Origin of the sequence: Kaistia geumhonensis (assembly GCF_030815145.1) — a bacterium.
Classification (GTDB): Bacteria; Pseudomonadota; Alphaproteobacteria; order Rhizobiales; family Kaistiaceae; genus Kaistia; species Kaistia geumhonensis.
In genome coordinates this window covers 2,250,720-2,474,027 of record NZ_JAUSWJ010000001.1, presented here as the reverse complement: position 1 = coordinate 2,474,027, position 223,308 = coordinate 2,250,720, and the positions used below count along the sequence as shown (strand labels likewise).

At 68.5% G+C, this 223,308-nt stretch carries 214 protein-coding genes, 2 tRNA genes, 1 pseudogene and 1 riboswitch (2 of these 218 running past the window's edge); of the genes and pseudogenes, 133 read left to right on the top strand and 84 right to left on the bottom strand.

Going from position 1 to position 223,308, the window contains the following annotated elements; all coding sequences use genetic code 11:
* The 5 genes in view from QO015_RS11760 to QO015_RS11740 are tightly spaced (at most 39 nt apart) and all read right to left on the bottom strand, a layout consistent with a single transcriptional unit that may run on beyond the window.
* A protein-coding gene (locus tag QO015_RS11760) for an NAD-dependent epimerase/dehydratase family protein (protein WP_266279240.1) crosses the window boundary here: on the bottom strand, positions 1-101 show its 5' end (the start). The gene continues 760 nt to the left of window position 1, outside the view; the window shows 101 of its 861 coding nt (coding positions 1-101); it begins with the start codon at positions 99-101; its stop codon lies off the left edge, out of view.
* A gap of 32 nt (positions 102-133) precedes the next feature.
* Complete coding sequence (locus QO015_RS11755; RefSeq protein ID WP_266279242.1) at positions 134-1,111, bottom strand: polysaccharide deacetylase family protein; 978 nt, start codon at positions 1,109-1,111, stop codon at positions 134-136.
* A 39-nt stretch (positions 1,112-1,150) separates the two neighbouring features.
* Positions 1,151-1,990: an ABC transporter permease gene (locus QO015_RS11750; protein WP_266279243.1), complete on the bottom strand. Its 840-nt coding sequence runs from the start codon at positions 1,988-1,990 to the stop codon at positions 1,151-1,153.
* Positions 1,991-2,028: 38 nt separating this feature from the next.
* Complete coding sequence (locus QO015_RS11745; RefSeq protein WP_266279244.1) at positions 2,029-2,814, bottom strand: ABC transporter ATP-binding protein; 786 nt, start codon at positions 2,812-2,814, stop codon at positions 2,029-2,031.
* A 38-nt stretch (positions 2,815-2,852) separates the two neighbouring features.
* Positions 2,853-3,908: an ABC transporter substrate-binding protein gene (locus QO015_RS11740; RefSeq protein ID WP_266279246.1), complete on the bottom strand. Its 1,056-nt coding sequence runs from the start codon at positions 3,906-3,908 to the stop codon at positions 2,853-2,855.
* 224 nt (positions 3,909-4,132) lie between these two features.
* On the opposite strand from QO015_RS11740, the gene QO015_RS11735 reads away from it, so the two are divergent.
* The 11 genes from QO015_RS11735 to QO015_RS11685 all read left to right on the top strand — a co-directional run bounded on the left by QO015_RS11735 (position 4,133) and on the right by QO015_RS11685 (position 14,918).
* Entirely contained in the window at positions 4,133-5,035 is a 903-nt protein-coding gene (locus QO015_RS11735; RefSeq protein WP_266279247.1) for an IclR family transcriptional regulator, read from the top strand.
* Between the two features lie 143 nt (positions 5,036-5,178).
* Positions 5,179-5,661 carry a transcription elongation factor GreA gene (gene greA, locus QO015_RS11730; RefSeq protein WP_266279248.1) on the top strand — a complete coding sequence of 161 codons (483 nt, stop codon included), beginning with the start codon at positions 5,179-5,181 and terminating at the stop codon, positions 5,659-5,661.
* A gap of 383 nt (positions 5,662-6,044) precedes the next feature.
* Positions 6,045-7,202 carry a LacI family DNA-binding transcriptional regulator gene (locus QO015_RS11725; RefSeq protein ID WP_266279249.1) on the top strand — a complete coding sequence of 386 codons (1,158 nt, stop codon included), beginning with the start codon at positions 6,045-6,047 and terminating at the stop codon, positions 7,200-7,202.
* Positions 7,177-8,484: an ABC transporter substrate-binding protein gene (locus tag QO015_RS11720; protein WP_266279250.1), complete on the top strand. Its 1,308-nt coding sequence runs from the start codon at positions 7,177-7,179 to the stop codon at positions 8,482-8,484. The genes QO015_RS11725 and QO015_RS11720 overlap by 26 nt, the downstream gene beginning before the upstream one ends.
* 24 nt (positions 8,485-8,508) lie before the next feature.
* On the top strand, positions 8,509-9,456 hold the full coding sequence (locus QO015_RS11715) for a carbohydrate ABC transporter permease (RefSeq protein ID WP_266279252.1): 948 nt from the start codon (positions 8,509-8,511) through the stop codon (positions 9,454-9,456).
* Positions 9,453-10,373 carry a carbohydrate ABC transporter permease gene (locus QO015_RS11710; protein ID WP_266279253.1) on the top strand — a complete coding sequence of 307 codons (921 nt, stop codon included), beginning with the start codon at positions 9,453-9,455 and terminating at the stop codon, positions 10,371-10,373. Before QO015_RS11715 ends, QO015_RS11710 begins: the two co-directional genes overlap by 4 nt.
* A 2-nt stretch (positions 10,374-10,375) precedes the next feature.
* Positions 10,376-11,482, top strand: coding sequence for a Gfo/Idh/MocA family protein (locus tag QO015_RS11705; protein ID WP_266279254.1), 1,107 nt, complete (start codon positions 10,376-10,378; stop codon positions 11,480-11,482).
* Between the two features lie 36 nt (positions 11,483-11,518).
* Positions 11,519-12,328 (top strand): sugar phosphate isomerase/epimerase family protein, encoded by an 810-nt coding sequence (locus tag QO015_RS11700; RefSeq protein WP_266279255.1) that lies wholly within the window; start codon positions 11,519-11,521, stop codon positions 12,326-12,328.
* A 26-nt stretch (positions 12,329-12,354) separates the two neighbouring features.
* The gene (locus tag QO015_RS11695) at positions 12,355-13,203 is read left to right on the top strand and encodes a sugar phosphate isomerase/epimerase family protein (RefSeq protein ID WP_266279256.1); all 849 of its coding nucleotides are present in this window, start codon (positions 12,355-12,357) and stop codon (positions 13,201-13,203) included.
* A gap of 180 nt (positions 13,204-13,383) precedes the next feature.
* On the top strand, positions 13,384-14,157 hold the full coding sequence (locus tag QO015_RS11690; RefSeq protein ID WP_266279258.1) for a PDC sensor domain-containing protein: 774 nt from the start codon (positions 13,384-13,386) through the stop codon (positions 14,155-14,157).
* Entirely contained in the window at positions 14,148-14,918 is a 771-nt protein-coding gene (locus QO015_RS11685) for a sensor domain-containing diguanylate cyclase (RefSeq protein WP_266279259.1), read from the top strand. Before QO015_RS11690 ends, QO015_RS11685 begins: the two co-directional genes overlap by 10 nt.
* A 96-nt stretch (positions 14,919-15,014) precedes the next feature.
* On the opposite strand, the gene QO015_RS11680 is transcribed toward QO015_RS11685, so the two are convergent.
* Entirely contained in the window at positions 15,015-15,923 is a 909-nt protein-coding gene (locus QO015_RS11680) for a LysR family transcriptional regulator (RefSeq protein ID WP_266279261.1), read from the bottom strand.
* A 159-nt stretch (positions 15,924-16,082) separates the two neighbouring features.
* Between QO015_RS11680 and QO015_RS11675 the strand changes: the two genes are divergently transcribed.
* From QO015_RS11675 to QO015_RS11650, 6 genes are all read left to right on the top strand, one after another.
* A complete protein-coding gene (locus QO015_RS11675; RefSeq protein ID WP_266279262.1) occupies positions 16,083-17,276 on the top strand; it encodes an MFS transporter in 1,194 nt (397 codons plus the stop codon).
* On the top strand, positions 17,273-17,779 hold the full coding sequence (locus tag QO015_RS11670) for a cyclophilin-like fold protein (RefSeq protein WP_266279264.1): 507 nt from the start codon (positions 17,273-17,275) through the stop codon (positions 17,777-17,779). The genes QO015_RS11675 and QO015_RS11670 overlap by 4 nt, the downstream gene beginning before the upstream one ends.
* A 318-nt stretch (positions 17,780-18,097) precedes the next feature.
* Complete coding sequence (locus QO015_RS11665; protein ID WP_266279265.1) at positions 18,098-18,397, top strand: hypothetical protein; 300 nt, start codon at positions 18,098-18,100, stop codon at positions 18,395-18,397.
* Between the two features lie 33 nt (positions 18,398-18,430).
* Entirely contained in the window at positions 18,431-19,096 is a 666-nt protein-coding gene (gene msrA / locus QO015_RS11660; RefSeq protein WP_266279267.1) for a peptide-methionine (S)-S-oxide reductase MsrA, read from the top strand.
* On the top strand, positions 19,093-19,743 hold the full coding sequence (locus QO015_RS11655) for a 2OG-Fe(II) oxygenase (protein WP_266279269.1): 651 nt from the start codon (positions 19,093-19,095) through the stop codon (positions 19,741-19,743). Before msrA ends, QO015_RS11655 begins: the two co-directional genes overlap by 4 nt.
* Before the next feature lie 98 nt (positions 19,744-19,841).
* On the top strand, positions 19,842-20,972 hold the full coding sequence (locus tag QO015_RS11650) for an NADH:flavin oxidoreductase/NADH oxidase (protein WP_266279271.1): 1,131 nt from the start codon (positions 19,842-19,844) through the stop codon (positions 20,970-20,972).
* Between the two features lie 3 nt (positions 20,973-20,975).
* Here QO015_RS11650 and mepA read toward each other — a convergent pair whose 3' ends face one another.
* A complete protein-coding gene (mepA, locus tag QO015_RS11645; RefSeq protein WP_266279272.1) occupies positions 20,976-22,052 on the bottom strand; it encodes a penicillin-insensitive murein endopeptidase in 1,077 nt (358 codons plus the stop codon).
* A gap of 326 nt (positions 22,053-22,378) precedes the next feature.
* Between mepA and QO015_RS11640 the strand changes: the two genes are divergently transcribed.
* On the top strand, positions 22,379-23,026 hold the full coding sequence (locus tag QO015_RS11640; RefSeq protein WP_266279274.1) for a peroxiredoxin: 648 nt from the start codon (positions 22,379-22,381) through the stop codon (positions 23,024-23,026).
* A gap of 181 nt (positions 23,027-23,207) precedes the next feature.
* The gene (locus QO015_RS11635; protein WP_266279275.1) at positions 23,208-23,699 is read left to right on the top strand and encodes a GyrI-like domain-containing protein; all 492 of its coding nucleotides are present in this window, start codon (positions 23,208-23,210) and stop codon (positions 23,697-23,699) included.
* Between the two features lie 34 nt (positions 23,700-23,733).
* Here the strand turns inward: QO015_RS11635 and QO015_RS11630 are convergent, their stop codons facing one another.
* Both QO015_RS11630 and QO015_RS11625 read right to left on the bottom strand, forming a co-directional pair.
* The gene (locus QO015_RS11630) at positions 23,734-25,578 is read right to left on the bottom strand and encodes an ABC transporter ATP-binding protein (RefSeq protein ID WP_266279276.1); all 1,845 of its coding nucleotides are present in this window, start codon (positions 25,576-25,578) and stop codon (positions 23,734-23,736) included.
* Between the two features lie 196 nt (positions 25,579-25,774).
* A complete protein-coding gene (locus QO015_RS11625) occupies positions 25,775-26,668 on the bottom strand; it encodes an SDR family oxidoreductase (protein WP_266279277.1) in 894 nt (297 codons plus the stop codon).
* 130 nt (positions 26,669-26,798) lie between these two features.
* Between QO015_RS11625 and QO015_RS11620 the strand changes: the two genes are divergently transcribed.
* Positions 26,799-27,743 carry an AraC family transcriptional regulator gene (locus QO015_RS11620; RefSeq protein WP_266279278.1) on the top strand — a complete coding sequence of 315 codons (945 nt, stop codon included), beginning with the start codon at positions 26,799-26,801 and terminating at the stop codon, positions 27,741-27,743.
* A gap of 4 nt (positions 27,744-27,747) precedes the next feature.
* Here the strand turns inward: QO015_RS11620 and QO015_RS11615 are convergent, their stop codons facing one another.
* A complete protein-coding gene (locus QO015_RS11615) occupies positions 27,748-28,746 on the bottom strand; it encodes a GlxA family transcriptional regulator (protein WP_266279279.1) in 999 nt (332 codons plus the stop codon).
* 122 nt (positions 28,747-28,868) lie between these two features.
* On the opposite strand from QO015_RS11615, the gene QO015_RS11610 reads away from it, so the two are divergent.
* A complete protein-coding gene (locus QO015_RS11610) occupies positions 28,869-29,732 on the top strand; it encodes an alpha/beta hydrolase (protein WP_266279281.1) in 864 nt (287 codons plus the stop codon).
* Positions 29,733-29,828: 96 nt separating this feature from the next.
* Here QO015_RS11610 and QO015_RS11605 read toward each other — a convergent pair whose 3' ends face one another.
* On the bottom strand, positions 29,829-30,308 hold the full coding sequence (locus tag QO015_RS11605; RefSeq protein WP_266279283.1) for a VOC family protein: 480 nt from the start codon (positions 30,306-30,308) through the stop codon (positions 29,829-29,831).
* A gap of 305 nt (positions 30,309-30,613) precedes the next feature.
* Here QO015_RS11605 and QO015_RS11600 point away from each other — a divergent pair, with 305 nt between their 5' ends.
* The 3 genes from QO015_RS11600 to QO015_RS11590 all read left to right on the top strand — a co-directional run bounded on the left by QO015_RS11600 (position 30,614) and on the right by QO015_RS11590 (position 32,657).
* Positions 30,614-31,519, top strand: a complete 906-nt coding sequence (locus QO015_RS11600) for an antibiotic biosynthesis monooxygenase (RefSeq protein WP_266279285.1) — start codon at positions 30,614-30,616, stop codon at positions 31,517-31,519.
* A gap of 50 nt (positions 31,520-31,569) precedes the next feature.
* A complete protein-coding gene (locus QO015_RS11595; RefSeq protein WP_266279286.1) occupies positions 31,570-32,055 on the top strand; it encodes a nucleoside deaminase in 486 nt (161 codons plus the stop codon).
* Positions 32,056-32,168: 113 nt separating this feature from the next.
* Complete coding sequence (locus QO015_RS11590; protein WP_266282361.1) at positions 32,169-32,657, top strand: VOC family protein; 489 nt, start codon at positions 32,169-32,171, stop codon at positions 32,655-32,657.
* Positions 32,658-32,663: 6 nt separating this feature from the next.
* On the opposite strand, the gene lepA is transcribed toward QO015_RS11590, so the two are convergent.
* On the bottom strand, positions 32,664-34,469 hold the full coding sequence (gene lepA, locus QO015_RS11585; protein ID WP_266279287.1) for a translation elongation factor 4: 1,806 nt from the start codon (positions 34,467-34,469) through the stop codon (positions 32,664-32,666).
* A gap of 78 nt (positions 34,470-34,547) precedes the next feature.
* Positions 34,548-35,504 (bottom strand): LysR family transcriptional regulator, encoded by a 957-nt coding sequence (locus tag QO015_RS11580; RefSeq protein WP_266279288.1) that lies wholly within the window; start codon positions 35,502-35,504, stop codon positions 34,548-34,550.
* A 132-nt stretch (positions 35,505-35,636) separates the two neighbouring features.
* Between QO015_RS11580 and QO015_RS11575 the strand changes: the two genes are divergently transcribed.
* From QO015_RS11575 to prmB, 6 genes are all read left to right on the top strand, one after another.
* On the top strand, positions 35,637-36,179 hold the full coding sequence (locus QO015_RS11575) for a GNAT family N-acetyltransferase (RefSeq protein WP_266279289.1): 543 nt from the start codon (positions 35,637-35,639) through the stop codon (positions 36,177-36,179).
* 3 nt (positions 36,180-36,182) lie between these two features.
* Complete coding sequence (locus tag QO015_RS11570) at positions 36,183-36,695, top strand: GNAT family N-acetyltransferase (RefSeq protein ID WP_266279291.1); 513 nt, start codon at positions 36,183-36,185, stop codon at positions 36,693-36,695.
* The gene (locus QO015_RS11565) at positions 36,692-37,114 is read left to right on the top strand and encodes a hypothetical protein (protein ID WP_266279292.1); all 423 of its coding nucleotides are present in this window, start codon (positions 36,692-36,694) and stop codon (positions 37,112-37,114) included. The genes QO015_RS11570 and QO015_RS11565 overlap by 4 nt, the downstream gene beginning before the upstream one ends.
* 77 nt (positions 37,115-37,191) lie before the next feature.
* Positions 37,192-37,599, top strand: a complete 408-nt coding sequence (gene copM / locus QO015_RS11560) for a CopM family metallochaperone (RefSeq protein ID WP_266279294.1) — start codon at positions 37,192-37,194, stop codon at positions 37,597-37,599.
* An 81-nt stretch (positions 37,600-37,680) separates the two neighbouring features.
* A complete protein-coding gene (locus tag QO015_RS11555; RefSeq protein WP_266279295.1) occupies positions 37,681-38,901 on the top strand; it encodes an alpha/beta hydrolase family protein in 1,221 nt (406 codons plus the stop codon).
* 68 nt (positions 38,902-38,969) lie between these two features.
* Positions 38,970-39,923, top strand: a complete 954-nt coding sequence (gene prmB, locus QO015_RS11550) for a 50S ribosomal protein L3 N(5)-glutamine methyltransferase (protein WP_266279297.1) — start codon at positions 38,970-38,972, stop codon at positions 39,921-39,923.
* On the opposite strand, the gene QO015_RS11545 is transcribed toward prmB, so the two are convergent.
* Positions 39,920-41,014 (bottom strand): choloylglycine hydrolase family protein, encoded by a 1,095-nt coding sequence (locus tag QO015_RS11545; protein ID WP_266279298.1) that lies wholly within the window; start codon positions 41,012-41,014, stop codon positions 39,920-39,922. The genes prmB and QO015_RS11545 overlap by 4 nt on opposite strands.
* A gap of 193 nt (positions 41,015-41,207) precedes the next feature.
* On the opposite strand from QO015_RS11545, the gene rlmN reads away from it, so the two are divergent.
* Positions 41,208-42,431 carry a dual-specificity RNA methyltransferase RlmN gene (gene rlmN, locus QO015_RS11540; protein WP_266279300.1) on the top strand — a complete coding sequence of 408 codons (1,224 nt, stop codon included), beginning with the start codon at positions 41,208-41,210 and terminating at the stop codon, positions 42,429-42,431.
* A gap of 7 nt (positions 42,432-42,438) precedes the next feature.
* Here rlmN and QO015_RS11535 read toward each other — a convergent pair whose 3' ends face one another.
* On the bottom strand, positions 42,439-43,329 hold the full coding sequence (locus QO015_RS11535; protein WP_266279302.1) for an AraC family transcriptional regulator: 891 nt from the start codon (positions 43,327-43,329) through the stop codon (positions 42,439-42,441).
* Between the two features lie 157 nt (positions 43,330-43,486).
* On the opposite strand from QO015_RS11535, the gene QO015_RS11530 reads away from it, so the two are divergent.
* Positions 43,487-44,263 carry an SDR family NAD(P)-dependent oxidoreductase gene (locus QO015_RS11530; protein ID WP_266279304.1) on the top strand — a complete coding sequence of 259 codons (777 nt, stop codon included), beginning with the start codon at positions 43,487-43,489 and terminating at the stop codon, positions 44,261-44,263.
* Between the two features lie 15 nt (positions 44,264-44,278).
* Here the strand turns inward: QO015_RS11530 and QO015_RS11525 are convergent, their stop codons facing one another.
* Positions 44,279-44,836 carry an ActR/PrrA/RegA family redox response regulator transcription factor gene (locus QO015_RS11525; protein WP_266279305.1) on the bottom strand — a complete coding sequence of 186 codons (558 nt, stop codon included), beginning with the start codon at positions 44,834-44,836 and terminating at the stop codon, positions 44,279-44,281.
* A gap of 112 nt (positions 44,837-44,948) precedes the next feature.
* Entirely contained in the window at positions 44,949-46,319 is a 1,371-nt protein-coding gene (locus tag QO015_RS11520) for an ActS/PrrB/RegB family redox-sensitive histidine kinase (RefSeq protein WP_266279306.1), read from the bottom strand.
* Between the two features lie 184 nt (positions 46,320-46,503).
* Between QO015_RS11520 and QO015_RS11515 the strand changes: the two are divergent.
* Together QO015_RS11515 and QO015_RS21805 are read left to right on the top strand one after the other, a co-directional pair.
* A pseudogene (locus QO015_RS11515) lies at positions 46,504-47,722 on the top strand (polyhydroxyalkanoate depolymerase); the annotation flags it as partial.
* Positions 47,698-48,051: a helix-hairpin-helix domain-containing protein gene (locus QO015_RS21805; RefSeq protein WP_503128754.1), complete on the top strand. Its 354-nt coding sequence runs from the start codon at positions 47,698-47,700 to the stop codon at positions 48,049-48,051. The pseudogene QO015_RS11515 and the gene QO015_RS21805, both read left to right, overlap by 25 nt.
* Before the next feature lie 7 nt (positions 48,052-48,058).
* Here QO015_RS21805 and QO015_RS11510 read toward each other — a convergent pair whose 3' ends face one another.
* The gene (locus QO015_RS11510) at positions 48,059-48,670 is read right to left on the bottom strand and encodes a TetR/AcrR family transcriptional regulator (protein ID WP_266279309.1); all 612 of its coding nucleotides are present in this window, start codon (positions 48,668-48,670) and stop codon (positions 48,059-48,061) included.
* 245 nt (positions 48,671-48,915) lie between these two features.
* Between QO015_RS11510 and QO015_RS11505 the strand changes: the two genes are divergently transcribed.
* The 3 genes from QO015_RS11505 (at position 48,916) to QO015_RS11495 (ending at position 51,896) form a co-directional block, all read left to right on the top strand.
* Positions 48,916-50,448 carry an MFS transporter gene (locus QO015_RS11505; RefSeq protein WP_266279310.1) on the top strand — a complete coding sequence of 511 codons (1,533 nt, stop codon included), beginning with the start codon at positions 48,916-48,918 and terminating at the stop codon, positions 50,446-50,448.
* A gap of 128 nt (positions 50,449-50,576) precedes the next feature.
* Positions 50,577-51,029, top strand: coding sequence for a DUF2852 domain-containing protein (locus tag QO015_RS11500; RefSeq protein ID WP_266279312.1), 453 nt, complete (start codon positions 50,577-50,579; stop codon positions 51,027-51,029).
* Between the two features lie 96 nt (positions 51,030-51,125).
* Positions 51,126-51,896 (top strand): M48 family metallopeptidase, encoded by a 771-nt coding sequence (locus tag QO015_RS11495; protein WP_266279313.1) that lies wholly within the window; start codon positions 51,126-51,128, stop codon positions 51,894-51,896.
* On the opposite strand, the gene QO015_RS11490 is transcribed toward QO015_RS11495, so the two are convergent.
* From QO015_RS11490 to QO015_RS11470, 5 genes are all read right to left on the bottom strand, one after another.
* Positions 51,893-52,930, bottom strand: coding sequence for a sulfate/molybdate ABC transporter ATP-binding protein (locus QO015_RS11490; RefSeq protein ID WP_266282363.1), 1,038 nt, complete (start codon positions 52,928-52,930; stop codon positions 51,893-51,895). The genes QO015_RS11495 and QO015_RS11490 overlap by 4 nt on opposite strands.
* 64 nt (positions 52,931-52,994) lie before the next feature.
* The gene (gene cysW / locus QO015_RS11485) at positions 52,995-53,876 is read right to left on the bottom strand and encodes a sulfate ABC transporter permease subunit CysW (RefSeq protein ID WP_266279314.1); all 882 of its coding nucleotides are present in this window, start codon (positions 53,874-53,876) and stop codon (positions 52,995-52,997) included.
* A complete protein-coding gene (gene cysT / locus QO015_RS11480) occupies positions 53,873-54,712 on the bottom strand; it encodes a sulfate ABC transporter permease subunit CysT (RefSeq protein WP_266279316.1) in 840 nt (279 codons plus the stop codon). The genes cysW and cysT overlap by 4 nt, the downstream gene beginning before the upstream one ends.
* 7 nt (positions 54,713-54,719) lie before the next feature.
* Complete coding sequence (locus QO015_RS11475; protein WP_370877414.1) at positions 54,720-55,772, bottom strand: sulfate ABC transporter substrate-binding protein; 1,053 nt, start codon at positions 55,770-55,772, stop codon at positions 54,720-54,722.
* A gap of 102 nt (positions 55,773-55,874) precedes the next feature.
* Entirely contained in the window at positions 55,875-56,339 is a 465-nt protein-coding gene (locus QO015_RS11470) for an RrF2 family transcriptional regulator (protein WP_266279317.1), read from the bottom strand.
* A gap of 168 nt (positions 56,340-56,507) precedes the next feature.
* Between QO015_RS11470 and QO015_RS11465 the strand changes: the two genes are divergently transcribed.
* Positions 56,508-56,939: an RbsD/FucU family protein gene (locus QO015_RS11465; RefSeq protein ID WP_266279318.1), complete on the top strand. Its 432-nt coding sequence runs from the start codon at positions 56,508-56,510 to the stop codon at positions 56,937-56,939.
* Positions 56,940-57,054: 115 nt separating this feature from the next.
* Here QO015_RS11465 and QO015_RS11460 read toward each other — a convergent pair whose 3' ends face one another.
* Entirely contained in the window at positions 57,055-58,065 is a 1,011-nt protein-coding gene (locus tag QO015_RS11460) for an acetyltransferase domain-containing protein (protein WP_266279319.1), read from the bottom strand.
* Positions 58,066-58,151: 86 nt separating this feature from the next.
* Here QO015_RS11460 and QO015_RS11455 point away from each other — a divergent pair, with 86 nt between their 5' ends.
* From QO015_RS11455 to QO015_RS11405, 11 genes are all read left to right on the top strand, one after another.
* Positions 58,152-59,126, top strand: coding sequence for an isopenicillin N synthase family dioxygenase (locus tag QO015_RS11455; RefSeq protein ID WP_266279320.1), 975 nt, complete (start codon positions 58,152-58,154; stop codon positions 59,124-59,126).
* A gap of 126 nt (positions 59,127-59,252) precedes the next feature.
* Entirely contained in the window at positions 59,253-62,576 is a 3,324-nt protein-coding gene (locus QO015_RS11450) for a transglutaminase family protein (RefSeq protein ID WP_266279321.1), read from the top strand.
* A gap of 7 nt (positions 62,577-62,583) precedes the next feature.
* The gene (locus tag QO015_RS11445) at positions 62,584-65,091 is read left to right on the top strand and encodes a circularly permuted type 2 ATP-grasp protein (protein WP_266279322.1); all 2,508 of its coding nucleotides are present in this window, start codon (positions 62,584-62,586) and stop codon (positions 65,089-65,091) included.
* Positions 65,092-65,093: 2 nt separating this feature from the next.
* Positions 65,094-65,975 carry a transglutaminase family protein gene (locus QO015_RS11440; RefSeq protein ID WP_266279324.1) on the top strand — a complete coding sequence of 294 codons (882 nt, stop codon included), beginning with the start codon at positions 65,094-65,096 and terminating at the stop codon, positions 65,973-65,975.
* 190 nt (positions 65,976-66,165) lie between these two features.
* A complete protein-coding gene (locus QO015_RS11435; protein WP_266279325.1) occupies positions 66,166-66,447 on the top strand; it encodes an acyl carrier protein in 282 nt (93 codons plus the stop codon).
* 7 nt (positions 66,448-66,454) lie between these two features.
* Positions 66,455-66,937, top strand: a complete 483-nt coding sequence (locus QO015_RS11430; RefSeq protein WP_266279327.1) for a 3-hydroxyacyl-ACP dehydratase FabZ family protein — start codon at positions 66,455-66,457, stop codon at positions 66,935-66,937.
* Complete coding sequence (locus QO015_RS11425; RefSeq protein ID WP_266279328.1) at positions 66,934-68,151, top strand: beta-ketoacyl-ACP synthase; 1,218 nt, start codon at positions 66,934-66,936, stop codon at positions 68,149-68,151. Before QO015_RS11430 ends, QO015_RS11425 begins: the two co-directional genes overlap by 4 nt.
* 60 nt (positions 68,152-68,211) lie before the next feature.
* Positions 68,212-69,492: a beta-ketoacyl-ACP synthase gene (locus QO015_RS11420; RefSeq protein WP_266279329.1), complete on the top strand. Its 1,281-nt coding sequence runs from the start codon at positions 68,212-68,214 to the stop codon at positions 69,490-69,492.
* A 137-nt stretch (positions 69,493-69,629) separates the two neighbouring features.
* The gene (locus tag QO015_RS11415) at positions 69,630-70,655 is read left to right on the top strand and encodes a zinc-binding dehydrogenase (protein ID WP_266279330.1); all 1,026 of its coding nucleotides are present in this window, start codon (positions 69,630-69,632) and stop codon (positions 70,653-70,655) included.
* Positions 70,656-70,662: 7 nt separating this feature from the next.
* Positions 70,663-71,598: a lipid A biosynthesis lauroyl acyltransferase gene (locus QO015_RS11410; protein ID WP_266279331.1), complete on the top strand. Its 936-nt coding sequence runs from the start codon at positions 70,663-70,665 to the stop codon at positions 71,596-71,598.
* A 101-nt stretch (positions 71,599-71,699) separates the two neighbouring features.
* Complete coding sequence (locus tag QO015_RS11405; protein WP_266279332.1) at positions 71,700-72,179, top strand: MmcB family DNA repair protein; 480 nt, start codon at positions 71,700-71,702, stop codon at positions 72,177-72,179.
* Between the two features lie 3 nt (positions 72,180-72,182).
* Here QO015_RS11405 and QO015_RS11400 read toward each other — a convergent pair whose 3' ends face one another.
* The 4 genes from QO015_RS11400 to QO015_RS11385 all read right to left on the bottom strand — a co-directional run bounded on the left by QO015_RS11400 (position 72,183) and on the right by QO015_RS11385 (position 77,684).
* Positions 72,183-72,941: a siderophore-interacting protein gene (locus QO015_RS11400; protein WP_266279333.1), complete on the bottom strand. Its 759-nt coding sequence runs from the start codon at positions 72,939-72,941 to the stop codon at positions 72,183-72,185.
* Positions 72,942-73,036: 95 nt separating this feature from the next.
* Positions 73,037-74,797, bottom strand: coding sequence for an MFS transporter (locus QO015_RS11395; protein ID WP_266279335.1), 1,761 nt, complete (start codon positions 74,795-74,797; stop codon positions 73,037-73,039).
* Positions 74,798-74,970: 173 nt separating this feature from the next.
* Complete coding sequence (gene hmuQ, locus QO015_RS11390) at positions 74,971-75,279, bottom strand: heme-degrading protein HmuQ (RefSeq protein WP_266279336.1); 309 nt, start codon at positions 75,277-75,279, stop codon at positions 74,971-74,973.
* 152 nt (positions 75,280-75,431) lie between these two features.
* Complete coding sequence (locus QO015_RS11385; protein WP_266279337.1) at positions 75,432-77,684, bottom strand: TonB-dependent hemoglobin/transferrin/lactoferrin family receptor; 2,253 nt, start codon at positions 77,682-77,684, stop codon at positions 75,432-75,434.
* Between the two features lie 251 nt (positions 77,685-77,935).
* On the opposite strand from QO015_RS11385, the gene QO015_RS11380 reads away from it, so the two are divergent.
* Genes QO015_RS11380 through QO015_RS11365 form a run of 4 tightly spaced genes read left to right on the top strand, consistent with a single transcriptional unit; the run spans position 77,936 to position 80,993 of the window.
* Positions 77,936-78,127, top strand: coding sequence for a hemin uptake protein HemP (locus QO015_RS11380; RefSeq protein ID WP_266279339.1), 192 nt, complete (start codon positions 77,936-77,938; stop codon positions 78,125-78,127).
* A 14-nt stretch (positions 78,128-78,141) separates the two neighbouring features.
* A complete protein-coding gene (locus QO015_RS11375) occupies positions 78,142-79,119 on the top strand; it encodes a heme/hemin ABC transporter substrate-binding protein (RefSeq protein WP_266279340.1) in 978 nt (325 codons plus the stop codon).
* Positions 79,116-80,192: a FecCD family ABC transporter permease gene (locus tag QO015_RS11370; protein WP_266279342.1), complete on the top strand. Its 1,077-nt coding sequence runs from the start codon at positions 79,116-79,118 to the stop codon at positions 80,190-80,192. The genes QO015_RS11375 and QO015_RS11370 overlap by 4 nt, the downstream gene beginning before the upstream one ends.
* Positions 80,193-80,204: 12 nt before the next feature.
* A complete protein-coding gene (locus tag QO015_RS11365) occupies positions 80,205-80,993 on the top strand; it encodes a heme ABC transporter ATP-binding protein (protein ID WP_266279343.1) in 789 nt (262 codons plus the stop codon).
* 16 nt (positions 80,994-81,009) lie between these two features.
* Here QO015_RS11365 and QO015_RS11360 read toward each other — a convergent pair whose 3' ends face one another.
* Together QO015_RS11360 and mtnC are read right to left on the bottom strand one after the other, a co-directional pair.
* Positions 81,010-81,909, bottom strand: a complete 900-nt coding sequence (locus tag QO015_RS11360) for a DMT family transporter (RefSeq protein ID WP_266279344.1) — start codon at positions 81,907-81,909, stop codon at positions 81,010-81,012.
* A 2-nt stretch (positions 81,910-81,911) separates the two neighbouring features.
* On the bottom strand, positions 81,912-82,625 hold the full coding sequence (gene mtnC / locus QO015_RS11355; protein WP_266279346.1) for an acireductone synthase: 714 nt from the start codon (positions 82,623-82,625) through the stop codon (positions 81,912-81,914).
* A 168-nt stretch (positions 82,626-82,793) separates the two neighbouring features.
* Here mtnC and mtnA point away from each other — a divergent pair, with 168 nt between their 5' ends.
* Positions 82,794-83,888 carry an S-methyl-5-thioribose-1-phosphate isomerase gene (gene mtnA / locus QO015_RS11350; protein WP_266279348.1) on the top strand — a complete coding sequence of 365 codons (1,095 nt, stop codon included), beginning with the start codon at positions 82,794-82,796 and terminating at the stop codon, positions 83,886-83,888.
* Between the two features lie 9 nt (positions 83,889-83,897).
* Here the strand turns inward: mtnA and QO015_RS11345 are convergent, their stop codons facing one another.
* Positions 83,898-84,215, bottom strand: a complete 318-nt coding sequence (locus QO015_RS11345) for a hypothetical protein (protein ID WP_266279350.1) — start codon at positions 84,213-84,215, stop codon at positions 83,898-83,900.
* A gap of 266 nt (positions 84,216-84,481) precedes the next feature.
* Here QO015_RS11345 and fabA point away from each other — a divergent pair, with 266 nt between their 5' ends.
* The 4 genes from fabA to hrpB are packed head-to-tail and all read left to right on the top strand — an operon-like array spanning position 84,482 to position 89,649.
* Positions 84,482-85,009: a 3-hydroxyacyl-[acyl-carrier-protein] dehydratase FabA gene (gene fabA, locus QO015_RS11340; RefSeq protein WP_266279351.1), complete on the top strand. Its 528-nt coding sequence runs from the start codon at positions 84,482-84,484 to the stop codon at positions 85,007-85,009.
* Positions 85,010-85,061: 52 nt separating this feature from the next.
* Positions 85,062-86,288, top strand: coding sequence for a beta-ketoacyl-ACP synthase I (gene fabB / locus QO015_RS11335; RefSeq protein ID WP_266279352.1), 1,227 nt, complete (start codon positions 85,062-85,064; stop codon positions 86,286-86,288).
* Positions 86,289-86,305: 17 nt separating this feature from the next.
* Positions 86,306-87,142: an enoyl-ACP reductase FabI gene (gene fabI, locus QO015_RS11330; RefSeq protein WP_266279353.1), complete on the top strand. Its 837-nt coding sequence runs from the start codon at positions 86,306-86,308 to the stop codon at positions 87,140-87,142.
* A 47-nt stretch (positions 87,143-87,189) separates the two neighbouring features.
* On the top strand, positions 87,190-89,649 hold the full coding sequence (hrpB, locus tag QO015_RS11325; RefSeq protein ID WP_266279355.1) for an ATP-dependent helicase HrpB: 2,460 nt from the start codon (positions 87,190-87,192) through the stop codon (positions 89,647-89,649).
* A gap of 12 nt (positions 89,650-89,661) precedes the next feature.
* Here hrpB and glk read toward each other — a convergent pair whose 3' ends face one another.
* Both glk and QO015_RS11315 read right to left on the bottom strand, forming a co-directional pair.
* Positions 89,662-90,696, bottom strand: a complete 1,035-nt coding sequence (gene glk, locus QO015_RS11320) for a glucokinase (RefSeq protein WP_266279357.1) — start codon at positions 90,694-90,696, stop codon at positions 89,662-89,664.
* A 30-nt stretch (positions 90,697-90,726) separates the two neighbouring features.
* Positions 90,727-91,149 (bottom strand): methylglyoxal synthase, encoded by a 423-nt coding sequence (locus QO015_RS11315; protein ID WP_266279358.1) that lies wholly within the window; start codon positions 91,147-91,149, stop codon positions 90,727-90,729.
* 209 nt (positions 91,150-91,358) lie between these two features.
* On the opposite strand from QO015_RS11315, the gene cdd reads away from it, so the two are divergent.
* Complete coding sequence (gene cdd / locus QO015_RS11310; protein WP_266279359.1) at positions 91,359-91,772, top strand: cytidine deaminase; 414 nt, start codon at positions 91,359-91,361, stop codon at positions 91,770-91,772.
* A gap of 21 nt (positions 91,773-91,793) precedes the next feature.
* On the opposite strand, the gene QO015_RS11305 is transcribed toward cdd, so the two are convergent.
* Complete coding sequence (locus QO015_RS11305) at positions 91,794-92,555, bottom strand: SDR family NAD(P)-dependent oxidoreductase (protein WP_266279360.1); 762 nt, start codon at positions 92,553-92,555, stop codon at positions 91,794-91,796.
* A 96-nt stretch (positions 92,556-92,651) separates the two neighbouring features.
* The gene (locus tag QO015_RS11300; protein ID WP_266279362.1) at positions 92,652-93,698 is read right to left on the bottom strand and encodes a Gfo/Idh/MocA family protein; all 1,047 of its coding nucleotides are present in this window, start codon (positions 93,696-93,698) and stop codon (positions 92,652-92,654) included.
* Positions 93,699-93,933: 235 nt separating this feature from the next.
* Here QO015_RS11300 and QO015_RS11295 point away from each other — a divergent pair, with 235 nt between their 5' ends.
* On the top strand, positions 93,934-94,770 hold the full coding sequence (locus QO015_RS11295) for an SMP-30/gluconolactonase/LRE family protein (protein ID WP_266279363.1): 837 nt from the start codon (positions 93,934-93,936) through the stop codon (positions 94,768-94,770).
* Positions 94,771-94,773: 3 nt separating this feature from the next.
* On the opposite strand, the gene QO015_RS11290 is transcribed toward QO015_RS11295, so the two are convergent.
* From QO015_RS11290 to ubiE, 7 genes are read right to left on the bottom strand one after another with little or no spacing between them, the layout of a single operon-like run.
* Positions 94,774-95,163: a VOC family protein gene (locus QO015_RS11290; RefSeq protein ID WP_266279365.1), complete on the bottom strand. Its 390-nt coding sequence runs from the start codon at positions 95,161-95,163 to the stop codon at positions 94,774-94,776.
* 1 nt (position 95,164) lies between these two features.
* Positions 95,165-96,136, bottom strand: a complete 972-nt coding sequence (gene cysK, locus QO015_RS11285) for a cysteine synthase A (protein ID WP_266279366.1) — start codon at positions 96,134-96,136, stop codon at positions 95,165-95,167.
* Positions 96,137-96,188: 52 nt separating this feature from the next.
* Positions 96,189-96,665: a dUTP diphosphatase gene (gene dut / locus QO015_RS11280; RefSeq protein ID WP_266279367.1), complete on the bottom strand. Its 477-nt coding sequence runs from the start codon at positions 96,663-96,665 to the stop codon at positions 96,189-96,191.
* Positions 96,662-97,696 (bottom strand): Lnb N-terminal periplasmic domain-containing protein, encoded by a 1,035-nt coding sequence (locus QO015_RS11275; protein WP_266279368.1) that lies wholly within the window; start codon positions 97,694-97,696, stop codon positions 96,662-96,664. Before QO015_RS11275 ends, dut begins: the two co-directional genes overlap by 4 nt.
* Positions 97,693-98,925, bottom strand: coding sequence for a bifunctional phosphopantothenoylcysteine decarboxylase/phosphopantothenate--cysteine ligase CoaBC (gene coaBC / locus QO015_RS11270; RefSeq protein WP_266279369.1), 1,233 nt, complete (start codon positions 98,923-98,925; stop codon positions 97,693-97,695). Before coaBC ends, QO015_RS11275 begins: the two co-directional genes overlap by 4 nt.
* 22 nt (positions 98,926-98,947) lie before the next feature.
* On the bottom strand, positions 98,948-100,522 hold the full coding sequence (ubiB, locus tag QO015_RS11265) for a 2-polyprenylphenol 6-hydroxylase (RefSeq protein ID WP_266279370.1): 1,575 nt from the start codon (positions 100,520-100,522) through the stop codon (positions 98,948-98,950).
* 6 nt (positions 100,523-100,528) lie between these two features.
* On the bottom strand, positions 100,529-101,293 hold the full coding sequence (ubiE, locus tag QO015_RS11260) for a bifunctional demethylmenaquinone methyltransferase/2-methoxy-6-polyprenyl-1,4-benzoquinol methylase UbiE (protein ID WP_266279372.1): 765 nt from the start codon (positions 101,291-101,293) through the stop codon (positions 100,529-100,531).
* A gap of 133 nt (positions 101,294-101,426) precedes the next feature.
* Here ubiE and mutM point away from each other — a divergent pair, with 133 nt between their 5' ends.
* From mutM to QO015_RS11210, 10 genes are all read left to right on the top strand, one after another.
* A complete protein-coding gene (mutM, locus tag QO015_RS11255; protein WP_266279373.1) occupies positions 101,427-102,290 on the top strand; it encodes a bifunctional DNA-formamidopyrimidine glycosylase/DNA-(apurinic or apyrimidinic site) lyase in 864 nt (287 codons plus the stop codon).
* Between the two features lie 29 nt (positions 102,291-102,319).
* Positions 102,320-103,093 carry an enoyl-CoA hydratase gene (locus QO015_RS11250; protein ID WP_266279374.1) on the top strand — a complete coding sequence of 258 codons (774 nt, stop codon included), beginning with the start codon at positions 102,320-102,322 and terminating at the stop codon, positions 103,091-103,093.
* A 155-nt stretch (positions 103,094-103,248) separates the two neighbouring features.
* Positions 103,249-103,515: a 30S ribosomal protein S20 gene (rpsT, locus tag QO015_RS11245; protein WP_266279376.1), complete on the top strand. Its 267-nt coding sequence runs from the start codon at positions 103,249-103,251 to the stop codon at positions 103,513-103,515.
* Between the two features lie 638 nt (positions 103,516-104,153).
* Positions 104,154-104,600: a rhodanese-like domain-containing protein gene (locus QO015_RS11240; RefSeq protein WP_266279378.1), complete on the top strand. Its 447-nt coding sequence runs from the start codon at positions 104,154-104,156 to the stop codon at positions 104,598-104,600.
* 74 nt (positions 104,601-104,674) lie between these two features.
* Positions 104,675-106,249 carry a chromosomal replication initiator protein DnaA gene (gene dnaA / locus QO015_RS11235; RefSeq protein WP_266279380.1) on the top strand — a complete coding sequence of 525 codons (1,575 nt, stop codon included), beginning with the start codon at positions 104,675-104,677 and terminating at the stop codon, positions 106,247-106,249.
* Positions 106,250-106,423: 174 nt separating this feature from the next.
* Complete coding sequence (dnaN, locus tag QO015_RS11230; protein ID WP_266279382.1) at positions 106,424-107,551, top strand: DNA polymerase III subunit beta; 1,128 nt, start codon at positions 106,424-106,426, stop codon at positions 107,549-107,551.
* Positions 107,548-108,699, top strand: a complete 1,152-nt coding sequence (gene recF, locus QO015_RS11225; protein WP_266279384.1) for a DNA replication/repair protein RecF — start codon at positions 107,548-107,550, stop codon at positions 108,697-108,699. Before dnaN ends, recF begins: the two co-directional genes overlap by 4 nt.
* 14 nt (positions 108,700-108,713) lie before the next feature.
* Positions 108,714-109,337: a LysE family translocator gene (locus QO015_RS11220; protein WP_266279385.1), complete on the top strand. Its 624-nt coding sequence runs from the start codon at positions 108,714-108,716 to the stop codon at positions 109,335-109,337.
* Positions 109,338-109,425: 88 nt separating this feature from the next.
* Entirely contained in the window at positions 109,426-111,237 is a 1,812-nt protein-coding gene (gene recQ / locus QO015_RS11215; RefSeq protein WP_370877413.1) for a DNA helicase RecQ, read from the top strand.
* The gene (locus tag QO015_RS11210) at positions 111,237-111,668 is read left to right on the top strand and encodes a hypothetical protein (RefSeq protein WP_266279387.1); all 432 of its coding nucleotides are present in this window, start codon (positions 111,237-111,239) and stop codon (positions 111,666-111,668) included. Before recQ ends, QO015_RS11210 begins: the two co-directional genes overlap by 1 nt.
* Here QO015_RS11210 and QO015_RS11205 read toward each other — a convergent pair.
* Positions 111,646-112,287 carry a LysE family translocator gene (locus QO015_RS11205; protein WP_266279388.1) on the bottom strand — a complete coding sequence of 214 codons (642 nt, stop codon included), beginning with the start codon at positions 112,285-112,287 and terminating at the stop codon, positions 111,646-111,648. The two genes, QO015_RS11210 and QO015_RS11205, sit on opposite strands and share 23 nt — an antisense overlap.
* A gap of 117 nt (positions 112,288-112,404) precedes the next feature.
* On the opposite strand from QO015_RS11205, the gene QO015_RS11200 reads away from it, so the two are divergent.
* From QO015_RS11200 to QO015_RS11190, 3 genes are all read left to right on the top strand, one after another.
* The gene (locus tag QO015_RS11200; protein WP_266279389.1) at positions 112,405-113,508 is read left to right on the top strand and encodes an AbrB family transcriptional regulator; all 1,104 of its coding nucleotides are present in this window, start codon (positions 112,405-112,407) and stop codon (positions 113,506-113,508) included.
* Between the two features lie 127 nt (positions 113,509-113,635).
* The gene (locus QO015_RS11195) at positions 113,636-114,484 is read left to right on the top strand and encodes a sugar phosphate isomerase/epimerase family protein (protein ID WP_266279390.1); all 849 of its coding nucleotides are present in this window, start codon (positions 113,636-113,638) and stop codon (positions 114,482-114,484) included.
* 115 nt (positions 114,485-114,599) lie between these two features.
* Positions 114,600-114,676, top strand: a tRNA-Arg gene (locus QO015_RS11190).
* An 85-nt stretch (positions 114,677-114,761) separates the two neighbouring features.
* Here the strand turns inward: QO015_RS11190 and QO015_RS11185 are convergent.
* The 3 genes from QO015_RS11185 to QO015_RS11175 form a co-directional block, all read right to left on the bottom strand.
* On the bottom strand, positions 114,762-115,664 hold the full coding sequence (locus QO015_RS11185; RefSeq protein ID WP_266279392.1) for a carbohydrate ABC transporter permease: 903 nt from the start codon (positions 115,662-115,664) through the stop codon (positions 114,762-114,764).
* The gene (locus QO015_RS11180) at positions 115,664-116,584 is read right to left on the bottom strand and encodes a carbohydrate ABC transporter permease (RefSeq protein WP_266279394.1); all 921 of its coding nucleotides are present in this window, start codon (positions 116,582-116,584) and stop codon (positions 115,664-115,666) included. The genes QO015_RS11185 and QO015_RS11180 overlap by 1 nt, the downstream gene beginning before the upstream one ends.
* A gap of 102 nt (positions 116,585-116,686) precedes the next feature.
* Positions 116,687-117,970 carry an ABC transporter substrate-binding protein gene (locus QO015_RS11175; protein ID WP_266279395.1) on the bottom strand — a complete coding sequence of 428 codons (1,284 nt, stop codon included), beginning with the start codon at positions 117,968-117,970 and terminating at the stop codon, positions 116,687-116,689.
* A 297-nt stretch (positions 117,971-118,267) separates the two neighbouring features.
* Here QO015_RS11175 and QO015_RS11170 point away from each other — a divergent pair, with 297 nt between their 5' ends.
* From QO015_RS11170 to QO015_RS11140, 7 genes are read left to right on the top strand one after another with little or no spacing between them, the layout of a single operon-like run.
* A complete protein-coding gene (locus QO015_RS11170) occupies positions 118,268-119,482 on the top strand; it encodes an ROK family transcriptional regulator (protein WP_266279397.1) in 1,215 nt (404 codons plus the stop codon).
* Positions 119,479-120,744, top strand: coding sequence for a M20 family metallopeptidase (locus QO015_RS11165; protein WP_266279399.1), 1,266 nt, complete (start codon positions 119,479-119,481; stop codon positions 120,742-120,744). The genes QO015_RS11170 and QO015_RS11165 overlap by 4 nt, the downstream gene beginning before the upstream one ends.
* Positions 120,745-120,780: 36 nt before the next feature.
* The gene (locus QO015_RS11160; protein ID WP_266279400.1) at positions 120,781-121,857 is read left to right on the top strand and encodes a substrate-binding domain-containing protein; all 1,077 of its coding nucleotides are present in this window, start codon (positions 120,781-120,783) and stop codon (positions 121,855-121,857) included.
* A gap of 60 nt (positions 121,858-121,917) precedes the next feature.
* Complete coding sequence (locus QO015_RS11155) at positions 121,918-122,979, top strand: substrate-binding domain-containing protein (protein WP_266279402.1); 1,062 nt, start codon at positions 121,918-121,920, stop codon at positions 122,977-122,979.
* Positions 122,979-123,932 (top strand): ABC transporter permease, encoded by a 954-nt coding sequence (locus QO015_RS11150; RefSeq protein WP_266279404.1) that lies wholly within the window; start codon positions 122,979-122,981, stop codon positions 123,930-123,932. Before QO015_RS11155 ends, QO015_RS11150 begins: the two co-directional genes overlap by 1 nt.
* Positions 123,933-123,954: 22 nt before the next feature.
* A complete protein-coding gene (locus QO015_RS11145) occupies positions 123,955-125,145 on the top strand; it encodes an alanine racemase (RefSeq protein WP_266279406.1) in 1,191 nt (396 codons plus the stop codon).
* 10 nt (positions 125,146-125,155) lie between these two features.
* Positions 125,156-125,899 (top strand): ATP-binding cassette domain-containing protein, encoded by a 744-nt coding sequence (locus tag QO015_RS11140; RefSeq protein WP_266279407.1) that lies wholly within the window; start codon positions 125,156-125,158, stop codon positions 125,897-125,899.
* Between the two features lie 13 nt (positions 125,900-125,912).
* Here the strand turns inward: QO015_RS11140 and QO015_RS11135 are convergent, their stop codons facing one another.
* From QO015_RS11135 to QO015_RS11120, 4 genes are all read right to left on the bottom strand, one after another.
* On the bottom strand, positions 125,913-127,070 hold the full coding sequence (locus QO015_RS11135; protein WP_266279408.1) for an ABC transporter permease: 1,158 nt from the start codon (positions 127,068-127,070) through the stop codon (positions 125,913-125,915).
* 1 nt (position 127,071) lies between these two features.
* Positions 127,072-129,810 (bottom strand): ribosome-associated ATPase/putative transporter RbbA, encoded by a 2,739-nt coding sequence (gene rbbA / locus QO015_RS11130; RefSeq protein ID WP_266279409.1) that lies wholly within the window; start codon positions 129,808-129,810, stop codon positions 127,072-127,074.
* Positions 129,807-130,805 carry an HlyD family secretion protein gene (locus QO015_RS11125; RefSeq protein ID WP_370877459.1) on the bottom strand — a complete coding sequence of 333 codons (999 nt, stop codon included), beginning with the start codon at positions 130,803-130,805 and terminating at the stop codon, positions 129,807-129,809. Before QO015_RS11125 ends, rbbA begins: the two co-directional genes overlap by 4 nt.
* A 509-nt stretch (positions 130,806-131,314) precedes the next feature.
* Positions 131,315-132,139: a hypothetical protein gene (locus tag QO015_RS11120; RefSeq protein ID WP_266279410.1), complete on the bottom strand. Its 825-nt coding sequence runs from the start codon at positions 132,137-132,139 to the stop codon at positions 131,315-131,317.
* Between QO015_RS11120 and QO015_RS11115 the strand changes: the two genes are divergently transcribed.
* The 8 genes from QO015_RS11115 (at position 132,126) to QO015_RS11080 (ending at position 143,253) form a co-directional block, all read left to right on the top strand.
* Complete coding sequence (locus QO015_RS11115) at positions 132,126-137,042, top strand: DUF4082 domain-containing protein (RefSeq protein ID WP_266279412.1); 4,917 nt, start codon at positions 132,126-132,128, stop codon at positions 137,040-137,042. The genes QO015_RS11120 and QO015_RS11115 overlap by 14 nt on opposite strands.
* Before the next feature lie 8 nt (positions 137,043-137,050).
* The gene (locus QO015_RS11110; protein ID WP_266279413.1) at positions 137,051-138,274 is read left to right on the top strand and encodes a GTP-binding protein; all 1,224 of its coding nucleotides are present in this window, start codon (positions 137,051-137,053) and stop codon (positions 138,272-138,274) included.
* 52 nt (positions 138,275-138,326) lie between these two features.
* On the top strand, positions 138,327-138,635 hold the full coding sequence (locus QO015_RS11105) for a hypothetical protein (RefSeq protein WP_266279414.1): 309 nt from the start codon (positions 138,327-138,329) through the stop codon (positions 138,633-138,635).
* Positions 138,636-138,663: 28 nt separating this feature from the next.
* Positions 138,664-140,808, top strand: coding sequence for a peptidase domain-containing ABC transporter (locus QO015_RS11100; RefSeq protein WP_266279415.1), 2,145 nt, complete (start codon positions 138,664-138,666; stop codon positions 140,806-140,808).
* Positions 140,805-142,211, top strand: a complete 1,407-nt coding sequence (locus tag QO015_RS11095) for an HlyD family type I secretion periplasmic adaptor subunit (protein WP_266279416.1) — start codon at positions 140,805-140,807, stop codon at positions 142,209-142,211. The genes QO015_RS11100 and QO015_RS11095 overlap by 4 nt, the downstream gene beginning before the upstream one ends.
* 130 nt (positions 142,212-142,341) lie before the next feature.
* On the top strand, positions 142,342-142,575 hold the full coding sequence (locus tag QO015_RS11090) for a hypothetical protein (protein WP_266279417.1): 234 nt from the start codon (positions 142,342-142,344) through the stop codon (positions 142,573-142,575).
* 7 nt (positions 142,576-142,582) lie between these two features.
* On the top strand, positions 142,583-142,843 hold the full coding sequence (locus QO015_RS11085) for a hypothetical protein (protein ID WP_266279418.1): 261 nt from the start codon (positions 142,583-142,585) through the stop codon (positions 142,841-142,843).
* 107 nt (positions 142,844-142,950) lie between these two features.
* The gene (locus QO015_RS11080) at positions 142,951-143,253 is read left to right on the top strand and encodes a hypothetical protein (RefSeq protein WP_266279420.1); all 303 of its coding nucleotides are present in this window, start codon (positions 142,951-142,953) and stop codon (positions 143,251-143,253) included.
* 18 nt (positions 143,254-143,271) lie between these two features.
* Here the strand turns inward: QO015_RS11080 and QO015_RS11075 are convergent, their stop codons facing one another.
* The 7 genes from QO015_RS11075 to QO015_RS11045 all read right to left on the bottom strand — a co-directional run bounded on the left by QO015_RS11075 (position 143,272) and on the right by QO015_RS11045 (position 152,438).
* Complete coding sequence (locus QO015_RS11075; RefSeq protein ID WP_266279422.1) at positions 143,272-144,450, bottom strand: M20 aminoacylase family protein; 1,179 nt, start codon at positions 144,448-144,450, stop codon at positions 143,272-143,274.
* 19 nt (positions 144,451-144,469) lie between these two features.
* Positions 144,470-146,323: an ABC transporter ATP-binding protein gene (locus tag QO015_RS11070; protein ID WP_266279423.1), complete on the bottom strand. Its 1,854-nt coding sequence runs from the start codon at positions 146,321-146,323 to the stop codon at positions 144,470-144,472.
* Positions 146,320-147,138, bottom strand: a complete 819-nt coding sequence (locus QO015_RS11065) for an ABC transporter permease (RefSeq protein ID WP_266279425.1) — start codon at positions 147,136-147,138, stop codon at positions 146,320-146,322. The genes QO015_RS11070 and QO015_RS11065 overlap by 4 nt, the downstream gene beginning before the upstream one ends.
* Before the next feature lie 2 nt (positions 147,139-147,140).
* Positions 147,141-148,082, bottom strand: coding sequence for an ABC transporter permease (locus tag QO015_RS11060; protein ID WP_266279426.1), 942 nt, complete (start codon positions 148,080-148,082; stop codon positions 147,141-147,143).
* 79 nt (positions 148,083-148,161) lie between these two features.
* Complete coding sequence (locus tag QO015_RS11055; RefSeq protein ID WP_266279428.1) at positions 148,162-149,706, bottom strand: ABC transporter substrate-binding protein; 1,545 nt, start codon at positions 149,704-149,706, stop codon at positions 148,162-148,164.
* Positions 149,707-149,772: 66 nt separating this feature from the next.
* Entirely contained in the window at positions 149,773-151,428 is a 1,656-nt protein-coding gene (locus QO015_RS11050) for an amidase (protein ID WP_266279430.1), read from the bottom strand.
* Between the two features lie 14 nt (positions 151,429-151,442).
* Positions 151,443-152,438 carry a carbon-nitrogen hydrolase family protein gene (locus QO015_RS11045; RefSeq protein ID WP_266279431.1) on the bottom strand — a complete coding sequence of 332 codons (996 nt, stop codon included), beginning with the start codon at positions 152,436-152,438 and terminating at the stop codon, positions 151,443-151,445.
* A 468-nt stretch (positions 152,439-152,906) separates the two neighbouring features.
* On the opposite strand from QO015_RS11045, the gene QO015_RS11040 reads away from it, so the two are divergent.
* The 9 genes from QO015_RS11040 to QO015_RS11000 all read left to right on the top strand — a co-directional run bounded on the left by QO015_RS11040 (position 152,907) and on the right by QO015_RS11000 (position 161,290).
* Positions 152,907-153,560, top strand: coding sequence for a TetR/AcrR family transcriptional regulator (locus QO015_RS11040; RefSeq protein ID WP_266279432.1), 654 nt, complete (start codon positions 152,907-152,909; stop codon positions 153,558-153,560).
* A complete protein-coding gene (locus tag QO015_RS11035; RefSeq protein WP_266279433.1) occupies positions 153,557-154,804 on the top strand; it encodes a metal-dependent hydrolase family protein in 1,248 nt (415 codons plus the stop codon). Before QO015_RS11040 ends, QO015_RS11035 begins: the two co-directional genes overlap by 4 nt.
* A 314-nt stretch (positions 154,805-155,118) precedes the next feature.
* Entirely contained in the window at positions 155,119-155,937 is an 819-nt protein-coding gene (locus QO015_RS11030) for an ABC transporter ATP-binding protein (protein WP_266279434.1), read from the top strand.
* A 21-nt stretch (positions 155,938-155,958) separates the two neighbouring features.
* Positions 155,959-157,008 (top strand): ABC transporter substrate-binding protein, encoded by a 1,050-nt coding sequence (locus tag QO015_RS11025; protein WP_266279435.1) that lies wholly within the window; start codon positions 155,959-155,961, stop codon positions 157,006-157,008.
* A gap of 91 nt (positions 157,009-157,099) precedes the next feature.
* On the top strand, positions 157,100-157,927 hold the full coding sequence (locus QO015_RS11020) for an ABC transporter permease (protein WP_266279436.1): 828 nt from the start codon (positions 157,100-157,102) through the stop codon (positions 157,925-157,927).
* A gap of 11 nt (positions 157,928-157,938) precedes the next feature.
* Positions 157,939-158,778, top strand: coding sequence for an ABC transporter permease (locus tag QO015_RS11015; RefSeq protein ID WP_266279438.1), 840 nt, complete (start codon positions 157,939-157,941; stop codon positions 158,776-158,778).
* 19 nt (positions 158,779-158,797) lie between these two features.
* On the top strand, positions 158,798-159,817 hold the full coding sequence (locus QO015_RS11010; protein ID WP_266279440.1) for an LLM class flavin-dependent oxidoreductase: 1,020 nt from the start codon (positions 158,798-158,800) through the stop codon (positions 159,815-159,817).
* A gap of 154 nt (positions 159,818-159,971) precedes the next feature.
* Positions 159,972-161,000 (top strand): LysR family transcriptional regulator, encoded by a 1,029-nt coding sequence (locus tag QO015_RS11005; RefSeq protein WP_266279441.1) that lies wholly within the window; start codon positions 159,972-159,974, stop codon positions 160,998-161,000.
* Positions 160,964-161,290 carry a hypothetical protein gene (locus tag QO015_RS11000; RefSeq protein ID WP_307289791.1) on the top strand — a complete coding sequence of 109 codons (327 nt, stop codon included), beginning with the start codon at positions 160,964-160,966 and terminating at the stop codon, positions 161,288-161,290. The genes QO015_RS11005 and QO015_RS11000 overlap by 37 nt, the downstream gene beginning before the upstream one ends.
* Here QO015_RS11000 and QO015_RS10995 read toward each other — a convergent pair.
* Positions 161,222-162,460: an MFS transporter gene (locus QO015_RS10995; protein WP_266279443.1), complete on the bottom strand. Its 1,239-nt coding sequence runs from the start codon at positions 162,458-162,460 to the stop codon at positions 161,222-161,224. The genes QO015_RS11000 and QO015_RS10995 overlap by 69 nt on opposite strands.
* A gap of 67 nt (positions 162,461-162,527) precedes the next feature.
* Between QO015_RS10995 and QO015_RS10990 the strand changes: the two genes are divergently transcribed.
* Complete coding sequence (locus QO015_RS10990; protein ID WP_266279444.1) at positions 162,528-162,965, top strand: helix-turn-helix domain-containing protein; 438 nt, start codon at positions 162,528-162,530, stop codon at positions 162,963-162,965.
* A 15-nt stretch (positions 162,966-162,980) separates the two neighbouring features.
* Here QO015_RS10990 and QO015_RS10985 read toward each other — a convergent pair whose 3' ends face one another.
* Positions 162,981-163,670, bottom strand: coding sequence for a sulfite exporter TauE/SafE family protein (locus tag QO015_RS10985; RefSeq protein WP_266279445.1), 690 nt, complete (start codon positions 163,668-163,670; stop codon positions 162,981-162,983).
* 190 nt (positions 163,671-163,860) lie between these two features.
* Here QO015_RS10985 and ccoN point away from each other — a divergent pair, with 190 nt between their 5' ends.
* From ccoN to QO015_RS10940, 9 genes are all read left to right on the top strand, one after another.
* Positions 163,861-165,471 carry a cytochrome-c oxidase, cbb3-type subunit I gene (gene ccoN, locus QO015_RS10980; protein WP_266279447.1) on the top strand — a complete coding sequence of 537 codons (1,611 nt, stop codon included), beginning with the start codon at positions 163,861-163,863 and terminating at the stop codon, positions 165,469-165,471.
* A 10-nt stretch (positions 165,472-165,481) separates the two neighbouring features.
* On the top strand, positions 165,482-166,213 hold the full coding sequence (gene ccoO, locus QO015_RS10975) for a cytochrome-c oxidase, cbb3-type subunit II (RefSeq protein WP_266279448.1): 732 nt from the start codon (positions 165,482-165,484) through the stop codon (positions 166,211-166,213).
* Between the two features lie 18 nt (positions 166,214-166,231).
* Complete coding sequence (locus QO015_RS10970; protein WP_266279450.1) at positions 166,232-166,405, top strand: cbb3-type cytochrome c oxidase subunit 3; 174 nt, start codon at positions 166,232-166,234, stop codon at positions 166,403-166,405.
* Positions 166,402-167,268 carry a cytochrome-c oxidase, cbb3-type subunit III gene (gene ccoP, locus QO015_RS10965; RefSeq protein WP_266279451.1) on the top strand — a complete coding sequence of 289 codons (867 nt, stop codon included), beginning with the start codon at positions 166,402-166,404 and terminating at the stop codon, positions 167,266-167,268. Before QO015_RS10970 ends, ccoP begins: the two co-directional genes overlap by 4 nt.
* A gap of 136 nt (positions 167,269-167,404) precedes the next feature.
* Complete coding sequence (gene ccoG / locus QO015_RS10960; RefSeq protein ID WP_266282369.1) at positions 167,405-168,985, top strand: cytochrome c oxidase accessory protein CcoG; 1,581 nt, start codon at positions 167,405-167,407, stop codon at positions 168,983-168,985.
* The gene (locus QO015_RS10955) at positions 168,982-169,488 is read left to right on the top strand and encodes a FixH family protein (protein ID WP_266279453.1); all 507 of its coding nucleotides are present in this window, start codon (positions 168,982-168,984) and stop codon (positions 169,486-169,488) included. Before ccoG ends, QO015_RS10955 begins: the two co-directional genes overlap by 4 nt.
* Before the next feature lie 13 nt (positions 169,489-169,501).
* A complete protein-coding gene (locus tag QO015_RS10950; protein ID WP_266279454.1) occupies positions 169,502-171,778 on the top strand; it encodes a heavy metal translocating P-type ATPase in 2,277 nt (758 codons plus the stop codon).
* The gene (gene ccoS, locus QO015_RS10945; RefSeq protein WP_266279455.1) at positions 171,778-171,930 is read left to right on the top strand and encodes a cbb3-type cytochrome oxidase assembly protein CcoS; all 153 of its coding nucleotides are present in this window, start codon (positions 171,778-171,780) and stop codon (positions 171,928-171,930) included. Before QO015_RS10950 ends, ccoS begins: the two co-directional genes overlap by 1 nt.
* 50 nt (positions 171,931-171,980) lie before the next feature.
* The gene (locus QO015_RS10940; RefSeq protein ID WP_266279456.1) at positions 171,981-172,871 is read left to right on the top strand and encodes an alpha/beta hydrolase; all 891 of its coding nucleotides are present in this window, start codon (positions 171,981-171,983) and stop codon (positions 172,869-172,871) included.
* Positions 172,872-172,886: 15 nt separating this feature from the next.
* Here the strand turns inward: QO015_RS10940 and QO015_RS10935 are convergent, their stop codons facing one another.
* The 3 genes from QO015_RS10935 to QO015_RS10925 form a co-directional block, all read right to left on the bottom strand.
* Entirely contained in the window at positions 172,887-174,263 is a 1,377-nt protein-coding gene (locus QO015_RS10935) for a zinc-binding metallopeptidase family protein (protein ID WP_266279457.1), read from the bottom strand.
* Between the two features lie 124 nt (positions 174,264-174,387).
* A complete protein-coding gene (locus tag QO015_RS10930) occupies positions 174,388-175,131 on the bottom strand; it encodes an SDR family oxidoreductase (RefSeq protein WP_266279458.1) in 744 nt (247 codons plus the stop codon).
* Positions 175,132-175,151: 20 nt separating this feature from the next.
* The gene (locus QO015_RS10925) at positions 175,152-175,952 is read right to left on the bottom strand and encodes a GolD/DthD family dehydrogenase (protein ID WP_266279460.1); all 801 of its coding nucleotides are present in this window, start codon (positions 175,950-175,952) and stop codon (positions 175,152-175,154) included.
* 175 nt (positions 175,953-176,127) lie between these two features.
* On the opposite strand from QO015_RS10925, the gene QO015_RS10920 reads away from it, so the two are divergent.
* From QO015_RS10920 to QO015_RS10890, 7 genes are all read left to right on the top strand, one after another.
* The gene (locus tag QO015_RS10920; protein ID WP_266279461.1) at positions 176,128-177,012 is read left to right on the top strand and encodes a sugar phosphate isomerase/epimerase family protein; all 885 of its coding nucleotides are present in this window, start codon (positions 176,128-176,130) and stop codon (positions 177,010-177,012) included.
* Between the two features lie 249 nt (positions 177,013-177,261).
* A complete protein-coding gene (locus QO015_RS10915) occupies positions 177,262-178,731 on the top strand; it encodes a sugar ABC transporter ATP-binding protein (protein ID WP_266279462.1) in 1,470 nt (489 codons plus the stop codon).
* A gap of 36 nt (positions 178,732-178,767) precedes the next feature.
* Complete coding sequence (locus QO015_RS10910) at positions 178,768-179,751, top strand: ABC transporter permease (protein WP_266279463.1); 984 nt, start codon at positions 178,768-178,770, stop codon at positions 179,749-179,751.
* A 78-nt stretch (positions 179,752-179,829) separates the two neighbouring features.
* The gene (locus QO015_RS10905) at positions 179,830-180,855 is read left to right on the top strand and encodes a substrate-binding domain-containing protein (protein WP_266279464.1); all 1,026 of its coding nucleotides are present in this window, start codon (positions 179,830-179,832) and stop codon (positions 180,853-180,855) included.
* A gap of 132 nt (positions 180,856-180,987) precedes the next feature.
* Positions 180,988-182,217, top strand: a complete 1,230-nt coding sequence (locus QO015_RS10900) for an ROK family transcriptional regulator (RefSeq protein WP_266279465.1) — start codon at positions 180,988-180,990, stop codon at positions 182,215-182,217.
* Between the two features lie 11 nt (positions 182,218-182,228).
* Positions 182,229-183,182: a tagatose kinase gene (locus QO015_RS10895; protein ID WP_266279467.1), complete on the top strand. Its 954-nt coding sequence runs from the start codon at positions 182,229-182,231 to the stop codon at positions 183,180-183,182.
* Complete coding sequence (locus QO015_RS10890; protein WP_266279469.1) at positions 183,182-184,444, top strand: D-tagatose-bisphosphate aldolase, class II, non-catalytic subunit; 1,263 nt, start codon at positions 183,182-183,184, stop codon at positions 184,442-184,444. Before QO015_RS10895 ends, QO015_RS10890 begins: the two co-directional genes overlap by 1 nt.
* A gap of 37 nt (positions 184,445-184,481) precedes the next feature.
* Here the strand turns inward: QO015_RS10890 and QO015_RS10885 are convergent, their stop codons facing one another.
* On the bottom strand, positions 184,482-184,814 hold the full coding sequence (locus tag QO015_RS10885) for a hypothetical protein (RefSeq protein WP_266279470.1): 333 nt from the start codon (positions 184,812-184,814) through the stop codon (positions 184,482-184,484).
* Positions 184,815-185,191: 377 nt separating this feature from the next.
* Here QO015_RS10885 and kdpF point away from each other — a divergent pair, with 377 nt between their 5' ends.
* From kdpF to QO015_RS10850, 7 genes are read left to right on the top strand one after another with little or no spacing between them, the layout of a single operon-like run.
* Positions 185,192-185,281 carry a K(+)-transporting ATPase subunit F gene (gene kdpF, locus QO015_RS10880; protein WP_266279472.1) on the top strand — a complete coding sequence of 30 codons (90 nt, stop codon included), beginning with the start codon at positions 185,192-185,194 and terminating at the stop codon, positions 185,279-185,281.
* A gap of 27 nt (positions 185,282-185,308) precedes the next feature.
* A complete protein-coding gene (gene kdpA / locus QO015_RS10875) occupies positions 185,309-187,012 on the top strand; it encodes a potassium-transporting ATPase subunit KdpA (RefSeq protein ID WP_266282371.1) in 1,704 nt (567 codons plus the stop codon).
* A 2-nt stretch (positions 187,013-187,014) separates the two neighbouring features.
* A complete protein-coding gene (locus QO015_RS10870; RefSeq protein WP_266279473.1) occupies positions 187,015-187,164 on the top strand; it encodes a hypothetical protein in 150 nt (49 codons plus the stop codon).
* A 25-nt stretch (positions 187,165-187,189) separates the two neighbouring features.
* Positions 187,190-189,271: a potassium-transporting ATPase subunit KdpB gene (gene kdpB, locus QO015_RS10865; protein ID WP_266279475.1), complete on the top strand. Its 2,082-nt coding sequence runs from the start codon at positions 187,190-187,192 to the stop codon at positions 189,269-189,271.
* A gap of 8 nt (positions 189,272-189,279) precedes the next feature.
* A complete protein-coding gene (locus QO015_RS10860; protein ID WP_266279476.1) occupies positions 189,280-189,885 on the top strand; it encodes a K(+)-transporting ATPase subunit C in 606 nt (201 codons plus the stop codon).
* A gap of 57 nt (positions 189,886-189,942) precedes the next feature.
* Complete coding sequence (locus tag QO015_RS10855; protein ID WP_266279477.1) at positions 189,943-192,639, top strand: DUF4118 domain-containing protein; 2,697 nt, start codon at positions 189,943-189,945, stop codon at positions 192,637-192,639.
* Entirely contained in the window at positions 192,636-193,322 is a 687-nt protein-coding gene (locus QO015_RS10850) for a response regulator transcription factor (protein ID WP_266279478.1), read from the top strand. Before QO015_RS10855 ends, QO015_RS10850 begins: the two co-directional genes overlap by 4 nt.
* Before the next feature lie 4 nt (positions 193,323-193,326).
* Here the strand turns inward: QO015_RS10850 and QO015_RS10845 are convergent, their stop codons facing one another.
* The 5 genes from QO015_RS10845 to QO015_RS10825 all read right to left on the bottom strand — a co-directional run bounded on the left by QO015_RS10845 (position 193,327) and on the right by QO015_RS10825 (position 198,214).
* On the bottom strand, positions 193,327-194,346 hold the full coding sequence (locus QO015_RS10845; RefSeq protein WP_266279479.1) for an AraC family transcriptional regulator: 1,020 nt from the start codon (positions 194,344-194,346) through the stop codon (positions 193,327-193,329).
* Between the two features lie 129 nt (positions 194,347-194,475).
* On the bottom strand, positions 194,476-195,153 hold the full coding sequence (locus QO015_RS10840) for an energy-coupling factor ABC transporter permease (protein WP_266279480.1): 678 nt from the start codon (positions 195,151-195,153) through the stop codon (positions 194,476-194,478).
* A gap of 35 nt (positions 195,154-195,188) precedes the next feature.
* A riboswitch (cobalamin riboswitch) is annotated at positions 195,189-195,410 on the bottom strand.
* A gap of 42 nt (positions 195,411-195,452) precedes the next feature.
* Entirely contained in the window at positions 195,453-197,072 is a 1,620-nt protein-coding gene (locus QO015_RS10835; protein WP_266279481.1) for a copper resistance CopC/CopD family protein, read from the bottom strand.
* 54 nt (positions 197,073-197,126) lie between these two features.
* Positions 197,127-197,654, bottom strand: a complete 528-nt coding sequence (locus tag QO015_RS10830; protein WP_266279482.1) for a YcnI family copper-binding membrane protein — start codon at positions 197,652-197,654, stop codon at positions 197,127-197,129.
* Positions 197,655-197,827: 173 nt separating this feature from the next.
* A complete protein-coding gene (locus QO015_RS10825) occupies positions 197,828-198,214 on the bottom strand; it encodes a DUF2946 family protein (protein WP_266279484.1) in 387 nt (128 codons plus the stop codon).
* A 142-nt stretch (positions 198,215-198,356) separates the two neighbouring features.
* Here QO015_RS10825 and QO015_RS10820 point away from each other — a divergent pair, with 142 nt between their 5' ends.
* Together QO015_RS10820 and QO015_RS10815 are read left to right on the top strand one after the other, a co-directional pair.
* A complete protein-coding gene (locus QO015_RS10820; RefSeq protein WP_266279485.1) occupies positions 198,357-199,691 on the top strand; it encodes an ATP-binding protein in 1,335 nt (444 codons plus the stop codon).
* On the top strand, positions 199,675-200,208 hold the full coding sequence (locus QO015_RS10815) for a response regulator transcription factor (RefSeq protein WP_266279486.1): 534 nt from the start codon (positions 199,675-199,677) through the stop codon (positions 200,206-200,208). Before QO015_RS10820 ends, QO015_RS10815 begins: the two co-directional genes overlap by 17 nt.
* Positions 200,209-200,215: 7 nt before the next feature.
* On the opposite strand, the gene QO015_RS10810 is transcribed toward QO015_RS10815, so the two are convergent.
* The gene (locus QO015_RS10810) at positions 200,216-201,529 is read right to left on the bottom strand and encodes an MFS transporter (protein ID WP_266279488.1); all 1,314 of its coding nucleotides are present in this window, start codon (positions 201,527-201,529) and stop codon (positions 200,216-200,218) included.
* Between the two features lie 178 nt (positions 201,530-201,707).
* Here QO015_RS10810 and cyoA point away from each other — a divergent pair, with 178 nt between their 5' ends.
* Genes cyoA through QO015_RS10785 form a run of 5 tightly spaced genes read left to right on the top strand, consistent with a single transcriptional unit; the run spans position 201,708 to position 206,632 of the window.
* Complete coding sequence (gene cyoA, locus QO015_RS10805) at positions 201,708-202,880, top strand: ubiquinol oxidase subunit II (protein ID WP_266279489.1); 1,173 nt, start codon at positions 201,708-201,710, stop codon at positions 202,878-202,880.
* A 14-nt stretch (positions 202,881-202,894) separates the two neighbouring features.
* Positions 202,895-204,913, top strand: a complete 2,019-nt coding sequence (gene cyoB / locus QO015_RS10800) for a cytochrome o ubiquinol oxidase subunit I (RefSeq protein ID WP_266279490.1) — start codon at positions 202,895-202,897, stop codon at positions 204,911-204,913.
* The gene (gene cyoC / locus QO015_RS10795; protein ID WP_266279491.1) at positions 204,910-205,542 is read left to right on the top strand and encodes a cytochrome o ubiquinol oxidase subunit III; all 633 of its coding nucleotides are present in this window, start codon (positions 204,910-204,912) and stop codon (positions 205,540-205,542) included. The genes cyoB and cyoC overlap by 4 nt, the downstream gene beginning before the upstream one ends.
* Positions 205,539-205,925 (top strand): cytochrome o ubiquinol oxidase subunit IV, encoded by a 387-nt coding sequence (gene cyoD / locus QO015_RS10790; protein WP_266279493.1) that lies wholly within the window; start codon positions 205,539-205,541, stop codon positions 205,923-205,925. The genes cyoC and cyoD overlap by 4 nt, the downstream gene beginning before the upstream one ends.
* Positions 205,922-206,632: an SURF1 family protein gene (locus QO015_RS10785; RefSeq protein ID WP_307289755.1), complete on the top strand. Its 711-nt coding sequence runs from the start codon at positions 205,922-205,924 to the stop codon at positions 206,630-206,632. Before cyoD ends, QO015_RS10785 begins: the two co-directional genes overlap by 4 nt.
* A 35-nt stretch (positions 206,633-206,667) precedes the next feature.
* Here the strand turns inward: QO015_RS10785 and QO015_RS10780 are convergent, their stop codons facing one another.
* The 11 genes from QO015_RS10780 to QO015_RS10730 all read right to left on the bottom strand — a co-directional run bounded on the left by QO015_RS10780 (position 206,668) and on the right by QO015_RS10730 (position 216,757).
* Positions 206,668-207,399 carry an SDR family NAD(P)-dependent oxidoreductase gene (locus QO015_RS10780; protein ID WP_266279494.1) on the bottom strand — a complete coding sequence of 244 codons (732 nt, stop codon included), beginning with the start codon at positions 207,397-207,399 and terminating at the stop codon, positions 206,668-206,670.
* Between the two features lie 40 nt (positions 207,400-207,439).
* The gene (locus QO015_RS10775) at positions 207,440-207,967 is read right to left on the bottom strand and encodes a 2,4'-dihydroxyacetophenone dioxygenase family protein (RefSeq protein ID WP_266279495.1); all 528 of its coding nucleotides are present in this window, start codon (positions 207,965-207,967) and stop codon (positions 207,440-207,442) included.
* A gap of 225 nt (positions 207,968-208,192) precedes the next feature.
* Positions 208,193-208,786, bottom strand: a complete 594-nt coding sequence (locus QO015_RS10770) for an NAD(P)H-dependent oxidoreductase (RefSeq protein ID WP_266279496.1) — start codon at positions 208,784-208,786, stop codon at positions 208,193-208,195.
* Positions 208,783-209,229: a nuclear transport factor 2 family protein gene (locus QO015_RS10765; protein WP_266279498.1), complete on the bottom strand. Its 447-nt coding sequence runs from the start codon at positions 209,227-209,229 to the stop codon at positions 208,783-208,785. The genes QO015_RS10770 and QO015_RS10765 overlap by 4 nt, the downstream gene beginning before the upstream one ends.
* Positions 209,226-210,053, bottom strand: coding sequence for an energy-coupling factor transporter transmembrane component T family protein (locus QO015_RS10760; RefSeq protein WP_266279499.1), 828 nt, complete (start codon positions 210,051-210,053; stop codon positions 209,226-209,228). The genes QO015_RS10765 and QO015_RS10760 overlap by 4 nt, the downstream gene beginning before the upstream one ends.
* Positions 210,050-211,819: an ABC transporter ATP-binding protein gene (locus QO015_RS10755; protein WP_266279500.1), complete on the bottom strand. Its 1,770-nt coding sequence runs from the start codon at positions 211,817-211,819 to the stop codon at positions 210,050-210,052. The genes QO015_RS10760 and QO015_RS10755 overlap by 4 nt, the downstream gene beginning before the upstream one ends.
* 2 nt (positions 211,820-211,821) lie before the next feature.
* On the bottom strand, positions 211,822-212,598 hold the full coding sequence (locus QO015_RS10750; RefSeq protein WP_266279501.1) for an ECF transporter S component: 777 nt from the start codon (positions 212,596-212,598) through the stop codon (positions 211,822-211,824).
* A 109-nt stretch (positions 212,599-212,707) separates the two neighbouring features.
* Positions 212,708-213,616, bottom strand: a complete 909-nt coding sequence (locus QO015_RS10745) for a LysR family transcriptional regulator (protein ID WP_266279503.1) — start codon at positions 213,614-213,616, stop codon at positions 212,708-212,710.
* Between the two features lie 50 nt (positions 213,617-213,666).
* Positions 213,667-215,322: a phosphoglucomutase (alpha-D-glucose-1,6-bisphosphate-dependent) gene (pgm, locus tag QO015_RS10740; RefSeq protein WP_266279504.1), complete on the bottom strand. Its 1,656-nt coding sequence runs from the start codon at positions 215,320-215,322 to the stop codon at positions 213,667-213,669.
* 281 nt (positions 215,323-215,603) lie between these two features.
* Positions 215,604-215,688 (bottom strand) — tRNA-Leu (locus QO015_RS10735).
* A gap of 64 nt (positions 215,689-215,752) precedes the next feature.
* Positions 215,753-216,757 carry an adenosine kinase gene (locus tag QO015_RS10730; protein WP_266279506.1) on the bottom strand — a complete coding sequence of 335 codons (1,005 nt, stop codon included), beginning with the start codon at positions 216,755-216,757 and terminating at the stop codon, positions 215,753-215,755.
* Positions 216,758-216,922: 165 nt separating this feature from the next.
* Between QO015_RS10730 and QO015_RS10725 the strand changes: the two genes are divergently transcribed.
* Both QO015_RS10725 and QO015_RS10720 read left to right on the top strand, forming a co-directional pair.
* Entirely contained in the window at positions 216,923-217,606 is a 684-nt protein-coding gene (locus QO015_RS10725) for a sulfate transporter family protein (protein ID WP_266279508.1), read from the top strand.
* Positions 217,607-217,610: 4 nt separating this feature from the next.
* Positions 217,611-218,057, top strand: coding sequence for a DUF2214 family protein (locus QO015_RS10720; protein WP_266279509.1), 447 nt, complete (start codon positions 217,611-217,613; stop codon positions 218,055-218,057).
* Positions 218,058-218,064: 7 nt separating this feature from the next.
* Here QO015_RS10720 and nth read toward each other — a convergent pair whose 3' ends face one another.
* Positions 218,065-218,748 carry an endonuclease III gene (gene nth / locus QO015_RS10715; protein ID WP_266279511.1) on the bottom strand — a complete coding sequence of 228 codons (684 nt, stop codon included), beginning with the start codon at positions 218,746-218,748 and terminating at the stop codon, positions 218,065-218,067.
* Between the two features lie 22 nt (positions 218,749-218,770).
* Here nth and QO015_RS10710 point away from each other — a divergent pair, with 22 nt between their 5' ends.
* From QO015_RS10710 to QO015_RS10700, 3 genes are all read left to right on the top strand, one after another.
* Positions 218,771-219,262, top strand: a complete 492-nt coding sequence (locus QO015_RS10710) for a DUF2244 domain-containing protein (protein ID WP_266279512.1) — start codon at positions 218,771-218,773, stop codon at positions 219,260-219,262.
* Positions 219,263-219,385: 123 nt separating this feature from the next.
* Positions 219,386-220,285 (top strand): methylated-DNA--[protein]-cysteine S-methyltransferase, encoded by a 900-nt coding sequence (locus QO015_RS10705; RefSeq protein WP_266279514.1) that lies wholly within the window; start codon positions 219,386-219,388, stop codon positions 220,283-220,285.
* A 50-nt stretch (positions 220,286-220,335) separates the two neighbouring features.
* Positions 220,336-221,262, top strand: coding sequence for an SDR family oxidoreductase (locus QO015_RS10700; RefSeq protein ID WP_266279516.1), 927 nt, complete (start codon positions 220,336-220,338; stop codon positions 221,260-221,262).
* Positions 221,263-221,281: 19 nt separating this feature from the next.
* Here QO015_RS10700 and QO015_RS10695 read toward each other — a convergent pair whose 3' ends face one another.
* The 3 genes in view from QO015_RS10695 to QO015_RS10685 are tightly spaced (at most 31 nt apart) and all read right to left on the bottom strand, a layout consistent with a single transcriptional unit that may run on beyond the window.
* Positions 221,282-222,040, bottom strand: a complete 759-nt coding sequence (locus QO015_RS10695; RefSeq protein ID WP_266279517.1) for an FAD-binding oxidoreductase — start codon at positions 222,038-222,040, stop codon at positions 221,282-221,284.
* Between the two features lie 4 nt (positions 222,041-222,044).
* On the bottom strand, positions 222,045-222,650 hold the full coding sequence (locus QO015_RS10690; protein ID WP_266279518.1) for a sulfite oxidase-like oxidoreductase: 606 nt from the start codon (positions 222,648-222,650) through the stop codon (positions 222,045-222,047).
* A gap of 31 nt (positions 222,651-222,681) precedes the next feature.
* Positions 222,682-223,308: the 3' portion of an alpha/beta hydrolase gene (locus tag QO015_RS10685; RefSeq protein ID WP_266279519.1), read on the bottom strand. The gene runs 165 nt beyond the window's last position; the window shows 627 of its 792 coding nt (coding positions 166-792); the start codon falls outside the window, past its right edge — the gene reads right to left on this strand; its stop codon occupies positions 222,682-222,684.

Below are 223,308 nucleotides of genomic sequence, written 5' to 3'. Positions count from 1 at the left end.
GCCTCCGTCTCGAGGCCGCGCACATCGTGGCCGGCGGCGCGAAGCGCGGCGACCGCCCTTCGGCCGACGAATCCGCTATGGCCGGTAACGAGAACTCTCAAGGGATGAGTTCCATCCCGCAGAACCTGGCCGCTCACGCTTGGCCCGCCTCGCGCTCGGTCTCCTGGACGAAGCTGTCGTGATTGGCCGTGAACCATTCGGCGATGTCGCGTCGGCGCGCGATCCAGACGTCGCCGAGCGAGAGGACATACTCGATGAACCGGTGCAGGGCGGCGGTGCGTGCGGCCTGGCCCATCCAGTGGGCATGGATGCCGATGGTCATCATCTTCGGCCGCGTTTCGCCCTCGCGGCGCAGATAGTCGATGCCGTCGCGGCAATAGTCGAAGAAGTCCTGCGGCTTCGAATAGCCCTGCGCGATGATGAACCGGTGGTCGTTGTAGGTGCTGCTGTAGGGCACGATCAGGTGCCGCTTGCCGAGCACCTCGACGTAGTAGGGGAGGTCGTCGGCGGTCGAGTCGCAGTCGTAGAGGAAGCCGCCCTCCTCGACGAGAAGCTCGCGGGTCGCGAGCGAACCGCTGTGGCGGGTCTGCCAGCCGATCGGGCGTTCGCCGCAACTCTCGCGGATGATCTCGACGGCCGCGGCGATCCTTTCCTTTTCCTCCTGCCGCGAGAGGTTCCAGACCTCTTCCCAGCGATAGCCGTGCGACGCGCCTTCGTGTCCCGCCTCGCGGATATAGGCGCCTACCTCGGGATTGCGGGCATAGGCGACCGCGCAGCCCGAGAAGGTGCAGCGCACGCCGAGCTCGTCGAGCATGCGGGCGAGGCGCCAGACGCCGGCCCGGCTTCCGAATTCGGCCACCGATTCCTGCGCGAGATCGCGAAAGCGTGGATCGAGGGAATAGGGAAATTCGAAGATGCGGTCGTTGCGCCGATCGCCCGATGGCCACGACGCCTCGGCGCCGGACTCGTAGTTGAGCACGATGGCGAGCGCCGCCTTCGCTCCGTTGGGCCACCGCACCTTCAAGCCCTTGCGGCCATAGCCGACAAGGTTGCGACGCGGCCCGGGGCCGGGAACATCGCCGAAATCGAACAGCCGCGGATTGGCGGTCATGACGGATTGCCTTTCGATTGGGAATGAGGCGGCAGGCGTCTAGCCGCGCCGTTCCTGCCAGGCGAACATCCGCGCCTCGAGGGCAAGGAGCAGATAGTTGCTGGCAAGACCGAGCAGCCCGATGACGGCCGCCGCGAACAGCATGCGGTCGATCTGGAACCAGACGCGCGAGAAGTTGATCAGGAAGCCGAGACCCTCGTTGGCGGCGAGGAATTCCGCGCCGACGATCAGGAACCAGGCGGTGGCGAGCGCGATTCGGATGCCGACCATGATCTGCGGCAGCGCGGCCCTGAAGGTGACATGCCGATAGGTCTGCCAGCGGCTCATGCCGAGGCTGCCCGCCGCCTGGAAGAGGATGGGGTCGATGTTGCGGATGCCTTCGGCGGTCGAGACGAAGATGATGAAGAAGGCGCTGTAGGCGATGAAGACGACCTTGGTCGTCTCGCCGATGCCGAACCAGACGATGAAGATCGGCAGGAGGGCGAGGCTGGGCACGGGCCGCAGCGCCTCGATCACCGGATCGAGCACCGTGTCGGCCGCGCGACTGCTGGTCACGAGGAAGGCACAGACGACGCCGAGCGGGATGGCGACGCCCATGCCGCCCGCCACGCGTGCCAGAGAGGCAAAGACATGCACGAGCAACTCGCCCGAGGCGACGAGGTCCCACCCGGCCGCGGCGATGCGGAGCGGGGAGGGGACCAGGATCGCGTTATAGAGGCGGAAATGGTCGTTGAGACTGGCCGCGAGTTGCCAGAGCAGCACGAGGACGACGAGGGTGACGACCTTGCGCGGAACGACCGAGGCAATGCGGCGGAGGCGCAGCAGCCCCCGCCCGCCCAGATCGGACCGGCCCGCTCCGTTCTCGGCTGGTCTCGGCATGACATCTCCTCGCAAGGGCCCGGAGCTCGCTGTGTCGGTCATGACGCAGCCCTCTCGCCGGATTGCGTCTCCGCATGCTTGAGCCAACCATAGACGTCGCGCTCGAAGGCAACGACGGCGTCGCTCAGCCGGTCGCGCGGGCGGCCGAGCGGGCTTGCGAGGTCGGCGACGATGTTGCCGTGATCGCGGCCCAGGACGACGATCCGGTCGGCGAGCAGCACGGCCTCCTGAACGGAGTGGGTGACGAAGATCACCGTCTTCCGCAGGCCCTCCCAGATCGTCAGCAACTCCTGCTGCAGATGCTCGCGCGTCTGGGCATCGAGCGCGGCGAAGGGCTCGTCCATCAGGATGACCTGGGGGTCGGCGGCCAGCGTGCGGGCGATGGCGGCGCGCTGCTTCATCCCGCCCGACAGCTCCTTCGGGAACTTGTCGCGATGCTGCCAGAGGCCGACCGCACGCAGCATGCGCTCGGTCACGGAATCGCGGGTCGCGCGGTCCGCGCCTTTCGCCTCGAGGCCGAGTTCGACATTGCGGCGGACCGTGTACCAGGGGAACAGCGCATATTGCTGGAATACGATCCCGCGATCCGGGCCGGGGCCGCGCACCGGTTCGCCGCCGACGAGCACGCGACCTTCCGTCGGGGCCGCGAACCCCGCGACGAGATTGAGGGCCGTCGATTTCCCGCAACCGCTCGGGCCGAGCAGGCAGAGGAACTCGCCGGACGCCACCTCATGGGTGAAGCCGGCGAGAACCGTGTTGGCGGGCGCGCCGCGGCGAGGCGGAAACGTCTTGGAGACGTTCTGAAAGCTGACACTCTTCGACATGTGATTCCGGCTGTTGGCCAGCGCGCGTGCGTTTCGCGTCAGATCTTGACCGCGTCGGGCTTGACCTGCCTCAGGAGGGACAGATCGAGCAGTTCGCTCATCGGAGCGCCGGTGGTGAGATAGCCACGCGAGATCGCCCAGTCCTGGTAGACCGGGTAGCCGTCCATCAGCCGCGCATCGATGACCGTGTCATATTCGTTCTTGCTGAGGATGTCGGCGAGCCCGTCCTTCGGGATGCCGAGATTGCGGGCGATCGGGTCGACCGCCGCGTTGACATCCGTCGCGAGGAGGTCGTTGGCCTTGAGCACCGCCCGCATCAGCGCCGCGAGCGTGTTCGGCGAGGATTTGATGAAGTCGCCCGTCGTCGTCAGGCCGGTGGCGAGGTTCAGCCAGTTAACCGCCTTCGGATCATCGGCGCCGTCGACATAGGAACGGCTGCCGGTGAAGTAGGGGCGGCCGCCCATCTTGGCCGCGTTGCTGACATAAGGCTCCCAGCACGCCATGACGTCGATGTCGCCCCGCATCAGCGCGAGCGCCTGCTCCGGCGGCTCCATGTTGATGAACTGGAGGCTGCCGAAGTCGATCCCGTAGGCCTTGGTCATGTTGAGGATGGCGAGCTCGACGGCGGCGCCCTTGTACATGCCGATGCGCTTTCCGGCGAAGTCGGCCGGCTTCTCGATGCCGGAATTGTTTCCGATCACCACGCCCTGCGTGTTCGAGATGTCCGAGAGCTTCATGACCCACTTGAAGTCGAGGCCCTTTTCGCGCAGCGCGGCGACCTGCTCCAATGCCGAGGAGAGCACCTGGACCTTGCCGCTGGCGGCGAGGCTCGGCAGGTCCGGGCCGTTGACGGTGTAGTTCAGCGTGACGTCGAGGCCTTCGTCGCTGAAGTAGCCCAGCTCCTTGGCGAGGGCGAGCTGCGCCGAATGCTGCGGATCGCGAACGCTGATGATCTCGAGCGAGGTGACCTCCGGCTTGCCGCCCTCGGCGGCGAAGCCGCGACGCGGCAGAAGCGCGCCGCCGAAGGCGAGCCCGGCAGCCGAAATCCCGAGCCCGGCGAGGAAGGAGCGGCGGTTGGCAGCGAAATGGTCCATGTTGCCCCTGCGTTCTATTAGAAGAATTATGTTCTGGATGATGAATGATGTCTCTTTTGAATGCAAGCCGTTGATGGCGGTGAAATTTTGAGCAAACGGCGGAAAATGGGCCCAAAAATTGGATGCTTCGCGGTCGGACTAGCGTGTACGACGAAGGGCCTGCCGTCCGTTGCGCTTCCGATCGTTCTTCATATAGAATGAAGCGGCGAATTGGAGCCGTTGTGATGAAGAGCAAGAGCGGAGACGTCGGGCCATCAGACCAGCTCTATGAGCGTCTGAAGCCCATCGACGATCACTGGGTATTGGAGGCGCTGCCGGACGCCGGCGGGCAGCGGGAGCCGGGGCCCGTCGTGCCCGCCGTGGACAAGGCCATCCGGATCATGACCCTCCTCAACCGCGTCGAGGGAGGGCTCAGCCTTGCCGAGATCGCGCGCGACACGGAGACGACCAAGAGCCACTGCCACGGCATCCTGAAGACTCTGTGTCGCCACGACTGGCTGATCTTCGACGGCATCAGCAAGCGCTACCGACTGCATGCGGGCGTGATGCGCGATCTCTCCAGCGCGCTGAAGACCCAGCTTTCCGTGGAGGCGATGCGCCCTGTCCTCGTGCGGCTGTCGGGCATTGCGGGTATCGCCAGCGTGCTGTCGCGCCCGCTACCCGATGGCAGCTTTCTCATCATGGACAGCGTCAGCGCCTCGCGGAACGTCGAGATATCCTACCCGATGGGCTACCGCCTGCCGCCGGACGCAACGGCCCATATGCGCGCCAACCTCGCCTGGCGAACCGAACACGAGATCGACGACTGGTTCCGCCGCGAGACGATCAAGCGATACACACAGCATACGATCGTCGAGCCCTCGGCGGCGCGGGCCGAGCTGGTCGCCACGCGCCGGCGCGGCTATGCCCGTAGTCTGGAGGAGTTCACCGAGGGCGTGATGGCGATCGCCATGCCGGTCTTCGATGCGACCGGCACGATCGCCTATATTTGTGACTGCGTCGGGACGCTGGCGGTCATGAGGGACAACGAGGCCCGGATAGCCAGAGCCATGATCGAGGCCGTCGCCGAGCTTCACCGGCTGTTCGGCAGCGTGACGCCGCCGGACTTCCCGCGGCCCCATGCCTAGCCGGATCGCGCTCCGTGAGCGGCCCTCCGCTCGCGGACAAGGCCGGACACCGGGCATGTGCCGAAGCCACCGATTTTCGTGCAGCCTTATCCCGGACTATCGATTAATCGAGTCCCCAAGGCCCCGGACAGGAGATCGATCCCGTGAGCGTCGCGTTTGTCAAAGAGGAAAGCGCCGAGGCCGCGTCGGAAACGATCCTGCCCGCGCGTCCGATCTCCGATCGCATCAACCTCGTCACAGAGGCCGGCCTCCGTCTGCTGCAGGATGAACTGGCGCGGGCGCGACAGGCTTTCGAGGCGGCCGACGCGCTGGAGGACGTCAATGAGAGGCGGCGGCAGTCGGCGCTTCCCGTTCGCGACATGCGCTACTATGCCGAACGGGTTCGCACGGCGCAGGTGTCGCCTCCTCCGATTTCGAATGACGTGATCGCCTTCGGTCACACCGTCACCTTCGAGCGTGACGATGGCCGCAAGCAGACCTTCAAGATCGTCGGCGAGGACGAGGCCGACCCGTCCCATGGCTCGATATCGCATGGTTCGCCCGTAGCCCTCGCCCTGCTCGGGAAACGCGTCGGCGACGTTGTCCAGCTCGGCAAGGACGAACTCGAGATTCTCTCGATCTCCTGACGGTCCAAGGCCTGCTCGCGGTCGCCGTCAGGCCGGAACCGGGTGGACGAACAGCCGGTCCCGGCACCTTCGATCTGAGAAATCCTCGCGGTCGACCGCGGCAGTGATGCGGGTCCGTCTCGGACAAGCGATCGAGTGTGGAGCCGGGCAGCAGTTGTTCGCTGAACGGATCCTGGGCCAGGCGGCCAATCTCGCTTCCTCATCGATGTCGATGTCGCTGCCGATCGGCAATCGCCTCGCGCAGCGCCCGAAGCCAGGCGAGGGGGAGAAGGAAACTCCCGCGTTCGATGCGCAGTCGGCTGAATGCGCAGCAACGGAAACAACCCCGTTGACTCGCATGAACGTTCATGTGAAGCATCATATGAACGTTCATGCAGGTCTCCATGCCGAAGCAGCCCGTCAGTTCCACCATGGCCGACATCGCCCGCGCTTGCGGCGTGTCGATCCAGACCGTATCTGCGGTGGTGAACGATCGGGCCGGCATTTCGGACGAGACCCGGCGCCGCGTGCGGGCCGTGATGCAGGAGCTCGACTATCAGCCAAACCAGCATGCGCGCACGCTGCGCGGCTATCGCAATCCGATGATCGGCGTGATCATCCCTTCGATCACCAACCCGTTCTTTCCCGAACTGGTACGGGGCGTCGAGGATGTCGCGCGGCGCTCCGGTCATGGCCTCTTTCTCTGCAACGACGATTATGAAGAGCAGAAGGCGCTCGACTATCTCGGCTTCATCCGCGCCAACCATGCCTCCGGCCTGATCGCCGCGCCGGGCATCATGGAATCGAGCCCCGAGATCGAACGCCAGATTCTGGCGCTGGCGCGCCGCAACGTGCCGATCGTCCTGTTCGGCGAGCATCGCCAGGGCATGCCCGTCACCTCGATCATGGTCGATGCCCGTGCCGCCGTGCTTGCCACCGCGCAGCATCTTCTCGATCTCGGCCACCGGCGCATCGGCATCATCGCGCCGCCCGAGGGCATGATCGTCAGCCGCGAGCGCATCAGCGATTTCCAGACCGCTTTCGCGACGCTGGGCCGCCCCCTTGATCCGGCGCTGATCGTGCCGGGGGGCTTCGACATGGAATGCGGCAGCAGGGGTGCCGAGCAATTGATGGCGATGGACGACGCGCCGACGGCGATCATCGCCGCCAACGATCTCGCGGCCATGGGCGCCATCGCCTGGCTGCAGGGCAACGGCCGCCGCGTCCCGGACGACGTGTCGGTCGTCGGCTACGACGACATCCCGTTCGCGCGCGTATTCCAGCCGTCGATCACCACGGTCTCGCAGCCGCTTTACGACATGGGCGCCGCCGCGATGACCGCCCTGATCGAGCAGCTGGCAGCCGGACCATCGGAGCCGGCTTCCGATCGCAATGTCTGGCTGGCGGCGACGCTGATGGCCCGCCAGTCGACAGGACCTTGCCGGCAGCAGCCGGCCGAGACCGGGCAGCGCCCGGGAAAGAAGCGGAAAACCGCTCGCATCGAGGAAATGCCAGAAACGCCAAGGGAGGAAACCCGTGACCTTGAGGATAACCCGCCGTAGCTATCTCGTCGGCAGTGCGGCACTCGCCGGCGCTGCCTTGTCTCCGTTCCTCGCCCGCCAGGCCGGCGCCGCAGAGCCGCTCGCCTATAAGGGTGATCTCAACATCGTCAGCCTGCAGCGCACGCCGCCCGACCAGGCCTACAGAGCGATTCTCGCCGCCTTCGAAGCCGCCAATCCCGGCATCACCATCAAGACCACGGAATATCCGTCGGAGCGCTTCGTCGCGCTGCTGACGGCCTCGCTCGCCGCCGGCGAGCCGGTCGACATGCTGATGCTGAACGGCCAGGACCTGCGCCGCTATGCGGTCGACGGGACGCTTGGACCGCTCGACGGCCTCGTCGGCGACACCGCCCGCTTCGCGCCCGCCGCGCTCGCCACCGGCGTGGTGGACGGAAAGCAGTTCGGCGTCCCCTATGGCTGGTATGGCGGGTTCCCGATCTTCTACAACCGTGCTTTGCTCGAGAAGAACGGGCTCTCCGAACCGAAGAGCTACGACGATTTCCTCGCCATCCGCGACAAGCTGAAGGCGGAGGGCATCAAGACCTTTACCCATCCCGGCAAGAACATCTATCTGTGGCCGGTCTGGTTCTTCACGACCTTCGCCCAGACCTCGAAGAACCGCTCGATCGAGCGGACGATCGAGATCCTCACCGGCAAGGGCAAGTTCACCGACCAGGACGTCGTGGACGGCCTCGACCTCGTCTTCCGCTTCGGCAAGGACGAGCTCGTGACCCGCTCGGTGTTCTCGCTGGATACGCCGAATGCCGTCGCGGAATTCGCCTCGGGCAAGGCCGCCTTCTTCCTGCAGCATGACGGGCTGATCCAGCAGATTCTCTCGGCGAAGCCGGAAGGCGTCGATCTCGACGTGATGCTGATGCCGAACCTCGTCGGCGGCGATGTCCGCTCGCAGTTCCCCGGCGGACCGGCGGCGGTGCTTGGCGTTCCGGCCAAGGTCGAGGGAGACCGCAGGGCCGCGGCGCTGGCGCTCGTGAATGCGCTGACCAGCAACGAGGCGAATGCCGAGGTCGTCAAGGTCAATAGCGGCACGGTGCCGGTCAATACTGCCGTGAAGGGCAGCGACACGCCAGTCGTCGCCAAGCTGATCCAGCTTTCGGACGGGCTCGTCACCTATCTCGACTGGAACTGGCCGCCGGAAATCACGCGCGTGTTCCAGGAAGGCATCCAGGCCGGCGTCGCGGGACAGCAGACCGGCGCGCAGGTGGCCGAGAAGGCGCAGGCGACGCTCGATCGTCTGGTCGGCGAAGGCTACGCGTTCAAGTAAGCCCCCTACATCAGGAACACACCGATGGCCCGGGCCGATCAAGGGCGCGTCGCGGCATCCGCCGCCGCGTTCCCGCCGACCTCCCTCCTCCTCGAAAAGGGCGCGCCGCTTCTCTGGATCGGCCCGGGCCTCCTCGTCTTCTTCGTCTTCGTTCATCTGCCCATCATCCTCCAGCTCGCCATGAGCTTCACGGCGGGGGCGCCGGGCAGCGGCGAGGGACTGAAATTCATCGGTCTCGCCAATTTCCGCACCCTCATCGCCGATGCCGACTACTGGGCCTCGATCGTCAACAATGTCTGGTTCGCGGTTGCGACGGTTATCGGCAAGCTGGTGCTGTCGCTCGCACTGGCGCTGGCGCTCAACAGCGCCTTTGTCGGGCAGAACATCTTTCGCACGATCTTCTTCCTGCCGGTCATCCTCTCCTTCGTGGCCATCGGCGTCATCTGGGGCTTCATGTTCCAGTATGACTACGGCGCCATCAACCAGCTGCTGACCCGGCTCGGCCTCACCTTCCTGGTGCGGGACTGGCTTGGCGATCCGCGCTTCGCGCTGTGGTCGATCGTCGTCGTCGACATCTGGAAGTGGACCGGCTTCCACATGGTCATCTACCTCGCGGGGCTGCAGGCGCTGCCGCGCGAACTGCAGGAGGCCGCCTCCGTCGACGGCGCCTCGGCCACGCAGCGGCTCTTCCACATCACGCTGCCACTGCTTTCGCGGTACACCGCCACCAATGTCGTCATCGCGACCCTCGGTGCCTTCAGCGTCTTCGACCTCATCTATGTGATGACGCAGGGCGGCCCGTTCGGCTCGACCCAGGTGGCGATGATGCAGGTCTATCTGCAGGCCTTCCAGTTCCATCGCCTCGGCTACGCCTCGACGCAGGCGACGGTGCTGCTCGCCATCATCGCCATCGTCTCGATCCTCGTGATGCGCTTTTCGAGACGCCCCGAAGACGAGGACGGCGCGCGATGACCCTCGCCGAAAATGGCCAGGCGGCCGTAGCCGCAGGCAGCGCCCCCGCCACAGCGCGCCGCCGGCCGCGCGGCTACCAGAAGCGTGGCGTCCTGCCCTGGCACCTCAATCTCGTACGCTTCATCATCCTGGTGATGGCGGCGGCCGGGGTGATCTTCCCGATCCTCGTCTTCCTCGGCAACTCGCTGAAGACCGACGGCGATTTCCTCGCCAATCCGCTCGGCTGGCCGCGGAGCTTCGCCTTCGGCAACTATGTCGAGGCCTGGCAGATGGCGAACATGAGCGTGCTCATTCTGAACTCGCTGGTCGTCTCGCTGGTCACGGTCGCGCTCACCATCGCCCTCACCTCGATGATGGCCTACGGCCTCGTCACCTACCGCTTCCGCGGCCGCAACGTGATCCTGCTCAGCGTCCTGGTGATGCTGACGATCCCGGTGCAGATCTACATCATCCCGCTCTACGTGATCGCCATCAACCTGCAGATCGTCAACACGCGGCTCGGCGTGATCCTGCCCTATACCGCGGCGGCCATGCCACTGGCGCTGGTCCTTTTCCGCAACTACTTCCTCGAGCTACCGGCGGCGCTCTCGGAGGCGGCGCGTCTCGATGGCTGCAGCCGCTTCGGCATCTACTGGCGCATCATCATGCCGCTGTCGCGGCCGGCGATCGGCGCCGTCGCGATCTTCACGTTCGTCAGCGCCTGGAACGAGTTCTTCCTCGCCCTCGTCTTCCTTCAGAACAAGGCGATCCAGACGCTGCCGCTCGGCATGCAGGTCTTCGCCATCAGCGAATACCAGACCAACTACCCCCTTCTCTTCTCGGCGATCTCGATCGGCATGGCGCCGATGATCGTCGTCTACCTCCTGATGCAACGGCAGTTCATTTCGGGACTGGCCGGCGGAGCCTTGAAAGGATGATCATGCCCATCGAAGGCGGCGCTTCCCCCGCGCGGGAAAAGCCGGTGAAGCTCGGCTATGTCGGCTGCGGCTTTATCGCCCAGCACATCCACCTGCCCAATTTCGCCTCGCTTCCGGAATGCGATTTCGTCGCGCTCGCCGAGGTACGGCCGAAGCTCGGCAAGGCGGTGGCGGACCACTATCGCATCCCCCGCGTCTACGCCTCGCACATGGAGCTGGCCGCCGATCCCGAAATCGAGGCCGTCGCCGTCTCCGCGGACTATGCCCTCCAGGGTGCCATCGCCGCCGACCTGCTGCGCGCCGGCAAGGATGTCTTCATGGAGAAGCCGATGGCGGTCTCCGTGAAGCAGGCCGAGACGATCCTCGCCGCGGAAGCCGAGGGCGGCGGCCGGCTGATGGTCGGCTACATGAAGCGCTTCGATCCGGCCAACCTGCTGATGCGCGAGACCGTGCGCGGCTGGCGCGAAAGCGGCGACAAGGGCCGACTCCTCTATCTTCGCGCGCACGGCTTCTGCGGCAACTGGACGGCCGGCCGCGACCGGACCACGATCCTCTCCAGCGACGAGCCGATGCCGCCTGTACCGCGCGAGGGCCTGCTGCCGGACTGGGTGCCGGAGTCCTTTGCCGGCAAATATATTGGCTATCTCCAGCAATATACCCACAACATCAATCTCGCGATGTTCGTGCTCGATGTCACCGATCCGGCCGAGATGGTTGTGAAGGCGGTCGAGCTGGACGAGGACGGCATGACGGGCGTCGTCGTGCTGGAACTCGGCGGAACGCGCGTCACGGTCGAGAGCGCGCAGACGAAGTTCCACGCCTGGGAAGAACATACCCAGGTCTATTTCGAGGGCGGCTGGGTGCATGCCTGGTCGCCGACGCTGTTCGCCAATCCCGGCAATCCGCGCATCGAGATCTACGAGGGCGGCGAGAACGCCTCCTACCGCTACCCGATCCCGCAGCCGATCGCCGCCTGGCATTTCCGCGAGGAAGCCCGCCACTTCCTCGAGGCCGTGCGCTCCCGTGCGCCCTTCGGCTCGCCCGGCAGCATCGCCTTCAACGATGCGAAGCTGCTCGAGGACATCTATCGCCGCCATGTCGCCGCCTGAGCGCTCGCGGCCCCACCCCCGGACCGGAACTGCCCCATGAAGACCTGCTTCAACACGATCACCGCCGGGCTCGACCGGCGGCTGGAAGACATCCTCGCCGCCTGCGGAGACGCCGGCTTCGACGGCGTCGAACTCGACCTGCGCCATATCGAGCCCGCGCTTCCCCGCATCGGCGGACTGGACGGGCTGAAGGCCTTGCTCGCCAGGCACCATCTCGCGCCCGTCTCGGTGATGGCCTTCAATCTCGCGCCCTTCGAGACCGGCACCGAGGCTTTCGACCGCTACCGCCGCGGCGGCGAGGTGGCGAAGGCGATCGGCGCGCCGATGCTGCTCACCTATTGCGCCGAGGCGATCCCCGACGGCATGACCAAGGAACAGGCACTCGATGCGGCGGCGGCCCGCACGGCAAAGCTCGCCGATGCCATTGCTCCGGTTGCCGTCACGCTGGAGCCGATCGGTCGCACGGCACTGATGGGCGGGCCCTCGGAGGCGCTCACCATCATGCGCAGGGCCGGCAAGGCGAATGTCGGCGTGATGATGGACACCTTCCATTACTATCGCGGCGGCATCTCCGATGCCGACATCCTCGCCATCCCGAGGGACAAGCTCCTGATCGTGCATGTCAACGACAGCGAGGACCGTCCTGTCGAGGACCTGCGCGACGGTCACCGGCTGCATGTCGGCCACGGCATCCTGCCGCTCGCCCATGACATGCAGCTGTGGAAGCAGATCGGATATGACGGCTATCTCTCGGTCGAGATCTTCCGCGAAGACTATTGGGCGCAGCCCGTCGAGCAGGTCGTCCGCGAGACGAAACAGGCGCTCGACGCCTGGCTCGAGAGCTGAATGAAGACGGCAGGGTGGAACAGCCAATGAAGATCGGATTCTATACCTCGACCCTCGGCGATCGCCCGATCGACGAGGTGATCGATTTCGCGGCCAGCGAGGGCTTCGACGCCATCGAGATCGATGTCGGCAGCCATATCCCGACGCCGGCCGATGTCGCGCCGATTGTCGAGAAGGCGCGTGCGAGGGGACTTTTCGTCTCGTCGCTGACGCTGTTCGGCAACCAGCTCGAGCCGGACCCGGCGGCGCGGACCGCGCTGCACGCGAAGACCGAGGCCTTCGTGCGCGCCGCTGCCGATGCGGACGTGCCGGTGTTCGTCCTCTTCCCGGGCCACAACCCGGCGGCCAGCGACGACCAGAACTATGCCGATTTCGCCGCCTTCGCCAAGGATCTGCTCGCCGCCACGAGCGGTTCGCCGATCCGCATCGCGATGGAGAACTGGCCGGGACCGCACAAGGCCTTCATCGCCGTCACGCCGGCCGGCTGGCGGAAGTTGTTCGCTCTCGTCCCGGACCCGCGTCTCAGCCTGGAGTTCGATCCCTCGCATCTGATCTGGCAGGGCATCGACCCGGTCGCAGCGCGTCGGGAATTCGCCAGCCGCATCGCCATCCTGCACGGCAAGGACACGGCCATCGACGAGGATAAGCTGTCAGGGGCCGGCTACTTCTCAGAGGGCTGGTGGACCTATGTCCTGCCCGGACGCGGGCGCGTCGACTGGAAGAGCTTCCTCGCGGCGGCGAAGGCGGACGGCTTCGACGGAGTCGTTTCGATCGAGCATGAGGACCGGGCCTTTGGCTGGCCGAAAGGCGATCTCGAAGCCCGCCGCAAAGGCCACCGCGTCGCCCTCGAAAACCTCCGCGCCGCTCTCGCCTGACTTGAATGGGCTCTCGCGCTCGAGCCGTCGCAGTCGGCTCGAGCGACACCGCCGGGATAGGCGGATCGACCCCGCAGGCCGATAGCGTTGGGCTATCCCGGCGCGGCAGCGGGTTGAACTTGTTCGACATGATGACGAGAATGGGCGCTCGGGGTTCTTCGAGTTGTGCCGGATGTTGCGATGTTCGCCCACATCAAGCCATGGCGCCCAGGCTCCCGAAAGGGGGTCCCGAACCCGGGTGCGGGACGCCATGATGTCCGGCGCCTCTCGGGTGCGGCATTGGTCGTCGCGAGCACCGTTACCGCCTTCATGGTCGTCGCGGCCATCGGGGTTTCTCTCTGGCAGTATCGGCAAGAGGTCGAGGCCCGTGCGCTTCTGATCGGCCGCGCGACGGTTGCCAGCGTCGAGGGCCTGTTGCGCGCCCGGTTCGAGAGCTACGACGCGGCGCTGCGACTGGTCATCGCGAACTTCGCCGATCCCACATTGCGAATGCTGGACGACGATGTCTGGCGTCTCCTCCTGAGCAACATCCAGCGCAGCGACCCGGGCATCAGCTCCATCACCATCCTCGGCACCGCCGGCCGCGTCATGGCCGGGCAGGGCATGACCCCCGATATCGACCATGCCGATCTGCCCTTCTTCAAGGCGCATCGGGCGAGCGCCGGCCTAGGGCTCCTGATCAGCGATCCGGTGGTCGGCAGCGACGGTCACCAGACCATCGTGCTGAGCCGACGGATGGTCGCCAGCGACGGCAAGTTCGGAGGCGTCGCGGCGATCGTGGTCGACCTCGGCACGGTTCGCGGACTGCTTGGGTCGATCCCCATCGGTCCGTGGGACTCGATCATCGTCCTTTCCGGGAGCGGCAAGGTCATTGCCCGGAAGCCGGCCTTGCCCGACGACACCAACGCCGTCCCGACCTCTCGCGGAACGCAAACTTCCAGCGCATGCAGCTGATGGGGTCGGGGAGCTTCGTCTCGCGATCCGGGATCGACGGCGTCGAACGGCTTTTCACCTTCGATCGCGTCGCGGGAACCAAGCTCGTGGTGTCATCCGGCCTCGCGACCGAGCCGCTCTATGCGAACTGGCGACGGCAATCCTTTCTCATCGGTGGCCTGGCCCTCGTCATCAGCGCGGCCCTCGTCATCGCCGCTCTCCTGCTCGCCCGCGAATCGCGTCTTCGTGCCGCCGCTCAGGACGAACTCGAAAGGCAGGCGAGGACGGACTTCCTGACCGGGCTGGCGAACCGACGGCAGTTCGAGCAGAGCCTCGAACGGGAATGGCGGCGAGTGACACGGACCGGCACCGATCTCTCCCTGGTCCTGTTCGATGCCGATCACTTCAAGCAGCTCAACGACCGGCACGGCCATGGCGTCGGCGACGAGGTGCTCAAGTTGATCGCAGGCGTCCTCGAAGGCTGTGCGCGGCGCCCGGGCGATCTTCCGGCTCGCATCGGCGGCGAGGAGTTCGCCATGCTTCTGGCCGACACCGACGGGGAAGGCGCGCACTGCGTGGCCGAGAGCGTGCGCGCCGCGCTGCGGGAGGCATCGCTTGCGCTGAATGAAGGGCTGCCCTCGGTCACGCTGAGCGGCGGAATCGCCGCGACACGGGGTCGATCGGCGGGCTCGGTCGCCGCCTTGCTCGCGACCGCCGATGCAGCCCTCTACCGCGCCAAGGAGGAGGGCCGCGATCGGGTGGTGCTGCATCGGCGACCGTGAGATCGTTTCGCCGGGAGAGACTGTCTTCGCCCCGGCCGGCGACCTGTTCATGGCGGAACAACCCGGGCATGCGGCTGGCCTTGCGCCTGCGATCCATCACGGTGCCTGTGAGCCGGCTTTCACGCGCAGGGCATCGACGACGATGGTCATCGCCGGCGAGAGCTGGCGGCGGCTCGGATAGTAAAGGAAGTAGCCCGGGAAGACAGGTGACCAGTCATCGAGAACCTGAACCAGCCGACCTGCCGCGACATGGCCGGCGACGAGGTCTTCGGGGACATAGGCGATGCCGAAGCCGGCGAGGGCGGCATCGACCATCGGCAGGGACGAACTGAGGACCAACTGCCCCTCGACCCGGACCCGCAGCTCGCGTCCGTCCTTCTCGAACTCCCAGGCATAGAGGCCGCCGCTGCGGCCTTGGCGGTGGTTGATGCAGTTGTGCTGGACGAGGTCCTGCGGCACCCGTGGGCGAGGGCGCGTCGCGAAATAGGCTGGCGCCGCGACAGCGACGAGCCGCCAGTCCTGGGAGGCGCGGACCGCGATCATGTCCTTGTCGAGGCTCTCGCCCAGCCGGACGCCTGCATCGAAGCGCTCCTCGACGATGTTGCGCAGCGCATTGTCGATGCTGAATTCCAGGCGGATATCGGGATAGCTCGCGAGGACGGGCTGCAGCCGCGGCCACAGCACGGTCTCGAACGCATGGTCGGAGACACTGATCCGGACCGTGCCGGACGGCCGATCCCGCAGCGCCATCAGGCTGGCGAGGTCTTCCTCGATGCCGGCGAGATGGGGGCCGAGGCTGGCCAACAGCCGCTCTCCGGCTTCGGTCGGGGCGACGCTGCGCGTGGTCCGCGTCAAAAGGCGGAGGCCGAGCCGCGCCTCGAGTTGCTTGATCGTGTGGCTCAGCGTCGATTGCGACGTCCGGAGTCGTGCCGCCGCCCGTGTGAAGCTCCGCTCCTCGGCGACCGCGAGGAACCATATCAGGTCGGTCAGATCCTCGCGCCTCACCCGTCACCCCCCTCATTCATATCCGCTGACGATAAGCGCATGTGAATTACACGTCTAATCAGGACAATGGCCCCGGTCTATATCGATGCGCACCAAGGGCGCATCGGCGCCGTGGAGCTCTTGGGAGCGGGCGTAGCGAAGGTGGCGGCTGGTCGATCCATGACACTTGCATTCGAACAGCGCCCCGGATCCGTGGCCTCCGCCTGGAGCGCGGTCGCCTGCCTGTCGCTGCTCACATTCGTCCTGATCGCATCGGAGTTCATGCCGGTCAGCCTGCTGACGCCGATCGCCCGCGATCTCGGCATCACGGAAGGGCAGGCCGGACAGGCGATCGCAGTGTCAGGCCTGTTCGCGGTACTGACCAGCCTGTTCGGCAATGCGCTCTTCGCCCGGACCGAACGTCGAACGGTGGTGCTGCTTTACACGGGCGTGCTGGTGATCTCGGGCCTCGCCATCACATTCGCGCCGAACTTCCTCGTCTTCGTGTCTGGACGCGCGCTGATCGGCGTGTCGATCGGCGGATTCTGGTCGCTGTCGACGGCCATCCTTGCCCGGCTCGTCACGGGCGCCGACCTGCCGAAAGCCCTGGCGGCGCTGCAGGGCGGGACTGCGCTGGCCTCGGTCGTCGCGGCGCCGCTCGGCAGTTTTCTCGGCGGCCTGATCGGCTGGCGCGGCGCGTTCTTCATGGTGGTGCCGATCGGCCTTGCGGCGATGGTCTGGCAATTCCTTGTCCTGCCGAGAATGCCGGCCGAGGCGACGAGCTCGGTCCGTCGCATGGTGCGGCTGCTGAGTCGCCGTTCCTTTGCGATCGGCATGGCCGCGACGACTCTCGCCTTCATGGGCCAGTTCGCGCTTTTCACCTATCTTCGCCCCTTCCTGCAGGACGTGACCGGGCTCGGGGTGAACGCTCTCTCGTTGACGCTGTTCGGGCTCGGCCTTGCCGGTCTCGCCGGAACCTCGCTGGTCGGCTGCCTCCTGCGACGGCATCTCGGTGTCATCATGGTCGGCTTGCCAGCCCTGCTGTCGGTGATTGCGGTTCTGCTGATCGTCCTCGGCTCGGCGCCCGTTCCGACCGTCCTCCTGCTGATCGGCTGGGGCCTCTTCACGACGCCGATCCCCGTCGTCTGGGGCACATGGATGACGCGGGCGATCCCGAACGACCTGGAGGCTGGCGGCGGGCTGCAGGTCGCGCTGATCCAGTTCGCCATTACCGTCGGCGCTTTCGGGGGCGGGTTGCTGTTCGACACGGCTGGCTGGTGGAGCACCTTCGCCTTCGGCGCAGTGCTTTTGCTGGCCTCCATTCCGCTCGCGGCTTCCGCGGCCTCGACAATTCCGGAGGAAGTCTCACGATGAGCCAGATCGATCCTCGCCGCCGCGGCTTGCTGGTGGCCGCCTGCGCCGCCGCTGCGATCCCGACGCTCGCCTTCGGCAGACAGGAGACCGATGGTGCCGCTGGGGAGCCGGGCGGAATGAGGATCCGCCTTTCCTTCGCCGGCGCGGCGATGACGGCGACGCTCGAGGACAATCCCTCGGCGCGGGAGTTCTTCGCCATGCTGCCGCTCGACCTGACGGCGAGCGACTTTGGGGGCAACGAGAAGATCGCCCATCTGCCGCGCAAGCTGCGGGAGCTGACGCGCGGGCCGTTCCCCGAGCCGCGGGCCGGAGACCTCTGCTACTACGTGCCATGGGGCAACCTCGCGCTCTTCCACGGTGGCTATCAGAGCACCCGCGATCTCGTGCGGCTCGGCCATTTCGACGGCGATCTGCGGCCCCTGCTTATCCGGGGGGAGCACAAGCTGCGCATCGAACGCGCCGAACAGAAGGAGAATTCGCATGGACATTCTCCGCGCCAGTAACCGGCCATCGGGCAAGGGGCGACGGACTGGGCACATCACCGACGCGGACTGCGGCGCTTGAAGCACGGACTCGCGACGAGCCAGCAACAGGCTGCGTAGCGGTCGGCGGCCGTCGTAGCGGGCCTGCCGCGCTGCAGCTCACGACTTGCCCGGCGAAGGGCGGATCACCATATCTGCGTCATTCCGGCGGCCGCACGTGAACCGTGCGGCTCGCGGTTCTCCAATCGTCGATCATCCTCGCCCGCGGGCCGGGCCGGCCGCTTGGCCGGCGCGGCGGTTCGGGTCATGATCGAGCCGTTCCCGACGCGAGCATCCGCCATGGTCCGCTTCCTCGTCCGTCTCGCAGGCCTCTTCGCGCTCGCCGGCGCGGTGATCGCGCTCGTCATCGACGGGACGCGATCGATCGCCGCCTCGGCGCCGGTGACGACGCCGCTCGCCGAAGCCTGGCGCGGTGCCGATGCTGCCAGCCTTTCCGCTGTCGAGACCGCGCTCGGCGGCTCGATGCTGACTTCGCCCTTCCTCGCCGTGTTGGCGCTGCCGGCATGGCTCGTCTTCGGCGCGCTCGGCGCGCTGCTCATCCTCGCCGCCCGGCCCGCGCGCCTCCGCGCCGTGGCTTGACGGTTCACTCCGCCTCCAGCAAGGGAGACTGCCATGAATCTCCTCGACCTCTTCGCCCGCAAGGCCTCGATGCCCGCGCCCGGAACGGCCCTTCCCGGCCGCGCCGAGCCGATCACCACGCCCGGCCGCCATTTCGTCAACGGCCGGCCGATCGCCGGCCCCTATCCGGAGGGCATCCGCACGGCGGTGTTCGGCCTCGGCTGCTTCTGGGGCGCCGAGCGGGCGTTCTGGAAGGCGCCCGGCGTCTTTGCCACGGCCGTCGGCTATGCGGCCGGCGAAACGCCGAACCCGACCTATGAGGAAGTGTGCAGCGGCCGCACCGGCCACAACGAGGTCGTGCTCGTCGCCTATGACCCCGCGGTGATCTCCTACGAAGCGCTGGTGAAGCTCTTCTTCGAGAGCCACGACCCGACGCAGGGCATGCGTCAGGGCAACGATGTCGGCACGCAGTATCGCTCCGGCATCTATGTCGCCGACGAGGCCGAGCGGGCGGTGGCGGAGCGGGTGCGCGACGCCTACGCGCCCGAACTCGCCAGGAAGGGCTATGGCGCGATCACGACGGAGATCGCCGAGCGCGGCCCGTTCTATTTCGCCGAGGATTACCACCAGCAGTATCTCGCCAAGAATCCGGGCGGCTATTGCGGCCTCGGCGGGACGGGCGTCGCCTGCCCGGTCGGCACCGGCGTGGCCGCGGCGTGAGCGCGCCGTCGGCTTCCGGCGAAGCGGCGGCGGTCGATAGCCGCCCCGCCCTCGAGGCGCTGGTCGAGCGCCTCGCAGACGAGGGCTTCGCCATGGCCGACGACATCGTTCCGGCGGAGCTCGTGTCCGCCCTTGCCGCCGAGCTCGAGGGCCATATCGCGGCCGGCCGCCTCGCGGTCGCCGGCGTCGGCCGCGACGAGGCCTTCCGGCGCGACGGAGAGATTCGCCGCGCCGCGATCCGCTGGATGGACGGTGGCACCGAGGCCGAACAGCGGTTGCTGGTGCTCGCCGAGGAGCTTCGCCTCCTCATCAATCGCCGCCTCTTCCTCGGCCTGTTCGATTTCGAGTGCAACACCATCGCCTACCCGGTCGGCGGCTTCTATGGTCGCCATCTCGACCGCCTGCACGGCGCGAAAAACCGCGTCGTTTCCTTCGTCACCTATCTCGATGCCGACTGGGGCGAGGCGGACGGCGGCGCGCTGCGGCTCTGGCGTTCGCCCGACGACCAGGGCGAGCCGGCCGCGACCGTGCTGCCGAAGGCGGGGCGCGTGGTGCTGATGCTGTCGGAGGAAATCCCGCACGAGGTCCTGCCCGCGCACAGGCCGCGTCACGCCATTGCGGGCTGGTGGCGCATCAACGGGGCGTGATCGATAGGCGCGGTCCGCGGGGCTTCCCGAACGCGCCCGCGCTGCCTATCTGCCCGCCACCGGCCAGTCCTCCCACCTTCCCTCCGAAAGGTCATTCCATGGCGCCCGCGCTGTTCACGCCCCTTGCGCTCGGATCCCACACGCTCGCCAACCGCATCGCCGTCGCGCCGATGTGCATGTATTCCGCCGATGACGGCTCGGCGACCGACTGGCATCTCCATCACTGGACCTCGCTCGGCATTTCCGGCGCCGCCATGGTCACGATCGAGGCCACCGGCGTCGAGCGGCGCGGCCGCATCTCGCATGGCTGCCTCGGCCTCTATTCCGACGCCAACGAGGCGGCGGCCGAGCGCGCGCTGACGGCGGCGCGGCGCTTCGCGCCGGAGACGACGCTGTTCGGCATCCAGCTCGGCCATGCCGGCCGCAAGGCCTCGACCGAGCGTCCCTTCGAGGGCGGCGGCCCGTTGAGGCCGGGCGACGATCCCTGGCATGTCGTCGGACCCTCGGCGATCGCCTTCGCAGACGGGTATCCGGTGCCCGAGGCGCTCGACGAGGCCGGGATCGAGCGAACCATCGGAGCCTTCGTCCAGGCCGCGCAGCGCGCCGCCCGCGCCGGCTTCGACTTCGTCGAGCTGCATGGCGCGCATGGCTATCTGCTGCACCAGTTCCTGTCGCCGCTCTCCAACAAGCGCACCGACCGCTGGGGCGGCTCGCTGGAGAATCGCATGCGGCTGATCGTGACCATCGCCAAGGCGGTGCGCGCGGCGCTGCCAGATCATGTCTTCGTCGGCGCGCGGCTCTCGGCGACGGAATGGGTCGAGGGCGGCTTCGGCATCGACGAGGCGGTCGAGGTGGCGCGCGCGCTGAAGGCGGCGGGCGTCGTCTATATCTGCGCCTCGTCCGGCGGCAATGTGCACAATGCCCGCATTCCGGCCGGGCCGCTCTACCAGACGCATCTCGCCGAGGCGATCCAGCACGGCGCCGGCATCCCGACGCGCGCCGTCGGTCTCATCACCACGCCGGCCGAGGCTGAGGCGATCGTCGCCGGGGGCCGGGCCGACATGGTGGCGCTCGGCCGGGCGATCCTCGCCGATCCGCGCTGGCCCTGGCGCGCGGCGGCCGAACTCGGCGCCAGCCTGAAGCTGGTGCCGCAATATGACCGCAGCCTGCCGACCATGCGCCACTGGGCGGCGGCGAGGGTTGCCGATCCCGCGAAGAGCGCCGCGTAGGCGCTATTGCAGGAGGCCGGTCGGCATCTGGTCGGACGGGTTCTCGATCTCGTCCGCCTGGCCGCCGACGGCCGCCTGTGGAACCGGCACGCTGGCCGGCCGGCTCGCCGCCAGCACGGCGTCGGGCCGTTCGCCGGGCGGGGCACCGAGCAGGACCTCGCGGCAGGCCGCCGGCAGGTCCGAGAGCATGATCGGCTTCGGCGGCGGCGCCGGCTTCACCGGCTTCGACGGCTTGACGGGCTTCGGCGGTTGCAGCCAGGCGTCGAGCTCGGGGCCGCAACCGTCGCCGGGCGGCGGCGCCTTCTGCGGAATGCAGCTCGCCATGTCGGCGGGGCAGTCGAGGCGCACATGGAAATGGAAGGTGTGGCCCCACCAGGGACGCACCTTGCCGAGCCAGCCGCGATCCGCGCCCGCGCTGACGCAGAGCTGCTTCTTGATCGCGGCGTTGACGAAGATGCGCGCCACCGACGGATCGAGCGCGGCGCGGCGGATCAGCTTGAACTGGCCGCTGGTCCAGTTGGCGGCGTTGATGACGCGCGCCTTCTGGTTGACCATCTCCTTGGGGACCATGGTCTCGCGCTCGTCATAGGAAAGCGTCTTCTTCGGCATCGGCGTCAGCCAGATGTCGACATCGAGGCCGATCTGGTGGCTGGCATGACCGGTGAGGGCGGGACCGCCGCGCGGCTGGCCCATGTCGCCGACGAGAAGCCCCGGCCAGCCGTCGAGCCGCTTCGAATCCGACGCGAGCCGCTCGGTGAAGCTCACCAGCTCGGGCGTGCCCCAGTTGCGGTTGCGCGACAGGCGCATCGCCTGCCAGTCCGGCCCGTTCACCGGCAGCGCCACCGCGCCGGCGAGGCAGCCCTTGGCATAGGAGCCGATCGAGCGCGCCTCCATGGGAAGAGGCGTGTTCATGCGGCTGAACAGGACCTTGGCCGGCGTGGTGTCGAGACCGTCGGCGGCGCGTGCGACCCCGGCCGGGAGCGGCAGCAGCGCCGCGGCGAGAAGCGTTGCGGCGAGCCGGCGGAAGCGGTCCGCAGGGGTGGGCGCGACGCGTGGCGAAGCGGGCGATCCGGCAGCCATCCTGGCGCCTCCTCGTTCATCCAGTCGCGAGCATTCTGACTCGCCTTCGTTAAGGATTTGTCAGCCAATTGCGGCCGGCCGCGGGCAGGGCGCGGTGTGGCCTCGCCATGCGGACGCAAAGGGCGGCTCCGCGGACGAATATTCCATCAGCGGCGGCGATCCGAGTCGCAGGCAGCGATTCCATGCTCGAAACATCCCAAACGCGAGCAAGACATGCTCGACCGGGCCGATAAACCGCGATTGACCGGGCCGATGGCGGCGCGATAATCGGCGCCAAGGATCGCCGGGGCGGGTCTCGCCGCCGGGCACGCAAGGAGCAACGGAAAATGGCACTCAATCTCGGCGACGTGGTTCCGGATTTCGAGGCGGACACCACCGAAGGCCGCATCTCGTTCCACAAGTGGCTCGGCGACAGCTGGGGCGTGCTGTTCTCGCATCCGAAGAACTTCACCCCGGTCTGCACCACCGAACTCGGCGCCGCGGCCAAGCTGAAGCCGGAATTCGACAAGCGCAACGTCAAGCTGCTCGGCCTCTCGGTCGACGCGCTCGCCAATCACGACAAGTGGGTCGGCGATATCAAGGACGCGACCGGCGCGACGCTCAACTTCCCGCTGATCGCCGACCACGACAAGACCGTCGCCAATCTCTACGGCATGATCCATCCGAACGCCTCCGACACCACCACGGTGCGCTCGGTGTTCGTGATCGGACCGGACAAGAAGCTCAAGCTCTCGCTGACCTATCCGGCCTCGACGGGCCGCAACTTCGACGAGATCCTGCGCGTGATCGACAGCCTCCAGCTCACGGCCAAGTTCTCGGTCGCGACACCGGCGGACTGGAAGAACGGCGACGAGGTGATCATCGTCCCCTCCGTCTCCGACGAGGCGGCGAAGGAGAAGTTCCCGGCCGGCTGGAACGCGGTGAAGCCCTATCTCCGCTACGTCGCGCAGCCGACCGCCGGCAAGCCGAGCTGACGGCCGAAGGCTCAAACGGATCCAAATGCGGCCGCGCCAGAAGCGCGGCCGTTTTCGTCTCGACGCACGCGGGTCGCGACCGAAAATCCGCGGAACGCTGTCGGCTTGAAGGCGGGCTGGTTCGTCCTTGCCGGGATCGAGGCGACCCATGTCTCCTCGCTGATCGAGGAGAACTACCGCCATGCTGACATTGCCGAAGATCGTCGATCGGCCGGAGATGGCCTATCTGGCCGTGCGGGAAGAGGTGACCCTGCCCTTTGACGACCGGATTCCCGCAATTCTGGGACGCCTTTTCGGCGCGATGGAAGAGCGTGGCATTGCACCGGCCGGTCCGCTCATCTTCAAGCATAACGTCATCGACATGCCGTGGATCGAGATGGACTTCGCCGTTCCAGTGGCCAGGCCCGAGGCCGGTGGCGGACCGCTGGTCGCCGGGGTCCTTCCGGCCGGCCGCTATGCAGAGATCACCTGGATCGGCCCCTATGACGACCTGATCGAAGCCAATGCCGTGCTGATCGGCTGGTGCAAGCACTGCGGCCTCGATCTCGACATGCAGAAGGAGCCGGCCGGCGATCGTTTCGCCGGCCGCGTTGAGATCTACCACAATGGCCCGGATACCGAGCCGAACCCTGCGAAGCTTGAGACGACCGTCGCGATCAGGCTCCGCGATTGACGGGGCGCCACGCCGAGCGCCGCCCCTTCTTCGTTCACACCCGCCCCTGCCTCTCGTTGAGCGCGGCATAGACGCCGCCTTTCGCCAGCAGCGCGTCATGCGTGCCTTCTTCGGCGATGCCGTCCTCGGTCAGCACGACGATGCGGTCGGCATGGCGGATGGTGGAGAGTCGGTGGGCGATGACGAGCGTCGTGCGGCCGCGCGAGAGCGTGACCATCGCCTGCTGCACGGCCCGCTCGCTTTCCGTGTCCAGCGCGCTCGTCGCCTCGTCGAAGATCAGGACGGGCGGATCCTTGAGGAAGGCACGGGCGATGGTGAGCCGCTGCTTCTGTCCGCCCGATAGGCGCACGCCGCGCTGGCCGATCAGGCTGTCATAGCCGTCGGGCAGGGCCATGATGAAGTCATGCGCCTGCGCGGCCTTCGCCGCCGCGACGATCTCGGCGTCGCTCGCCTCCGGCCGGCCATAGCGGAGATTGTCCGCAACCGTGCCGCCGAAGAGATAGACGTCCTGCTGCACGATGCCGATCGCGGCGCGCAGCGAGGCCAGCGTCACCGAGGCGATGTCCGTGCCGTCGATGAGGACGCGCCCGTGCTGCGGCTCGTAGAAGCGGGGAACGAGCGCCGCGATCGTGCTCTTGCCGACACCCGAGGGGCCGACCAGCGCGACGAATTCGCCCGGCGCGATGGCGAGCGAGAAGTCGCGAAGCACCGGCCGCGCCGCTTCGCCATAGCCGAAGGTGACGCGGTCGAAGCGGATCGATCCCTTCGGACGGGGCAGGGCGACCGCCCCCGGCGCATCGGTGATCGCCGGCGCGATGTCGAGCAGCGCCATGGCGCGGCGAAAGCCGGTGTAGCCCTCCTGCCAGAGGCGGACGAAATTCGCCAGCCGGTCGATCGGATCGACGAGCACGGCGATGACGAGCAGGAAGGTGAGGAGCCCGGCGACGTCGAGCGCGCCCGCCGCGACCCGCGCCGCGCCGAGCACGATGACCAGCACCGTGACGAGCTGTGCGAACGTGGCCGTGCCGACCGAGAACCACGCCTCGGCGCGGTAGCCCTCGCTGCGGCTCCAGAGGAAGCGGGCGTTCTCGGCGGCGAAGCGGCGCGATTCCGCCGCTTCCGCACCGAAGGACTGCACCACGCGGATGCCCGACAGCGCATCCTCCGCCGCCTCGTTGACGCCGGCGATCCGCTCCTTGCTGGCTTCGAGCGCCCGGGCCATGCGGGCGTTGAAATGCAGCGCATAGAGGATCGCGAAGGGCGTCAGCGCGAAGACGACGAGCGACAGGACCGGATCCAGCCAGGCGATGATGGCGAGCGCGCCGCAGAACTTCATCAGCCCGATCGCCGTGTCCTCGGGACCGTGATGGAAGAGTTCGCCGAGCCAGAGCGAGTCGTTGGTGATCCGGCTCATCAACTCGCCGGTGCGCGTCCGGTCATGGAAGGAAAAGGAGAGCCGCTGGCAGTGGTCAAACAGTTGCTGGCGCACCTGGCACTCGATCTTGGCGCCCATGACATGGCCGAAATAGTCGACGAAGAAGGTGGCGCCCACCTGCACCGCGAGGAGCGCGAGCATCAGCGCCCCGGCAGCGAGGATATCGGGAAGGGCCGCGCCGTCCGCGCCGACATCGGCCAGCCTCGCCGTGACGCGGTGGGCGATGAGCGGCAGCGCCAGCGCCGTACCGGCGACGAGGATGGCCGCGCCGAGATCGGCGAGAAGCAGCGGCCAGTGGGGCCGGTAATAGGAGATCAGCCGTCCAAGCAGCCGATAGCCGCCGCCGCGAGCGGGTCTTCGGACGAGATCGAGGACGGAGCGGAGACGGGCGGAGAGGTCAGGTCGTGCGCGGCTTTCGCTGGCCGGGCGTTTCGCGGAAGGCATGAGGCGTCAGGTCCTGCTGAGGGAGGGCTCCTTTCGTGCGGGACTGGGACGCTTTCATCATTTCCTCCGGCAATGGGCCGGACGGGCGGAGGCTCGTCACGGCCATGGAAGGATGAGCGCGGCGGCGCGCCGCCGCAAGCCGCGGAAACGTGCCGGCTCGCGGTCGCGACGCGCCTGTTGCCGATCGGCCACCCCGTCAGGCGGGGAAATAGACCGCGCTGTCGAGCTCGGCGAGGAGCCCCGGATGCCTCGGCTCCCAGCCGAGGGCGGTCCGGGTCGCCGCGCTCGAGGTCGGGTTGTCGATCGCCGCGAAATGCGAGAACCACCCGAAATAGTCCTGGGCGGCTTCGCCCGTAGCACTCTCGACCGCCAGGCCGAGGCGGCGGCCGATGACGGTCGCGATCTCGCGGACCGGTATGCCCGTTTCGTCGGCGGCGTGGTAGCGGCCGGGCTCGCCTTTCTCGATCGCCAGACGATAGAGCTCCGCCGCGTCCAGCCGGTTTACGCCGGGCCAGACATTGGCGCCGTCGCCGATATAGGCCGAGCGCCCGTTCCGGCGCGCGAGGTCGATGAGGAGCGGCACGAAGCCGTGGTCGCCCGCACCATGTACGGAGGGCGCCAGCCGGACGATCGCGACCTTGGTGCCTTGCGCCGCGGCTTCTTCGGCCGCGCGCTCGGTCATGGCGCGCGGGACGATTTCGGGCGCCACGCGGACGGTTCTCTCCTCGGTGGCGAGACCGTCGCCCGAAACCAGCGCCGTACCCGAGGTGACGACGAGCAGCTTCTCCGTGCCGGCCATGGCCGCCCCGAGCGCGCCGATGACGCGCCGGTCCTGCTCGCAGTTCTCGCGGAATCGGGTGAAGTCATGCGTGAAGCCGCAATGGACGACGCCGTCCGCCGACACCGCGACGGCGGCGAAGCCCTCCGGCTCGGCGAGATCGCCGCGATGGACGCGCGCGCCCATCGTCGCGAGTGCGGCGGCGCCGCCGTCGGAGCGGGCGAGCCCGGTGACGGCGTGGCCGGCGGCGAGGAGATTGCGCACCACGGCCGAGCCGACAAAGCCCGTGGCGCCAGTGACGAAGACATGCATGGAATATTCTCTCGGATGAGCGCCGCGCCCTGCGCGCAGCGGGTGATGGCCCTACCGAGGAAAGCCTAGTCCGCGCCCTTCGGACGCTCTATGCTCGTCTATCCGTCATTTCTTCGAGATCGTCCGGACGATGACCAGCGACCCCCTTTCCGACATCCTGCTGCTGCTGAAGCCGGTCAGCTATCTCTCCGCCGGCTTCGACGCCGCGGGCGACTGGTCGGTCGCCTTTCCCGACCAGGGCGGCAAGATCAAATGTGGCGCGCTGGTTCGCGGCCGCTGCCAGCTCGCCGTCGAGGGCGCCGGGCCGCCGGTCATGCTCGAGGCGGGCGACTGCTTCGTGCTCCCGACCGGCCGGGCCTTCGCGATGGCGAGCGAGCCCGATCTTCCGCCCGTCCCGGCAAAGGCGCTCTTCCCGCCGGCGCGCCATGGCGGGGTGGTCACCGTCAATGGCGGAGGCGAGGTGTTCATGGCGTCGAGCCGCTTCGCCCTCGCCGGCGGCCATGCGGCGCTCATCGGCAGCCTGATGCCGCCGCTCATTCACGTCGAGAGCGGGCCAGGGCAGGAGATGCTGCGCTTTTCGATCGAGCGCATGGTGGCCGAGTTCGCCGGGCAGCGGCCGGGCAGCGTGCTGGTGATCCGCCATCTCGCGCATCTCGTGCTGGTCGAGGCGCTGCGGGCGCATCTGGCGTCGAGCCCGCCGGGCGGAACCGGCTGGATGGCGGCGCTGGGCGACGCCAGGATCGGCGCCGCGCTCCGCGCCGTCCATGCCGATCCGGGGCGCCGCTGGACGCTGGTGGCGCTCGCCGCCGAAGCGGGCATGTCGCGCTCCTCCTTCGCCGAGCGCTTCCGTGCCATCGTCGGCCTGCCTCCGATGGACTATCTCGCCCGCTGGCGCATGGCGCTCGCGGCCGACCGGCTGGCCGAGGGGCGCGAGGGGGTCGGCGTCATCGCTCTCTCGCTCGGATACGAGTCGGAAAGCGCCTTCTCGACCGCCTTCCGGCGCGTGATGGGCGCGGCGCCGCGCCGCTATGGCCGGGGCGAAGACATGACGGCGCCGCCGCTCGCGGCCGAGTGAGCCGTCACCGCGCCGATGCCTCCGCGGACCGTTCCTTCCGATAGAGGCCGGGAGGCGTGCCATAGGCACGGCGAAAGGCCTTTGCGAAGGCGCTGACATCGGCATAGCCGAGCTTCTCGGCGATCCGCTTCAGCGGCAGGTGGCCGTCCTCGACGAATTCGCGCGCGCGGGCGATGCGCACGGCGCGGCAATATTCGATCGGCGTCAGGCCGGTGGCGCTCTGGAACCGCCGCAGGAAGGTGCGTCGCTCCAGTCCGGCCGCCGACGCCATCGCCGCGAGCGTCACGTCGCGGCCGTCGCGCAGGTGAACATGCTCCTGCGCCTTGCGGATCGCCGCGTCGCCATGCGCGCGCAGCGGCTCGAGATCGGCGCGTAGCAGTTCGAGATCGGCACTCGGCGGAGGCGGCGCCTCGGCGGTCCGGCCCGCGAGCGCGAAGCGGGCGGTCTCCGCTTCGACCGCCTCGCCGAGCAGCCGTCCGATCAGAAGCAACCCGACATCGACCCAGGCCATGAAGCCGCCGGCGGTGAGAATGCCGGGATGGGCGATCATCCGCGCGTCGGTATCGACCAGGATCGTCGGGAAGGTCCTGGCGAGCTCCCGCGCGCAGCCCGGATGCGTCGAGACGATCCGTCCTTCGAGAAGGCCGCTGGCCGCGACCAGAAACACGCCCGAGCAGACCGACACCAGCTCGACGCCGCGGCCATGCTCGGCGCGAAGGAACCGGCCGATCGCGTCGATCGTCTGCGGCTCGGGCAGGTCGGAAAGCGTCGGCGGCACGACGAGCGCGATGGGCCGGGCGCGATCGTCGCGTTCGCCGCGATCCGGGGCGACGCCGGCGGGACCCGCCGACCAATGGGTGATGCTGAGCCCGCGGCCGGTCCCCGACGCGGCGTCGAGATTGGCGGCGATGGTGAGGAGGTCGGTGAGGCCGTGGACAGCCGCCAGCTGCACGCCGGGATAGACGAGGATGCCGATCTCGGGGTGACGTGCCGAAGCCGTCATTTTGTCCCTTCCGGACAAGACTTTGACCCTTCCGGTCATACCAGAGGTGGCGCCTGCCGGCCACACTCGTCTCCGTCCGCCGCCCGGCGCGGCGAAAGGCCGGCAACAGGGGAATTGTGATCATGCTCGAAGAGGATTTCAGCAATGGCGGTGTCAGGATCCATCTCCGTTCCTGGATGCCGGACGCCGCGCCACGCGCTGTGGTGGTGATCTGCCACGGCGTCAATTCCCATGGCGGCCAGCACGCCTGGACGGCCGCGCAGTTCGTCGCCGCGGGCTTCGCGGCCTTCGCGCTCGACCTGCGCGGACGCGGCCTTTCCGACGGCGAGCGCTATCTCGTCCATGACATCGCGGACTATGTCTCCGATCTCGCGGCGACGATCGCCATCGCCAAGACGCGGCTGCCCGGACTGCCGGTCTATCTGCTCGGACACAGCGCCGGTGGCGTCGTGTCATGCACCTATGCGCTCGACTATCAGAACGAGATCGACGGCCTCGTCTGCGAGAGCTTCGCCTTCCAGGTGCCGGCGCCGGGCTTCGTGCTCACGGCGATCAAGGGGCTCAGCCATCTCGCGCCGAAGCTCGGCGTGCTCACGCTGCCGATGAAGGATTTCACCCGCGATCCGGTCGCGCTGGCGGCGCTGGAGGCCGATCCGCTGACCAAGGGCGAATCGCAGCCGGCTGCGACGGTGGCCGCGCTGGTGCGCGCCGACGAGCGGCTGCACGACTCGTTCGAGACGATCACGCTTCCGGTTCTCATCATGCACGGCACCGAGGACCGGGCCACGGTCTGCCGCGGCAGCGAGTATTTCCACGCCCATGCGGGCTCGGCCGACAAGACCCTCAAGCTCTATGAGGGGCACTATCACGACCTCCTGAACGATCTCGGCAAGGAGGAGGTCATGGCCGACATCCTCGACTGGATCGAGGCGCGACTGCCGCAACCGTCGGTCCGCCCTTCTGAGGCGGCCTCGGCCAGGGCGTAGGGAGAGCCGGCGTCCTTTGCCGGCTATCCCGCCCGCCTCCTTGCGCCGGCCGGGGCGGCGGGCCGGGCCTCCCGGCCTTCGCCGGACCGCCGCGGCTCAGCCTCGCCTTGCGGCCTCGATCGCGGCGATGTCGATCTTCGACATCGTCATCATCGCCTCGAAGGCACGCTTCGCCTCGGCGCCGCCGGCAGCGAGGGCGTCGGTGAGGGCGCGGGGCGTGATCTGCCAGTTGATGCCCCAGCGATCCTTGCACCAGCCGCAGGCGCTCTCCTTGCCCCCGTTCTCCACGATCGCGTTCCAGTAGCGGTCGGTCTCCGCCTGGTCGTCGGTGGCGATCTGGAAGGAGAAGGCCTCGCTATGCGTGAAGGCCGGCCCGCCATTGAGGCCGATGCAGGGAATGCCCGCGACGGTGAATTCGACGGTGAGCACGTCGCCGGCCTTGCCCATTGGATAGTCGCTCGGGGCGCGATGGACGCCGGTCACAACGCTGTCCGGAAAGAGGCCCGCGTAGAAATTCGCCGCCGCCTCGGCTTCCTTATCGTACCAGATGCAGATCGTGTTCTTGGCCGCCGCCATCGTCCGTCTCCTCTCCACAAGCTCTCCGAGCGATCCGGATGCGATCCGGCCGCCTCCCGAGGACGGACGGAGCGCCCATGATCCGACGCCTCGCCATGCAGAAATGTCGCTGGCGCGCGATGGCTCTCGGTCCGGCCGCGATGACGCTATCAATCCTTCTCCGCTTGTGGCTAGATGCGTCAAGAAGAGCGTATTTCTGCGATTTGCCCATCCGCTCCATATTGACGAATTTATTCGCGCTCCGGACCGTATTTCGAGGATAATCGATAGTGCAGCCGCATAACTCGACCCATGCGACGTCGATCATGACCAAGATCACGTTGGTGGAGGGCTGCGAGTCGGCCTTTGCACTCTGGCAGGCCGCTTTCACCCGCGAGGCGGCGACGGCCGACGGCTTCGCCAGCATCGAGATCCTGCCCGAATTCGCCGGATCGGCGGAGTGGCGCATCATCCAGCGCTTCCGCGACGCCGCCTCTCTCGAGGCATGGCAGCGCTCGCCGGATCGCGCCGCGCGCATCGCCGAGCTGGATGCGCTGCGGGTCCATGGCGAAGCGGGCGACGGCGACGAGCTGGCGCCGGATTTCCATTCGCTGTCTTGCGTCACCGAAGTGATCGCGAGCGAGGTCAAGCCGAGCCACGAGGCGGACTTCCAGGCCTGGGCCGCCGACGTGCAGGCGAAGCAGTCTCTCTTCCCCGGCTATATGGGCACGCTGGTCCAGGCCCCCGTCTCGTCGGCGCTGCCCTACTGGACGACGCTGGTCCGCTATTCGACCCAGGAGGAGCTCGAACGGTGGCTGGGCTCGCCCGAGCGCAAGGCGCTGCTCGAGCGCTCGGATCCGGAAGTCTCGACATGGAAGAGCCGGCGCCTGAGCCCGTTCTCGGGCTGGTTCCCGGCCGAGCCGGACAGGCCGCCGCCGGCCGCATGGAAGCAGACCATGCTGGTGCTGCTGGTCCTCTTTCCCGTCGTCATGCTGGAAATCCGCTTCCTGAGCCCGCTCACCGCCGCATTGCCGGGGCCGGTCGCGACCTTCATCGGCAATGCGATCAGCGTCGCGCTGGTCTCCTGGCCCCTGATGCGGTTCGCGATCGCCGGGCTCGGCTGGTGGCTATCGCCGCCTGCGGACCAGCGCGGGCGGAGCGAGGCGCTCGGCCTCGCCACCGTCCTTCTCCTTTACGCGATCGAGATCGCGATCTTCATGCTGCTCCCCTGAGCGTGGGACAGCCATTCTCCCCAGAACGCTCCAAAGAAAGAGGGAACACCGTGACCGCGACCGACGACAACAAGTACATGGCGAGGGCGATCGAGCTCTCCCGCAAGACCTCGCTTGAAGACAGCGCCGGCGGCGCCTTCGGCTGCGTCATCGTCAAGGACGGCAAGATCATCGGCGAGGGCGCCAACCGCGTCGTGGCCGAGAACGATCCGACCTGGCACGGCGAGATCGAGGCGATCCGCAAGGCCTGCAAGGCCGAGGGCAGCTTCAAGCTGGAAGGCGCGACGCTCTATACCAGCGCCGAGCCCTGCCCGATGTGCATGGCCGCGACCTACTGGGCCGGCATCAAGCGCGTGTTCTACGCGGCGCAGATCGAGGACGCCCTCGAATACGGCAATTTCGACGACAGCTTCATCTATTCGGAGCTGCGCAAGCCGGTCGAGGACCGCTCGATCGAGATCAAGCAGATCATGCGCCCCGAGGCCGTCGAAGTCTGGAAGCTCTACCAGCAGAAGGCCGACAAGGTTCAGTATTGAGGGCAAGGCGGCGGGTGTCCCGACACCTTGCCGAGGCTGAACACGCAATCGGCTCTTGACGGCAACATTGCTTGCGGTCGCATCATCCTGCCTCTTTTCCAAGAGGCAGGATGATGGTCGAAAAGCGCATGCCGCCCGTTGTGGGACTTTATGAAACCCATTTGACCGTCGCCGACCTCACGCGCTCGATCGCATTCTATTGCGACGTCGTCGGGCTCGAACTCGCGCGGATTTTCGCGGAAAGACGGATCGCCTTCTTCTGGGTCGACGATCGCAGGACCGGGATGCTGGGCCTATGGGAAACCGGCGGCGGGCCGCTCCGAATGCGGCTGCACATCGCCTTCTCCATGACACGGGAGGGCGTGCTTGCCTCGCATGCCGCGCTCGCGGCGCAGGGCGTCGAGCCGCTCAACTTTGCCGGCCAGAGAGCGGCAGAGCCCGAGGTGATCGGCTGGATGCCGGCGCTCTCGCAGTTTTTCGCCGACCCGGACGGCCATTCGATCGAGTTCATCGCGATCCTCGACGATGACCCCAATCCGGAATTCGGAGTCAGGCCCTATTCGGAATGGCTGGCCCGGCAGCGGCCGTCGGCTCCGGGCTGATGCGCCTCACTCGTCCATCTTGAGCGCGGCGATGAAGGCTTCCTGCGGGATGTCGACCTTGCCGAACTGGCGCATCTTGCGCTTGCCCTCCTTCTGCTTGTCGAGGAGCTTGCGCTTGCGGGTGATATCGCCGCCATAGCACTTGGCCGTCACGTCCTTGCGCAGTGCGCGCACCGTCTCGCGGGCGATGATCTTGCCGCCGATCGCCGCCTGGATCGGGATGACGAAGAGATGCTGCGGGATGAGGTCCTTCAGCTTCTCGCACATGGCGCGGCCCCGCCGCTCCGACTGCGATCGGTGCACGAGCATCGACAGCGCGTCGACCGGTTCGGCATTGACGAGGATCTGCAGCTTGACGAGGTCGCCTTCCTTGTAGTCGGTCAGCTGGTAGTCGAACGAGGCATAGCCCTTCGAGACCGATTTCAGGCGATCGTAGAAGTCGAACACGACCTCGTTGAGCGGCAGGTCGTAGGTCACCATCGCGCGCGCGCCGACATAGGAAAGGTCGACCTGCACGCCGCGGCGCTCCTGGCAGAGCTTCAGGATCGCGCCGAGATATTCGTCGGGCGTCAGGATGGTGGCGCGGATCCACGGCTCGGCGATCGTGTCGATCTTCACGACATCCGGCATGTCGGCCGGATTGTGCAGCTCCATCTCGGTGCCGTCGGTGAGTGTGATCTTGTAGACCACCGATGGGGCGGTCGCGATCAGGTCGAGATTGAACTCGCGCTCCAGCCGCTCCTGGATGATCTCGAGATGCAGCAGGCCCAGGAAGCCGCAGCGGAAGCCGAAGCCGAGCGCGGCCGAGGTCTCCATTTCAAACGAGAACGACGCGTCGTTGAGGCGCAGCTTGCCCATTGCGGCGCGCAGTTCCTCGAAATCGGCGGCGTCGGTCGGGAAGAGGCCGCAGAACACGACCGGCTGCGCTGGACGGAAGCCCGGCAGCGGCTCGGCAGTCGGCTTCTTGTCGTCGGTGATGGTGTCGCCAACGCGGGTATCGGCGACTTCCTTGATCGAGCCGGTGAAGAAGCCGATCTCGCCCGGGCCAAGGCTGTCGACCATGACCATCTTCGGCGTGAAGAAGCCGACGCGCTCGATGTCGTAGGCGGCGCCGGCGCGCATCATGCGGATGCGCTGGCCCTTGGAGAGGCGGCCGTCGATGACGCGCACCAGCACGACGACGCCGAGATAGGTGTCGTACCAGCTATCCACGAGCAGCGCCTTCAGCGGCGCGCCGGCGTCGCCCTTCGGCGCCGGCAGGTCGGTGACGATCGCTTCCAGCACGTTCTCGACGCCGAGGCCGGTCTTCGCCGAGATGAGCACGGCGCGCGAGGCATCGATGCCGATCACCTCCTCGACCTGGGCGCGGATGCGCTCCGGCTCGGCGGCGGGCAGGTCGACCTTGTTGAGGACGGTGACGATCTCGAGATTGTTGTCGATCGCCTGATAGACATTGGCGAGCGTCTGCGCCTCGACGCCCTGCGAGGCGTCGACGACGAGCAGCGCGCCCTCGCAAGCTGCCAGCGAGCGCGAGACCTCATAGGCGAAGTCCACATGGCCGGGGGTGTCCATGAGGTTCAGGATATAGGACTTGCCGTCCTTCGCCTTGTAGTCGAGCCGGACGGTCTGCGCCTTGATCGTGATGCCGCGCTCGCGCTCGATCTCCATGGAATCGAGCACCTGATTGGTCATCTCGCGGTCGCTGAGGGCGCCGGTGAGCTGGATCAGGCGATCGGCGAGCGTCGACTTGCCATGGTCGATATGCGCGACGATCGAGAAATTGCGGATATTGGCGAAGGGCTCGGTGCTCATGGCGCGCTGCATAGCATCATCGCCAGAAGCGGCAAAGCGCAGAAAGCGCGGCTTTTGGAGGCCATGCGCCGGCCAGGCTCAGGCGCTGGCATCCTCGCCGGCTCCGTCCTCATCCGCCTCGCGCGCGTCCTCGCGGGCCGTGTCGAGAATGCCGAGCGTCCGCGCGCGGGCGACGAGGCGGGCGGCGAGATCGGCGGCGAGCGGCCGCGGCGGCTCCCCGGGCCGTCCCGCGACCAGCGCCGAGCGGCGGTCGATCGGCGGCGCATCGACGGGGTCGATGACGACGAGGCGGCCGAATTCGCGGTCCGCGGCGATCTGCGGCGCCAGCAGATGGCCGATGGCGAGGCCGCGCTCGATCAGCGCCCGGCTCGGCTCCAGCGTCATCAGCGAGGTGCCGCGCGCCATCTTCTGCATCGCGAGGATCGGCTCCGGCGTCACCTGCCACCACAGATGCGTCACGAAGCGCGGCGCGATCTCGAAGATGCGCTGCAGCGTCGGCGACGGGCCGATGGCGCGGGCGAGCTCGGGCGCCGCGACGAGATGGGCGCGCTCGCGAAAGAGGGCGAGCGGCTCCAGCGGATCGAGCAGCGGATCGAGATTGGGCCAGGCGATGACGCCGAGATCGATGCGCCGGTCATGCAGCCATTCCGCGATCTCGCGGTGCCGGCCCTCCTCGATGTCGAGCTCGACATGCGGGTGCTCGGCGAGGAACTCGGCCACCGGCGTCGTGACGAGCGGCGCCACCAGGCTGCGCAGCGTGCCGATCGCGACGCGGCCGCGATCCATCACCCGCATCGCCTCCTCGCTCTCGATGAGCGTCGAGAGCACGCGGCGGGCATAGGGCAGGAAGGCGGTGCCGCGCTCGGTCAGCTCCACCTTGCGGCCGCGCACGAAAAGCGGGCCGCCGACATGCTGCTCCAGCGTGCGCATGCGCATCGAGATCGTCGCCTGGGTCACGTTGAGCCGGGCGGCGGCCTTGGTGAAGGAGCCGTCGCGCACGATGCGGTCGAAACTGCGCAGCTGATCGATATCCATAGAGAAACCTTATACGGCTCGTGAGGATTCCTGATGGATCGGCGCGTCGGATTGACAGGAGCAATCGAACAGCGCGATAGCTCGTCTCATCCGCAGCTGCAAGCGGCACCCGCCAAGCCGAGCCGTAACGCCATGACCGAGACCCGCCCGGACGCGACCTTGCGCAGCCTCTCCCATGCCGAGGCCGAGGCGGCGCTGGACGGGCTCGCCGAAGTGCTGGTCGATGCCGTGGAGCATGGCGCGTCGGTGAATTTCCTCGCCGGCTTCCGCCATGACGAGGCGGTCGCCTTCTGGCGCGGCCAGCTTCAGGCGATCGCCGAGGGCAAGCGCGCCCTCATCGTCGCCGAAACGGGGGGACGGGTGGTCGGAACGGTGGTCGTCACCCATGCGCATCAGCCGAACCAGCCTCACCGCGCCGATGTCGGCAAGATGCTGGTTCATTCCTCCATGCGTCGCCGGGGGCTCGGACGGCGCCTGTTGGCGGCCGCTGAAGCGGAGGCTCTGGCAAGCGGGCGAACGCTCCTGGTGCTCGATACCGAGACCGACAGTGCCGGCCATCGCCTCTATGCCGCCTGCGGCTGGATCGAGGTCGGCACCATTCCGGGTTTCGCCCTCTCCACGACCGGGGAGCCGAGCGGGGCGACGATCTTCTACAAGCGCATCGGGAACGATTGAGCCATGCTGATCCGGCCGGCGGGCGAAGGCGATCTCCCCGCGATCCTCGCCATCTATAACGATGCCGTCGTCAACACGACCGCGATCTGGAACGACGACGTCGTCGATCTCGACAATCGCCGCGCCTGGTTCGCTGCCCGCAAGGCGCAGGGCTATCCGGTTCTAGTCGCGGAAGAAGCCGGGCGTGTGCTTGGCTATGGCTCCTATGGCGATTTCCGGCCGTTCCAGGGCTATCGCTTCACTGTCGAGAACTCGGTCTATGTGGCGGCCGAGGCGCGTGGCAAGGGCGCCGGCGCCGCGTTGCTCGCGGCCCTGGTCGACCACGCCGCCGCCACCGGCAAGCATGTCATGATCGCCGCCATCACCGCCGGGAATGAGGCCTCCGTACGGCTGCATGCGCGGCAGGGCTTCGTCGAGACGGGCCGTCTCGGCGAGGTCGGCTTCAAGTTCGGCCGGTTCCTGGATCTCGTGCTCATGGAGCGGCGGCTCACCGCAACGTCATCGCCCGCCGCTTGACGCTGCGCCGGCAAGGGCCCAGCCTGCGGGCCATGAGGCTTTCCCGCATCCTCGACCGGCTCGCCGCGTTCGTGTTGATCCTGGCGCTCGCCGCCGGCTTAACCGCCTCGGCCACGATGCCCGCGCATATGCTGCCGGGATCTGCGATGGCCGAAGGGATGACCGGGGCGATGGCGGATTGCCCGCATCCGATGATGGCGATAGGGGACCACGGCTCGCACGCGGAGACGACCGGCCCCGTCTCGCAGGGCAAGGCGCAGGCGCCGATGCTCTGCTGCGCGGGGGCCGGCCCATGCCTTGCGGCCGAACTCGCCGCGCCGCCGCCGCTCCGCCTTGCGGCCGGGCGGTCACTGCCCGCCTCCGATGCGCTGCCGCGCGCCGCCGCGCCCGGACCGGAACTGCCGCCGCCCCGCGCCTGACCGAAGCCGGAACAGCCGCGCCGCTCCGCAACCCGCGGACGGCGCCCGTCATGCTGCCCATCGATCAGGAGACCACCATGCTGAAAGCAGCAACGCTCGCCATCGCCCTCGCATCGTCCTTCGCCCTGCCGCTCGCCGCCACGGCCGAGGAGATGTCGCACGACATGCACGACATGAAGGGCATGTCGGATGCCGTAAGGCCCGAGGACTCGGCCTCGACCAGAGCCTTCAAGGAAGCCGATGCGGCGATGATGAAGGGGATGGCGATCGACTATTCCGGCAATGCCGATGTCGATTTCGTCCGGGCGATGATTCCGCATCACGAAGGAGCGGTCGCGATGGCCCGGGTCGAGCTCCAATATGGCAAGGACCCGGAACTGCGGAAGCTCGCCGCCGACATCATCGCCGCGCAGGAGACCGAGATCGCCTTCATGAAGGCGTGGCTGGCCAAGAACGGCGACAAGGGCGCGCCGCAGAAGAACTGACCGAAGCGCGGCGCTCCGCATCTTCCGCGAGCGGGGCGCCGCGTTCTATGCTCGGCGCTCCGTTGCCAGGGGAGCCCCTCGATGCCGCGCCTGTTCCACGACGAGATGCATGACGAGTTCGGCTGCTGGCTCTATGGCTATATCGCCACCGGCGGGCCGGAATTCGGCGAGATCGCCGCGCTCGCAGAAGCGGTCGGCGAGGGTGGCGACGAGGCCTATCACAGCGCCTTCGTCGCGGCCGGCGAGCGGGCCTTCGCCGAGGCCGAGGCGGCGGAGCGGTCCGGTCATCGCCAGGCGGCGCGCGAGAACTATCTCCGCGCCAGCGCGATCTTCGACACCTCCTATCATCCGCTCTATGGCGCGCCGACCGATCCGCGGCTCGTCGCCGCCTTCAGGCGGCAGATGGCGGCGATGGAGCGCGCTTTCGCGCTCATGGAGCCGCGGCCCGTTCCTCTCGCCATTCCCTTCGAGGGGGCGACCATCCAGGCCTGGTATCTGCCGCCGCCAAAGGAGGCAGGCGGCGCGGCGCCGCTCGTGGTCTTCACCAACGGCTATGACGGCACGGTGACGGACATGTATTTCGCCTCGGCCGCCGCCGCCCACCGGCGCGGCTATGGCAGCCTCATCTTCGACGGTCCGGGCCAAGGCGGCATGCTCTACGAGCAAGGCGTCGTCATGCGGCCGGACTGGGAGACCGTCGTTTCGGCGGTGATCGACGTTGCCGTGACGCTGCCGGGCGTCGATCCGGCGCGCATCGCGCTGTCGGGCTGGAGCTTCGGCGGATATCTCGCGCCGCGGGCCGCCTCGGCCGAGCCGCGCATCGCCGCGCTCATCGCCGACCCGCTGCTGCCGGGCCTTGCCGACGGCGTCCGCGCCATGGCGATGAAATTCGGTGCCAGCCGCGACCAGGCGGCTGACCTCCGCACCCTTGCCCCCGAATTCGTCGCAGCCATGGATAGCGTCGTGCGGGGCAATCCCTCGCTCGACTGGAAGATCGTGAAGCGCGGCTTCTGGGTCCACGGCGTCGACAGCCTCGCCGGCTATCTCGCGGACGCCGAGCGCTACACGCTCTGGGAGAGGCTCGAAGCAATCCGCTGCCCGACCCTCGTCACGGTCGGCGAGAACGACAGCCTCGCCGCCGGGGCGCCCGCCGCTTTCGAAAGGCTCACCTGCCCGAAGCTCATGATCCGCTTCACCGCCGCAGAAGGCGCCGGCGACCATTGCGAGATGGCGAACCGGGCGCTTCTCAACCGCCGCACCTTCGACTGGCTCGACGATGTCTTCGCCGGACGTTTCGGCTAGGGCATTTCCATCCGGCCGGGAAAGGCTCTAAAGGAGGCGCGACCTCACATGACGCGCGAGTTCCAGCCGTGACCGATGCCCTTCCCGCCGCCGAACATCTTCTCACCGTGCGCGATTTCCTGCGCCATGCCGTCAGCCGCTTCCGCTCGGCCGGGCTCGCCTTCGGGCACGGCGCGAGCGATGCCTTCGACGAGGCGGCGTTCATGGTGCTGGAAGGCCTGAAGCTGCCGATCGACACGCTCGAGCCCTTTCTCGACGCGCGGCTGCTGCCCGATGAGCGCGCGCGGCTCGCGGAGTTGATCGAGGCGCGTGTGACGACGCGCAAGCCCGCCGCCTACCTCCTGAAGCGCGCCTATGTGCAGGGCATTCCGCTCTATGTCGACGAGCGGGTGATAGTGCCGCGCTCGTTCATCTGCGAGCTGCTGGTCTCCGACATCGTCGGCGGCGACGACTTCACCATCATCGAGGACACTGGCTCGGTCGAGACGGTGCTCGACCTCTGCACCGGCTCCGGTGCGATCGCCATCCTCGCCGCCGAGGTGTTCGAGAATGCCGATATCGACGCCGTCGATCTCTCGCCGGACGCGCTCGAGGTGGCGAAGATCAACGTCGCCGAGCACGGGCTCGAAGGCCGGCTGTCGCTGATCGAGGGCGATCTCTTCGCGCCGCTCGAGGGCAGGACCTACGACCTCATCCTCACCAACCCGCCCTATGTGGACGAGGTGGCGATGGAGGAACTCCCCGAGGAATACCGCCACGAGCCGGCCATGGCGCTGGGTTCCGGGCTCGACGGGCTCGACATCGTCCGCCGCATCCTCGCCGAGGCCGGCGCGCATCTGAACCCCGGCGGCGGCCTCCTCTGCGAGATCGGCGCCGGCCGCGAGATCATCGAGGCCGAATATCCGGATCTTCCCTTCCTCTGGCTCGACACCGAGGAGAGCGAGGGCGAGGTGTTCTGGCTGGCTGCCGAGGCGCTCGGCGCCACCGCGTCGAGCACCATCGGCGCCGTCGAGCAGGATTAGGGCGCCAGCGCCTCTGCGCCGATGACCGCGTTCGGATAGGGCAGGGCGCCGACCGGCTTCGACATCGGCTTGTCGCTCGCGAAGAGCGGCGCGAGGTCGATGGTGAGATAGCTGGTGCGGTGGTCGTAGTCCGCGATGATCAGGCGGTTTTGCGTCAGGTCCTTGATCGAGACCCACTGCGTGTAGTCGGAGACGACCGTGTCGCCGTCCTTCGACTGCGCGACGCCGATCGGGATGTCGACAGTGTTGAGGATATGCGTGATGGTCTGCGTCGCTTCGCCGCCGTCCTTCGGCTGTGGCACGAAATGGCGCATGAAGGCGGCGCGGACGAAGCGCGAGGGCGGCGTATAGTCGCCCGGCAGGCCCATGGTGCCGCCGCCCTGGCCGAGCGCCGTCACATCGACATCGCCGTATTGCCGGCTGTTGGCGCCGATCGAGGAGAGGTTCACATAGTTCCTCAGATTGGTGAGGTGCCAGTCATAGGTCGGCGCGTTGGTCAGCACATGCGCCGCGTCGTCATAGATCTTCAGCTCGCCGCCGACATATTCGACGATCAGCCCGGCGCCCGAACGGTCGTCGAGCTTGAAATGCATGGCCGGCACTGTCGGGCCGGTCGGCAGAGCAGGATCAGACCAGACCTTAACGGTCGGCAGCGCCGCCTTGACGCTCGCCACGTCCTTGAAGCTGCCGAGCAGCCATTTGGCGAAGGATAGAATCTCGACGGCGTTGGCGGCGTCGGCCGCGTCCACGGTCTGGTACTGCGTGAAGCCCGGCAGGAAATTCGCGCTGAGCGCGAGGCCCGCCTCGTTCTGTCCCTCGACCAGCGGCATGCCCGGGATGATCCCGGCGCCGATGCCGACCACGGAATAGCTCGTGGTGACGGTGCGGGGGCTGGCGCCTTTCGGGGCGGGCAGCGTCAGGCTCGTGCCCTTCGGGATGCTGGCGAGCGTCCACTGCATGTCGAACGCCCATTCCATGGTGCGGCCAGCAATGACGGACTTGTCCGTGGCCACGATGTCGACGGCGGTGCAGGCGAGTGCGGCATGGCTCATGGCGGTGAGCGAAAGCGCGGCAGCGAGCAGACGAAGCATGGTCGTTCCTCCCCGATCGGGACTTTGCGTCCCGTTGCACCATGCTGCCACGGCGTTAAGGCCCGCTGAAGAGGGCCGCGCAAAGGCGGCATGATTTTCGCCGCATCCTGTGCTATGAGCCGGCCAACGCGAATGACGCCGATCAAACGAGGCCGCCCGAGGCGCCCGGATCGGAAGAGAACGGAATCCTCGCATGACCGCTCCCCTCGCCGCCGCTCCGGCGGCCGAAGCCATTCAGAAGCCGCCGCGCGGCGCGGGCGAGAAGCCCTCGCTGGTGGGCCTCTCGCGCGCCGGCATCGGCGCCGAACTCGCCGCGATCGGCGTCGAGCCGAAGCAGATCCGCATGCGCACGGCCCAGATCTGGAACTGGATCTATGCGCGGGGCGTCACCGATTTCGGCGACATGCTGAATGTTTCCAAGGATATGCGCGCGACGCTTGCCGACGCGTTCACGCTGGCGCGGCCGGAGATCGTCGCCGAGCAGGTGTCCGAGGACGGCACGCGCAAGTGGCTGATGCGCTTCCCCCCGCGCGGTGCCGGCCGTCCGGTCGAGATCGAGACGGTCTATATCCCCGAAATCGGCCGTGGCACGCTCTGCGTCTCCAGCCAGGTCGGCTGCACGCTCACCTGTTCCTTCTGCCATACCGGCACGCAGAAGCTGGTGCGGAACCTGACCGCCGAGGAGATCGTCGGCCAGATCCTCGTCGCGCGCGACCGCCTCGGCGATTTTCCGGACAAGTCGACGCCGGTCGGCGCCGCGGTCCCCTCGGAGGGCCGCCTCGTCTCCAACATCGTCATGATGGGCATGGGCGAGCCGCTCTACAATTTCGACAATGTGAAGGAGGCGCTGCTCATCGCCTCCGACGGCGAGGGCCTGTCGCTCTCCAAGCGGCGCATCACGCTCTCGACCTCCGGCGTCGTGCCGATGATCCCGCGCGCCGGCGAGGAGATCGGCTCGATGCTGGCGATCTCGCTGCATGCGGTGCGCGACGACCTGCGCGACATCCTCGTGCCGCTCAACAAGAAATACCCGATCGCCGAACTGCTCGACGCCTGCCGCGCCTATCCGGGCCTTTCCAACGCCCGCCGCATCACCTTCGAATATGTGATGCTGAAGGACATCAACGACAGCGCGGCCGATGCGCGCGAACTCGTCCGCCTGCTGCGCGGCATCCCGGCCAAGATCAACCTGATCCCGTTCAATCCCTGGCCGGGCGTCAACTACCAGTGTTCGGACTGGGAGACGATCGAGGCCTTCTCGGACATCGTCAATCGCGCCGGCTATGCCTCGCCGATCCGCACACCGCGCGGCCGCGACATCCTCGCTGCCTGCGGGCAGCTGAAGAGCGAGAGCGAGCGCATGCGCGCCCGCGAGCGCCTCGCGCTCGAGGCGATGATGGCGGACAGCGAGGACTGAGCCTCGCTCACGCGGCCTGACGGCGCAGCCGTGTTCCGTCGCGGGCCGGCGGCATGCCGAACATCCGCACATAGTCGCGGCTGAACTGCGACGGGCTTTCGTAGCCGACCGCATAGGCTGCGGATTCGGCGCGCGCGGCCGTGCCGATGATCAGCCGCCGCGCCTCGATCAGCCGCAGCCGCTTCTGATACTGCAGCGGCGTCATGCCGGTGAGCGCCTTGAACTGGCGATGGAAGGCCGAAGCGCTGAGCTGCGCGACCTCGGCCAGCTCGGCGATCCGCACCGTCTCGCGAAAGCGTCCGCGCAGCATATGCAGCGCCTCGATGAGGCGGCCCGGACGGCTGCCGGCCGCGGCGAGGCGGGCGACCGCGCCGCCCTGCGGCCCGGCCAGCAGCCAGTAGCAGATCTCGCGCATCAGCGGCGGCAGGAGCAGCGCGGCGGCCTCCGGCGTCGCCGTGAGGCGCATGGCGCGCAGCATGCAGTCCGACAACGGTTCGTCGATATCGATCACCGCGAGGCCGAGGCTCGCTTCGGCGACGGCGGGCGGCGTCTCCATCTGCTCGATCACCTCGCGCAGGATGGCGAGGTCGAGTTCGAGCACCACGCCCAGAAAAGGCTTCTCGGGGCTCGCCTCGACCACGCAGCCGGTCGCGGGGATATCGAGGCTGACGAGCAGCGCATGACCGGCGGCGTAGTGAAGCCGCACATCGCCGGCTTCGCTCCATTTCGCGCCCTGAACGACGACACAGAGCGCCGGGCGGTGAATGACATGCGAGGGCGGCTTCGTCGTGTCGTTCCGAAGCACGAACAGACCGTCGATGCCGGTCAGGAACGGTCCTTCGCCCGGCCTATGTGCCGCAAAGCGGCTCACGGCCTCCACCAGCGCGCTCGAAACCACGATCCGCCTCGCCTCCTGTCGAGCGCCAGACATAGGAAGGCGCGGGGGATCGGGCAAGAAGCAGGATCGGGCAAGAACGAGGGGAGTTCCGGCATTAAGCCCCCGAGTGGCGCCGCCTATGGTCCTGCCATTCCTTCCACCCCGAAAGGCAGTCATCATGACCGAGCAATCGACGAACCACACCCCCACGATCGCCATCGTCACCGGCGGCAGCCGGGGCCTCGGCCGCAGCGCCGTCATCGCGCTTGCCGAACGCGGCGTCTCCACGATCTTCACCTATCGCGCTGCCCGCGACGAGGCCGAGGCGACCGTCGCGGCGGTGGAGCAGAAAGGGGCACGCGCCGTCGCTCTTCCGCTCGACGCGGGCGACATCAGGTCCTTCCCGGCCTTCGTCGCCGCGGTGCGGGAGGCGCTGGCCAGCCTCGGCAGCGATCGCTTCGACATTCTCGTCAACAATGCGGGCACCGCGCATCACCGGCCCATCGCGGAGACGACGGAAGCCGAGTTCGACGCGCTCTACGGCGTGCATCTGAAGGGCGTCTTCTTCCTGACGCAGGCGCTGCTGCCGCTTCTTCGCGACGGCGGCCGCATCGTCAACGTCTCCTCCGGCTTGACCCGCTTCTCCTATCCCGGCAGCGCGTCCTATGCCGCCATGAAGGGCGCCGTCGAGGTTCTGACGCGCTATCTCGCCGCGGAACTCGGCGCGCGCGGGATCACGGCGAACACGGTGGCGCCCGGCGCCATCGCGACGGACTTCAGCGGCGGCATGGTGCGCGACAATCCCGAGGTGAACCGCATGGTGGCGAGCGCCACCGCGCTCGGACGCGTCGGGCTTCCCGAGGACATCGGACCGATGATCGCCGCGCTCACCTCGGAGGCCAATCGCTGGGTGAACGGCCAGCGCATCGAGGTCTCGGGCGGCATGCAGCTCTGAGGCGAGCGCCCCGCCTCAGCGCGGGGCGCGCTTGGCGAGGATGCGCTGCAACGTGCGGCGGTGCATGTTGAGGCGGCGGGCCGTCTCGGAGACGTTGCGCTCGCACAGCTCGTAGACGCGCTGGATATGCTCCCAGCGGACGCGGTCCGCCGACATCGGATTGTCCGGCGGCACCGCCTTCTCGGTCGGGTCGCGGGTCAGCGCCTGGAACACCTCGTCGGCATCGGCGGGCTTGGCGAGGTAATCGACCGCGCCAAGCTTCACCGCGGTGACGGCGGTCGCGATGTTGCCGTAGCCCGTCAGCACCACCATCCGCGATTCCGGCCGCCGCTTGCGGATCAGCTCGATGACGTCGAGCCCGTTGCCGTCCTCGAGGCGCATGTCGACGACCGCATAGGCCGGCGGCTTCTGGTCCACCTTGCGCATGCCTTCGGCGACGCTATCGGCGGTCTCGACCTGGAAGCCGCGCGTCTCCATCGCCCGCGCGAGGCGCTGCAGGAACGCCTTGTCGTCGTCGACGATGATGAGAGTGGTGTCTGTGCCGGCCAGCCCGGCGCTGTCGATGTCCGTCATCGGATCCTGCCTCGGCCCCCCAGTCTTTCGTTGTTCCTCTTGACGCCGGTTATAGGAAGCGCGGCACCATCCGCCAAGAGCAGCACGGTTTTCGTAGCATAGGTGGCGAAGGTCACTCCGCCGCCACGGCGCGGCCGCCGCGCCCTCCGAGCGCCTTCGCGGCCTCGTCGCGGCGCGGCGGCTCGCGGTCCATGGCGTCGCGCGGCCAGTCGATGCGCACGATCGCGCCATGCGCCGGCGACAGCCGGTTGGAAAGCTCGACGCGGGCCTGCGAACGTTCGAGCAGCGTTTTCGCGATGAAGAAGCCGAGCCCGAGACCGCCGGCGCTTTCGTCGGCGGCGCCGTCGGCCGGTGCGCGCGTCGTCACATAGGGCTCGCCGATATGGTCGATCACGTCGGCGGCGAATCCCGGCCCGTCATCGGCGATGACCAGCGAGACGCTTTCCTCGGTCCACACCGCGGTGATCTCGACCCTGGTCTCGGCGAAGTCGACCGCGTTTTCGAGCAGGTTGCCGACGCCATACATGACGGCGGGATTGCGCCGCCCGACCGGCTCCGGCCCGCCCCGACCGTTGAGCTTCACGTCGATCTCGACGCCGGTTCCCTGATGCGGCTCGACGACCTCGGCGATGAGATGGCTGATCGGCAGGCGGTCGAGATGCTGGTCGGTCTGGGTCGAGAGCGAGGTCAGTTTGCCGAGAATGTCGCGGCAACGCTCCGCCTGACTGCGCAGGAGCGCCACGTCCTCGGCATAGGGGCTGCCCTCCGGCAGTTCGCGCTGCAGTTCCTTCGTCACGAGGGTGATGGTGGCGAGTGGCGTGCCGAGCTCGTGCGCGGCGGCCGCGGCCAGCCCGTCGAGCGCCGAGAGATGCTGCTCGCGCGCGAGCACCAGCTCGGTCGCGGTCAAGGCCTCGGCAAGCTGGCGCGATTCGAGCGCGACGCGGAAGGCGTAGTTGCCCATGAAGAAGACGCCGGAGACGAGCGCCACCCAGACGCCGGCGACATAGGTGAGCGGCAGGCTGATCGGCTCGCCGGCCCAGGGCAGCGGCAGGTGATGGATGGCCAGCACACTGACGGCGACCAGCACCAGCGCCCCGAGCGCCGTGGTGAGGCGCGGATCGAGCGTCGTCGCCGAGACCATGACCGGCACGATGAGCAGGATCGAGAACGGGTTCTGAAGCCCGCCGGTCAGGTAGAGCAGCGCCGAGAGCTGCAGCACATCATAGCCGAGCAGGAGCGCCGCCGTGCTGCCCCGAAGGCGAAGGCTGGAGGGATAGCGGATCTTCAGGAAGAGGTTGAGCCAGGCCGAAAGCGCGATCGCGCCGAGGCAGAGGCCGAGCGGCATCGGAAAGCCCAGCCAGTAATGCACCACCACGACGGTGGCCGTCTGCCCCGCCACGGCCAGCCAGCGCAGACGCACCAGCGTATCGAGCTTCAGCCGCGGTCGGTTGGCGTTTCGCGACGGCCGGCTCTCTTCCGCCATGATGACTCCTTCGGCGTTTCCCTCCCGATCCGGGGCCGATCATAGCATGGCGGTTCCAGCGGCGGCTTGCGCGGCGAACAAAATCGTCCTTACATATTGCGGTGCAAACAGCCGGCCCCGCCCTCTGCCCGACGGTTCCCATGGCCGACTTCCAGCTTCCGCCGAGCGGCAGACGGACGGCCGTATGACGCCCTTTTCCTATTACCAGCTCTACGAGTTCCATCATGCCGCGGTGGCGCCGCTGCGCGCGGCGGCCGACGCCATGAAGCTGGCGCTTTCCAACCCGCTCAACCCGTTCGGCCAGACGGCGCTCGGCAAGAACTGGTCGGCCGGCCTCGAACTCTTCGAGCGCGTGACGCGCCGCTACGGCAAGCCGGCCTTCGGCCTGCCGACGACGCTGGTTGGCGGCACGCGCGTTCCGGTCACCGAGCGCGTGGTCTGGAAGCGGCCGTTCTGCAATCTCATCCATTTCGAGCGGGCGCTGGACCGGCCCCGCAACGATCCGAAACTGCTGATCGTCGCGCCGATGTCCGGCCATTACGCGACGCTGCTGCGCGGCACGGTCGAGGCCATGTTGCCGAAGCACGAGGTCTACATCACCGACTGGATCGACGCCCGCGCGGTGCCGCTGTCGGAGGGGCGTTTCGATCTCGACGACTATATCGACTACCTGATCTCGATGCTGCATGCGCTGGGCGGCGAGACGCATGTCGTCGCCGTCTGCCAGCCGGCGGTGCCCGTGCTCGCCGCGGTCTCGGTCATGGAGGCAAAGGGCGATCCCTATGCGCCGCGCACCATGACGCTGATGGGCGGCCCGATCGACACCCGCATCAACCCGACGGCGGTCAACAAGCTGGCCGAAGGCAAGGACATCGACTGGTTCCGCGACAATGTCGTGATGAAGGTGCCTTTCCCGCATCCCGGCTTCATGCGTGACGTCTATCCGGGCTTCCTGCAGCTCTCCGGCTTCATGTCGATGAATCTCGACCGCCACCTCACGGCGCACAAGGAATTCTTCGGCCATCTCGTCGCCGGAGACGGCGACAGCCAGACCAAGCATCGCGACTTCTACGACGAGTATCTCGCCGTGATGGATCTGACGGCGGAGTTCTATCTCCAGACCGTGGACACGGTGTTCATCCGCCATGCGCTGCCGAACGGCACCATGATGCATCGCGACGTTCCGGTCGATCCGTCCGCGATCCGCACTGTCGCGCTGCTGACGGTCGAGGGCGAGAACGACGACATCTCCGGCGTCGGACAGACCGAGGCGGCGCAGCGGCTCTGCTCCAACATCCCGGACGATATGCGCGCCCATTACGTGCAGCCGAAGGTCGGCCATTACGGCGTCTTCAACGGCTCCCGCTTCCGCGCCGAGATCGCTCCGCGCATCGGCGACTTCATCCTGACGCACAACCGTCCGCGCCACGCGGCTCCGGCGGCGGTCAAGGCTCCGAAGGCGGCCGCCGAGCGGGCCGCGGACACGCTGGCGGCGATCGTCCTTTCGGCGCCGAAGGGAGCGGCCGACGATCTCAAGGCGATCACCGGCGTCGGGCCGAAGCTGGAGCAGACGCTGAATGCGATCGGCATTTTCCATTTCTGGCAACTGGCCGGGCTGACGGCGGCGCAAGCCGAGGAGCTCGACGGAAGGCTCGCCTTCAAGGGCCGCATCGCGCGCGACCGCTGGGTCGAGCAGGCGGCCGAGCTCGCGAAGGAGAATGCCGCGTCCTGAAGCGGCGTCAGGCCTGCGTCGATGTGATCGCGTCCCAGCCGAGCATGGCGCTTCGCGCCACGCCGGCCAGGGTCTCCATGTCGGCGCCGTCGCGCGCCTCGATCGACATGCCCTTGATGACGGTCGCGAAATAGGCGGTGACGCGGTCGAGGTCGAGGCCGGGCGGCAGTTCGCCATCGGCGATGCCGCGCGCGAGGCGAGCCCGGATGCGGACGGCCATGTCGCGGCGGCGGTCGCAGAGATAGGCCTGCGCCGCATCCGTGTCCGGTCCGCCATTGGTGGCGCCGAGCATCAGGAAGCAGCCGGACGGCTTGTCGGGCCGCATGCAGGAGCGGGCGCTGGCCATTAGCATCGCCGCGATCGAGTCGCGGGTCGACAGATCGCCTTCCAGCATGGTGAGCGTGCAGCCGTCGTCCGTCGCGGCGTAGAGGCCGACGGCCTCCTTGAACAGCTCTTCCTTGGATCCGAAGGCGGCATAGAGACTCGGCGGGTTGATGCCCATCGCCTCGGTCAGCTCCGCCATCGACGCCCCGGCATAGCCGCGCGCCCAGAACACCTCCATCGCCTTTTCCAGCGCCGCTGCGCGGTCGAAACCGCGCGGCCTGCCGCGCGCACCCATGGCTGCCATCCTCGCTATCGGTCCGGTCGAGCCGCGCCGATATTTCTGTATCGATCACTAAATTAAACGCTTGACGGTCGGAATCAAGGACCTATTATTTCCGTAGCGATCCCTACAGAACGGGATCGGCGGTGGCGGCCGGCCGCCGTCGAAGCGTGCGGCGCCCTCTCCCGCCGCACGCTTCGCGCCCTCGATCGCCCCCCCCGCGCCGAGCGGCGGGCTCAGACAGTTCGGAAAGACAAGCCATGACCGACGCATCTCCCGATGCGGCGCGGAAGAAGTCGCTCGTTCTCGCGGCCATCTTCCTCGTCGCCGTCACCATTCCCATCTCCTTCACCGGCCCGGCGGTGGCGATCCCCGCGATCGGCGCCGATCTCGGCGGCAGCGTCGCCGCGCTGACCTGGATCGTCTCGGGCTTCATGCTCGCCGTCGGCTCCAGCGTCATGCTGGGCGGGGCGCTCGCCGACCAGTTTGGCCGCAAGCGCATGTTCAAGATCGGCATGGCTGGCTTCACGATCGCCTCGCTGGCCATCGGCTTCGCGCCGAGCGTGCTCGTGCTCGATCTCCTGCGCGGCGTGCAGGGCGTCTCTGGTGCCATCGCGCTGTCGGCCGGCTTCGCGGCGCTGGCGCAGGAGTTCGAGGGACCGGCGCGCACGCGGGCGCTCGGGCTGATCGGCTCCGGCTTCGGCATCGGCATCGCCTTCGGGCCGATCATCGCCGGCGGGCTCATCGCGACGCTCGGCTGGCGCGCCATCTTCTTCGCCACCGCGGCGGCCGGCGTGTTCATCCTCGCGGTCGGAGCGCCACGCCTGTCCGAAACGCGCGATCCGGACGCGACGCGGATCGACGCGCTCGGCGCCGCGAGCTTCACCGCGATGCTGGTGTCGCTGATCTTCGCCATCAGCGAAGGGCCGTCCTTCGGCTGGGGCCACCCGCTGGTGATCGGCCTCTTCGCGGCCGCGGGCCTCCTCTTCGTCGCCTTCATCACCATCGAGCGTCTCGTCGCGCGGCCGATGCTGGACCTGTCGCTCTTCACCTATGCCCGCTTCGTCGGAATCCAGGCGCTGCCGGTTGCGGTCGCCTATTCCTTCGTCGTGCCGCTCTTCCTGCTGCCGATCCGCTTCGTGCGGGTCGAGGGAATGAGCGAGTTGCAGGCCGGGCTGATGCTCCTGCCGCTGTCGGCGCCGATCGCGATCGTGCCCTTCCTCGCGGCCCATCTCGCCCGCCGCATCCCGGCCGGCCTGCTGGCCTCGGGGGGCCTGCTCGTCTCGGCGGCGGGCATCGTCTGGCTGGCGGCCATCCCGCCAGGTGCCGCGCCGCTCGCCTTCATGGCACCGCTGGCACTGGCCGGCATCGGCGCCGGCATTCCCTGGGGCCTGATGGACGATCTCGCCATCTCCGTCGTTCCCAAGGAGCGCGCCGGCATGGCGACCGGCATCTTCGGCACAATGCGCGTCGCCGGCGAGACGGTCGCGGTCGCGGTCGTCGGCGCCGTGCTCGCCGCCTTCGTGGCGGGCGCGCTGCCGGCGGCGGGAATCGGGACGATGGACGAGCTCGCGCTCGCCGTCGCGAGCGGTTCCTTCGAAGAGGCGGCCCGCATGGCGCCGCACCTCCCGGCGCCGGCCTTCGCCGCCGCCTATGGCACTGCCTTCCGCCTCACCATGCTGATTGCGGGCGGCATCACCTTCGCGGCGGCGGTCGTGACCTTCGTCGCCCTGGTGCCGCGACCCGTGCGCCGCCGACGCCGCGGCCGCCGGATGCTGGAGATCGAGGCGTGAGGAGAGCCGCGCGCGGCGGCTGAAACGGAATCGGACGGCCCTGGGGTGGCGGCCGTCCGATTTTGCTTGAACGGGGGGCATCCCCTTCCCACTTCCGTTTGCGTTGGGGATTACGGAAGGAAGGATCCATGACCAACACTCAGGCCCTGCGTCCGGGCTGGACGCCGCTCACCATCGCGCTGATGGTCCTCGGCTTCGTCGTGTTCTGGCCGCTCGGTCTCGCCATGCTCGCCTACATCATCTGGGGCGACCGGATTCCGGAGTTTCGCCGCAGTGCGGCGGGCGTACGCGACGACTTCCGCCGCTCGTTCGGCGGCTGCGGGTCGCGCCGGTACGAGCAGCGCGGCTGGCAGAGCGGCAACTCGGCCTTCGACGCCTATCGTGACGCCGAGCTGAAGCGTCTCGAGGAAGAGCGCCGCCGCCTCGACGAGGAGCGCGCGGAGTTCGAGACCTTCGTGCAGAACCTGCGCCGCGCCCGCGACCAGGAGGAGTTCGATCGTTTCAAGTCCGATCGCGACCGCGCCCGCAAGCCGCAGACCGGCCAGGGTGGCGGCAATGACGGCCCGGTGATCGATCTCTGAACCGGAACCGACGGCGATGATGTGGGCCGGGCAGCGATGCCCGGCCTTTTTCATGCGAGGATAACATCGGCGAATCGGCGGACACGAAGGAGCAGCATGGGATTCTTCTCGCGCCAGCCGCCGCGGCTCGCCGCCGGCGCCGCGCGTCCCGACCACTGCCAGGTAACCATCGACGGCGCCGCGGTCCGCGTGGTGCTGAACTGGAGCGCGCGCGCGAGCCGCTACACGCTGCGCGTCGCCGGTTCGGTCCGCGAGCCGGTGATGACCATTCCCGCGCGGGGCAGCCTCGCCGAGGCGAAGCGCTTCCTCGAGCGGCATAGCGGCTGGCTCAAGGCGCGGCTCGACGCGCTGCCCGAGGCGAAGCCGCTCGCCGATGGCGGCAGCGTGCCGCTGCGCGGCGTTCCGCACGCGATCCGCCATGTCGGTGGCCGCGGTCTCGTCCATGTCGAGGGCGAGGGAGGCGATAATGGGGCGACGCTCCTCGTGCCGGGCGACGCCGGTCATCTCCAGCGCCGCGTGATCGACTTCCTGAAGCGCGAGGCGCGCGCCGATTTCGAGGCGGCGACGGCGCGCCATGCCGCGGCGCTCGGCGTGCGCGTCAAGGCCATCAGGCTCGGCGACCCGGCGAGCCGCTGGGGCTCCTGCTCGACCAGCGGCACGATTTCCTATTCCTGGCGCGTGGTCATGGCGCCGCCTTCGGTGCTCGACTATCTCGTCGCGCATGAAGTCGCGCATCTGCGCGAGATGAACCATTCGCCGCGCTTCTGGAAGCTCGTCCGCGCGCTCTGCCCCGGCATGGACGCCGCCAAGGCCTGGCTTGCGCGCCACGGCGCCGGCCTGCATGCGGTCGGCGCCGGCCCGCCCTAGGCCGGGAAGATCCGCCAACGCTCCGGCCTGAAGCCGATCAGCGTGCCGAGCGGCCGCTCGTCGCCGACCTCGACATCGATCTCGGCCCTGAGGTGATCCGGCCCGACCTGCAGCTCCAGCCGACGCCGGCCGCCATGGCGCCGCGTCGCGACGATCCGGCCGCGGATCGCAGGGGCGCCGTCCTCGACCAGCGTCACGTCATGCGGCCGGAAGCCGAGCACCGCCTCGCGCCGCTCCGCCTCGTTCACGGCGAGCCCGGTCGGATCGCCGCTGAACGTCACCGCGCCGTCCTCGATCACCACCGGCAGCAGCGTTGATTCGCCGATGAAGGAAAAGACGAAGGGGCTGGCCGGCCGGTCATAGATGTCGTCGGCGGAGCCGACCTGCTCGATCCGGCCCTTCGACATGACGACGACACGGTCGGCGAGTTCCAGCGCCTCTTCCTGGTCGTGGGTCACGAAGAAGGTCGTGTGGCCGGTGCGGTCGTGGATCTCGCGCAGCCAGCGGCGCAGATCCTTGCGCACCTGCGCGTCGAGCGCGCCGAAGGGTTCGTCGAGCAGCAGCAGCCGCGGTTCGATGGCGAGCGCGCGGGCGAGCGCCACGCGCTGCCGCTGGCCGCCAGAGAGCTGCGTCGGATAGCGCTTCTCGAGCCCCGTGAGCTGGACGAGATCGAGGAGATGCAGCACGCGGCGGCGGATTTCCGACTTGGGCGGCCGGGAGCCGCGCGGCCGCACGGTGAGGCCGAAGGCGATGTTGTCGAACACCGTCATGTGGCGGAAGAGCGCGTAGTGCTGGAAGACGAACCCGATATTGCGGTCCTGCACGGGTAGCCCGAGCGCATCCTCCCCGCCGAAGAGCACGCGGCCGGAGGACGGCGCCTCGAGTCCGGCGAGGATGCGCAGCAGCGTCGTCTTGCCCGAGCCGGACGGGCCGAGCAGCGCCACCAGCTCGCCGGCGCGCACGTCGAGCGACACGCCGAACAGGGCCGGCGAATCGCCGAAATCCTTGGCGACGGCATCGATGGTGACGTCCACAGGCGCGCCGAGGGCGATCGACGTCTCCGCTTCGAGCTGGGTGAGCGCGTTCATGGGTGTCACCTCAGTGGCGGCGGGTGGCGGCGATCTCGTCGGCATAGCGCCATTCCAGGATCGACTTGACGATGAGGGTCACGAGCGCGAGCAGCGCCAGCAGCGAGGCAACCGCGAAGGCCGCGCGGTACATGTATTCATTGTACAGGATCTCGACCTGCAGCGGCATGGTGTTGGTCTGGCCGCGGATATGGCCGGAAACGACCGATACCGCGCCGAACTCGCCCATCGCACGGGCGTTGCAGAGCAGCACGCCGTAGAGCAGCGCCCATTTGACGTTGGGCAGCGTCACGCGGAAGAAGGTCTGCCAGCCGCCGGCGCCGAGCGACAGCGCCGCCTCCTCGTCCTGCGTCCCTTGCGCCTGCATGATCGGGATCAGCTCGCGGGCGACGAAGGGAAAGGTGACGAAGATCGTCGCCAGCACGATTCCCGGCACCGCGAAGATGACCTTGATGCCGTGTTCGGCGAGCAGCGGCCCGAGATAGCCCTGCGCGCCGAACATCAGCACATAGATGAGGCCGGAGGTGACCGGGGAGACGGAGAAGGGCAGGTCGATCAGCGTGATGAGCAGGCTCTTGCCGCGGAATTCGAACTTGGCGATCGCCCAGGACGCGGCGAGACCGAAGACGAGATTGGCCGGCACCGAGATCGCGGCGACGAGAAGCGTGAGGCGGACGGCACTCGCCGTCTCGCGGCCGCCGAGCGACTTGATGAAGGCTCCGATGCCGGCGCTCAGCGCCTCGTAGAAGACGCTGACCAGCGGCAGCACCAGGAAGATCCCGAGAAAGGCGAGCGCGACGATCGTGAGCAACACGCGCACGAGCGGCGTTTCCGTCGCGGCCGGGCGGAAGCGGGCTGCATGGCGCGGCGCGGGAGCGGCGATGTCGGTCATCCGAGCCTCCGGCGGCTCCAGGCCTGGATGAGGTTGATGGCGAAGAGCAGGATGAAGGAGATGATCAGCATGATCGTCGCGACGCCCGTCGCCGCCGCATAGTTGAATTCGGTGAGGCGGATGACGATCAGGAGCGGCGCGATCTCCGAGACATAGGGGATGTTGCCGGCGATGAAGATCACCGAGCCGTATTCGCCGACCGCGCGGGCAAAGGCGAGCGCGAAGCCGGTGAGGAGCGCGGGCACCAGCGTCGGCAGCACGACCCGCCGCACCGTCGTCCAGCGCCGGGCGCCGAGCGTCGCGGCCATCTCCTCGATCTCGCGGTCGAGATCGGCCAGTACCGGCTCGACCGTGCGGACGATGAAGGGGATGCCGATGAACACCAGCGCGATGAAGATGCCGATCGGCGTATAGGCGATCTTGACGCCGAACATCGCCGCATATTGCCCGATCCAGCCGTTGGGCGCGTAGAGGGCGGTGAGGGCGATGCCGGCGACTGCGGTCGGCAGTGCGAAGGGCAGGTCGACCACGGCGTCGATGATGCGCTTGCCGGGGAAGTCGTAGCGCACCAGCACCCAGGCGACGACGAGGCCGAACACGGCATTGACGAGCGCCGCGATCGCCGAGACGCCGAACGAGAGCCGCAGCGCCGCCAGCGTGCGCGGGTCGAGCGCGATCGCCATGAAGTCCGCCCAGCCGAGGCTCGCGGCGCGCACGACGAGACCGGCGAGCGGGATGAGGACGATCAGCGACAGATAGGCCAGCGTGAAGCCGAGCGTCATCCCGAAGCCCGGAATGACGCCCGGCCGGCGGCCGAGGGCGAGCGGCTCTGCCATCGCGGCCTTATTGGCCCGGCTTGTAGATCTGGTCGAAGATGCCGCCGTCGGCGAAGTGGGCCGGCTGCACCTTGGCCCAGCCGCCGAACTGCGGGTCGTCGACGGTGACGAGCTTCAGCGCGGCGAAACGCTTCAGGTCCTCGGGATCGGCGGCAGCAGGCTTCACCGGGCGATAGTAGTTGTGCGCGATGATCTTCTGCGCCGCGTCGCTGTAGAGATAGTCGAGATAGGCCTGCGCCACGGCCGTCGTACCTTTGGCGTCGGCATTGCCTTTGACGAGCGCCACCGGCGGCTCGGCCTTTACCGAGATCGACGGCGTCACGATCTCGAACTGGTCGGGACCGAGCTCGTTGAGAGCCAGGAAGGCCTCGTTCTCCCAGGCGAGCAAGACGTCGCCGATGCCGCGCTGGGCGAAGGTCGTCGTCGAGCCGCGAGCGCCGGAATCGAGCACCGGGACGTTCCTGTAGAGCTTGCCGACGAAGTCGCGGATCTTGGCGTCGTCGCCGCCGAACTTGTCGTTGGCATAGGCCCAGGCGGCGAGATAGTTCCAGCGCGCGCCGCCCGATGTCTTCGGGTTGGGCGTGATCACCTGGACGCCGTCCTTCACGAGGTCGTCCCAGTCCTTGATGCCCTTCGGATTGCCCTTGCGTACCAGGAAGACGATCGTCGACGTGTAGGGCGTCGAGTTGTCGGGCAGCAGCGTGGCCCAGTTCTTCGGGATCTTGTCCGTCCTGGCGGCGATGGCGTCGATGTCGGCGGCGAGCGCCAGCGTCACGACATCGGCGTCGAGGCCGTCGATCACCGCGCGGGCCTGGGCGCCCGAGCCACCATGCGACTGCTCGACCGTGACGGTCTCGCCGGTCTTCTCCTTCCAGTAGGCGGAGAAGGCCTCGTCATAGGCCTTGTAGAGTTCGCGGGTCGGATCGTAGCTGACATTGAGCAGTGTGGTATCCGCGAAGGCCGGGACCGCGGCGAGCGGCAGGGAGGCCATCGCGGCGAACAGAGCGCCCGCGGCGAGACGGCCGATCGGTCGGGACCGGAAGGTCTGGAAAGGCACCATGCGAAGTCTCCCTCGAGAGATGATGGCTTATCTCGACATAGGAACTCGACAAATTCAAACCAACGGAGCCGCCTGGCCGACCCGCGGAATGGAAAATCGTTCCTAGAATCCAGCCTCGGCCGAAACCGGGTCCGGTTCGTCGAGGAGGCCGGACTCCTCGCGCAGCGCGTCCGCGAGCGTCGTCGCGTCGAAGAGGAGAAGCTGCGCGGCGTAGGGGCCGGCGAACAGCCGGCGGACGCCGCAGGTCGCCTCGTCCTCGCAGTCTGCGCAGCGCTGATAGGCGGTGCGCGAGATGCAGCCGAGCGGCGCGATGGGGCCGTCGATTGCTCTCAGGACCTGGCCGATGGTGATCTCGTCGGGCGCCTTAATCAGCACATAGCCGCCCGCGCGGCCGCGCCTGCTCGCGATCATGCCGCGATGCTTGAGATCGAGCAGGATGTGTTCGAGGAACTTGCGCGGCACCCCCGCCTGGCGGGCGATGTCGTCGATCTGAACCGTCTCGCCCTTCTCCTGGCGCGCCAGATGCAGCAGCGCCTTGAACGCATATTTGGCCTTCTGGGAGATCATCGGGCGTTCCGCCTGCGGGCTCGGGAAAGAAACGTCTTAGCGGAAGGCGGCGGCGATTCAAACGGCGCGGCGCTTGTTGACGCGATGCCCGGCCCCGCCGATCATCCGCGCCTCGCAACGAAGGGCCGGGCAACGAACGCACCGGCGACGACAGGAGGAACGACCCACATGCTGCGCGGCATCGATCCGATCATCGGACCCGAACTCATCCATGCGCTCCGCGCCATGGGCCATGGCGACGAGATCACCATCGTCGACGCCAACTTCCCCGCCGTCGCCATGGCGAAGCGGCTGATCCGCATGGACGGCCACGATGCGGTGCGCGTCGCCGACGCCGTGCTCTCGCTGATGCCGCTCGACCGCTTCGCGCCCGACGAGACGGCGATCCGCATGGAGGTCGTCGGCGACCCCGACGCGGTCCCGCCGGTCTGCGCGCTGTTCCAGGACGTGATCGACCGCCGCGATCCCGGCTACAAGCTGCAGAAGCTCGAGCGCTTCGCCTTCTACGAGCGCGCGAAGCAGTCCTTCGCGATCATCGCCACCGGCGAACGCCGGCTCTACGGCAATGTCATCCTCAAGATGGGCGTGATCGATCCGTAAGGCGGGTCGGGCTGCGGCCCTTGTCCGATCCAGGATGCGTCTTTCGCAAAGCCGCCAACAAGCGTCGTGGCCGGGCCTGTCCCGGGCATGACGGGGATGGATCGAAGCGCGATTCCTAGGGAGGCGGCGTCTCGCCGCGCTCCATCGGCGCGGTCGTCTCGGGCGCCGGCGTAGGCAGCGTCATCGCGGTGCAGGTGAGCGCCATGCCGCGCACGCGGTCCATGTCGGCCGGCGTCAGCGCGTTGTCGAGCATCGGCCGCATGAGCCCGGCCTTGTCCATGTCCTCGAACATGCAGCGGCAATAGGCGTGGCAACCGACCTCGTCGGCGCGGGCGGCGACGCAGCGATCGACGCAGTCCGCCCGCGCGCCGTCGACCGCCGCATCGGGGACGAGCACCTGCGCGACAAGGAACAGGGCGCCGAAGATGATCGGCTGGTGGACGAGATAGACGGCGAGGCTGTGGCGGCCGGCAACGGCGAGGAGGCGGCCGGGCCATGCTTTCGGCTGCCAGGCCGCCGCGAGCCGGCGGTCGAGCCCGTGCGACACCGCGAGGCGGCCGGCGGCGACGCCGGCGAGCACCGCCGCCGTCCACGGGAAGACCGGCACATAATCGAAGGAATTGTGCGGCAGCGGCGCGAGGCCGGTCCACCACAGCGCCGGCACATCGAAGAATTCCGAGCGGAAGACCTGCGGCAGGGCGGCGACGATCGCCGCAACGACGAGCGTCAGGAGCGGTGGCAGGCGCAGGAAGGGCAGGGCGATGACGCTCGCCAGCGCGATCTGGTGCAGGATGCCGAAATAGACCCAGCCCTGCGGCATGGCGAAGTAGGTGGCGACCGAGACCAGCGCCGCGCCTGCGACGATCATGCCGAGCCGCCTCAGATAGGGCTCGAGGCGAAAGCCGCTCCTGGTCGCGAGGACGAGGCTGACGCCGGCGAGGAACAGGAAGGTGCCGGCGATCACATGCGCATAGATGCGCCAGGGCATGGATCCCGATGGATCGATGCGCGCGAGATGCAGATAGGCGAGGTCCCACGCGCCGTGATAGGTCATCATCGCGACGAGCGCGACACCGCGCCAGGCGTCGATCAGCGCGATGCGCCGCGGCAACGCTGCCTCATTCATGTGCATGCACCTCAGATTGGCAGTTCCCAAGACGTGCCGACGTCCATAATCTTGTCCCGACGATCAAGATCAAGTCGGGGCCCGTCATGACGTCCATTCCTCTCATCGACCTCGCCGATCCGCGCGGCAGCGAAGCCGTCGCGGAAGCGATCGGCCGGACCTGCGAGGATACCGGTTTCTTCCTGATCACCGGGCATGGCGTCGACCCCGCCGCGCTGGAGCGTGGCTGGAACGCGGCGCGCGCCTATTTCGACCGTCCGCTCGCCGAGAAGATGACGGCGGCGATGCCCTATCCGGGCTATCCCTACGGCTACAGCCCCGTCAAGGGCGAGACGCTGGCCGCCTCGCTCGGTGACGCGCGCCCGGCCGATCTCAAGGAAACCTTCTCCTTCGGTCCGTCCGCCTTCCGCCGTCTCGACCACAAGCCGGCCGACGACGCGGAGGCCTTCGTGTTCTCGGCCAATCCCTGGCCGCTCGGCGGCGACGACTTCCGCATCGCGGTCATGGCCTACTACGCCGAGATGTCGGCGCTGGCCGGCCGGCTGATGCGGCTTTTCGCGCGGGCGCTGTCGCTCGAAGAGACCTATTTCGACCGCTTCATCGACCGGGAGGCGAGCGCGCTGCGCCTGCTCAACTATCCAGAGGTGGATACCCCGCCGGAGCCCGGCCAGCTCCGCGCGGGCGCTCATTCCGATTACGGCTCGCTCACGATCCTGAGGCAGGAAGATTCGCCCGGCGGTCTCGAAGTGCTCGGCCTCGACGGAGCCTGGGTGAAGGTGCCGGCGCTGCCCGACAGCTTCGTCATCAATATCGGCGATCTGATGCAGCGCTGGACCAACGACCGCTGGAAATCGACGCTGCACCGCGTTGCCGTGCCGCCGCCGCAGCCCGGCCGTCCGACGCGCCGCCAGTCGATGGCCTTCTTCCACCAGCCGAACTGGGATGCCGCGATCAGCTGCATCCCTACCTGCCTCTCGCCCGGCGAGGCGGCGAAATATCCCCCCGTCGGCTCGGGCGAATATCTCGCCTCCAAGTTCCGCTCCACGGTGGCGAAGGGATGAGACGGACGGCGCGTTCCCGTCCTTCGCACGGCGCCGCCGGCGCGGTACCGTCTCTGGCGCGTTTGTTGCGTCCCGGCTGGCGGCACCACCGCCCCATGCCTGCTCCAACCTGGTTTCCCTGATCCGATGTCGATCCTCGCAGCGCTTCGCCACGTCACACGCTACAGCTACGACAAGCCGGTCACGCTCGGGCCGCAGGTCGTCCGCCTGCGCCCGGCGCCGCATTGCCGAACCAAGGTTCCGAGCTATTCGCTGTCGGTGAAGCCGGCAGGCCATTTCATCAACTGGCAGCAGGACCCGCACGGCAACTGGCAGGCGCGGCTCGTCTTTCCGGAGAAGACGACCGAATTCGAGATCGCCGTCGATCTCGTCGCCGAGCTCGAGGTCTACAATCCGTTCGATTTCTTCGTCGAACCCTATGCCGAGACCTTCCCCTTCACCTACGAGCCGGCGCTGGCCGAGGAACTCGCCGCCTATCTCGTTCCCGAGCCGGCCGGGCCTCTGCTCTCCGGCTTCCTCTCGACCATCTCGCGCGAGCCGATGCAGATCGTCGACTTCCTGGTCGCGATCAACCACCGCCTGCAGCAGGACATCCGCTACCTGATCCGCATGGAGCCGGGCGTCCAGACGCCGGAGGAGACGCTGGCCAACGCCTCCGGCTCCTGCCGCGATTCCGGCTGGCTGCTGGTGCAGGCGCTGCGCCATCTCGGCCTCGCCGCACGCTTCGTCTCCGGCTATCTGATCCAGCTGAAGCCCGATGTCGCCGCGCTGGACGGACCCTCGGGCACCGAGGTCGATTTCACCGACCTCCATGCCTGGGCCGAGGTCTATGTGCCGGGCGCCGGCTGGATCGGCCTCGATCCGACATCCGGCCTCTTCACCGGCGAAGGGCATCTGCCGCTCTGCGCGACGCCGCATTACCGCTCGGCGGCGCCGATCACCGGCGGCTTCTCGGCCGAGCCGGGGACCGAGACGAGCTTCGACTTCGAGATGCGCGTCGACCGCATCGCCGAGCAGCCGCGCGTCACGCTGCCCTTTTCCGACGAGAGCTGGGCGGCGCTGGATGCGCTCGGCCATCAGGTCGATGCCGAGCTCAAGGCCAACGATGTCCGCCTCACCATGGGCGGCGAACCGACCTTCGTCTCCATCGACGACTACCAGGCGGCCGAATGGAACACCGCCGCGGTCGGCCCTACCAAGCGCCAGCGCGCCGACGACCTCATCCGCCGGCTGAGGAAGCGCTTCGCGCCGGGCGGCTTCCTGCATTACGGCCAGGGCAAATGGTATCCAGGCGAGAGCCTGCCGCGATGGACCTTCGCGCTCTACTGGCGCAAGGACGGCAAGCCGATCTGGCAGGACCCCTCGCTCATCGCCGGCGAGGCGCCGCAGGAGAGCGCGACGCCCGAACATGCGCGCGAACTGCTGGAAGACCTCTCGGAGCGGCTCGGCATTCCGAGCGCATTCGTTATTCCCGCCTATGAGGATCCGGCGCACTGGATCCTCAAGGAGGCCGAGCTGCCGGAGAACGTGACTGCTGCGGATTCGAAGCTCGACGACGCCGAGGCCCGTGCCCGCATCGCGCGCGTCTTCGAGCGCGGCCTCTCCGATCCCTCGGGCTATGTGCTGCCCGTCCAGCGCTGGCAGTCCAAGGCGCGGGCGCGGCGCCGCTGGGCTTCGGAGCGCTGGCCGCTGCGCCGCGGCCGCATCTTCCTCGTCCCCGGCGACAGCCCGGTCGGCTTCCGCCTGCCCCTGTCCTCGCTGCCCTATGTCCCGGCTTCGTCCTATCCCTTCATCATCCAGGCCGATCCCGGCTCCATCAACGTGCCGCTGCCCGATCCGGACGAGATCGCGGCGCAGCTTGCGCAGCCGCGGTCGCCGCGCGAGCGGGAACGGCCCGAGCAGGTCGACCAGTATTTCACCGGCACCGGCGCGGTGCGCACGGCGCTGTCGATCGAGCCGCGCGACGGGCGGCTCTGCGTGTTCATGCCGCCGACCGAGCGGCTGGAGGACTATCTGGAGCTGCTCGCCTCGGTCGAGGCTTCGGCGGCCGCGCTCGGTCTCAAGGTACATGTCGAGGGCTATCCGCCGCCGGTCGATCCTCGCCTCGACGTCATCAAGGTGACGCCCGATCCCGGCGTCATCGAGGTCAACATCCATCCCTCGGCCGACTGGACGCAATGCGTCGCCACCACCCGCGATCTCTACGAGGACGCGCGGCAGGCGCGGCTCGGGACCGAAAAGTTCATGACCGACGGCCGCCACACCGGCACCGGCGGCGGCAACCACGTCGTGGTCGGCGGCGCCCATCCGGCCGACAGCCCCTTCCTGCGCCGGCCCGACCTCCTCAAGAGCCTCGTGCTCTACTGGCAGCGCCACCCCTCGCTCAGCTACCTGTTCTCCGGCCTCTTCATCGGGCCGACCAGCCAGGCGCCGCGCATCGACGAGGCCCGGCACGACCAGCTCTACGAGCTCGAGATCGCCATGTCGAAGGTGTCGCCGCCGGGCTGGGGTGCGCCGCCGCCGCCCTGGCTGGTCGACCGCCTGTTCCGAAACCTGCTCGTCGACGTCACCGGCAACACCCACCGAGCCGAGATCTGCATCGACAAGCTCTATTCGCCGGACGGCCCGACCGGCCGGCTCGGCCTCGTCGAGTTCCGCTCCTTCGAGATGCCACCGGACTACCGGATGAGCCTCGCGCAGCAATTGCTGCTGCGTGCGCTCATCTCCTGGTTCTGGCGGCAGCCGCAGCAGGGCTCGCTGGTCCGCTGGGGAACGCAGCTGCATGACCGCTTCATGCTGCCGCATTTCGTCTGGGCCGATTTCCTCGACGTGCTCGCCGACCTCCGCAATGCCGGCTATCCCTTCGATCCGGTCTGGTTCGAGGCGCAGCGCGAGTTCCGTTTCCCGTTCTGCGGCGTCATCGAGCGCCAGGGCGTGCGGCTCGAACTCCGGCAGGCGCTGGAGCCCTGGCATGTTCTGGGCGAAGAGGGCGCGATCGGTGGAACGGTCCGCTATGTCGATTCCTCGGTCGAGCGGATGCAGGTGAAGGTCGACGGTTTCGACCCGCGCCGCTACGCCGTCGCCTGCAATGGTCGCCGGATGCCGATGACGAGCGCGGGCGTCTCGGGCAGCTTCGTCGCCGGCGTGCGCTTCAAGGCCTGGCAGCCGGCCTCGGGCCTGCATCCGACCATTCCGGTGCATGCGCCGCTGGTGTTCGATCTCGTCGATACCTGGTCGAGCCGTTCGCTCGGCGGCTGCGTCTACCACGTCGCCCATCCCGGCGGCCGCAACTACGAGACCTTCCCGGTCAACTCCTACGAGGCGGAAGCGCGCCGGCTCGCGCGGTTCGAATCGATCGGCATGACCGGTGGTGCGCTGCTGCCGCCGGTCGAGGCGCCGTCGCAGGAGTTCCCGCTGACGCTGGATCTCCGCCGGCCGGCAGGGATCTAGGGCCGCCGTGCCGCCGCGCGAGACCCTTCGCCGAAACCGGGCCGTCGCCGAGCGCGCGGCGCGCCTCGTCGGCCACTACCGGCCGCTGCCGGGAGTGGCCGACGAGCTGATCGGCCGCGACGGACGCATCCGTCCGCACTGGCAGCGCTTCGTGCAGACCATGGCGGAGCTGGGCGGGCGCGAATTGCAGCACCGCTTCGCCCTCGCCGACCGCCATCTCGCCGAATCGGGCGTCGTGCTGCGCGTCTATGGCGCGGAGAACGGCGACGAGCGGCCGTGGCCGCTCGCCCATGTGCCTTTCCTGATCGCGCCGGAGGAATGGCGCCAACTGGAGGCGGGGCTCATCCAGCGCGCCCGCCTGCTCGACGCCATTCTCGGTGATGCCTATGGCGAGGGCCGTCTTGCCGCCGACGGCGCGTTGCCGGCCGCCATCATCGCCGGCAGCCCGGAATTCCTGCGCCCGCTCGTCGGGTCGGAGCCGGTCGGCGGCCACCACCTGCGCATCTATGCTGTCGATGTCGGACGCGGCCCCGACGGCGACTGGTGGGTCGTCTCCGACCGTACGCAGGCGCCGTCCGGCGCCGGCTACGCGCTGGAGAACCGCATCGCGCTGGCGCAGGCGCTTCCCGACATCTACCGCGCCTTCAATGTCGAGCGGCTGGCCGGCTTCTTCCAGGCGTTCCGCGCCGGCCTCAACGCCCTCAACCGCCACGAGGAGACGCGCGTCGCGCTGCTGACGCCGGGCCCTCTCAACGAGACCTATTTCGAGCACGCCTATCTCGCCCGCTATCTCGGCTTCGTGCTGGTCGAGGGCGAGGACCTGACGGTCCGCGACGACACGGTCTACATGCGCACCATCACGGGGCTAAAGCGCACCGACGTGCTGCTGCGCCGCCTCGACGCCGATTTCGCCGATCCGCTCGAACTGAACCCCGCCTCGCGGCTCGGCGTGCCGGGCCTCGCCGGCGCGGTGCGGCGGCGCAATGTCGTGATCGCCAATGCGCTCGGCTCCGGCGTCGTCGAGGCGCGGGCGATGATGGGCTTCCTGCCCGGCCTTGCCGAGCGCATCCTCGGCGAGAAGCTGATCCTGCCGAATGTCGCCACCTGGTGGTGCGGCCAGACGCTGGAGCGCGACCATGTCGTGGCCGAGTTCGACCGCATGGTGATCGCGCCCGCCCTTGCCCCGACGCTCCCCGGCATCCTGGCGCGTGGCCCGGTGCTCGGCGCCAACCTCTCGCCCGAGGACAAGGCGAAGCTGATCGACGCCATCTCGCGGCGCGGCCAGGATTATGTCGGCCAGGAAGCGGTGACGCTCTCGACGACGCCGGTCTGGCGCGGGGAGGGCGAGGACGCGCGGCTGGAGCCGCGGCCTTCGATTCTCAGGCTCTATGTAGCGCAGACGGCAGATGGCTGGAAGGTGATGCCCGGCGGCTTCTGCCGGATATCGGACCGGGCCGACGCGCGTGCCGTCACGCTGCAGCAAGGCGGCACCTCGGCGGATGTCTGGGTGCTCTCCGATGGACCGGTCGCCGAGACGACGCTGCTCGCCTCGCCCGACAAGGTGGCGCTGCGCCGGGCGACCTCGACGCTGCCGAGCCGCGCGGCGGAAAACCTCTTCTGGCTCGGCCGCTATGTCGAGCGCACCGAGCAGGCGCTGCGCGTCGTGCGCGCCATCGCCCGCCGTTTGGTCGATGTCGAGGCCGGCAGCGGCGCAGTGTCGCGGCTCGTCACGATCCTGACCTCGTCCGGCGCGGCCGATTTCGAGAAGGGGCCAGCCCAGCCGGCGCGCCTCGCTCTCGCCGCCCTCACCGACCGCGAGAATTTCAACACGGCCCCCCGTCTCGCCGAGGCCTCGCGCCGCGCGGCCTCCGTCATCCGCGACCGTCTGTCGCCCGATGCCTGGCGCGCCGTCGCCGATCTCGAGATCCTGCTCAACCGTCCGCTCGCCGCCCATACCGGCAGCGACATGCATGAGCGGGCCAGCGAGGCGCTCCGTATCGTCGCCGCCTTTTCCGGCCTCGCGCAGGAGAACATGGTCCGCCACAATGGCTGGCGCTTCCTCGAGATGGGCCGCCGCATCGATCGCGGCCTCGCGGTCGCCCGCGCCGCGCGGCTTTGCGGCCTCGGCACCGGCGGCGCCGAGCTCGACGCGCTGCTCGAGATCGCCGACAGCCAGATCACCTATCGCATCCGCTATGTGATGCAGGCGGCGCGGGTGCCGGCGCTTGATCTGGTGTTGCTCGATGCCGGCAATCCGCGCGCGCTCGCCTTCCAGGCCGAGCGGGTCCGCCATTCGCTGTCGAGCCTTCCCGGCCATGCCCCGGCCGGCATCCTCGCGCCGGCCGACCGACTCGCCTCGCGCCTCGCCTCGGAGCTCGAGACCGCCGACGCTGCTGCCGTCGATGCCGACACGATCATCGGCTACGAGCAGACGCTGATGCGCATCTCCGACGAGATCGCGCTCGCTTATTTCACCCATCGCCGGCCATCGCCGCCGGTCGAGGGCGGAGACTAGTCTTGCTCTACGACATCCGTCAGGTGACCGAATACAGCTATGCCTCGCCGGTGCCGTTCGCGCGCCAGGTGCTGCGCCTGCTCCCCGTCGACCGCCCCGGCCAGCGGGTCGTCGCCTGTGAGCTCTCGATCCGGCCGCAGCCGACCGAGCGGCACGATACGCGGGACTTCTTCGGCAATTGGCTGACCACGGTCGCCTTCTCCTTCCCGCATAGCGAGTTGCGGCTCGAGACGCGCGCCCGCGTGCTGGTCGAGGCGGCGGAGGCGCCGCTGCCCATGCTGACGCCGCCCTTCGAGCTGATCCGCCGCAACGCGGTCGCCGAATCGGATCTCGGCCCGCAGTCCCCGGTGCATTTCCTGTTTCCGAGCCGCCTTGTGGCGCTGGACGAGGTGATCGCCGCCTATGTCCGCAAGAGCTTCCCCGCCGGCCGTCCGATCCTCGACGGGGCATTCGATCTGACCAAGCGGATCAAGGCCGATTTCAAATACGACCCGTCCGCGACCGACGTGACGACGCTGCCCGCCGTCGCCTTCGCGCAGAAGGCCGGTGTCTGCCAGGATTTCGCGCATGTGATGATCGCGGGGCTCCGGACGATCGGCCTTCCCGCCGCCTATGTCTCGGGCTTCCTGCGTACCGAGCCGCCGCCGGGGCGGCCGCGTCTTGAAGGCGCCGACGCGACCCATGCCTGGGTCGCGGTCTGGTGCGGCCGCGAGACCGGCTGGGTCGGGCTCGACCCGACCAACGGCGTCTTCGCCGCCGAAGATCATGTCGTGCTGGCCGTCGGCCGTGACTATTCCGATGCCGCGCCGGCCGATGGCGTGATCGTCACGTCGGGCGACCATACGCTCGATGTCGCCGTCGATGTCGTGCCGGTGGGCGCATGAGCGCAAGGCCAGGGGTGCGGCGACCCGACAGGCTGGTATTTCGCGACAGTCCACGGTATCAGGACGGCAGCCATTGCTTCGCTATCCGGCCCTCCGGACTGGCCGGGCGGCAGCGCATGCGGCTCGTGCCGCCTCGATGCGGCCGGCCTGACCATTCTGAGGCCGCGAGAACATAGGACCACGGACCGTCATGTCATCCACGTTCGACATCGTTGCCGATGTGATCTCCGAGACGAGCGAGATCCCCCGCGAGAAGATCACGCCCGAGATGCACGCCATCGACGATCTCGGCATCGACAGCCTCGACTTCCTCGACATCGTGTTCGCGCTCGACAAGAAGTTCGGCATCAAGATTCCGCTCGAGCAGTGGACGCAGGAAGTGAACGCGGGCAAGGCTTCGGTCGAGGAATACTTCGTCCTCAAGAACCTCTGCGCGCATATCGACGAGCTGATCGCCAAGAAGAACGCCTGACGGCGCGATGCGTCTCGAATATTTCCAGATGATCGACAGCGTCGTCGCCTTCGACGCCGCTGCCGGAACGATCCACGCCAAGGCGAATGTCCCGGAGGCGAGCCCCGTCTTCGAAGGACACTTTCCGGGCTATCCGATCATGCCGGGCGTGCTGCTCATCGAGACGATGGCCCAGGCCTCCGGCTTCCTGATCCTCGGCATGAACGGGCTCACCCGCATGCCCTTCTTCATGGGCGTGCAAAAGGCCAAGTTCCGCAAATTCGTCGGGCCGGGAACGGTGCTCGACGTCCATGCGCGCATTGAGCATGACGGCTCCGGCTTCACCGTCACCAAGGCGCGCATCGAGCATGACGGCCCGGTCTGCGATGCCGAGCTGACGCTGCGCATCATGGATTTCCCGGCCGAGGAGCTGCGCACCTCTCTCCTGGAGCGCGCCGCGACCATGGGACTGTCGCGGGCCATCGCGACCAGTGCTGGAGAGGCGACATGAGCGCCGCGGCGAACGACGTCCTCGTCACCGGCATCGGCCTCATCTCCTCGCTCGGCGAGGGGTTGGACGCCCACTGGCAGGCGCTCGCGGTCGACGGCGGCAGCCCCACGGCCCCGGAAACGGAGAAGTTCAAGCCCTTCCCCGTCTTCCCGATGGTGCCGCTCGAGCTCGACCGCCAGATCCCGCGCCGCGCCGACCAGCGGCAGATGGAGACCTGGCAGCGGCTCGGCACCTATACGGCGGGTCTCGCGCTCGCCGATGCCGGCCTTGCCGGCGATCTCGAGCGCCTCGCGCGCATGGACATGGTGGTCGCCGCCGGCGGCGGCGAGCGTGATCTCGCGGTCGACGGCCAGATCCTCGAAGGGCTCGAGACGGCGGCGGATCCGGCCTCCTTCCTCAACGAGCATCTCGCCAACGACCTTCGTCCGACGCTCTTCCTTGCGCAGCTCTCGAACCTACTCGCCGGCAATATCTCGATCGTCCACAAGGTGACCGGGTCCTCGCGCACCTTCATGGGCGAGGAGATCGCGGGCGTTTCGGCTGTCGAGGTCGCGGCCCGCCGCATTGCCGCTGGGCAGGGCGACCTCTTCCTCGTCGGCGCCGCCTACAATGCCGAGCGCAAGGACATGCTGCTCTCGCTCGCCATGGGCCGAACGCTCTGGCAGGGCGCGCCCAAGACCGTGTGGCAGCGCGGGGCGAGCGGCGAGGGCGGCATGATCACCGGTTCGGCTGGCGCCTTCCTGGTTCTCGAATCGCGCGCGCATGCTGAGGCGCGCGGGCGCACCGCCTATGCGAAGCTGACGGGCGTGCTTTCTGGCCGCAGCCGCCGTGGTCCTGGCGAGGCAGCTGCCGTCGCGAGCCGGCAGTTCGACGAATTGTCGCGCCATTTCGGCGGCTTTACGCCGGCTGTCCTCTCGGGAGCCAACGGCATCCCGGCGACGACGGCCGAAGAACGTGCGCTCTGGGAGGATCTCGCCGCCGATGAGCGCGTCGACGGCATCCGCGCCACGCAGACGCTGATCGGCAATGCGATCGAGGCGGATTTCCCGATCCGCGTCGCTTTGGCCGCACTGGCGATCGGCCGCCGCGGTTTCTATCTTCCGACCGACGATACCGGCATCGAGCGCCCCGCCGAGACGCCGTCGAAGATCCTGGCGACGAGCTGGGGCTTCTGGCGCGGCGAGGGCATGGCGCTGGTCGAGGCGGCGGGCTGAGGCTCCATCGCCGCCCGAGTGAGGCGGCTGGGGGCCATATCTGACGTGGAAGGGCGAGCGATGGGCAAGACACGCGATCATCTCGGGCGGCCGGTCGTGGCGGTGACGGGCATGGGCGTCGTGTCCTCGCTCGGCCAGGGCGTCGACGACAACTGGGCGGCGCTGACCGCCGGCAAGTCGGGCATTCACCGCATCACGCGCTTCCCGACCGACCATATGCGAACCACGATCGCCGGCACGGTCGATTTCCTCTTTCCCGACGAGGTTCGCTCGCCGGTCCTCTCCGAGCGGCTCGCCCGCCTCGCCGCCGAGGAAGCGGTCTCGGAATCGGGCATTGGCGCCCCCGGCGATTTCCCGGGCATGCTGTTCATGGCGGTGCCGCCGGTCGAGATCGAGTGGCCGGCGCGGCGCGATTTCTTCGCCGGCACGGATGGCGCGACGGGCGACGCCTATGACCGCATGATCCAGAGCGTTCTGCAGCTCAACGATCCCGACACCTACGAGTTCGCACTCTATGGCTGCGTCGCCGACCGCATCGCCGATCATTTCGGCACGCGCGGCGCGCCGATCGGGCTGTCGACGGCCTGCGCCTCCGGCGCCTCGGCGATCCAGCTCGGCGTCGAGGCGATCCGGCGCGGCGATACCGAAGCGGCGCTGGTGATCGGCACCGACGGCTCGGTGCGCATCGAGGGTCTCGTCCGTTTCTCGCTGCTTTCGGCGCTCTCGACCAGCAACGACGATCCTGAGAAGGCCTCGCGGCCGTTCTCCAAGGATCGCGACGGCTTCGTGATGGCGGAAGGCGCCGGCGCGCTGGTGCTGGAGGACTATGACGCGGCCAGGGCGCGCGGCGCGAAGATTCTCGGCATCGTGCGCGGCATTGCCGAGAAGGCCGACGACTTCCACCGCACCCGCTCGACGCCCGATGGCAAGCCGGTCATCGCCGCCATCCGCCAGGCGCTCGAGGACGGCGGCGCGGCGATCGAGGATGTCGACTACGTCAACGCGCACGGCACCGGCACGCCCGAAAACGACAAGATGGAGGCGATGTCGCTGGAGGCCGTGTTCGGCGAGCGCATGAAGTCGCTGCCGATCTCGTCCAACAAGTCGATGATCGGCCATACGCTGACCGCGGCCGGCGCCATCGAGGCGGTGTTCTCGCTGAAGACGATCCTCTCCGGCGTCGTGCCGCCGACGATCAATTACGAGACGCCCGACCCGTCGATCCCGCTCGACGTGGTGCCGAACGTTGCCCGCAACGTGCCGGTCTCCATGGTGCTGTCGAATTCCTTCGGCTTCGGCGGACAGAATGCCTGCCTGCTGATCGCCGCCGAGCCGGCCTGACCGGCGTTCCCTTTCGGCCGGGAACACTGGCGCAGCCGCGGATGACCCGCTAATAGCCTGATCATGAACGCCGCCCCTTCGGGCGGCGCCTGCCATTCTTCGACGGCCGCCCTTCCGCGGCCATGGATTGGGAACCGATGCGCGCCCTTCAGCTCCTCTCCGACCGCAAGCTCTCGATCGTCGACGTGCCGATGGCGCCCGCGCCCGGCGAGGGCGAGGTCCGGCTGAAGATCGGCGCGGTCGCGCTCAACCATATCGACGTCTGGGGCTGGCGCGGCATGGCCTTCGCGAGGCGCAAGCTGCCGCTGACGGTCGGGGCCGAGGCCGCGGGGACGATCGAATCCATCGGTCCCGGCGTCGAGGGGCTCGCCGTCGGGCAGCGCGTCGCGATCTACGGCGCCGAGACCTGCGGCATGTGCCCGGCCTGCCATGCCGGGCGCGACAATCTCTGCGAGAACGTCGCCGGCGTGCGCGGCTTCCATATCGACGGTCTCGCCACCGACTATGTGACGATGAAGGCGCGCCTCGTCGTTCCGGCGCCGGACGGCGTTTCGCTGCGCGACGCGGCCTGCACCCCGGTCACCTTCGGCACGGTCGAGCACATGCTGTTCGACAATGCGCGGCTGGAGGCCGGGCAGACAGTGCTGGTCCAGGCCGGCGGATCGGGCATCGGCACCGCGGCGATCCAGCTTGCCCGCGCGGCCGGCGCGACGGTCATCACCACCGTCGGCAGCGCCGAGAAGGCGGAGAAAGCGAAGGCGCTCGGCGCCCATCACGTCATTAACTACCGCGAGGAGCGGTTCGAGGGCGTCGTCCGCAAGCTGACCAAGAAGCGCGGCGTGGACGTCGTTTTCGAGCATGTCGGCGTCGACACCTGGGCCGGCTCGATGTTCTCGCTGCGCCGCGGCGGCACGCTCGTCACCTGCGGTTCGACCACGGGAATTTCAACAGAAATCAACCTTTTTCAACTTTACCAGCAGCAGCTGCGCCTGATCGGCTCCTTCGGCTGCCGCATGGAGAACATCGCCCATGCGCTGGCCAAGATCGCGGGGGGCGTGGTGTCGCCGGTGATCGACAGCGTCGTCACGCTCGACAATCTCGACGATGCGCTGCACCGGATCGAAAGCCGGCAGGTGTTCGGCAAGATCATCGTGATGCTCTGAGGCGCCGATGACGAGAGCCGAGCGGCGGCGCCGCCGCAAGGAATTCGGCAAGCGCCTTTTGCGCTCGCCGGCGGTCAATGCCGTCATCGCAGCGACGGTGCGCGGGGCGATCGGCTTCGTGCGGCTGCTCGGGCCGAAGAAGGCCGGCTGGCTCAGCGCCCGCCTCACCCGCTTCGTCGGGCGGTTCGTGCCGGAATCGAAACTCGCCCTCGCCAATCTCGCCGCAGCCTTTCCGGAGAAGACCGAGGCGGAGCGGCGGGCGATCCTGGACGGGGCCTGGGAGAGCCTTGGCCATACCGTCGTCGAATATGTCCATCTGGACCAGCTCATCGATATCGATCCGCTCCATCCCGAGCGCGGCCGCACCGAGATCGAGGGCCTCGACCAGTTCCTGGCGCTGCGCGAGGACGGCAAGCCGGGTATCATCTTCTCCGCTCATCTCGCCAACTGGGAGGTTCTTGCCGTCGTCGCGGCCCGCTTCGGGCTGCCGGTCGTCGCGCTCTTCCGCATGCCGAGCAACAACCGCATCGCCCAGGACCTGATGGCGCGGCGCGAGGAACTGATGGGCAAGCTCGTCGCCTCCGGCCGTGGCGCCACCTTCGAGGTCGCGGCGGCGCTCGATCGCGGCGAGCATCTCGGCCTCCTGACCGACCAGCACCATACCGGCGGACCGCGCGTGCCCTTTTTTGGCCGCCCCGTCTCGGCGAACCCGCTCGTCGCCCGGCTCGCCCGGCAATATGACTGCCCGGTGCATGGGGCGCGGACCATCCGCCTGCCGGACGGCCGCTTCCGCGTCGAACTGACGCCGCCGCTCGACATGCCGCGCGACGCCGAGGGCAAGATCGACGTCGCCGCCGGAACGGCGCTGGTCATGTCGGTGGTCGAGGGCTGGGTGCGCGAGCATCCCGACCAGTGGCTCTGGCTGCACAATCGCTGGCGGTAGCTGCGCAAGGATCGGGGTGGGCCGTGCCCTTCGGCCATCCGGACATGACCACGCAACCCGACTCTTGAACGGCGCTCCCGACCGGCGGTAGACTTGCGTTCATGGTTTATTCCCCAGCCATCGCCGTCCCGCGTGACGGGCGGCAATCCGACATGGCCCATGCCCTGCAGCGCGGCGTGGGGCGGCTGTTCCGTGCGCGCGGCCATGCGGTGGTGACCGAGCTCGGGCTCGGCAATGGACGGCGCGCCGATATCGTGGCGCTGGGTCCGCAGGGCGAGATCACCATCGTCGAGATCAAGTCGTCGATCGAGGATTTCCGGGCCGATCGCAAATGGCTGGATTACGGCCCCTATTGCGACGCGCTGTTCTTTGCCAGCCATGCGGGCGTGCCGGCGGAGATCTTCCCGGCCGAGGCCGGGCTGATCCTCGCAGACGGCTACGGCGCCGAAATCCTGCGCGAACCGCCGCGCACGCCGCTCACCGCTGCGCGCCGCAAGGCGATGATGATCGCCTTCGGCAAGGTGGCGGCCCACCGGCTGCACGGGCTCGTCGATCCGGAGGCCGGCTTCGCCGAACTCTGAGCCTCAGTCCTCGATGCGCTCGTGGGCGTCCGCGAGGCCGCGCGTCCAGTAGCCGGCCGCCTTCATCTGCGCGCGGGGATGGCCACGCTCGAGCAGGCGGGCGCGGATGGCGCGGGCGACGGAGGATTCGGCCGCCACGAAGATATAACCGTCGCCGGCGGGCATGGGGCGCGCGTCGAGAAGAGCGAGGAGCGCGGCCGCGTCGTCCGGGCCGTTCACTGCCCGCTCGGCCCAGAGGGCGGTCCAGTCGGCCTTCGTCCCGAAGGTCTGGCGCTCGCCCGCATCCGCGATGGCGACCGCGGTCATCACCCTGGCGCCGCTGCCGAGCTCCTCGACAAAGCGGCCGATGGCCGGCAGAGCGGTCTCGTCGCCGACGAGCCAGTACCAGTCGAAATCATGCGGCACGACCGCCGAGCCGCGCGGCCCGCCGAGCTCCAGCATGTCGCCGGGCTTCGCCGCGACGGCCCACTCGGCCGCCGGACCGGCCTCGTGCAACGCGAAGTCGATGGTGAGCGTGCCCGCCGCGACGTCGAAGGCGCGCGGCGTGAAATCGCGCATCAGCGCCGCGCCATCGGCGCCTTCGAAGAACAGCTTGATGTGGTCGTCGGCGCCGAGGCTGACGAAACCGTCCATGTCGCCGGAGAGGACGACGCGCTTCATGCGCGGCGTGATCAGCGTCGCCTCCGCCACGGTGAGGCGGCGACGACGGGTCTCGTGCCGCACGCGGCGGATCGCATGCGGCAGGTGGTCGATTGCAGTCATCGGATTGTCCAGGCCTTCTTACGATATGTCTCAAGATATAGCGTAAGACTGATGTCCGCAATCGGCTCTTTGTCACGCCTTCGCGAGGCTCCGCCTCATTCGACGGCGGGAATCTCGCCCGCCGGCTCCGGCCGCGGCACCCGGCCATGCACATGCATCGGGACTGCCTGCTCGTGCACGAACTTGCCGCCGGCGAGATAGGAGAAGGCCGCCGCCAGCAGGTTGAGGATCATCGAGAAGGTGAAGGCGAAGACGAGCCCGTGCATGAAGGGCTCGGCGATGAGATGCGGAAAGAAGGTCTTGCCGGTGATCTCCGCCGCGGCGGGCAGGCCGGCCAGCGTCGCCGCGGGAATGAGCTCGCCCATCGGGTTGTAGCCGAGAAAGGCCGCGAAGAGGCTCGCCACGGCCGGGGCGGAGGCTGCCTGCGTCGCCACCGCATCGGGAACGTCCTTTGCGACGAGCGCCGCATGCATGGCCGAAGGCAGGCTCTCGGTGAGCCCGAGGATCATCAGGCTGAAGAAGATGCCGATCGACAGCACCTGACCGGCGTTCAGGGTTGTCGCGCGCATGCCGGCGGCCTGGCCGCGTTCGGCCGGCGGCACGGAATTCATGATCGCCGTCGAATTGGGGGCGATGAAGAGACCGGAGCCGAGGCCGTTCAGGAACAGGAACAGCGCGAAGAGGGAGTAGGGGAAGTCGGGCGGCAGCAGCATGAGCGCCGCGAAGCTCGCCGCGCCGATCAGCATGCCCGCGACAGCGAAGGGCCGCGCGCCGTGACGATCCGACAGCCAGCCCGAGACCGGGGTCGCGACCAGGAAGCCGAGCGTCAGCGGCAGCATGAAGATGCCGGCCCAGAGCGGCGTCTCCTCGAAGGAGTAGCCGTGCAGCGGCAGCCAGATGCCCTGCAGCCAGATGATGAGCATGAACTGAAGCCCGCCGCGCCCGATGGCCGCGAGCAGGCTGGCGAGATTGCCGGCGGAGAAGGGGCGGATGCGGAACAGCGTCAGGTCGAACATCGGATAGGCGACGCGGCTCTCGATGACGAGGAAGGCGACGAGCAGCGCGAAGCCGGTGACGAGCAGCGTCACGACCTCCGGGCTCGTCCAGGCCATGGCGTGGCTGCCATAGGGCTGGATGCCCTCGGTGATGCCGATCAGCACAAGGATCAGGCCGATGCCGAAGGTGATGTTGCCGGCCCAGTCGACGGGGCGGCGGCGCGGCGCCGTGCGGTCCTTGAGCTTCCAGTAGGCCCAGGCCGTGCCGACGACGCCGAACGGGACGTTGATCCAGAACACCAGCCGCCAGTCGATATCGGCAAGCAGGCCGCCGATCAGCAGTCCGATGAAGGAGCCGCCGATCGCCGCGATGGTGTTGATGCCGAGCGCGAGGCCGCGCTGCTCGGCCGGAAAGGCGTCGGTCAGGATGGCGGTGGAATTCGCCATCAGCATCGCGCCGCCGACGCCCTGGATGATGCGCACCGCGATCAGGTACCAGGCCGCGAAGGCGCCGTCGCCCGGCATCAGGCTGAGCGCCACGGCGGAGATCGTGAAGATGAGGAAGCCGAGATTGTAGATCCGCGCCCGGCCGAGGCTGTCGCCGAGCCGTCCGAAGGTGACGACGAGCACCGATGTCGCCACCATGTAGCCCATGATCGACCAGAGCAGGATGTTGACGTTGCTCGGCTCGAGCGGCTTCAGATGGATGCCGCGGAAGATGGCCGGCAGGCTGATCAGGAGGATCGAGCCGTTGACGGCCGCGGCGAGCATGCCGAGCGTCGTGTTGCTGAGCGCGACCCACTTGTAGTGCGGATCGCGCGGCGCCGGCTCTGCGCCGGCGGGAAGAGCGGGGCTGGACATCGATGCGGACCTCGCGGTCGGCACCGCGCGGCCCGGGGGCGGGTCGCGGAAAATGCGGACCGGAATTGATATATAAAGCTTATCATCAGTAAAGCGATGAAAGCCATATAGTCCGGTCCGCGGCCGGCGGCAAGGCTCGGAGGCCGCGCCATGACGGCGCGGCCAGGCAGGCCTCAGGCGCCGATGACGCTCTCGAAGCCCTCGAAGACCGGATGGCCCTGGAACATCGGCTTGCGGTCGCCGGCGCCCTGATGCGCCTTGCGGAACTGTTCCGACTTGGTCCAGGCGACGAAATGCTCGCGGGTCTGCCAGACCGTGTGCGAGGCATAGAGCGTGTGGTCGTCCGCCTCGGGTCCCTTCAGGAGATGGAAGTCGACGAAGCCCTCGAGCTCGTCGAGATGCCGGTCGCGGCTGCGCCAGACCTCCTCGAAGGCCTCCTCGGAGCCCTTGCTGACCTTGAAGCGGTTCATGGCGATGAACATGGCGTGATCCTCTTTTGCGTGCCGTTCGGGTGCGTCGGTGAACATGGTGTCGATGAACGAGATGAGGAGGGAGGCCTCGAAGGACCTCCCCCCTCGCGCGGGGCGGAGTCACCACACCACCGCACCGCGAAGCCGTCGGCAAACGGCGCCGGTCAGAACTGGTAGGTGAGGTTCACCTGGTAGTTGCGGCCGGGCTCGGAATAGAAGTCGAGATTGGAGCTGGACGCGGTGACCGAGGCCGGCACGTCGAGATAGTTGAAGTAGGTCTCGTCGAAGAGGTTGAAGACGCCGGCCTGGACGCGCAGGCCCGGCAGCTTCGCCGGCGTCCACCACGCGGTCCAGTCGACAACCGCATAGGCCGGGGCCTGGAAGGCGGTCGAAGTCTGCGCATGCACCGCGGCGGCGGTCACGAGCAGGTCGGTACCCCATTCGACATCGGCATAGCCGACGCCGATCACGCCCTTCAGCGGCGGGACGCTGTCGAGATAGGTGTTGTTGGCGAGGTCCTGCCCGACCATCCAGGCGAGCGAGCCCCAGGTGCGCCACTTCGGAGCGAACTTCCAGCTGCCGCGCGCCTCGATGCCGTAGATGTTGACGCTTTCGAGGTTCACATATTCGGTGATGCCGAACGGATATTCGCGGATGTCGTAGCCGCGCTCCGCCGCCTCGGCCGCCGTCAGGCTCTCCGAGTCGATGAAGTTCTTGTAGAAGTTGGTGAAGGCCGCGAGGCTGCCGCCGAGCTGGTCGTCGCCGAACTTGGTGCCGATCTCGTAGCCGGTGCCCTCCTGCGCCTCGAGGTCGGGATTGCCGATCGAGAGATAGGCGCCGGGACCGCCATAGGTCAGGTAGAGCTGGCTCGGGGTCGGGGCCGTGAAGGCCTGCGCCCACTGCGCATAGAAGGAGAGCTTGTCGGTCGCCTTCCAGGTGCCGAGCAGGCTCGGCGAGAACTTGGAGCCCGAGGACGTGTCCGGCAGGCCGATATAGGCCTCGTTGCCGTTGCCGTAGCCGGCGGTCTCCTGCGGCACCTGCTGGTACCAGTCGTAGCGCAGGCCCGGCGTCAGGAACACGTTGTTGCCGACGGCGATCTCGTCGCGCGCATAGATGCCGAAGGTCGTTCCCTGCGCATCCGGCATGTCGGCCTGGTTGGTGTGCAGCATCGAGCAGGGCGATGTCTTGGCATTCGGCGGGCAGTTGTCGAGGCCGGCCGAGTACTGGCTCGTGTCGGTCATGTAGAACTCGCCGCCCCAGGTGAAGCGGTTCTCGTAGCCGCCGAGCGTCAGCGCCTTCTCGGCGAAGCCGGTGAAGCCGTATTCCTGGATCTGGTTGGTGTTCTCGCGGATATAGGGGCCGATCACGCTCGTCGAGCGCCAGGCATTGGTCGAATCCGTGAGTTCGAGATTCTGCCAGTAGAGGATCGCCTGCGCCTTGTCGGCGAAGCCGCCCGCCGCCGCCGCGTCATAGTCGTAGGTGAGCGAGAGGCGCTGGCGCGAGCCGTCCTCGCCGGTCGTGTAGTTGCCGGGCCGGTAGTTGCCGGTCAGCGACTGGCTCGCCATCGCGTCCGTCGACGAGTTGGCCTGGAAGGTCTCGCCGGTGAGCGTGAAGGTGTGCACGTTGTCGATGCTGTGCGTGAGCTTGCCGAGGATGCTGTAGTTCTCGAAGTCCTCGGGATTGGCTTCCGTGCGGCTGGTGCCATAGCCGCCCGTATCGCCGTTGGTCTCCGTCTCGTGGCCCGTCACATAGGAGCCCTGCACCAGCACCGACGTGTCGTTGATCTTGCCGGCGATCGCGTTCGACGTGGTGAAGGCGTTGTTGGCGCTCGAATAGATGTTCTTGGTGATGAAGCCCCACTTCTTGCCTTCGGTGATCACGTCATCGGCCGAAAGCGTGGTGAGCGCGACGAGGCCGCCCATGGCGCCCGAGCCGACGACGCTCGAATCGGCGCCGCGCACGATGTCGATCGCGGTCAGCGCGTTGAAATCGAAGGTCGAAAGGCCGCCGGTGACGCCGCGCGGATCGCCGGAGCCGAGCCAGGGCAGGCGGATGCCGTCGATCGTCGTGAGAACGTTGTTCTCGCCGAGGCCGCGGACATTGATGCTGTTGCTCTGCGTCGAGAAGTTGACGCTCGGCTCCGCGCGCTGACCGAAGCCCTGCCAGGACTCGATCATCCGGTCCGTGAGCTCCTGCTGCGTCGTCGTCGTGACGAGGGCGGTGCCTTCCTTGGATGTCACGGCAGGGCTCGCATCGCCGGTGCCGGAACCTGATCCCGAGCCGGCCTGCACGACGACGGCGTCGAGATTGACGGTTTCCTCGGTCGAGGCCTGCTGGGCGCTCGCGATGCCGGCGGTCGCGGACAGGAAGGTCAGGAAAGCGGAGCCGGCGAGAAGCCGGGCATTCAGTCGCGCCATGCGCATCAAAGCCCCCAGGAACAGGACGGTGGAAGGGCCTGGCTGGCTGGCGCGGACCGCGGAGGGGCGGCCGGACGGGCGGGCTCGGCAGAGGCGGCCGGGCGGGATCGTCCGGCGGCCTGATCAAAATCTCTCGTTGCGATCCTTAGGAAAGGTGAGTATGGCAGTCAAGTAATTAGTTGCGAACGGTTCGCAACTTGGAAGTGTTCAAGACTGCCGCTGCCGAAGCGGCGCAAAGGCGGAGAACATCCATGCCGGATCCCGAAGCCGAGCCGATGCCGGCCATGGCCTCAGCGCCCGCCGAGGGCCGCGAGGCCGGCGGGCCGCCGATCGTGACCAGCGAAGCCCTGCTGCGGGGCGGGCGCGAGGTCATCATCCGCCATGGCGCCGACGACTACCGCCTGCGCCTGACGCGGGTCGGAAAGCTCATCCTCAACAAGTGACCGGAGCCGCGACGATGCGCACCTTTCCGCTCTTCCACACGCCGCTTCACCTCTTTCCCGCGCCGCGCCAGCTGCGGCTCGGCGCGGCCTTCGCCGCGGCGCTCCTGATCACGCTCTTCGCCATCCAGCAATCGATCGCGGCCGAACGCAGCGTCGTCGATGCGCGCGGGCGAACGGTGACGATCGCGAGCGCCGACCGGATCGTGTCGATCGGCGGTGCCGTGACGGAGATCCTCTACGCGCTCGGCGCCGGCGACCGCATCGTCGCGCGCGACCAGACCAGCCTCTATCCGCCCGAGGCGCTGAAGAAGCCGGATGTCGGCTATATGCGCGCGCTCTCCGCCGAAAGCGTGCTCTCGGTGAAGCCCGACCTCATCCTCGCCGTCGAGGGATCGGGTCCGAAGGAGGCGCTCGACCTTCTGCTCGCCGCCTCGGTGCCCGTCGTGATGCTGCCGGAGCCCTACAGCGCCGAGGGCATCGCCGGGAAGATCGCGCTGATCGGCGCGGTGATCGGCGAGGAGGAGAAGAGCAAGGCGCTCGCCGCCGACGTCACCGCCCGCGCCGACGCGCTCGCGGCCGCGATCGACGCGATCCCGGCCGACAAGCGCAAGCGCGCCATCTTCCTCATGAGCTCGAGCGGCGACCGCCTGCTCGCGGCCGGCGGCCACACCGCCGCCGACGCCATGCTCGCCGCAGCCGGCGCCGTCAATCCCTTCGGCACGGTCGAGGGCTACAAGCCGGCCTCGCCCGAGGCGATGGCCGCGGCGATGCCCGAGAGCGTCGTGATGATGACCCGGCCCGGCGCAGACAGGCCCGATCCGGCCGCGATCTTCGGCATTCCGGCGCTGGCCGCGACGCCGGCAGCCGGCGCGAAGTCGCTCGTCGTGATGGACGGCCTCTATCTGCTCGGCTTCGGACCGCGCATGCCCGACGCGGCGCGCGATCTCGCAACCGCGCTCTATCCCGACCTTTCGATCGGATCGGCGCGATGACCATGGCGCTCACCGCGGCGCCGGCCGGTGACCGGCGCGCCCGCGCGCGCGTCGTGGTGGCGCTGCTGGCTGTCCTGCTCCTCGCCGTCATGGCGGCGGCGCTCGCGACCGGACCCTACGGCCTGCCGGCCGGCCGCGTAATCGCCATCCTCGGCGACTGGCTCGCCGGGCGGCCGGCGGCGGACGTGACCGAGCGGATTGTCCTCGTCGACATCCGCCTGCCGCGGCTGCTGCTCGGCGCGCTGGTCGGCGCCGCGCTCGCCGTGTCGGGCACGATGCTGCAGGGGCTGTTCCGCAATCCGCTCGCCGATCCCGGCCTCGTCGGCGTCTCGTCCGGCGCCGCGCTCGGGGCCGTCGCCGCCATCATCACCGGCGCGGCGCTGCTGGCGCCGATCGCCGCCGTGCTGTCGATCGGCATCCTGCCGGTCGCGGCCTTTCTCGGCGGCTTCGCGACGACGCTGGTGCTCTACTCGATCGCGACCCGCCAGGGCCGTACCTCGGTCGCGACCATGCTGCTGGCCGGCATCGCGATCGGCGCCTTCTCGGGCGCCATCACCTCGTGGCTGGTGTTCCGCTCGACCGACGCACAGCTGCGCGAGCTGACCTTCTGGACCATGGGCAGCCTTTCAGGCGCGACCTGGCTGAAGATCGCCTTCGCCGCGCCGCCGATCCTCGCCGTGCTGGCGCTCTCGCCCGTCGTCGCGCGCGGCCTCGACGCGCTCGTGCTCGGCGAGGCGGAGGCGCACCATCTCGGCGTCGACACCGAGCGGCTCAAGACGGTGATCGTCTTCGCCGTCGCGGTCATGGTCGGCGTCTCGGTCGCCTTCACCGGCGTCATCGGCTTCGTCGGCATCGTCGTGCCGCATCTGCTGCGCCTCGGCATCGGACCGGAGCATCGCACGCTGCTGCCGGCCGCGGCGCTGCTCGGCGCCAGCCTCCTGATCGGCGCCGACATCATCTGCCGCCTCGCCGTCGCTCCGGCTGAACTGCCGATCGGCATCGTGACGGCGCTGATCGGCGCGCCGTTCTTCGTCTCGATCCTGCTGCGCCGGCGCGGCGTCGTCGATCTCTGAACGGACGCCGCGATGATCACAGCCGAAGACATCACCATCCGTGCTGGCGGGAACGTCCTCATCGATCGCGTCTCGCTGGCGCTTCGGCCGGGCAGCGTCACCGCCATCGTCGGCCCGAACGGCGCCGGCAAGTCGACGCTTGTCCGCGCGCTGACCGGGGAAATCGCGCCGGCAGCCGGTCGCGTCGCCATCGACGGCGAGGACCTCGCGCGCCTCGCGCCGCGGGCGCTCGCCGCGCGCCGCGCCGTGCTGCCGCAGGCCTCCTCGCTCGCCTTCCCCTACACGGTCCACGAGGTGGTGCGGCTCGGCGTGCTCGCCGCGCGCGACCGCCGCGCCGCCAACGACCGCGTCGTGGCGGCGCTCTCGGCCGTGGATCTCTCGGGATTCGGCGGCCGCCTCTACCAGCAGCTCTCGGGCGGCGAGCAGCAGCGTGTCCATCTCGCGCGCGTGCTCTGCCAGCTGCCGGAGCCCTGTCCGGGCGGGCAGGCGGCGTGGCTGTTCCTCGACGAGCCGACCTCGAGCCTCGACCTCCGCCACCAGCTGATGGCGCTCGCGGCGGCGCAGCGATTCGCGCGCGCCGGCGGCGGGGTGGTGGCCGTGCTGCATGACCTCAACCTCGCCGCGCGCCATGCCGACCGCATCGTCGTCGTCCGCAAGGGCCGCATCGCTGCGGACGGGCCGCCGGCCGAGGTCCTGACGGCCGGGCTGATCGAGGATGTGTTCGGCGTCGCGCTCGCGGTCGGGCTGACCGGAGACGGCACGCCCTATGTGCTGCCGCACGGCATCGCGGCGGCGTCCTGACGCCGCGGCGGAGCCGTCAGCGGCGGCGGGCCGGCATCGCGGCGAGGGCGGCTCCGGCGACGACGAGCAGCGTCGCGACGAGCAGCCGCCAGCTCGGCTCCGCCTCGCCGGCGACGACCAGAAGGATCATGGAGAGCGGCGGCGTCGCATAGGAGAGCGCGCCCAGAAGCGCGATATTGCCCTTCTTGGTCGCATGGTCCCAGGCGGCGAAGGCGGCGCCGACCGGGCCGATGCCGAGCGCGAGCAGCGCGAGCGCCGCCCGTCCGTCCGGCATGACGAAGGTTTCGCCGGTCGCGACATGGCCGAGCGCGCCGAGCACGGCGATGGCGGCGCAGACGCCGATCATCGGCTCGCTGCCGGGCGCGGCGATGCGGTTGTTCAGAACCGAATAGAGTCCCCAGAGGACGGCGCAGGCGAGCGCGGCGGCATAGCCGAGAAGCGGGGCCGGCGCGCCCGCGGTCTCGGTCAGGCTGCCCGTGCCGACGAGCAGCACCGTCGCGGCGAAGCCGATCAGGCCGCCCGCGAGCTGCGGCCAGCCGAGCCGGCTGTCCCCGCCCGGCAGCAGCCCGGCGAAGAGCACGATGGCGAGCGGCCAGAGATAGTTGATGACCGTCACCGGCCCGACCGGGGCCAGGCGGAAGGCGACGAAATAGAGCGCGTGATAGGCGAAGATGCCGATGATCGCGAGCGCCCAGGCCCGGGCCGGCCAGAGGCGGAACGAGCGCGCAATGCCGCCGAAGCCCTGCCTCGGCAGGAAGCAGAGCGAGAGTGTCACCGCGCCGATGGCGAAGGTGATGGCAAGCGCCTCGAATGTCGGGATGGCCCGCGACAGGCTGGTGACCAGCGCGAGGCACGACCACAGCAGGATCGCGACGGCGCCGACGGCCGTCGCCGCCCCTTTCCCCCCGGTGGTCATGGTCAGGCCTTCAGCGTGCCTTCGAGCGCGTCGATCTGCGAGAAGTTGGTCGCGACGGGATGGCCGTGGCCCTCGGGCAGCACCACCTCGCCGCGGTCGAGCGCGATGGTCCGGAAGCCGGCCTCGCGGGCGGCGTCGAGCTCGGCCGTGTTGTCGGAGAGGAACAGCATGCGGAAGGGCGGCAGGTCGGCCACTTCGGCGATGGCGGCATAGGAGGCATGGTCGGTCTTGGGGCCGACCGTCGTGTCGAAGAAGCCCGAGAACAGGACCGTCAGGTCGCCGAACTCGGTATGGCCGAAGATCAGCTTCTGCGCGAGCACCGAGCCGGAGGAATAGACATAGAGCGCGACGCCCTCGTTGCGCCAGCGGGCGAGGAATTCGGCCGCGTCGGGATAGATGTCGCCCTTGAGGCTTCCCGAGCGGTAGCCGTCCTCCCATATGAGGCCCTGCAGCGTCTTGAGCGGCGTCGCCTTCCGGTCGGCGTCGATCCAGGATTGCAGCAGCGCGACGGTGCCGTCGCGATCGAGCGTCTCGTCGCCCGCCAGACGCCGCGCATCGGCGAGAGCGGCTGCGACGGCAGGCTCGTCGCCATGCTCTGCGACATAGCCGGCGAGGCGGGTGCGCGCGAAGGGAAACAGCACGTCCTTGACGAAGGCGATCGACGAGGTCGTGCCCTCGATATCGGTCAGCACGGCGCGGATGGGATGGCTCGACATCGGGTGGCTCTCGGGCTGGCTCGGACGGCTCTTGCGCGCTCGGGACGGGATTCTGCGCGGTCGCTCCGACCGCGCCGGGGTTGAACGGCAACCGCTCCGCCTCTACTCGATAACACCGCCGGGGTCATCCCCTTTCCGCCACGTGGCGGACCAACTGGAGGCAAGGATATGAAAGTCGACGGCGTCGCCTATCGTTCGATCTGGCGCGAGGGCGACGGGGCCGCGGTGACCGTGGTCGACCAGACGCTGCTGCCGCATCGCTTCGAGACGCTGACCATCGCCACGGTGGCCGAGGCGATCGACGCCATCAAGCGCATGGTGGTACGCGGTGCGCCGCTGATCGGCGTCACCGGCGCCTATGGCTATGCGATGGCGCTCGCCGCCGATCCGTCCGACGCCAATCTCGCGAGCGCCTATGACGCGCTCTATGCCGCGCGCCCGACCGCGGTGAATCTCCGCTGGGCGCTCGACATCGTGCGGGCCGAGATGGAGCCGCTGGCCCCCGAGGCGCGCGCCGCCGCGGCCTTCGCCACGGCCGACCGGCTGCATGCCGAGGACATCCGCACCAACGAGACGATGGCGGCCCATGGCGCGGCGCTGATCCGCGAGATCTGGGAGGAGAAGGGCCGCTCCGGCCCCGTCAACATCCTCACCCACTGCAATACCGGCTGGATCGCCTGCGTCGACTGGGGCACGGCGCTCGGCGTCGTCTACCACGCCCATGACCAGGGCATTCCCGTCCATGTCTATGTCGACGAGACGCGGCCGCGGAACCAGGGCGCCAGCCTGACGACCTGGGAACTCGGCGCCCATGGCGTGCCGCACACGCTGATCGCCGACAATGCCGGCGGCCACCTGATGCAGCATGGCGCGGTCGACATCTGCCTCGTCGGCGCCGACCGCGTGACCGCCAATGGCGACGCCTGCAACAAGATCGGCACCTATCTGAAGGCGCTCGCCGCCCATGACAACGGCGTGCCCTTCTATGTCGTGCTGCCCTCCTCGACGATCGACTGGCGAATCGGCGACGGCGTCGCGGAGATCGAGATCGAGGAGCGCGCGCCCGACGAGGTGACGCATATCTCCGGCATCGCCGGCGACGGAACGATCGTGAAGGTCCGTCTCGCGCCGAAGGGCACGAAGGCCGCCAATCCGGCCTTCGACGTGACGCCGGCCCGGCTCGTCACCGGGCTCGTCACCGAGCGCGGCGTCGCGAAGGCGAGCCGCGAGGGTCTCGTGGCGCTGTTCCCCGAGCGCGGCTGAGGCGGCGCTCTACTGCGGCGCGGCCGAGGGCCTCGCGTCCTGCGGCCGCGGGCGGCTCGCGCCCTGGCGGGCGGTGCCGTCGCCGCTGGCGCAGTAGCAGCGCGAGCCCGAGCGCATCAGCCGTCCGGTCGGGCAGGACCCGGCCGAGAGCTGGCACTGGTTGGCGTTGAGCGAGGGCACCGTCACCGGCGGCACTGTCCTGACGACCGACGGCGCCGTGACCGGCGGCGTAGTCCTGACGACCGGAGGCGGCGTAAAGCCGATGGACGGCTGATTGAACAGCGTCTGGGCCGGGGCCGGCGGGGCAGACGCGAGAAGCGCCGCCATCGCAAGTGCTGCGGATCGGACCCGCTCAGTAGAGAATGGAGACGTCATTCGGCTCCTCTGCCGGCAAAGCGACCCGGCGACGCTCTCGGTCCCGCTGCAACCTCGAGAGCCGCCGCCGCACGGGCTTTCGATCGCGGGGAGCCTATGTTAGGAAGGCCTCGGTCCGGCGGCGCCTCCCTCGCGGCGAGGAGCGCCGGACCTTACGCATATGGCGCCGAATGGCCGTGAAAACCAGCCCGCGCGCCGAAGAGAGGTAGACTGACGGCATGCAAGACCGCCCGTCGCACTATGATTACGAGCAGCTGCTGGCCTGCGGCCGGGGCGAGCTTTTCGGCGAAGGCAACGCGCAGCTGCCGCTGCCGCCGATGCTGATGTTCGACCGCATCACCTCGATCAGCGAGGAAGGCGGCGAGTTCGGCAAGGGCCATGTGCGGGCCGAGCTCGACGTGACGCCGGACCTCTGGTTCTTCGCCTGCCACTTCAAGGGCGATCCCGTGATGCCGGGCTGCCTCGGCCTCGATGCCCTCTGGCAGATGCTCGGCTTCTTCCTCGGCTGGTCGGGCTCTCCGGGGCGCGGCCGGGCGCTGTCGACGGGCGAACTCAAGTTCTCCGGCATGGTGCTGCCGAGCGTGAAGCGCGTCGAATATGGCGTCGACCTGAAGCGCGTTCTCCGCTCCAAACTGGTGCTCGGCATCGCCGACGGCTGGCTTAAGGCCGACGGAGAGACCATCTATCGCGCCAAGGACCTGCGCGTCGGCCTGTTCAAGGGCGACGCCGTGCCGGCCGGTGGCTGATCGGCTGCCGGGCGGGGGCCAGGCGGATCGACTATTGGAAGGACAGCGGACCATGAAGCGGGTCGTCGTCACCGGGATGGGCATCGTCTCGTCCATCGGCAACAACACGCAGGAGGTGCTGGCGAGCCTGCACGAGGCGAGGAGCGGCATTTCCTTCGCCGCCTCGCAGGCCGAGCACGGCTTCCGCAGCCATGTCGCCGGCGCGCCGACGCTCGATCCGGCCGAAGTGGTCGATCGGCGCGCGATGCGCTTCCATGGCGGCGGCACCGCCTGGAACCATGTCGCCATGGACCAGGCGATCCGCGACGCCGGGCTCGAGGAGAGCGACATCTCCAACGAGCGCACCGGCATCATCATGGGGTCCGGCGGCCCCTCGACGCGCACGATCGTCGAATCGGCGCAGAAGGCGCTCGCCTCCGGCTCCTCCAAGAAGGTCGGGCCGCTCGCGGTGCCGAAGGCGATGTCGTCCTCGCCATCCGCCACGCTCTCGACCTGGTTCAAGATCAAGGGCGTCAACTATTCCATCTCCTCGGCCTGCGCGACGTCGAACCACTGCATCGGCAACGCCTACGAGATGATCCAGTACGGCAAGCAGGACCGCATGTTCGCCGGCGGCTGCGAGGAGCTGGACTGGACGCTGACCGTGCTCTTCGACGCGATGGGCGCGCTCTCCTCGCGCTACAACGACCGTCCGTCGGTCGCCTCGCGCGCCTATGACGTCAACCGCGACGGCTTCGTGATCTCGGGCGGCGCCGGCGTGCTGGTGCTGGAAGAGCTCGAGGTGGCCAAGGCGCGCGGCGCGCGCATCTATGGCGAGATCGTCGGGTATGGCTGCACCTCGGACGGCGCCGACATGGTCGCGCCCTCGGGCGAGGGCGCGGCGCGCTGCATGCGCCAGGCGATCGCCACCGTCGGCGAGCGCATCGACTACATCAACCCGCACGCCACCTCGACGCCGATCGGCGATCTCAAGGAGATGGAGGCGATCCGCGAGGTTTTCGGCGCCGGCGACGACTGCCCGGCCATCTCGGCCACCAAGTCGCTGACGGGCCATTCGCAGGGCGCGACCGGCGTCCACGAATCCATCTATTCGCTCCTGATGCTCAACAACCGCTTCATCGCCAAGTCGGCCCATATCGACGAGCTCGATCCGGCCTTCGCCGACATGCCGATCGTGCGCGAGCGCATCGACGACGCGAAAATCGACACCGTGCTCTCCAACAGCTTCGGCTTCGGCGGCACCAACGCCTCGCTGGTCTTCCAGCGCTACGCAGGCTGACTGCCGGGAGACACGCAATGACGACGACGACGCTGATGGCCGGCAAGCGCGGCCTCGTCATGGGTGTGGCGAACGATCACTCGATCGCCTGGGGCATCGCCAAGGTGCTCGCGGCCCATGGCGCCGAGCTCGCCTTCACCTATCAGGGCGAGGCTTTCGGGCGCCGCGTCAAGCCGCTCGCCGACTCGATCGGCGCCAAGCTGATGATCCCCTGCGATGTCGAGGATCTCGCCTCGGTCGATCAGGTCTTCGAGACGCTGAAGCAGGAATGGGGCGGCATCGACTTCCTCGTCCATGCCATCGCCTTCTCCGACAAGAACGAACTGAAGGGCCGCTATGCGGACACGACGCGCGAGAATTTCGCGCGCACCATGCTCATCTCCTGCTTCTCCTTCACCGAGATCGCCAAGCGCGCCGCGGCGATCATGAACCGGGGCGGCTCGATGGTGACGCTGACCTTCGGCGGCTCCACCCGCGTCTCGCCCAACTACAACGTGATGGGCGTGGCCAAGGCGGCGCTCGAATCCTCGGTGCGCTATCTCGCGGTCGATTTCGGCGGTGACGAGATCCGCGTCAACGCGATCTCGGCAGGGCCGGTCCGCACGCTGGCCGGCGCGGGCATTGCCGATGCGCGGCTCATGTACAATTTCCAGAAGAAGAACGCCCCGCTCCGCCGCACCGTCTCGACCGAGGAGATCGGCGGCTCGGCGCTCTATCTCCTGTCGGAGCTTTCCTCCGGCGTCACCGGCGAGGTCCACTTCGTCGATTCCGGCTACAACATCATCGCGATGCCGCGCCTCGACGACCTCAAGGTCCACGAAGCGCATGCCGACGCCAGCGAGGCCGCGCAGTAGCGGCGGCGGACGGCGCCAGTCACCGAACTGGCGTGGCACCACCTGACATGACCACGGCGTTTCCCGTCGACGAAGCCATCCCCGCCCTCACGCGGGCTCTGGCGGATGGCCGCAACGCCGTGCTCGTCGCGCCGCCCGGCGCCGGCAAGACGACGCGGGTGCCGCTCGCCCTGCTCGCAGCGCCCTGGCGCGACGACCGGCGCATCATCCTGCTCGAACCGCGGCGGCTCGCCGCCCGCGCCGCCGCCGCGCGGATGGCCGCGACGCTCGGCGAGGCGGTCGGCGCCACGGTCGGCTATCGCGTGCGCCTGGAACGGCGCGTGTCGGCGGCGACGCGGATCGAGGTCGTCACCGAAGGCGTGTTCTCGCGCATGATCATCGACGATCCCTCGCTGGAGGGCATCGCGGCGGTGATCTTCGACGAGTTCCACGAGCGCAGTCTCGAAGGCGATCTGGGCCTCGCTCTGGCGCTCGATGCGCAGGCAGGGCTGCGTGAGGATCTCCGCATCCTCGTGATGTCGGCCACGATCGACGGCGCCCGCGTTGCGCGCCTCCTCGGCGACGCCCCGGTCGTGGAGAGCGCCGGGCGGATGTATCCCGTCCAGACGCGCTATTGCGGCCGCGACGCGGCCCGAAGGATCGAGGACGAGACGGCCGCCGCCGTCCGCCGCGCGCTCGCCGAGGAGAGCGGCAGCCTGCTCGTCTTCCTGCCCGGCCAGGCCGAGATCCGGCGGACGGCGGAGCGCCTTTCGGGCGTGCTGCCGGGCGATGCCGAACTCGCGCCGCTCTATGGCGCCCTCGACGCGGCCGCGCAGGACCGCGCGATCCGGCCGGCGCCGGCGGGACGCCGCAAGGTCGTGCTCGCGACCTCGATCGCCGAGACCTCGCTCACCATCGAGGGCGTGCGCGTGGTCGTCGATTCGGGGCTTGCCCGCGTGCCGCTCTACGAGCCGGCGACCGGCATCACCCGCCTCGAGACCCGCCGCGTCTCGCGTGCCTCGGCCGACCAGCGGCGCGGGCGCGCCGGCCGCACCGCGCCGGGCGTCTGCTACCGCCTCTGGGACGAGGCGCAGACGGCGGCGCTCGCCCCCTTCGACCGGCCCGAAATCCTCGATGCCGATCTTTCGCCCTTCGCGCTCGATCTCAAGGCCTGGGGCGTCGGCGATCCGGGCGAACTCGCCTTTCTCGATGCGCCGCCGCGCGCCGCCTTCGACGAGGCTCTGGCGCTGCTGCGCCGGCTCGGCGCCATCGACGAGGGTGGCCAGCTCACGGCGGAGGGCAGGGCGCTGTCGCGCCTCGCCATGCCGCCGCGCCTCGGCCATATGCTGAACCGCGCCGCCCCGCTCGGCTTCGGCGCCGTGGCCGGAGGGCTCGCGGCGCTGCTGGCCGAGCCGGGTCTCGGCGGCAACAGCGTCGACCTAAGGGATCGGCTGCAGGCGCTCCGGACCGGCCGCGACCCGCGCAGCCGCGATGCGCTGGCCCTCGGCGCGCGCTTCGCCCGCGCGGTCGGCGCCGAGGGCGGCATGGCGCCGGAGGATATCGAGCAGGCGGGTCTCGCGCTCGCCTTCGCCTTCCCCGAGCGGATCGCCATGGCGCGCGGCGCGCCCGGCGCCTTCGTGATGGCCAACGGGCGCGGCGGGCTGCTGGACGCCGCCGACCCGCTGGCCCGTGAGCCGTTCCTCGCGGTCGCGAGCCTGCAGGGCGCGGCGGAAAACGCGCGCATCCTCGCTGCCGCGCCGCTGACGCTCGCCGAGATCGAGGCGCAATTCAAAGACGCGATCAGCGAGGAAGACAGCGTCGCCTTCGACGCCTCGACAGGCTCGGTGCGGGCGCGGCGCGTCCGAAGGCTCGGCCGGCTGGTGCTCGCCGAGCGGCAGGCCGGATCCCCGTCCCCCGAAGCCGTCGCCGCGGCGCTCGTCGCCGAGATCCGCCGCCGCGGCATCGCCGCGCTGCCCTTCGACGGCGCGGCCGGCAGCCTCCGCGCGCGGATCGCCTTCCTGCGCCGTGCCGGCGACGAGGACTGGCCGGATCTCTCCGACAGGGCGCTTGGCGAGACGCTCGAGGACTGGCTGGGGCCGCATCTTGTCGGCGTCCGCCGGCTCGACGCGGTCGACGCCGGATTGCTGCACGCCGCGCTCTCGGCCCTCGTGCCCTGGGACCGGAAGGCCGCGCTCGACCGTCTCGCACCGACGCATTTCGAGGCGCCGTCCGGCTCGCGGCTGCCGATCGACTATCGCGACCCCAACGGCCCGGTCCTCGAGGTGCGGGTGCAGGAGCTGTTCGGCCTCGACCGCCACCCGGCGGTCGGCAACGGCGTGCCGCTGACGCTGCATCTGCTCTCGCCGGCGCGCCGGCCGATCCAGATCACCGGCGACCTTCCCGCCTTCTGGCGCGGCTCGTGGCGGGACGTGCGCGCCGATCTTCGCGGCCGCTATCCCAAGCACCCCTGGCCCGAGGACCCGCTGACGGCGCCGCCGACCGCGCGGGCGAAACCGCGCGGCACGTGACGCCGGCGTTCCTCACCGCCGCCAGATGCGGCCCTCGGTGGCGACGCCGAACAGCGCCGGATTGCGCGCATAGGCGGCGAGCCCGGCCAGCGCCGGCTCGGGATGCGTCATCACGAAGGTCGGGATCTTGTCCATCAGCGCGCCGTGCGGCGCCTTGTCGATGAAGGCATCGCGGAAGCCGCTCCGCGCGATGAAGGGCGCAACCTTGGCGGCGATGCCGCCCGCCAGATAGACGCCGCCGCGGGCCATGAAGACGAGCGCGAGATTGCCCGCGAGCCGCCCGAGATGCACGCAGAAGAGCGACAGCGCCTCCTCGGCCGCGCCGTCGGAGGCTTCCATCGCGGCGGCGGTGATCTCGGCCGGATCGTCGAAGCGCGCCTTCGCTCCATCCGCGGCGACGACCGCGCGATAGAGCCGCAGCAGGCCGGAGCCGCACAGGAGGGTCTCGCCGGCGATGCGCGGGAACCGGTCACGGCCGAACGGATCCTCGATATGCGGCCAGACCGCGAAATCGCGTTCCGAGACGGGCGCGAGGTCGATATGGCCGCCCTCGCCGGGGACGGGGAACCAGGTGCCGCGCGCCTGGATCAGCGCCCCGGCGCCGAGGCCGGTGCCGGGGCCGACGGCGACGCGGGCGGCATTCGGCAGCGCATCGCCATTGCCGACCTTCAGCACGTCGTCCTCGCCGAGCGCCGGCAGCGCCAGGGCCTGCGCCTCGAAATCGTTGATGAGCAGCACCTCGTCGAGGCCGAGCCGCTCGATCATCCGTTTCGGCTCGATGACCCACGGGCAGTTGGTGAGCGGAACCCGGTCGCCCTGGACCGGACCGGCCACGGCCAGCACCGCCGAACGCGGACGCGCCGTCGGCAGCACGGTGGCCTCGATCGCATCGTCGATGGTCGGGTAACTCGCGGTGCGGGCATCGGCGCAGCGCACGGCCGATGCCGATGCGTCCGAGACGATGGCGAAGCGCGCATTGGTGCCGCCGATATCGCCGATCAGGGTCGGGTAGGGCATCAGATCGCGAACGGTGGTGCTGTCAGCCATGATGTCTCGTTCGGAGAGGGCGCGCGGCGGTCATGCCGGCCGCGCGACGGAATCGGGATGGGTGATGATGAGCTCGGCCGTCGCCTGATTGAGCGCCATCGGGATGTCGTAGAGCTCGGCGAGCCGCGTCAGCGCCTTGACGTCGACATCGTGCGGCATCGGCGTCAGCGGGTCGACGAAGAAGATCAGCGCCTGGATGCGGCCCTCGGCGATCAGCGCGCCGATCTGCTGGTCGCCGCCGAGCGGGCCGCTCTTCAGACGCGTGACGGGCAGCGACGGCGCCGCTTCCATGATCCGGCCGCCGGTCGTCCCCGTGGCATAGAGATCGAAGGCGGCGAGCCGCGCGACATGGGTCCGCGCGAAGGCGGCCATGGCCTCCTTCTTCTGGTCATGGGCGACCAGCGCCAGCGCCGGTTTCGCGGGCCTCGTCGTCGGCGTCTCTCCGTCGGTCACCCGGCTGCCCCTCCGCGCGCAGTTTCGATCACAGCCAAGTGATAGAAAGATCGGGGTCCGCAGAAAAGGGGAAAGTGCCCGCGCTGCCGCCTAAATCGGCTCGTGGCGCAAATTGGCGGCAGTTGCCCGGCGCCGCTGCCGCGGCGCTTGACGGCTTCGCGGGCGGCTGGCTTCCTTGCGCCGCGCGGCCCGCACCGGCCGCATGGAGGATGCAGCTCTTGGACAGCGAACTCTACCGCCTCGCCCGCGACGTGCGCGCCAATGCCCACGCGCCCTATTCGCGCTTCCATGTCGGCGCGGCGATCCGGGCCGAGGACGGGCGGATCTATGTCGGCGCCAATGTGGAGAACGCGTCCTTTCCGGAGGGCTGGTGCGCCGAGACCTCGGCGATCGGCGCCATGGTGAGCGCCGCCTCCGAGCCGGCCGGGCGCCGCATCGCGGCGGTGATGGTGGTCGCCGACCGCGTCGACGGCGGCATCGTCTGCACGCCCTGCGGCGGCTGCCGCCAGCGGCTGCGCGAATTCTCGACCCGCGCAACGGTGATCGAGTGCTACGACCCGGCGGGGAAGGGCCAGGCCTTCACCATCGCCGAGCTGCTCCCCTCGGGCTTCTCGCTCGACTGAGCGGAGAGGCCGGGCGGTCTCTCAGACCCAGCCGCCATCCACCACATAGGACTGGTTGGTGCAGGCGCCGGCCTCGTCGGAAGCGAAGAACAGCACCGGGCGGGCGATGTCCTCCGGATAGAGCTTCCGCTTCAGGCACTGGCTGGCCATGATCGTCGCCTCCGCCTCCGGCGTCAGCCAGAGATCGATCTGGCGCTGGGTCATCACCCAGCCGGGCAGCACCGAGCAGACGCGGATGTTGAACGGGCCGAGATCGCGCGCCAGGCTGCGGGTGAGGCCCAGCACGGCCGATTTCGACGCCGTGTAGCCGGCCATGCCGCCCATGCCGATCATCCAGCTGATCGAGCCGAGATTGATGATCGCGCCGCGTCCGGCCGCCTTCATGTCCTCGGCCACCGCCTGCGCAGCGAAGAACTGGTGGCGGAGATTGACGTGGATGCGGTCGTCCCAATATTCGGGCGTCACGTCCTCGAGCTTGTGCCGCTCGTCATGCGCCGCGTTGTTGACGAGGATCGTCACCGGGCCATAGGCGGCACGGATATTGGCGATCGAGGCGCGCAGCGCGGCGATGTCGCGCAGGTCGCAATGCTCGAACCGCACCGTGCCCTGGGGCGCGAGCTCGGCGACCAGCGCCTCAGAGGCTTCGCGGTTGATATCGAGAAAGCCGACTTTCGAGCCCTGGGCGACGAAATGGCGGACGATCGATTCGCCGATGCCGCTGCCGCCGCCGGTGACGACGACGGTACGGTCCCTGAGGCTCGGATAGATGGCGCCGGTCGACATGTTGCTCTCGTGTCCTTGTTCCGGGTCGTGCATGGGGAAGGGCCGGCCGCGCGGGCGGCCAGGCGCTGGAAGGTTGCGCCGCCGAAGCGGCTCGGCTCAGGCGATCGCTTCGTCGCGATGCGTCTCGTTGGAGCGCATTGCCGCGTCCAGCACCTTCTGGATCGTCGCGGCGCGGCGGAACGAGGGCTCCTGTGTCTTGCCGTCGCGCACGGCGGCGACGAAGCGCTGATAGTTGGTCTCGACCGGCTCGAATTCGACATCGCGCCAGGTGGCGGTGTTCACGTCCTCGCCGATGCAGGCGCGAAGCGACGACTTGCCGGTGTCGTAGACGATCTCGATCGAGCCCTTCTCGCCATAGACGCGCAGCCGAAGCTGGTCGAGTTGGCCGGCGGCGGTGCGGGTCGCCTGGATGGTGCCGATGGCGCCGGTGCTGAAGTCGACATTCATCGTGAAGCTGTCATTGGCGTCGAGGTCGTATTCCCCGATCCGGTTGCCCGGCGCCTTGTCGAAGGTCTTCAGGCGGCCGAACACATGCGCGACATCGAGGCCGGAGCCGTAGGACGTGAAGTCGACGATGTGGATGCCGATATCGCCGAGCGCGCCGTTGGAGCCATGCTTCTTCGAGAGACGCCACAGCCACTTGCTCTCGCTCTTCCAGTCGCCCCAGGCGTTGCCGACCAGCCAGCTCTGGAGATGCGAGGCCTCGACATGGCGCACCGCGCCGACGGCGCCGTCCAGAACCATCTGGCGGCCCTTCTGCAGCGCCGGCGAGTTGCGATAGGTGAAGTTGACCATGCCGACCTTGCCCGAGGCCTCGATCGCCTCGGTCATCTCCATGGCGAGCGTCGCGTCGGTGGCGAGCGGCTTCTCGCAGAAGACATGCTTGCCGGCGGCGATGGCGAGCATGGTGGTCGGGTGATGGATGCGGTCCGGCGTCACATTGGCCACCGCGTCGAATTCGCCCCAGGCCAGCGCCTCCTCCACCGAGGTGAAGCTGCGCTCGATCCCGTGCTCGGCACAGAAGGCCGCGAGCCTCTCCGGCACCACGTCGACGCCGCCGACGATGCTGACGCCCTCGATCGCGCTGAAATTGCGGGCATGGGCATTGGCCATGCCCCCCGTTCCAAGAATGAGCAGTCGCATGTTGCCTCCCGATGCGATCTGGCCGTCTCATTTGCCGGACGGCCGGTTCCCCACTTAACGTCAGGAGGCCGAAACATTCCAGACGGCTGTGGTGCGCCCGTCAGAAACGTGACGCATTTGCCGCAGCGTCGGCGGCAGGCACCGGTATGTCCGGATATGCTGTCGGTTGCGTTCGCCGTCCTTCGTCCTTGATCGGGAACCGGCGATCGATGGGCGCCGCAGACGGGAGGACCGCATGGAACCGAGGCTGGTGGCGGAGGGTCTGCAACTCGGCGAGTCGCCGCGTTGGCATGATGGACGACTCCATCTTTCCGACTGGGGGGCGCGCAAGCTGCTCGCGATCGACGACGACGGACGGGTCGAGGTGCTCGCGAGCATCGACGCGATCCCGTTCTCGTTCGATTTCCTGCCCGACGGCCGCATGGCCCTCCTCGCGGGAACGACGCTCTCCATCCGGCGGCAGGACGGCGGCTTCGCCCGCCATGCCGATCTCGCCTCGCTCTCGCCGAAGCCATGGAACGAGATCGTCGCCGACGGCTCCGGCCGGCTCTATGTGAACACCATCGGCTTCGATTTCCCCGGCGGCGAATTCCGTCCCGGGCTCGTCGCGTCGGTCGGACCGGACGGGAGTGTACGGCAGGAAGCGGACGACGTCGCCTTCCCCAACGGCATGGCGATCGACGGCGCGGGGACGATGCTCGTCCTCGCCGAATCGTATGGAAGCCGGCTCACCTCCTTCGCCATCGGGAGCGATGGCTCGCTCGACGGGCGCCGGCCCCATGCGGTCTTGCCGGGGTTTCATCCCGACGGCATCAGCATGGACGCCGAGGGCGCCGTGTGGTTCGCCGATGTGCCCGGCCGCTGCTGCGTCCGCGTCCTGCCGGACGGATCGATCGCCGAGCGCATCGATGTCGATCGCGGCTGCTTCGCCTGCATGCTCGGCGGCGAGGACGGTCGGACGCTCTTCATCGTCGCCGCCGACTGGCAGGGGCCGCAGGCGATCGGCCGCACCGGGCCGACCGGCCGCGTGCTGGCGGCGCGGGTACCGGTCGCCCATGCGGGCCGGCCCTGACGATCAGGCCGCTGCGAGCACCGACAATTCCACGAGATTGCCGTCGGGATCACGGAAATAGAGCGAGGTGAAGGCGCCGCTGGCGCCCTCGCGCGGCACAGGACCGAGTTCGATCGCGATGCCGCTCCGCGCGAGATGCGCGGCGAGCGCATCGAGTGGCGTCTCGACGATGAAGCAGAGATCGGCCGATCCCGGCGCTGGTCGCGCCGCCTTCGGCTCGAACTCTCGGCCGGCTTCATGGAGGTTGATCTGCTGGCGGCCGAAGCGCAGCGCCTTGCGCCCGGCTGCGAAGGTGATCTCCTCCATGCCGAGCACGTCGCGATAGAAGCGGATCGACGCCTCGATGCTGCCGACCGTCAGCACCAGATGATCGAGCCGCGCGATGCGGATCACCTCACTCGAGCCCCTCGAACAGCGCGGTCGAGAGATAGCGCTCGGCGAAGGAGGGGATGATCAGAACGATGTTCTTGCCCTCCATGTCCGGCCGGCGGCCGACCGCGACCGCCGCGGCGATGGCGGCGCCCGACGAGATGCCGACCGGGATGCCTTCCATCCGCGCCGCGAGCCGCGCCGTCTCCAGAGCCTCGGCGCTGTCGATCGTGATCACCTCGTCATAGACCGAGGTGTCGAGAACCGGCGGAACGAAGCCGGCGCCGATGCCCTGGATCTTGTGCGGGCCGGGCGCGCCGCCCGAGAGGACCGGGCTCTCCTTCGGCTCGACGGCGATCACCTTCAGCGACGGCCGGCGCGGCTTCAGCACCTGCCCGACCCCGGTGATGGTGCCGCCGGTGCCGACGCCGGCGATGAAAACGTCGATCTCGCCCTTGGTGTCGCTCCAGATCTCCTCGGCCGTGGTGCGGCGATGGATCTCCGGATTGGCCGGGTTCTGGAACTGCTGCGGGATGACGGCGTCGCCGAGCTCGGCGACGATCTCCTCGGCGCGGGCGATGGCGCCCTTCATGCCCTTGGGGCCTTCGGTCAGCACCAGCTCGGCACCGAGCAGCTTCAGCATCTTGCGCCGCTCGACCGACATCGTCTCGGGCATCACGAGGATCAGGCGATAGCCGCGCGCCGCCGCGACGAAGGCGAGCGCGATGCCCGTATTGCCGGAAGTGGGCTCGACCAGCACCGTCTTTCCGGGCGTGATCGTCCCGGCGCGCTCCAGCGCGTCGATCATCGCGACGCCGATGCGGTCCTTGACGCTGGCGATCGGATTGAAGAATTCGAGCTTCGCCAGGAGGTTGGCCTTCACGCCCTTTTCGGCGGCGATGCGCTTCAGACGGACCAGCGGAGTGTCGCCGATCGTATCGGTGATCGACTCGTAGATGCGCCCGCGTCCGGGCGTCGCGGAGGGATCGTCGGCCATGGCTGTTCCTTTGCGGATCGGGGCAGGCGCGCTGCGGGTGAGCGAGACTAGTTCACCCGGCCGTGCCGGTCGAGCCGAAGCCGCCCGCGCCTCGCTCGGTCGCGTCGCCGAACGCCTCGACCAGCGTGAAGACGGGACGCACGATGGGCAGGAACAGCATCTGCGCGATGCGCGCTCCGGGCTCGACCAGAACCGGCGGGCTGCCCGGCGGGTTGCGGTTCACCAGGCTCACGAGGATCGGCCCCTGATAGTCGGCGTCGATCAGGCCGCTGCCATTGCCGAGCACCAGCCCCTGCTTGTGGCCGAGGCCCGAGCGGGGAAGGATGACGGCGCAGAGCAGCGGATCGCGGATATGGAGCGCGAAGCCGGCGGGCACGAGCACCGCGGGCGCGCCGGCCTCGATCGCCAGCGGCGCGTCGATGCAGGCGCGCAGGTCGACGGCCGCGGCGGCGGCGCTCTGGAAGGCCGGCGGCCCCCAGGCTTCCAGCCGGGGGTCGAGGATCTTCAGCTCGATGATCGGTGCCGTCATGGAGTCGGGGTCTCTGGCGCGGGCGTCGCGGGCACGGCCGGGGTCGGGGCGCGGATGCGCGAGGAGAAATCGAGCGCCGCGCCGGCGGCGCGGCCGCGCTCCGAAATGGAGGCGTTGGCGCGGAACTGCTCCAGCGTCATGCCGGGCGGATGGTCCTGCCGGTCGAAGATGTAGCCGGGCAGGAAGCCCGAGACGAGGATGCGCCAGTCGAAGGGAAGTCCGCCCGGATCGAGTGCCTGCACGAGGCGGAAGATGACCGTCGTGCAGTTGGTGGTGATCGTGTTGTAGAAGCGCGGCGTCGCGGCGAGATCGTTGCCGAGATCGACGAAGGACATGAACAGGGCCCGCATCGCCGGCTGCGGCATCGCGAGCGGATAGAGATAGACGTCTTCGCCGCGGATGGTGGTGCGCAGGCGCACGACGTCGCGCTCGTCGGCCCCGATCAGCACCAGCTCGAACATGCGGAAGAAGCCGCCGATCGCCGAGAAGGACTCGTTCACCTCCGGCCGGATCTCCGCCGAGAAGGCGATGTGATCGCCGGTCGAGAAGCCGAACGAGACGATGGTGTGGGCGAGCGCCGGGCCGTCCCAATAGGCGAGGATCAGGTCGACCGAGCTGAGCTTCGCGAGGTCGTAGCGCCGCGTCTGCCAGCGCGGCGTGACATCGACCTCGGAGCGCCAGTCGAAATCCCGCACATTCTGGAGCGTGACGATGTCGCCGTCGATCGTGCCGGTGACGCCGTGCTCGACCGCCTCGGCCCAGGCGCGGTCGTTGGACGGGCGAATGGTCGAATACCAGGCGGCCACGCCGACAAGGGCGACGAGATAGAGCACGCGGGAGCGCCAGGTTGGCCGCACCAGTTCGTTGAGCGCGATCGCGATCACGAACAGCGCCCAGACGACGATCGCGGCGACGGTGAGCCGCTCGCCGAACGGAAGCTGGAAGGCGAAGGCGAGGGCGACCCATGCGCCGGAGGCGAGGACGACGAGCGCCAGCAGAAGCCGCTTCAGGGCGCGCAGGAGCAGTCTCATGGCCGGGGCTCCGGCAGGTGATCCGCCATCCAGTGGACGAGCCGGCGGGCGACCTCGTCCTTGCCGAGACGCGGCCAGCGCTCGGTGCCGCCCGTCGTGACCAGAACCACCTCGTTTTCGGCGCCGCCCATGATGCCGGTGCCGGGCGAGACGTCGTTGGCGACGATCACGTCCGCGCCCTTTCTCGCGAGCTTGGCGCCGGCATGGGCGAGGAGATCGTCCGTCTCGGCTGCGAAGCCGACGACGAGGCCGGGCCGACCTTCCGCCCGGTGCGCGATGGCCGCGAGGATGTCCGGGTTCTCGGCGAGCGCCAGCGCCGGGACGCTGCCGCTGCCGTCCTTCTTGATCTTGCCCGCAGCCTCGGCGACCGGCCGCCAGTCGGCGACCGCCGCGGCGAAGACGGCGATGTCGGCGGGGAGCGCGGCTTCGGCTGCCGCCAGCATCTCGCGAGCCGTCTCGACGCTGACCGCCTTGACGCCCCTGGGCGGGGCGATGGCGACCGGGCCATGCACCAGCGTGACGCGCGCGCCCTCCGCTGCGGCCGCGGTGGCGATGGCGAAGCCCTGCCGGCCCGACGAGCGGTTGGCGATGTAGCGGACCGGATCGATCGGCTCATGGGTCGGCCCGGCGGTCACCAGAACATGCCGCCCCGCGAGACGCCGCGCGCCTGGCTCCAGCATCGCCTCGGCCGCCGCGACGATGGCGAGCGGCTCGCTCATGCGCCCGAGCCCGGCTTCGCCGCTCTCGGCCATCTCGCCGGCCTCGGGACCGACAAAGGCGACGCCGTCCGCCGTGAGCTGCTCGACATTGCGACGTGTCGCGGGATGGGACCACATCGCCGGGTTCATGGCCGGGGCCGCGAGGACCTTGGCGCGGGCGGCGAGCAGCACGGCGCCGGCCAGGTCGTCGCCGAGACCGGTCGCCATGCGCGCGAGCCGGTCGGCTGTCGCGGGCGCGAGGATCACGAGGTCAGCGGCGCGCGCGAGGCGGATATGGCCGATATCGTGCTCGGCCTCGCGGTCGAAGAGATCGGTATGGACGCGTCCGCCGGCGAGCGCCCCGGCGGCGAGCGGCGTCACGAACTGTTGCGCCGCCGCCGTCATGACGACGGTCACCGCGGCGCCGCGCTCCTTGAGGCGGCGGATGAGATCGAGCGCCTTGTAGGCGGCGATGCCCCCGCCGATGACGAGAAGCACGGCGCGGCCGCCGAGCGGCGACGATTCCATCATGGCGCCTTTCCCCCTTCGCTCGTCAGCGCAGCGCCAGATAGAACAGCAGCGCCGCCACGACCCACACCCCGATGGCGAGCCAGCGATTGCCGCGTCCCTCGGCCCTGCCGATCGCCTCCACCGTCTCCTCGGACAGCGCGATGCCGTTCCGCGTCGCCGCGTCCAGCTGCGCCGTCACCCGCGCCCCGTGCTCGATCAGCGCCGGCAGCCGGCTCGCCGCGCGGCCGAACGCGCCGAACTCCGACGCCGCCTGGCCGATCCGGCCCGCCGCGCCGAGATTATGCTCGATCCAGTCGCGCACAACCGGTTCCGAGGCGCTCCACATGTCGAAATCGGGATCGAGCGCCCGCGACACGCCCTCGACCACCACCATGGTCTTCTGCAGCATCAGCAGTTCAGGCCGCGTCTGCATGTCGAAGAGCTCGGTGACCTCGAAGAGAAGCGTCAACAGCTTCGCCATCGAGATGTCGCGGGCCGGCTGGCCGTGGATCGGCTCGCCGATCGCGCGCAGCGCCTGCGCGAAATCCTCGGCGGCATGGCGCGGCGGCACATAGCCGGCCTCGATATGCACCTCGGCGATGCGCAGATAGTCGCGGCGGATGAAGCCGTAGAGGATCTCGGCGAGGAAGCGGCGCTCGGCGAGGCCGAGCCGTCCCATGATGCCGAAATCGACCGCCACCACGTCGCCGCGCGCATCGACGAAGAGATTGCCCTGATGCATGTCGGCGTGGAAGAAGCCGTCGCGCATGGCGTGGCGCAGGAAGGCCTGCATCAGCCGCCGCGCGACCTCGCGCGGATCGTGTCCGGCGGCGATGATTCCCTCGCGGTCGGACAGCTTGACGCCGTCGATCCATTCGAGCGTCAGCACGTCGCGGGCCGTCTGCGCCCAATAGACCTTCGGCACGCGGAATCCGGGATCGCCGCCGGTGCGCTCGGCCATCTCGGACAGCGCCGCCGCCTCGAGGCGCAAATCCATCTCCATCGACACCGATCGGGCGAGGATGTCGACGACCGCCAGCGGCTTCAGCCGCCGCATCGACGGATCGAAGGACTCGACCAGTCCGGCGCCGGCATAGAAGGTGGCGAGATCGCTCCTGAAGCGGCCGCGCACGCCCGGCCGCAGCACCTTGACCGCGACGGTCTGGCGCGTGCCGTCGGCATCGATCAGCTCGGCCTTGTGCACCTGCGCGATCGAGGCGGCGGCGACCGGCGGCGAGAAGCTGGCGAAGATGGCGCCCGCCGGGCGGCCGAGATTGTGCGCGATGGTCTCCCGCGCCGCCTGTTCGCCGAAAGGCTCGATCTCGTCGCGCAGCTTGCCGAGCGCCTCCGCGACGTCCTGGCCGACGACATCGGCGCGGGTGGCGAGGAACTGGCCGAGCTTCACATAGGACGGTCCGAGCCGGTTGAGGGCCGCGGTGATGCGGGCGCCGCGATCCTCGACGCGCACGCGCCGCCGCTCCAGCAGCCGCGCCACGCGCACGCCGAACGCGGCCGAAGGCGGAAGATCCTCCACCGCGACGATCGAGAAGGCGCCTTCGCGGGCGAGGACGAAGCCGGCGCGCGCGAGGCGGAAGAGCTGGACGGGACCGGTGGCCATGCCGGGCTAGATCTTCCAGCCGGAATGGATGGCCGCGATGCCGCCGGTATAATTGCGGTAGGCGACCTGCGAGAAGCCGGCGCGGCGGATCATCTCGGCGAAGCGCTCCTGATGGGGGAAGCGGCGGATCGATTCGACGAGATAGCGGTAGCTCTCCGCGTCGTCGGCCACGAGCTTGCCCATCGGCGGGATGAGATTGAAGGAATAGACGTCGTAGATCCGGTCGAGCAGCGGCACGTCGACCGCCGAGAATTCGAGGCAGAGGAAGCGGCCGCCGGGCTTCAGCACGCGATAGGCCTCGGCCAGCGCCTTCTCGATGCGCGGCACGTTGCGGATGCCGAAGGCGATCGTATAGGCGTCGAAGCGGCCGCTCTCGAAGGGCAGCTCCTCGGCATTGCCCTCGACGAAATCGACCTTCCCGGAAAAGCCTCGCTTCGCCGCGCGCTCGCGTCCGACATCGAGCATGGAGGCGTTGATGTCGCAGACCGTGACATGCGCGCTGCCGCCCGACCGCTCGACGATGCGGAAGGCAATGTCGCCGGTGCCGCCCGCGACATCGAGCGCCTCGAAGGGGCGGCCGCGCGGCGGCGCCAGCCACGTGACGGCGGCGTCCTTCCACAGGCGATGCAGGCCGGCCGACATCAGGTCGTTCATCAGGTCGTAGCGCGAGGCGACCTTGTGGAAGACCTCGTCCACCATGCCCTGCTTCGTCTCGACGGCGACATCGCGGAAGCCGAACGAGGCGCGGTCTGCAACGGTTTCGGTCGCCATGGCACGCGGCTCCTTATATGACGCTTGGCTTTCGAAATAAGAGGCGGGGCTTTCGAGCCTTCGACGCCCTTGATAGCCGAAGCGTTCCGCCCGCGCCATGTCAGGCGGGCGCGAGGATGACCGGAGCGACACCATGCCCGAACTGCCCGAAGTCGAAACCGTCCGCCTCGGCCTCCGCCCGGTGATGGAAGGCGCGCGGATCGAGGCGATCGAACTTCGCCGGCCCGACCTCCGCTTTCCCTTTCCCGAGCGCTTCGCCGACCGGCTCCGGGGGCGCAGGATCGAGGGGCTCGGGCGGCGGGCGAAATATCTCCTCGCCGATCTCGACGACGGCGCGCGCGTCATCATGCATCTCGGCATGTCGGGCTCCTTCCGCATCGAGAGCGCGTCGGGCACCGCGGCGCCCGGCCTCTTCCATCACCCGCGCGACGGGCGAGCCGTCCACGACCATGTCGTGTTCCATCTCTCGGGCGGTCAGGCCGTCGTCTACAACGACCCGCGCCGGTTCGGCTTCATGGACCTCGCCGCCGGCCCGGGCGATGCCGCCTCGCCGCATCTGGCCGGGCTCGGCATCGAGCCGGTCGGCAATGCCTTCGACGGCGACGCGCTCGCCGAGCGTCTCGCCGGCCGCCGCACGCCACTGAAGGCGGCCCTGCTCGACCAGCGTCTCGTCGCCGGGCTCGGCAATATCTATGTCGCCGAGGCGCTGCATCGCGCCGGCCTCTCGCCGATGCGACAGGCCGGCTCGGTGACGAAGGACGAGGCCGGGCGTCTCGCGGGCGCGATCCGGACGGTGCTCGGCGAGGCGATCGCCGCCGGAGGTTCCTCGCTGCGCGACCATCGCCAGACGAATGGCGAACTCGGCTATTTCCAGCATGCCTTCCGCGTCTATGACCGCGAGGGCGAGCCCTGTCCTTCGCCGCGCTGCCGCGGCATCATCGAGCGCAGCGTCCAGGCGGGCCGGTCCACCTTCTGGTGCTCCGCCTGCCAGCTCTGATCCCGACAACCCGCCGCACGAGGCCCCGCATGGATTACGAGACCGTCATCGCCGAGCGCCAGGGCGCGGTCGGCATCGTCCGCCTCAACCGGCCGAAGGCGCTGAACGCGCTCTCGCGCCAGCTCGTCGCCGAGCTGAACCACGCCCTCGACGGCTTCGAGGCGGACGCGGCGATCGGCGCGGTGGTCGTGACGGGTTCGGACAAGGCCTTCGCGGCCGGCGCCGATATCCGCGAGATGCAGCCGCTCACCTATGTCGGCGTCTACCAGGACGATTTCGTCGCCGCCTGGGAGCGGCTGTCGCGCCTCGCCAAGCCGACGGTGGCGGCCGTCGCGGGCTTCGCGCTCGGCGGCGGCTGCGAGCTGGCGCTGATGTGCGACATCGTCGTCGCCGCCGAGACGGCCCGCTTCGGCCAGCCGGAGATCACGCTCGGCCTCATTCCGGGTGCCGGCGGCACGCAGCGCCTGGCGCGCTCGGTCGGCAAGGCGAAGACCATGGACATGGTGCTGACGGGACGGCTGATCGACGCGGCGGAGGCCGAACGCATCGGCCTCGTGTCGCGGGTCGTGCCGGCCGAGGCGCTGATGGTAACGGCGCTCGAGGTCGCGACCCGCATCGCCGGCCTGTCGCGGCCGGCGGTCCTGATGGCGAAGGAGGCGGTGAACCGCGCCTTCGAGACGCCGCTTGCCGAGGGAATCCGCACCGAGCGGCGGCTGTTCCACTCGCTGTTCGCGACCGAGGACGCGCGCGAGGGCATGGCCGCCTTCGCCGAGAAGCGGCCGCCCGCCTTCCGCAACCGCTGAGATCGCCGCGACTCTGATTGACGGGGCGGCCGGGGCCGACTATAAACCGCCCCCGAACCGAGGCGGGCCCGAGCTCGCCCTTCCGTGCTTGCATGGCGCTCAGCCGTCGGCCCGGACTGCCGACGAACAGACGACGAGATCAGGAAGGCCCTTCCATGGCCAATACGCCCTCCGCCAAGAAGGCCGCGCGCAAGATCGCCCGCCGCGCCGCCGTGAACCGCAACCGCCGCAGCCGCATGCGCACCGAAGTGCGCAAGGTGGAGGAGGCGATCGCGTCCGGCAATGCCGAGGCCGCGGTCGCCGCGCTCAAGCAGGCGCAGCCGGAGCTGATGCGCGCCGCCCAGAAGGGCGTGCTGCACAAGAACACGGCATCGCGGAAGGTGTCGCGCCTCGCGGCCCGCGTGAAGGCTCTCTCGGCCTGAACCAGACTTTCTGGGGATGATGAAAGCCCGGCTCAGGCCGGGCTTTTTTGTTATGCGGGTAAGTGCCTGTCCGGCCTCGGAAATGCCGTGATCGGCCTCCGCGGGGCTGTCCGGCGGTCGCCCGCTTCGCATGAAAATACGTTTGATTTCAATGGATTGGCGATTGGTCTTTGGTGGCTGCCAGATTCCCTGCGAGTCAAGGGGGAAGGGGTCGAATTTTTTCGCCCGCTACGCTTCGCCGCCATCCGCGCCGATGCGCGCATTCGAATCCGTTGACTCGCAATGGCTTACTGAAGCGAGCATCGGGTTCGGCCCGCGGACGGAGGGCGGCACCCTCGTGAAGAGGGTCATCGGACCGTTGCGGGGGAGGGGGTGCCTGTGTATTTTGCCCTTATGGAGAGGGCGGGCCAAGACATCGCAGCGGGCCTCCGGTCGAGCGATGGGTTTCCCTCAGGTGTTTTGTTGCTTCCACAGCATTGCAAGAGTCAGGGCAGTTCGAGAGTAGAGTAGTCGTGTCTGTTTGATCTGTAGCAAGTCTGTTTATTGAATGCCTTCCTATAGGGAAGGTCCGTACCAGCCGATCACGTCGATAATGAAGCGGGCTGCCATTGCCCAGCATGGCGGTTCATGGAGGTGTCATGTCCTTGTCGCAATCCGCGACTTTCGCCGGAGACGTCTCGGCTGCCGAGGCCTGGGAGGGTCTGGCCGGCGAGCCGCAGGCCATGCTGATCGATGTGCGCACCAAGGCCGAGTGGGCCTATGTGGGCATCCCGAACCTCTCGGCCATCGGCAAGGATGTGCTGCTGGTCGAGTGGCAGAGCTATCCCGCGATGGCGGTGAACACCGATTTCGCGGAGGTCCTCTCGGCCGAGCTCGAGCGTCGCTCGGTCGGCCGCGAGACCGCGCTCTATTTCCTGTGCCGGTCGGGGGTTCGCAGCCTCGCCGCCGCCAAGGCCATGGCCGAGGCCGGCTATGACCGCTGCTTCAACGTCGCTGGCGGTTTCGAGGGACCGCTGGACGGCGCCCGCCACCGCGGCGAGGTCGACGGCTGGAAGGCCGCCGGTCTTCCCTGGGTGCAGAGCTGATTTTCGAGACGATGCCGACGGTGGGCCACAAGCCCGCCGGTGACGACGAGACGAGAAAGAGAAGAGGGGCTGTGATGCGCGATGACAGGACGGGAGACTTCGGCTCCGGGACGGCGGCTCTCAAGGCGCTCGCCAATGCCGACAGCGTCGTCATGAGCGGGGCCGTCGTGTCCCCTTCCGCGATCGCGGAGCCCGTCGCCGGCGCCGAGGCCGATGCCGCCCTCTGGGACCGCGTCAAGCGGCGCCTGCGCACGGAACTCGGCGAGGACGTGTTCCAGAGCTGGTTTGCCCGCGTCGAGTTCGAAGGCGCCGACAGCCTTTCGGTCGAGCTTTCGGTACCGACCCGCTTCCTGAAGTCCTGGATCCAGGCGCATTACTTCGACAAGCTGCTGACCCTGTGGCAGGTCGAGTGCGCGTCCGTGCGCCGCATCGAGATCATCGTGCGCGGCGCCGCCCGCCAGCGCCAGCCGCAGCGCGCCGAGCCGGCCGCGGTCGCCGCGCCGGAGCCCGTGCAGCCGGCGCCGACGCTGATTCCGGCCGCCGCCGCAGCCGCGAGCGTCGCCGCCGCTGCCGTGCCCGCGCCGCGCGCCGATGCCGAGGGCCCGGGCTCGCCGGTCGATCCGCGCCTGACCTTCGAGACCTTCTGCGAGGGCGCGGCCAACCGTGTCGCCTATGCCGCCGCGCGCGCCGTCGCCGAGACGCCGAGCGGCCGTCCGACCGCCTATAACCCGCTCTATCTCAATGCCGGCGTCGGCCGCGGCAAGACGCATCTCCTGCACGCGATCGCGCAGGCCGCCCGTGCCGCCGATCCCGCGCGCAAGGTCGTCTATCTGACGGCCGAGCATTTCATGTTCCGCTTCGTGGCGTCGCTGAAGAACCAGTCGGCGATCGCCTTCAAGGAGAGCCTGCGCGAGATCGACCTGCTGCTGATCGACGATCTGCAGTTCCTGCAGGGGAAATCGGTGCAGCAGGAATTCTGCCACATGCTGAACGCGCTGATCGACGGCGCGCGGCAGGTGGTGGTGGCCGCCGATCGTCCGGCCGCCGATCTCGAGACGCTGGACGAGCGCGTGCGCTCGCGTCTTCGCGGCGGCGTCGCCTTCGAGATCGAGCCGCCGGACCTCGAGCTGCGCCGGCAGATTCTCCGCAGCCGCTATCGCGCCGCGCAGGCGCAGCATGCCGGCGTCGCGATCCCCGACACGGTGATCGAATATGTCGCCCAGTCGGTGGTCTCGAACGGCCGCGACCTCGAGGGGGCGCTGAACCGTCTCGTTGCGCAGTGGCAGTTCACCAACCAGCCGGTGACCATGGCTTCGGCCGAGATCACGCTGCGCGATCTCGTCGGCGTGCGCGAGCCGCGCCGCGTCAAGATCGAGGACATCCAGAAGGTCGTCGCCGTCCATTTCAACGTGTCGAAGGCCGATCTTCTGTCGAGCCGCCGCACCCGCACCATCGTCCGTCCGCGCCAGATCGCCATGTATCTGTCGAAGACGCTGACGCCGCGCTCGCTGCCCGAGATCGGCCGCCGCTTCGGCGGACGCGATCACACGACCGTTCTTCATGCGGTCCGGAAGGTCGAGGAACTGATGCGCGACGACCGCGGCCTCGCCGACGAGGTCGAGCTGCTGAAGCGCATGATCGACGAATAACGGGGACGGCTCTTCGCCCCGCCGCCTCCGAGCGCCGTCCTCCGCGACGGCGCTCTTGCGTTTGGGGCCGGAACCCGCCACCTTCCTTCGTCCGGAGAGGAGGCCGCGAGCCGCCTCGATCACGCGCCGCGCAATCGATCTGCGCGGCCCATCTGCCAGGACTCCTGCGTTCCCATGAGAGCGATCCTCGAGCGTTCCAATCTCCTCAAGTCCCTCAACCACGTTCATCGCGTCGTCGAGCGGCGGAACACGATCCCGATCCTCTCCAATGTCCTGCTGCGGGCGAGCGGCGATACACTGACGCTGAAGGCGACCGACCTCGATCTCGAGGTGCTGGAGACGGTGCCGGCCGAGATCGGCCGCGCCGGCGGCACGACGGTCCCCGCCCACATGCTCTACGACATCGTGCGCAAGCTGCCCGACGGGTCCGAGGTGCAGCTTGAGACGGCGCCGGACGGGCAGACGCTGCTGGTGCGCTCGGGCCGGTCGAGCTTTGCGCTGCAGATGCTCCCGGAAAGCGACTTTCCCGATCTGACGACGGGCGAGTTCCCCGTCCGCTTCCAGATCGCGGCCCCTGTCTTCAAGAGCCTGATCGACCGGACGCAGTTCGCGATCTCCACCGAGGAGACGCGCTACTATCTGAACGGCATCTATCTGCACACGCCGACGATCGAGGGCCGCACGCTGCTGCGCGCAGTCGCGACCGACGGCCACCGCCTCGCCCGCGCGCAGACCGCGGTGCCGGCCGGCGCCGACGGCATGCCGGGCATCATCATTCCCCGCAAGACGGTCGGCGAGATCCAGAAGCTGCTCGACGGCGCCGACGCGGCCTCGACGGCCGATATCGAGATCTCGGACACCAAGATCCGCGTGACCTTCGGCTCGGTCGTGCTGACGTCGAAGCTCATCGACGGAACCTTCCCCGACTATGCGCGCGTGATTCCGCAGAACAACGACAAGGCGCTGAAGGTCGACCGGGCCACCTTCTCCAACGCCGTCGACCGCGTCTCGACCATCGCCAGCGAGCGTGGCCGCGCCGTGAAGCTCTCGCTCGGCGAGGACGGCCGCCTGTCGCTCACGGTCAACAATCCGGATTCCGGATCGGCGACCGAGGAGATCGATGTCGACTACCAGCAGGCTCCGCTCGATATCGGCTTCAATTCCCGCTACCTGCTCGACATCGCCGGCCAGCTCAAGACCGCGACGGCGCTGTTCCGCTTCGCCGATCCCGGCTCGCCGACCCTGATCCAGGACGAGGGCGACGACGAGGCGCTCTATGTCCTGATGCCGATGCGCGTGTGAACGCTCGCGACGGCAGGGCGCCGCGCGTCGCGCGGGTCATCCTCTCCGATTTCCGCTCCTATCCCGCGCTTGATCTCGCCTTGTCCGGCCGCCTCGTCGCCCTGACCGGCGAGAACGGGGCCGGCAAGACCAATCTCATCGAGGCAGTCTCGCTGTTCACGGCCGGCCGCGGCTTGCGCCGCGCCGACCTTGCCGAGATGCAGCGGGCGGGCGGGGCCGGCGGCTTCGCGGTCTCGGTCGCCGTCCAGGGCGCCGAGGACGAGGTTCGGCTCGGGACGGGCATCGAGCGACTCCCCGACGGCGGTCTTTCGCCGCGCCGGAACCGCATCGACGGCGTCGCCGTCTCCTCGCCGGCCGCCTTTGCCGATCATTTGCGCGTCGTCTGGCTGACGCCGGCGCTCGACGCGCTCTTCACCGGTGCGGCCGGCGACCGGCGCCGCTTTCTCGACCGGCTCGTGCTCGCGCTCGATGCCCGCCACGGAGCCCGCGTCTCCGCCTATGAGCGGGCGCTCCGGTCGCGCAACCGCCTGCTCGAGGATCCGCGCCCCGACCGCGCCTGGCTGGAAGGCATCGAGGCCGAGGCGGCGAGCCTCGGTGCCGCCGTCGCCGCGGCGCGCATGCGCATGGCAGGGCCGCTCGCCGATCTCGCGGCCGGCGGCCGCGACGATGCCGCCGCCTTCCCCTGGGCCGACCTCGCCATCGAGGGCGAGATCGAGGCCATCGCCGCAGCTGACGAGGCTGCGGCTGCGGAAAGGATGAAGCAGCTTCTGCGCGACGGGCGGCCGCGCGACGCCGCGGCGGGGCGGGCGCTCGCCGGACCGCATACCAGCGACGTCAAGGTCCGCCACGGGCCGAAGGATGTCGCAGCCGACCGCGCCTCGACGGGCGAGCAGAAGGCGCTGCTGGTCGGCATCGTGCTGGCCCATGCCCGGCTGGTCGCCTCGGTGAGCGGCCTCGCGCCGCTGGTTCTGCTCGACGAGGTCGCCGCCCATCTCGACCGGCGCCGACGGGCGGCGCTCTATGCCGCGCTCGACGCACTGGGCAGCCAGGTGTTCATGACGGGCGCCGACCCGGCGCTGTTCGGCGAACTGCCCGGCGGGGCCGAGATTTTCTCCGTCGCCTCGGGTAAGGTGGCGCCGCTCGGCTGAGGGAGGAGAGCCACATGTCGGGACTGTCGTTCTCGGGTATCGCGATCTTCGCGCTGGCCCTCGCCGTCGCCGCCTTCGCCCCGGGTCCCGGCATCGCCGCGATCGTCGGCCGCGTGCTCGGCCGTGGCCGCGACGGCGCGGTCGCCTTCGTCTCCGGCATGGCGGTCGGCGACGTCGTCTGGCTGTCGCTGGCGGTGCTCGGCCTCGCCGTGCTCGCCGAGACCTTCCACGAGGTCTTCACGCTGGTGAAATATGCCGGCGCCGCCTATCTCCTCTATCTCGCGGTCAAGATGTGGACCGCGCCGGCCGCCGCCCGCACGCTGGAACCGGTCGCGACGCGCGAGAGCCGCTCGAAGCTGTTCCTCGCCGGCCTCGCCGTCACCATGGGCAATCCGAAGACCATGGTGTTCTACCTCGCCCTGCTGCCCAATCTCGTCGATCTCGGCCATGTCGACATGCTCGCCTATGCCGAACTGTCGCTGGTGACACTCTGCGTGCTCGCGGTGGTGTTCGGCTTCTACATCGTGCTGGCGCTGCGCGCCCGCGCCCTCATCACCAGCCCGCGCGCCGTCCGCCTCGTCAATCGCGGCAGCGGCGTCATCATGGCCGGTGCCGCCGTCGCGATCGCGGCGCGCTGACATCCGGCCGGACGGCGCGGCGATGCGCCTCGATTCAAACCGGCCGCGCGATGCATTAGCATCGCGCTAACGAATCACCCCGTCTGGAATGCCAATGCCGCTTCAGCGCGCCCGCGAAGCGCTCCGCACCGTTTTCGGTTATCACGACTTCCGCCCCGGCCAGGAAGAGGTCATCGGCGCCGTTCTCGGCGGCGAGGATGTGCTCGCCGTGATGCCGACCGGCTCCGGCAAGTCGATGTGCTACCAGCTGCCGGCCGTGGTGGATGGTGGGCTGACGGTCGTCGTCTCGCCGCTGATCGCGCTGATGCGCGACCAGGTGCAGCAGATGGCGCATGTCGGCGTGAAGGCGGCGACGCTCAATTCCGGCAATGGCGACGAGGCCAATCGCGAAACGCTGGCGCGGCTGCGTGCCGGCGAGCTGTCGCTGCTCTTCGTCTCGCCCGAGCGGCTCTCCTCCGATGGCCTGCTGGCACTGCTCGCCGCCTCGAAGGTGCAGCGCCTCGCCATCGACGAGGCGCATTGCGTCTCGCAATGGGGACACGACTTCCGCCCCGAATACCGCCAGCTCGCACAGGTGCGCACCGCCCTCGGCGAGACGCAGGTGGTGGCGCTGACGGCGACGGCCGATGCGGCGACGCGCGAGGATATCGTGCGGCAGCTCTTCCAGCGGCCGCCACATGTCGTCGTCCATTCCTTCGACCGTCCCAACATCCGCCTCGCCTTCGAGGCCAAGGACAAGCCGCGCAACCAGATCGCCGATTTCCTGCGCCGCCACGAGCGGGCGAGCGGCATCATCTATGCCTCCTCGCGCGACAAGACCGAGAAGCTCGCGGACTGGCTCTCCGCCTCGGGCCGCAAGGCCGTCGCCTACCATGCCGGCATGGATGCGAGCGTCCGCGCCCGCAACCAGGACATCTTCCTGCAGGAGGACAATGTCGTCGTCGCCGCGACGATCGCCTTCGGCATGGGCATCAACAAGCCGGATGTCCGCTTCGTCGTCCATGCCGACCTGCCCTCCGGCGTCGAGGCCTATTACCAGGAGATCGGTCGCGCCGGCCGCGACGGCCTGCCGGCCGACACGATGACGCTCTACGGCATCGAGGACATGGCGTTCCGTCGCCGCCAGATCGACGAGAAGGGCGTTTCCGAGGCGCAGCGGCGGCTGGAACATCGCCGGCTCTCGGCCATGATCGACCTCGCCGAGGCGGCGACCTGCCGCCGGCAGGCCCTGCTCGCCTATTTCGGCGAGGCGAGCGGGCCCTGCGGCTCCTGCGATCTCTGCCAGGGCGGCGCCAGCCTCGTCGATGCGACGCGGGACGCGCAGATGGTGCTCTCGGCCGTCGCGCGCACGGGGCAGCGCTATGGCGCGGGCCATCTCGTCGACGTGCTGCGCGGCGCCGCGACCGATACCGTGAAGCGGCAGGGCCATGACGCGATCAAGACCTTCGGCGTCGGCGCGGCGCGGAGCGCCCATGCCTGGCGCACCATCATCCGACAGCTCTTCGCGGCCGGCGCCCTCGCCGAGGCCAGCGAGGAGCATGGCGGCTTCCGCCTCACCGACAAGGGCGAGTCGATCCTGTTCGGCCGCGAGACGATCGCGCTGCGCATGGTGCGGGACGAGCCGGCGAAAACGAGCCGCCGGGCCGATCGCGAGCGCCGCGCCGACGGACTCGAAGGCGAGGCGGCCAGCCTGTTCGAGGCGCTCAGGACTCTGCGCCGCGACATCGCGCGCGACGAGGGCGTGCCGGCCTATATGGTCTTCCCGGACCGGACGCTGATCGAGATGGCGGAGCTGCGCCCCGCGACCCGCGAGGCGATGCGCGAGGTGCAGGGGGTCGGCGAGCGCAAGCTCTCGCTCTATGGCGACGCGTTCCTCGAGGCGATCGAGGCGCATTCCTGATGCGCGCCTTCCTGCGCATCATCCTCGTCATCCCGCTCGGGCTGATCGCCGCGATCCTCGCGGCGACCGCGGTCTATCTCGCCGCCTTCGGCTTTCCCGCCGCCGACTTCGCCGCAACGCCGGAAGGCCTGCCGCCGCCCGTCCTGCAGCCGGCGCTCGTGCTCACCGCCGTCATCGCGCGGACGGCGCTGCTGCCCTTCCTCGTCGCGATCGCCGCGAGCGAGATCTTCGCCTTCCGCTCGCTGCTCGGCTGGCTGCTGTTCGGGGGATTGCTCGGCTTCGGCCTGCAGCTGCTCGGCTTCCCGCCGGAGCTCGCGGCGCCGTCGAGCTTCCTGCCTCCGACCGCCGGCGGCATCGCCGGCGCCTTCGCCTACTGGCTGGTGGCCGGGCGCGGCGCCGGGCTGTCGCTCACTTCGCCTGAGCGAGAATGAGGCGGACCGCGAAGGCGCCCATCACGCCTGCGAACAGGTAGTCGACGGCGCGCGTCGCCTTCGGCGAACGCTTCAGGAATGTCGCGATCGACCCGGCCGACCAGATCAGCGCGAGGCTGATCGGCGTCGCCACCACGACGAAAAGGACGCCCAGGAACAGCAGCTTGCCGCTGGCATGCGGGTCGCCCGGCGAGACGAACTGCGGCAGGAAGGTCACGAAGAACACGATGATCTTCGGATTGAGCAGGTTGATCGCCAGCCCCTTCAGATAGACCTTGCCGATGGGATCGGCCGCGCCCTTGCCGCCGACCGAGAGCGCCGAACCGTGGCGGATCGCCTGGTAGGCAAGATAGACAAGGTAGAGGGAGCCGACGACCTTCAGGATCGTGAAAGCCGTCGCCGAGGCCGCCAGCAGCGCGGACAGGCCGACCGCCACCAGCACGGTGTGGATGATCAGCCCCGTCGACGCACCGAAAAAGGCAGCCATGCCGGCGGTGCGTGACTGGCCGATCGCCTTGCCGAGAAAGAGCGTCATGTCGGGGCCGGGCGTCAGCGTCAGGGCGACCACCGCGACGAGATAGGCGACGAGGACGGCGGTCTGCGGCACGAAGGCAAGCATGGAAAGGCTTCCGGTTGGCGGGGCGACTATAGCATGGCGCCGCGAAAAAACCGTCGCCGGGTCGTGGAGACATCGCGCCGGTCGTTTATCATAAGGTTCCGTTAGCGACCGAGCCCGATGCCCATATCCCCGCCCGTCCCGTTCCTCGCCGGCCTGCCGCGGCCGTTGCAATGGAGCGCCCTTCTGGTCCTCTCGGTCCTTCTCTGTGCCGGGCTGTTCGTGGCCGGCCTGCCGGCGGCGCTGCTCATCGGTCCGATGATCGCGGCGATCGCGGCCGGGCTCGCCGGCGCGACGATCCGCGTGCCCGATCCCCTGTCGCTGCTGGCGCAGGCGATCGTCTCGATGCTCGTCGCCTCGGTGATGACGCCCGAGACCGTGGTCGCCTTCCTCGCCGAATGGCCGCTCTTCCTCGCCGTGGTGCTCGCGACCATCGCCGCCTCCAGCGCGCTCGGCTGGCTGATGAGCCACCGCCGCGTGTTGCCGGGAACGACCGCCGTCTGGGGCTCCTCGCCGGGTGCCGCCTCGGCCATGGTCCTGATGGCCGAGGCCTTCGGCGCCGACGCGCGGCTCGTCGCCATGATGCAGTATCTGCGCATGGTCATGGTCGCCGGCGCCGCCGCGCTGGTGGCGCGCATCTATCTCGATGTTGGCGCCGCCGAGCCGCCACCCATCGTCTGGTTTCCGTCCGTCGATCTGTTCCACTTCGCCGGCACGATCGCCGTCGCCGCCATCGGCACGCTGGTCGGGCGTGTGCTGCCGATCCCTTCCGGCACGCTGCTCGTCCCCATGATCGCCGGCGCCGTGCTGCAGGGCATGGGCCTGCTCGACATCGTCCTTCCCGAGTGGCTGCTCTCGATCGGCTACGCGCTGATCGGCTGGCGCATCGGCCTCGGCTTCACCCGCGCCGTGATCCGCCACGCGGCGCGGGTTCTGCCGCAGATCGCGCTGTCGATCCTGGTGCTGATGGCCTTCAGCGCCTCGCTGGCGGCGCTCCTGGTCGTTCTCGTCGGCGTCGATCCGCTCACGGCCTATCTCGCGACGAGCCCCGGCGGCATGGATTCGATCGCCGTCATCGCGGCGTCCTCGCCGGTCGACATGTCCTTCGTCATGGCGCTGCAGGCGGTCCGGTTCTTCATCATCGTCGTGACCGGGCCGCCGGTCGCCCATTTCGTGGCGCGCCGGCTGCATGCCCGTGCGCCGCCCGCCGACACGCCGCACTGACGCAGCGGCAAGAAATTGCGAAGAAGCGCGTCTCGCATGCAGTGTTCCCGCCCGCCAAACTCGTCTAGCCTCGCCGCAACGGCGGATTGGCGGACAGCGCCGCGCCGAAGATCAGGGAGGACGACCGATGCAGGGTTTCGGCATTCACACCAGCCTCTGGGCGCATAGCTGGACGCGCGAGGCGGCCGAACTCGCCATTCCGGAGGCGGCCGAGCGCGGCCTCGCCTTCGTCGAGATCGCTCTGCTCGAGCCCGGCAAGGTCGATACGGCGCATACGCGCGCCCTGCTCGAGAAGCACGGCATCGGCGCGGTCTGCTCGCTCGGCCTGCCCGACGACGCGCGCCCGACCAACAATCCCGAGCGAGCCTTCGACTTCCTGAAGCTCGCGCTCGACAAGACGGCCGAGATCGGCGCGACCGCGCTTTCCGGCGTCATCTATGGCTCGATCGGCGAGCGCACCGGCAAGCCGCCGACCGAGGCGGAGTATGACATCGTCGCGCGCACCATGCAGAAGGTCGCCGCGCACGCCCGTACGCTCGGGCTGGAGCTCGGCATTGAGGCGGTCAACCGCTACGAGAACCACATGATCAACACGACCGAGCAGGCGGTCGGCCTCATCGAGCGCATCGGCGCGCCGAACGTCTTCCTACATCTCGACACCTATCACATGAATATCGAGGCGAAGGGCCAGGCCAACGCCATCCTCGCCGGCGCCGGCCATCTCAAATACATCCACCTCTCCGAGAGCGATCGCGGCGTGCCGGGCACGGGCACCATCGCCTGGGACGAGGTGTTCGCCGGGCTCGCCGGCATCGGCTTCAAGGGCGGCATGGCGATGGAGAGCTTCATCCACATGCCGCCGCAGCTCGCCTCGGCGCTCTCGGTCTGGCGCCCGGTCGCCGACAGCCGCGAGCAGCTGCTCGGCGAGGGCCTGCCCTTCCTCCGCAACAAGGCCCGCCAGTACAAGCTGATCTGAGCAGGTTCAGGGTGATCCGCCGCCGGACCGCGGCCCGGCGGCGTCGCCCTCCACAGGGCCCGCATTCACCATTGAAGCCCCCGGCCGCATCGTCTAAGAGAGGCGCTGCCGGCAAGCACCCGTAGCTCAGCTGGATAGAGCGCTGCCCTCCGAAGGCAGAGGCCAGGGGTTCGAATCCCTTCGGGTGCGCCAGTTCATTCCATCGACGAACATTGCCCTTCACGGGATCGGGACGGTTGTCCTCGTCCCGATGACCGTCGCGCGCCGCGGTACGGCGCTATTTGACGGCGCCGACGGTGACGCCGCGCATCAGCGTGCGCTGGAAGACCAGGAAGAAGATCACCGTCGGGACGATGCCGAGAAGCGCCGCCGCGGCGGTGGTGGTCGGGTCGCTGACATGCTGGCCGTGCAGCGTCCCCATCGCGACCGAGACGTTCTGGTTGTCGTTCGAGATGAGAAGGACGAGCGGCAGCAGGAACTCGTTCCACGTCCAGATGAAGAAGAACGTCCCGAGCACGGTCAGCGTCGGCCGCAGGACCGGGATGACGACATGCCACAGGACCTGGAGCCGGCTCGCGCCGTCGATCTCGGCGGCGTCGATGATCTCGCGCGGGAACTGGGTCAGCACGGCCGACAGCATGTAGGTGCCGAAGGCGCTCTGCAGCACCGTGAACACGATGATCACCGAGAGGCGCGTGTCATAGAGGCCGACCGACTTGGCGAGATAGTAGATCGGATAGACAAGCGATTCCTGCGGCACCATGATGCCGAGCATCAGCACGATGAGGATGAGGTTGCGGCCCTTCACCTTGCCGATGCCGAGCGCATAGGCGTTGAGCAGGCTGAGCGCGACGCCGAAGAAGGCGACGCAGCCGCTGATGAGGACGCTGTTCCAGAGCTTGCGGCCGAATTCGACACCCGTCCAGAAGGCGAACAGGGCCGAAAGATCGAAGCTCCTCGGCAGCGCGACCGGTCCGTTGGCGCCGTAATCGGTCGGCGTCTTGATCGCGTTGATGGCGGCGAGGAAGAACGGAAACAGCGTCAGGAGCGCCGCGACGACGAGCAGCGCCAGCACCCAATAGCGGCCGAAGCCCTCGCCATGCCGTCCGTCCGGCTCGTTCGAGGATCTCGCCCGCGCCCGCTTCGTCGGCTGGGCGGCGATGGTGGCGTCGGCGCTCATCAGTTCGCTCCCTCGGTCTGCTTCCTCTGAACCCTCAGGAAGACGAGGCCGAGCACGATCGTGATCAGCGTCTGGACGGTGGTGATCGCCGCGCCGTAGCCGACGCGGTTGGTCGTGAAGAAGTGGTAATAGGCGAAATAGGACGGCACCGTCGTTGCATTGTCTGGGCCGCCCGAGGTCAGCACATAGACGGGCGCGAAGACCTTCAGGGCGGCGATGGTGGTCGTCAGGCCGACGACGAAGATCTCCGGCTTCAGCATCGGAATGGTGATGTGGCGGAAGCGGGAGAGCCACGGCGCGCCGTCGAGTTCCGCCGCCTCATAGAGCGCCGGATCGACGCGGGCGAGGCCGGCCATGAAGACGACGAGGGCATAGCCGAGCTGCAGCCAGACCATCACGAACATCACCGCGAGCAGCGCCGTCGCGGGATCGCCGAGCCAGTTCTGCGACAGCGCATGGAGGCCGAGCCCGTCGAGGATCGTGTTCAGCACCCCGATGGGCGACAGGATCCAGCCCCAGAGCACGCCGGCAACGGCGACGGGCAGGATCTGCGGCAGATAGAAGGCCGCGCGCAGCCCGCTCGACGCCCGCGGCCCGAAGCGCGGGCCGATATAGTCGAACAGCACCGCACCCAGGAAGAGACCGAGCGCCGTGGGGATGAGCGCCATGGCGATGACACAGGCGACCGAATGCTCGAAGGCGGCCCAGAAGGTCTTGTCCTGGAAGAGCTTCAGGTAATTCTCGAGCCCGATGAATTTCGGGACGCCGATGCCCTTCCAGCGGGTGAAGCTCACCGCGATGTTCATGAGGAAGGGGATGAGGACGACGACGAAGAAGCCGATCGCGCCGGGCAGCAGATAGGGCAGGTAGCCGAGGTTGAGGCCTGCGCGGCCGGACGGACGGTCGACAGTCGAGGCCATGAACAGGGATCCCGGTTGGCGTTGGGGGCCGCGCCTTGCCGGCCGGCTTCGAAAGAGACGGTGCGGGCGGCGGAAATCCGCCGCCCGATCCTTGATGCGAGCCTAGTTCGCCTCGGCCTGGGCCTCGTTATAGGGGCCCGAGATCTGCTCGACGAACTCTTCCGGGGTGATCGTGCCGCCGATGAGCGCCTGCGTCTTCTGCAGCATGACCTCGTAGAAGCCGGGGGCCGGCCAGTCCGGATAGAAGCCGAGGCCGTTGCGATCCGCCAGGACCTTGAAGTTCTCGGTCATCATGAGGCCGACCGGGTCGGTCAGCGAGGCAGGATCGGCCGCGACGGGGACGCCGCCGGAATTGCCGAGCAGCGCCTGGTTGTCCTTCGACAGCGTGATGTCGATGAACTCATAGGCCCAGTCCTTGTGCTTCGCGGACTTCGGCACCACCCAGATATTGCCGGTCGAGCCGGACGAGATCGTGTTGCCGGGGAACAGGAACTGGCCCCATTCGAAGTCCTTGATCTTCGACTTGAAGCCGCCGCCGAACCAGGTGCCGCTGACCACCATCGGCGCCTTGCCGGTCTCGAACAGTGTCTCCATGTCGGTCGCCTTCAGGCCGGTGGCGTCCTTGGAGACATAGCCCTTCTTCACCCAGTCCTGCAGCGTCTGGGCGCCGTAGAGATAGGGCGCCGGATCGAGCGGGGCCTTGAGGCCCTGATAGGACTGCACCCATTCGGGCGTCGCCTTCGACAAAGCGAGTTCGGTCAGCAGGTGCTGGGCCGGATAGTCGTTGGCGGCGGTCGCGATCGGGGTGATGCCCTTGGCGACGAAGGCGTCCATCACCTTCTCGAACTCGGCGAGCGTCTTGGGAACCTCGAGGCCGAGATCCTTGAACATGTTCTTGTTGTAGTAGACGGCGACGAACTCGCCATAGTCCGGGATGCCCCAGATCGGGCCGGTGCCGAAGATGCCGCGATCGTCATAGCGGCTCAGCAGCAGTTCGGACGAGGTGAGCGTCTTGTCCCAGCCGCGCTCGGCCGCGACATCCGTCAGGTCGGTGAGGAGGCCCTGCGAGGCGGCGAGGCCGGCGATCGCGTTGCCCTTGTTGTATTCGAGGAGGTCCGGCGCCTCGCCCGAATTGAGGATCAGGCTGCCAGCCTTCTCGATCTGGTCCCAGCTCTTCTGCTCGAAGGCGATGGTGACGTCGGGATGCTTGGCCTTGAACTCCTCGATCGCCTTGTTCCAGGCGATGCCCATGGCGCTGTCCGGGGTTTCGTACCACCAGATCTTGAAGGTCTTGTCGCTGTCGTCCGCGCGCGCGACACCATGGCTCCCGGCGGCGAGCGCAAGCGAAAGCGCGAGCGCGGCCGTCAGCCTCTTCTTGGCAATCATCGTCGTCTCCTCCTCCATCAATCCGGCATGCCGGCTGCTTTGTCCTGACCGGCCTTTCCGTCGTCGCCGGGATGGCGGCGCCGCAGGGCGCCTTGGCGCGGGACGCCAGACTGTAGGCACGCCGCGCGCACGGCGTCCAGCAGGTGAGGTACGCAACTCACTGGCAAATCCGGCCCCGGTGGCCATGTCCGAAACCGCCCGTGGACCGCTCAGTGCTCGGCCCGTCCCGAAGAGCCCATTGACAGCTCTCTTCGCTGGTGCATTAATTCGTCAACTGGACGAACTAATGAGATCGAATTGATCACCGGGCGGTCGCTTCTCGTCAGACAATTCTCCCGTCGCGCGGTCGCCGAGGCGCTGCTGCATCTGGGGCCGATTTCGCGGGCCGAGCTCGCGAAGGAAACGGGCCTTTCCAAGCAGACCATGTCGGAGGTGATGGCCGCGCTCGAGAGCGAGGGCTGGGCGCGGCCCGCGGGGCGCACCAGCGGCGCCGTCGGCCGTTCGGCGCTCCGCTACGAAGTGGCTCGCGACGCCGCCTTCTCGCTCGGCGTCGATCTCGGCGGCACCAAGGTCATCGCGGCGCTCGCCGATCTCGCCGGCGACGTTGTGGCGGAGGAGACCGAGCCGACCGACCGCCGTGGCGGCCGCCATGTGCTCGACCAGATCCATGCGCTCGCCTTGAGGCTCGCCAAGGGTGCCGGCGTCGATCCGGCGCGCATCCGCAGCGTCGTGATCGGCTCGCCCGGCGTCGTCGATCCGCTGACCGGCGCCATCGGCCTCGTCCCCAATATCCGCGGCCTCTCCGATTGCGATGTTCCGGGCGTGCTCGGGTCGCTTTTCGGCCTCCCGGTCGCCATCGAGAACGACGTCAATCTCGCCATGCTCGGCGAGGCCTGGCAGGGGGCGGCGCGCGGCGTGGAAAATGCCGGCTTCCTGGCGCTCGGCACCGGCGCCGGTCTCGGCCTCATCGTCAACGGCAAACTGGCGCGCGGGGCCACGGGCGCGGCGGGCGAAGTCGCCTATCTGCCGGTCGGCCGCGAGACCGATACCGCGGCGGCTCGCGAGATCGGCACCTTCGAGCTCGAGGTCGGCGCCGCCGGCATCGTCCGCCGCTACCGCGAGGCTGGCGGCGCCCCCGAGGTCGAGACGGTGCGCGAGGTGTTCGCGCGGCTCGAGGGCGGCGACGCCACGGCGGTGGCGGTGATCGACGAGACGGCGCGCATCATCGCGCTCGCCGTGACGGCGCTCGGCGCGATCGTCGACCCCGAGATGATCGTCTTCGGCGGAAGCATCGGCATCCGCGAGGAGCTGATCGGCCGCGTACGCGCCGTGATGCCGACGGTATTCGAGCGGCCCATCCACATCACCGCCAGCCATCTCGGCGCCCGAGCCGGCCTCGTCGGCGCCGTGTCCTCGGCCGTCAGCCGGCTGCACAACGACATCTTCGGGATCCCGAACCTGCCGGGAGACCTCGCGCTTCCCGCCAGCCCGCTGCAGAAGGCCGCCGAATGACCCCGCCCGACCAGGACCTCGTGGCGCGCCTCCGCCGCGCGCTCGACCGCGACGCCGCCATCGCCCTGCTCGCCAGGGCGGTCGGGACGCCGTCCGTCACGGGCGAGGAGCGGGCGTTCGCCAGCCTGCTGGCGCGCGAGCTCGAGGCGATCGGTGCCGAGGCGGTGCGTCTCGACGATTTCGCGCCCGGACGGCCGAATGTCAGCGGCGTGCTCAAGGGCGAAGGCGGCGGGCCGACCGTGATGCTGATCGGCCATACCGATACGGTGCATGTCCGCGGCTGGGCGGAGCGCTGGGCGGGGACCGAGCGCGAGGACCCGTTCGGCGGCGCGATCGTCGATGGCGCCATGTGGGGCCGCGGCACGGGCGATCTCAAGGCCGGTATCTGCACGGCCATCGCGGCGGCGGCCCTTTTGAGGGCGGCCGGCGTCGCCCAGGCGCCCGACATCGCGTTCGCCTTCATCGGCGACGAGGAGAGCGGCGAGCCAGGCAGCGGCGTCAGCGCCGGCATGAAGGCGATGACCGCCGCCATCGAGGCTGGCAAAGCGGTGCGGCCCGATTTCGCGATCTATGTCGAGCCGACGCAGCTCGACATCTATGCCGCGCAGATGGGCTTCGTGATCGCCGACATCACGGTCACCGGGCGCTCGGCCTATTTCGGCGTGCCGGAGCAGGGCATCGACGCGCTGAAGGCCTCGCATGCGATCCTCGCCGCGCTCTTCGCCCATTCGGCGGCGCTGGAGGCGCGGGCGCCGCATCCGCTCGTCGGCAGCCCGTTCCTTCTGGTCACGACGCTGGAAGGCGGCGGCTATATCGCCGTGCCGGGCGAATGCCGCATCAGCCTGATCATGAAACTGCTGCCGGGCGATGATCTCGCCGAGGCGGTGGCGGCGATGGAGGCCGCGGTGCGTTCGGCACCCGTCGATCCGCGCATCGAGATCGCCTACGCCTATCCCGCCGGCCGCGACCATGAATTCGGCGGCACGCCGACCGAGACGCCGCCCGATCTCGACGCGGTCGCCCGGCTCGTGGCGGCCGTGAAGGCCGTCCGCCCGGATCGCGGCGCCATCAAGGGCGCGCCCTATTGGTCGGAAGCGCCCTTCCTCTCGACGCGGCTCGGCGTGCCGACCGTCTATTGCGCGCCCGGCGACATCCGCAACTGCCACACCACCGAGGAGCATGTCGAGATCGAGGAATATCTCGACGGCATCGTCGCATTCGCCGCCTTCCTCGCCGGTTTCGGCCGGGCGGGCGGCCGCTGAAGCAAACGGCCCGAAGGGCCAAAGAGGGAGCCTGCCATGACGACGAAGATGAGGATGAAGACCACCCTGGCCACGCTGGCGCTGTCGGCGCTGGTGGCCTCGACCGGGCTCGCGAGCGCCGGCGAGACCGTTGGACCGAACGGCGAGAAGGCGACGCCGTCCTCGGCGCTCACGCTCTCCGACGCCGAGATCGCGAAGCTCAAGGACGGCAAATACACGGCGGCGCTGCTCTGGCATACCTCGTCGGACTTCGTCACCGCCGTCACGGCCGGCGCCACCGACACGTTCAAGAAATACGGCATCGAGGTCGTCGCCGAGACGGATGCCGGCTTCGACAGCGCCAAGCAGCTCTCCGATGTCGAGACCGTGCTCGCCAAGAAGCCGAGCGTGATCCTCGCGCTGCCGCTCGATCCGGTCGGCTCCGCCGCCGCCTTCAAGCCGGCGGTCGAAGGCGGCGTGAAGCTTGTCTTCCTCTCCAATGTCCCGGCCGGCTACACGCAGGGCAAGGACTATGTCTCGATCGTCACCGACGATCTCTTCCAGATGGGCAAGCAGGCCGGCGACGCTCTGGCCACCGCGCTCGGCGACAAGGGCAAGGTCGCCTACATCTTCCACGACGCGCAGTATTACGTGACGAACCAGCGCGACCAGGCCTTCAAGGCGACCATCGAGAACGACCACAAGAGCATGGCGATCGTCGACAGCCAGGGCATCGCCGACCCGGCCCGCGCCGAGGAGATCGCCAACGCGCTGCTGACCAAGACGCCCGATCTCGACGGCATCTACGTCACCTGGGCCGAGCCGGCCGAAGGCGTCCTCGCCGCGCTGCGTCAGGCCGGCAACACCCGCACCAAGATCGTGACGCTCGACCTTTCGGAGCCGGTCGGCCTCGACATGGTGAAGGGCGGCAACGTCACCGCGCTCGTCGCCGACAAGGCCTACGAACTCGGCTCGGCCATGGCCACGGCCGCCGCCTATGGTCTGCTCGGCAAGGAGGCGCCGGCCTTCGTCGTCGCCCCGGCGATCACCGTCTCCAAGGACAATGTCGTCGATGGCTGGAAGGCCTCGCTCAACCGCGAGCCGCCGCAGTCGATCCTCGACGCGATCAAGTAAGTCCGGTCCGCGGCGGGCGGGCGAACCGGCCGCCGCTCCCTTCCTCGAGAGGATGAGATCATGACGCTGAAGCACCTGCTTGTCGCGGGAACGATGCTGGCCGGGCTCGCGCTCGCCGCTCCCGCCCTCGCCGACGACGTGACCAAGGGCCCGCATGGCGAGACGGCGACACCGGGCGAGAGCATCACGCTGACGCCCGAACAGATCGAGAAGGTGAAGGCCGGCAAGTTCACGGCCGGACTCGCCTGGCACACCACGTCTGACTGGTCGAACGCCGTTGACCAGGGCGCCAAGGACGATTTCGCCAAGCTCGGCATCGAGGTGGTCGCGACCACCGATGCCGGCTTCGACGCGGCGAAGCAGAAGAACGACATCGAGACGATCCTCGCCAAGAAGCCGAGCGTGATCATCTCGCTGCCGGTCGACCCCGAGACGGCCCCCGAGGTCTACAAGCCGGCGCTCGATGCGGGCGCCAAGCTCGTCTTCATCGACAACACGCCGAAGGGCTTCGAATACGGCAAGGACTACGTCACCATCTCCACCGCCGACCTCGTCCAGATGGGCGCCAAGGCCGGCGAGGCGCTGGGCACCGCGCTCGGCGGCAAGGGCACGGTCGGCTACATCTTCCATGACGCCGATTTCTACGTGACCAACCAGCGCGACCAGTCCTTCAAGAAGACGATCGAGACCAAATTCCCGGACATGAAGATCGTCGCCGAGCAGGGGCTCGCCGATCCCACCCGCGCGGAAGAGATCGCGCAGGCCTTCGTCACCAAGAATCCCGGCCTCGATGCGATCTACGTCACCTGGGCCGAGCCGGCCGAATTCGTGCTGGCGGCGCTCCGCAACGCCGGCAACACGCATACGAAGATCGTGACGCTCGACCTCTCCGAGCCGCTGGCGCTCGACATGGTCAAGGGCGGCAATGTCGTCGCCATCTCCGCCGACGAGGCCTATTCGATCGGCACGACGGCCGCCAATGCCGCCGCGCTCGGCCTCATCGGCGACAAGGTGCCGCCCTTCCTCGCCGCCGGCGCGATCGCCATCACCAAGGACAATGTCAAGGAAGGCTGGAACGCGTCGCTTCACCGCGATCCGCCGGCCTCGCTCGGGGTGAACTGATGTCTGCGAAGCCGTTGTCCCTCAAGGGCCTCGATCCGGCCCAGTATGTCGTCTATGTCGGATTCCTGCTGATCTTCGCCGCCTTCGCGGTGGTGCTCAGGGACGACGGCTTCCTGACCGCCAACAATCTCGTCAACATCGTCCAGCAGACGGCGCCGATCACGATCATGGCGATCGGCATGGTGTTCGTGCTGACCTCCGGCGAGATCGACCTCTCGATCGGCTCGGTGGTCGCCATCGCGGCGCTGGTCGCGGCGGTGGTGATGCGCACGATGCCCTGGCCGGTCGGCGTCGCCGCCGGCCTCGGCGCCGGCGCGCTGATTGGCCTCGTCAACGGCGCGCTCGTCGCCTATGTGCGCCTTCCGTCCTTCCTCGTGACGCTCGCCTCGATGGGCCTGCTCGCCGGGGTCGGCCGCTGGCTGACCAACCTGCAATCGGTGCCGGTCACCAACGACGTCTACACGTCGATCTTCGGCGCCGGCGCGCTGTTCGGCATCCCCTCGCTGATCCTCTGGACGGTGATCGGCGTGGCGGTCGGACATTTCGTCTATCGCGAGACGCCGTTCGGCGCCCATGTGCTGGCGACCGGCGACAATCCCCGCGCCGCCCGCGCCGCCGGCATCAATGTCGACCGCCTGCGGCTCGGCGTGCTGGTCCTTTCTTCCATGACCGCCGCGCTTGCCGGGCTCCTTTATGCCGGCCGGCTGCATGGCGCGCGCTACACGCTCGGCGAGACGGATCTTCTCACGGTCATCGCCGCCGTCATCGTCGGCGGCACGCGCCTCAATGGCGGCACCGGCACCGTCGTCGGCGCGCTGATCGGCTCGCTCATGATGGGCATGCTCAACAACGGGCTCATCCTGATGGGCCTCTCCGTCGCCGAGCAGATGATGGTGCGCGGCCTGATCATCCTCGCCGCCGTCGCGCTGACGCTGCGCGAAGCCCGGCGCTGACCGCCCTTTTCGGAGAGAGACCATGTTCCTCGACACGCTCCGCCGCCGCAATCCGCGCCTGATCGAGGCCGCGATCCGCCTGCACCAGACCGGCGCGCTGCCCGCCAACACCACCGTCATCGACCTCGACGCCGTGACCGCCAATGCCGGCGCCATCGCCAAAGCCGGCGACGCCGCCGGGCTGGAGGTGTTCGCGATGACCAAGCAGATGGGCCGCAACGGCGACTTCCTGCGCGCTGTGAAGACGGGCGGCATCGGCCGCGTCGTCGCCGTCGACATGGAATGCGCCAGAGCAGGCCATCGCGCCGGGCTCGGCCTCGGCCATGTCGGCCATCTCGTGCAGGTGCCGCGCGCCGAGGCCGATGCGGCCGCTGCGATGGCGCCGGATTACTGGACGGTGTTCAGCATGGAGAAGGCCGCCGAAGCGGGCGTAGCCATGGCGAAGGCCGGCCGCACCGCCAATCTGCTCGTGCGCATCCACGCCGAGGGCGACCGTTTCTATCGCGGCCATGAGGGCGGCTTCCCGGCGTCTGATATCGTGTCCGTTGCCGACGCGATCGACCGGTTGCCGGGTGCGCGCTTCGCCGGCATCACCACCTTCCCGGCGCTCCTCTTCGACAATGCGACGGGCAAGGTGAAGCCGACGCATAATCTCAAAACGCTCGGCCGGGCGCGCGAGGCGCTGGCCAAGGCGGGGCGGACGGCGATCGCCATCAATGCCCCCGGCACGACGTCGTCGATCGTCCTCGCCGCGCTCGCCGAGGCCGGCGCGACGCAGTGCGAACCCGGACATGGCCTCACCGGCACCACGCCGCTGCATGCGATCGAGGAACTTCCCGAGCTTCCGGCCGCGGTCTATCTCTCCGAGGTCTCGCATGTCCATGGCGACCGCGCCTATTGCTTCGGCGGCGGGCTCTATATCGACCCGGTCTTCCCGGACTATGACGTGAAGGCGGTGATCGGGCGCGAGCCGGATCTGGACCGTCTCGCCAGCGTCGAGATCCCGCCGCCGGCGGCGATCGACTATTACGGCATGATCGACGCCACCGGCCCGGTGAAGCCGGCGATCGGCGACAGCGTCGTGTTCGGCTTCCGCCAGCAGACCTTCGTCACCAGAGCCTATACGGCCGGCATTTCCGGCCTCGCCTCGGGCAAGCCGAAGGTCGAGACCATCCACGACGCCTTCGGCCGCCCGGCCGACTGGCCGCTCTGAGGAGACAGCGATGACCCCGCCCGTCCTCTCCCTCGACCGCGTGCACAAGTCCTTCGGCGGCATCACGGCCATCGAGGAATTCTCGCTCGATCTCGCCGCCGGCGAGGTCGTCGCCCTCGTCGGCGACAACGGCGCCGGCAAGTCGACGCTCGTGAAGATGATCGCCGGCGCGCACAAGCCCACGTCCGGCCGCATCCTGATCGATGGCGAGGAGGTCTCCTTCGCCGATGCCAGCCAGTCGCAGTCGAAGGGCATCCAGGTCGTCTACCAGGACCTCGCGCTCGCCGACAGTCAGAGCGTCTACATGAACCTCTTCCTCGGCCGCGAGCTGACGCGCGGGCCGTTCCGCCGGCTCGACCGCCCGCGCATGATCCGCGAGACGGAAAAGCTCGTGGAGGCGCTCGACGTGCGTATTCCCTCGGCCCGCTCGGTGATCCGCGATCTTTCCGGCGGTCAGCGGCAGGGCATCGCCATCGCCCGGGCGACGCATTGGGCGACGAAGCTCGTGCTGATGGACGAGCCGACGGCGGCGCTCGGCGTCGCCGAGACGGCGAAGGTCGAGAAGAACATCGAGAGCCTGCGCGCCCGCAATCTCGCGATCCTCATCATCAGCCACAGCCTCGACCAGGTGTTCCGCCTGTCGGACCGGATCTGCGTGCTGAGGCGCGGCAAGCAGATCGGCATCCGCGATACACGCTCGACCGACAAGAACGAGATCGTGTCGATGATCACCGGCCTCGCCGCCGCAGCCTGAGCGGGGCGGCCGGTCAGCCCGCCGCCAGCAGCGCCTTGCGGAAGCGGGCCAGCGCGATGCCGAAATAGGCCGCGCCGATCAGGACCAGCGCGGCGAGACGGGGCCAGATGATATCGAACCCGGCGCCGCGATAGAGGATCGCTTGCGACAGCGCCACGAAATGCGTCGAGGGCGAGATCTGCATCAGGACCTGCAGCCATGACGGCATGGATTCGAGCGGCGTCGTGCTGCCCGACAGCAGGTTCATCACGATGAGCACCGGCATCACGATCAGCCCGAATTGCGCCATGGACGTCGACGCCGTTGCGATGAGGATGCCGAGCGAGGTGACTGAGAAGAGATAGAGCGTCGCCGAGCCGAGGAAGAGCGGGATCGACCCCTGCACCGGCACGCCGAGCAGCCGCTCGACGACCGCCCACAGCGCGAAGGCCGCGGCGAGGATGATCACCGCACCATTCGCCCAGATCTTGGCGAGCATGATCTCGGCCGGCGTTACCGGCATCACCAGGAGATGCTCGATCGTGCCATGCTCGCGCTCGCGGATCAGCGCGGCGCCGGTCAGGATGACCGACAGCATGGTGATGTTGTTGATGACCTGCATCAGCGCCGTGAACCAGGCCGATTGCAGGTTGGGGTTGAAGCGCGCCCTGACGACGAGATTGATCGGCTGGCCGCCGCTCGTGCCGAGCGCGGCGACGGCCTCCTGCATCAGGATCGACTGCAGATAGGAGGCGCCGTTGCCGGCCTGCGACATGGCGGTGGCGTCGATATCGATCTGCAGCGAGGGCTTGCGGCCGGCGATCGCGTCCTGCTCGAATTTCGGCGGGATCTCGATGACGAAGACGTAGCGGCCCGAATCCATCGCCTCGTCGATCTCGCCGGCCGAGATCTGCTGCGGCGGCTTGAAATAGGGCGGCAGGATCGCGTCGACGAGCCGGCCGGACAGCGGCGACCGGTCCTCGTCGACGATCGCCACCGAGGCGTTTTCGACCTCCATCTTTGCGCCGGTCGCCACCGCATAGATCGCGAAGGTGAAGGAGTAGACGATGAGCAGCATCAGGACCGGATCGGCCTTGAGGCTGTAGAGCTCCTTGACGCCGAGGCGGAAGATGCGCGCGAGGCGCGAGCCCGCTCCGGTCATCGAGCGCGTGGAGTTGGAGCGCGTCGCCATCTCAGGCCCCCTGCTTGCGCAGCGCCACGACCGACGCGCCGATGAAGACGAGGCCGAAGGCGATGAGGATGAGGATGTTCGGCCAGAGCTCGGCGAGGCCGAGCCCCTTGGCGAAGACGCCGACGCTGACGGGCTGGTACCAGGCGGCCGGGAAGGCGAGGCCGATCAGCCGGCCGCTGCCTGAGAGCGACGAGACGGGCACCAGGAGGCCGGAGAAATTCACCGCCGGAATGATGGCGATGATCGCGGTCGCGAAGATCGCCGCGACCTGGCTCTTCACGAAGGACGAGACGAACAGGCCGAAACCGGTGGTCGCCAGCACATAGGCGAGCGTCGCCGCCGCGAGAGTCGCGAAGGAGCCCTTGACCGCGACGTCGAAGACGAAGCGCGCCAGCAGCACCATCATCAGGAAGTTCAGGAAGGCGATGACCACATAGGGCAGCTGCTTGCCGATCAGGAACTCGATCTTCGATACCGGCGTCGCCTGGAAATTGGTGATCGAGCCGGTCTCCTTCTCCTTCACGATGCCGAGCGCCGTCATGATCGCCGGGATCAGCACGAGGACGAGCACGATCACGCTCGGCACGATCGCATTCGTGCTCTTGAAGGCCTGGTTGTAGCGAAAGCGCGACTCGATCCCGATCGGATACGGCGAGGTCTCGCTGCCGGTGCGCCGTGCGATCGCGTCGGAGAGGTAGGACTGGGCGAGGCCGCTAACATAGCCGCGCATCGTCTCGGCCCGGAACGGCATCGCCCCGTCGACGAAGACGCCGACCTCCGGGGTCAGCTGCCGCTGCAGTTCGCGGCCGAAATCGGGCGGGATCTCGATGGCGAGCGCGATGTCGCCGCTCTTCAGCCGCTGGTCGATCTCGTCCGGCGCGGTGATCGGCGGCTGCTCGTCGAAATAGCGCGAGCCCTGGAAGCTCTCGAGCAGTTGCCGGCTCTCGGTGCTCTGATCCTGGTCGAAGGCGGCGAAGCGCAGATGCTCGACATCGAAGGAGATGCCGAAGCCGAAGGTGAGAAGGAGGAGCAGCGGCCCGAGAAAGGCGAAGACGAGCCGCGCCGGATCGCGCGCGATCTCGAGCGATTCCCGCCAGGCATAGGCGAAGAGGCGGCGGGCATCGAAACGGCGCGTCGGCCGCGCCGCGAAGACCGGCGCGACGGCAGCGTCCTCGTCCGCCTGTTCGCTGCCCATCCCTGCCTGTTCGAGCACGTCGATGAACACGTCCTCGAGCTTGTCCATGTCCCGTTCGGCCTTGAGCTCGGCCGGCGTTCCCACGGCGAGCACCTTGCCGGCATGCATCAGCGAGATGCGGTCGCAGCGCTCCGCCTCGTTCATGAAATGGGTGGAGAGGAAGATCGTCACGCCGTCCTTGCGCGAGAGCTCGAGCAGGATGCGCCAGAAGCCGTCGCGCGCCACCGGGTCGACGCCCGATGTCGGCTCGTCGAGGATGAGCACCTCCGGCCGATGCACGAGCGCGACCGCGAGCTGCAGGCGCTGGCGCATGCCGAGCGGCAAGCTGTCCGGCCGCTGGTCGGCGACGCCGCCAAGGTCGAAGCGATCGAGCATCTCGCCGACGCGGTTGCCGATCTCGGCCATGGGAAGCTGGAACAGCTCGGCATGCAGCGTCAGGTTCTGGCGGACCGTCAGTTCGCCATAGAGCGAGAAGGCCTGCGACATGAAGCCGACGCGGCGGCGCGTCTCCATGTCGTTCGCGTCGAGCTTCTGGCCGAACAGCTTCGCCTCGCCCTCGCTCGCCGGCAGCAGGCCGGTGAGCATGCGCATGGTCGTGCTCTTGCCGGAGCCGTTGGAGCCGAGAAAGCCGAAGATCTCGCCCTTGCCGATGCGGAAGCTGACATGATCGACGGCCGTAAAGGTGCCGAAGCGGCAGGTGAGGCCCTCGGCCTCGATCGCGGGCGGACCGTCCACGAGCGTGCGCGGCAGGGTCGGCAGCGGCTGGTCCTCCGCGCGGATATCCTCCGGAAGCAGGGCGACGAAGGCGCGCTCCAGCGTCGCCTCGCCCGTCCGCTGCCTGAGTTCGGCCGGGGCACCGCTGGCAATGATGCGGCCGTCATGCATGGCGGCCAGCCAGTCGAATCGCTCGGCCTCGTCCATATAGGCGGTGGCGACGATCACGCTCATGCCCGGCCGGCGCGCCCGCATTCGCGCGATCAGTTCCCAGAACTGGCGGCGCGAGAGCGGGTCGATGCCGGTGGTCGGCTCGTCGAGGATGAGAAGGTCGGGATCGTGGATCAGTGCCGCGCAGATGCCGAGCTTCTGCTTCATGCCGCCCGAGAGCTTGCCGGCCGGCCGGTCGCGGAACGGCGCGAGCCCCGTCGCGGCCAGCAATTCGTCGATGCGCGCGGCGCGCTCCGCCGGCCCCTGGCCGAACAGGCGGGCGAAGAAATCGAGATTCTCGGCGATCGACAGCGTCGGATAGAGATTGCGGCCGAGACCTTGCGGCATATAGGCGATGCGCGCGCCCGCCCGCCGCCGTTCGGAGGACCGCCGCATGTCGACGCCGAGCACCTCGACGCTGCCGGTCTGGATGCGCGTCGCGCCGGCGACGATGCCGAGCAGCGTTGACTTGCCGACGCCGTCCGGTCCGATCAGCCCGGCCATGATGCCGGCCGGCACGACGAGATCGATGTCGGCGAGGGCGACCGTCTTGCCGTAGCGATGGGCGACGCCGGCGAAGCGGATCGCAGGACCGCTCGGCTCTGGAACCTGACCGCTCATTGCGGCAGCTTGACCGCAAGCTCCGGCGGCCAGCTCAGCGCGGGATCGACTGCCAGATAGGCGACACCGCGCACGCCGGTCTTCACATAGTCCTCGTAATGCCGGAGAAGGTCCGGCGCGATGGAGAGCTTGACGCGAAACATGAGCTTCTCGCGTTCGTCGCTGGTCTCGACCGTCTTGGGCGTGAACTGGGCGCTGCCGGCGACGAAGGACACGGTCGCGGGGACGACATAGTCGGGCGCCGGATCGAGCACGATCCGCGCCGGGCCGCCGAGCTTCAACACCCCGGCGACCTTGGCCGGCACGAAGACCGTCATGTAGACGCTGCCGAGATCGAGCAGCGTCACGATCGGCGCGCCCGCGGCGACGACCTCGCCGGATTGCACGAGCTTGTATTCGACCCGCCCGCGCCGCGGCGCCTTGAGGACGGAATCGTCGATCTGCGACGAGATGCGGGCGACCTCGGCGCGCGCCACATCCGCCGCCGCCTTGGCGTCGTCGAGGCTCGCATTGGCCGCGTTGAGCGCCGCGGTGGCGACGTTCAGCGTCGATTGCTTGAGATCGAGCGTCTGCTGCGTGCCGAAGCCCTTGTCCTTCAATTGCGCGGCGCGGTCGAGTTCCTGCTTCGCGAGCGCGAGTTCGCTCTCGCGCTGCTGGATGGCCGCCTCGGCCGAGGCGATCGCCGTCTCGGCGCGCCGGACCTGGGCGTTGCCGCCCGCAAGCTGCGCTTCGAGCTCGGTGACGTCCAGCCGCGCGATCACCTGGCCGGCATCGACGGTCTCGCCTTCCTGCACGAGCACCTCGGCGACCCGGCCGGCGAACTTCGCGGAGACCAGAACCTGATCGGCCTCGATGCGGCCATTGGCGGCCGCGATGCCGTCCGGCAGACGCTTGCCGCCGAGCTTCTGCCAGAGGCCCTGCATCATGGAGGCGAAAGAGGACGAATCGGCCGCGAATGCCGGCCCTGCCAGCGGGACGCCGGCCATGCAGAGCATCGTCGCGATGAGAAGGTGCCTGATGGATCGCAAGGGGAAACTCCGCGGTTGCACGATCAAGCGTCAGCAACGCTAGCACCTTCACATGAACGCAGATACCTGCTCACCGCATTGACCTCGGTCATGGTGGCCCTCGCATCGCCCGGACGGCGATCGAGGACCTCCTTCGGTCAGCACCGCCTCGCTCGATCGGAACGGGGTCTCTGGCCCGTCTTGCCGCGCCGCCTCCGGACCCTGATGCGTATCGGTCGGGCTCGCGCCTCTCCTGAGGGCGACTGGTTGAAGGGGGCGGCCGGCGGGGGCTCATGCGGCCGTGGTGCGGCCTTGTCCGAATGGAGGATCCTCACGACGATCGCCTCGCCCGTTTAGGGGATGCGCGCATCCGGTATGCCAGCGTTCAACCAACCGAGAAGGCTGGCAAAGTCTGTGGTGAGCGAGGCCCGTTCCAACCACGGATCGGCCGATTTCGGAACGCACCCCATGATCCGCTTCAGCCCTGCGAGCCATGACTATTCGAGCGTGTCGCATGCGTCCTTGACGTTCACCTCCCGCCACCGCGGCTTCATCTCGTCGGCTCCCGTGATCAGCCTCCGGCCCGAGAACAGCTTCGTGGATGCCGCGGTCGATGGGGTCCCGGTCGATGCGGCTTCGATCGATGAACGTGGCGACCTCGTCGCGACATACCGCCCGGACGCGCCGTTGTTCGAACCCGGCTCCCTTGCGGCGCCGGCCGGAGCGCCGGCGGCCCGGGAGGGCGTATTCGAGCAGGCGGCGGTCAATGCTGACGGCAGCCCGGCGCAGCTGGCTCCCGCAGCGGATCGTTCGATCGCATTCTTCGAGCCGATGAGCGGGTTGTCCGAGGCTCGGAGAGCGGCCATCGGTCCCGGTCCGGCTCGCGACGATGCCGGGCATGCGCTCCGATCCTGGCGGCGGCTCCTCTCTCCCGATGGGCTAGGATTCATCGCGCGGGATCCGTCTGCCGGCGGCGGCACGCCGTCGACTCCGGCGTGGCTGTCCGAGATGACGGCTTCGCCGAGGGGCCTCTTTCCGGAGGCATCATCGGCGGGCGCCGCCGCCCCGCCTCGAGCGGGCCAGTCAACCCCGTCAGGTTCGGTCGACACGGCGATCCCGGCCGTCTCCGCGGCGCCTGCGGCGGCCGCCTTCGCGTACGATGCGCAGGCTGAGTCCACGTCGCCAGTCGCCGCGCCGGCGATGACGGTGGACGCATCGTCGCAATCCATGGTCCCAGCCGGTGCATTGCCGGTGATCGCGGCTGCTGCGGCTTCACCGGCCTCGCGCGCCGCGGCGACCGTCACGCCGATGGCAGCCGCCACCCTCGCCGCCGAGCCGGCCGCCGCCCTCCTGTCGGCGGCGGATGCTTCCGTGACGACGCTGGCCGCCGACACGACGCCAGACGGACCGCCGCCCGTGGTGCATGTCGATTCGGTGTCGAGCGAGATCCCGTCGGGGCCCGTGGTGCCGATGCCACCCGGCGTCGACACCGAGGTCATCCAGTCCGATCCGGTCGTGACGGTCCAGACCGGCGCGCCCAACAAGATCACCATCGAGAACGCGAAGCAGGGCAATCCGCGCAGCGAATGGGCCGTCGACGGCGATGGCGACGGCAATATCCAGGGCTTCGCAACGCAGATCAGCACCAATATCGGCGGCACCGTCGACTTCAAGATCGCGACGGACTCGACGCATTACCGTCTCGATATCTATCGCATGGGCTATTATGCCGGCGATGGCGCCCGCAAGGTTGCGACGATCGACAAGTCGCTGACGAGCGCCCAGATTCAGCCGCATCCCATCGTCGACATGAGCCGGGGGCTCATCGATGCCGGCAACTGGTCGGTCTCGGCGAGTTGGGAGATTCCGAGCGATGCGGTCTCCGGTGTCTATTTCGCCAAGCTCGTCCGCGAGGACGGCACCGAGGGATCCAGCATCGTTCCGTTCATCGTGCGCGATGACGCCTCGACCAGCGACATCGTCTTCCAGACCTCCGACACCACCTGGCAGGCTTACAATGCCTGGGGTGGCGCGAGCCTCTACTTCGGCGAAGTGCCGGTCGATCCGGCGAACCTGATCGGATACATGCCGCCGAACTGCAGCTGCGGCGTCACGGCCATCGGGCGGGCGACGGCGGTCAGCTACAACAGGCCGATCGTCACCAACACCAGTCCTATCGGCGGAACGCACGACTACATCTTCGGCGTGGAAGCCTCGGCGATCCAGTGGCTCGAGCAGAACGGCTACGACGTTTCATACATTTCAGGGGTCGATACGGCCAGATCCGGCGCGTCCCTGATGAATCACGACGCCTTCCTTTCGGTCGGCCATGACGAATACTGGTCCGCCGAACAGAGAGACAATGTCGAAGCTGCGCGCGATGCCGGCGTCAATCTCGCCTTCTGGGGCGGCAACGACATGTACTGGAAGGTCCGCTGGGAGACCAGCATCGACGGCAACGGGACCGCCTACCGCACCATGGTGTCCTACAAGGACACATGGGGCACGAGCAGCGACCCGACCGGAACGGCGACGGGCACCTGGCGCGACCCCAACAACGCGGCGCCGGGACAGGAGCCGGAGAATGCGCTGATCGGAACGATGTTCCAGGTCGACGCCTACCGCCAGGACGCCATCACGGTCAGCTCGGACTATTCGAAGCTGCGTTTCTGGCGGGACACCGATGTTGCCGACCTCCAGACGGGCCAGTCGCTCGAACTGTCGAAGAACATCCTCGGCTATGAGTGGAACTCGGACGTCGAGAACGGCTACCGGCCGGCCGGCCTCATCAACATGTCGCTGACCACGGTCTCTGTCGATACCTATCTGCGCGACTATGGAACATCTGTCGGCCCCGCCAGCGCGACCCACAGCCTGACGATGTATCGCGATGCAGAAAGCGGCGCGCTGGTGTTCAGCGCCGGCACCGTGTTCTGGTCATGGGGCCTCAACGCCGATCACGAAGGCCCAGCGACCGAGACGGATCCCAATGTCCAGCAGGCGATGGTCAACATGTTCGCCGACATGGGCATTCAGCCCTCGACGCTGGATGCCAGCCTGATCCTCGCCACGCAGTCGACCGACCACATCAAGCCGACCTCCAGCATCACCTCGCCCAATATCGGCAGTACCTTCCTCGAAGGCCAGCGCGTCACCATCACCGGCACCGCGCAGGACAATGGCGGCGGCGTGATCGCGGGCGTCGAAGTATCGACCGATGGCGGCGCGCACTGGTTCAAGGCCACGGGGCGCGAGAGCTGGAGTTTCGACTGGGTCGTCCAGGCGAGCGGCAGCTACACGATCATGTCGCGCGCGGTCGACGACAGCCTCAACCTCGAGACGCCATCGGCCGGAAAGCAGGTCTCGGTCACTCTTCCCGCCACCACCGGCCTCTGGACGATGGCATCGACGCCGGCGGTCGAAACCGCGCGTGATCGCGACGGCGTGGAGCTCGGCGTTCGCTTCCAGGCGACCAATGGCGGGCTGGTCCAGGGCATCCGCTTCTACAAGGGGTTCTACAATGTCGGCTCGCATCCGGTGAGCCTCTGGACGGCGGACGGAACGCTGCTGGCGACGGCCGTCGCCACCGGTGAATCGCTGTCCGGCTGGCAGACCGTCACCTTCTCCAGTCCTGTCGCGATCGCAGCCGGAACCACCTATGTCGCGTCCTATCACAGCGACGGCTTCTATTCGGTCGACGACGGCTATTTCAACGCGGGCTATTCCAATGGCCAGATCACGGTGCAGCCGGGCGGCAGCGTCTTCGCCTATGGCGCCGCAGGCACTTTCCCGACCAGCGTCCCGACCGGCAATTCGAGCGGCTCCAATTACTGGGTCGACGTGATTCTCGATGCCGGACCGAACACGGCCCCGGTTGCCGTCGATGACAGCGGGCTGCTCGTCGCAATGGACACCGCGCGGACGTTCGCCGTCGCGTCGCTGCTCGCCAACGACAACGACTCCGACAATGACGCCCTGAAGATCGTCGGTGTCGGCCAGGCGCTGAACGGGACCGTCAGTTTCAACCAGGCCGTCGGTACGATCACCTTCTCGCCGACGGCCGGCTATACGGGCGCCGCGGGCTTCAGCTACACGATCTCCGACGGGCGCGGCGGCACCAGCCAGGCCGAGGTCAGCCTCTCGATCGAGGATGCGCCCGCCGGCGTCTCGGTGTTTCAGCCAGGCGACGGTCCGAGCGGGCCGGCCAACTCGGGCGGCCCGGTCGAACTCGGCATGAAGTTCGTCGCTTCGACGAACGGCACCATCACCGGCCTGAAGTTCTACAAGGCGGCGGCGGATACCGGCAGTCATACCGGCACGCTGTGGAGCGCGACTGGAACAGCCCTCGCCACCGTGACCTTCGTCAACGAGACGGCCAGCGGCTGGCAGACCGCCGTGCTCTCGAATCCGGTGTCGGTCACGGCAGGAACGACCTATGTCGCCTCCTACCACACCACCGGCACCTATGTGGCGACCGGCAACTACTTCGCCACCAGCCACGGCAACGGAACGCTGACGGCGCCGTCCTCCGCGTCGAGCGGTGGAAACGGGCTTTATGCCTATTCCTCGTCCAGCGTCTTTCCGACCAACAGCTACAACGCGACCAACTACTGGGTCGACGTCGTGTTCAACAATTCGATGGCGAATGTCGCCCCCGTTGCCGTCAACGACAACGGGCTCGGCGCCGTCCAGAACACGCCGCGCGTCTTTACCTTCTCCGAACTCCTCGCCAACGACACCGACGCGAATGGAGACATTCTGACGATCACGGGCGTGAGCAATGCGAGCAACGGGACGGTCTCGATCGATCTGCAGGCGGCGACGATCACCTTCACCCCGACCGCGGACCATCTCGGGCCGGCTGGCTTCACCTATACGGTCTCGGACGGCCATGGCGGCAGCGCGTCAGCCAGCGCGTCGATCTCGGTCTCACCACCGAGCACGGCGGTGAGCCTTTACGGCGCAAATGACACCCCGGCCGTTACGGCAGTCAACGACGGCAACCCGGTCGAGCTCGGCGTCAAGTTCGTGGCCTCGGCGGCCGGCACGATCACGGGGCTGCGCTACTACAAGAGCGCGCAGGACAGCGGCACGCATACCGGTTCGCTCTGGTCCAGCAACGGAACGCTGCTCGCCAGCGTCACCTTCGTCAATGAAAGCGCAAGCGGCTGGCAGACGGCAACCTTCTCGCAGCCCGTCACGATCGCGGCGGGGACGACCTATGTCGCAAGCTACCAGTCGAACGGCAGCTATGCGGCCACGCCGAACTATTTCTCCACCAGCCACAGCAACGGGCCTTTGACCGCCCCTTCCAGTGGCACCAGCGGGGGTAACGGCCTCTATGCCTATGGCTCGGGCAACCAGTTCCCGAACCAGAGCTACAACGCGACCAACTACTGGGTCGACGTCGTCTACCAGCCGGCCGGCAATCTGGCTCCGGTCGCCGTCAATGACGGCGGCCTCTCGACGCAGAGCGATACCCCGCTGGTCATCCAGGCATCGACTCTGCTTGCCAACGACAGCGATCCGAACGGTGACGCGCTCGCCGTTACGGGCGTCAGCAACGCCAGCAACGGCACTGCCGTCTTCGACGCGCAGTCGAATACGATCACCTTCACGCCGACGGCCGGCTATACCGGCGCGGCCGCGTTCTCCTATGCGATCTCCGACGGCCACAGCGGTACCGCGTCCGCGCAGGTATCGCTGTCCATCCTGCCGCAGGGGCAGGCCCCGGCGCAAAGCGTCTTCTCCGCCAGCAGCACGCCGACGATCGTGTCGGTCAACGACACCAATCCGGTCAATCTCGGCATGAAGTTCCAGGCCGACGTCTCGGGCTGGGTCACGGATATCCGCTTCTACAAGGCCGCCGAGAACACGGGCGCCCATACCGGCTATCTCTGGACCTCGACCGGCACGCTGATCGCATCGGTAAGCTTCTCGAACGAGACCGCGAGCGGCTGGCAGCAGGCAACGCTCGATACGCCGGTCGCGATCGATGCCGACACGACCTATGTCGTGTCCTACAGCACCAACGGTCATTACTCGGCGACACCTCAGGGCCTCGGCTCGGAGGTTTCGAGCGGCAATCTGCATGCGCTCTCGTCGGCGCTCAGCGGCGGCAACGGCGTCTATGCCTATGGCGCGGCCGGCGCCTTCCCGAGCAGCAGTTTCAACAACACGAACTATCACGTGGATGTCGTGTTCCGGCCACAGCTCGCGGCATAGGCAAGGGCATGGCGCGCCTCCTCGCTCAGGACGATCGGCTGCCCGTCACGGTCCTCACCGGATTTCTCGGGTCGGGCAAGACCACGCTCCTCAATCATGTGCTCGGCAACCGCGACGGGCTGCGCGTCGCGGTCATCGTCAACGACATGAGCGAGGTCAACATCGATGCGGACCTCGTCCGCGACGGCGGTAACCTGTCGCGCACGGAGGAGACGCTGGTCGAGCTGTCGAATGGCTGCATCTGCTGCACTTTGCGCGACGATCTGCTCGGCGAGGTTCGCCGCCTCGCGGACGAGGGCCGTTTCGACTATCTGCTGATCGAGGGAACGGGAATTGCCGAGCCGCTGCCGATCGCGGCGACGTTCTCGTTTCGCGACCAGGCCGGCGCGGCACTCGCGGACATCGCGCGGCTCGATACCATGGTCACGGTGGTGGATGCCGCGAATTTCCTCGCCCTCTATGGCAGCGGCGACCGGCTCGCCGACCGGGGAGAACGCCGCGACGCCGACGATGCCCGTAGCCTCACCGATCTCCTCGTCGAACAGGTCGAGTTCGCCGACATCGTGGTCGTGAACAAGGTTTCCTCGGCGAGCGCGGCGGACCGCGCCGCCATCCGCCGCATCATTGCCGCGCTCAATGCCGATGCGCGCGTCATCGAAACGGATTTCGGCCGTCTGTCGGCGGGCGCCGTGCTCGATACGGGCCTTTTCGATGACGTCAGGGCGGCGCGCCATCCCCGCTGGCACAAGGAACTCTTCGGCGCCGACGCTCATGTGCCCGAGACGGAGGAATATGGCATCCGCAGCTTCGTCTATCGGGCGCGACGTCCCTTCGATCCGGCCCGCCTCAACGCCGCGCTCGACAGGAACTGGCCCGGCCTTCTGCGCGCCAAGGGCCATTTCTGGCTGGCGACGCGCCCGAACGAGATCGGTCTTCTCTCGATTGCCGGCGCGCAGCGCCGCGTCGATCCGAAGGGCTTCTGGTGGGCGGCCGTGCCGCGCGCCCTCTGGCCCGCGAGCCCGGCATTCCGCGCCTTGATCGACCGCCATTGGAGCGCGGAGTGGGGCGACCGCCGTCAGGAGCTGGTGTTCATCGGCGCGGGCCTCGACGAGGCGGCGCTGCGCGCTGAGCTCGACGCCGCCCTCGTCGGCCCCGAGACCGGCTTCGATCCGGCGTCCGCTTCCCATCTCGTCGACCCGTTCCCGCCCTGGCAGGCGACGGCGCATGCCTGATCGAGCGGCTGCCGCCCGTTCCCGTTTCCGAGTTTCATCCGAGGAGAGTGCCATGTCTGACGAACTCTATGCCGACGGTGTCGGCGAGATCACCATCACCGGCTCGATCGTGCGCATCGACTTCGTGAGCCTTTCTCCTGCCGAGCGCGACGGAAACAACAATCCGAAGGCGGTCTTTCGCCAGCGCGTGATCATGCCGGTCGACGCCTTCGCCAATTCGATGGATCTGATGCAGAAGGCGCTGAACGGCCTGGTCGAGGCTGGTGCCATCCGCCGGATCGCGGATCTGCCGAAACCGCCGGTGGCCGAGAACCGCCGGGATGCGGCCGCAGCCGCCAATGTCTCGCCCAACTTCAACTGACGCGCGGCCACCCTGTTGAGGGCAGATCATGGCCGGCACCCCTCATACCGGGCTTCAATGCCTGGCGCTCGTCGCCCGTCATCACGGTGTCGACCTCTCGCCCGAGAGGTTGATGCACGATCACGCCCTTGACGGGTCGCCGGTCGCGGCGCGGCAGTTGCTCCGCATGGCGAAGGATGCTGGCCTCCGCGCGAAGCATACGCCGCTGAACTGGGGCGCCCTGACGAAGCTCGGCGCGGCCTATCCGGTCCTGGCCCGGCTGGAGAACGGCAACTGGGTGGTCATTGCGGGGATCGTGGAGGGAAAGGACGAGACGCTCGTCCGCGTCCTTGATCCACTCGCGGTCCGGCCGGAGATGCTGCTGCTCGATCAGGCGCGGCTCGCCCGGGTCTGGGACGGCACCGCCATCCTCGTCAAGCGATCGCACGGGCTTCTCGATGAGAACCAGCCCTTCGGGCTTCGCTGGTTCATACCCGAGATCGTCCTGCAGCGCAGGCTGTTTCGCGACGTGGCGCTCGCCGCGATCGTGCTTTACGCCCTCGGACTGGCGACGCCGATCTTCTTCCAGATCGTCATCGACAAGGTGCTGGTGCATCAGAGCTATGCCACGCTGACGGTGCTCACGATCGGCGTCGGAGCGGCGCTGGTCTTCGACGCTGCGTTCACGTTCCTGCGCCGCTATCTGCTGCTCTACGCCACCAACAAGATCGACATCCGTGTCGCGACGCGGACCTTCGGCCACCTGCTCGACCTGCCGATCGCGCTGTTCGAGCAGACATCGGCCGGCGTTCTCGTCAAGCACATGCAGCAGGTCGGGCGCATCCGCGAGTTCCTCACGGGTCGCTTGTTCCTGACGTTCCTGGATGGGCTGTCGCTGTTCGTCTTCCTGCCGATCCTCATGCTCTACAGCGTCAAGCTGACCCTCGTCGTCCTCGGCTTCACGGCTCTGGTCGGACTCGTCGTGCTCACGCTGGTCGGTCCCTTCCGCCGGCGACTGAAGGCCCTCTACGAGGCGGAGGGCGAGCGCCAGGCCCAACTCGTCGAGACCGTGCATGGCATGCGTACGGTCAAGTCGCTCGCGCTCGAGCCACGCCAGCGCCGTGTCTGGGGCGACGGTTCGGCGCAGTCGGTTTCGGTGCGCTTTAGGGTCGAGACGATCTCGACGATCGCGCAGGCGGTCACCGGGCTCCTCGAGAAGCTGATGAGCGTCGCGATCATCGGCCTCGGCGCCCTCGATGTCTTCGACGGCAGCATGACGATCGGCGCCCTGGTGGCCTTCAACATGCTGGCGGGGCGCGTATCCGGGCCGCTGGTCCAGATCGTCACCATGGTGCACGAATACCAGGACGTGGCGCTGTCCGTCCGCATGCTGGGCGAGATCATGAACCAGCGCCGCGAGCATTTCGGCCGGGGGCGGGGGCTGCAGCCGCGTCTGGCGGGTCGCGTCGAGTTCTCCAATGTGTCGTTCCGCTATGGGCCGGATGGGGCACCGGCGCTCGACGACGTCTCGTTCACCGTTCCGGCCGGATCGGTCTTCGGCATCGTCGGCAAGAGCGGCTCGGGCAAGACCACCGTCACGCGGCTCATCCAGGGCCTCTACACGCTCCAGCAGGGGCTCGTCCGCATCGACGGCTATGACAGCCGCGAGCTCGACCTCGTTCACCTGCGCAAGAGCATCGGCGTCGTCCTCCAGGACAGCTTCCTGTTTCGCGGCTCGGTGCGCGACAACATCGCGGCGGCAAAGCCCGATGCGAGCATCGAGGACATCGCCGAGGCGGCCCGCATCGCCGGGGCCGACGAGTTCATCGAGCGACTGCCGCGCGGCCTCGAGACCATGCTCGAGGAGAATGCCTCGAACCTGTCCGGCGGCCAGAAGCAGCGGCTCGCGATCGCCCGCGCGTTGATCACCAATCCGCGCCTGCTCATCCTCGACGAGGCGACGAGTGCGCTCGACCCCGACAGCGAAGCGATCATTCGCCAGAACCTCCGGCGCATCGCCGAGGGACGAACGGTGATCATCGTCTCGCACCGGCTTTCGACCCTGACCGATGCCGACGCCATTCTCGTGATCGAACGTGGCCGTGTCGCCGATCTCGGCCGCCACGACACCCTTGTCGCGCGCTGCCCGACCTATCGCCATCTCTGGTCCCAGCAGACGAGGCAGGTCGCATGAACGCCAATGTGCGATCGACGGAAGACAGCGAGCCGGTCCCGCCCGAGCGCCGCCCGGCCGTCGTGCCGTTGCAGCGGCATCGCGCCGTCATCGCCGAGTTTCAGTCCGAGGCGCTGGAACTCGAGGCACGCGACCCGCCGCGCATCGCACGCATCACGCTTTTCGGCATCCTGGCGCTGCTCGGCTCGGCGGTGCTCTGGGCGTCGTTCGCCTCGGTCGACGAAGTCGTGGTCGCCCAGGGCAAGCTCGTCACCACCAAGCCGACCATCGTCGTCCAGCCGCTCGAGACCTCGATCATCCGCTCGATCGACGTCGCCATCGGCGAGACCGTTCGCGCGGGGCAGACCCTGGCGCGGCTCGACGCGACCTTCAGCCAGTCCGACGTCGATCAGCTCGCAGCGAAGTTCCGCGCCTTCGATGCGCAGGTGAAGCGGATGGAAGCTGAGATCCGCGGCGACGATTATGGTCTTTCGGCCGGGGGCACGCCTGACGAATTGCTGCAGGTGGAACTCTTCGGACAGCGACGCGCCTTCCGGCTCTCCCAGCTGCAGAACTTCGATCAGCAGATCGCGGGCCAGGAGGCCGCCCTCCAGTCGGGCACCGAGCAGGAGGCGATCCTCCTGGAGCGGCGGGAGAACCTGAAGCTCATCGAGGCGGCGCGCGATACCCTCTACAAGAAGGAGTTCGGCTCGCTGCTCAACCTCCTCAGCTCTCGCGATTCGCGTCTCGACGTCGATGCGACCATCGTGGCCCTGCATGGCAAGCGCGCGCAGGAAACGCATCTCCTCGCCAAGCTCAAGGCGGACCGGCAGGCCTTCATCGACGATCTTCGCCGCACGACCATGGAAAGCCTGGTCGAGGTCCGCAACCAGCGCGACACGGTCGACGAGGAGCTCAAGAAGATGACGCTCCGCCGCAATCTCATCGCCCTGACGGCGCCGGCCGATGCGGTCGTGCTGGATCTTGCCCAGCGCTCGATCGGCTCGGTGGTCCGCGAGGCCGAGCCGATCGTCACGCTCGTGCCGCTCAACGTGCCGCTCGAGGCCGAGGTGTCCATCGACGCGCGCGACATCGGCCGCATCAAGGCGGGCGATGCCGTGAGGGTCAAGTTCGACGCCTATCCATTCCAGAAATACGGGACGGCGACCGGATCGGTGCGCACCATCAGCCGCGACGCATTTGCCCCGAGCCAGCAGGAAGCGGCGGCCGGCCAGTCGTCATTGCCCTATTTTCGTGCGCGCATCGCGCTGTCGGAAAACCAGCTTAGGGTCGACGGAGCGCCGGTTTCGCTGCTGCCGGGCATGTCGGTCTCGTCCGAGATCAAGGTCGGCCAGCGGACCGTGATGTCCTATTTCCTCTACCCGATCCTGCGAGGTCTCGACAGCGCCATCCGCGAACCCTGACAACGGAGTCGGCCATGCCGGCTTCGGCGGCGACCAGATCCCGATTGCAAGTAATTTATCGGGCGTGTCGAATTTCGTTGTAAAGAGTGTGTCGAGAGAGCATTTGTAGATCTCGGAAAAGAATTATCTCTTGAAGATGATGGAGAGAATTGTCGCGGCCGTCAGTTTTGCGGTCGATTATTATTGCCGAGTGCAAATCGAACATCAGGAGGCCGTGATCGCCAAGGGCCAGAAGACCAGCAATCGCGAAGTCCGCAAGCCGAAGGCTGCCAAGCCTGCCGCCGCGGCAGCAGGGGCGACGACGCCGAGCCTGCTCACAAAGGGGATGCTGACCCCCGTCGGCATGCCGAAGAAGAGGCATTGAGACGCCGATGACCGCCCGCACCACGGAAACGACGGTCGCCTTCGCGCATCCGTTCCGCCTGTCGGCGATCGAGGGCGTCATGCCGGCCGGGACCTACCGCCTCGTCATCGACGAGGAAGAGATTCACGGCCTCTCCTTCCTCGCTTTCCAGAGGAAGGCCACGCTGCTGCATCTGCCGGCGATCGCGGCCTCCGGCCACAGCCGGGAAGTGATCGAGGTCGATCCGGCCGAACTCGACGCTGCCATCTCGGCCGACCGCAGCGCCTGACGCCGGAGCTTCGGCGTCGCGCCTCGTGCGAGAGGGCGGCCAGGGCGTGCATGTGCAAGGGATCGTGCGGACCCGGCGCCACCCGGCACCCATTCAGGAGTCCAACCATGCGCTATCTCGGCCGGATGTCCGGCAGCGGCGAGCTCAGATGCAACGGCGAGAAGATCGTCCGCGCGACCTATGACATCGACGGCTTCGTCCGCAGCCCGACGAGCGTCGTCGGGACAGGCGAGGTGCGGGTTCCCGCCGGATCGCAGCGCCTGACCGGCCGCAAGGGCGTCCAGCTCTTCACCGACGACGGCCGCGTGCTCGATCTCGGTTTCCCCGGCGGCGCGGCGCAGAACGACGCCGTCTCCGCCATCGACGTCAGGGGCGGCCTCGACGCGGCGCCGGGCTCCTGGCGGCGCTGACGCCCGGCGGGCGGCGCCTCAAGTCGCTTTGCGCGGGAGCAGCTGCTCTGCGAGCGTTGCCCAGTAGCTCGCTCCGACCGGCAGAACCTCGTCGTTGAAATCATAGAGCGGATGGTGGAGCTGTGGCTCGTCCTCGCGCCGAGCGCTGCCGAGCATGATGTAGCTGCCCTGCTTGGCGTTCAGCATGAAGGAAAAGTCTTCTCCGCCCATCGTGGGCTGCGCCAGCTCGGCGACAGCGCGCGAACCCGCGACCGCCTCGGCCGCGCGGCGGGCGAGGCCCGTCGCCGCCTCGTCGTTGATCGTTGCAGGATACATGCGGTCATAGACGAGTTCGCCGCTCGCGCCATAGGCTTCGGCCGTGGCGTGGACGATGCGGCGCATCGCCTGCTCAACGGTGTCGCCGATGGCCGGATCGAACCAGCGCGTGGTCCCGCGCAGCATGACCGTCTCAGGAATGACGTTGAACGCGCCGCCGCCATGGATCTCGCCGATCGTCACGACGGCGCTTTCGAGCGGACCGACATTGCGGGCGACGACGCTCTGCAAGGCCTGGATGAGCGCACCGGCGACGACGACGGGATCGGTGCCGTCATGCGGCTGCGCTCCGTGCGCGCCGCGACCGCGAATTGTGATCACGAACTGGGCGACCGCCGCCATGGTCGGTCCGACGCGCCACAGGAAGGTGCCGGCCGGTGCCTTCGGCCAGTTGTGCATGCCGAAGACGTAATCCATCGGGAAGCGCTCGAAGAGGCCCTCGCGCACCATCATGCCGCCGCCGCCATGAAGCTCCTCGGCCGGCTGGAAGATGACATAGACCGTACCGTCGAAATTGCGCGTCTCGGCGAGATAGCGCGCCGCGCCGAGCAGCATCGCCGTGTGGCCGTCATGGCCGCAGGCATGCATCTTGCCGCGCTCGGTCGAGGCATAGGGAAGGCCCGTCTCCTCGTGGATCGGCAGCGCGTCGATGTCGGCGCGCAGGCCGATGGCGCCGCCGGCGCCGCGCCCGCGGATGACGCCGACGACGCCGGTCTGCGCGATACCGGTGACGACCTCGTCGACGCCGAATTCCCTGAGCTTCTCCTGGATGACGCCGCTGGTGCGGAATTCCTCCAGCGCGAGCTCGGGATGGCTGTGCAGGTCACGACGCCACTCGGTCATGTCGGCGTGGAAGTCGGCGATGCGGTTGAAGATCGGCATGTCACATGTCTCCCGGCGGTCAGGCCGCCGACTTGAGGACGAGATGGCCGGGGGCGACCTCGTCATAGATGGAAGGCTGGATGTCGGCGCCGAGCGGGAAGATCGGCGATGACAGTGGGCGGAAGCTGCGGTCGTCATGCGTCCGCCGGCGGGCGGGGTCGGCGATCGGCACCGCATCGAGCAGCGATCGCGTATAGGCATGGCGCGGATTGCCGAAGACGGCGGCGCGCGGGCCGATCTCGACTATTCGGCCGAGATACATCACCGCCACATTGTGCGAGACGCGTTCGACCACGGCCATGTCGTGACTGATGAAGAGGAAGGAGAGGCCGAGATCGGCCTGCAGTTCCATCAGGAGGTTGAGGACCTGCGCCTGAACGGAGACGTCGAGCGCCGAGACGCTCTCGTCGGCCACGATCAGCTTCGGGCTCGGCGCGAGCGCGCGGGCGATGGCGACGCGCTGGCGCTGGCCACCGGAAAGCTCGTGCGGGAAGCGGCGCAGGAAGCTTCTCGGCAGCTCGACCCGGTCGAAGAGATGCGCGACGCAGTCGGTGATCTCGCTGCCGGAGGCAAGACCGAAATTGACCAGCGGCTCGGCCACCTGGTCGATGAGCCGCCGATAGGGATTGAGCGAGGCGAACGGGTCCTGGAACACCATCTGCATGTCGCGCCGTGCGCGTTGCAGGTCGAGCCTCCCGAGCCCGCGCACATTCCATCCGTCGAGCTGGATATCGCCGGAATTGGCCTCAATGAGGCGGAGGATCGTTCGCCCGCAGGTCGACTTGCCGCAACCCGATTCGCCGACCAGCGACAGGGTCTCGCCGCGGGCGAGCGAGAAGCTCACATCCTCGACCGCATGCACCTCGGCGATCGTCCGCCGCAGCAATCCGCCCTTGACAGGAAAGCGCGTCGTCAGATGGCGGACATCGAGCAGCGGTCCGCCTTTCGTCGAGGGTTCGGACCGTGGCGGGGCCGGCGCCGGCGGGGCATCGCCCAGAATGCGCATCGGCTCCGGCCCGTCCGTGCCGTGCATCTCGCCAAGTCGCGGCACGGCGGCGAGCAGAGCCCTGGTATAGGGCTCGCGCGGCGCTGCGAAGATGCGCGTGACCGGCCCCTCCTCGACGACGTCGCCGCGATACATCACCACGACGCGGTCGGCCATCTGCGCCACCACCGCCATGTCATGGGTGATGAACAGCACCGCCATGCCGTTCTCGCGCTTCAGCCGGTCGATGAGCCCGAGGATCTCGGCCTGGATGGTGACGTCGAGGGCCGTGGTCGGTTCGTCGGCGATGAGCAGGCGCGGCCGGCAGGCCATCGCCATTGCGATGACGATGCGCTGGCGCATGCCGCCGGAGAGTTCGTGCGGATATTGCGAGAGCCGTCGTTCCGGCTCGGGTATGCGCACCTCGCGCAGGAGTTCGAGCGCCCGCCTGCGCACATCCTCGCCGGCGAGGCCGCGATGGCGGCGCAGCCCGTCCGTGAGCTGGCGCTCGATCGTGAACACGGGGTTCAGCGAGGTCATCGGCTCCTGGAAGATCATGCCGATCTCGTTGCCGCGGATCGACTGCATCACATCCGGGCTGGCCGAGGCGAGGTCGATGATCTCTCCGCTCTCGCGGGCGAATTCGAGCAAGCCGCCGGCGATGCGCCCGCCACCGAACTCGATCAGCCGCAGGATGGAAAGCGAGGTCACCGACTTGCCCGAGCCGCTCTCGCCGACGACGCAGAGCGTCTCGCCGGGTGCGATCTCGAAACTGACATCCTTGACGCCGGCGACGACACCGTCGTCGGTCTCGAACTCCACTCTCAGTCCCGAGACGCGAATGATCGGCTGCTGCGGCGACGGATGGACAGCGTCGATGTCGCTCATGAACGAACCCTCGGATCGAGCACGTCGCGCAGGACGTCGCCGGACATGTTGAGCGCGAGCACCGTCAGCGCGACGGCGGCGCCCGGCGCCAGTGCCGTCCAGGGCGCGACGTCGAGATAGTCGCGCGAGGCCTGGATCATCAGCCCCCAGGAGGAGTTCGGCGGCTGCGTGCCGAGCCCGAGGAAGGAGAGACCGGCTTCCGCCAGGATCGCGAAGGCGAGGCTGATGGTCCCCTGCACGATCACGAGCGGGATCACGTTCGGCAGGATGTGGCGGATGATCATGGCGACATCGCCGGTTCCGGCCGCCCGCGCCGCCTCGACATAGGGCATGGCCGAGACACGGAGCGCCTCGCCGCGGATGATGCGGGCCAGGAAGGGCGTGAACGCGATGCCGATGGCGATGATCGTGTTGGGGATGCTCGGCCCCAGCATCGCCGAGATGGTGAGCGCGAGCAGCAGCGCTGGAAAGCTCAGCAGCGTATCGACCAGGCGCATCAGGATATTGTCCGTCCGCCCGCGCACATAGCCGGAGATGATGCCGAGCGGCAGGCCGATGACGATGCTGATGGCGACGGCCGCGGCGGCGATGCCGAGCGAGGTATGGGCGCCGAGCAGCACGCGGAAGAAGAGGTCGCGGCCGAGCTGATCGGTACCGAACCAGAATTCGAGGCTCGGCGGCTTCAGCCGCGCCGCCATCTTCATGCGCGTCGCGTAATCGCGCGGGATGAAGAGCGGCGCCAGGATGCCGGTGGCGGCGATGGCGAGGATCAGCGAGAAGCCGACCACGCCCTGGGGGGTGAGGAATCGCTTCACGGTCACTCGGTCCTGATGCGCGGATCGACCAGCAGGTAGAGCAGGTCGACGACGAAGTTCGCCAGCATGACGACCGCGGCGATGAAGAACACCGAGGTCTGGATCAGCGGCACGTCACGGTTGAGCAGCGCCTGATAGGTGATCCAGCCCATGCCCGTATAGTTGAACAGCGTCTCGACGACGATGATCGAGCCGAACAGGTAGCCGACCTGCAGACCGGCCACCGTCATGATGGGGCCGACGGCATTCCTGAGACCGTAGCTCCACACGACGGTGCGCTCGGCAAGGCCCTTGGCGCGCGCGACGCGGATGAATTCCTGGTTGAGGATGCCGGTCATCGTCGAGCGGGTGACGCGGGTCAGATGCGCCATCAGTCCAAGGCCGAGCGCCAGCGAGGGCAGGAAGGCGTGGCGCAGCGCGCCCACGAAATCGACGGACGGATCCGTGAAGCCGGAGGAGGGGAACCAGCCGAGCGTCCGCGCGAAGAGCAGGATCATCATGATCCCCCAGAAGAAATCGGGCAGCGAGATGCCGAGCAGCGCCGTGCTGGATGCCACGCTGTCCTGCCAGCGACGCCGATGGACAGCCGCCCAGACGCCGAGCGGGACGGCGCAGACGAGCGCGATGGCCATCGACATGACGACGATCAGCGCGCTCGCCTTCATCTTCTGCGCCATCAATTCCGAGATCGGCTCCTTGAAGACGAGCGAATGGCCGAAGTCCCCGGTCAGCATGCCGCCGATCCAGCGGCCGTACTGGACGACAAGGGGATCGTTGAGGCCGAGCTGCTCGCGCAGCCCCGCGAGGGCCGTGGGGTTGCTCTGCGTGCCGAGGATCATCATCGCGACGTCGCCGGGCAGGATCGACGTGACGGCGAAGGTGATGACGGAGATCAGCCAGAGCGTCAGGACGATGGAGAGCAGGCGGTTGAGAACATAGGTCATGGGCGAGGGGGACGTCCCGATGAGCGGCGGTCTCGAGGGGAGCGGACCGGTGGGCCGGACCGCTCCCGCGCCGACAAGGTCAGCTGGCGAGCCAGACCTTATGGAAGTTCAGGTTGCTGCCGTTCGGATGCACGATCGTATCGAGGCCGCCGACCGATTTCTGCGCGCCGATGGTGCCGTTGCGGAACCACAGGATCACGTCGAGCGTCTGGTCGAAGATGCGCTGTTGCACCTTCTTGTAGAGCTCGGCGCGGGCGGCGGGATCGACGGTGCCGCGCGCTTCCTGCGTCAGCTTGTCGATCTCGGCATCCTTGATGTTGCGGTAGTTGAACGCGCCGGTCGAGTTCCAGAGGCTGTAATAGAGGAAGTCCGGCTCCCACAGCGTGAAGAAGTTCATCATCGAGATCTGGAAGTCGCGGTTCACCCAGACCTGGCTGAGCCAGTCGGCCCAGGTGAGCTGCTCGATCGTCATCTCGACGCCGGCGGCACGGAACCACTCGGCCATGATCTGAGCCGACTCGACATGGTAGGGATAGTTCGTCGTCGTCTTGAAGACGAGCTTCAGCTTGCCTGGGCCGTAGCCCGCCTCGGCAAGCAGGGCCATGGCCTTCTCCATGTCCTGCGGGCGGCTCTTGAGCGCGCCGTCATAGGAACTCGAGGTCGGGAAGCTCGGCGAGGCGGTGAGCTTCCCCTGGTCCCAGAGCGCGCCCTGCAGCAGCTGCTCCTTGTCGATCATGAGATCGAAAGCCTGGCGGACGCGCGCGTCCTTGAAGGGCTCGTAGTCGTGGTTGAAGTTCACGAAGTCGAAATTGAGCGGGAACCACTTCAACGTCTGCAGCGTGTCGGTGCCGTCGATTTCGGCCACGCGGTCGGCGGGAATGTCGTTGATGAGGTGCAGCTCGCCGGTCCGCAGGCCCGTCAGGCGCACCGTCGGCTCGGTGATCTCGCGCGAGATGATGCCGTCGAGATAGGGCGCGCCGTCATAGTAGTCGTCGAAGCGGGCGAGCTGGACCTCGTGGCCGAACTCGCGCTTGACGAATTTGAACGGGCCGGTGCCGATCGGCATCGTCGCCTGCGTCTCGCCGGAGCCGGCGGGGAGGATCGCGCCCGCGCCGTTCTCGGCAAGTCGCCCGAGGAAGGGCGCGTTGATGCGGGCGAGCTTGACGACGACCGTATAGTCATCCGGCGTCTCGATGGTCTCGACGTCCTTGAATACCTCGAAATTGACGGCGCCGGTCTTGGGGTCCCGCACGCGGTCGAAGGAGTACTTCACGTCGGCTGCCGTCATCGGCTTGCCGTCGTGGAATTTGACGTCCTTGCGCAGCTTGAAGGTGTAGGTGAGGCCGTCGGGGCTTTCCTCGAAGCTCTCGGCGAGCATCGGAATGATGTTGAAGTCCTTGTCGACCGTGACGATCGAGCAATGGATGTTCTGCAGGAGACGCAGCGTCGAGGCCGAGCCGGTGACGTGGATGTCGAGGCTCTGGGTGACCTCGGAATGGCCCCAGATGATCGTTCCGCCCTTCTTGGGCGTCTCCTGAGCGAAGGTCGCACCGGGGAAGACCGTTCCGAACAGGGCGGCGCCGCCCAGGAAGGCCGTGGATTTCAGGAGTTCTCTGCGGTTCATCGGAGCGTCCCCGTTCGTGGCATCATGGTTTGGTGAAGCGCGTCGCCCGGCGGGCGGCGGGAGGGTTCAGGCAGGCAGCGGCGGTCGCTCGGCCGCGACGCCGAGCGCCTTTTCCAGCGCGATTCCGAGGGCAAGCATCGGTCCCTCGTCGAAGAGCCGGCCCCACAACGAGATGCCTTGCGGAACGCGGAAGAGCGGCCCCGCATCATCGGCCTCGCCGGTCGTCAGCTTGCCGGCGCCGAGCGAGGCCGGGCTGCGCGTGCCGAGATCGAGGAAGCCGGCCCTGAGATGCAGGCAGGGATGGCCGGTGAAATTGCTGGCGACCAGCATCGGTCCGGTCATGAACGGGCCGATGAGGATGTCGACGTCCCGGAACAGCCCGTCCAGCGCCAGCATCACCTGGTAGCGGAGACGGTCGAACTGCACATGGTCGACCGCCGAGAGGAAGCGCGCCTTGCGGAAGGTGTTGGGCCAGGCGCCCTCATCCTGCCAGGTCAGCGTGTCGTCGAGATCGGAGAGCGTCAGTCCCTCGAAGGCCGCCGCCGCCTCGGCGTAGAGGATGTTCATCAATGAGCCGTAGGGAAGGTCCGGCAGTCCGGCCTCGACCACCTCGATGCCGAGTTCGCCGCAAAGACCCCGGAGCGCCGCGAGCGCGCGGTGATCGACCTCCGTCGCGCCCTCGCCAAATGCCTCGGGCAGATAGCCGATCCTGAGGCCGGCGAGCGGGGCGGCGGCATCGAAGTTGAACGATGCGCCGATCGAGGAGCGGTCGGCCGGATCGAAGCCGTTGAGCGCCTCCAGCACCATCGCAGTGTCCTCGACGCCGCGGCAGATGGGGCCGACCTTGTCGAGCGACCAGCAAAGCGCCATGCCGCCGGCGCGCGAGACGCGGCCGAAGGTCGGACGGAGGCCGGTGGTACCGCAGCGCTGGCTCGGCGAGGTGATGGAGCCCAGCGTCTCCGTGCCGATCGAAAAGCCGCAAAGGCCGGCGGCCGTCGCCGAAGCCGAGCCGGCGCTCGACCCGCTCGAGCCTTCCTCGAGATTCCAGGGATTGCGGGTGCGGCCGCCATACCAGATGTCGTTATAGGCGAGGGCGCCGACCGTGGTCTTGCCGAGCAGCACGGCCCCCGCGGCACGCAGCTTGGTGACGATTGCCGCGTCCGTGACCGGAACGCGGTCGCGGAACGGCTCGGCGCCCCAGCCGGTGGCGGTGCCGGCCGTGTCGAACAGGTCCTTGAGGCCATAGGGAACGCCATGCAGCGGACCGAGCCATGTGCCCTTTGCGATCAGCGAATCCGCGGCGTCGGCTTCGGCGAGCGCGGTTTCATCCGTCACCACGGCGAAGCAGAAAAGATGCGGATTGAGCGCGGCGATCCGCCGAAGATAGATCTCGGTCAGCCGGCGGCTGCTGATCGCGCCGGACCGGATCCAGGCGGAAAGCTGCGTCAGCGGCGCGAAGGCGATGTCGGTCTCGTCGTCCGGCAACGGCGCCGAGACCGCGGAGAAGGCCAGCGGAGCCTGCGGTGCGGGCACCGGCGTCGTCGGCAGGCGCGGGTCGAAGCGGCTCGCCATCGGCATGCCATTCTCGAGCTCGACGGCGCGCCGCGCGACCGCCGAGGCGATCTGGCCTTCGAGGTTGCCGACCATCTGCGCCCGTTCTGCCGGGGTGTAGCGGACCGAGAACAGCGCCTCGGCAGCCTCGATGCTTTCGATTGTGATCATGATGCGGTGGCGCTTCAGGCGGGCCGGGCGGGCTTTGCGAGGCGGGGGCGGCGGTCGAGCGCGGGTTCCGCCGGCCCCTGTTGCGGGGCGATGCGGCCTCGCGCCAGCGCCTCGTGCGGATAGCGGTGGCTCTCGTCGACGACGTCGCCATAGAGTTCCGGGCGGCGATCCATGAGGAGGTTGAGCCCGAAAAAGGCTTCGGTGCGCGAAGCGAGGATCTCGGCCTCGAGATCGGCGGTGTGGGTGACGAGGCCCTCCTCGTCCGCCAGATAGGCGACGACCTTGCCGGTGGGGTCGACGATCTGGCTGCCGCCGTAATAGTCGACGCCCTGCGAATAGGCGCCCTTCTCGCAGTGGTTGGAGACGACCAGCCAGAACTGGTTGAAGAAGGCGTTCGACTGCGCGGCGAGGTCCATCGCGAAGCCGTGATAGTCGGTTGCCCTGTCATGCCCGCGCATCGGCCAGGCGGTCGACATGAGCACGACTTCGGCGCCCTTCACCGCATAGGCACGGATCAGCTCCGGGAAGGCGAGGTCGTAGCAGATGATGCTGGCGAGCGTGCCGTGCGGCGTCCGGAAGACAGGGATCTCCTCGCCGGGCGAGAAATAGGGAAACTCGAACGTATTGTGCGTCTTGCGATAGATGCCGACGAGACCGCCCGGTCCGATCAGCGCCGTCGAGTTGTAAATTGCATTGCCATGCAGAGAGCGCTCGGCGAGACCGAGCTGGATCGTCATGCCATGGCGACGCGCGAGAGCTGCGATGTGATCCGTCGAAGGGCCGGGGATCGTCTCGGCTTCGCGATAGTAGTACTGCTTCTGCTCGACCGCGGGCTTCGACCCCATGCCGAGAGCAAAGTCCGCATAGCCCTGCAGCCCCATCTCGGGCAGTACGAGCACATCGACGCCCTTGGCCGCCGCCTCCTCGATCAGTTCGCCGAACCGCTTCAGGTTGCGAGCCTTGTCATGGACGATCTTCACATTGGCTGCCGCCAGAGTGGTCTCGGGCATCACGCACCTTCGAGTGGAATTGCGGGGATGCGAAGCAGTCGCCTTGGCTGCGCCGCCGCTCGTCGTGAGTTCGCTGGACGTGTCGTCGACGCTAGCACCGAGGCGGCAGCTGCAAAAGATCAAAGCAAAGTCATCATGTGGCTTTTTATTGAGCATCAGGCGCCAGATGATGATAAGGTCGCATGGAAGATCGCCGAGACGACAATGAGTCGGCGCGATTTTGGTCGGATATAAAGTAAAAAGTAGAAGTTGATCGCGAGTCATCTTGGGATGAGGCGCGATGGTCGTAGGACATCACTGCCTGCCCGTTCCGGGCGCGCAGGATCGCGATCACTACAATCGATTAGCTCGACCGCTCCACGCGTCGTGGCGTGCCGGATGCTGCAGTGCAGAGTGGCGAAGACGGCCGGCACTGTCAATACATACATGCATGCTTGCATGTTTTCTGGCGGCTGGTAACGTCCGCGCATGGAGCCCGCACCGGACAAGACATCGCGCACCCAGGAGGAGCGGACTTCCGCCACCCGCGCCCGCCTCGTGGAGGCAACGCTCGATCTTCTCCTGTCCAAAGGCTATGCCGGGACCACGACCGTCGACATAGCGGCGCGGGCGGGGCTGACGCGCGGCGCGCTCGCCCATCACTATTCCGGCAAGGACGAACTCGTCGTAGAGGCCTTCGACCGTCATCTGACCATCGTCACGCAGGAAATCCGCACCTATGCGACGCTGGTGCGCGACGGCTCCTTGAGCCTCGACGATTTCATCGATCGCGTCTGGACCATCTTCTCGGGCCGCTTCTTCATGCTGACGCTCGAGGAGGTCACCGCGGCGCGGCACAACGATTTCCTGCGCGTCCGCCTGGTCGCCAGGACGCGGGATTTCCACGACAGCCTCGACGCCATCTGGCGGCACTTCTTCGACGAGACAGGGCTGAACCCGCTCGAGATCGAGGTGATGCTCAACGCCACGCTCTGCCTGTTGCGCGGCATGGGCGTCCAGACGGTGCTGCGCGACGATCCGGTCTATTTCCGCAGGCTGCTGCGCTTCTGGAAGTCGATCCTCAAGGAACAGATCAAGGCGGCGACAACGGCCGCGGCCGGCAGCAAGGGGAAAGCCGAATGAACATCCCGACGCCCGTCGTCTTCGAGAATGCCCGTATCCTGGACGGCACAAGCGCGGAGGGCGAACACGACCGCTTCGTGCGCGTCGAGGGCGGCCGGATCGCGGAGGTCTCCGATCGCCCGATCGCCGCGGCCGGCGCGCGGCGCGTCGATCTCAAGGGCCGCACGCTGATGCCCGGCCTCATCGACTGTCATGTTCATGTCGTCGCGACCACGGCCGACCTCGGCCGCAACAGCCGTCTGCCGGATGCGCTCGTCGCTTTCGGCGCGGCCGACATCATGCGCGGCATGCTGCGGCGGGGTTTCACCACGGTACGCGATCTCGGCGGCGCGACGCAGGCGCTCGTCGATGCTCTGGCTCAGGGGCTGATCGGCGGGCCGCGCCTCGTCATCTGCGGCAAGGCCCTGTCGCAGACGGGCGGCCATTCCGATCTGCGCGGCCGCTACGACAACCGGCCCGCAGACGACCTCGCGGACAGGCTGGGTTCGCTCGGCCGGCTGTGCGACGGGCTCGAATCCGTCCGCCAGGCCGCGCGCGACGAATTGCGCAAGGGCGCGCGCTTCATCAAGATCATGGCCAATGGCGGCGTCGCGTCCCCGACCGATCCGATCCATGTCCTCCAGTTCTCACGCGCCGAGATCGAGGCGATCGTCGAGGAGGCGCGCAATGCGCATACCTATGTCGCCGCCCATCTCTATACCGACGAGGCCATCGCCCGCGCCGTCGCGTGCGGCGTCCACTCGGTCGAGCATGCCAATCTCATCGAGGCGCCGACGGCCGCTCTCATGAAGGAGAAGGGCGCGGTCGCCTGCCCGACCCTCGTGACCTACGAGATGCTCGCGGCCGAAGGCGCGAGCCTCGGCCTGCCGCCGGATTCCGTCGCCAAGATCGACGATGTCCGCATCCGCAGCCCGCGCTCGCTGGAGATCCTCAAGGAGGCTGGCGTCCCCATGGCCTACGGCTCCGATCTCCTCGGCCCCATGCACCGCCATCAGTCCGAGGAATTCGTGATCCGCGGCCGCGTCCTGCCGGCGATCGACGTCATCCGTTCGGCGACGGTGGAGGCCGCGGCCCTGCTCGGGATGAGCGGAGAGATCGGCTGCGTGTCCGTCGGGGCGGTGGCGGATCTCATCGTGGTCGACGGTGATCCGCTCGCCGATCTGTCGCTGCTCACCGGACAGGGCCGCCATATCCCGGTGATCATGCAGGCGGGCGCCTTCGCCAAGGACGAGGCCTTCGCCTGAGCGGAGCAGGCTGAAGACAAACGGCAACGGGGGCGTTGCCGATATCGCAACGCCCCGTATCGAAATCAGCACTTTCGCTCCCACAAGCCCCCTTGCACACTTCCCTGGCACGGCACCCGCAGACAGGGATTGATCAGGATCAACGACCGACGAACAAAGTCGACGTGGCGATCCGGACAACCAAACAAGACCCGGTGGGGCCGGCAGGGAAGAAACGGGAAAGGTGTGCCTCACAAGGCGCGCCCCGAGGACAGGCCGATCATCCATCATGAACTGCGAGCCGTGCGCCAGACGGTTCGATGGAACGGCGTGTCATGGATTATCGCTTCAGCGGAGACGGACTATCCATCCGCGATGTCGGTATGGTCTATCGGCGCGATGATCAGGTCACGACGGCGCTGGTCGGTTGCTCGCTGGAGATCCCGGTCGGAAGCTGGGCCTCGCTGATCGGCGCGTCCGGCTGCGGAAAGTCGACGCTGCTGCGCATCCTCGCCGATATCGTGGCGCCGACCACCGGCGCTGCACGTGTCGGCGGTCTCTCGCCATCCGAGGCGCGCGCCATGCGCAGCTTCGCGCTCGTTTCGCAGCAGTCGACCATGCTGCCCTGGCGCACGATCCTCGCCAATGTCGAGCTCGGTCTCGAAGTCGCGGGCGTCGACAAGGCCGAGCGGCGGCGCCGTGCCGCCGAGGCGATCGAGCTCGTCGGCCTCAAGGGCTTCGAGCAGGCTTTCCCGGCCGAGCTCTCCGGCGGCATGCGCCAGCGCGCCGCGATCGCAAGGGCGCTGACGCTGAAGCCGCGATTCCTGCTGATGGACGAGCCGTTCGGCGCGCTCGACGAGATCACGCGCGAGAAGCTCAATTTCGAGCTCCTGCGCATCCTCAAGGAAACCGCCGCGACGCTGCTGCTCGTCACCCATTCGATCGCCGAGGCGATCATCCTGTCCGATGTGGTCGCCGTCATGTCGCCGCGGCCGGGCCGGATTTCGCACCGCGTCGAAATCGGTTTCGGACACGACCGCACCGCTGCCATGCGGGACGACCCGCGCTTCGTCGCCTACGAGGCGGAACTGCGCCATGCCCTGCACGGGCCGCCGACCGCGTCGCGGCCCGCCACCGAACTTTCCTTCGCCTGAAGCCAGCCCCAGGAGACCTTGATGCCGACAGGCTCGACGCCGCTCAACAGGACCAGGGGGATCCCCCGCTTCGGCGCCGTGATGGCGCTCGCCCTCGCCGCATCGGCTGCGGCCGGGTTGCCGCAAGCCGGCGCCGCGGAGCTGCAGAAGCTCTCGGTCGTGCTCGGCTATGTGCCGAATGTCGAAAGCTTCGGCCCCGAATACGCGCTGAAGATGGGATACTTCAAGGACGAGGGCCTGGACGTCACCATCATCCCGGCCGGCCAGGGCGTCGATCAGGTGCAGATGGTCTCGGCAGGCACCGTCGATATCGGCATCTCCAATCCCGAGCAGATCCTTGCCGGCACCGCGCAGGGCGGCAAGTTCAAGGTCTTCGCAGCCGAATTCCAGAAGACGCCGGTCGCCATGACCTGCCGCAAGGACTCCGGCATCGAGAAGGCGACCGACCTCAAAGGCAAGCGCCTCGGCATCAAGACCCCGGCCAAGCCCTTCGCCGACCTCTTCATGGCGAAGAACAACATCGATCCGTCGACCGTCGAGACGACGACGATCGGACCGAACGACATCTCGGTGCTGATCTCGGGCCGCATCGACTGCGAGGTCACGACCTTCGCCTTCAACGAGCCTCGCCTGATCGAGCAGGCCGGCGTTCCGGTCAACGTCTTCTCGTTCGGCGATTATGGCCTCAACTCGCAGAACGACTCCTATTTCGTGACCGACGGCTTCTTCGCCGATCCGGCGAAGAAGGAGTTGCTGGTCAAATATCTGCGCGCCGAGATCAAGGCCTGGGAGGCCTTCTTCAAGGATCCCGACATGGCCGCGAAGTTCATGGTCGAGGGCGGGTTCACCGACGGGCTCGACATCGAGCAGCAGACCTACCAGGCGCACAAGCAGGCGCTCTACATGACCGACGCGCTGACTGCCGAGAAGGGCCTGTTCTGGGTCAGTCCCAAGACCTGGGCCGAGACCGCCGATAACGCCGTCGCCTCGAAGGTCACCGACACGCGGATCGATCCGACGCCGCTTCTGACCACCGATATCCTCGAGAAGGTCGCGCCGCCGAAAATGTAGGCGTCATGACGACGGAGCGCCGTCGCCCGGAATGGCGGCGGCGTCGGCCGAAAGCGGCCGGGCCGGCGACCGAGACAAGTGGAGAGCGGACATGAGCAGCATCCTGTTGGCCGAAGCCGGAGCCGCGCGGCCATCGCCCGTCGCCGTCCGCCGCATCCGCCTGCCGCTCGGCCTCGTCCTGCCGCCGGCGCTTTTCGTCGCCGTCCTGATCATCCTCTGGGCCGTGTTGTCGGCGACGGGCACGATCCCGCGCTACATCCTTCCCGCGCCGGATGCGATCCTCGCGGAATTCGTCAAGAACCATGCCGTGCTGACCAAGCATGCGCTGTTCACGACCGGTGAGGCCCTGGCAGGATTTCTGATCGGGAACACGGCCGCCGTCCTCATGGCAATCCTCTTCTCCTATTCGCGGCTCATGCGCGACGCGTTCTATCCGTTCGCGCTGATCTCGCGCGCCATACCCATCGTCGCCTTCACGCCACTCCTCGTTCTCGTGCTCGGGCGCGGCCTGCCGCCGGTCATCGCCGTCGTGTCGATCGCCGTCTATTTCCCGGCCTTCCTCAACATGATGCGCGGTCTCGCCTCCGCCGATGTCGACTGTCACGAGATGCTGCATACGCTGTCGGCGACCCGGTGGCAGCGGCTGAAGATCGTCGATATCCCTGCCTCGATGCCCTATCTCTTCGCCGCGCTGAAAGTGAGCGCGTCGGCCGCTTTCATCTGCGCGCTCGTGGCCGAATGGATCGGCGCCAATACCGGGCTCGGCTACCTCGTCGTCATCTCGGGCCAGTACTTCAAGCTGCCGACCCTGTGGGCTGCCATCATCGTCGCCGCCGCGCTGACGCTGCTGCTCCTCGCCGCCGTCGTCACGGCCGAGCGGTTGCTGCACCGCTGGACCGCGGCACCCGCCGAGCTCTGAGGGAGATGCAGATGGCCCTTGTGAGCGAAGCCGCCCCATCGCCCACCCTACGTCAGGCCCGGCTGTCCGACTGGCTTCGCGCGCTCGGGGGGCCGCGCGCGGTGCTCGCCCCGATGGTCGTCCTGGCGGTCGTCCTAGCGGCCTGGCAGTTCCTGGCCTCGAGCGGCGCGATCTCGCCGCTGATCCTGCCCTCGCCGATCGCGATCGCCGGAGCTCTCGTGACCGATGGCGGAGCGCTCGTCTACAACGCGGCCTACACCACCATCGAGGCGCTGACGGGCTTCGTGGTCGGCAATGTCATCGGCTTCCTGCTCGCCGTCGTCTTCCTGCATTCCGATCTGTCCCGCCGCACCATCTATCCGCTCGCCATCGCCGCGCAGGCGGTTCCGATCGTCGCGGTGGCGCCGGCGCTGATCATCTGGTTCGGCAACGGCATGGCGCCGAAGATCTTCGTGACGGTGTTCCTCGTTTTTTTCCCCATGCTGGTCAACGCCTTGCGCGGATTGCGCAACGTCGATGCCGACGTCGCCGAGCTGCTCTACACGCTGTCGGCAACGCCGATGCAGCAGCTGCGCATGGTGCGTCTGCCCGCCTCGGTGCCCTTCGTCTTCAGCGCTCTGAAGCTATCGGCCTGCGCCTGCTTCGTCGCCGCCATCGTGGCGGAATGGATCGCCGCCGATCGGGGGCTCGGGCATCTGATCGTGCTTTATGGCAGCCAGTACCGCATGCCCCAGGTCTGGGCGGCGGTGCTCATCGGAACTGCGATCAGCATGATCGTCTATGGAGCGGTGGTGTTCGCCGAGGGCCGGCTCGCGCCCTGGCTCATCCGCCGCCGGTTGCCATCGGAATAGCGAACGAGGGAGGCGTGCCATGCAGGCGGTTGCGACTGTGCCGATGGGCATCATGAACCAGATGTGGGCTGCGAACGACGTCAGCGACCGCGACGCCATCCGCACGGCCATCGACGAGATCGATCACGCCGACCGGCTCGGCTTCGACTCCGTCTGGATCGGCGAGCATCACCATGTCCGGCCCGACAATCCCTTCTACGGCCGCATCCCGGCATCGGAGATCTTCCTCGCCCATATCGCGGCGCGCACCAAGCGCATCCGCGTCGGAACGGGCGTTCGGGTGCTCTCGACGACGAGCGCCCAGCGGGCGGCCGAGGAGATGAGCCTGCTCCATCTCCTGACCGACGGGCGGGTCGAGTTCGGCGTCGGCCTCGGCGCCAACCAGCTCGTCGAGGAGGATCGCGCCACCAAGGCGGCGCGGTTCCGCGCCCTGCTCGACGAGCTTCTCGGGATTCTCGCCGGCGAGATCGGACCCGCCATCTCGCCCAATCCCGATCCGTCGATCCGATCGACCATCTTCGCCGCCGCGCGCGACGAGGGGACGATCGATCATCTCGCCGCCAACGGGATCAACCTCGTCGTCGGACAGGCCGAGATGCCGCATGTCCAGGCACCCTATATCTCGCGCTACCGGGCGAGCGGCGGCAAGGGGCGCACGCGCGGCGTCCGCCTCGTCTTCGTGGCGCCGACCCGGGCGGAGGCGCTGGAGAGGAGCGCTGCCGCTGCGCAGAGCTATTTCCGCCTGATGCTCGGCAAGGGCTACCACAAGCAGGCCGTCGAGAGCGGCGCGGCGCCGGCGGCGCCGCAGACGGATGCGGAGAAGCGGCGCCTTGCGAGCTTCATCGTCGGATCGCCGGAGGAGGTCGTGGCCGAGCTCGATGCCTATGTCGAGACGACCGGCGTCGACCAGCTCGACGTGATGGTCCAGATCCCCGGCCTCGCGACCGAGGACGTCCGGCGCTCGATGGCGCTGGTCCAGCAGGAGGTCCGCCCTTTCCTCGCCATCAACAGGAACGCTGCCGCCCGTTCGGTCGCCTGAGCATCCGACGCGGGAGCACGACCATCCTGGTGCTGGAAGCCAGCGGCCGTCGAGCGCCGCCGGCCGGCGTTTGAAGCCGGGGCGCTTGCCGCAAGCCCGCCGTCGCGCCTAAAGATCGGGGATAGCAAACGGCTGCAAGGACGCTCCGCTCGCCATGTCGGCCTTCATGCACGTCCATCTCGTGGCGCTGCGCTACTTTCGCGAGACCGTGCGCTGCGGTTCGATGCGCCAGGCCGCCGAGCAGCTCAACGTCGCCGCCTCCGCCATCAATCGCCAGATCCTCAAGCTCGAGGATCAGATGGAGTGCCGGCTGTTCGAGCGGCTGGCCGAAGGCGTCCGGCTCACGGCGGCCGGCGAAGTGCTCTACCGCTACGTGCTGCGGCTGGAGCGCGACCTCGATCGAGCCATGTCCGAGATCGACGATCTGCGCGGGCTCAGGCGCGGCCATGTGTCGATCGCCTGCGAAGACGGCATCGCGCGCGACTTCCTTCCCGCCATGCTCTCCGCCTTCCACCGCGAGTTCCCGAAGGTCACCTACACGATCGACGTCGCGACCGCGCATGGCGTGATGGCGAGCGTCGCCGAGGGGACCGCCGATATCGGCATCGCCATGGCGCCGCCCCGACGTGCCGAGGTCTCGGTCGAGTGCGAACTCGCAATGCCGATCGGCGTCATCGCCGCTCCAGGCCACGCCCTGGTCGGCCGCGCGAGCGTGAAGATGTCCGACCTCGTGCAGGAGCAGATGGTCCAGATGCGCGAGGGAAGCGGCGGCGGGACGCTGCTCTATTCGCTCATCAATGGCTGGACGGCGCGCCCGTCCTTCATCGAGACCAACGCATCCGATGCGGTCACCAATCTCGTCCGCGCGGGGCTCGGGGTCGGCGTGCGCTCCCCCATCGGCATCTTGCGGGAGCTGCGCGCCTGCGAACTGGTCTTCATCCCGATCCAGGATCCGATGATCGAGCCGCCGCTCCTCTCCGTCTATGCGCGGCAGGGCCGCACGCTGCCGACGGCCGGCGCCATCATGCTGGAGCGCATCAAGCAGGACATGCCGGCCTTCTCGCAGGCCGTGTCGGAAGCGCTCGGTGCTGGGCGAAAGACGGCGCAGGACGGCGCCGCTTCCCTGCCGGAGTCTGCCGCCTCGTCGTGCTCGATCGAGGGATCGAACGCCTCTTCGGTTTGAATGCGTTCGACGCCATGAGCACGGGCGGCATCTCGCTGGCATCGATCTCGAGCCAAAAATGCGGGCTTCCGCGGCTGGTGCCCGGTGTCACCGGCTTCCTGTACCGCGAGCAGCAGGACGCGATCCTGGACGATCTCTCTCGCGATCACCCTCGCCCGATCGTGCTGGTGCCGGAAATCCGCGCCCGGCTCGGCCCGACCGGATCGCCCTTCGAGAAGGGCTTAGCCGTCAGCGACAGCGTGCCGTGCCGGCCAGGCGGCAATCACCATCGCTGCGACGATCATGGCTGACCCGAGCAGGAAGGTACGGCTCGCGCCGGCGATGATCGCGGCCGGCGCGGCCTTGGTGAAATCATCGCCGCCAGCGGCCAGCATGAAGACGGCGCCCATCGCCGAGGCGCCGAGAATGAGGCCGGCATTGCGCGAGAGCGCCAGAAGGCCAGCGGCGGTTCCTCTTCTCTCGGCCGCGACCGCTGCCAGCGCCGCCGTGTTGTTGGCGGCCTGAAAGAGCTGGTAGCCCGGCGTCAGCACGGCGATGGCCACGACATAGCCGACAATCCCGGCCATCGGCGGCAGCGCCGCGAGAAGCAGCGCTCCCCCGGCGATGAGCGCCAGCCCGCCGCCGAGGACACGGCCGGTGCCGAGGAAATCCACGGCCCGGCCGGCCGGGACGCCACTCAGAATCGAGATCGCAGGCCCGACCGACATCGCCAGTCCGGCGGTCGCCGGAGAGAGCCCGAGTCCCAGGGTCAGATAGAATGGGCCGACGACCAGCGTCGTCATCATAACGGCCGCGACCAGCAGATTGACCGCGAGATTGGGGAGAAGGGCCACCTGTGGACCGGCCAGCAGCGGAGACGTCGCCGCCGGGCGCGGTGGCATCTTGCCGCCCGACGTTCCGGTCGCGAGCAGCAGGGCGGCGACGGCCAGCGGAACCTGCAGCAGGAAGATGGAGCGCCAGCCCGCGAGCGGGATCACCACGCCGCCGAGGGTCGGCCCGAGGGCGGTGCCGAGTGCCGAGACTGTTCCAAGCAGCCCCATTGCGCGGCCGAGACGGTCGCTGCCCAATGCCTCGCGCATCAGCGCCATGCCGAGCGTCGTCAGGAAAGCGGCCCCGGCGCCCTGCGCGATCCGCGCTGCAACGAGCAGCGGCAGGGTTGGAGCGAAGGCCGCGGCGAGGGACGCCGCTGCAAACAGGGCGAGCCCTAGCCGGTGAACGCGGAGCAGGCCATGCCGGTCCCCGAACCGCCCGGCCAGGACCGACGTAACCGTGAGCGCCGCGAGATAGCCCACCACCACCGCCTGCACATGGGTGAACGGAGCCGCGAAGGCGTTGGCCAGTGTCGGCAACGCAATATTGGCGATGCTGGTGCCAAGCGAGGCCAGCAGCATCGAGAGCACCAGCATTGCCGTCATCCTCAGCCCAGTGTGTTCCGCACCCGCATCCGTCTCGTCATCCATCGTCGTCTCCTTGCCCGGTCTGATCGTCCGTACTAGGCTACGAATTCAAGTCGACTTGAGGTCAAGCATGCATCTGCTCGATATCGGCGAGGTCGCTGCGAGGGCCGGAGTCGCCCCGTCCACGCTGCGCTACTACGAGGAGATCGGCCTGATCGCGTCGGTTTCGCGTCATGGCCTCCGGCGTCAGTTCGGTCCCGAAGTGCTGCTGCAGCTGAAGCTGATCGCGCTCGGCAAGATGGCCGGCTTTCCGCTTGAAACGATCGGCGCCATGTTCGGGTCGGCCGGCGGCTTCGAGCTGCCGCGCGACAGGCTGCTCGATAAGGCTGAGGCGATCGATCTTCAGGTGCGCGAGCTCGCCGCGCTGGCCGAGACGCTGCGCCACATCGCCCGCTGCAAGGCGCCTTCGCATCTCGAATGCCCTTCCTTCCGCAAGCTGCTCGCAGCCGCCGGACGGGACGAGACGCCGGGGAAGGGAAACCGCCGCTTCAGCGCTGAGCGCGTGTGACGGACGCCGCCCCGGTTACGTCAGGCAGAGCGGGCCGCCCGGCGCGGTGAGCAGCAGGCCGGCGATGCCGGCCGCGACGAGCGCGGCGCCGGCGAGGCTGCGGCGGAGCGGCGTGCGCGTGACGCGGCGAAGGCGGTCGAGCCCCAGAGCCGCGAACGTGACGGCCGGCAGAGTGCCGAGCCCGAAACCTGCCATCAGCGTCACGCCGCCCTCGACCGATCCTGTGAGCAGCGAGTTGAGCAGCGCCGCATAGACCATCGCGCAGGGCATGGCGCCCCAGAGGAGGCCTCCCGCGAAGAGCGGCGCCGGGCCGGCCCCGGCGAAGCGCAGGCGCCAGCCGCCGATCCGGCCCGCGAGCGGCAGCAGCAGACGGTCGAGCCCGGCCATGGCCGGAACCACGCCGGCGACCGCGAGCCCCATCCAAACGATCGTCAGCGCCGCGACCCATTGCATGAGCTGATGTGCGGCCTCCGCGTTCACGACGCCGTAAAGGCCGGCGCCGAACACGCCGAAGGCGGCCCCGGCCGCCATATAGCTCGCGACGCGGCCGGACTGCGCGAGGAGCGTGCGCATCAGGAGCGTCGCCGGCCGATCGGCGGGGACGCCGAAGAGCATGGCGCAGGCGATCGGCCCGCACATTCCGGCACAATGCAGGCTGGAGGCGAGGCCCATCGCGAGGCCGGTGAGGAGGATGCCGATCAGCATCTTGGCCGAAGTCCCGTCTGCTGCGGCGCCTGCGACCGATTGGCATTTTCGCCACGGTGGCCCCGTTCCGCGCGACCATGCTGGCGGCCGTGCCGGCCGGCCTTGACCTCGATCAAGGCGGCAGCCCCGCCTCGCCGCCTACCCATCATCCGAACGAGTTTCCCATTGTCGGCTGCGGGCGAGGGCTGGGGTGAAAAACAGCGGTTGGATCATAGGGCTGGCGGTCGCCACTTTCGCGGCGGTCGTATCAGCCGGCTTGGCACAGGACGAGTTGTTCCGTGCGCATATGTGGGTGCTGACGCTCTGCCTGGGCGGCGGCACGCTCTACCTTCTACGCTCCGCCAGCTTCGAGCCGGCGGCGCCGGTCGACCCCGAAGCCTATATGGACGGCCCGATCCGCGTCGGAACGATCCTGACGGTGTTCTGGGGCGTGGTCGGCTTCCTGGTCGGCGTCGTCGTCGCGCTGCAGATGGCCTATCCCGACCTCAACATCCAGCCCTGGTTCAATTTCGGCCGCATGCGGCCGCTGCACACCTCGGCGGTGGTCTTCGCCTTCGGCGGTTCGGCGCTGCTCACGACCAGCCTCTATGTCGTTCAGCGCACGACGCGGGCGCGACTCTTCGGCGGCGGCCTCGCCTGGTTCGTCATGTGGGGCTACCAGCTCTTCATCGTGATGGCCGCGACGGGCTATCTGCTCGGCATCACGCAGGGCCGCGAATATGCCGAGCCTGAGTGGTATGTCGACCTCTGGCTGACGATCGTCTGGGTCGCCTATCTGGTGCTGTTCCTCGGCACGCTCGTGAAGCGCAAGGAACCACACATCTATGTGGCGAACTGGTTCTATCTCGCCTTCATCGTCACGGTCGCGATGCTGCATGTCGTCAACAACCTGGCGATGCCGATCGCGCCGTTCAGCGAGAAGAGCTACTCCGCCTTCTCCGGCGTGCAGGACGCGCTGACGCAGTGGTGGTACGGCCATAACGCGGTCGGCTTCTTCCTGACCGCCGGCTTCCTCGGCATGATGTATTACTTCCTGCCGAAGCAGGCCAACCGGCCAGTCTATTCCTACCGCCTGTCGATCATCCACTTCTGGTCGCTGATCTTCCTCTATATCTGGGCCGGTCCGCACCATCTCTTCTATACGGCGCTGCCGGACTGGGCGCAGACTCTCGGCATGGTGTTCTCGATCATGCTGTGGATGCCCTCCTGGGGCGGCATGATCAACGGCCTGCTCACGCTGCGCGGCGCCTGGGACAAGATCCGCACCGACCCGATCATCCGCATGATGGTCATCGCGGTGGCCTTCTACGGCATGTCGACCTTCGAGGGGCCGATGATGTCGATCCGCTCGGTCAACGCGCTGTCGCACTACACCAACTGGACCATCGGCCACGTGCATTCCGGCGCGCTCGGCTGGGTCGGCATGATCTCCTTCGGCGCCGTCTATTTCCTGACGCCCCGCCTCTGGAACCGCGAGCGGCTCTACTCGCTGCGCATGGTGAACTGGCACTTCTGGCTGGCGACGCTCGGCATCGTCATCTACGCCGCCGTCATGTGGGTCGCCGGCATCACGCAGGGCCTGATGTGGCGCGAGTACAACGACCAGGGCTTCCTCGTCTATTCCTTCGCCGAGGTCGTGGCGGCCATGCATCCCTACTACGTCCTGCGCGCCCTCGGCGGCGTGCTCTACCTCGCCGGCGGCATCGTGATGGCGGTCAACGTCACCATGACCATCCTCGGCAAGGTGCGCAGCGAACGGCCGCTCGTCGGCACGCTCGCGCAGGCCAAACCCGCAGTCTAGGAGCGCCAGGGTGAGCATCCTCGTCAAACACGACACCATCGAGCGCAATGTCACGTTGCTCCTGGTGCTCTCTCTCGTCGTCGTCGCGATCGGCGGTATCGTCGAGATCGCGCCGCTGTTCTTCTTCCACAACACGATCGAGAAGGTCGACGGCATGCGGCCCTATACGCCGCTCGAGCTCGCCGGCCGCAACATCTACATCCGCGAGGGCTGCTATACCTGCCACTCGCAGATGATCCGGCCGTTCCGCGACGAGGTCGAGCGCTACGGCCATTACTCGCTCGCCGCGGAATCGATGTACGACCATCCCTTCCAGTGGGGCTCCACCCGCACCGGCCCCGATCTCGCCCGCGTCGGCGACCGCTATTCGAGCCAGTGGCATGTCGATCACCTGAATGATCCGCGTGCGGTCGTGCCGGAATCGATCATGCCGAGCTACGCCTTCCTCGGGCGCACGCTGCTCGACACCACCCTGATCGGCCCGGAGCTGGTGGCCAATTCGCGGGTCGGCGTCCCCTATGACCAGGCGATGATCGACAACGCCCGCGCCGATCTCTTCGCGCAGGCCTCGCCCGACAGCGACACCACCGCGCTGCTCGAGCGCTATCCGAAGGCCCGCGTCGAGGATTTCGATGGCGACCCGAAGCGGATCACCGAGATGGACGCGCTCATCGCCTATCTCCAGGTGCTCGGCACACTGGTCGATTTCAGCAGCTATGACGAAACGTCCAACATCCGCTGAGCCGGCTAAGGGGGATCGATGATGGACTACGAAACCATGCGGCACTTCGCCGACAGCTGGGGGCTCGTCTACATGGTGGCGATCTTCCTCGCCGCCGTCGTCTGGGTGCTCCGGCCCCGTGCCCGCGAGGCGGCGCGCGACGCCGCGCTCATTCCCTTCCGTGACGAGACCGGCAAGGACCAGACGCCATGAAGCAGCGTGATATCGACGAGCTCAGCGGCATCGAGACGACCGGCCATGAATGGGACGGCATCAAGGAGCTCAACAATCCGCTGCCGCGCTGGTGGCTGTGGACCTTCTATGCCTGCATCGCCTTCGCGGCGGTCTATACGGTGCTCTATCCGGCCTGGCCGATCGTCTCGGGCGGCACCAAGGGCATTCTCGGCTACACCGCACGCGACCAGCTGCAGCAGGAGGTGAGCGCGGCGCAGGCCGGGCAGGCCGAGATGCTGGCCAAGATCGCGGCGATGCCGGTTGCGGCCATCGCAGCCGACCCGGCGCTCGCCGCCTTCGCCTCGGCCGGCGGTGCCTCGGCCTTCAAGGTCTACTGCTCGCAGTGCCACGGCTCTGGCGCCGCCGGCGGCTTCGGCTATCCCAACCTCAACGACGACGAATGGATCTGGGGCGGCACGATCGACGCCATCTACAAGACGATCGCCCATGGCGCCCGCTCGCAGCTCGATGCGAACACGCATGACAGCCCGATGCCGAATTTCGGCACCGACGGCATCCTGACGCGCGACCAGATCCGCGCCGTTGCGACCTATGTCGCCTCGCTGTCAGGCCTTCCGGGCGGTGAGAAGACGGAGGCGGGGGCGCAGATCTATGCGCAGAACTGCGCCGCCTGCCACGGGCCGGAGGCCAAGGGCAATCCGCAGCTCGGCGCTCCCGATCTCACCAATGCGATCTGGCTCTATGGGGGCTCGGTCGACGGCATCATCGCGCAGGTCAACCATCCCCGGCTCGGCATGATGCCCGCCTGGGGTGCGAAGCTCGGCGACACGACCGTCAAGGAACTCGCCGTCTATGTTCACGGGCTCGGCGGCGGCCAGTAGGCTCCGGCGACCCAACCTTGCGACACGTCAAGCGCCCGGACAGCCACCGCTGCCCGGGCGCTTGATCGAGGTCAACGCCGTCGGCAACGGCGCGTGCGAAAGCTCCGGCACCCCACGGAGACCGGCTGTGACCAGTATCGACGCCCCCGAGACCGACGCGAACGGCGCGACCGAGCGCTTCAACGTCGAGGCGGTGAACTCGCAGAAGATCCGGCAGCCGCTCTATGCGCCGCGCACGAAAATCTTCCCGAAGCGCGCCACCGGCACCTTCCGCCGCTTCAAGTGGCTGGTCATGGCGATCACGCTCGGCATCTACTACCTGACGCCCTTCCTGCGCTTCGACCGCGGGCCCTATTCGCCGAATCAGGCGGTGCTCGTCGATCTCGCCAACCGGCGGTTCTATTTCTTCTTCATCGAGATCTGGCCGCAGGAATTCTACTATGTCGCTGGCCTGCTGGTCATGGCGGGCGTCGGGCTGTTCCTCGTCACCTCCACCATCGGCCGCGCCTGGTGCGGCTATACCTGCCCGCAGACCGTCTGGGTCGATCTGTTCCTCGCCGTCGAACAGGCTGTGGAGGGCGATCGCAACGCCCGCATCAAGCTGAATGCGGCGCCCTGGTCGGCCGGCAAGCTCGCGAAGCGCGTCACCAAGCACGGCATCTGGCTGATCATCGGCTTTCTCACCGGCGGCGCATGGATCCTCTATTTCGCCGACGCGCCGACGCTGCTGCATGATTTCTTTACACTGCGCGCCGCCTCGATCGCCTATTTCACCGTCGGCATCCTGACCGCCACGACCTATGTCTTCGGCGGTCTCATGCGCGAGCAGGTCTGCACCTATATGTGCCCCTGGCCGCGCATCCAGGCGGCGATGCTCGACGAGAACTCGCTCACCGTCACCTATAATGACTGGCGCGGCGAGCCGCGCTCGCGCCACGCCAAGAAGGCCGCCGCCGAGGGACGCAAGGTCGGCGACTGCATCGACTGCAACGCCTGCGTCGCGGTGTGCCCGATGGGCATCGATATCCGCGACGGCCAGCAGCTCGAATGCATCACCTGCGCGCTGTGCATCGACGCCTGCGACGGCGTGATGGACAAGATCGGTCGCGAGCGCGGCCTCATCTCCTATGCGACGCTGAACGACTACAACGCCAACATGGCGCTGGCTGGGGCGTCCGAGACGACCGCCGTCGATCCCACGCGTATCCGCGACACCGCCACCGGCAAGCTGGTGGCGGGCCTCCGCCACACCACCTGGCGCTCGATCATCCGGCCCCGCACCATCGTCTATTTCCTCGTCTGGGGGGGGATCGGCGTCGCCATGATGGTCGCGCTATCCATGCGCTCGACGCTCGAGATCAGCGCGCTTCACGACCGCAATCCGCAGTATGTCCTGCTCTCCGACGGATCGATCCGCAACGGCTTCAAGATCAAGATCAGCAATATGCGCGCCGAGCCGCGCACCGTGACGCTCACGCTGGAGGGGCTGCCGCAGGGGCTGATGACGCGCGCCGACACGGTCGAGCCGCCGGCGACCTCGCTGCTCTTCAAGCTGCAACCCGACGCCGTGATGGAGACGCGCGTCTTCGTCCGCGCCGACCCGGCGGCGCTGGAGGGCACGGTCACCGATTTCAGCTTTGAGGTCCGGGCCGTGTCCGGCGAGGCCGCCGCCTCGACCCATGCGAAATTCGAGAAGCCTAAGGAGCAGCGGCCATGACCGCATCCCTGAATATCGAGGCGTCGGGCAAGGCCGCGACGGGGCGCGCGATCACCGGCTGGCATGTCCTCGCCGGCATGATCGCCTTCTTCGGGGTGGTGGTTGGCGTCAATCTGTGGCTGGCTGTTTCGGCGAGCCGCACCTGGACGGGGCTGGTCGTTGCGAACTCCTATGTCGCGAGCCAGGAATTCAACGGCAAGGAAAGGCTCGCCCGCGAGCAGGCGGCGCTCGGCTGGCACGGGGCGCTCACCTATCGGCCCGGCCGCCTCGCGCTCGATCTCCGGGACCGCTCGGGCCGCCCCGTTCCGCTCGGCGCCGTTTCCGTCGACCTGACGCGGCCGCTCGGTGACCGCGAGGATCGGACCGTGACGTTGCTTCCCTCCGCCGATGGCACCTATGCGGCCGCTGTCGAGCTGCCGCATGGCGTCTGGAATGCCTTCACCCATGCCGCCGAGACGCCACACGGCGCCTTCGAGCAGCACAGCCGCCTGATCGCGCCCTGAAGGGAGGCCGGCCGTGTCCGCAGCGGGCGTCGCCCCTCATTTCGACGTACCAGAAACGCCGGCGGGCCGCGAAAGCGAGGATGCCGACGGCCTTGTCGCGCTCAGCCGCAGCGCCGGACCGGACTGCCGGCAGATCGAGTTCGCCGTCCCCGACGCCTATTGCGTCACCTGCATCAACGCGATCGAGGGCGCGCTGGCGAAACTGCCGCAGGTGAAGAGCGCGCGGGTCAATCTCTCGCAGCGCTGGGTGCGGGTCGTCTTCGCCTCCGACAGCGACGTGCTGGCAATTCCCGAGGCGATCCGGCGCAGCGGCTACCGCACGCATGCGCTCGACCCGGTCGCCGATGGTCGCCGCGATACGGTCATGAGCGAACTCATCCGCGCGACGGCGGTCGCCGGCTTCGCCGCCGGCAACATCATGCTGTTCTCCGTCTCCGTCTGGTCGGGCGCCGACGCGACGACGCGCGACATGTTCCACTGGCTGTCGGCGTTGATCGCGATCCCGGCAATCGCCTATGCCGGCCGGCCCTTCTTCCGTTCCGCCTTCGCCGCGCTCCGCGTCGGCCGCACCAATATGGACGTGCCGATCACCATCGGCGTGCTGCTCGCCACCGCGCTCAGCCTCTACGAGACCTTCACCTCCGGTGCGCATGCCTATTTCGACGCCTCGACCATGCTCCTGTTCTTCCTGCTGGTCGGCAGGAGCTTCGATCACCTGATGCGCGAGCGGGCGCGGGGCGCCGTCGCCAATCTCGCCCGACTGATGCCGCGCGGCGCCCACCGTCTGCTGCCCGACGGAACGACCGCCTTTGTCGCCGCCGAGGCGATCGAGCCTGGGATGACGCTATTGCTGAGGGCTGGCGAGCGGCTCCCGGTCGACTGCCGCGTCACGGCGGGGAGCGGCGACGTCGACTGCTCGATCGTCACCGGCGAATCCATGGCCATCGCGGTCCGGCCGGGCAGCGAGATCGCCGCTGGCGCTGTCAATCTCTCCGGCCCGCTGACCGTCGCCGCGCTGCGGCCGGCGGCGGACTCCTTCCTGGCGCAGATGGCGGTGCTGATGGAATCGGCCGAAGGCGGCCGCACCGCCCATCGTCGCATCGCCGACCGCGCAGCCTCGATCTATGCGCCGGTCATCCATCTCGCAGCGCTCGCCACCTTCATCGGCTGGGTGGCGCTGACCTCGGACTGGCACACCGCGCTGATGAACGCCGTCGCGGTGCTGATCATCACCTGTCCCTGCGCGCTGGCGCTCGCGGTGCCGATCGTGCATGCGGTGGCCGCAGGCCGTCTGTTCCGCAGCGGCATCATGATGCGCGACGGCACCGGGCTCGAGCGCGCCGCCAAAGTCACGGATGTCGCCTTCGACAAGACCGGCACGCTGACGCTGGCGCGGCTGCGCTTCGCCGGCCAGCTCGCGGGTCGGGCCGACGATCTGGCGCTGGCCGCCGCCCTTGCGCGTCACAGCCAGCATCCGCTGTCGCGCGCCCTCGTCGCGGCGGTGCCGGACGCGCCGGCGCTGGTCGCCACGGTGCGCGAGGTTCCGGGCGAGGGCCTCGAGGCGGGCCTCGTCGGCGGTGGCACGCTTCGACTGGGCAGCGCACCATTCTGCGGCGGGGTCGAGGGCGAGAGCGGCGGCACCGAAGTCTGCCTCGGCCGCGACGGCCGGGTCATCGCCGTGTTCGCCTTCGAGGACGTGATCCGTCCCGACGCCGCCGAAGCGGTCGCAGCGCTTTCCGCATCGGGTCGCGGCGTCGAGATCCTGTCGGGCGACAGCGCATCCGCCGTCGCGCGCGTCGCCCGCCGCCTCGGCATCGCCCGCTTCGCCGCCCGCCTGGCGCCGGAAGCCAAGATGGCACGCCTCGCTGGATCGGCAAGAGAGGGCCGTTCCGTGATGATGGTCGGCGACGGCATCAACGATGCGCCGGCGCTGCGCGCCGCGACGGTCTCCATGGCGCCGGCTTCGGCCAGCGATATCGGCCGCAGCGCCGCCGACTTCGTCTTCATGAACGAGCGGCTGGCGAGCGTCCCTTTCACGCTCGATCTCGCCCGCCGCGCCGATCGGCTCGTCCGCCAGAATCTCGCGCTCGCCATCGGCTACAACGCGCTCGCCCTGCCGCTTGCCGTGGCCGGCCATGTGACGCCGCTGGTCGCCGCGGTGGCGATGTCGAGTTCGTCGATGCTCGTCGTCGCCAATGCTCTGCGCCTCGGGCTCGGCCCCGATCTCGTCGCCAAGCCGGCGGCGCAAGACGCGACGGCTGCGGCGCAGCCTCTCCAGGGAGCCTTGTGATGAACGGCCTCGTGATCCTGATCCCCTCGGCGATCGGCCTCGGCCTCGTCGCGCTCTTCACCTTCCTGTGGTCGCTGCGATCGGGGCAGTATGACGACCTGAAGGGCGCCAGCGAACGCATCCTCGACGACGAGCCGCCGCGCCGGGGCTAGCTCTCTCGCGCGCTCCTTGTCATGCTCGGGCTGACAGGGGAGGCGTGAACATGGCGGACCAAACAGAGATCGGTGCCATCCGGGCGCTGCTCGGCGCGAAGCCGCGGCCGGTCGGCTGGGACGAGCGGCGCCGGCGGATCGAGGAAGTCGGCGGCGCCTTCCCGCTCGCAGCCGACATCGTGCTCGAGGCCGCCGATTGCGACGGTGTCCCCGGCGAGTGGTCGCTTGCACCGGGCAGCAATGCGGATCGCGTGCTGCTCTATTTCCACGGGGGCGGCTACTGTTCGGGATCCATCGCCAGCCACCGCACGCTGGTGACGGAGGCCGGCCGTGCCGCCGGCACCCGAACGCTCGCCATCGCTTATCGGCTGGCGCCCGAGAACCCGTTTCCGGCCGCGCTCGACGATGCCCGCCGCGCCTTCGCCTTCCTGCGCAAGATGGGAATCCCGTCAGGGCGTATCGCGCTCGGCGGCGACAGCGCCGGCGGCGGGCTGACGCTCGCTCTGCTGCAGGCGCTGCGCGAGGAAGGCGAGACGCTGCCCGCCTGCGCCTGGCTGGTCTCGCCCTGGACCGATCTCACGCTGTCGGGCGCGACGCTCGCGACGAAGGACGCCACCGATCCGCTGATCCATCGCGGCTATCTGGAAGAGCTCGCCGCCGCCTATCTGCCGGCCGGGTTCGACGCACGCGATCCGCGCGTCTCGCCGCTCTTAGCGAACATGGCGGGCCTGCCGCCGCTTCTCGTCACGGTCGGCTCGGACGAGACGCTGCTCGCCGACGCGACGCGCTTCGCGGCCGTGGCCGGCGAAGCGGATGTCGCGGTGACGCTCTCGATCTATCCGCACATGATCCACGCCTTCCCGCTCTGGAACGCGCATCTCGCCGAGGGTCGCGCTGCTTTGGCCGAAGCGGGGGCTTTCATGCGCCGGCACCTCGCCTGAGCGGGCCGAGGCGGCCTACCAGCGCGCCTCCCAGAAGGCTTGCGGGTCGCGCGCCATGATGTCGTTGATGCCGGGCGGGATGACCGTGATCACCTCGTCGCCGACCCGCTGCCGAAGCTCGGCCTTCGCCTCGGCGACGAGATCGGGACGGCTCAGGAAAGTCACCGCGGCCAGCGCGATCGCTTCGGACCCCATCAGCGGTCCCGGGCTGCTGGCCTTGTGGCCGGAGAGCGCCGTCCACGCCCAGTGATGGATCGGCACGGTGGTCGGATAGGCCCAGTTGAGCCGGGCGAGCGGCACGATCCAGCTCGCATCGCCGTCGTCCTGACCATAATAGTCAACACCATCGCTATAAAATTCAATGTTTCGATGCAGCGCGAACGGCTTCCCGGGGCTGGCGGCGGCCGAAAGTTCCTTCATCCAGTCGATGTCGGCCTCGCTCCAGCGCGGCGGTCCGATCTCGCGCAAGGCGGCGTCGAGAACGCGGCCCGCGACGTCGTTGGGGAGGTAGCCACGGCAGGCGGCGATGAACTTCTCCTCGAGCCCGACATTCGTCTTCGCGGCGACCCTGGCGAAGATCTCCTTCATCGCCGCATAGGCCTCCATCATGGGGGCGAGATCGCGATGATGCAGCGAGCACCAGAGCCGCACCTCTTCCGGCATCACGCCGGGCATCACGCCGGCGCTGCGGAAGATGTGCTTCTCGCCGATACCGGCAAAGCGCGAGGGGAACTCCGCGTTGAAGGCCGCCATCGCCTCCTCCGCCGTCTTCAGCGCATCGCGCACCGTGCCCATGCCGGCATGGGCGCTGTCGCCGCGGAAGATGAACTCGGATGAGACGAAGGCATGGCAGGGGCGCGACAGGGCGCCGTTCTGATAGTCGCCATGCGAGGTCAGGATGATGTCGAGATCGTCGAAGACGCCGGCCTGCTGCAGCGCGATCTTGCCCCAGCAGATTTCCTCCGCCGGGCAGCCGATGACGACGATCTCGCCGGCAATGCCGAGACGGGCGGCGGCGAGGGCGGCGGCGATGCCGGCGCCGGTATTGGCCGGGCCGATATGGTTGTGGCCGCAGCCATGGCCGGGCTTGCGGCCACTGCCCTTGCGATAGGGCACCGCCTCGTTGTCGAGGCTGGCGAGCGCGTCATATTCCGCGAGGATGCCGATACGGGGACCCTCGCCATTCCCCTTGCGGGCGACGAAGGCCGTCGGCACGCCGCCGCTGCCGCGCTCGACCTGGAAACCGTGCCGCTCGAGGAATTCCGTGAGCAGCGCCGCGCTGCGAACCTCGAGCCCCGGCAGTTCCGGTACCTGCCACAGCGTTTCGAACAGCGCCTCGATTTCGGGCCGCAGTGCCTGCCATTCCGAGCGGATGGCGGGGATATCGAGCATGGGGGAACCTCGTGCGGCGGGATCGCGCGGCAGCGAAAGCGCTGCCGCGGCGGGGGCCGGCATGATGTCGGCGCCGCCACGCCCCGGTCAAGCGCCGGCCGGTTGCCGGCGCCGGCCGCCTCGCTCAGAGATCCTGGTTCTGCGGCAGCATCACGAGGTCGCGGATCGTGACATGCGGCGGCCGCGTCAGCATGAAGAGCAGCGCCTCGGCGACGTCTTCCGAGACGAGACCCTCATGCGCGGCCGCGCGCCGCTCGATCTCTGCCGGGTCGTCGATGCCCCAGAGCTCGTTCAGCACCATGCCGGGTGCGAGCGCGCCGACGCGGACATTGTGGCGCGACACCTGGCGGCGGACGCCGTGCACGAAGGACTGCACCGCATGCTTGGTGGCCGAATAGACCGGCTCCCAGTGGATCGCCTGATGGCCCGAGATTGAGGAGGTGACGATCACGTCGCCCGAGCGCCGCGCGATCATCTCCGGCAGCACCGCATGCACCATGCGCACGACGCTGTTCACGTTGATGGCGATGATCTTGTCGAACTCGTCGGGGTCGCCGTCCACCACGTCGCCGGAGACATAGCTTCCGGCATTGGCGAACAGGATGTCGATGCCGCCAAAGCGCTCGCGGGCCGCGGCGTACAGGCGGGCGATGTCCTCGGCCCTGGTGATGTCGGCCGGCACGGCAAGCGCATCGCCGCCGATCTCGGCGGCGACCGCCGCGAGGCGGTCGGCCGAGCGGGCCGCGAGCACGAGCTTCGCGCCCTCGTCGGCGAAGCGGCGCGCCACGGCGCGGCCGATGCCGGAGCTGGCGCCGGTGACGACCATCACCTTGCCGGCGATGGATTGGCTGCGGGCTATCCCCGTCATTCTCGTCGTTCCTCCCGAATTCAGCGGATCGTGTAGCCGCCGTCGACCATGAGATTGGCGCCGTTCACCATGGCGGCGGCGTCCGAGGCGAGGTAGATCGCGGCGAGCGCGATCTCGTCCGGCTGCGCGAAGCGGCGAGTCGGGATCTCGGCGCGGGCGCGGACGCCCTTTTCGCCGGCCCAGCCGATCTTCGCCATCGCCGTCTCGACGACCGTCGGCGAGATGCAGTTGGCGGTGACGCCGCGCGGCCCCCATTCGAGCGCCATGCAGTTGGTCATGCCGATCAGGCCGGCCTTGGAGGCGGAATAGGCGACATGGCCCTCGATGCCGATCACCGCGGCCTGCGAGGCGATGGTGACGACGCGGCCCCAGCCCTTCGCGAGCATGTGGCGGGCGGCTTCGCGCGAATAGAGGAAGGGTGCGCGCAGATTGACGGCGATGGTCAGGTCGAAGTCGTCGGTCGGCTTCTCCTCGGCCGCATGCAGCGTCCCGATGCCGGCATTGTTGACCAGGATGTCGATGCCGCCGAAGTCCTTCGCGACCGCCGCGACCTGCGCCACGATCGAGGCCTCGTCGGTGACGTCGCCGACATAGCCGCGATGCTGCGGGCCGAGCGCCTCGGCGGCGGCGATCACGTCCGGATTGCGGTCGAGCAGCGCCAGCCGCGCGCCGGCCTCGGCGAAGCGCCGGGTCATGGCCGAGCCGATGCCGCCCGCGGCGCCGGTGATGATGGCCACGCGGCCCGTCAGGTCGAAGGGCGCGAGTGAACCGCCAGAAACGCCGCCGGAAGCCCCGGCAGGCGCGCCGCCTGTCTCCGTCATGAAATCCTCCCGATGCCGCGTCGATCGCGCGGCCAGCGCCCCCTTGGCGGGGGCTCCATTCCTCACGTTCCGAAAGCTAGCCGCACGCCCTCTTGAAGGCAAGTTAGTTTGCTGCTACTCACAACAAACAAGCGGCGGCAAGCCGCGGCTCGATGACGAAACCGGAAACGCTCCCATGACCAAGCTCGGCATTCACTCCTTCGTCTGGACCGGCGGCAGCACCGCCGAGGCGCTCGAAGGCGCCATGGAGAAGTCGCATCGGCTCGGCTACGGGCTGATCGAGTTCCCGCGCCTCGATCCGAAGAAGTTCGACGTTGCCTGGCTGGCCAAGCGTCTCGAGAACTACGGGCTCAAGGTCGTCGTCACGATGGGCCTGCCGCCGGATGCCGACGTTTCCAGCGAGGATGCGGCGAGCGTGAAGCGCGGCGAGGCGATCCTCGACGACGCGGTCGCCATCACCCGCGATCTCGGCGGCTCCAAGCTCGGCGGCATCATCTTCTCGGCGCACAACAAGTATCGCAGCCTGCCGACGCAGAAGGGCTGGGACAATTCGGTGGCGACGCTCGCCAAGGTCGCGGATCGCGCCAAGTCGTCCGGCGTCTCGCTCAATCTCGAGCTGGTCAACCGCTTCGAGACCAATCTCCTCAACACGACGGCGCAGGGCCTCGCCTATATCGAGCAGTCCGGCTCGGACAACATCTTCCTGCATCTCGACACGTTCCACATGAACATCGAGGAGGCGGATCCGGCCGCCGCGATCCGGCTCGCCGGCGACAAGCTCGGCTATTTCCATATCGGCGAGAGCAATCGCGGCTATCTCGGCTCGGGCGTCATCGACTTCACTGCCGCCTTCGATGCGCTGCACGCGATCGGCTACGACGACTGGATGACCTTCGAGAGCTTCTCCTCGGAAGTCGTCGACGAGGATCTCTCGGTGACCTGCGCGATCTGGCGCAACACCTGGACCGACAATGTCGAGGTGGCCCGCCTCGCCAAGGCCTTCATCGAGGCCAAGCAGGGCGAAGCCGAGCGCAAGGCGATCGCCAACCGCACCCCCTGATCGACCCGCGACGCCCGGCGGCCTCCGACGATGAGGGGCCGCCGGACGCTGCACCGCAGCAATTATGTTTGCTGTCGCAACGAACTAATTTACAGAGTCCGAAATAATCGGACCGCAGGGAGGTTCGAGATGCCCGACCACACTCCTGCTTCGCCTCGACCCGCGACCGGCGCATCTCCCCATGCGCCATCGCCCGAGCCCCGTCCGTCGCACCTCCCTCCTCCAGCGACGGGCGGGGCGGGCGACCTTTTGCTCGCCGCGACCAGCGTCGCCAAGTCCTATGCCGGCGTGCCGGCGTTGACCGACGGCCGCATCCAGCTGAAGCGCGGCAGCGTGCACGCACTTTGCGGCGGCAACGGCGCCGGCAAGTCGACATTCCTGTCCATCCTGATGGGCCTTCATCGGGCCGATTCCGGCTCGATCCTCGTCAAGGGCCGCCTCGTCCACTACGCCTCGGCCGCCGAGGCGCTCGCCGACGGCATCGCGATCATCACGCAGGAACTCTCGCCCGTCCTCGACATGACGGTGGCCGAGAACATCTATCTCGGCCGCGAGCCGCGCCGCGGTGGCTGGTTCGTCGACCGCGCCAGGATGGAAAGCGATGCGGCCGCGCTGTTCGCCCGCCTCGGCTTCGACATCGACCCGAAGCTCCGGATGCGCGAATTGTCGGTCGCGCGCATCCAGCTCGTCGAGATCGCCAAGGCGATCAGCCGCGACGCCGACATCCTGATCATGGACGAGCCGACCTCGGCGATCGGCGAGAAGGAGACCGCGACCTTCTTCAAGGCGATCCGCGGCCTCTCGGCTGCCGGCGTCGGCATCATCTATGTCTCGCATCGCCTGACCGACATCTTCCAGATCGCCGACAGCTACACGGTGTTCCGCGACGGCCGCTTCGTCGAAAGCGGCGCGCTGGCCGATATCGACCGCCAGCGGCTGATCGCTCTCATCGTCGGCCGCGACCTGCGCGACGCCGACCAGCGCGCGAGCACCGCCCGGCCCGAGCCGATGATCGAGATGCGCGGCTTCTCGCGCGCCGGCCAATTCGCCGACATCTCGCTGCAGATCGCGCGTGGCGAGATTCTCGGCCTCTACGGGCTGATGGGCGCGGGGCGCAGCGAATTCGCCAACGCCGTCTATGGCAACCAGCCGAAGGATACCGGCGAGGTGCTGATCGACGGGCGGCCGGTGGAGATCCGCGCGCCGTCGGATGCGCTCAGGAACGGCATCGCCATCGTCACCGAGGATCGCAAGGAGACCGGTCTCGTCCTTTCCTCCTCGGTCTCGGACAACATCGTCATCGCGGCGCTCGGCCGCTTCTCCCGCCTCGGTTTCGTCGACGGCCGCAAGGTCGCGGGCGCGGTCGAGAAGGAGATCGCCGCCTTCCGCATCCGCACCGCCTCGCGCCACCTGCCGGTCCAGAGCCTTTCCGGCGGCAACCAGCAGAAGGTGGTGCTCGCGCGCTGCGTCGAGACCGAGCCGCGCATCCTCATCTGCGACGAGCCGACCCGCGGCATCGACGAAGGGGCGAAGCGCGAGGTCTACGCCTTCCTCTCCGCCTTCGCGGCCGCCGGCAATGCCGTGCTGCTGATCTCGTCCGAGATCCCCGAAATCCTCGCCAATGCCGACCGCATCGTGGTGTTCCGCCGCGGTCGCATCGCCGGCGAACTCGCGGCGGGCGAGGCGACGCAGGACGCGCTCGTCCATCTCGCGAGCTGACCGAACAACCAGAAGAACGCGCCACGGGAAACGCCGATGTCCGATCTCTCCGCCTCGACCGTCTCCGCCGACACCCGCGGCCGCGCCCTCGGCCGCTTCCTGTCGCGCTACGGGATCCTGATCTCGTTCCTGATCCTGTTCGTGATCCTCTCCTTCGCCCATCCGAACTTCCTGTCGACGGGCAACATCACCAATGTGCTCCGGCAGGTGTCGATCAACGGCATCCTCGCCATCGGCATGACCTTCGTCATCCTGACCGGCGGCATCGACCTTTCCGTCGGCTCGACGCTGGCGGTGGCGGGCGTCGTCGCCGGCAGCCTGGTGACGGGCGGTGAACCCTTCAATCCGGCCGTCGCGTTTCTTGCCGCGATCGCGGTCGGCGGCCTTGTCGGCACCGTGAACGGCACGCTGGTCGCCCGCTTCGGCGTGCCCGCCTTCGTGGCGACGCTCGGCATGCTCTCGATGGCCCGCGGCGCGACGCTGCTCTACAGCGACGGCCGCCCGATCCCGAACCTCTCGCCGGCCTTCCGCTGGCTGGGCCAGGGCTTCATCGCCGGCGTCCCTGTGCCGGTCATCATCTTCCTCGCCGTCTTCGTCGTCGCCTGGATCGTGCTTCGCTTCACCGTGTATGGCCGCTGGGTCTATGCGGTCGGCGGCAATGTGAAGAGCGCGCGCACCGCCGGCATCCCGACCCGCAGCGTCATCTTCTCGGTCTATCTGCTGATGGGCGCGCTCGCCGGCCTCGCCGGTGCGATCCTGACGGCGCGCACCACCTCGGCGCTGCCGCAGGCCGGCCTCGGCTACGAGCTCGACGCCATCGCGGCGGTCGTCATCGGCGGCACGTCGCTGACCGGCGGCCTCGGCTCGGTCGGCTACACGCTGATCGGCGCGCTGATCATCGGCATCATCTCGAACGGCCTCGATCTGATGGGGGTCTCGTCCTACTACCAGCAGGTCATCAAGGGCGCGATCATCGTCGTCGCCGTCCTCGTCGACCGCTCCCGCCACATGAATCCGTAAGGATCCGCGCGCCATCGCGGCGCGCGGCCGCGCGTTCCCGTCTTCCAAGAAGCCATGATCCAAGGGAGGAACCCGAATATGGCACGCTACACCCTGACCCGCCGCACGCTCGCGGCGCTCGCCGGCGCCGGCCTCGCGGCGCTCGCCGTCGGCGCGGCCCATGCCGATGCCGCCAAGCCGCGCATCGCGGCCGTCGTGCAGAGCCTCGACACCGAGTTCAACGTGCTCTGGGCCAATGCCGCCAACAGCCATCCGCTGGTCAAGGACGGCACGGTGACGCTCACCGTCCTCGACGGCCGCATGGACGCGCTGACCCAGTCGAACCAGTTCGACACCGCGATCAGCGAGAAATACGACGCGATCATCTTCGTGCCGGTCGACATCAATGCCGGCAACGATCCGGTCGAGCGCGCCAAGAATGCCGGCGTCCCGGTGATCGGCTCCAACACGCTGATCTCCAACACCGATCTCTACAACGCCTATATCTCCTCGAACGACGTCGAGGCCGGCAAGATCCTGGCCAAGTCGGTGTTCGACAAGATGGGCGGCAAGGGCAATGTCGTCATCGTCGAGGGCATGATCGGCCAGTCCGCGCAGGTGCAGCGTCTCGAGGGCATCGAGGCGACGCTCAAGGACTACCCGGACATCAAGGTGCTCGAGCAGAAGACCGCCAACTGGTCGCGTGCCGAGGCGCTCAGCCTCGTCGAGAACTGGCTGACGGCCCATCCGGACCAGATCCAGGGCATCATCGGCGAGAACGACGAGATGGCGATCGGCGCCCTCGAGGCGGTCAAGGCGCATGGCCTCGACCCGAAGAAGATCCCGGTCGCCGGTGTCGACGGCGTGACCGACGCGCTGCTCGCCGTGCAGCGCGGCGAGATGATGTCGACGCTGCAGGATGCCGATGCGCAGGCCCAGGGCGCCATCGACCTCGCGCTCGGCGTCGTGCGCGGCGCCGACTACAAGCCGCAGGCCAAGGTCTGGGACGTCAATGGCGGCCAGCTCGCCTGGGACGGCGGCAAGCAGAAGCAGTATTCCGTGCCGTGGGTCCCGGTCACGGGCGAGAATGTCGAAGCGCTTCTCGCGATGCGCAAGACGCAGTAAGCAGGATCAGCTTACGACGATCACGACGACAGGCGGCGAGGCGGGTTTCCCCGCCCTGCCGCGACCCGAGGCGGAGGGGCCTCGACCAACCATCACGCGCTCGTCGCCCAGCATTGCTCAGGCCCCCGCATCGTGGCTACACCGCAGTCCGTCCGCTACCTGAACGAGATCCGCGCACTCAACGCGCTGTTCCGCGCCGGCGGCATGAGCCGCGCCGACCTCGCGCGCGTCCTCGGCCTCAACCGGTCGACCACTGGCAACATCATCGCCAATCTGATGACCGACGGCATGGTCGTCGAGCGGACCGACCGGCCGCGCGGCGACAGCCCGCAGCGCACCGGACGGCCGGGCATCCTGATCGAGCTCGACGCGGCAGGCGCCTATTTCCTCGGCGCCGAGATCGGCGTCGACCGCTTGACCGTGGTGGCGACCGACATGGCCGCCCGCGAGATCCGCCGCGAGACCATCGCCTATCCCACCTTCGAGAGCGCGCCTGACGCCGTGTCGGACCGCCTCGTGGCGATGATCGCCGCCGTGATCGAGTCGCTGCCGAAGGCCGATCGCGTGCGCGGCGTCTGTGTCGGCCTTCCGGCGCTGCTCGACGAGGGGCGCGTCATCAACGCGCTCATCATCGGCTGGCGCGACGTGCGGCTGAAGGAAATGCTGGCCGAGCGGCTCGCGCGCCGCCTGCCGGGGCTCGACCTCCTCGTCGCCGTCGAGAACGACGCCAACGCCTTCGCCATCGCCGAGACCTATCGCGAGACGGCGCATCGGTCCGAGACCGTCGCCTTCCTGCTGATCGAGAACGGCGCCGGCGGCGGCGTCGTCATCGGCGGACGGCTCTTCCGTGGTTCCGCCGGGCTCGCCGGCGAGTTCGGCCAGCTCGTGGTCGGCGGCGAGGGCTTCTTCGTCGGCCGCCACAAGCCCGGCCACCTCGAAAGCTATATCGGCAAGGACGCGCTGGTCGCGCGCTATCGCGCCAACGGCGCCGCCGCGGGCGACGACCTCGACCGCTTCCTCGCGGCGCTGGAGGCCGGCGAGGCCATGGCGCGGCGTACGGCGTCGGAGTGGGGTCGGCGGCTTGCGATCGGCCTCGTGCAGCTCACCAGCGTGCTCAATCCGGGCGCCATCATCCTCGGCGGGTCCGTGGCGCCGGTGTTCCGCCATGTCGCCGGCGAGGTCGAGGCCGCGATGCGGCGCGAATTCCTCGAAGGCTTCCCGATGCCGCGCATCGAGGTCTCGGCGCTCGGCATCGAAGGGCCGGCGCTCGGCGGCGCCTTCATCATGCACCAGCGCATGTTCTCGATCGACGAGCGTGCGATCTATGCCAGCGAACAGCCGCTGACGCTGTTCCGCACCTGAAGGGGAACATCATGGACGGACCCGTCGTCACGATCGGCGAGATCCTGGTCGAGATCATGGCCACCACGCTCGGCGACGGCTTCCTGGAGCCGCAATCGTTGATCGGGCCGTTCCCGAGCGGCGCGCCGGCCATCTTCATCGATCAGGTGGGCAAGCTCGGCGCGCCGGCTGCCATCGTCTCGGCGGTCGGCGACGACGATTTCGGCACGCTGAATCTCGACCGTCTCCGGAAGGACGGCGTCGACGTCTCGGCGGTCGCGGTCCTCCCCGGCGCCGCCACGGGCAGCGCCTTCGTGCGCTATCGCGCCGATGGCAGCCGCGCCTTCGTCTTCAACATGCGCGACAGCGCCGCCGGCAAGATCGCGGCCACGGCCGAGGCGAAGGCGGTCCTCGCCGGCGCGGCGCATCTGCACGTCATGGGGTCCGGCCTGCCGATCCCCGCCGTCCACGGCATGATCTTCGCCACGATCCCCGACCTCAAGGCGCGCGGCGGAACCGTGTCCTTCGACCCGAATGTTCGCCGCGAGACGCTGCGCGACGCCGAGGGCAGGGCGGCCTTCGACCGCGTTCTCGCGGTGACCGATCTCTTCCTCCCCTCGGGCGAGGAACTCGCGATGTTCGCCGAGGGCGCCGGCGAAGAGGACGCGGTCGCCCATCTCCTGGCCGCTGGCGTCCGGGAGATCGTCCTGAAGCGCGGCGCGGCCGGCGCGAGCCATTTCGACCGCGACGGGCGCACCGACATGCCCGGTTTCGCCGTCGAGGAGATCGATCCGACCGGCGCGGGCGACAGTTTCGGCGCGACCTTCCTCGTCGCGCGTCGGGCGGGGCTACCGGTCGAGCGCGCGCTCCGCTATGCCAACGCGGCCGGCGCGCGGACGGTGACGATCAAGGGGCCGATGGAGGGCACCTCGACCTTCGCCGAGCTCGACGCCTTCATCGCCGGCGCCATCGTCAGGAGCCCTTGATGTCCGATTTCATCCGCGATCTGCCGAAGGCCCGCCGCGACGGGCGCCGCCTCGCCATTACCTCGGTCTGCTCGGCGCATCCGGACGTGATCCGGGCCACCTTCCGCCACGGCCGGGATGGAGAGGGTCCGGTGCTGATCGAGGCGACCTGCAACCAGGTCAACCAGGATGGCGGCTATACCGGCATGAGGCCGGCCGATTTCCGCCGCTTCGTGCTCGCCATCGCGGCCGAGGAGGGTTTTGCGCCGGAGCGCATCATCTTCGGCGGCGATCATCTCGGGCCGAATCCGTGGAAGAAGAAGCCGGCCGAGGAGGCGATGGCCAAGGCCGAGGCGATGGTTGCCGCCTTCGTCGCCGCCGGGTTCTCCAAGATCCATCTCGATGCCTCGATGGGCTGCGCCGGCGAGCCGGAGGCGCTCGACGACACGACGACCGCCCATCGCGCCGCGCGCCTCGCCGCCGCCGCCGAGGCCGCCGCCCGCGATGCCGGCCTGCCGCCGCCGGTCTATGTGATCGGCACCGAAGTGCCGACGCCGGGTGGGGCCACCCATGCGCTCGACCATCTGGAGCCGACGACCCCGGCGGCCGTGAAGAAGACGATCGCCACCCATCGCGACATCTTCTTCGCCGCCGGGCTCGAGGCGGCCTATGAGCGCGCCATCGGCATCGTGGTGCAGCCGGGCGTCGAGTTCGGCCATGAGAGCGTCGTCGCCTATCAGCCCGAACGTGCGCGCTCGCTGGTCGCGGTGCTGGAGAACGAGCCCGGCTTCGTCTTCGAGGCGCATTCGACGGATTATCAGCCGGTCGATCGGCTCGCGGCGCTGGTCTCGGACGGCTTCGCGATCCTGAAGGTCGGTCCCGGCCTGACCTTCGCGCTGCGCGAGGCGCTCTACGGGCTCGACTGCATCGCGGCCGAGCTCGACCCGTCCTATGGCGGCCGCCGCCTCGCCGCCGCCATGGAGGCGCTGATGCTCGCCGAGCCGGGCAACTGGCAGAGCCATTATCCGGGCACGGCGGAGGAGCAGCACATCCTGCGCCACTACTCCTATTCCGACCGCATCCGCTATTACTGGCCGCATCCGGAGGCGGAGCGGGCGGTGGCGGCGCTGTATGCGGCGCTCGACGGCCGCGTGATCCCGGAGACGCTGGTGTCGCAGTTCCTGCCGCGCGCGGCGGGGGCTGGACCGCTCGATGCGCACGGACATGTCCTCCACGCGGTCGAGCGCGTCCTGGAGGACTACGCCGCCGCGATCAGAGGGTGAGGTCGGCCGGCGGCGGGAGCCGCCGGATCACCTCCGCTCAGTTGCAGCCCTTGGTCACCATTGCCTGGCTGATATCGGCGCGCTGGCGCGAACTGGTCGGGCGCGGACCCGTCGTCACGCCGCCACCGCCGCCGATCGGAACATTGATCGAGACATTGTCGGAATTGCCGCTGCCGAAGGTCTGCTGCTGCTGGCGGCGGGCCCAGGAGGCGTCGGACGCGGCGCTGCGGGCCGCGGCCTCGAGCTCGGCGCAGCTCATCAGAGCATAGTCGCCGTTCATCGCCGCGGTCGAGCGCGGCGGCGGCGTGCTGGCGCTGGTACAGGCCGCGAGCGCCGCGAGCGGCAGGATCGCCAGGATGGACGTGCGCATGGTGGTTCGCCTCCCTCGTTCAGATGCGCCATATGACGCGCGCCGCCTCCGCCGCGCAAGGCGCCCCTCGCGGCGCTGGCCGGACCGGCCGGGGGCATCGCGCGGGTAGAGCCCCGGCATCTCCTATGCTTTTCCTATGAAGCGCCGCCTTGGCCGCGCTCGAATCCCTATGCCCGCCTGCCGATACTTGTCCCATCGGACGGCCGCCTCCTCGCGGCCGCGACCGATGCCGCGCCGCGATGCCTCGCGCGCGGCAACCCGGAGAATGAGTTCGGCCATGCTCGACATCCTGCTTCCCGTGCTCGCCCTCGGCTGTTTCGGCGTGGCGATCCTCTACGCCCGCGCCGCGGCCGGCTTCTGAAGAAGGCACCCCCAAAATGATGCTCGACTACTGGCTGGGCGGAGCGGTGACGCTCGTCGTCCTCGCCTATCTGACGCTCGCGCTGCTGCGCCCCGAGCGCTTCTAGGAGGCTGCCGCCATGACTTCCACGGGAATGACCCTCAACGGCTGGCTCCAGATCGCCCTCTTCGTCGCGCTGGTGCTGGCGCTGACGCGGCCGCTCGGCAGCTACATGACCCGCGTCTTCTCCGGCGAGCGGACCTGGCTCTCGCCCGTCCTCGCCCCGGTCGAGCGCGGCTTCTACCGGCTCGCCGGCACCTCGGAGCGCGAGGACCAGCACTGGCTGGCCTATGTCGTCGCCATGCTCGTCTTCAACGCGGCCGGCTTCCTGCTGCTCTACGCGCTGCTGCGCCTGCAGGGCAAGCTGCCCTTCAATCCGCAGGGCATGGGGCCGGTGCCGGAGGCGCTCGCCTTCAATACGGCGGTCTCCTTCGTCACCAACACCAACTGGCAGAACTATGGCGGCGAGGGGACCATGTCCTATCTGGTCCAGATGGCCGGGCTGGCGGTGCAGAACTTCCTCTCCGCCGCCACCGGCATCGCGCTGGCCGTCGCGCTCATCCGCGGCTTCGCGCGCCGCGAGGCGCATGCGATCGGCAATTTCTGGGTCGATATGACCCGTGCCACGCTCTATGTGCTCTTGCCGATCTCGATCCTGCTGACGCTGTTCCTCGTCTGGCAGGGCGTACCGCAGACCCTCGCCCCATCGGTCGAGGCGACGACGCTGGAAGGCGCGCGGCAGGTGATCGCGCTCGGCCCGATGGCCTCGCAGATCGCCATCAAGATGCTCGGCACCAATGGCGGCGGCTTCATGAACGCCAATGCCGCGCATCCCTTCGAGAATCCGACCGCGCTCGCCAACCTCGTGCAGATGGTCGCGATCTTCGCCATCGGCGCGGCACTCACCAATGTCTTCGGGCGCATGGTCGGCAACGAGCGCCAGGGTTTCGCCATCCTCGCCGCCATGGGCGTGCTCTTCGCGGCGGGCGTCGTCGCCTGCTACTGGTCGGAAGCCTCCGGCAACCCGCTCGTCCATGCGCTCGGCATCCAGGGCGGCAACATGGAGGGCAAGGAGGTCCGCTTCGGCATCGCGCTCTCCGCGCTGTTCGCCGTGGTGACGACAGCCGCGTCCTGCGGCGCGGTCAACGCCATGCATGACAGCTTCACCGCGCTCGGCGGCATGATCCCGCTCATCAACATGGAGCTCGGCGAGATCATCGTCGGCGGCGTCGGCGCCGGCCTCTATGGCATCCTGCTCTTCGTGGTGATCGCGGTGTTCATCGCCGGGCTGATGGTCGGCCGCACGCCGGAATATATCGGCAAGAAGATCGAGGCGAGGGAGGTGAAGCTCGCACTGCTGGCGCTGCTGATCCTGCCGCTCGCCATGCTCGGCTTCACGGCCGTCGCGACCGTGCTGCCCTCGGCGGTGGCCTCGATCGCCAATCCCGGCCCGCACGGCTTCTCGGAGATCCTCTACGCCTACACCTCTGCGGCGGCGAACAACGGCTCGGCCTTCGGCGGCCTCACCGGCAACACCGACTGGTACAACATCACCCTTGGCATCGCGATGTTCGTCGGGCGCTTCCTGATGATCGTGCCGGCCGTCGCCATCGCCGGGTCGCTCGCCGCGAAGAAGACCGTGCCCGCCTCGGCCGGAACGCTGCCGACCGATGGCGGCCTCTTCGTCGGGCTTCTCGTCGGCGCCATCCTCGTGATCGGCGGGCTGACCTTCTTCCCGGCGCTGGCGCTCGGGCCGATCGTCGAGCACTTCCAGATCCTCGCAAGGGCCGGAGGATGACCATGACGATCCCGGCCCCCGACGATCCGCGGCAGGCCAGAACGCCGCCACCCGCCGCCTCGCTCGTCATCGTCGCCATGATGGCGATCCTGGCCGCGGCCGCGGGCTTCGCCGCCGTCCTCACCGCACTTTTTCCCGCACTCGCCGCCTGAGCGGCAAGGAAACGGAATTCCCCAGATGTCCAAGTCCCCTTCCGCGACTGCCGGCCCGGCCGGGTCGCGTTCCGCGAGCATCCTCGACCCGGCCATCCTGCTGCCGGCCATCGGCGCCTCGTTCCGCAAGCTCGATCCGCGCAAGCTCGCCCGCAACCCGGTCATCTTCGTCGTCGCCCTGGTGACGCTGCTCACCACCGTCCTCTTCATCCGCGACGTCGCGGCCGGCCGCCCCGGCCTCGGCTTCTCGCTGCAGATCAATCTCTGGCTCTGGTTCACCGTCCTCTTCGCGAATTTCGCGGAAGCGGTGGCCGAGGGGCGCGGCAAGGCGCAGGCGGATGCGCTGCGCCGCACCCGCAGCGAGACCGAGGCGAAGCTGCTCTCCGGCGACGACCTCACCGCATGGCACCGCGTTCCCGGCGCGAGCCTCAAGGTCGGCGACGTCGTGCTCGTCGAGGCCGGTGACATCATCCCCTCGGACGGCGAGGTGATCGAAGGCGTCGCCTCCGTCAACGAGGCCGCGATCACCGGCGAGTCGGCGCCCGTCATCCGCGAATCCGGCGGCGACCGCTCGGCGGTGACCGGCGGCACCGAGGTGCTGTCCGACTGGATCCGCGTGCGCATCACCGCCGCCGCCGGCTCCACCTTCCTCGACCGCATGATCAGCCTCGTCGAGGGCGCGGAGCGGCAGAAGACGCCGAACGAGATCGCGCTCAACATCCTGCTCGCCGGCATGACGCTGATCTTCGTCTTCGCCACAGCGACCATCCCGAGCTTCGCCACCTATGCCGGCGGTTCCATCCCGGTGCTGATGCTGGTCGCGCTGTTCGTCACGCTGATCCCGACCACCATCGGCGCGCTGCTCTCGGCGATCGGCATCGCCGGCATGGACCGCCTCGTCCGCTTCAACGTGCTGGCGATGTCGGGCCGCGCGGTGGAGGCGGCCGGCGATGTCGACACGCTGCTGCTCGACAAGACGGGCACCATCACGCTCGGCAACCGCCAGGCGACGGAGTTCCGCCCGGTGCGCGGCGTGACGGCGGCCGAGCTCGCCAATGCGGCGCAGCTCGCCTCGCTGGCCGACGAGACGCCCGAGGGCCGCTCGATCACCGTGCTCGCCAAGGAGAAATACGACATCCGCGCCCGCGACATGGCCGGCCTGTCGGCGCGTTTCGTCCCCTTCACCGCCCAGACGCGCATGAGCGGCGTCGATATCGGCAACGACGTGATCCGCAAGGGCGCGGTCGATGCGGTGCTCGCCTATGTCGGCGCCGACCCGGCGACCTCGGCGCTCGCCCGCGAGGTGAACGCCATCGCCGGCGAGATCGCCAAGACGGGCGGCACGCCGCTGGCGGTCGCCGAGAACGGCCGCCTGCTCGGCGTCGTGCAGCTCAAGGACATCGTCAAGGGCGGCATCCGCGAGCGTTTCGCCGAGCTGCGCCGCATGGGCATCCGCACCGTGATGATCACCGGCGACAACCCGATGACTGCCGCGGCCATCGCGGCGGAGGCCGGCGTCGACGACTTCCTGGCGCAGGCGACGCCCGAGGCGAAGCTCGCCCTCATCCGCGCCGAGCAGGCCAAGGGCAAGCTGGTCGCGATGTGCGGCGACGGCACCAACGACGCGCCCGCCCTCGCGCAGGCCGATGTCGGCGTCGCCATGAACACCGGCACGGTAGCGGCGCGCGAGGCCGGCAACATGGTCGATCTCGACAGCGATCCGACCAAGCTCATCGAGATCGTCGAGATCGGCAAGCAGCTGCTCATGACGCGCGGCGCGCTGACGACCTTCTCGATCGCCAACGACATCGCGAAATACTTCGCGATCATTCCGGCGATGTTCGTCGCCTTCTATCCCGAGCTCGGCGCCCTCAACGTCATGGGCCTCGCGACGCCCGAGAGCGCCATCCTGTCGGCGATCATCTTCAACGCGCTCGTCATCGTCGCGCTGATCCCGCTGGCGCTGCGCGGCGTCTCCTACCGGCCCGTTGGCGCGGCCGAACTGCTGCGCCGCAATCTCCTCGTCTACGGCCTCGGCGGCATCCTGGTGCCCTTCGTCGGCATCAAGCTGATCGACATGGCCGTCGCCGCCCTCGGTCTCGCGTGAGGTCCATCATGCTGAAACAGATCCGTCCCGCTCTCGTCCTCCTCGTCCTCTTCACCGTGCTGACCGGTCTCGCCTATCCGCTCGGCATGACCGGTCTCGCCAGGGCCCTGTTCCCGGACAAGGCCGGGGGCAGCCTCGTCACGCGCGACGGCAGGATCGTCGGATCAGCGCTCATCGGCCAGAACTTTGCCGGCGAAGCATATTTCCACGGCCGGCCCTCGGCGACGCTCGGCCCCGATCCGGCCGACCCCGCGAAGTCGGTCGCCGCGCCCTACAACGCGTCGAACTCCATGGGCTCCAATCTCGGCCCGTCCAACCCGGCGCTGATCGACCGCGTCACGGCCGAGCGCGACGCGCTGGCCGCGACCAATCCCGGCGCCCCCGTCCCGATGGATCTCGTCACGACGAGCGGCAGTGGCCTCGACCCGGACATCTCGCCGGAGGCGGCGTTCTTCCAGGTGCCGCGCGTCGCCAGGGCCCGTGCCATGGACGAGGCGGCCGTGAGGGCGATCGTGGCCGCGCATGTCGACGGCCGGCTCTTCGGCATCATCGGCGAGCCGCGCGTGAATGTCCTCGCGCTCAATCTCGATCTCGACAGCCGCGCCGGCGGATAGGATGCTGCGCAGCAATCGATCCGGCCGGGGCCTCCCGGCCGCCGCGAAGGAGCCGTGATGGCCGAGGAAACGGACGGCGAGGGGCACCGACCCTCGCCCGACGCCCTGCTCGAGGCGGCGCGGCGCGAGGGCCGCGGCCGCCTCAAGCTGTTTCTCGGCGCGGCGCCCGGCGTCGGCAAGACCTACGAGATGCTCGAGACCGGCCGGGCCCGTCTCGCGGCCGGCACCGATGTCGTCATCGGCGTGGTCGAGACGCATGGCCGCGCCGAGACCGAGGCGCTGGTCGCGCCCTTCGAGACCATCGCGCGCCGGCAGATTCCCTATCGCGGCCAGATGCTGGACGAGATGGATCTCGACGCCATCCTGGCGCGGCGGCCCGAACTCGTGCTCGTCGACGAACTCGCCCACACCAACGCGCCCGGCAGCCGCCATCCGAAGCGCTACATGGATGTCGAGGAACTGCTCGCGGCCGGCATCGACGTCTATTCGACGCTCAACATCCAGCATGTCGAGAGCCTCAACGACGTGGTGGCGCAGATCACGCGGGTGCGCATCCGCGAGACCGTGCCGGATTCGGTCCTCGACGCGGCGGACGACATCGAGGTGGTCGACCTCTCGCCCGCCGACCTCATCCAGCGCCTGCATGAAGGCAAGATCTATCTGCCTCGCACCGCGAAGCGGGCGATCGACCACTTCTTCTCGCCCGGCAACCTGACGGCGCTCAGGGAGCTCGCCCTGCGCCGCACCGCGCAGCGGGTCGACCAGCAGCTGCTCAGCCACATGCAGAGCCATGCCATCGCCGGTCCCTGGGCGGCCGGAGAGCGGGTGCTGGTCTGCGTGAGCGAGGATCCGCGCGCGCAGGCGCTCGTCCGCTATGCGAAGCGCCTCGCCGACCGGCTGCGCGCGCCCTTCGTCGCGCTTCACATCGAGACGGCGCGCACCCGCATGCTGGACGAGACAGCGCAGGAGCGCATCGCCGATGCGCTGCGCCTCGCCGAGCATCTCGGCGGCGAGGCGGTGACGCTGCCGGGCGGCGGGCGGCGTATCGCCGACGACGTGCTCGGCTATGCGCGGCGCCAGAACGTCAACCACATCGTCATCGGCAAGTCCGAACGCTCGCGCTTCTTCGAGATCCTGCACGGCTCGGTGGTGCACGACCTCGTGCGGCGCGCCGGCACGATCAGCGTCCATGTCATCGCCGGCGAGGCGATCGACGCGGCCGCGCCGCATCAGGCGCCGCCGCCCCCGCACGCCGCCACGCGACCCGGCCCCTATGTCGCCGCGGCGGCGATCGGCACCGCGGCGCTCGGCATCGGCAAGCTGATCGAGCCGCTGGTCGGCGCCGGCAGCGTCGATCTCGTCTTCCTGCTCGGCGTCGTCGTGGTCGCGAGCTATGGCGGCCTGTGGCCGGCGCTGTTCGCGACGGCGGTTTCGCTGCTCGCCTACAACTTCTTCTTCCTGCCGCCGACCTGGACCTTCACCATCGCCGACCCGACCAATGTCGCGGCGCTGGTGGTCTTCACCATCGTGACCTTCCTCGTCGCCAATCTCGCGGCACGGGCGCGGGCCGAGGCCGTCGTCGCGAGGAGCCGCGCCGCCGCGACCGAGGCGCTCTATTCCTTCAGCCGGAAGCTCGCAGCCGTCGGCACGATCGACGACGTGCTCTGGGCAACGGCCTACCAGATCGCCTCGATGCTCGACATGCGCGTGGTCCTGCTCCTGAGCGAGGACGGCGAGTTCGCCGTCCGTGCCGGCTATCCGCCCGAGGACCAGCTCGACGAAGCCGACATCGCCGCCGCGAAATGGGCCTTCGCCAACAACCAGCCGGCCGGCCGCGGCGCCGATACGCTTCCGGGCGCGCGGCGCTTCTTCATGCCGCTCTCGACCGGGCGCGGCCCGATCGGCGCGGTCGGCATCGACAGCGACGAGCGCAGCGGACCGCTGCTGACGCCCGACCAGCGCCGGCTGCTCGATGCGCTGGCCGGGCAGGCGGCGCTCGCCATCGAGCGCGTGTTCCTCGCCGCGGATGTCGAGCGCGCGCGCCGCGACGCGGAAGCCGACCGGCTGCGCCAGGCGCTGCTGTCCTCGATCTCGCATGACCTGCGAACCCCGCTCGCCGCCATTCTCGGCGCCGTCGGCACGCTGCGCGGCTATGGCGCCGACCTCGACCCGGCGACGCGCGACGAACTCCTGGCGACGACCGAGGCGGAGGCGGAGCGCCTCAACCGGTTCATCAACAATCTCCTCGACATGACGCGGCTCGAAGCCGGCGCGATCCGCCCCGCCACCATCCCCACCGATCCCGACGAGATCGTCGGCAGCCTCGCCGAGCGCGTTGCGGCCGTCGTGTCCCGCCACCGCTTCGTCGTCGACGTCGCGCCGAACCTGCCGATGGTCGCCGTCGATCCCGTCCTGATCGAGCAGGCCCTCTTCAATCTCGTCGACAACGCCGCCAAATATGCGCCCGCGGGCACGACCATCACGCTGGCGGCCCGGCGCGAGGGTGATACGGTCGCAATTGCCGTGCTCGACGAGGGGCCGGGTCTCGGCGCCGAGGAGCTGGAGCGCGTGTTCGACAAGTTCTATCGCGTGGAGAAGGGCGACAGCGTGCGCGCGGGAACCGGCCTCGGGCTTTCCATCAGCCGCGGTTTCGTCGAGGCGATGGGCGGCAGCCTCACGGCGGCGCGCCGCCCGGACAGGCCGGGCCTCGCCTTCACCATCCGCCTGCCCGCCCATGCCGGAGAGCGGGGGTGAGCGCCGGCCGCGTCCTCGTCGTCGACGACGAGCCGCCGATCCGCCGCCTGCTGAAGGCCGGGCTCGGGACGCAGGGCTACGAGGTGATCGAGGCGGCCGACGGCGCGACGGCGCGCGTGGCGATGGCGGAGGAGCGGCCGGACGGCGTGATCCTCGATCTCGGTCTGCCCGATATCGGCGGCGAGGCGCTTCTCGAAGGCTGGCGCCGGTCCGGCGTCACGGTGCCGATCCTCATCCTCTCCAGCCGCACGGGAGAGGCCGGCATCGTCAAGGCGCTGGACGCCGGCGCGGACGACTATGTGACGAAGCCGTTCGGCATCGACGAACTCGTCGCACGGCTCCGCGTGGCGCTGCGTCACCGCGTTCAGGCGGAGGGCGCCGCGCCGGTCTTCAGGACGGGCGGGCTCAGCGTCGATCTCGTCCGCCGCATCGTCCGCCTCGACGGAGCCGAGATCCATCTCTCGCCGAAGGAATACGAGATCCTGGCGCTCCTGGCTCGCCACGCCGGCAAGGTGATCACTCACCAGCAATTGATGAAGGCCGTCTGGGGCGGGGCGATCGACGCGCAGCAGCTGCGCGTCTATGTCCGCCAGGTCCGCCAGAAGCTCAAGGACGATCCCGCGCGGCCCTTCTATATCCGCACCGAGACCGGCGTCGGCTACCGTCTGCGCGAGGCCGACTGACGCCTCACCGCGGCTCGCCCGATGCCGAGCCGCGCCGCCAGCGGGTCGGCGATATGCCGGTCCAGCGGCGGAAGGCCCGGTCGAAGGCGCTGGGCGTCCCATAGGCGAGCGTTTCGGAAATGTCCGCGACGTCGAGATCGGTCAGGCTCAGCAATTCGCAGGCGATCGAGAAGCGGACCTGCTGCTCGATGGCGCGGAAGGTCACGCCCTCGTCCTTCAGGCGGCGGTTGAGCGTTCTGAGATGGATGCCGATCTGCCGGGCGATCGTCTCGGCGGAGGCATCCCCCATCAGGATGGCAGGCTTCAGCAGGTGGCGGACGCGGGCATCGAAATCGGGCGCGCCGAAGGGCGGGCTTTCGTCGAGAAGCGCGGCGAGCCGCGCGCGTTCGGCCCGGTCATGGCCGGCGATCGGCAGGCGCATCGCCTCTGCGCTCAGCGCCAGAGCCGCATAGGGCTGATTGAGCCGGACCGGGCAGCCGAGCGCCGCCTCGTAATGACTGCGCGGTGCGTTGCCGCGATGGCAGACGAGGACCTCGATGGGGCCGGCGCGCGTCCCGGCAAGGCTTCGGATCGCGTTGACGGCCACCGCCATGGCGAGGTCGTAGAGCTGGTCGGCCCCCGTTTCGTAACGGTCATAAATGCCGTAGCCGAGGTGGAATCCCTCGCCATGCGGCATCAGGAAGGTGACCGCGCCGCGCGAGTTGCGGTGCTGGTTGCGGACGAAATCCTGAATGGCCTCGCCGAGCGTCGGCGCATGGGCCACGAGCTGGCCGACCGTCCCGAGCGCCCGGTGATCCTGCGCCAGGCCGATCTCGAGGCCGAGATGGCGCTGGCCGGTCAGCTTCACCGCCCGATCCATCACTCGGCAGATGGCGACGAAAGGGGCGACGCCGTCGCGATTGGAGAAGGCCTCGGCCTCGATGCCGCTGCCCTCCACTATCGCGTCCATCGACACGCCATGGCTGCGGACGATATCGGGCAGGCCCACGAGCGGGCCGATCCGTTGCAAGCGTCTATGCGGCATGATCCCCCTGGAGTCGCAAACGATGCACGGGCAGTCTGCAACGAAATGGAGCGGGGCGGAAGGAATGCCATAGCGGCGAACCGGGTAGCCGGCCGTCCGGCCGGCCACCCGTCGTGTCAGGCCGCCAGATCAGGCGGTCTCGAACAGGCGGCGCTCGAGGAGCGGATTGCCGCGCAGGCCCTTGAGCGCCTTGGCGGAGGCGAGAACGGCGAGATCGACGAGCGGCTCGACGACGATGACGAGCAGATAGGCGCCGCCGAAGGTGGAGATCGCGGCGGTGTTCTCGGCCGTGAAGCCCTGGCCATAGAACGCCCAGAAGGCGACCCAGGCGACGATGCCGGCCTGATAGGCCGTCGAAAGCGCCAGCGCCTGGCGATAGCGGAGCTCGACATAGGGCGTGCCGGGCGCGATGACGCGGCCAGCCAGCATCGAGAGACCGAACAGCGGCACCAGCAGCGTGGTGACGTTCATGCCGTATTGCGGCAGGTCGAACGGCGCGAAGGTGAGGCCCTGCAGCAGCAGCCCGAGCGCGAGGCCGAGCGCCGCCGGCGCGGCGCCGAAGATGAGGAACAGCGTCGAGCCGAGGATGAGATGCACCTCCGAGACGCCGACCGGCACATGCGGCAGCACCTCGAAGAACGAGAAGACGAGCGCGGTCGCGGCGGCGCTGCGCCCGATGAGCGAGACGGCGCCCCGCGCGCGGATGCTGTCCGCCGCGAGCTTCAGGGCGTAGGCGCCGGCGGCCGCGCCGGTCACATAGCTGAGCCAGATCTTGTCGGGCGATACGAGGCCGGGTTCGATATGCATTCCAGTTCTCCTTGCCGTCTTCCCCGACGGCTGCGGGTTGAGTCATGCGCCTGGCCGGTCTCCTGACTCGCGGGTCACCGCACGCCCCCCGCCTTCCCGGAACATCCCGAAGGATCGTCCAGTGGCATCTGGGGGACGGCTCACCGCTCACAGTCGCGGGGGCGGTCGGGGCTTCGGACCGGATGGTCCTTCCCCGTTCCCGTTTCACCCTTCGACGAGTCGCCTCGCCGAAGGACACCATGCGCGAGAGGGAACAGGCGCCGCCAGCGCCCCCCTGTCAAGCCTCAGCCGTCATGTCGTCACGGCCGGATCTCGATGGCGTCTTCCAGCTTTGCCATGCGGAAGTCGTCGATCAGGATGTCGATGCGCACCTGCCAGCGGCCGGCGATCGGGATGGCGAGCGCGTCGATGCGCCAGACGGCGTCCGAGCCTTTCACGGCCTTGCGGCGGATCGGCTCGATGCCCGCGGCGGGATTGGCGAGGACGAGCGTCACGTCCTTGGCGTCGAGCGGCCCGAAATCGCCGGTCATGACCGAGATCGCGGCGGCCACCGTTCCGGCATGGCCCGGCGTCAGGCTGAGATCGGCCATCGCATCGGCCGCGTGGATATGGATCGACGCCGGCTCGGCCGCTGCCTCGGCGAGGGCGCGCGGCGGCGGGGTGAAGCGCCAGAGCGCCGCGGTCCCGAAGATCGCCAGCACCAGAACGAGTTCGGCGGCGATGGAGCGCCGCAGCCGGCTGCGCGCGCGCGGATCATCCCGCTCGGCCGGCGCGGTCAGACGCAGCCGGTTGAGCGCGGCGAGGGCGAACAGCAGGGCGAGCAGGGCAAGCTTCGCCAGCAGCACGCGGCCATAGGAGGTCGTCCACAGCGCCGACGGCGTCTCCACCTGCACCACGGCGAGCGCAATGCCGGCGGCGGCGAGCGGCAGCACCGCGAAGGGGATCGCCCGCGAGAAGCGCCGCAGCGTCCGCGCCGACGGTTCGCCGCCCTCGCGGAGCGCGGCGGCGAGCGGGAGCAGGGCGCCGGCCCAGAAGGCGATGCCGACCGCGTGCAGGAACACGGCCGGCCGCGTCAGCCATTGCGGGCTGGCGGCGCTGGCATGACCGCTCGCCGCCAGCGCTACGCCGACGCCGATCAGCGACAGCGCCGCGAAGAGGCGGGCGCCCCGCGCGGCCAGCGAGAGGGAGAGCAGCGCCATGACGAGCGCGATCGCGGCGAGGAGGCCCGTCGCGCCGTAGCTCGTGGACCAGCCTGTGCGCCAGGCGATCGGCGCTCCGAGCCCCGAGAGCGGCAGCGCCAGCGCGTCGACGCCGAGCAGTCCGATCGACAGCGGCGCGGCGAGGAGGCCGGCCCAGGCCAGCGCACGCACGACCGGCGTTGCCCGGCGGCCCCCGATGAAGGCGATGAAGAAGGCGCCGCCGGCCCCGAGGAAAAGGCCGACATAGAGAAGGCCGCGCATGGCCCAGATGGCGGCGCCGAGCGCGAGATCCGGCGCCTCCTGCGGTTCGGCACCCCCTCCGGCGCTGGGGGCGCCGATGGAGAAGACGACGGAGCCGCCGACCGGATGGCCGTCCTCCGAGATCACCCGCCATGAAAGAACATGGGTGCCCTCGCCGAGATCGGCCGGCGCCGCGATGTCGAGCGTCGCGTCGTTGAGCGCGTAGCGGTCGAGAAGGGTGTTCGATCCGTCCGGCCGGACGAGTCGCAGAACGAGCGGCGAGACGGGTTCGCTGAAGCGCAGCGAATAGGCGCCCGGCGCCGTCGCCACCACCGCCCCGTCGGCTGGAACAGCGGCCACCAAAGCCGCATGGGCAAAGGCGCGGTGCGAGGGAAGGAGCAGCGCGAGCGCGAGCATCGCCAGCGCGAGCATGCGGATCAGCGGCGCCGCGCCGCGCCGGTCGGTTGGAACGTCAGTCATGCGCCGTCGCCCTCGAAGGGAGGCACGCGCCGGGGGCGCGTGCCTCGGGTGCCGTTACTTCTTGGGAACGAGCGTCACGCCCGGGGCGGGCGACTCGTAATCGTCGGCGACCTTGCCGGCGGCCGGAATCTCGATCCAGCGCTCGGCGGCGCCGTCCGGGCATTCCTGCACGACGGGGAAATAGAGGACGGTGCCGGTCTTGAGATCGCCCGTCAGATAGGCGCGCAGCACAAACTCGTCATATTCGTCGTCGGCGAGGCTGCCGCCGGTCCAGACGACTTCCTTCACGCCCTCCGAGGTCGGCGTGCCGTAATAGTCGTAGGACTTGGCATAGGCGCCCTTCACCTTCTCCAGCGTCCAGCCGGGCTTCGGCTGCGGCTTCACGGCGATGACGCCCTCGGGGATCTGTACGCGGATCTTGATGGTCGGCTTGCCTTCGCAGCCATGGCCGACGCGGAACACGGCCTTGTAGGAGCCGGGCACCGCCGCCTCGGGCGCCTCGAGCGTGACATGGGCCAGCGCCGGTCCGGCCGCGAGGGCGAGAAGAGCGGAGGCGAGCGTGAGGGTCTTGAGGAAGTTCATGAATCTGTCCTGATGAACGGGCTCGACGCGCCGGTCCATGCGGCCGCCTTCGAGCGTGCCGGGATCGAGCGGTCTCGCCGTATGAGAGCGAGCCGGGCGCAGCCTCGATGCGCGCCCGCGGATGGCGGGACGGCGCCTGACATGGCGGCGGTCCGGACGATGGCGTCTCTGGTTCAGGCAGGAAGAGGCGGCGCCCTCGGATTGGCCCCGGAGGCGTAGCGCGGCGCCGGCAGGATGTCGGCAGGCGTCGGCGCTGCGAGGCGGCCAATCCTGACCGGCGGCCGGAAGGCGGGCGCGGCTTCGGCGGCAAGCGCCGCCGCGCCCATCATCAGGCAGCCGGCAAAGCAGCAATCCGGCAGATGCGGCTTGTGCGCGGGATCGTTCTGGCTGTCGCCCGCGGCCGTCTCGTGGGTCGCGCAGATGACGCCGAGCGGATCGAAGCGCAGCGGATCGGCCGCGGCCCCGAGCGCCGGCGAGCCGAGAACCGCCTGCAGCAGCAGCACATAGGCCGCGACGAGCGCGACCAGGGCATTGCGGCGTGGGAGGAAGGCTGGAGCCACCGGCTGAACTCGGAGGGAACGACGACGGGACAGTTGCTAGCATTCCCCGCCGTCGATGCCTATAGGTCGAACGGTCCACCCCCGCCATGCATCCCCGGCCGGCGTGCGGGTGAGACACATCAGACGAGGCAGCCACGTCCCCATGGCGGAACCCTCAGCGACGACCCTTCTCGCCGGTACGGCCGAGACGACCAACCGCAAGAACCTCCTGCTGCTGATCCAGCTTCGCGCGCTGGCGGTGCTCGGCCAGGTGGTGACGATCCTCTATGCCGCCTTCGTGCTCGGCATCACGCTGCCGCTCGTCCAGCTCTTCGTCGTTCTCGGCGCGCTGGCGGGCCTCAACCTCCTCGCGCTGCTGCGCTACCGCATCACGACGGGCATCACCTCGGCCGAGTTGATGATGCAGTTGCTGCTCGACGTGGCGGCCCTCACCATGCAGCTCTACCTGACCGGCGGCGCGACCAACCCGTTCATCTCGCTCTATCTGCTGCAGGTGATCCTCGCCGCCGTGCTGCTCGACAGGCTCGCGGTCTGGATCGTCGTCGCCGTGGCGACCGGCTGCTTCATCCTGCTCAGCGACACCTATCGCGAACTGGTCGTTCCCGGCGGGCATGGCAGCGCCGAGGGGCATGGCGACCGCATCTTCGCTCTGCATATCCAGGGCATGCTGATCAGCTTCGTGCTGGCGGCGATCCTCGTCGTCGTCTTCGTCGGCCGCATCCAGCGCAACCTCCGGGCGCGCGACGCCTATGTCGCCGAATTGCGCCAGCGTTTCGCCGAAGAAGATCATGTCGTCCGCATGGGCCTGCTCGCCTCCGGCGCGGCGCACGAACTCGGCACCCCGCTCGCGACGCTCTCCGTCATCATGGGCGACTGGCAGCAGATGCCGGCGATCGCCTCCGACCCGGCGCTTTCCGGCGAACTGGCCGAGATGCAGGCCGAGCTCGACCGCTGCAAGGCGATCGTCTCGGGCATCCTGCTGTCTTCGGGCGACATGCGCGGCGAGGGCACGGTCCGCACCACGCTCGGTCGCTTCCTCGACGAGACGGTGGCGGAATGGCGCCTCTCGCGCCCCGTCGGCCGGCTCGACTACCAGGCGAAGATCGAGCCCGATATCCCGATCGTCTCCGACGCGGCGATGAAGCAGGTGCTGGCCAATGTGCTGGACAATGCCCGCGAGGCCTCGCCCGACTTCGTCGGCGTCACGGCGCGCCGCATCGGCGGCGACGTCGTGATCGGGATCCGCGACGCCGGCCCCGGTTTCCCCGAGGAGAGGTTGAAGTCCTTCGGAAAGCCCTACAATTCAAGCAAGAACCGGCCGGGCTCGGGTCTCGGCCTCTTCCTCGTGGTGAATGTGGTCCGCAAGCTCGGCGGAACCGTCGTCGCCGTCAACAATCCGGAGGGTGGCGCGACGGTGCGGCTGACCCTGCCGCTGCGGGCCCTGGCCTTGAAGGATGAGGATGGAAGCGGAGCGTAATCTTCTGCTCGTCGAGGACGACGCGGCCTTCGTCAAGGCGCTGCGCCGGTCCTTCGAGCGCCGCGGCTATGCCGTCGAGCAGTGCGATGGCGTCGAGGGCGTGCGGGCGGCGCTGCAGCGCGTCAGCCCCGGCTATGCCGTGGTGGATCTGAAGCTCGCCTCCGGCTCGGGGCTCGAATGCGTCAAGCTGCTGCACGACCACGACCCGGAGATGCGCATCGTCGTGCTGACGGGCTTCGCCAGCATCGCGACGGCCGTCGAGGCCATCAAGCTCGGCGCCTGCCACTATCTGCCGAAGCCGTCCAACACCGCCGATGTCATCGCGGCTTTCGAACGGGCGGGCGGCGACGTCTCGGTGCCGCTGACGCAGCGCCAGACCTCGCTCAAGAATCTCGAATGGGAGCGCATCCACGAGACCCTGGCCGATTCCGGCTTCAATATTTCCGAGACGGCGCGCCGGCTCGGCATGCATCGCCGCACGCTCGCCCGCAAGCTCGAGAAATGGCGGGTGAAATAGCCCGGCGTCAGTCGCGCTGCTGGCGCGGACCCGGCAGGCCGGTCGCATAGATCGCGACGAGCGTCACCGCCGCGCCCGAGAGAAGATAGGCGCCGGACGAGGCGATGCCGAACTGGCTGGAGAGGCCGAGCGCCACCAGCGGAGCGAAGCCGGCGCCGAACAGCCAGGCGAAATCGGATGTGATGGCCGAGGCCGTGTATCGGTAGACGCGGGCGAAGCGGAAGGCGAAGGCGCCGGAAGACTGGCCGAACACGAAGCCGAGCAGCACGAAGCCGACGATCATGTAGGTCAGCTCGCCCCAGAAGCCGGCATCGAGCAGTTGCGGCGCGAAGCCGCTGAAGACCGCGATCACGACGGCGAAGCCGGCGAGGAGGCGGCGCCGTCCGATCCGGTCGGCCGCGATGCCGGAGACGACGATGGCGAGCGCGCCGAACATGGCGCCGATCGCCTCGATGACGAGGAAGCGCGCCGGCCCCTCGCGGGTGAAGAGGAACACCCAGGAGAGCGGGAACACCGTCACCATATGGAAGAGCGCGAAGCTGACGAGCGGCACGAAGGCGCCGATCGCGACATTGCGTCCCTCGGCGCCCAGCGTCTCGGTCACCGAGCGCGCCTGCAATTCATCGCGCTCGTAGAGGGCGCGGTAGTCCGGCGTCTGCACGATGCGCAGGCGCGCGAACAGCGCCACGACATTGATGGCGAAGGCGACGAAGAAGGGGTAGCGCCAGCCCCAGTCGAAGAAATCGTCGGCGGAGAGATTGGCGACGAAGAAGGCGAACAGAGCGCTGGCGACGATCAGCCCGGCCGGGGCGCCGAGCTGCGGCATCATCGCATACCAGCCGCGCCGGCCCTCGGGCGCGTTGAGCGCGAGCAGCGAGGCGAGCCCGTCCCATGTGCCGCCGAGCGCGAGGCCCTGGCCGATGCGCGCCAGCGCCAGCAGCCAGATCGCGGCGACGCCGATCTGGTCGTAGCCGGGAAGAAAGGCGATCGCCACCGTGGAGGTGCCGAGCAGCACCAGCGCCGAGGTCATCTTCGCGCCGCGGCCATGCGCGCGGTCGATGGCGGTGAACAGCGCCGTGCCGAAGGGGCGGGCGATGAAGGCGAGCGCGAAGATCGCGAAGGAGGCGAGCGTGCCGTCGAGCGGATCGAGATGCGGGAAGACGAGCCGCGGGAACACGATCACCGAGGCGATCGCATAGACGAAGAAGTCGAAGAACTCCGACGCGCGGCCGATCACGACGCCGACGACGATCTCGCCGGGGCGCACCGCATGCTGTCCGTCCGGCCCGCTCTCGGGGTGGCTGGCCTCAGTCGCGGTCATGTCCGTCATCGTTCCGCAGCAGCGCGTGGCCGCACCGCTCCCTTGTCTCAGGATCGTTCGCCGGAAGGTTTTGGCGCGTCGTTGTGCGCTGCGGGATTGGACAAACTGTCCAATGCCGCGCTGCGGCCGCCTGGCCTAGGTCTCGCTCATCCGCCGACCTCAGCAAAGGGTTGTCGTCTTGCGCCGCTTCCGGTTCCTCCTCGCTCTGCCCGTCCTCCTCGCCCTCGGCGGCTGCGATTTCGTCGTGCTGCACCCCGCAGGCGACATCGCCTGGCGGCAGCGCGATCTCCTGATCGTCTCGACGCTGCTGATGCTCGTCGTCATCATCCCGGTGATGGCGCTGACGGTGCTCTTCGCCTGGCGCTACCGGCAGGGCAACAAGACCGCGACCTACCGGCCGAAATGGGATCACTCGATCGAGCTCGAGCTGGTGATCTGGGGCGCGCCGCTGCTCATCATCATCTGCCTCGGCGCGCTGACCTGGATGGACACCCATCTGCTCGATCCATACCGGCCGCTGTCGCGCGTCGCCAAGGGCCAGCCCATCGCCGAGAAGACCGAGCCGCTCGAGGTCGAGGTCGTGGCGCTCGACTGGAAGTGGCTGTTCATCTACCCGCAATATGGCGTCGCCTCGCTGAACGAGCTCGCCGCGCCGGTCGACCGCCCGATCAGCTTCCGCATCACCTCGTCGGCGGTGATGAACTCCTTCTACATCCCCGCGCTCGCCGGCCAGATCTACGCGATGCCGGGCATGCAGACCAAGCTGCACGCCGTCATCAACCGCGTCGGCGCCTATGAGGGCTTCTCCGCCAATTACAGCGGCGCCGGCTTCTCGGGCATGCGCTTCGCCTTCCACGGCATGGAGCCGTCCGATTTCGACCGCTGGGTCGGCGTGCTCAGAAATGCCGACAGGCCGCTGACGCGCGCCGCCTATCTCGAACTGGAGAAACCGAGCGAGAACGTGCCCGTGCAGCATTTCGCCAGCGTCGATCCGGCGCTGTTCCAGGCGGTGCTCAACATGTGCGTCGAGCCCGGCAAGATGTGCATGAGCGAGATGGCCGCGATCGACAGCCGCGGCGGCCTCGGCCTCGCCGGCATCGACAACGTCATCCCGCGCCTTGCCTATGACAAGTTCGAGCGCCGCGGCGCCATCTTCGGGCCGCCCTCGTCCTTCGTGGCCGGCATCTGCACCATCGACGAGCTGACGGCCAACGAGCCGCGCGTGGCCGAGGCGCTGCCCGCCGACCTCGCGCCGCTGGTCGGCGCCGGCCTCCAGCGCCCCGGCTTCACGCCCGCCCGGCTCGACACGACCCTGTTGCGCACCCCCGCCATCCCCGACCGTAATTCGTAAGCGAGACGCCTCGCATGACCGATCCATCCGCCGTCCCCGCCGCCACGAGCTTCCTGTTCGGCCGCCTCACCTGGAGCGCGCTGCCCTTCCACGAGCCGATCCTCGTCGCCACCTTCGCCGTGGTGGCGACGGGCGGCATCGCGCTGGTCGGCGCCATCACATGGTTCCGCCTCTGGGGCTATCTGTGGCGCGAGTGGTTCACCTCGGTCGACCACAAGAAGATCGGCATCATGTATATGGTGCTCGGCATCGTCATGCTGCTGCGCGGCTTCGCCGACGCCGTCATGATGCGGCTGCAGCAGGCCATGGCCTTCGGCGGCTCCGAGGGCTACCTGCCGGCGCATCACTACGACCAGGTGTTCACGGCACATGGCGTGATCATGATCTTCTTCGTGGCGATGCCGCTCGTCACCGGAATCATGAACTTCGTCGTGCCGTTGCAGATCGGCGCCCGCGACGTCTCCTTCCCGTTCCTGAACAATTTCAGCTTCTGGATGACGGTCGGCGGCGCCGTCCTCGTGATGATGTCGCTGTTCGTCGGCGAGTTCGCCAAGACCGGCTGGCTCGCCTATCCGCCGCTCTCGGGCATCACCTACAGTCCCGATGTCGGCGTCGACTACTACATCTGGGGCCTGCAGATAGCCGGCGTCGGGACGACGCTCTCCGGCATCAACCTCCTCTGCACCATCGTGAAGATGCGCGCGCCGGGCATGACCATGATGCGCCTGCCGGTCTTCACCTGGACCTCGCTCTGCACCAATGTCCTGATCGTCGCCGCCTTCCCCGTCCTCACCGCCGTTCTCGCGATGCTGGCGCTCGACCGCTATGTCGGCACCAACTTCTTCACGAACGACTTCGGCGGCAATCCGATGATGTATGTGAACCTCATCTGGATCTGGGGCCATCCGGAAGTCTATATTCTGATCCTGCCCGCCTTCGGCATCTTCTCCGAGGTCACGTCGACCTTCTCGGGCAAGCGGCTTTTCGGCTATACGTCGATGGTCTACGCGACGGTGGTCATCACCGTGCTGTCCTATCTCGTCTGGCTGCACCATTTCTTCACGATGGGCTCGGGCGCCAGCGTCAATTCCTTCTTCGGCATCACGACCATGATCATCTCGATCCCTACGGGAGCGAAGATGTTCAACTGGCTGTTCACGATGTATCGCGGCCGCATCCGCTTCGAGCTGCCGATGATGTGGACGCTCGCCTTCATGCTGACCTTCGTGATCGGCGGCATGACCGGCGTGCTGCTCGCCGTGCCGCCGGCCGATTTCGTGCTGCACAACTCGCTCTTCCTCGTCGCCCATTTCCACAACGTGATCATCGGCGGCGTGCTGTTCGGCCTCTTCGCCGGCATCAGCTTCTGGTTCCCCAAGGCCTTCGGCTTCAAGCTCGATCCGTTCTGGGGCAAGCTGTCCTTCTGGTTCTGGGTCACCGGCTTCTACGCCGCCTTCATGCCGCTCTATCTGCTCGGCCTCATGGGCGTCACCCGGCGCATGCGCGTCTTCGACGATCCCTCGCTGCAGATCTGGTTCGTGATCGCGGGCTTCGGCGCCTTCCTGATCGCGCTTGGCATCCTCGCCTTCCTGATCCAGATCGGCGTCAGCATCCTCCGCCGCGATCAGCTGCGCGACACGACCGGCGATCCCTGGAACGCGCGCACGCTGGAATGGGCGACCGCCTCGCCGCCGCCGGCCTACAACTTCGCCTTCACGCCGGTGGTGCATGACAACGACGCCTGGTGGGACATGAAGGAGCGCGGCTATCGCCGGCCGCTCGCCGGCTTCAAGCCGATTCACATGCCGAAGAACACGCCGACCGGCGTCATCCTCGCCGCGCTCTCGGTGGCGCTCGGCTTCGGTCTCGTCTGGTATATCTGGTGGCTGGCCGTGCTGAGCTTCATCGCGATCCTCGCCGTCGCGATCGCGCACACCTTCGATTACCACCAGTCCTTCGACATTCCGGCCGAGGAGGTCGCGCGCACCGAGGCGGCCCGCACGCGGCTGATCGCCGAGGGAGCCCGGGCATGACCAGCATCGCGACCGCCACGACAGCGGGCGAGGCGCCCGTGTTCCACCTCGAGGACGAACATGCGCATGCCGAGGGCGGCAGCACGATGCTCGGCTTCTGGGTCTATCTGATGAGCGACTGTCTCATCTTCGCGATGCTGTTCGCCGCCTATGGCGTGCTCGGCGGCAATTTCGCGGCCGGGCCCTCGCCGAAGGATCTGTTCGACCTGCCGCTGGTCGCCCTCAACACGGCCATGCTGCTCTTTTCCTCGATCACCTATGGCTTCGCGATGCTGGCCATGGCGCGGGGCCAGGTGCGACCGACGCAGCTGTGGCTCGCGGTGACGGCGCTGTTCGGCCTCGCCTTCCTCTCGATCGAGCTCTACGAGTTCCACCACATGATCGCCGAGGGCGCGACGCCGCAGCGCAGCGCCTTCCTCTCCGCCTTCTTCACGCTGGTCGGCACGCATGGCCTGCACGTCACCTTCGGCCTCGTCTGGCTGGTGACGCTGATGGTCCAGCTCGGCCGCTACGGCCTCGTCGCCGCCAATCGCCGCCGGCTGATGTGCCTCTCGCTGTTCTGGCACTTCCTCGACGTGATCTGGATCGGCGTTTTCACCGTCGTCTATCTCCTGGGAATGCTGCGATGAGCACCGACGTCCACGCCGCGGCCGCCGACGCGCCGCATGCCCATCATGACGAGAGCGAGCCGCATGGCTCGCTCAAGGGCTATGTGATCGGCTTCCTGCTCTCGGTCGTCCTGACCGCGATCCCGTTCTGGCTGGTCATGGGCGGCGTCTTCGCCAGCCCGACGGCGACGGCCATCGTCGTGCTCGGCTTCGCCATCGTGCAGATCGTCGTCCATATGGTGTTCTTCCTCCATATGAACGCCCGTTCGGAGGGTGGCTGGACGATGCTGGCGCTCATCTTCACGATCATCATCGTGGTGATCGCGCTGACGGGCTCGCTCTGGGTCATGTACCATCTCAACGTCAACATGATGCCCGGCCACGACATGAGCCAGATGCCGTGAGCGAGGCGCCGGCTGCGGGGCGGGGCAGGCGGCGCGCGCTGGCGCTCTTCCTCCTCGTCGCGACGCTGGTCTTCGCCGGCCTCGCGGTCTGGCAGGTCGAGCGGCGGTCGGAGAAGCTCGCCCTCATCGCGCGCGTCGAGGCGCGCATCCATGCCGAACCCGTCGCCCCGCCGCCGCCCGCGGCCTGGCCGTCGATCACTCGCTCCGGCGACGAATATCGCCGCGTTCACGTGACGGGTCGCTATCTGGCCTATCCCGGAACCCCGGTGAAGGCAGTGACGGAGCGCGGGCCGGGCTACTGGCTGCTGGCGCCGCTGGAAACGGACGCCGGCTTCACGGTCTATGTCAATCGCGGCTTCGTGCCGGCACTTCCGCCCGAGGCCGCGCACGCGCCGCGGGGTCCGGTCACCGTGACCGGCCTCCTTCGCATGACCGAGCCCGGCGGCGGTTTCCTGCGCAGCAACGATCCGGCAGCCGGGCGCTGGTACTCGCGCGACGTCGCGGCGATGGCCAGCGCGGCGGGCCTCGCCAATGTCGCGCCCTATTTCGTCGACGCCTTCGAGGTCACCCCGCCCGAGCCGGACGGCCCGGTCACGGGCCTCACGGTCGTGCGCTTCGCCAACAACCACCTCGTCTATGTGCTGACCTGGGCGGCCCTGGCCGTCATGTCCCTGGCGCTGCTGGTGCGGTTGCGGCGGTTCGGCTGACGGGGCGGCGGGAGCAAAGAAGAGACGCCCGGCCGTCAGACGGCCATGTAGCCGCCGTCGATGACCAGCACCGTTCCGGTGACGTAGGAGGCGATGGGCGAGGCGAGGTAGAGGACGCCGCCAGCGAGGTCGGCCGGCTCGCCCCAGCGCTTCAGCGCGGTGCGGGAGAGGATCGCCTCGCTCCGCTGCGGGTCGTCTCGCAGCGCCTTGGTCAGCGGCGTCGCGATCCAGCCGGGCGCGATCGCGTTGACGCGGATGCCGTCCCCGGCATAGGCGATGGCGAGCGACTTGGTCATCTGCGCAATGCCGCCCTTGGAGGCGGCATAGCCTGGCACGAGGCCGCCGCCGAAAAAGGCGAGCATCGATGCCGTGTTGGTGATCGTGCCCTTCGCCTCGGCGAGCAGCGGCCGCGCCGCCGCCGCGACGCGCATCGCACCGGTCAGGTTGATGTCGATGACGGCGGCAAAGACCTCCGGATCCAGCTCCTCGCCGCGTCGGATGACCCCGGCGCAGTTCACGAGGTGATCCAGCCAGCCGAGGCCGCCGACGAAGGCCTTCACCGCCTCGCCGTCGCGGATGTCGAGCCGCCGCGCCGAGAGGCCCGCGCGCGGCGGAACGGCCGCGACCTCGCCTTCGGTCGCGCCGGTGACGACGACCTCGGCACGCTCGGCGAGGAAGGCGTCGGCGATGGCTGCGCCGATCCCCGACGTGCCGCCGACGACGAGGATCCGTCTGCCGGCGAAGCAGTCCGTTGGCCAGAAGCCCATGCGTTGACCTGTCTTTCGGGTGGAGGGCGGCGGGAGGCCGTCAGCGGATGAACTGGTCGGCGAAATCCGCGCCGAGGCCGACATCCGCGAAATGGCGGCGGCACATGTCGATCTTGGTGAAGACGTCCTCGTAGCCGAGCGGCCTCCCCCACGGGTCGACGTAGTACATGATGCCGTTGACCTGGAAATAGGTGATCATTTCCTCGACGCCCTCCGGCACCACGAGCGTGTGCGTCTCGCCCGGCGGCTCGAAGACGTAGCTGCCTTCCTCGGCCATCCAGTCATGCTCGAGATAGTGCCAGCGGCCCTTCAGCACGAAGCCGTGCACCGACTGCGGATGGCGGTGTCGCGACAGCACGCCGGCCTTCCGGACCTTCAGGAGGTTCATCCAGTAGCCCTGCGAGCGGTTGAGGCAGAGCGGCCGGAACCAGACATTGTCGGCCTGCGGCACCCAAAGCCGGTCGTCCTCCGGAATCGCCTTCGGGATCACGATCTCCGCAAGCGCATCGGGCGGGTTCGGATACTGATAGGGAATGCGCGGATTCTCGTCCGCATGTTCGAGCGGCATTCGCTCCCTCCTCCGTCGCGGCGGATATCTCGACCGGCCGGCGGACGCCTCCGCTCCCGCCGGTCCTCCCGGCCTTGTCTTAGCCTCCCGGTGGATCGCGTTCAAATCGATTGGCCATGTCGGGCGGGGAGAGGCTGCGACCCTTGCAGGCAGCGTTGACGCTTTTCAGCCGCGCCGCTGGCGGAGGGCTGCGCGGGACGAGGGGCGGGGAGGCCGCCCCCTCGATCAGGATCGGAGCGCGAGCACGGTGCGCCGGACGCGGGCGAGGTGGCGGCGCCTTGCCTCTTCGCTGACGCTGTCCATCTTGTAGAGCGCCATGAAGCCGGTGCGGCAGCGGACATGGCAGACCGACCGGAAGCCGCGCAGCAGAGTCTTGCGGCCCGGCTGGCCCATGATCCAGCTGACGAAGGGCGTCGCGCCGCAGGTGGTGAACACGAGCAGGCGGCGGATATTGGTGAGATTGGGCCGCGAGCCCCGATGCTTCGTCGGCATCTTGAACGCGAAGCCCGGCACCATCACGCGCTCCAGCCAGCCTTTGAGCATCGCCGGCGGCCCATACCACCAGGTCGGATAGACGAAGACGACCGTCTCCGCCCAGCGCAGCAGACGGGCATGCTCGGCGAAGGGCGCGAGATTGGTCGTCTCGTCGTGATAGCCCGCGCGCTCCTCGGCGCTCATCACCGGATTGAAGCCCTCGCCATAGAGATCGATCTCGGCAAAGGCGTGCCCGGCCTCGCCGAGCGCGGCGATCACGGTGTCGCGGACGGCCGCCGTGAAGCTGCCGCTCGACGGATGGCAATAGACGACGAGGACATTCACGGCGCTGCGTCGCCTCCGGGCGTGCCCTCGTTGCCGGTCTCCTTGCCGTGATAGTCCTCGACGGCGGCGGCAGTATCGAAATACTCGCGCCATTCGAGGATCTTGCCATCCTCGAGATCGACGATGATCGCGTCCGGGGTGGCGCTGCGCGCCCCGTCGCTGCGCCGCGAAACGGTCCACAGCCATTCGAAGGCGATCTTCGTCCCGTCGGGCGAGGCGAAGGCGTTGGTGATCGTCACCTCGAGATCCACGAAATCGTCATGAAAGCGCCGGATCGTCCCGGCGAGCGCGTCGAAGGGCACGCGATTGCCCGGCGCCGTGAGCACCCCGTTCGGGTGCCAGTCGTCGCTCGCGAGGGTGAAATCGCCCGTCTTCCAGGCGTCGGCCTGGCGCTCCAGCATGGCGCGCAGCGTGGCCTCGTCGTTAAAGTCCTTCCCGGTCAAAGAACCGATCCTCCCATTCCAAATGCGATGCGGGCCACGATCGCGGCGGCCCAGAAGAGAAGCGCAAGCGCGATCATCGCCCGCTGGGCCGCCGTCAGCTTCTCGCGGCCGGGATGAAGCTGGGTCCGGTCGGGCGAGCCGGTGAAGGCGCGGGCCTGCAGCGCAATCTCCATCGCCTGCGCCTTGGCGAGGCAGCCGGTGATCAGCGGCACCAGCATGCGCCCCATGGCGACGAGCTTCCTGACCATGCCGAAGCTGTCGAGATCGATGCCGCGCAGCCGCTGCGCATCCTTGATCGCCTGGAACTCCTCGAGCAGCAGCGGCACGAAGCGGAAGGTGGTCGAGAAGAGCAGCGCCACGCGGTAGGGCACGCGCAGCCGCGTGAGCCCGAGCACGATGTCGTTCGCCTCCGTCGTCATGAAGACGAGCTGGAAGGCGAGCAGCGGCACGAGGATGCGGCAGCAGACGACAAGGCCGAACAACAGCCCCTCGACGGTGAAGACATGCGCGCCGCCGAGCAGCGGCAGCCCTTGCGGCAGCGTGAAGACCGGATGGATCCCGAACGGGCTCCACAGCCCCTGGATCACGACGATGAGGACGAGCGCCGGCAGCGTGAGGCGGATGAGGCGCCAGATCGTCGCAAGAGGCGTCGCGGCGGCGAGCATCAGGGCGATGGTGAAGCCGAGCAGCAGCCCCTGCGCGAGGAGATTGTTCCAGACGAAGATGAGCGTGCTGGCGAGGAGGAGCAGGACGAGCTTGACGCGGAAATCGATGGCCGCGAAGCGGCCGGCCGGAAGCTGGACGATGCTGTCGGCGGCGGTCATCGGATGCCTCCGGCAACGGATTCCACCAGCGCGGCGAGGGCGGCGGGCGAGAGCGGCCGCATCCCGCCGGCGGCAAAGCCCTCGAGCCCCGCCGCGAAGCTGACCGTCTGCGGCGGCGCGAGCGAGGCCGCGGCGAGGGCGGGACCGGAATAGAGAACCTCGTCGAGCGGCCCGTCGAGCACGACGCGGCCCTGCGCCATCACCACGAGGCGTTCGGCGTAGCCGGCGAGCAGGTAGAGGTGATGCGTGACGAGCAGCACGGTCTTGCCGATCGCGTTCAGGCTGCGGCAGATGTCGAGGATGGCGAGCGCGCCCGCCCAGTCCTGCCCGGTGGTCGGCTCGTCGAAGATCAGCATGTCCGGCCCTGGCGCGAGCGTCGCGGCGATCGCGAGGCGCAGCCGGTCGCCGCGGCTGAGCGAGGCTGGATGGCGGTCGGCGAGATCGGAAAGGCGCATCGCCTCCAGCGCGAAATGGACGGCGGCGTCGATCTCGCCTTTCGGGCGCTTCATGAGCGTCAGCGCGAAGGCCACTTCCTCGCGGACGCTGTCGCAGAAGAGCTGCTGGTGCGCGTTCTGCGCGACATAGCCGATGCGCCGCGCGAGATCGCTGATCTTCAGGCCCGCGACGTCGCTGCCGTCAACCCGCACGGTGCCGCCGGTCGGAGAGAGCAGGTGCAGGAAGTGGCGGATCAGCGTGGACTTGCCGCAGCCGTTGCGGCCGCCCAGCGCGACGAACTCGCCGCGCCGGATGGAGAGGTCGACGCCCCTCAGCGCCGCGGTTCCGTCCGGATAGACATGCGAGACGCCGACCGCCTCCAGAACCGGCGCGCCGGAGGGGGACGACCGGTCGGCGGGCGGGAGCGCCGCCGCGGCGAAGGCAGGAGCGAAAGGCGCGAAGGCGCCGGGCGCCTCGCCGAGCGTGATCGGGGCGAGCGGCGGCGTCCCCGGCATGAGCCGCGACGCGACCGCCGCGAAGGCCTGGGCGATGTCGGGCGGCCGCACGTCATGCGCCTTGAGCAGCGCGACGTCGCCGAGAACCGCGCGCGGGCTGCCGTCGCGGACGATGCGCCCACCCGAAAGCAGCAGGATGCGCGTCGCCGCCGCCGCGAGTTCCTCGCTCGCATGGCTCGCCACGATGATCGTGATGCCGCGCTCGCGGTTGAGGCGGGAGAGCAGCGCGAAGACCTCGGCCGTGCCGACCGGATCGAGCTGCGAGGTCGGCTCGTCGAGCACGATGCAATCGGGCGAGAGCGCCAGCGCCGAGGCGATGGCGAGCCGCTGTTTCTGTCCGCCGGAAAGGCGGGCGGGATGCTTCCGCTCGAGTCCGGCGAGGCCGACCGCCTTGAGCGCCTCGGCGACGCGGACCTGCATCAACGCCGTCGGAACCTTGAGATTTTCGAGCGCGAAGGCGACCTCGCCCTCGACGGTGGTCGCCGTGATCTGCGTCTCGGGGTCTTCGAACACCATGCCGACGGTCGCGGCCAGCCGGCTCGTCGGCGTCTCCAGCGTGTCGCTGCCGGCGATCCTGACCGTTCCGAAGAAGGAGCCGCCGAAGAACTGGGGAACGATGCCGTTGAGCGTCAGGCAGAGCGTCGACTTGCCTGCCCCCGTCGCGCCGACGATGCCGACGAACTCGCCGCGCGCGATCGTCATGTCGAGCCCGTCGAGCGCCCGGCGCGTCGCGCCGGGATAGGCATAGCCGACACGCTCGAAGGTGACGAGCGGCCCGGGCCGCCCGTCCGTCGTCTGACCGTCCTCGGCCGCCATGCTCAGTAGCCCGCCATGGTCGCCTTGGCGAGAGGCGAGCGGCGCAGCGCGCTGACGACGCCGACGCCGATCAGGGCGCCCACGGCGCTGAAGGCGAGGCGCTCGATCGCGATGATCGGGATCAGCACCGGCCAGACTTCCGCCGGCCAGGGATTGGTCGCGAAGGACGGGACCCAGTTGAGCTGGATGCCCGCCGTCGAGCCGAAGAAGAACACGACGAAGAAGCCGATATAGGTCTTGAGCCCGATGCCGCCGGTGCGGATCCGGTCGATGCTCCAGTTCCTGAGCTGCGGAATGGCGATCAGGATCAGCGCGATGTCGATGGTGATGACATTGCTGAGCCAGAGCGGGAAGCTGATGCCGAAGGAGATCGCCTGCCAGAGATAGATGAGGTTGGCGGCGAGCGTGATGATCCACGGCACCAGCCAGAGCGACCGGTTCGGCTGCATGACCATGCCGACCGCGAAGGCGCTCATGGCGCCCATCAGCGGCGCCCAGGGGCCGAGATTGGTATAGGGCGCGATGACGCCGCCGATCAGGATGCCGATGGCCGAGGCGATCGGCCCTGCGATCGGCCCCAGCAGGAGGCCGAGCAGGGGATGCACCACGTCGTGCAGCGGCCAGCCGCCGCCCATGCCGCCGACCACGATCGAGGCCGGAACGAATGCCAGAATGGCGACGAGCGCCGCCATGAAGGCGGTGTAGGAGACCGGCGCACCGCCGATCGACACACCGCCCGATACCTTGATGACCCGTGGTTGCTCCGTCTCGAAAGCCATGTTCGCACCCTGGTTCCCCGCCGCGGCTTTTTGCCGTCGGAGGAATGGTGCGCGCACGGCCGCCGTTCTCAAAGCATCGTTTCGAGCGCGGCCCTGGACCCAAAAGGCATCAGCCGCTGCCTCGTCGCTCGTCGAGCAGCAGCGACAGCCGCTCGACGACGAGGCCCGGCAGCGGCTCCAGCGCCCCGCGCGTCCGGTGCACGACCGAGATGGTCTGTGTCTTGCCCTTCAGCTCGACGATCGGGATGAAGACGAGCGTTCCCTTGCGCAGGCTGTCGTCGACATCGAGCTCGTTGAGCAGCGCGACGCCATTGTTCGAGAGTGCGAACTGGCGGAGGAACTCGAAGGAGTCGGATTCGACGACCGGATCGATATGGATGTCGTTCCGGTGGCAGGCATCGTCGAACTGGTCGCGGATCAGCACGCCGACATGCGGCGCGATGAGCGGATAGTCGCGCAGCGCGCTCACGCGAACGGCGCTCTCGCGTGCCAGCGGATGGTTCGGCACCATCACGGCGCCGTAGCGCGTGCGGAGCGAGGCGGCGCGGGTCACGCCGCCGAAATCCGGCAGGTCGAAGGCGAAGCCGAGATCGAAATCGCCGGCCGCCACCAGGCCCATGATGTCCTCGGCGTCCATGACGCTGACGAAGAGGCGCGTAAACGGCCGCTCGGCCCGCAGCTGCATCAGCGCCTTGGCGAGCAGGTCGCAGGCGAGCCCCCCGACCGTCGCGATCGAGGCCGAGGGGAAGTGGTGGTCGCGAAGCCGGTCGATCCGCTCCGAGCTCCACTGATAGTCCTTCAGCGTCTTGCGGATGTGGGCGATCATGATCTCGCCCGCCGCCGTCAGGCGCAGCCCGTGCGACAGCCGCTCGAAAAGCGGCGTGCCGAGCTCTTCCTCCAGCGCGATGATCTGCCGGTTCACCGCCGAGGAGGCGACGTTGAGCTTGGCCGCCGCCTTGCGGATCGAACCGCATCGGGCGACCTCGTCCAGATAGCGCAGCATGCGCGCATGCAGCATCGGGCGTGCTCCTTCGCGGAGGCGGCTCTGAACGGCGGACGCCGCGAGGATCAGGCCGCCTCGAACACCCGCGAGACGAGCGCCTGCGCGTCCGCCTGGATTTCCTTCAGATGATCCGCGCTGACGAAGCTCTCGGCGTAGATCTTGTAGACCTCCTCGGTTCCCGAGGGCCGGGCGGCGAACCAGCCCTTGGCGGTCGCGACCTTGAGGCCGCCGATCGGCTCGTTGTTGCCCGGCGCGCGGGCGAGCTTCGCTTCGATCGGCGATCCCGCGAGTTCGCCCGCCTCGACCCTGGAGGGATCGAGCCTGGCGAGAACGGCCTTCTGGGCGGTCGTGGCCGGCGCGTCGATGCGCGCATAGAAGGACTGGCCGAGATCGGCGGTCGTCGAGGCATAGAACTGACTGGGATCCTGCCCGGTCCGCGCCGTGATCTCGGCGGCGAGCAGGCCCATGATGATGCCGTCCTTGTCCGTGGTCCAGACGGAGCCGTCGCGGCGCAGGAAGGATGCGCCGGCGCTCTCCTCGCCGCCGAAGGCGAGCGAGCCGTCGATCAGGCCCTTGCTGAACCATTTGAAGCCGACCGGCACCTCGACGAGCCGGCGGCCCATCTTGGCGGCGACGCGGTCGATCATGCTGCTGGAGACGATGGTCTTGCCGATCCCGCTCGCCGGGCTCCACGCGGGCCGGTTGCCGCAGAGATAGGCGACGGCGGCGGCGAGGAAGGCGTTGGGATTCATGAGCCCGCCGGTCGGCGTCACGATGCCGTGCCGGTCTGCGTCGGTATCGTTGGCGAAGGCGACGTCGAACCGGTCGCGCAGATCGATCAGCGGCGCCATCGCATAGGGCGACGAGCAGTCCATGCGGATCTTGCCGTCCCAGTCGGCGGTCATGAAGCGGAAGGTCGGGTCGACGACGTCGTTCACGACGGTCGCCGCGATGCCGTAGCGCTCGATCGTCGGCTGCCAGTAGCGGACGGCGGCGCCGCCGAGCGGATCGATGCCGATCCGGACGCCCGAGGCGCGGATGGCGTCCATGTCGACGACATTGGCGAGGTCCGCCACATAGGGCGTCACGAAATCATAGGGATGGATGCAGGCGGCCTTGCGGGCCCGGGCATAGGGCATGCGCTGCACGCCATCGAGCTTCGCGGCCAGGAAGTCGTTGGCCGCCTTGCCGATCCAGCCGGTGACGTCGACATCGGCCGGCCCGCCATTGGTGGGATTGTACTTGAAGCCACCTTCGTCGGGCGGATTGTGCGAGGGGCTGATGACGATGCCGTCGGCGAGGCCTTCGCTGCGGCCGCGATTATAGGTGAGGATCGCATGCGAGATGACGGGCGTCGGGGTGTACCCGCCATGCTCGTCGATGAAGGTCTCGACGCCGTTCGCGGCGAGGACCTCGATGGCGCTCGTCAGCGCGGCTTCGGAGAGCGCATGCGTGTCCATGCCGAGGAAGAGGGGCCCGGTGATTCCGGCGCTCTTGCGATAGAGGCAGACCGCCTGCGTGATCGCGAGGATATGCGCCTCGTTGAATCCGGCGGCATAGGCCGAGCCGCGATGGCCGGAGGTGCCGAACGAGACGCGCTGCGTCGGCACGGAAGGATCCGGCGTCAGCGCGAAATAGGCCGTCATCAGGCGCGGGATATTGGCAAGAAGTGTCTGGGGAACCGGCTTCCCGGCCAGCGGATTCACGGTGCTTTCCGACATGTCGTCCTTCCCAAGGCCGCGCAACGGCGCGGCTGTCGGCGATCATGCTAGCCGCTGCCGCGGCGGGAGGCACCTGCTCTTTCGATGGCCGCGCGGCAAGGAGGCCGAAGTCCGGGGCGTCCGCGTCGCCTGGCAAACGGCATCGCGGCGAAAGGCGCGTCCGACGACACGCAATCCCCCGCCGCGGCCGGCAGGCCCCGGAAACGAAAACGCCCGCACCTCTTTCAAGGTGCGGGCGCTGAACCCGAATCCCGATCGAAATCAGGACTCTAGAGAATGGCTGGTGCCCAGAAGAGGACTCGAACCTCCACGACTTGCGTCACTGGTACCTGAAACCAGCGCGTCTACCAATTCCGCCATCTGGGCTTGGCCGCGTTGATTAAGGGCGCGGCCCGGGCTTGTCAATCGTCATGGCGACGACACCCTGCCGTCACAGGGGATAACCGTGCTGGCGGGCGAGATCGACCAGCGAGACCGCCGGGCGCGGGCCGATATGGGTGATCACTTCCGCCGCGACCAGCGAGCCGAGCGCCGCCGCTTCGGTGAGCGCAAAGCCGCGCGCGACGCCATAGAGGAAGCCCGATGCGTAGAGATCGCCGGCGCCTGTGGTGTCCACGACCTGCTCGACCCGCGTCGCCGGAACCTGGACCACCTGGTCGGGCGTGACGACGAAGGAGCCTTCGGCGCCGACGGTGACCGCCGCGACCCGGCATTCGGCGCGCAGCGCATCGAGCGCCGCCCCGAAGCTCGACGTCTGGTAGAAGGATTTGAGCTCGGCCTCGTTGGCGAACAGGATGTCGATCGTCCCGTCCTTGAGCAGCCGCGTGAAATCGCCCCGGAAGCGATCGACGCAGAAGGCGTCGGACAGCGTGAGCGACACCTTGCGGCCGGAGCGGTGCGCGACCGACGCCGCCTTGTAGAAGGCATCGCGGGCGCTCGGCGCATCCCAGAGGAAGCCCTCGAAATAGGTGATCCTGGTGTCGGCGACGAGCGCCTCGTCGATATCCTCGGGGCCGAGTCGGTGGCACGCGCCGAGATAGGTGTTCATCGTGCGCTCGCCATCCGGCGTGATGAAGATCATCGAGCGCGCGGTCGGCAGCGTGCCCGGCGGCAGCGGCGCGACATCGTAGCGGGCGCCGATGGCGCGCATGTCGTGGCGGTAGACGGCGCCGAGCTGGTCGTCCGCGACCTTGCCGACATAGGAGCAGCGGCCCGCGAGCGAGGCGATGCCCGCCACGGTGTTGCCGGCCGAGCCGCCCGACGCCTCGATCGCCGGACCCATGGCGGCATAGAGCCGCGCCGATTCCTCCATGTCCACGAGCCGCATCGAGCCCTTGGTCAGCTTCTGCTCGACGAGGAAATCGTCCTCCGCCCGCGCCAGGATATCGACGATCGCATTGCCGATGCCGAGAACGTCGTAGCTGGCTTGCGTCATTCGAGAACTGATCCGGAGAGGGCGGGAGCCGGAGGGCCGGCGGGGTCGGTTGCGGACTATACAGGCGGCGCTTTGCCGTGCAACCGTCGGTCCGGCTTGCGGCCCGCCCCCGCCGTGCCCATCTGCCGCAGGCCGCCGAACACCGAGAAGGACGCCTTTCGCACGATGCTCGCCGCCGCCTGGCTCGCTCTTTCCGACCTGCCGACACGCCCCTTCCGCGCCGTGCTTCTGAAGGTGCTGGGGCTGACTTTGCTCCTCCTCGTCCTGCTCTGGCTCGGCCTGCAGGCGGCGGTGGTTCATTTCGCCGACTGGCCGGATCACGCCTGGATCGGAACCTCGGTCGCGATCGTCTCGGGCTTCGGCTTCGTCATCGGCCTCGCCTTCCTCGTCGCGCCGGTCTCGGCGCTGATGGCCGGCCTCTTCTCGGACGACATCGCCGCCATCGTCGAGCGGCGGCACTATCCGTTCGATCCGCCCGGCACAGGGCTGACGGTGACCGAAAGCGCGCTCGGGGCCATCGGCTTCGCGGCGACGGCCGTGCTCGTCAACGTCGTCTGCCTCGTGCTGCTGCTGGTGCCGGGCGTCAACCTCGTCGCCTTCTTCATCGGCAACGGCTATCTGCTCGGCCGCGAGTTCTTCGAGGCGGCGGCGGCGCGTTTCGGAGGCGTACAGCAGGCGCGGGCGCTGCGCCGGGAGAATGCCGGAACGGTCCTTCTCGGCGGCTTCGTGATCGCGCTTTTCCTCGCCATCCCGATCGTCAATCTGTTGACGCCGCTCTTCGCCATGGCCTTCATGACGCATCTGAACAAGCGGGTGCGCGGCCGTCGCCCGGTCGAACTGGTGGAGTGAGTCGGTGCTCGTCGATCTCGTTCTCGCGATCCTGCATCACCTGGCGGTATTCGTGCTGTTCGCGATGCTCGCCGTGCAGCTGGTCTGGCTGAAGCGCGATCTCGACCTGCAGGGCCTGAGGCGCGTCGCCAAGCTCGACATCATCTATGGCGCGACGGCCGGAGCGGTGCTGCTCATCGGCGTGCTGCGCGTCTTCTTCGGCCTGAAGGGCTGGGGCTATTATGCGGAGAGCCACTCATTCTGGGCCAAGATGGCGGCCTTCGCGCTGATCGGCCTCATGTCGATCCCGCCGACGATGAAGTTCATCGCCTGGCGGAAGCGTGCCGAGGGCGAGCCGGGATGGCTGCCGTCGCCGGCCGAGATCCGCTCGGCGCGCATGTATCTGCATGTCGAGGCGACGATATTCCTTGCCATCCCGATCTTCGCCGCGGCGATGGCGCGCGGCTACTGACGCCTGATCACGCGATCGTCTTGTCGGGGAAACGGCAGAGGTCGCTGACGATGCAGACGGGGCAGTCCGGCTTGCGCGCCTTGCAGACATAGCGGCCGTGCAGGATCAGCCAGTGATGCGCATGCAGGCGGTAGCGCGCCGGCACGATCTTCTCGAGGCCTGCCTCGACCGCGACGACATCCTTGCCGGGGGCGAGGCCGGTGCGGTTCGAAACGCGGAAGATATGGGTGTCGACGGCGATCGTCGGTTCGCCGAAGGCGATGTTGAGCACGACATTGGCTGTCTTCCGGCCGACGCCCGGCAGGGCCTCGAGCGCCTCCCGGTCGCGCGGCACCGCGCCGCCATGCCGCTCGACGAGAAGCCGGGACAGCGCGATGACGTTTTTCGCCTTGGTACGGAAGAGGCCGATGGTGCGGATATGCTCGGTGACCCGTTCCTCGCCGAGCGCCACCATCTTTTCCGGCGTATCGGCGGCTGCGAACAGCGCCTTGGTGGCCTTGTTGACACCGGCATCGGTGGCCTGCGCGGAGAGGACGACGGCGACCAGGAGCGTATAGGGATTCACATAGTCGAGTTCGCCCTTCGGCTCCGGCTCGCGGGCGGCGAAGCGGGCGAAGAATTCCTCCGCCTCCGCGCGGGTCAGCGTGCGGCGTCGCCTGGGCTTTTGGGGAAGAGGCTGGGAATCCGGCATCGAGCTTCTATACTGATCCGCCATGACCGACCGCAACATGGACGAGCCGGCCGAGCTGGTGTTCTCGGCGGTTCTGAAGCCCTATCGATCGCTGTCGCCGCGCGGCTTTGCGCTGCTACTGATGCTGGTCGCCTCGACCTGTTTCGCGAGCGGCCTCCTGTTCTGGTCGCTCGGCGCCTGGCCGATCGCCGGCTTCTTCGGCCTCGACATCCTCGCCATCCAGTTCGCCTTCCGCCTCAACTACCGCGCCGCGCGGGCGCGCGAGATCGTCGAGATGACGCGCGACACGCTGACGATCCGCCGCATCTCGGCGAGCGGCAAGACGGAGCAGTTCGACTTCAACCCCTATTGGGCGCGGCTCGAGGTCGAGCGCCTGCCGGACTGGGGGATCACGCGCATGGCGCTCGCCTCGCACGGCAAGCGGCTCGCGATCGGCAGCTTCCTCAATCCCGACGATCGCGAGGGCTTCGCGACCGCGCTGCAGAGTGCGCTGACGAGCCTGCGCAGCCGCTGACGGGTTTGCTGCAGGCCGGCGGATCGAGGCGCTAATCCGGCGCAAGAATCGGGTGTCGCCGCATGCGCCACGTTCCTAGAGTGGCAGCATCGACACGAGACGCCGACGCCACGGATCCAGACGATGAACATAGCAACCGCCCTCGCCATGGCCGACCCCGTTCCTCCGGCTCCCCACCAGGACTACGAGATCGTCCGTCGCGCGATCGAGTTCCTCACCGAGCATTGGCGCGAGCAGCCCTCGCTGGAGCGTCTCGCCGCCCATGTCGGCATGAATCCCCTGTCGCTGCAGAAGCTGTTCACGCGCTGGTGCGGTCTCTCGCCGAAGGCCTTCATCCAGGCCCATACGCTCGAACATGCCCGTATGCTGCTCGACGGTGACGCCTCGGTGCTCGACACGAGCTACGAAGTGGGCCTGTCGGGGCCGGGCCGGCTGCACGATCTCTTCGTGACGCATGAGGCGATGAGCCCCGGCGCCTACAAGGCGCGCGGCGAGGGCGTCGCCATGAAGTGGGGCTTCCACGGCTCGCCCTTCGGCTATGCGCTCATCATGATCACCGATCGGGGCCTCGCCGGCCTCGCCTTCGCCGATCCGGGCGAGGAGAGGGCGGCGCTCGCCGACATGACGCGGCGCTTTCCCTGCGCGAGCTATGACGAGGATTGGGAGGCGACGGCGCCCTATGCCGCGCGCATCTTCGACCCCTCGCGCTGGCGGCCGGATACGCCGCTTCGTCTCGTCTTCATCGGGTCCGATTTCGAGGTCCGGGTCTGGGAGACGCTGCTCTCGGTGCCGCTCGGCCACGCCGCCACCTATTCGCAGATCGCGGAGAAGGTGAACAACCCCAAGGCGGCGCGCGCGGTCGGCGCGGCCATCGGCCGAAACCCCATCTCCTTCGTCGTGCCATGCCACCGCATCCTCGGGAAATCCGGGGCGCTCACAGGCTATCACTGGGGCCTGACGCGCAAGCGCGCCATTCTCGGCTGGGAAGCCGGCGTCGTGCAGCAGCCGGCCGACGAGGGTTGAGCAAGGCGGTCCAAAGGCTCTAGTCTCCGCGCCCGAAACGCGGAGACCCCATGCCCGACTCTTCCCAGCACGACGTCTCTCCCGAAGTCGGGTCGCTTCGCGACGCGCGCGTCTTCATCTTCGGCCTCGGTTTCTCGTCGCTTGCCTTCGTGCGCCGGACGGCGGGCCGGGTCGCCTCGATCGCCGGAACGGTGCGGACGGAGGAGAAGGCCGCGCGGCTCAGGGCCGCCGGTATCGACGCGCTCGTCTTCGACGGCCATCACGCGACCGGGTCGGTCCGCGAGGCCCTCGGCACCGCCACGCATCTGGTGCAGTCGGTAGCGCCGGGCGACGCCGGCGATCCCGTGCTCGCGATCTTCGAGAGCGATATCCGGGCCGCCCCCGATCTTTCATGGATCGGCTATCTCTCGACCGTCGGCGTCTATGGCGATCATGGCGGCGGCTGGGTCGACGAGACGACGATGCCGCGTCCCGGTTCGCGAAGGGCGCTCAACCGCGTCGAGGCCGAGGCTTCGTGGACGGCGCTCGGCGCGGAGCGGGGCATTCCCGTGGCGCTGCTGCGGCTCGCCGGCATCTATGGCCCCGGCCGCAACACCTTCGTCAATCTCGAGGAGGGCAGCGCCCGACGGCTGGTGAAGCCCGGCCAGATCTTCAACCGCATCCATGTCGACGACATCGCCGCGGTGATCGAGGCGGCCGCGACGCGGGGCGCCTCGGGCGTCTTCAACGTCACCGATGACGAGCCAGCGCCGCCCCAGGACGTGGTCGCCTTCGCAGCCAGCCTCGCCGGCTACGCCCCGCTCCCCGACATCCCCTTCGAGACCGCCGATCTCTCGCCCATGGCTCGCAGCTTCTATGCCGAGAACAAGCGCGTCGGAAATGGTCGCCTCGCCGAACTCGGCGTCACGCTGCGCTACCCCACCTACCGAGACGCGCTGACGGCGCTGTGGCAGAGCGGGGCCTGGCGGGGGCGCTGAAGGCGTTCCGGCGTCCGACCTAACCGCCGTAGCGCTCCGTCCGGATGCTGCCGAAGGGGAGGCCGGCTGCCAGAGCCAGCGATGCCGCCGCTTCGACGAAGGGGTTCGAGCCGCAGATATAGGTGAGCTTCGGCGTCTCGGTGCCGATCGCCCGCGCCATCAGCGCGGCGTCGATGCGGCCAAAATGCAGGCCGTCGCGTGCCTGTTCGCGGGTGAGCGCGACCTCGAGGCGGAAATGGGCGTCGGCGTCGCGTCGGCGGAACAATTCGTCGCGGAAGATGAGGTCGTCATAGCGCCGCGCCGAATAGACCAGCGTCGCCGGCACCTCGGGCGCCACGCTGGCACGATGGCGCAGGATCGACATCAGAGGCACGAGGCCGGACCCGCCGCCGACGAGGAGCAGCGGCCCGCCGAGCGGCGCATTCCAGATGAAATGGCCACCAATCGGACCGCGCAGCTCGATCGTATCGCCGACCTCGACGACGTCGTGGAAGAAGGGCGAGACCTCGCCGTCCGGCAGAGCCTCGATCGCGAGCTCGATCGTGCCGCTGTCGTCGGGCGCCGAGGCGATCGAATAGGAGCGCTGCGCCTGGTAGCCGTCCGGCGCCGTCAGGCGGATGTCGACATGCTGGCCGGCCGTGAAACCGGACCAGCTCTGCGGGCGCAGCACGAAGGACTTGACCTCCGGCGTCTCGGCGTGGATCGCCTCGACCCGCGCCTCCTGCCAGGCGAGGCGATGCGGCTGTGCGAGGCCGGGCGATGGCTCGACGGTCGTCACGGCGTCAATCGCCCGTGAAGCGCTGCTCGCGCCAGGGATCGCCATACATGTGATAGCCGCGCAGCTCCCAGAAGCCGGCCTCGTCCCGGGCGGTGAACTGCAGCGCGTTGATCCACTTCGCAGATTTCCAGAAGTAGAGATGCGGCACCAGCAGCCGCGCCGGCCCGCCGTGATCAGCGGTGATCGGCTTGCCCTCATAGGAGGTCGCGATCATCGCCTTGCCGCCGACGAGATCGGCGGTCGGGACGTTCGTCGTGTATCCGTCGAAGGAATGGGCGAGCGTGAAGCCCGTCGGCGCCTCGATTCCGGCCTCGGCGAGGATGTCGTCGATCATGACGCCGGACCAGGCGGTGTTGAACTTCGACCACTTGGTCACGCAGTGGATGTCGCGCGTCAGCTTGACATGCGGCAGCTTCGCGAATTCGTCCCAGCTCCATTTCGCCACCGGCCGCACGCCGTCCTTGAGCGTGAAGCTCCATTTGTCGAGATCGACATGCGGCGTCGGTCCGGCCGAGAGCACCGGAAAATCCTCGGTGAGATACTGACCGGGCGGCAGTCGGTCCGCCTCGATCTCGGTCGGGCGCTTGCCGAAGAAGCCTCTGGTCGCCATGGCATCGTTCCTTTGCGAAAGGGGGCGCCGCTCAGCTCATCGCCTCGACGGCGGAGAGGATCTTGGCGAGATCCTCCGGCCGCGAGAGGCGGTGGCCGGCATCCTTGATCAGGGTCAGCACGACATCGTCCTCGGCGAGATGCGACATGAGGTCGAGGGCGTGGTCGAAGGGGACGTCCTCGTCGAGGACGCCCTGGATGATATGGACCGGCGCCCCGATGGCAATCGGCTTGTCGGCGAGAAGGTGATGTGTCCCGTCCTCGATCAGCGCGCGCGTGATGAGATAGGGCTGCTCGGAATAGGCGCTGGCGCGGCGCACCACGCCGTTCTCCTCGAGTTCCGTCCGCGCGGCGGCATCCATCTGCGGCAGCATCAGGCTGTGGGTCATGTCGGTGGCCGGCGCCAGCAGGACGAGCCCGGCGATCCGGCCGCGCCCCGAGTGGCGCTCGGCGAGCGCGAGCAGCAGGGCGATCCAGCCACCCATCGAGGAGCCGACGAGGATCAGCGGCGCCCCGGCGGCGCGGTCCAGCACCGCCGCGGCTTCTTCGAGCCAGCGCGTGATGGTGCCGTCCTCGAAACGCCCGCCCGATTCGCCATGGCCCGAATAGTCGAAGCGGGTCATCGGCCGGCCCGTCGCGGCGGCATAGGCGTCGAGCGC

What these genes read in the sequence shown, in the direction of transcription:
- QO015_RS11635 (WP_266279275.1), top strand. Translation starts at nt 23,208, where the DNA reads ATGCTGACATTGCCGAAGATCGTCGATCGGCCGGAGATGGCCTATCTG.
- QO015_RS11365 (WP_266279343.1), top strand. Translation starts at nt 80,205, where the DNA reads ATGATCACAGCCGAAGACATCACCATCCGTGCTGGCGGGAACGTCCTC.
- QO015_RS10745 (WP_266279503.1), bottom strand. Translation starts at nt 213,616, where the DNA reads ATGCTGCATGCGCGCATGCTGCGCTATCTGGACGAGGTCGCCCGATGC.
- QO015_RS10895 (WP_266279467.1), top strand. Translation starts at nt 182,229, where the DNA reads ATGGACGGACCCGTCGTCACGATCGGCGAGATCCTGGTCGAGATCATG.
- ubiE (WP_266279372.1), bottom strand. Translation starts at nt 101,293, where the DNA reads ATGGCGACCGAAACCGTTGCAGACCGCGCCTCGTTCGGCTTCCGCGAT.
- rlmN (WP_266279300.1), top strand. Translation starts at nt 41,208, where the DNA reads ATGACCGCTCCCCTCGCCGCCGCTCCGGCGGCCGAAGCCATTCAGAAG.
- cysT (WP_266279316.1), bottom strand. Translation starts at nt 54,712, where the DNA reads ATGGCAGAGCCGCTCGCCCTCGGCCGCCGGCCGGGCGTCATTCCGGGC.
- QO015_RS11025 (WP_266279435.1), top strand. Translation starts at nt 155,959, where the DNA reads ATGCCGACAGGCTCGACGCCGCTCAACAGGACCAGGGGGATCCCCCGC.
- QO015_RS11375 (WP_266279340.1), top strand. Translation starts at nt 78,142, where the DNA reads ATGCGCACCTTTCCGCTCTTCCACACGCCGCTTCACCTCTTTCCCGCG.
- QO015_RS11695 (WP_266279256.1), top strand. Translation starts at nt 12,355, where the DNA reads ATGAAGATCGGATTCTATACCTCGACCCTCGGCGATCGCCCGATCGAC.
- QO015_RS11430 (WP_266279327.1), top strand. Translation starts at nt 66,455, where the DNA reads ATGCGTCTCGAATATTTCCAGATGATCGACAGCGTCGTCGCCTTCGAC.
- QO015_RS11015 (WP_266279438.1), top strand. Translation starts at nt 157,939, where the DNA reads ATGGCCCTTGTGAGCGAAGCCGCCCCATCGCCCACCCTACGTCAGGCC.
- QO015_RS11590 (WP_266282361.1), top strand. Translation starts at nt 32,169, where the DNA reads ATGGTCGAAAAGCGCATGCCGCCCGTTGTGGGACTTTATGAAACCCAT.
- mepA (WP_266279272.1), bottom strand. Translation starts at nt 22,052, where the DNA reads ATGGCTGCCGGATCGCCCGCTTCGCCACGCGTCGCGCCCACCCCTGCG.
- QO015_RS11420 (WP_266279329.1), top strand. Translation starts at nt 68,212, where the DNA reads ATGGGCAAGACACGCGATCATCTCGGGCGGCCGGTCGTGGCGGTGACG.
- QO015_RS10830 (WP_266279482.1), bottom strand. Translation starts at nt 197,654, where the DNA reads ATGAACTTCCTCAAGACCCTCACGCTCGCCTCCGCTCTTCTCGCCCTC.
- QO015_RS11295 (WP_266279363.1), top strand. Translation starts at nt 93,934, where the DNA reads ATGGAACCGAGGCTGGTGGCGGAGGGTCTGCAACTCGGCGAGTCGCCG.
- recQ (WP_370877413.1), top strand. Translation starts at nt 109,426, where the DNA reads ATGCCAATGCCGCTTCAGCGCGCCCGCGAAGCGCTCCGCACCGTTTTC.
- QO015_RS10775 (WP_266279495.1), bottom strand. Translation starts at nt 207,967, where the DNA reads ATGCCGCTCGAACATGCGGACGAGAATCCGCGCATTCCCTATCAGTAT.
- QO015_RS11625 (WP_266279277.1), bottom strand. Translation starts at nt 26,668, where the DNA reads ATGCATGTCTTCGTCACTGGCGCCACGGGCTTTGTCGGCTCGGCCGTG.
- QO015_RS11125 (WP_370877459.1), bottom strand. Translation starts at nt 130,805, where the DNA reads ATGCTCTGCATGGCCGGCGTCCCGCTGGCAGGGCCGGCATTCGCGGCC.
- mtnC (WP_266279346.1), bottom strand. Translation starts at nt 82,625, where the DNA reads ATGTCGAGCCATCCCATCCGCGCCGTGCTGACCGATATCGAGGGCACG.
- QO015_RS11675 (WP_266279262.1), top strand. Translation starts at nt 16,083, where the DNA reads ATGACACTTGCATTCGAACAGCGCCCCGGATCCGTGGCCTCCGCCTGG.
- copM (WP_266279294.1), top strand. Translation starts at nt 37,192, where the DNA reads ATGCTGAAAGCAGCAACGCTCGCCATCGCCCTCGCATCGTCCTTCGCC.
- QO015_RS11530 (WP_266279304.1), top strand. Translation starts at nt 43,487, where the DNA reads ATGACCGAGCAATCGACGAACCACACCCCCACGATCGCCATCGTCACC.
- QO015_RS11710 (WP_266279253.1), top strand. Translation starts at nt 9,453, where the DNA reads ATGACCCTCGCCGAAAATGGCCAGGCGGCCGTAGCCGCAGGCAGCGCC.
- QO015_RS11135 (WP_266279408.1), bottom strand. Translation starts at nt 127,070, where the DNA reads ATGGCGACGCGCTCCAACTCCACGCGCTCGATGACCGGAGCGGGCTCG.
- QO015_RS11240 (WP_266279378.1), top strand. Translation starts at nt 104,154, where the DNA reads ATGTCCTTGTCGCAATCCGCGACTTTCGCCGGAGACGTCTCGGCTGCC.
- QO015_RS11140 (WP_266279407.1), top strand. Translation starts at nt 125,156, where the DNA reads ATGACCCCGCCCGTCCTCTCCCTCGACCGCGTGCACAAGTCCTTCGGC.
- QO015_RS11460 (WP_266279319.1), bottom strand. Translation starts at nt 58,065, where the DNA reads ATGAATGAGGCAGCGTTGCCGCGGCGCATCGCGCTGATCGACGCCTGG.
- QO015_RS11030 (WP_266279434.1), top strand. Translation starts at nt 155,119, where the DNA reads ATGGATTATCGCTTCAGCGGAGACGGACTATCCATCCGCGATGTCGGT.
- QO015_RS11075 (WP_266279422.1), bottom strand. Translation starts at nt 144,450, where the DNA reads ATGCCGATCTTCAACCGCATCGCCGACTTCCACGCCGACATGACCGAG.
- QO015_RS11020 (WP_266279436.1), top strand. Translation starts at nt 157,100, where the DNA reads ATGAGCAGCATCCTGTTGGCCGAAGCCGGAGCCGCGCGGCCATCGCCC.
- QO015_RS11380 (WP_266279339.1), top strand. Translation starts at nt 77,936, where the DNA reads ATGCCGGATCCCGAAGCCGAGCCGATGCCGGCCATGGCCTCAGCGCCC.
- QO015_RS11045 (WP_266279431.1), bottom strand. Translation starts at nt 152,438, where the DNA reads ATGCCCGAGACCACTCTGGCGGCAGCCAATGTGAAGATCGTCCATGAC.
- QO015_RS11160 (WP_266279400.1), top strand. Translation starts at nt 120,781, where the DNA reads ATGACGACGAAGATGAGGATGAAGACCACCCTGGCCACGCTGGCGCTG.
- QO015_RS11095 (WP_266279416.1), top strand. Translation starts at nt 140,805, where the DNA reads ATGAACGCCAATGTGCGATCGACGGAAGACAGCGAGCCGGTCCCGCCC.
- cyoB (WP_266279490.1), top strand. Translation starts at nt 202,895, where the DNA reads ATGACCGATCCATCCGCCGTCCCCGCCGCCACGAGCTTCCTGTTCGGC.
- QO015_RS11010 (WP_266279440.1), top strand. Translation starts at nt 158,798, where the DNA reads ATGCAGGCGGTTGCGACTGTGCCGATGGGCATCATGAACCAGATGTGG.
- QO015_RS11735 (WP_266279247.1), top strand. Translation starts at nt 4,133, where the DNA reads ATGAAGAGCAAGAGCGGAGACGTCGGGCCATCAGACCAGCTCTATGAG.
- QO015_RS11150 (WP_266279404.1), top strand. Translation starts at nt 122,979, where the DNA reads ATGTCTGCGAAGCCGTTGTCCCTCAAGGGCCTCGATCCGGCCCAGTAT.
- kdpB (WP_266279475.1), top strand. Translation starts at nt 187,190, where the DNA reads ATGTCCAAGTCCCCTTCCGCGACTGCCGGCCCGGCCGGGTCGCGTTCC.
- QO015_RS11450 (WP_266279321.1), top strand. Translation starts at nt 59,253, where the DNA reads ATGTCGATCCTCGCAGCGCTTCGCCACGTCACACGCTACAGCTACGAC.
- QO015_RS11100 (WP_266279415.1), top strand. Translation starts at nt 138,664, where the DNA reads ATGGCCGGCACCCCTCATACCGGGCTTCAATGCCTGGCGCTCGTCGCC.
- QO015_RS11500 (WP_266279312.1), top strand. Translation starts at nt 50,577, where the DNA reads ATGACCAACACTCAGGCCCTGCGTCCGGGCTGGACGCCGCTCACCATC.
- QO015_RS10990 (WP_266279444.1), top strand. Translation starts at nt 162,528, where the DNA reads ATGCATCTGCTCGATATCGGCGAGGTCGCTGCGAGGGCCGGAGTCGCC.
- QO015_RS10755 (WP_266279500.1), bottom strand. Translation starts at nt 211,819, where the DNA reads ATGGCGGCCGAGGACGGTCAGACGACGGACGGGCGGCCCGGGCCGCTC.
- QO015_RS11690 (WP_266279258.1), top strand. Translation starts at nt 13,384, where the DNA reads ATGTTCGCCCACATCAAGCCATGGCGCCCAGGCTCCCGAAAGGGGGTC.
- QO015_RS11475 (WP_370877414.1), bottom strand. Translation starts at nt 55,772, where the DNA reads ATGGTGCCTTTCCAGACCTTCCGGTCCCGACCGATCGGCCGTCTCGCC.
- QO015_RS11665 (WP_266279265.1), top strand. Translation starts at nt 18,098, where the DNA reads ATGGTCCGCTTCCTCGTCCGTCTCGCAGGCCTCTTCGCGCTCGCCGGC.
- QO015_RS11630 (WP_266279276.1), bottom strand. Translation starts at nt 25,578, where the DNA reads ATGCCTTCCGCGAAACGCCCGGCCAGCGAAAGCCGCGCACGACCTGAC.
- QO015_RS11415 (WP_266279330.1), top strand. Translation starts at nt 69,630, where the DNA reads ATGCGCGCCCTTCAGCTCCTCTCCGACCGCAAGCTCTCGATCGTCGAC.
- QO015_RS11200 (WP_266279389.1), top strand. Translation starts at nt 112,405, where the DNA reads ATGCCCATATCCCCGCCCGTCCCGTTCCTCGCCGGCCTGCCGCGGCCG.
- dut (WP_266279367.1), bottom strand. Translation starts at nt 96,665, where the DNA reads ATGACGGCACCGATCATCGAGCTGAAGATCCTCGACCCCCGGCTGGAA.
- QO015_RS11085 (WP_266279418.1), top strand. Translation starts at nt 142,583, where the DNA reads ATGACCGCCCGCACCACGGAAACGACGGTCGCCTTCGCGCATCCGTTC.
- ubiB (WP_266279370.1), bottom strand. Translation starts at nt 100,522, where the DNA reads ATGGCCACCGGTCCCGTCCAGCTCTTCCGCCTCGCGCGCGCCGGCTTC.
- QO015_RS11570 (WP_266279291.1), top strand. Translation starts at nt 36,183, where the DNA reads ATGCTGATCCGGCCGGCGGGCGAAGGCGATCTCCCCGCGATCCTCGCC.
- QO015_RS11600 (WP_266279285.1), top strand. Translation starts at nt 30,614, where the DNA reads ATGACCAAGATCACGTTGGTGGAGGGCTGCGAGTCGGCCTTTGCACTC.
- QO015_RS10995 (WP_266279443.1), bottom strand. Translation starts at nt 162,460, where the DNA reads ATGGATGACGAGACGGATGCGGGTGCGGAACACACTGGGCTGAGGATG.
- fabB (WP_266279352.1), top strand. Translation starts at nt 85,062, where the DNA reads ATGAAGCGGGTCGTCGTCACCGGGATGGGCATCGTCTCGTCCATCGGC.
- QO015_RS11405 (WP_266279332.1), top strand. Translation starts at nt 71,700, where the DNA reads ATGGTTTATTCCCCAGCCATCGCCGTCCCGCGTGACGGGCGGCAATCC.
- cysK (WP_266279366.1), bottom strand. Translation starts at nt 96,136, where the DNA reads ATGGCCGACGATCCCTCCGCGACGCCCGGACGCGGGCGCATCTACGAG.
- QO015_RS10870 (WP_266279473.1), top strand. Translation starts at nt 187,015, where the DNA reads ATGACGATCCCGGCCCCCGACGATCCGCGGCAGGCCAGAACGCCGCCA.
- QO015_RS10935 (WP_266279457.1), bottom strand. Translation starts at nt 174,263, where the DNA reads ATGCTCGATATCCCCGCCATCCGCTCGGAATGGCAGGCACTGCGGCCC.
- rpsT (WP_266279376.1), top strand. Translation starts at nt 103,249, where the DNA reads ATGGCCAATACGCCCTCCGCCAAGAAGGCCGCGCGCAAGATCGCCCGC.
- QO015_RS11180 (WP_266279394.1), bottom strand. Translation starts at nt 116,584, where the DNA reads ATGGCCTCGACTGTCGACCGTCCGTCCGGCCGCGCAGGCCTCAACCTC.
- QO015_RS11370 (WP_266279342.1), top strand. Translation starts at nt 79,116, where the DNA reads ATGACCATGGCGCTCACCGCGGCGCCGGCCGGTGACCGGCGCGCCCGC.
- QO015_RS11185 (WP_266279392.1), bottom strand. Translation starts at nt 115,664, where the DNA reads ATGAGCGCCGACGCCACCATCGCCGCCCAGCCGACGAAGCGGGCGCGG.
- QO015_RS11395 (WP_266279335.1), bottom strand. Translation starts at nt 74,797, where the DNA reads ATGTCCAGCCCCGCTCTTCCCGCCGGCGCAGAGCCGGCGCCGCGCGAT.
- QO015_RS11575 (WP_266279289.1), top strand. Translation starts at nt 35,637, where the DNA reads ATGACCGAGACCCGCCCGGACGCGACCTTGCGCAGCCTCTCCCATGCC.
- QO015_RS10955 (WP_266279453.1), top strand. Translation starts at nt 168,982, where the DNA reads ATGACCGCATCCCTGAATATCGAGGCGTCGGGCAAGGCCGCGACGGGG.
- QO015_RS11040 (WP_266279432.1), top strand. Translation starts at nt 152,907, where the DNA reads ATGGAGCCCGCACCGGACAAGACATCGCGCACCCAGGAGGAGCGGACT.
- QO015_RS11070 (WP_266279423.1), bottom strand. Translation starts at nt 146,323, where the DNA reads ATGAGCGACATCGACGCTGTCCATCCGTCGCCGCAGCAGCCGATCATT.
- rbbA (WP_266279409.1), bottom strand. Translation starts at nt 129,810, where the DNA reads ATGAGCGGTCAGGTTCCAGAGCCGAGCGGTCCTGCGATCCGCTTCGCC.
- ccoP (WP_266279451.1), top strand. Translation starts at nt 166,402, where the DNA reads ATGAAGCAGCGTGATATCGACGAGCTCAGCGGCATCGAGACGACCGGC.
- QO015_RS10985 (WP_266279445.1), bottom strand. Translation starts at nt 163,670, where the DNA reads ATGCTGATCGGCATCCTCCTCACCGGCCTCGCGATGGGCCTCGCCTCC.
- fabI (WP_266279353.1), top strand. Translation starts at nt 86,306, where the DNA reads ATGACGACGACGACGCTGATGGCCGGCAAGCGCGGCCTCGTCATGGGT.
- cyoC (WP_266279491.1), top strand. Translation starts at nt 204,910, where the DNA reads ATGACCAGCATCGCGACCGCCACGACAGCGGGCGAGGCGCCCGTGTTC.
- QO015_RS11035 (WP_266279433.1), top strand. Translation starts at nt 153,557, where the DNA reads ATGAACATCCCGACGCCCGTCGTCTTCGAGAATGCCCGTATCCTGGAC.
- QO015_RS11410 (WP_266279331.1), top strand. Translation starts at nt 70,663, where the DNA reads ATGACGAGAGCCGAGCGGCGGCGCCGCCGCAAGGAATTCGGCAAGCGC.
- QO015_RS11725 (WP_266279249.1), top strand. Translation starts at nt 6,045, where the DNA reads ATGCCGAAGCAGCCCGTCAGTTCCACCATGGCCGACATCGCCCGCGCT.
- QO015_RS11205 (WP_266279388.1), bottom strand. Translation starts at nt 112,287, where the DNA reads ATGCTTGCCTTCGTGCCGCAGACCGCCGTCCTCGTCGCCTATCTCGTC.
- QO015_RS10700 (WP_266279516.1), top strand. Translation starts at nt 220,336, where the DNA reads ATGCCCGACTCTTCCCAGCACGACGTCTCTCCCGAAGTCGGGTCGCTT.
- hmuQ (WP_266279336.1), bottom strand. Translation starts at nt 75,279, where the DNA reads ATGTTCATCGCCATGAACCGCTTCAAGGTCAGCAAGGGCTCCGAGGAG.
- QO015_RS10840 (WP_266279480.1), bottom strand. Translation starts at nt 195,153, where the DNA reads ATGCATATCGAACCCGGCCTCGTATCGCCCGACAAGATCTGGCTCAGC.
- dnaN (WP_266279382.1), top strand. Translation starts at nt 106,424, where the DNA reads ATGAGAGCGATCCTCGAGCGTTCCAATCTCCTCAAGTCCCTCAACCAC.
- QO015_RS11700 (WP_266279255.1), top strand. Translation starts at nt 11,519, where the DNA reads ATGAAGACCTGCTTCAACACGATCACCGCCGGGCTCGACCGGCGGCTG.
- QO015_RS11305 (WP_266279360.1), bottom strand. Translation starts at nt 92,555, where the DNA reads ATGTCGACCGGCGCCATCTATCCGAGCCTCAGGGACCGTACCGTCGTC.
- QO015_RS10810 (WP_266279488.1), bottom strand. Translation starts at nt 201,529, where the DNA reads ATGACCGCGACTGAGGCCAGCCACCCCGAGAGCGGGCCGGACGGACAG.
- QO015_RS10820 (WP_266279485.1), top strand. Translation starts at nt 198,357, where the DNA reads ATGGCGGAACCCTCAGCGACGACCCTTCTCGCCGGTACGGCCGAGACG.
- QO015_RS10940 (WP_266279456.1), top strand. Translation starts at nt 171,981, where the DNA reads ATGGCGGACCAAACAGAGATCGGTGCCATCCGGGCGCTGCTCGGCGCG.
- QO015_RS11145 (WP_266279406.1), top strand. Translation starts at nt 123,955, where the DNA reads ATGTTCCTCGACACGCTCCGCCGCCGCAATCCGCGCCTGATCGAGGCC.
- QO015_RS11750 (WP_266279243.1), bottom strand. Translation starts at nt 1,990, where the DNA reads ATGCCGAGACCAGCCGAGAACGGAGCGGGCCGGTCCGATCTGGGCGGG.
- QO015_RS10930 (WP_266279458.1), bottom strand. Translation starts at nt 175,131, where the DNA reads ATGACGGGGATAGCCCGCAGCCAATCCATCGCCGGCAAGGTGATGGTC.
- dnaA (WP_266279380.1), top strand. Translation starts at nt 104,675, where the DNA reads ATGCGCGATGACAGGACGGGAGACTTCGGCTCCGGGACGGCGGCTCTC.
- QO015_RS11520 (WP_266279306.1), bottom strand. Translation starts at nt 46,319, where the DNA reads ATGGCGGAAGAGAGCCGGCCGTCGCGAAACGCCAACCGACCGCGGCTG.
- QO015_RS11435 (WP_266279325.1), top strand. Translation starts at nt 66,166, where the DNA reads ATGTCATCCACGTTCGACATCGTTGCCGATGTGATCTCCGAGACGAGC.
- QO015_RS11345 (WP_266279350.1), bottom strand. Translation starts at nt 84,215, where the DNA reads ATGGCGGCGCTTCTCGCGTCTGCCCCGCCGGCCCCGGCCCAGACGCTG.
- lepA (WP_266279287.1), bottom strand. Translation starts at nt 34,469, where the DNA reads ATGAGCACCGAGCCCTTCGCCAATATCCGCAATTTCTCGATCGTCGCG.
- QO015_RS11110 (WP_266279413.1), top strand. Translation starts at nt 137,051, where the DNA reads ATGGCGCGCCTCCTCGCTCAGGACGATCGGCTGCCCGTCACGGTCCTC.
- QO015_RS10920 (WP_266279461.1), top strand. Translation starts at nt 176,128, where the DNA reads ATGACCAAGCTCGGCATTCACTCCTTCGTCTGGACCGGCGGCAGCACC.
- QO015_RS11360 (WP_266279344.1), bottom strand. Translation starts at nt 81,909, where the DNA reads ATGACCACCGGGGGGAAAGGGGCGGCGACGGCCGTCGGCGCCGTCGCG.
- QO015_RS10690 (WP_266279518.1), bottom strand. Translation starts at nt 222,650, where the DNA reads ATGGCGACCAGAGGCTTCTTCGGCAAGCGCCCGACCGAGATCGAGGCG.
- QO015_RS10730 (WP_266279506.1), bottom strand. Translation starts at nt 216,757, where the DNA reads ATGACGCAAGCCAGCTACGACGTTCTCGGCATCGGCAATGCGATCGTC.
- QO015_RS10905 (WP_266279464.1), top strand. Translation starts at nt 179,830, where the DNA reads ATGGCACGCTACACCCTGACCCGCCGCACGCTCGCGGCGCTCGCCGGC.
- QO015_RS11715 (WP_266279252.1), top strand. Translation starts at nt 8,509, where the DNA reads ATGGCCCGGGCCGATCAAGGGCGCGTCGCGGCATCCGCCGCCGCGTTC.
- QO015_RS11525 (WP_266279305.1), bottom strand. Translation starts at nt 44,836, where the DNA reads ATGACGGACATCGACAGCGCCGGGCTGGCCGGCACAGACACCACTCTC.
- cyoD (WP_266279493.1), top strand. Translation starts at nt 205,539, where the DNA reads ATGAGCACCGACGTCCACGCCGCGGCCGCCGACGCGCCGCATGCCCAT.
- QO015_RS11080 (WP_266279420.1), top strand. Translation starts at nt 142,951, where the DNA reads ATGCGCTATCTCGGCCGGATGTCCGGCAGCGGCGAGCTCAGATGCAAC.
- QO015_RS11210 (WP_266279387.1), top strand. Translation starts at nt 111,237, where the DNA reads ATGCGCGCCTTCCTGCGCATCATCCTCGTCATCCCGCTCGGGCTGATC.
- nth (WP_266279511.1), bottom strand. Translation starts at nt 218,748, where the DNA reads ATGCCGGATTCCCAGCCTCTTCCCCAAAAGCCCAGGCGACGCCGCACG.
- QO015_RS11455 (WP_266279320.1), top strand. Translation starts at nt 58,152, where the DNA reads ATGACGTCCATTCCTCTCATCGACCTCGCCGATCCGCGCGGCAGCGAA.
- QO015_RS11175 (WP_266279395.1), bottom strand. Translation starts at nt 117,970, where the DNA reads ATGATTGCCAAGAAGAGGCTGACGGCCGCGCTCGCGCTTTCGCTTGCG.
- QO015_RS11400 (WP_266279333.1), bottom strand. Translation starts at nt 72,941, where the DNA reads ATGACTGCAATCGACCACCTGCCGCATGCGATCCGCCGCGTGCGGCAC.
- QO015_RS11685 (WP_266279259.1), top strand. Translation starts at nt 14,148, where the DNA reads ATGCAGCTGATGGGGTCGGGGAGCTTCGTCTCGCGATCCGGGATCGAC.
- QO015_RS10925 (WP_266279460.1), bottom strand. Translation starts at nt 175,952, where the DNA reads ATGACGGAGACAGGCGGCGCGCCTGCCGGGGCTTCCGGCGGCGTTTCT.
- kdpF (WP_266279472.1), top strand. Translation starts at nt 185,192, where the DNA reads ATGATGCTCGACTACTGGCTGGGCGGAGCGGTGACGCTCGTCGTCCTC.
- QO015_RS11740 (WP_266279246.1), bottom strand. Translation starts at nt 3,908, where the DNA reads ATGGACCATTTCGCTGCCAACCGCCGCTCCTTCCTCGCCGGGCTCGGG.
- QO015_RS10910 (WP_266279463.1), top strand. Translation starts at nt 178,768, where the DNA reads ATGTCCGATCTCTCCGCCTCGACCGTCTCCGCCGACACCCGCGGCCGC.
- QO015_RS11115 (WP_266279412.1), top strand. Translation starts at nt 132,126, where the DNA reads ATGGCAGCCGCCACCCTCGCCGCCGAGCCGGCCGCCGCCCTCCTGTCG.
- QO015_RS11005 (WP_266279441.1), top strand. Translation starts at nt 159,972, where the DNA reads ATGTCGGCCTTCATGCACGTCCATCTCGTGGCGCTGCGCTACTTTCGC.
- QO015_RS11745 (WP_266279244.1), bottom strand. Translation starts at nt 2,814, where the DNA reads ATGTCGAAGAGTGTCAGCTTTCAGAACGTCTCCAAGACGTTTCCGCCT.
- ccoS (WP_266279455.1), top strand. Translation starts at nt 171,778, where the DNA reads ATGAACGGCCTCGTGATCCTGATCCCCTCGGCGATCGGCCTCGGCCTC.
- QO015_RS11470 (WP_266279317.1), bottom strand. Translation starts at nt 56,339, where the DNA reads ATGATCTCCCAGAAGGCCAAATATGCGTTCAAGGCGCTGCTGCATCTG.
- QO015_RS11050 (WP_266279430.1), bottom strand. Translation starts at nt 151,428, where the DNA reads ATGATCACAATCGAAAGCATCGAGGCTGCCGAGGCGCTGTTCTCGGTC.
- QO015_RS10835 (WP_266279481.1), bottom strand. Translation starts at nt 197,072, where the DNA reads ATGACTGACGTTCCAACCGACCGGCGCGGCGCGGCGCCGCTGATCCGC.
- QO015_RS11640 (WP_266279274.1), top strand. Translation starts at nt 22,379, where the DNA reads ATGGCACTCAATCTCGGCGACGTGGTTCCGGATTTCGAGGCGGACACC.
- QO015_RS11555 (WP_266279295.1), top strand. Translation starts at nt 37,681, where the DNA reads ATGCCGCGCCTGTTCCACGACGAGATGCATGACGAGTTCGGCTGCTGG.
- QO015_RS11425 (WP_266279328.1), top strand. Translation starts at nt 66,934, where the DNA reads ATGAGCGCCGCGGCGAACGACGTCCTCGTCACCGGCATCGGCCTCATC.
- QO015_RS10885 (WP_266279470.1), bottom strand. Translation starts at nt 184,814, where the DNA reads ATGCGCACGTCCATCCTGGCGATCCTGCCGCTCGCGGCGCTCGCGGCC.
- QO015_RS11220 (WP_266279385.1), top strand. Translation starts at nt 108,714, where the DNA reads ATGTCGGGACTGTCGTTCTCGGGTATCGCGATCTTCGCGCTGGCCCTC.
- QO015_RS11250 (WP_266279374.1), top strand. Translation starts at nt 102,320, where the DNA reads ATGGATTACGAGACCGTCATCGCCGAGCGCCAGGGCGCGGTCGGCATC.
- QO015_RS11155 (WP_266279402.1), top strand. Translation starts at nt 121,918, where the DNA reads ATGACGCTGAAGCACCTGCTTGTCGCGGGAACGATGCTGGCCGGGCTC.
- cysW (WP_266279314.1), bottom strand. Translation starts at nt 53,876, where the DNA reads ATGACCGACATCGCCGCTCCCGCGCCGCGCCATGCAGCCCGCTTCCGC.
- QO015_RS11545 (WP_266279298.1), bottom strand. Translation starts at nt 41,014, where the DNA reads ATGCTTCGTCTGCTCGCTGCCGCGCTTTCGCTCACCGCCATGAGCCAT.
- hrpB (WP_266279355.1), top strand. Translation starts at nt 87,190, where the DNA reads ATGACCACGGCGTTTCCCGTCGACGAAGCCATCCCCGCCCTCACGCGG.
- QO015_RS10760 (WP_266279499.1), bottom strand. Translation starts at nt 210,053, where the DNA reads ATGACCGCCGCCGACAGCATCGTCCAGCTTCCGGCCGGCCGCTTCGCG.
- QO015_RS11650 (WP_266279271.1), top strand. Translation starts at nt 19,842, where the DNA reads ATGGCGCCCGCGCTGTTCACGCCCCTTGCGCTCGGATCCCACACGCTC.
- QO015_RS10970 (WP_266279450.1), top strand. Translation starts at nt 166,232, where the DNA reads ATGATGGACTACGAAACCATGCGGCACTTCGCCGACAGCTGGGGGCTC.
- QO015_RS11465 (WP_266279318.1), top strand. Translation starts at nt 56,508, where the DNA reads ATGCTGCGCGGCATCGATCCGATCATCGGACCCGAACTCATCCATGCG.
- coaBC (WP_266279369.1), bottom strand. Translation starts at nt 98,925, where the DNA reads ATGATGGAATCGTCGCCGCTCGGCGGCCGCGCCGTGCTTCTCGTCATC.
- QO015_RS10705 (WP_266279514.1), top strand. Translation starts at nt 219,386, where the DNA reads ATGAACATAGCAACCGCCCTCGCCATGGCCGACCCCGTTCCTCCGGCT.
- QO015_RS10750 (WP_266279501.1), bottom strand. Translation starts at nt 212,598, where the DNA reads ATGGCTTTCGAGACGGAGCAACCACGGGTCATCAAGGTATCGGGCGGT.
- QO015_RS11060 (WP_266279426.1), bottom strand. Translation starts at nt 148,082, where the DNA reads ATGACCTATGTTCTCAACCGCCTGCTCTCCATCGTCCTGACGCTCTGG.
- QO015_RS11505 (WP_266279310.1), top strand. Translation starts at nt 48,916, where the DNA reads ATGACCGACGCATCTCCCGATGCGGCGCGGAAGAAGTCGCTCGTTCTC.
- QO015_RS11510 (WP_266279309.1), bottom strand. Translation starts at nt 48,670, where the DNA reads ATGGGTGCGCGCGGCAGGCCGCGCGGTTTCGACCGCGCAGCGGCGCTG.
- QO015_RS11755 (WP_266279242.1), bottom strand. Translation starts at nt 1,111, where the DNA reads ATGACCGCCAATCCGCGGCTGTTCGATTTCGGCGATGTTCCCGGCCCC.
- QO015_RS11195 (WP_266279390.1), top strand. Translation starts at nt 113,636, where the DNA reads ATGCAGGGTTTCGGCATTCACACCAGCCTCTGGGCGCATAGCTGGACG.
- QO015_RS10890 (WP_266279469.1), top strand. Translation starts at nt 183,182, where the DNA reads ATGTCCGATTTCATCCGCGATCTGCCGAAGGCCCGCCGCGACGGGCGC.
- glk (WP_266279357.1), bottom strand. Translation starts at nt 90,696, where the DNA reads ATGGCTGACAGCACCACCGTTCGCGATCTGATGCCCTACCCGACCCTG.
- QO015_RS11605 (WP_266279283.1), bottom strand. Translation starts at nt 30,308, where the DNA reads ATGGCGGCGGCCAAGAACACGATCTGCATCTGGTACGATAAGGAAGCC.
- QO015_RS10710 (WP_266279512.1), top strand. Translation starts at nt 218,771, where the DNA reads ATGACCGACCGCAACATGGACGAGCCGGCCGAGCTGGTGTTCTCGGCG.
- QO015_RS10860 (WP_266279476.1), top strand. Translation starts at nt 189,280, where the DNA reads ATGCTGAAACAGATCCGTCCCGCTCTCGTCCTCCTCGTCCTCTTCACC.
- QO015_RS11670 (WP_266279264.1), top strand. Translation starts at nt 17,273, where the DNA reads ATGAGCCAGATCGATCCTCGCCGCCGCGGCTTGCTGGTGGCCGCCTGC.
- QO015_RS11580 (WP_266279288.1), bottom strand. Translation starts at nt 35,504, where the DNA reads ATGGATATCGATCAGCTGCGCAGTTTCGACCGCATCGTGCGCGACGGC.
- QO015_RS11165 (WP_266279399.1), top strand. Translation starts at nt 119,479, where the DNA reads ATGACCCCGCCCGACCAGGACCTCGTGGCGCGCCTCCGCCGCGCGCTC.
- QO015_RS11620 (WP_266279278.1), top strand. Translation starts at nt 26,799, where the DNA reads ATGACCAGCGACCCCCTTTCCGACATCCTGCTGCTGCTGAAGCCGGTC.
- kdpA (WP_266282371.1), top strand. Translation starts at nt 185,309, where the DNA reads ATGACCCTCAACGGCTGGCTCCAGATCGCCCTCTTCGTCGCGCTGGTG.
- QO015_RS10855 (WP_266279477.1), top strand. Translation starts at nt 189,943, where the DNA reads ATGGCCGAGGAAACGGACGGCGAGGGGCACCGACCCTCGCCCGACGCC.
- QO015_RS11615 (WP_266279279.1), bottom strand. Translation starts at nt 28,746, where the DNA reads ATGACGGCTTCGGCACGTCACCCCGAGATCGGCATCCTCGTCTATCCC.
- QO015_RS11300 (WP_266279362.1), bottom strand. Translation starts at nt 93,698, where the DNA reads ATGCGACTGCTCATTCTTGGAACGGGGGGCATGGCCAATGCCCATGCC.
- QO015_RS11105 (WP_266279414.1), top strand. Translation starts at nt 138,327, where the DNA reads ATGTCTGACGAACTCTATGCCGACGGTGTCGGCGAGATCACCATCACC.
- QO015_RS11705 (WP_266279254.1), top strand. Translation starts at nt 10,376, where the DNA reads ATGCCCATCGAAGGCGGCGCTTCCCCCGCGCGGGAAAAGCCGGTGAAG.
- mtnA (WP_266279348.1), top strand. Translation starts at nt 82,794, where the DNA reads ATGAAAGTCGACGGCGTCGCCTATCGTTCGATCTGGCGCGAGGGCGAC.
- QO015_RS11275 (WP_266279368.1), bottom strand. Translation starts at nt 97,696, where the DNA reads ATGAGACTGCTCCTGCGCGCCCTGAAGCGGCTTCTGCTGGCGCTCGTC.
- fabA (WP_266279351.1), top strand. Translation starts at nt 84,482, where the DNA reads ATGCAAGACCGCCCGTCGCACTATGATTACGAGCAGCTGCTGGCCTGC.
- QO015_RS10845 (WP_266279479.1), bottom strand. Translation starts at nt 194,346, where the DNA reads ATGCCGCATAGACGCTTGCAACGGATCGGCCCGCTCGTGGGCCTGCCC.
- QO015_RS10725 (WP_266279508.1), top strand. Translation starts at nt 216,923, where the DNA reads ATGCTCGCCGCCGCCTGGCTCGCTCTTTCCGACCTGCCGACACGCCCC.
- QO015_RS11495 (WP_266279313.1), top strand. Translation starts at nt 51,126, where the DNA reads ATGGGATTCTTCTCGCGCCAGCCGCCGCGGCTCGCCGCCGGCGCCGCG.
- QO015_RS11385 (WP_266279337.1), bottom strand. Translation starts at nt 77,684, where the DNA reads ATGGCGCGACTGAATGCCCGGCTTCTCGCCGGCTCCGCTTTCCTGACC.
- cdd (WP_266279359.1), top strand. Translation starts at nt 91,359, where the DNA reads ATGCAGCTCTTGGACAGCGAACTCTACCGCCTCGCCCGCGACGTGCGC.
- QO015_RS10780 (WP_266279494.1), bottom strand. Translation starts at nt 207,399, where the DNA reads ATGGGCTTCTGGCCAACGGACTGCTTCGCCGGCAGACGGATCCTCGTC.
- msrA (WP_266279267.1), top strand. Translation starts at nt 18,431, where the DNA reads ATGAATCTCCTCGACCTCTTCGCCCGCAAGGCCTCGATGCCCGCGCCC.
- QO015_RS11610 (WP_266279281.1), top strand. Translation starts at nt 28,869, where the DNA reads ATGCTCGAAGAGGATTTCAGCAATGGCGGTGTCAGGATCCATCTCCGT.
- pgm (WP_266279504.1), bottom strand. Translation starts at nt 215,322, where the DNA reads ATGTCGGAAAGCACCGTGAATCCGCTGGCCGGGAAGCCGGTTCCCCAG.
- QO015_RS11055 (WP_266279428.1), bottom strand. Translation starts at nt 149,706, where the DNA reads ATGAACCGCAGAGAACTCCTGAAATCCACGGCCTTCCTGGGCGGCGCC.
- QO015_RS10815 (WP_266279486.1), top strand. Translation starts at nt 199,675, where the DNA reads ATGGAAGCGGAGCGTAATCTTCTGCTCGTCGAGGACGACGCGGCCTTC.
- mutM (WP_266279373.1), top strand. Translation starts at nt 101,427, where the DNA reads ATGCCCGAACTGCCCGAAGTCGAAACCGTCCGCCTCGGCCTCCGCCCG.